The sequence below is a fragment of the uncultured Ruminococcus sp. genome (genome assembly GCF_947301925.1).
Taxonomy (GTDB): Bacteria; Bacillota; Clostridia; order Oscillospirales; family Ruminococcaceae; genus Ruminococcus.
Genome location: NZ_CAMYUE010000003.1, coordinates 1 through 230,686 on the forward strand (window position 1 = coordinate 1; position 230,686 = coordinate 230,686).

The following is a 230,686-nucleotide window of genomic DNA, read 5'->3' on the forward strand; positions in this document are numbered from 1 at the left end:
CGGATTACCGTTTTCCTTGTTGCGAATTGATGTTTTCCTAAACGTGAAATAATCACTATCTGAGCCTTGTCAAGCTTTCGAGCTTTGTCATAAGCGATATCCTCTACGCATGCGCCTGTATCTGCAAAATTAGCTTTTTTGATAAGCCTTGTGAGATGGTTGTTTTTACGGGTTGCCCATTCTTTATCCACAAGAAGTCCGAACCTGTCTTCAAACGATAGTTCTGATATATTTGGATCTGAAAGTTGTTCTCTGAATGCGTTCGCCATGGTGCTCAGGCGCATTTCCTGAAGCTTGGTGATAGTGTTCTCTGTCAGCATTACTTTACACCTCCATAGTAGGAACCGCCTCTTGTGAAGCCGTACTGCTCTGTATTTTCAGTCTTCTCTGCAACGATTTCTTCCTGCCTGTCCTGATCTGAAGAGAGTATCACCTGAATATTCTTGTATGAAGGCCGTGGTGTAAAGCTGAGAGCTTTTTTGCAGGCGTTTTCAAGCCTGTCCGGAGAATACTTGTCAGTAAGCTTTAATAGTCCCATACAAGCTTTGTAGCCTTGCTGTTCGACCTTGTATCCTGTAAGTATTGCTGACACAACAGTTTTGGTATTGATTCCTATCTTTGAAGCCCATTTGATAAAGCGGTCGCCGTTCCATTGAATGTACTTCTGATGATCAGCTGGCATATGCTCTTCATTTGTGCTGTACTGATTGGCTCTTCCGTACAGTCTGCGGTGTGAGCATATACGATTTCCGTCATAGAAGACTTCAACTGTCATTTTTGTAAGACGGACATCAACTTTCTTTTTGATATATTCATAAGGAACGGAATAGTTCATCTTATCAATAGAAATATGATAATTCGGAGCAACAGTAGCTATCTTCCACACCGCAAGCTCATATGGCCTTGACGGCAGCGGCATAAGAAAAGCTCGTTCTTCTTCAAATGCTATTGCACGGCTGCCTTCACGCTTTTGAAAAGGCTTATGATTGAATTCATAAAGTTTTTCGGATATGGCTTTATTCACCTCCGCAAGCGAAAGAAATCGTCTGTTTCGCAGTGCTGCAAGAATAAATGTAGATATGACGCCTACAGTGCCTTCTACCATTGCTTTATCCTTTGGAGAGCGTACCCTGCACGGAAGTAGCGCTGTGTTGTAACGCTCAGCAAGTTCACTGTATGCACGGTTGAGTTTTACTTCGTTTCTGCTGTGTTTATCCACGCCTGTTTTCAGATTATCGTACTGAATTATCTTGGCAGCTCCGCCGAAATATTTTAAAGCATTTACATGAGCAGTCATCCAGCATTCCTGATCCATAGATAAGAATCCTTCAACGTAGGAATATCCGCTGTAAGGAAGAGTTGCAACAAATACATATACCGGAATAGGTTCGCCTGTATCTGTATCGATAATGTGTGCTGTATCTCCTGCCCAGTCTACCTGCATTATCTCTCCCGGCTTATGCTCAAGGTGCATTGTTGCACTGTTTTTTTCAGTGTAGTCACGATAATACTTTTTGAACTGAGTAAGCTGATACGGCAGTTCTCCATTATTGCGGCACTGCTCACAGTATTCAAGCCAGAGAAGATTAAGCGTAACTCCGCTTTTCTGCATTTCATGTGCCACATACTCATAGTCGGGCATCTTGTACTCCGGTTTTGCTGCATTTGCAGGAAAGAGGGTATCAGCAAGCTGCTTGTCTGACATTCCATCAGGCAGAGGATAGCTCAATCCTTGTGCAGCAGCAATGTTCAGAACCTTAATTACTGTAGTTCTTGAACATCCGCAGGCACCTGCGATCTGTGCTTTGTTAAGTCCGAGACAGCTGAGCCTCAGAATTTCACGATAATTGGTCATTTCTATGACCTCCTTCAATAGTATTCACGCTTTTGCGTGTAACACTATTCTATCGTGAAATTGATGATTTTCGCAATCATTTTGAGTTGCTGTTCACTTCACGCGACGAAAGTGTTCATTCTTGCCGACGACACTGTTCAACCTGCGCGGCCGAAGTGTTCATTTTGGAGCGACATATTCAGCAGAGACCGCTCGAAAGCGTATATGCAGTTGTTTTTCTTGATGCTATCCATTATCATGTTCGCAGCGAGGGGCAGATCATCAAGAAGGCTGTATACGTAGCGATAGGCGTTAATATGGACGGCAGGAAGGATGTTCTCGGTATGTGGGTAGGCGAAAATGAAAGTGCTAAGTTCTGGGCAGGCGTGCTTAATAGTCTGCGTAACAGAGGCGTTGAGGATATTCTTATCGCCTGCACAGATAATCTGACAGGCTTTTCTCAGGCGATAGAGGCTGTGTTTCCGAAAACTGATATACAGAACTGCATAATTCATCAGCTCAGAAACTCGAGCAAATATGTCTCTTACAAAGACATCAAGGCTCTTATGGCTGATTTGAAAAAGGTCTATACTGCCGCTACCGAGGAAGCTGCTCTGGACGCTCTTGACTCCTTTACAGCAGCCTGGGACAGCAAATATCCCAAGATATCAAAGTCATGGTACGAAAACTGGCCTAATCTCAGCACCTACTTCAAGTTCCCACAGGAGCTCAGAAAGCTGATATATACGACCAATACCATAGAAGGCTTCAACCGTCAGCTGAAGAAAGTGACTAAGGCGAAGTCCGTATTCCCGACCGATGACAGCCTTTTCAAAATGCTGTATTTGGCCATGAAGGACATCACGAAAAAATGGACCGGTCGCCGACAGGACTGGAGCCGTATCTATGCTCAGCTTGTGATCTACTATGGTGACAGGATATCCGAATAACATTTTCATCTTGACAATCAAATAATCATGTGCTAATATGCAGATAAGACCGACTGCTTTCACAATCGGTCTCATCATATACTCTTTTATTGCACTATTTTTCGTTTACACAGAATTTGGGATTGACTCAGTAATCCCCGAGCCGCAGCTCGGGGATCTTTCATTTAAAGGTGGTATTATTGGGCGGTTACCTTTTAACTTGTGTGTTTCAGATTCATTTCTGGTTTCTTTCCATAATATCCGTGATCATAACTGTTTTCGTAACCTTTTTTGTAATAATATTTACTTCCATACCTATACCTAGAATAATAGCTGTTATTCTTTTGTGGTTTGATACCATTCAAAATAAAGCCAAGCATGTTCATCTGGGCTAACTCAATCCTCTTACTAGCGGTTTTTAAATCTTCATCTGTTGTAAAACCATATCGTACAACCATAACGATACCGGAAACATTCTTTGCAAGTTCCATTGCATCGGTGACGATATTGACAGGCGGAGTGTCAATGATAATTACACTATACTGGATGCTCAGTTCATCTAAAATGCTGGCCATCTGCTCAGACGCAAGCAGTTCAGAAGGGTTTGGAGGAATGGGACCGGCCGTCATAACATCCAGGTTTGCCATCACGTTTTTCTGAATACACTTATGAAGTGGATCCATTTTACTTATCGCAGTGGACAAACCTTTTTTATTCTTCAGGTTGAATATTTTATGCTGATTCGTTTTTCGCATATCTGCATCTATCAGAAGTACCTTGCTGCCACTCTGTGCCATAGCTATGGCAATATTGGCAGAGGTAATGGATTTTCCGTCGCCAAGTTTTGATGAAGATACAGCAAAAATTTTATTCTCATTTGTAGATAATGCAAATGACAAATTAGTTCTGATAGACTTGTAGTTTTCTACTATACAGAATGGAACGTTCTTATCCGTCAACTTGAAGTATTCACTTTCCTCAGAATGTTTCCTCTTTTTTGTTCCATTTTCATCTAGTTGCTGAATTTCACCAATAATAGCCTTCTTATATTTTTCCTTCAAAGTGTCCGGATCCTTGATTGTATTGTCAAAGAAGTCAATTATGAAAATAATGGAAACAATTAGCATAAATCCAACTGCTCCGCCGGCCATAGTGTTTTTTGATTTATTAGGTGAAACAGGACCATAATTAGTTTTTGCGGTACCGATCGTATTTATAGAACCGACCCCGACTGCCTCTTCCATATACTGCGGTGCAACCTTGGTAAGTGCATTGCAGATATAAGAGGCTACCTCTGCATTTTTTGCAGTTGCTGTTACATTAATAGCAGACGTATCTGATACAGAAGTAATTGTCAGACAACTTCTGATTGAGGCGGGTGAGATACGCCCCTCAGGATTTATGCTGAAATTCTCTGCAATGGTATTTATATCGAACTGATCGAGAAGCTGATTGCTGACTGCCTCCATGACAGCTTCGTCCTTTAACACTTCGATATAGGTATTTACAAGTTGCTTGGAGTTGCTGATATTATTGATATTATCTGTATTTTCTGAAATACTGGTATAGCTCTGCACATACATGGTGATATGAGAAGAATATTTCAGCGGAATAGCATACTTTGATATGCAGTATCCAGCTATCGCACCGAGAATAGAGAAAAAAACAATTAGCCTGATATGATTCAGCAGAAGTTTAATAATATCTTTAATTGAATAAGTATTATTCATCTTAGTACGAATCCTTTCATATTTTCAATCTCAGCTGTCGTAAAATCTGGTAATCACAACACACTAAACTTCTGAGTGTTCTTTTTCGATGAAACGACAGAGCAATCAATAAAAACCATCATTTATAAATATTCATTTTTAAATTATATCATATCCGATTACCGCGGTCAAGTAGCCGCAACATATTTCATCCAATTAACTATAAACTACGTTTATTTTACGTATTTTCAATAAAAAATCACTCTTTGTACAGATCATATCAAAAGAGGGGCACATATATTCTAAAGAGAAATAATTAAAGCGTCGCAGATACGTAGTGCATATATCATCGATATAACCGCTTATATTTCACCACAGGTATATATAATTATTATTTCCGTAATATTGCAAAAAAAAGAATTAGATTTTGCGGTGTTTTTACGTTTTTTCATAAAGTGATAAAAAAGCACTTGACTTATTATAATTAATATGATAAAATGGTAGAGTAATTAATATTATTAGTTATACTACATGTATTATTACAAATTATTTAGAGATTTGGAAGGAGTTTTTTTATGGGTAGGATGGCAATACCTAGAATGGACGTAGTACGTTTCAAGGAAGACGACATAATTGTTGCAAGCAGTCATAGAATTTGTACTTGGAGTGGTTTGGGTACAGGAACTGTAGGTGACGCACACCTTCATCTTAAGAATGGAGTACCTGTGGATGCTACAATTGATCAGCTTAAAGGAGAATTGACAAACGACAACACAAGTTTCTTCTATCCGGAAATGACTTTCACTGATGGAACTAACAATATTACCTTAAAGACAATTGTAGATGGTAATGATGCTGATGGTTTATACACTGAGTGGAATGGTAATTATACAGCTCAGAACGGTGCTTGGCATAAGCAGTAAAAGTACAGAAAGTACATCAAATTTTTTTAATCATGCTGCTTGCAGCTGTGGGCGCGGCTCACAGCTGCAAGTTTTTTTGAGGTGAAAAAATGAAACTTGCGGTTGAAATGGCAGTAATGGAACTTGATGATGAGATAAGCGCTGTAGCTGTCGGTGAGGACAGCGCGAAATTCCATGGTATGCTTCGTCTGAATGAAACGGCGGCTGAAATAATAAAAATGCTGGCGGAGGACACAACTCCTGAAAAAATTCATAAGGCACTCTGTGAAAAATATAACGATTCCACACCTGATGAGATTGGAAAGCTTCTTGCGGATTTCCTCAATCAGCTTAATGCGGAAGGGCTGCTGAAAATATGATGGCAACCTCTTACGAAAGTGAGCTTGAACGCGCCGGCAGGATAACGATAACAATAAAGGGCGTGAGTATGCGCCCTCTTTTTCACGCTGACAGCGACGCTATTATCATAAAAAAATGTGCTGCTGAAGCGCTTAAGAATCTTGATATCGTTCTTTTCAAGAGACCTGGCCCGAATGGTATGCAATATGTTCTTCACCGTATCGTCGGCAGACGTGAGGACGGCAATTATATCATTGCGGGAGACAATTGTACAAGCGCCGATATTGTTCCGCTGGCTGATATTCTCGGAATCGTTGTTTCCGCACAGCGCGGCAGCAAGCCGATACCTTTGCAGGGGATAAAGTACGGCGTATATGAAAAATTCTGGTGCGCTCCGTATAAGATGCGTTTCAAGGTGCTGCGTGTAAAGAACAAGGCTCGTTCAGCTGCTAAAAAAATTATTTCACTCGGGAGAAAGTAGTATGGAATTTAAGATACGTCTTGCTGACGTCAATATAGCTATAAACAGCATCTATGATGAGGTATTCAGGCTTTGCCGGGATTATCTCACAGACGGTGCGCCCGAATTGTGTATTTCACCCGCTCCTGCCGATATTGAGCTTGAGCGGGTTAAAAGTATTCGAGAGGCCGAAACGGAGGGCATTATTCCAGTTGATTATCCCGATTCATACCTCGAAACCCTTGCTGTATACCGCCAGATAGCCACTCAGATGCTTGAGCGCGATACCTTTTTACTGCATGGTGCTGTCGTAGCAGTAAAGGATAAAGCCTGGCTCTTCACTGCGCCTTCAGGTACGGGCAAGACTACTCATATCAAGCTTTGGCTCGACAATATCGAGGGCAGCTATGTGGTTAACGGTGACAAGCCGCTTATACATATCGGAGAAGATGTAACCGTTTACGGTACACCCTGGGCAGGCAAAGAGGGATGGCAAAAGAATGTGGGTGTGAAGCTCTGCGGCATAGTTTTTCTTGAAAGAGGCGCAGAGAACAGCATAAAGCATACAACACTATCGCAAGTGCTCCCGACGCTCATACAGCAGAGCTACCGTCCGAACGACAAAAGCGGAGTGGAAAAGACGCTTGCACTGATAGTAAAACTCGGCAGCCGTATACCTTTATACCGTCTGCAATGCAATATGCTTCCCGAAGCGGCATTGACAGCGTATAATACGCTCAATACAGATACGGAATAATATATGAATGAGAAAAAAGAAAAAGAAATAGTTTATACGGGAATCAATAAGCTGTTCCGAAATGACAATGTGCAGACTTTATGGGACGGTCTGCACGATGGAACGATAAGGGAATTCCTGGATGACTGGAAATGGATATTCAGCTATTCAAAGAAATATCGATGGATAGTTATATTTTACACGTTTATCGGTATAGTTGGTTCGACCATGTCGTTAGGTACGGCATATGTCAGCCGTATCCTTATAAACATTATCGTCGGCCAGCAGCAGCAAAAACTATGGCTGCTGGTGTTAATTATGGTAGGAATGCTGCTGCTTTCTCTGGCACTGTCCAGCATCAATAGCTATATAAACGCCCGTATATCCATTTATGTCAACAACGATATCCAGGCAGGCATATTCGACCGCATCATGGACGCGCGTTGGAAGGAACTCAGCAGCTATCCGAGCGGAGATCTTCTAAACCGTTTTAACGGTGATGTCGGTACCATATCTGCAAACGCCATAAACTGGATACCTAATCTGATCATTAACATATACACGTTTATTGCTACATTTATTGTGCTTTGGAGAATGGACTTTGTCATGGCACTGATAGCCTTTCTATCAGCACCGGTATTACTGGGACTCAGTCGTTTCATCATGAGACGTATGAAGGAATATCGCAAGCGTGTTCTTGAGCTCAACTCAAAGATGATGGGATTCGAGGTTGAGACATTTTTCAACTTCGACATGATAAAGTCATTCGGTATTTTTGGATATTATTCAAAAAAGCTCCGTGAATGGCAACAGAGATACAAGGAGTACAACCTTGACTACAACCGATTTGAGATAAAGTCCAATATCCTGCTGACACTTTTGTCCAGTGTTGTATCAATGTCTGCGTTTGCGTATTGTCTGTACAGACTGTGGACAGGACAGATAATGTATGGTGATATGACCTTCTTCTTACAGCAGAGGTCGGAGCTTTCGGGCCGTTTCAATAAGCTTGTGGCAACGATACCCGGGATGCTGAATTCATCGGTATCTGCTCACAGAATTAGAGAGCTTATGGATATTCCCCGTGAGGAGCATGATACGGAGAAAGCTGATCTGCTTGAAAAACAGGTCGGCAATGGCATAACGGTAAACATGAGCAATGTTACTTTCGGTTATGATGATAGAAAAAATGTGTATGACGGATCTTATTTCCATGCAAGCTCCGGAGAGATCATAGCTGTAATGGCGGAATCCGGCGGAGGCAAGACCACGCTGATACGCCTGCTGCTCGGAATGCTCGATCCTCAGGAGGGAAATGTTACTCTAAAAAGCGGTACGGGAGACGAATTTCCTATGAATTCCGATCTGAGACGTTTCTTTGCATATGTTCCGCAAGGAAACACACTGGTTTCAGGAACTATCGCAGAAAATATGCGCATGGTCAATGAAAATGCTTCTGATGAAGAGGTCACTAATGCGCTGAGGCTTGCATGCGCCTGGGAATTCGTTGAGCAGATGCCTGAAGGTATCAACAGTGTTCTGGGTGAACGAGGAAGAGGTCTGTCGGAGGGACAGGCACAACGTATCTCCATAGCGAGAGCTTTGCTTCGCAATTCTCCCATACTTCTGCTTGACGAAGCTACAAGTGCCCTTGATCGCGATACCGAAGAAAGAGTGTTGAATAATATAATGGATAGTCACCCTGACAGACTTATAATACTCTCCACTCATCGGCCGGCTGCGCTGAGGCTCTGTGACCGCATATACCGTATCAGTGACGGAAATATTAGTGAGACTACACTGGAAGAAGCACAGGCTATCAACGAGCGAATATCTGAGGAACAAACGAGAACAAAACGTGATTCGTCATTGGCTCGGTTAAGTATGCCTATGGCACCTCCCGAAAAATACACAGTAAAGAAAAATACCGATGAAGGTTGGTGGAATACTTGAACGAAGATGTAATTGAACAGGAATTAGAAGGGGAAATAAAAACAAAAGATCAGTTAGAGTTGTTTTACTCCCAGGGATACAGGAATAGCAGAGTAGCATATCTTAGATTAATACTCATGGTATTTGTGTGTTTCTGGAATTTCGGTTCTCCCGAACCTACTGGTATACTCTCCGCGATAAGCGGCTTTGCGATACCTTGCTTCTATATTCTCTCTGGATATTTTATCCTGCCTGCTGACAAAGGAAAAAGGATTGAAAAGACAAAACGCAAGATCAAAAGATCATTCTTATGTTTTGCATTTATGCTTGTTTTGTACATTCTGATCAATGTAATAGTTTGTGTTATCAATAACCTTAAGATCTCTGTTTCTCCGCGTATTTTGTTTAATTTCCTTGTACTGGATCTGTGGCCGTATTATATTGGCAGCAATATATGGTTTATAGAAGCCATGATCTGTGCATACATAGTTATCTTTGTCGCAGAGAAATTAAACCTTATGCGATACTATAAAGCAGTTCTGATAATTACCCTTATCTTCATGCTGCTTTCAGGAGAATTTGCAGGAATAATACATTTTAACATTCTTGGGTATCCATACATACCCGGCAACTGGTTAACAAGAGCATTGCCTTATATCTTGCTTGGTAAATTCCTTCGTGAAAAAGAAGAACTTATATTAAAGACAGCTGCATGGAAATATATAGCTATCTGGATCGTGGGTGCTGGAATGGCAATAGCTGAGCTCTACCTTCTTGGCCGATCGGGATATCTTGTATATGAAGGTCATATGCTGGGATACGGTATTATGGCTGTAGCTGCCTGCGGTCTGGTATTATCTAAGCCGGTGGGACGTGAAACTCCGACAACAGCTTTTATAACACATTTTGATCCTGTATTATCCGGTGTAATATATATGCTTATGGATCCGCTCTTTTATATCATAGGACTATTCTTAGGAGGAGATTATATAGGATTTATTTATTATTTTGGCGGTTTGACCGCTCTTGCAGTTAGTATTATGATTGCTTGTATGATTAAGAACTTCAAACCGCTAAAGGCGTTTTATTCCTGATTTTGGGTTTTCAGACAATAAGAAATATGAGAACTATGATTATTATATAGCTCTTGTGCAGCCCACTGAGCAGCTTCCGCGATATAGCGGCAGTTGTTTAGTGGGATTTTTGCGTTTTGGGGTAAGTGCCAAATAAGTGACGTATGGAAGTCAATACTTTTTGCTATCAGGCAGAATAATCTATTTTGTCTGATATAAGCCCTTTTCCTGTATCATCTTAGGCCTTTATAGTTCCTATTCAATCAAATGCTCAAAAGCATCATTGATATTTGTTACAAATACATCTGGTTTCTTCTTAATAATAACACTGTTAATAACTATCATTCACTCCTGTTTTTGTTCTCTTCACTCTAATTATAATGAAAAAGCATTAGCAATGATTATAATAAAATTGCAGTTAGTTAATAACTGAAAACCATATTAATCCTATAAAATGAAAGGAAGTTTTAAAATGAAAAACATTATTAAGAAGATATCTGCAATTGCAATGGCGTTCACACTCATTGGAACAGGTACAGCCATTACCCGAACGATCTCACCTAAATCTGACACAACGCTTTCTGCAAGTGCTGCGCGTAATACAAAGGCATACAGAGTGAAGTGCAGATTTGCTTTACCAATTTCTTTTTCTTACGCTGAGGCATTAACTACCGGTACAGGTCTTGATTATGCTGTCAGCGGAGGGGGCAATTTTGTATTGAATCTCACTATTTATGAAGGAACAGTACTCGAACTTGATTCCAAAGGAAAGTGTGTAAGCGGTTATAATGCTAAAACAGGTAAAAATCTGAAAGGTGCGGATTTCTCACGTTATATGCATAATCTGCAAAGACTTTATTAATTATTATATGGTGCAAGAATGGGAGTAGTCAGCGGAAATCCGTGTGAGAAGGTGATCCTGCCAAAGATACATGACACGGAAAAGCAGATATACACATCAAATGATATACAAAGAATACTGGTATTGCTTGAAACAGAACCGCTTCAGCTCAGAGTATTTTTCACACTGATGATATATAGTGGTTTCCGTCGCGGCGAAATGCTTGGCCTGGAATGGAAAGATGTTGATTTCGAGAACAATATCATCAGTATAAGACGTACAAGTAACTACCTTAAACAAATCGGGACATATACTGATACTACCAAAACAAAGCGTTCTCAGAGGACTTTGAAGTTCCCAGAACAGATCATGGAAATTCTGAAGCTTTATAAAGAAGAACAGGATAATCAGGCCTTACAGTGTGGTGATAAGTGGATCGATAACGACAGGTTGTTTGTAAAATGGAACGGTGAAGCAATGTATAACGGAATACCATATTCATGGTTTAGGCGATTCTGTGAACGAAATAATATCCCGTTCCATGGAATCCACTCTTTCAGGCACACCTTTGCTTCGCTCCTTGTAAATCAGGGAGTAGATATTGTTACGGTATCTGGAGCGTTAGGACATTCAGTAGTTTCAACAACAAGCAATATTTACTGTCATACAGACAGGCGGTTGCATCTCGGTGCAGCCGCTTTTTTATATGATAAGAGTTTTTTCAAACATACTGTATTCACATAAAAAATAGCTCTCCAAGTGGAGAGCTATTCCTTCAATTATGCCATGAAATGCTTAATTTTCTTACCGATAAACAACAATAAAGAGGTTTCATACTGCTTGAATATACTATTATACTGTTCGGAAATGGCGTCGTATAATAGTAACTTTTAGTTGTTGAGTAAAATGATGCATCGCCATCGTTTACAACGATTGAATTAACAGGTCCATATACAGAAGCGGCAGATGCTGTAAGAGTATTGTCTGATTTTGGATTTACATTCTTTGCAATAGTTGTACCTGTTCCAAGGAGTGTGAATGCGATTGCGATTGCCGAGATTTTTTTGATTACGTTTTTCATTTGTATTACTTCCTTTACATAATATTTAGGCTATAAGAAGCCTTATGAAACATAATACAATAAATGTTTTGTTTTGTCAAGTACTGTTTTGTTATCTGCAAAAATGTGTTTATAGCACACAAATAAAAAGGCGGCTGACTGTAAAAGTCAACCGCTTTTTCTTTTGGTATCAAAGCAAAATAGTGACGGCAAATCCGCCATTGAAGAAATAAAGTTTGTTTAATACCACATTGGTGGAGGCGAGGGGAATTGAACCCCTGTCCGAAAGTCCGTTCATGCAACTTTCTACGAGCGTATTTTACCTATTATAATTCCCCGTGGCAGCCGCCGATAAACGGGCTGAAGCCGCAGGTAGTCCGTATACAACTGACGGACACGGACACTTCCGACAGTCGTTCACCGCTCATCGATGCCCATGCAGGAGCCGCGGTACTCTCCCGGTGGACAGAAGCTGACTTAAGCAGCTACCAGTACTCTATCGTTTGTAGATACTGTAATGTTATTTCTTGCGTTTATATTTAAACGTGGCGCAGGTTATGGAGATCACGCCATTCTCCGCTCGCTTATCACACTTCAAGACCCCCGTCGAAACCTTTACGCCCCCATATTCATGAGGGAGTGAGGTAGGGAGCTGTAGTGCTCCGAATAATATTATAGCTTGTTTTTTAAGATTTGTCAACAGCAAATAATGACGAAACGTGTCTTTTCAAGTATTCATACATTAGCTCTTAGATTATAGTGGCGCACAGTGTGCGCCAGCCAGGTATTATAACAATGTGATCTCCTGCTTTTCGACGTCAACATGAGATAGTTCCGCAGGAAAGAACAGCCCGCGGAGTTTCGTGGCCGAAATTGACATTATAGGGTATGGGCAGCTCAGTGTAACTGGTGAAATACAGGTATTCGGTTTGGAAAAATCGTTTCCGTTATATTTCCGTTATTGCAATATAATCAGATATGTATTTGATACAAACGATGCAATGGTTACTATTTGAAAATGGCTAAATATAGGCAAGTATATGAACTAAGATAAACAATGAAGTTATACCATTCTATTCTGGCAGGATTGTGGTCACGAAGACCGTGGGTTCGAATCCCATCTCCCACCATCATAAAATAGGCACTTCCGAGAAATCGGAAGTGTTTTTTTCGTTGTTTTTCTGCATTTTTTCCTGCAATTAGTTTTCCCGACTTTCTGACCAAGCTTAAAATGATATAATAAGAAAAATGCAAAACAGCGAGTTCTGCTGTCGGGCTAAAGTAACTTTTTGCATACTCTCTCTTTCAGTTGCCTATGTCATGGGAATCATTTACGCCGTTTTTTAGGTGATCTCTGCCTTCTCTGCTAAAAGTCAACAATATATTGATAATCATCGTAATTTATGTTATAATTGTATAAATCATAGGAAAAGGGAGGTCGATTGTATGCCTTTCAGAATCATCAGAAACGATATTACCAAGGTAAAAGCTGACGCTATCGTTAACGCTGCGAATTCATCGCTGTTAGGCGGAGGCGGAGTTGACGGTGCTATACATCATGCAGCAGGCCCCGGGCTTCTTGCGGAATGCAGAACTCTCGGCGGCTGCAAAACAGGTGAAGCAAAGCTTACAAAGGGATATGCTCTTGACTGTAAATATATCATACATACTGTAGGACCTGTTTGGCACGGCGGTGACCGCTGTGAGGAGGAGCTCCTGCGCTCATGCTACAGGAACTCCCTTGAGCTTGCAAAGGAAAAAGGTTGTGATAGCGCAGCTTTTCCGCTTATATCATCGGGGATATACGGCTATCCGAAGGATAAAGCACTTGATGTGGCTGTTTCCGAATTCAGAAGCTTCCTTGAAGGAAATGATATGGATATCACTCTCGTCATATTCGATAAGGACTCTTTTGAGGTAAGCTCTGGTATCGTCGGTGAGATAAGGCAGTATATAAGCGACGCTTACGCAAAAAAATGTGCTGCTCGTGACAGAAGGAACAGGGACAGCGAAATAGCTCTTGGTATGTACCATACTGCCGAAGCTGCTAAACCAATTGGATTATTCGGCAGAAAAAAAGAAAGCATGAAAGAATGCTCTGCAAATATCATGCCCGAAGAAGATATCTGCTGTGAGACCGGCGCCGCCCTTGAAGATATGCTGAAAACCCATGACGAATCCTTCTCGGAAGCTCTGCTCAGGCTCATAGACGAAAAAGGCATGACAGATGTGGAGACCTATAAAAAAGCTAATATTGACCGCAAGCTGTTCTCCAAGATACGCAGCGACAAGAACTACAAACCCAAAAAGCAGACCGCAGTCGCTTTTGCCATAGCACTTGAGCTCGATCTCGGCGAAACTGAGGAACTGCTGAAAAAAGCAGGCTTTGCCCTCTCTGACAGCCTGAAATTCGATCTGATAATCCGCTATTTTATTGAACGCAGCAATTATAATATCTATGAGATCAACGAAGCACTGTTTGCTTTTGACCAGAGTCTTATAGGTTCATGATTTGTCGCCTCAGAAGCGACCAGAATACCTCCGTGATGATGTATACTGTAATTACAGTAAAGGAAACGTGAAAGCGGTTCCGCAGAAAACATCAAAACGGAGGTATTATTATGAAAAAGAACTTGACTGAACTGGTATTCATTCTTGACGAGAGCGGCTCAATGAGCGGACTTACAGCTGATACTATCGGCGGCTTCAATTCACTTATCGCAAAGCAGAAAAAAGAAGAGGGCGACGCGCTTGTTTCAACTGTATTCTTCAGCAACGATTCCAATGTGATACATGACAGAGTGAAGCTGGAAGATGTTCCCAAGCTTACAGACAGGGACTATGTTCCTTCAGGCTGTACTGCACTTCTTGACGCAGTAGGTGACGCTGTTCACCACATTGCAAATATCCATAAATATGCCCGTGATGAGGATGTTCCCGAAAAGACGCTGTTTGTCATTACAACGGACGGAATGGAAAACGCCAGCAGAAAGTACAGCCACAAGGACGTGAAGAAGCTCATTGAAAGAGTGCAGGAGGAGAAGGGCTGGGAATTCGTATTCCTCGGAGCCAATATTGACGCGGCTGAGACAGCAGGCTCTATTGGTATCAGCGCAGAATGCGCAGTTGACTATCATGCTGACTGCTGCGGTACGGAGGTTCTTTACGAAGCAGTCGGCTGTGCTGTAAGCAGTGTAAGAGCCAAAAAAGGACTCAATAAGGCTTGGAAGTGCTCTGTAGAAGCTGACAATGAGCGCAGAAAAAAGATATAACAAAAATGCAAAACAGAGAGTTCTGCTGTCGGATAAAAGGGAATTACTGCCTGTTCTGCTTTCAGGGAAGATCAGAAAGATCAAAGGCACCATGTGGCGTTTGAGAGGATACATGGTGAAGAATATACCGGAGCGTATGTTGCAACAACAACTGAGGGAGAAGCAAAGAGCCTGGAAGAATATATGAAGAATTAAAACATATACATTTTAAAACCCACCCTTCATCACGGGTGGGTTTCCTTTTATTATGACTATTCTTATTATCTGTGATATGTTACACACGGAACACATATTCCGCTTTAGCGTTGGAAAGTGATCTTATAATCTTGTACAGATAATAGACGCTAACGGAAGCATTACATCTGCCGAATACAACAGCATGGGAAAGATTGCTCTTACAACTGATGAAAAAGGCAGACAAATATCATATAAGTATGATGATCTTGGAAATCTCATAAAGATCGTATATGCTGACAGCACTTCTGTATCATTTACATATGATAACGAAGGAAACAACCTTACCGCAACTGACAGGCTTGGAAGAACAGTAAAAATGGAGTATGACAAGGTGGGCAATCTTCTGTCGAAAACCTATCCCAACGGCGTAGTTGTGAGATACAACTATAACAAGAATTATGAGCTGATATCCACAGTCAGCGCAAGCGGAAGCGAAACAAAGTATGAGTATGACAGGATAGGCAGGAACACTGCTATCATTGACGCCCTTGACCATCGTACAGAATTTACATATAACAGCCATTCGCAGCTTGAGAGCATGACTGATGCAAAGGGATATACCTACACCTATACCTATTATGACTGCGGAAACAGGTCGGCAGTAAAGTATGCAAACAGAATTGTAATATCCTATAATTATGACGAGCTCAACCGCCTTATCAGTGAAAAAGCACTTGACAAACAGGGTGGACTTGTGGCAAAATATGAGTATACCCTTGGTGCTTCAGGCGAGCGACTCAAGGCAGAGGAAACCGACAGGACAGTTGAATACACCTACGACAAGCTTTACCGCCTGACAGGCGAAAAGATAACAGTCGGTGACGAGGTTACCGAATACACATACGCATACGACAATGTGAGCAACCGTATCGTCAAAACTAAGAACAGCGCAGAGACCTTATATACTTACAATGCGCTTAACCAGCTCATAGCTGAAAACGGAACTTCATATCAGTATGACGACGCGGGTAATCTTTTATCAGTAACATCTGATACAAAGTCTGTTCTGTATGCATACAATGCAGAGAACAAGATGATCCGTGCAACAGTTCAGAAGGGCAGCAGCCTTTACGTCGAGGAATACGAGTATGACTATGCGGGAAACAGAACAGTAAAGCGCTCCGATAACGACTGTACATACTATCTGAACGATGTCAGCGGAGCTCTTACGCAGGTCATCGCGGAGCTTGATGCAGAGGGTAATGAGAAGTGCTGGTATACCATTGGTGCTGACCTTATCTCGCAGGAGAGAAAAGGCGCAGTTTCAACGTATCTCTATGACGGTCACGGTTCGGTAAGAGGGCTTTCCGACGATACGGGAGCAGTAACCGATACATACAATTACGACGCATGGGGCGAGCTCCTCGACAGGACGGGGGTTACCGAAAACAGCTATCTCTACTGCGGCGAGCAGCTTGACAGTGCAACGGGGCTTTACTATCTCCGTGCGAGATACATGGATCCGACCACGGGTACATTCACCACCATGGATACCTATCAGGGAAGTACATTCGACCCTGTATCGCTGCATAAGTACCTTTATGCTAATGCAAACCCTGTGATGAATGTCGATCCGAGTGGTTATTCAACATTAACAGGTCAGCAAGTAGCGGTAGCCGGAATAGCTGTCATGGCATCAGCAGTATTAGTTAATGATACATGGGCAATGAACGTGTATAAAAACATCAAAAGTTCATTTGCTGCTAATAGTTATTTTGTACCAAAGTATATCTTCCACATAGATGATATATTTATCATGCATATTGCGAGCGGTTTTCTGACTTCTGCTGAGGCTAATGAGGAAGTAAGTGCGGAGATCACATCTGGAGCTACATCAGGTACTGGTGCTGCTTCACCTGATCCGAATAATAATAAAAATAAGAAGAAAAAGAATGACAAGAATTACAAGCATTATAAATCTGATGAAATTGAGTCAAAATATGGTCTTAACAAAGGTGAATATCATAGAAGTATTAAAGGTAAAATAATTCAAAGAGCGGAACAAATAAAAAATGACTCAGGAGCGTTCAAAAATGATATTAAAGCATACAGAAAGTTTGTAAAATTTATGAATCAGATTAAAAATCCTGACATCTTAATTAGTAGAAATGGATATATTGCATTACAAAGTACTACAACCCAAGAAATGATAGAACTTGGAATCACAATATATGAATTTCTAAGTGAACTATAAGTTTAAAAAAGGATGGCATTGAAGAAGAATATATACTGAAAGGAGAAAAAATGTCTTATAATTTGGATATTTTGGTGGAGGGTGGAACAAGAATCCCTCCGATGATTATTGAAAAAATAAGGATAGAAGTCAATCCTCGTTATTATGGAAGAGGTGACTATAAGGACACATTTTCCTATATGGCTGAAAAAAGAGGAGCATGGTGTTGCCTTTTGGAGATTGATAAAGGAAAACGTATCTACAGCGCTATGAATATTGCAGATATAGATATTGAAATTCCTGACTCAGAGGTAAGTTATCCTTTCTGGACAGATAAGATTTCTGGAATGTATGTATTCAAAATAAGAGACGAATATTATCATTCATTTAAAACAGTGATGAAAAAACTGCAAGCTCTTTCTCCTAAAAAGCGGATAATGTTTTTACCTCGTTTAGAAGGCGGAGAATACAATAATGTCTGCGGTGTTATTACTATGAAGCATTTTTTTGAACTGCTTGACAGCAGAAAGATACTTTTTAATATTGTTTATATTATCCAGAATTAGAATTATATATCAGGCGGGCTCTCACGAGTCCGCTTTTTTCTTGACAATTATTATGTTACATGGCATAATATAAATATATTTCCGTGCTCGCTATATGAACCCGTCAACGGGTACATTCACAACGATGGATACCTATCAGGGAAGCATATTTGCCCCCGTATCCCTACATAAGTATTTGTATGCGAATGCAAATCCTGTGATGAATAGTGATCCGAGCGGATATGCAACTTTAACAGGCACACAGGTGGCAGTACTTGGAGCAACGTTTATTGCGGCAGCAATTGCTTCCAATAGTACATGGGCAATGAACGTGTATAAAAACTTCAGAAGTTCATTTGTTGCTAATAGTTATTTTGTACCGAAGTATATCTTCCAAATAGATGATATATTTATCATGCAGATCGCAAGTGGTCTTTTGACTTCTGCTGAGGCTAATGAGGAAGTAAGTGCGGAGATCACATCAGATGCTACATCAGGTACAGGCGCTGCTGCGCCTGATCCGAAAAATAACAAAAATAAGAAGAATAAGAAAAAGAATAATAATAAAGGAAATAATGAGCATAATGGAACACAAACTCCGAGTACTTCAACTTGGAAAAACGGTCCAACTGAACGCATTGATGTTGAAAACCCGAATCCAGGCAAACGTCCTGGAAATATTCATTATCATGATGCAAACAATAACAAATATTATTATGATATAGATAATAACACATGGGAAGGATTATCTAAATCTCAATTAAAAAAACTAAATAAGATACCTGGATTTCAGCGTGGATTAGAAAAGGCTATAAAAATGTTAGGAGTATAATAATGATAAAGATGAATATGCCAATGAAGAAACTGTATAATAATTTTAATCAAAACAGTGATGTATCTAAATTATTCAAAGAGATAGAAAATACAGTTAATCGTTTAATTGATCGAATTAGTATTCTGAACACCTATCTTATAATTAATAAGCCTACGTTTAATATTTATGACGACACAAAAATAAAAAAAATATTTGGCGATAAAGTCGGATTGGAAGCAAGTCTTAATGAAATTAATTTGAATTGTGAATTTAATGCCCATTTGTTATCAAATGAAGTTGCTTTTGCCTTTTTTGAATTATTCAATAGCAGTTTGAAAAAAACATACAATCGAGAATTTTGTGCTTATTTATCTAAAGATAACACCAATATATGGATTTACAGATTTCATACAATTACAGATGAAAAAGAACTCTGGATTAATCCAAATATTGAAATGTATAAAGAAGCAATTATGTATGATGTTTTTTGAATAAATTTTTTCAGCGGACTCCCACGAGTCCGCTTTTTTCTTGACAATCAATGTGTTCCATGGCATAATATAAATATGCGGCGAGCAGCTTGACAGCGCAACGGGACTCTACTATCTCCGTGCCCGATATATGGATCCGTCAACAGGTGTTTTCACCACCATGGATATCTATCAGGGAAGCATATTTGATCCTGTATCTCTGCATAAGTACCTTTATGCTAATGCGAACCCTGTGATGAATGTCGATTCGAGTGGCTATAATACACTTCCTGATCTGGAAGCGGGAGAAGCTGGAAATTCCATATTAGAAAAGGCATTTAGTGTAGCTGATTCAGTGGCAATGAATATTTATAAGGCATTCATAACTTGTCGAACTGCACTTCCTGTTATAATGGCAGCATCAACAAGTATAGCTGTACTTGTTGATGACAATCCAGCATTCGCTGATTTAATTTCTCGTATTTCAAATGGCGAATTATCAGTATACCGCGTGAATCAAAAAATACAGGAACTAATTTTACAGGCACAGAATTATTCGGAACCTGTTAAAAACGCTGTAAATAATTCAGGCGGCGGTGGCTCGTCGGGGAATCTGCCTCCAAACGATCCGGATTTCTGGAATAAAGTCAAAGAGGCTGTGGACAGTGTTCCTAATAAGTTTAAAGAGTTAGGGAAATGCGATAAGTTTAAAGACGCATTTACTAAACAACTTGATAAAAAAGGAATAGATTACGAAGTTATCAAAATTGAACCTAGACCGGAAATAGGTACATCTAATATTTATTCCGACAGATTAGGAACGCTAATTGGAGACAACGGTTACCACTTTGGAGTAAAAATAGGCAACACTATATATGATAATTTTACCACAGGAGGGCTTGATTATGACGTATGGTTTAACGATTTAGGGGGAGACCTATATATTCGTGTTGTTTAATCATATTATTCTTTTCGAATATGAGTATTTATCATCATAAGATATGTAAGGAGTGGAACGTGTAATGAATATCCCTGAATTGATTTTTATACTCAAAGATAGACCTGGTATCTATTTTGGGAAAAAAGAATTGGATTCGATTTTTGATGTTGGCTTTTTTATAAAAGGTTTTCTTTGTGCGGAGATATCGTTAAACCAAAAGGACGATTTCGATATATTATTTGAAAAAAATTTTTCTTATTTCGTAAGAAAAAAGTTTAATGATGAAACGCCGCCATTTGAATTTTGGTTTGAAACAATCGCTAATCATTCTAACAACAGTGATGAAGCAATTGATATGTTTTTTAAGTTGTTTGACGAATTCTATTCGATATACGAAAGCAAAAAAGAATAGTATTTTCAGCGGACTCTACCGAGTCCGCTTTTTTCTTGACAAACGTTTTACTCAGTGGCATAATATAAGTATATCTCCGCGCTCGATATATGGATCCGTCAACAGGTGTTTTCACCACCATGGACACCTATCAGGGAAGCATATTTGATCCTGTATCTCTGCATAAGTACCTTTATGCTAATGCGAACCCTGTGATGAATAGTGATCCGAGTGGGTATTCTGCTGATCTGAACGAAGAATTGTCAGCTATGGCAGGAAGTGAAGAGATCGATAAAGCAGAGGCTGCACATTCTTCTTTTGCTCTTAGGGTGTTCAAGGGCTTTATGAAAAAAGTTGCCTGCGGTTTAGCTGGTGGCACAATATCCGTAGGAGATAAACTATCAGAAGGCGTAACCGACCGTGATCAGTTAGCACTTGCTTTCAGAAACGGCTTCTTATCCGGGTTTGCGTTCTCTTTTGCTACTGGTAAACTTGCAATATCGTTAGGCTACACAGGCCTTTTTGTAGGTGCTGGATTAGCCATACAATCATTCCGAGAAGGCAATTTTTGGCAAGGTATATATAGACTCAGCTGGACTACTATTGGCAGAGTTGGATTGTATAAAGCTTCATCTTCACCAAAGTCTTCATCTAAAATACCAATAATTGATGAAACTCCGGAATCATTAAATATTGGCGTAAAAGAAAACCATGTGTATATAGGAGTAAAAGATGGTGAACCTGTATACGTTGGTATTACAAAAAATGTTTCTAAGAGACAATCACAACATGGTACCAGATTTGATTATTTGAGTGAGATTACAGAGACGCATTTAACACGACGAGAGGCAAGAGCGATTGAACAAGCAATGATTGAAAGGCACCCCGAATATCAAAACAAAATTAATAGTATTAATTCAAAAAGGGATTGGTACAATGATGCTATTAATTGGGGAAACAAATGGTTAGAGGATCATGGTATTGAATAACCGATAAGGAACTGATGATATGGAATTTAAAGACTTATTATTAATAAAAAAAACGAATGTTAGCTTAAAGCCTGGTGATATTTTTGCATTAAATCCTAAAGATAATGTTTATTGTTTTGGCAAAATAATAGATACTAATGTTATAAGTCATAATTCGTTTATGAATGGAATGAATCTTATTTATATTTATGATTATATTTCTAATACTATGGATTGTCCAACTATGATCGAAAGAAAGGAAATAATCCATGTTGAAGTAGTCAACAACCAACTTTGGGAAAAGGGATTTGCAACTAATATCGGATACTCAGAAGTTACTATTGATGATTTGAATAAGGATATTGCTTTTTGGGATGTTCTGAAAAAATGCTACGTTAATATCAATGGGGAAAAAATCGATCATATTCCAAAGTATTCAGCTATTTATGGGTTAGGTAGTTATGGGTCTATTGGAAAAAGAATTCAAGCGTTTATATCTGATAAGAATAATTAATAGTCATTTTTTTAGCCGAGGTCAAAATAGACCTCGGCATTCTTCTTGACAAACGTCTTACCCAGTGGCATAATATAAGTACATCTCCGTGCACGATATATGGATCCGTCAACAGGTGTTTTCACCACCATGGACACCTATCAGGTATGCAGCAGGCAGTGTAAAAGATATTCACGACCGTATGCCTGTTATACTTAATAAGATTATTCTTCAGGACTGGATAGGTTCTGACGGAGATCCCGGTGCTATAGTTGAGAAAGCTCTGTACAACATGGTCTTCGAAACAGCCGTTGAGTATCACAGATCTCCGAATGAGTTCATAACAGCATACCAATAAGAATATAAAGAAGATGAGCAGAGTGCAACTTCATTGAGAAAATATTAAACGTTGAACAGGAGGCATATCATGAAATGTAAAAGAATAATAGCAGCTATGACGTGCACAGCAATACCGATCGGAACAGTCATACTTCCGTTTACAGCACAAATATCGGCTGCTGCTTCAGCAGGATCAATGACATTTGAGGAACTATATGCTTTAGAGGAAAATGAACTTGAGCAGTATTGTTCAGAGCATGAGCTGACATATATAAGCAAAGAATCAGCAAAATCACAACTCGAAATCGGACGGGGGAAATGGGTAGCAGTTATGCCAAAAGACTATATGCTCAAAGGCGTGACCGATCTGCTTGAAAGTGAAAAATCAAGCGATATGAATAGAAAAAACTACTATGATTATGACTTTGAGAAGATCACATCAGATCTTAATATGCCGGAAAAGTATTATAAATTCAATGCTGAAAACAATGATTTTGCGTTCTATATAAAGTCTGAGACCGACGCCGACGGCAATACCAGGGAAACTTACGTTAAACTCGCATCAATAGATGTTGAACCCGATCCGTCTGTTACTGATGAGGATTCAATTGTAAGACTGTACCAGCTCATACCTGTGTGGACTGAGCAGAACCCCCTTGTTTACGGAGGATTAACTTTCCGTTACGGTTCGGCTCCCGGCAGCAAAACCGAAATTACAGAAATTGAAACGCTTGGAGATGTAAACGCTGACGGAAAGATCGACGCAGTTGATGCTTCTTCGGTACTTGCATATTATGCACAGATCTCCACAAATCAGATCGGAGAGTACACTGATGATCAGAAGCTTTCAGCCGACGTCAATCAGGATAAAATGATCAATGCAGTTGATGCTTCAAATATTCTTACTTACTATGCGTATGCTTCTACAGCACCCGAGGGAGAAGAAAAAAGCCTGGGAGAATATATGAAGAAGTAGGATATACAGTTTAAAACCGCCCTTTTTACGGGCGGTTCTTCTTTTATCCTGACTAATTGCATCATCTGTGATATAGTCATCTCGGAATATACATTCTGGTTGCGCCTGGAGCTGAGTCACATATGTATGTCTTTAAGGACAGAGCCGTGTGCGATAGTTCTGACCAAAAAACCAAGACGAACGTTACACAAAAAGCACTCTTCAAATTTGTAAAAAATAACACCCAATTAACATGAAATTGGTTGAAATGATTTAAAATATTTGATACAATATATTCAACAGCAATAATATAATTTGTGAATAATGATATTATTCTGTTTGTTCACAGCAATATAATTTGAAGGGAGTGTTTATATGAAGCGACCATTCGGCAAACGTTTTATGTCTGCGGTGCTGAGTACAGTCTTTGCTTTTACTTCGGCAATGATTGTAATGCCGCCGCCAATTCATGCTGAGGAGGATAACTACCTCTATACCGACGACGGTTTTGCCTACATCGTTAACGATGAGGGTACCATCACGCTCAAGGGACGCGATCCTGAACGCAAGGACGAGTACGACGAGACCAGAATCGTACTGCCGTCTAAAATAGACGGCAAATACGTGACCGAGATAGATACAAATTATTTCGGTCACAGCACCTACGGAAGTAACTCTACCGTCACGGAAATAGTGCTGCCCGATCACATCGAAAAGATCAACAACTGGTGCTTTAACGACTACAAAACGCTGGATACCCTCGTTATCCCTGCAACGCTGAAAAAGGCGGAACGCCCGTTCACTTACTGCAAGATCAACAAGGTTATAATCGAGGACGGCATGAAAACTGTGCCGAAGTCGCTTTTTTCCTGTACGGACTATATGGGCGAGCTTGTTATCCCGGACTCCGTTACAGCTATCGGTGATAACGCCTTCGATTCCATAATCGGTCTGAAGGAGATACACGTTCCCGACAGCGTCAGGAGCATAGGCTACTGCGGTATAGCCAACAACCCCGATCTTGAAGTGCTCGACCTGCCTGATACGCTCGATTTCATCGATACATGGGCATTCACTAATAACCCTAAGCTCACATCAGTTTATGTTCCTGATACGTGGACATTCGGTGAAGAAAAATACGGCTTTTTCAGCAGATGCGGTATCAAGGAGATAAGCTTCGGTCCCGACAGAACCGAGATACCGCCGAATATCTGTCAGTATTGCGTGAACCTTGAAAACATAAACTGGCCTGATGCCCCTGTAAAGATAGGCTCACGTGCCTTTGAGGAGTGTTATGCTCTTAAAGATCCGAAAATACCTGACAGTGTTGAGATAGTTGATTCCTACGCCTTTGAGTATTGTACGGGTATAGAAAAACTCAATCTGCCGGCAAATCTGAAAGAGCTCAATGCACGCAGTTTCGGAAATCTGAAATCACTGAAGTACCTGTACGTTCCTATGGAACTTCCTACAAAAGGCAACTATAAAGAGGTTTCGGCTTTCTGGCAGAGCGGAATCGAAAAGCTGGAATTTGCAGAAGGCATAACCGAGATCAATGCAATGACTGCAAGCGGTCATCCGAATCTGACAGAAATAGTTATACCTAAGTCTGTTACTACTATTCGTAGTTATGCTTTTGACGGCGATGAATCCCTCTCTAATATAAATCTGCATGAGGGTATCACTACCATAGAAGGACAGAGTGTATTCTCCGGCTGTAAAAGTCTTAAGGAGCTTACAGTTCCCTCCACGCTGAAAGGCGACGGATATGCTTTTTCAAGTGCGCCTGCTCTCGAAACCGTATACATTGCAGACGGCCGCACGGAGATCCCGGAAAAGCTCTTTATCAACTGTGAAGTGCTGAAAAAAGCAGTTATCCCCGAAAGCGTCACCAGGATAAAGGCAAATGCTTTTGCACGCTGCTATGAGCTTGAAACTGTGGAGATGAAGCAGGATAACGTCGAAGTAGAGAACAGTGCGTTTTCCTACTGTAACAATCTCTGGGACGAGAGGTTCAGCATTGCAAAGAAGGGCGATCTCTTCATCACGAAGTCGTCTCCCTCAAATGCCAGGGACGGTATCACCAACTATACTATATATTATTCTGTCAATCCGAGATTCATTGATAACTTTGAAAAGGCGCAGCTTGATGTTTCCGTACAGCCCTGGAAGCATCTTGTTATTGACGAGAGCCTTCCCGACGGCCTTAAAGCAGGTGATGTCGGGTTCAGGGTGGATCTCGGCTCGCCAACGGGTATCTTCCGTTTCAGTATCCGCAATCCCGAGGATAATACTGTAAAGGTCAATGCGGAATTCGGCACAAGGATACACAAGGAGCCCTTCTATGAATGGGACGTCAAGCAGATCGTCGCAACAGATACTATATTCGAGCCCGTGACCATTAACGTTCCCGACACGGTAAGCGTGAAGGACGGCAAGTCGAGCTTCTATGTTTACGGCTATGCCACCGTGGGAGAGAAGGTTTCGATCATGGTCAACGATGAGGAGAGTACGACAGTCGATACAAACGAATACACAGGCAAGTACAGCGCTCAGGTAGAGTGCGAGCCCGTCGACGGTATTATTACTGTACAGGCTGTGTGCGGCAGCAATAAATCCGACAAGGTGCAGATAAGCGTTGATGAGGATATGCCCGTGCTCGTTGACTTTGAGGTCTCACATGAGACTCACGGCGACGTATGGCATAGGAACATGACGGATATGTTCCGCACCGGATATTCTCCGTATGTTGTTTACAATCCTTATCACCCGTTTGATTTTGAAGTTGAACTCGACAACGACGACAATGTTGACAGAGCATATGTGTTCTCGGATTCAAACGGTGATCTCTCATGCGTTCCGTTGGATAAGGATGCCGAGACAGGCAAATACAAGGGAAGAGGTTCTTTTGACACAACGCTTCCCGGCGATCTGTACATAGGTCAGACGCCCAAGACCGAAAAGGGAACAGCTGTCCTCAGCAAAAATGCCGACGGCTCGTCAAGCCTTGATTTCAAGGGAAAGGATCTGCTCAATGTCACTCCGGAGAACGTTGACCCTGTAAAGATACTCGTTGACAATTCAAAGATAGATGTCAGTGAGAATACCTCCACCAGAACAGCTGTCAGGATCAAAATGCCCATTCCTCCGGGAGTTATCCCCGATACCGGACCTTATGAGGAACCGCCAAGCGAGTTGAATATCAACATTATTCAGGATCTGTCCGATTCCATCTTTATCGATGGCAGTGAACTTACGGCTGAAAAGGCGGCTGCCGATCCTGAGGAGTACGGCTTTACAGAATCGGGCGTGACCGTAACGGACGAAAACGGCGATACCCACGTTTATTATACAAGGTATCTGACCGAGGAGAGCGAAGTCCGTGAAGTTACCGAGAAGATGGCCATGTCCGACGGAAGCTCCGCTTACAGCTTCCTCAAGAGCAGCGATGCAGGCACGCCCACAGGAATTGTAACGATCGACAAGAATCAGGACAATGGCGAGACCTCGTATGTAAAGGAATTCTTCAATGAGACAAAGGATCTTCAGAAGGACTCTCTTGCAGGTGTGGACGTTTCGCTCGCTACGGACCTTCTGAAGGGCGGCGTAAAGACTGCTGCTCAGGGCGCTACTGTCGTTATGAGCGCGGTCCAGAACGGTATAGACCTCTACGGAAGCTATCAGGGTTATTCAAATACTCTCGAACAGATAGATTTTTCCAAGAATCCCGATGTACGCGCACACAGCATGGAATTAAAGGCTCAGGCAAAGGGAATATATTATTCACGCGTCATTATCGCAGTAGGTGCGGTCACACTGGGCGCAGCTGTTACCTTTGCATCTGCTATACCGTGTGCAGTGGGAATCGCAATAGGCGGAGTTATCACATTCGGAAGCTGGCTGCTGAACAAGTTGCTGGACAAGCAGGAGGACAATCTCAAAAAAAGAGTATTTGCTTCCGGTAAGGGCGGAATGAAGGTCGGCATAGATCCCAGCGGCTATGTTTACGCGGCTGTTCCCGATAACCGGGTCGAGGGAGCTACCGCCACTATTTACTATGATGACGGCAGCGGCAAGGCTGTCAAATGGAACGCTGAGGATTACGATCAGATCAATCCGCAGATAACCGACTCCGCAGGCTGGTTCATGTGGGACGTTCCCGAGGGATTATGGCAGGTAAGGATAGAAGCCGAGGGCTATGAGACCTATACTACCGAGTGGCTTCCCGTTCTGCCTGTTCAGACCGACGTCAACATTCCTCTCAAGAGTAAGGAAGCTGCCAGGATAGAAAACATAGACGCTTATGCTAACGGTGTTCAGATCAAGATGTCACAGTTCATAACCGACAGCACTGCTGTGGAAGAGAATGTTTATCTTACCGACAGCAATGGTGATGTCATTCCGAGCAAGATAAGATTCTCAAAGTCGGAAAACAATGATACCGGCTTCTCTGATGTGATAACACTCATTTCTGACAGAGAAGATATATCGGGAGCCGAACTTCATATTGCAAGCGGACTGCTGAGTTACAGCGGTATCCCTTCCGAAGCTTCAGACAATAAAATAGGCAAGGTCAAAGACTCGCTTATTGTTGATACAGAGCCTGATGTGGTAATGGGAGATGTTAACAGGGACGGAGAAATAAATGCAGTAGATGCTTCATCAGTACTTGCTTATTATGCAATGACCTCAACCAATCAGGACGGCGGATATGACGAAGATCAGAAGACAGCAGCAGATGTAAACCATGACGGTGATATAAACGCTGTTGACGCTTCAAATATACTTGCTTACTACGCATATGTTGCAACAACAGCTGAGGGAGAAGCTATGACAATGGAAGAATATATGAAGAAGTAAATTACAATTCAGAACCGCCTGTTCAGGCGGTTCTGAATTTGTTATGACAGCATATAACGTCTGTACGCATTTTCTTGCATTTGTTTGCCGGTTGTGATATAATATTTACACTGATTGATGGATAAAATACTTGCAATATCAGATATAATTTCAAATGTACCGAAAGGAGCAGACATGAAAAAAGCCATCGCATTATTACTTCCGCTGGCATTACTGGCTTCGCCAGTATCATGCTCGCAGAAAAACAACAAATCATCCGTATCTCAAATCGAGACAGCTTCTGAAACCACAACTGCAACCACATCTGCAACTGAAGCTGCGACAAAGACAGAGGTGGAGTTCGACGGAGCAAAGTATAAGACCTATGCTTCTATGACTCCCGAGGAGATAGTTGCAACGCTTACTCCCGAACAAAAGGCTGCTCAGATGGTTCAGCCTGCAGTCTACAATATCACTGCGGAGGACATGAAAGCCAACGACTACGGCAGTATCCTTTCTACAGTTGGCTGCATTGGTTCCGACGAATGGTGCGAGACCGTTGACAGCTTCCAGAATGCAGCGATTGAATCGGAGGCCGGTATCCCGTATATCTACGGTCAGGACGACGTTCACGGCGTCAATTATTGCAGGGACGCAGTATACTTCCCCCACAATATCGGACAGGGAGCCGCAAACGACGAGGAGCTTGCCTATCAGGTGGGACTTATAACGGCTGACGAGGCAAAACTATGCCATATGCTGTGGAACTTCTCGCCCTGCGTGGCTCAGTCCGTTGACCCGCGCTGGGGACGTACATATGAGTCCTACGGCTCAGATCTTGAAACCATAACAAAGCTCAGCACGGCCTATACAAAGGGACTTCAGGACGGCGGACTTGTTGCCTGCGCAAAGCATTTCTTCGGCGACGGCAATGTTGTATACGGCACAGGCGAGGAGGGAACTCCCCTCAAGCGTATCGACCGCGGCGACGCTCAGCTCACAGACGGGGAGATAGAGGAGCTTCTCAAGGTATATCAGGCGCAGATAGACGCAGGCGTTCAGACCATAATGATAAGCCATTCCGCCCTCAACGGCGTGAAGATGCACGAAAACAAAGAGTACATCATGAAGCTGAAAGACGAAATGGGCTTTGAGGGCTTCATCGTCAGCGACTGGGGCTCCATTGAGCATACCTCGGGCGCCACATACAGGGAGCAGGTCATCAACGGCGTGAATTCGGGCATTGATATGCTCATGGAGACCGACAGATACGACGAGGCAAAGCAGATAATCGTTGACGCTGTGGGCAGCGGCGATATAAGCGAAGAACGTGTCAACGACGCTGTTACGCGAATAATCAGGGTCAAGAAGGAAGCAGGCATTTTCGACGATCCGCTCTGCGGGAACCTCGAAACAAAGCAGACGGAAACCGGCTCTCTCGAATACCGTAAGGTAGCCGAAAAGCTTGTTGAGGAGAGCCTTGTGCTCATCAAAAACGACAATAACGTGCTCCCGCTGAAAGAAGGTACAAAGGTCTATATAACAGGTCCTGCGGCAAACAGCTGTCAGGCACAGTGCGGCGGCTGGACCATGGACTGGAACGGCGCAAACTCAAAGGACGTTCCGGGAGTTACAACTATACAGGAGGCGTTTGAGAGATACGCAAAGGACTACGGCATAGAAGTCATAACAGCTGAGGAAGAAGCAGATAAAGCCGATGTTGTGCTGCTTTGCTTAGGCGAGAAGACCTACGCCGAGTGGAACGGCGACACCGAGGATATGAGCCTTTTCGGTGCACTGGGACTTGACGGCAACAGGCAGGCACGACAGGAAGCCAAGGAACTGGGCAAGCCCGTTGTTACCTGTATAATCGCAGGCAGAAATGTTCTCATAAATCCGAGAATATACGACGACTGGGACAGCGTGGTCATGTGCTATCTTCCCGGTTCTGAGGGCAAGGGCATATCCGATGTTCTCTGCGGCTGCGCTGACTTCACAGGCAAACTGCCCTCGCCGTGGTACAGCTCGACAGACCAGATAGGCACAGACAAGTGCTGGCTCGAAAGAGGCTACGGTCTCAACTACGGCGGCGATTTCAAGGCTAAAGCAGAGCCAGAGACAATTCTTGATCCGCCGACTGTAGTAGCCGATGATCCGGCAACTGAGGGAACGAATTACACTAAGGGACTCTTCAAAGACGGCGTATATGTAAATGATTATGCAGGTATTAAGTTTAATGTTCCAGGTAATCTGAATTATTTCTCAGCATACAATGCTGAAATGAAGGAAGCACAGATAGCAGAGACTACCGATGAAACAGAGCTTGCAATTCTGAGATCATCGATATATGAGGCGAATTTCGGAAACATGAATGAAGCTGTTTGTATCACTTTCTATAATACCAAAATGCTCTCTTCTGCACTCTTTCCTGATAAGGAAGAAATTACAGAAGAAGACGCACTTGACGTTTACAGGGAATATCTGGCAAATCTTTCCAAGGAGCAAGGCTCCAAGATAGATTTTGGGGACGCAAAAAAGACAACTATCGGCGGTCAGGAGTATCTTAGGTATATCTCTCACTATGACGGAGATGAAAACAGTTATGAAGCCTTTTGTGTGAGAAAGATAGATGATGCTCTATTATGTGAGATATGGTACGCTTCTGACAAAACCAATAAAACGCCTGAATATTATGAAGCTCTGTTCTCATGATATCAACTGTTCATATGAGCAGGATAATGACTTGACAGAAGAAAAGAGGCTTTCCGCATACGGAGAGCCTCTTTTGTTCGTTTTACGATGAATTATATAATATGGTCCCTGAAAGCAGGAGCTCATCTGTGTTGGAGCTATCATTTTGTTTTATAATAAAAACACTGGATTTTTGAGTAAAACTATGTTATAATAGAAAAGTGAATTATTTCAGGGGCAGAGTAAACATAAAGGCAGTCCCCTTTCCGACCTCACTTTCTGCCCAGATCTTTCCTCCGTGGGACTCGATTATGAATTTGCATATGAACAGACCAAGTCCCGTGCCGGTCTCGGAGTGCCTGCCCTTGTAGTATCTCTCCCAGATATGCGGCATATCCTCCGGGGAGATACCGCTTCCGGTGTCCTTTACGGTGATCTTGACGAAGCTGTCTTCTTCCTCTGCTTTTACGAGAATGGTGCCGTTTTTGGTGTGCTTGAGAGCGTTGGAGATAAGATTTACGAAAACTCTCTGCAATCTTGAGCTGTCGGCAATAACTTCCGGCAGTTCAAGGGGGATACGGATGGCAAGTCTGTTATTGTTCTTGTTGAGGACTGCAAAATATGTCTCAACTGTTTCGCGGACAATGCCGTCTATATCACACGGAGAAGGTTCCAGCACCATACGCCCTTCCTCTATACGGGTGGCGTCAAGTATCTGTGTTACCATGAGAGCCATGCGATTGGCTTCCGAGGATATGCGCTTCAGATTCTCCTGTACAAGAGACGTATCGCCGCCGTTTGCAAGGTCGAGCTCCGCATTCTGTGCATAGCCGGACATGGCGGCAAGAGGCGTTTTCAGCTCATGTGAAGCGTCGGAGAGAAAGGCGGTTTTCATTCGGTTGGCTTCTTCGAGAGCTTCCTTCTCCTGCTGAGCACGGAGCCGTTCAAGCTCAATGGGATCGGCGATATATCCTGATATTTTTCGTGTGTACATCAGACAGACAAGGATCATCAGGAGAACCACCGCAGCCATTATCGCAAAGGCACGGCGCAGGGCACGTACATTGGCAGTATTGGCAGTATCTTCATACTCATCTATAAACTCTCTGGAAAAGTTGTCTATGGATTCGTTATTGTTGTCTGTTTTGATGATACAGAGCTTTACCGGCGAATTATCCGACATATCATAAACCGTGTTTATGCCTATGGATATGAGTGCGTTGTCGGTCCTCAGGAATGAGTAATCCTTAATGCTCTTTTTCATCCATGTGACACCGTCAGGGAATATATGGCCGCCGATCTCGCTCTGACGCCGGTCGTCGCCGTAGATCTCGTTCAGCAGCTGTTCCGCATATTCCTCTGAATAGCCGTTGGCGCAGAAGAAATAGTCTCCGTGATATATAAAAAGCACTTCGTCGTCCGGAAAGCAATCAGCTACTTTTTCGGTAACAGTGCAGTATGTATCCAGCAGACTCATGCATTGCAGCTCAAAGGTTTCCTGCGATGTGACCGCGTAGAAATGATTCCCCGCGAGATATGAAAGCCAGTTTACAGAATACCATGTCTCTTTGGACAAGACCAGCTTCTGATCCTCATAGTATACTTGTTTCATATCATGAGAATAATTCGTAAGGGACCTTTTTTCCTGTTTCCGTATCTGATTTGTGAAAAGAGCGAATACGGTGCCCATACATACCAGAAGCAGAAGCATAGAAGCAAGTATCAGTGCGAACAGTTTGCTGCGAAGCTTTGATTTCTTTCTTTTATTCATATTATCGCCTCCTTTCCAGGCTGATTATATTATACCATATTTTTATTAGAATGTGTACCAAATTACAAAAGTGTAATCAGGAGGTTTTTTATGTCACATATTTTATTGGTGGAAGACGATTCGGACATAATGAGAATAAACAGCACATTCCTTGAAAAAGAGGGATATACCGTGCATTGTGCGGATTCGGTACAGACTGCCGCCTTCATGCTGGAGGAATGTATCCCCGATCTTGTGCTCCTTGACGTTATGCTGCCCGACGGCGACGGAATGGATTTTTGCAGGATACTCAGACAGAAAACGCAGGCTCCCGTAATATTCCTCACGGCCCGCGACGAAAACGATGACGTTGTAATGGGGTTCCGCAGCGGCGGCGACGACTACATAACAAAGCCGTACGACCTTAACGTATTGAAGGCGCGTATAGAGGTGCAGCTCCGCCGTAATGCGAAGCAGGCTCCGCAGCATCCGAGGATAGAGCTGCCTGAGCTTACCATAGACCTGTTTGCAGGCTCTGCCACACTGGACGGCTGCGAGTGTCCGCTGCCGCAGCGCGAATTGCAGATACTGTATATGCTTGCCTCGCAGCTGGGCTCCCGCATAAGCTACCGGGAGATATACAAGAACATCTACGGCTGCGACGTCGAGGACAGCAAGAATACCATAAGAGTGAATATCTCCCGACTGAAAAAGCATCTGAACATGGACGATATGAGCACATATGAGATAGCTTCCACGTCGGAGGGCGAGTACGTCCTGAGACGGGTCATATTCTGAATATTTTCCGATTACAGATCTGTAATTTCACAACACGGACTCCGCATATAATATATAATAATTTCAGCAGAGATCACACATATCTCAGAATTTATAACAAAGGAGAAAAACTATGAAGAAACCAACTGCTTGTCTTGCAATGCTTATAATGATATCCGCAATGGTATCATGCGGAAAAACGGAGGACAGGAATAACAGTACGCCTGCGAATACGACTTCTTCCACGTCAGCTTCCGCATCTGAAGGTACATCAGCGGAAAGGGAAACCACCACAGCCGAAAACAGCACCACCGAAGCCGCTTCTGTCAGTGTTACGGCAGCTCCCGACGCGTATGATGTCAGCGCTGTCGTGGGAACTTGGTATGAGGAGGACGCACTGGATTCCCGTACCCTCACTGTAAACGCCGACGGAACATATCAGCTTGCATACCGCGGCGGCGGAAGCAAATACGGCAATATAAAGACAGAGGCTCAGGATTCGGGAGACATAGTGTACTCTTTCTGCCCCGATGAGGAAAACCAATGGGTACGTTTCTGTGTCAGGCGCGGCGAGGATAATATGACCAGACTGTGCTCGGCATCTGACGGTATATCAATGAGCTTCGTTTCTGCCGCTGATGTAAGTCAGGAAGCGCAGGACAATAACAGCGAGCCCGCACCTGCCGAGAAATTCGCAGGAGCATGGGACTGCGGAAGATGCCACATGGTTATAACCCGTATCGGCTACGGAACATACAGCGCTGATATACACTGGAGCTCATCTGAGTCGGAGGGCTGCAACTGGTCATATTACTGCAAATACTACGCAGACAGCGACCAGCTCGTATCCGACGGAATGGGCATTTGTACGGAGTATGCCGGTCTGGGCGTAGGCTCTGAATCCTCTGTTCAGAAATATACCGACGGAAGTGCGGTGTTCAGTATTCTTGATAACGGCAATCTAACATGGCAGGACAGTAAAGAAAACGCTGCTGACAGCCTTGAGTTTACCCGCGGCTGATAAGACGATTACAATTCTGTAATTTTGCAGCATTGCCTGTGAAGATGTGCTATAATGGTCACAACAGCAAAGGACTGACAGAAAGAAACATTTTAAAGGAGATAAAAAATATGAAAAAGCATCTTATAATTATTGCAATGTTAGGTATTATCGCCTCTTTGACAGGCTGCGGAGTTACAGAAAATGACGGTACGTCAGAAACCCCATCAGCAGCTGTCACAGTTACGACTACGGCAGAAGCTGCTTCGGAAGCGGCAACTACAACGGCAGAGAAGAAGGAAGCCGCAGCAACAACTGTCACAGAAGCTGAGACAAAGGCAGCCGAAAAGACTGAAACAGCTGCCGGGGGGGCAGGCGCAAGCGCTCCTGTTATCAGTCAGGAAACTTATCTGTTCGGCGGCTCGGTGGCAACTAAGTCTGATGATCTCAACATGAGAGACAAGCCCGATACAAACGGAAACGTGATCGCCTCAATTCCCAACGGAACACAGATAGATGTATACTCATGCAGCACAAACGGCTGGTATGTCACAAGCTATAACGGTAAGACAGGTTATGTAAGCGCTGACTTTGTCAAGAAGATAGAGGATTATGATCCTATGGCATATAATGCGGATATCAGGAATCTTGTGGGTCAGTGGACCTATCAGGTGGCAGCAGGCAACTTTACCGTTGACGTAAGCGCAAATGATAACGGCACCATAACCGTCAAGGACGACAGTACATACACATATACCGATCCTGACGGAAATACTCACTCAGGCACGGTGGAGCTCAAGTACGAGGAATACTCAAACGGCGATAAGGTACCCTATTTCGCTTTCTATGAGGGCAGTGAGTTCTTTATCGGCTGCTACTGCGGTCAGAACTCGTTAGACGTCTATTATGTAGGAAACGGCGGCATGGCCCGTATAGTGAGAAAGTAAAAGCAAAGGCGTAATGCGGCAGGCCGGGGTCGGTAAAAACGGTGCTCAGCCGCCTTTGGTCAGAGAAAGCCGGTAATTATCCGCGGAAAAGAACATGAATAATAGAATTAATGCTGAAATAAGACAAAAGAAAACCAAAAGGCAGTGGTTCCTGTTCATAACAGGACTTATTGCAGTGCTCGCCGGTGTAAGTGTCCTGGGCTTTTTCGGCGTCAGGAAGGTATACCGCGAGCTTCAGAAGCAGAAGCTCATGCGCGAAAACCCCGTGATTGAAATAGCCGATCTGGATATCAAGGCTCCCATTCTGGAGGGAACGGACAATAAGACCATTTCCAGGGCAGTGGGGCATTTCACGGGAACCGGGGATTTCGGAAAAGGCAATTACTGTATAGCAGGCCACAGCAGCACCATATACAAGGAGTACTTCAACAACCTGAAAAAGATCAGGGCGGGAATGAAGATCACTCTTTATGATAAGGAGAAAAACGCCTACGTCTATACCGTGAAGGAGACCTTTATCGTAGAGCCGAACGAGACATGGATACTCGATGATTTCGGTGATAACAGGATCACTGTTGTTACCTGTACCGATGACGGAAAACAGCGGCAGGTGGTAGTGGGTTCACTTTCATGAATGTCCGCGGACTTCATAACATTATAAAAATGCCCCTGAGCGGTAATAACACCGCTCAGGGGCTGTTTTGTATGCTTTTGCGTGGGAACTCTTACGAGCCTGTACCGTTGTATTTCAGGGCTCCGCGCATCCAGAATTTATAGCTCAGCCAGAAGAAGACCACTCCGATAAGGGGAGACAGCCACGACAGCAGAGGCACCTCATCGGGCCTCAGTATGACAAGACTGGGATAGTACGCTATAAACGCTATGGGCATCAGGAAGGTGAATATGAACCTGAATACAGGGCTGAATATGGTCACGGGATACTTTGCGTAGTCCTTGAAGCGTGTTACCAGATCCAGAACGTAGAATGAATTCATTATCCAGAAGCAGGTGGCTGCCGCAGCATTCTGCATGGCTATCATCACCAGTGACGCGGTGATGAGGAAAACGATCATTTTCAGCAGTATCAGCGGTGTAAAGCCGAGACCTATCTTGTTCCATGAGTATATCAGCGTACCGATACCGAATGCCAGCTGTCCCAGACCCTTGATGTCGAATACCTCCGACTGATAGTAGAAGAATATATTTATTGGTCTGAAGCAGTATTTTATGAAGTCTCCCGTATAGACAGCTATTCTCAGGCTCCAGTTGTTGTCGAAAAGACACTGCACGGGAGTTATGGCTACCAGCGAGAAGCCGTAAAGGAACAGCATCTCGTAATAGCCCCAGCCGTTTATTGACGGGAAGCTCCTGAACATTATCCAGAAGCTCACAAAGCCTGCTATATTGGTGAATATCATGCCGATGGTGGAGATTATGAAGTCCGCACGGTAGCTCATCTTGCTCTTTATATCCTGAGCCAGTATCTTGAAGTATATCCTGAGATAGAAGCCAAGTCCTTTCTTTTTCATGTCATCAGCCTCCGTTCACCGTGATCTGCCGCAGCGACACCTTCCAGAACAGCTTGCTGAGTATCATCAGAACTGCTGCCCATATGAGCTGTGTGCCTATGGTGACGAGCAGCTCCTTTGGCTCGGGGTGAGCGTTCAGGAGTATCGACAGCGGTGCGTTGTATATTGACTGGAAAGGCAGGTAATAGGTTATCTTCCTGAATGTCTCGGGGAAGAATGCCAGGGGTATCGTAGCTCCCGAGAGCAGCAGGACTATCACCTGCTTCATTATGTTTATGCCCCATATGGACTCGGTATAGACGCATATGGTGCCCACTATGAAGTTTATGCTGTAATTGATGGATATGGCTATGATAACGGAGATGAGGAAGAACAGCAGGTTCAGCCCCATATGTATTGCTCCGTGAGTTACCAGAGCCACGGCGATGAATGTGGGCAGGAAGGTGAATACAAAATTGGTCACGAAAGCACCCGAATTAGACCAGAACAGGTATGATCTGTATTCCATGGGCTTGAGCAGTTCAAGAACTATCTTTCCCGACTGTATGCTGCGTCCCATCTCCCACACCGTGTACATCTCCATAAAATTGAACAGCGCCGTTGCCAGCACAAGATAAATGAGCGTATCGGAGAAGGTCATCCCGTTGACGGAATCCGTTCCTGCCGAGGCGTAAATGGCCTTCCACAGATAATATACCACTATGAGGTAGAGTATATTTCCCAGAGCCATGACAAAGGTGCCCAGCCTGAACTGCAATGATTCCATTATTCCTGCTTTTGTGAGGGTGATGTGTTTTTTCAGCTTCATGAAACACCCTCCTCGTATATCTTCTTGATTACTTCCTCGGTGGATATCTCCTCCAGCTGCATATCCTTTATCTTGTGGGACTTCTGGAGCTGTCCGAGAACGTCTATGACCTTTGACTTGTCCTCGTCCACCAGTATAGCTATCCACTCGTCGTCAGCGGTTACGGAGAAATTTGGAAGCTCCTTTCCTATGAGCTCTGCCTGAGCCGAAAGCTCGCCGTCGGGACGTATCTTCAGTGTACGGTATGAGCCGAAGAAGCTTTTCAGGTGCTCGATATCGTTATCATAGAGCATCTTGCCCTTGTCGATTATTACTATCCTTCTGCACAGCGCGTCAACGTCGCCCATATCGTGGGTGGTCAGTATTACCGTGGTATTCTTTTCTTTATTGAGAGCCTGTATGAGCTTCCTTATCTTTGACTTCATTGAAACGTCAAGACCTATGGTAGGCTCGTCCAGGAAAACTATCTTCGGGTCGTGGAGAAATGCGGCCAGTATATCGCTGAGAGTGCGCTGTCCAAGTGACATCTGGCGGACAGGCTTGTGGAGCAGGGGCTCCAGATCTACCAGCGAGCCGTAAAGCTCCAGCATACTGTTGTATTTTTCATCGGGTATCTGATAAATATCCTTCAGTATCTTGAAGGACTCCACAAGGGGCAGAGCCCACCAGAGCTGGGAACGCTGACCGAATACAACGCCTATCTCCTGAGCGTTCCTTGCGCGGTTGGCGTAGGGGACTATGCCGTTTGTACGGATCTCTCCGGAGGTAGGTTCGAGAACGCCGGTCATCATTTTTATAGTGGTGGATTTTCCTGCGCCGTTTGGGCCCAGATATCCGACTATCTCGCCCTGCTGTATGGTCATGCTGATATTGTCCACAGCGCGGACGGTCTTGTAGTTTCTCGAAAACAGATCCTTTATGCTGCCTTTGAGTCCTTCGCGTCGGTTGAGTACCTTGAATTCCTTTGTAAGGTCTTTTATCTCTATTATTGCTGACATCTTCTCTTTTCCTCTCTTTCCTTAAATATCCGCCGATCCGATACGGCCGTCTCTGTGAATTCCTTGTCATAATATCCCGGGTATCGCGGTATTTCGCCGATACTGCTTTAAGATATAGTGTTTAGTATAGCACTTTTTCCCTCATTTTGTCAATTACAAACCGATTACAATTTGCAAATACGGAAAAAGCTACAAAAAGGGCTGTGGATAAGCGGAAAACCTCCATAAATACTGCGTTTATAACTGCATAGACAAAAAATGCCCCTGTGCAGTCAATGCACAGGGGCATCGCATTATTTTCTGCTCTTCATGAATTCCTCAAGGGACATGACGTTTTTGTCAGTAACTGCGGTATAAGCATAGTACGCAAGGATATTTGAAGCGTCAACTGCGTTTATCTCGCCGTCGTGGTTTATATCGGCAGCCAGCAGCTGCTCCTCGGTGTATCCGCCCTCCTGATTTGTTGCTGTGCGGGCGTAGTAGGCGAGTACGGAGGAAGCGTCCACCGCGTCTATTATACCGTCTCCCGTAACATCTCCGGGAACGTCCGCCCTGATCTTCTTCCATATCGCACAGAGTTCATGATCCTCGGCAAGCTGCACCGTGCTGTCGGCGGTTATGATATACTGATCCGTCGGGCTCACATAGAAGCTGTTTACAGTGTAGTCCTCACAGAGCTTATCGCTGTGTATATCAATGAAGCAGAAACATGATCTGTAACAGCTGTCGTCTATGGTTATCTGTCCGTATATTCGGTTGTCCTCGATGGTGTATGCGGATTCGCTGACTGTTCTGTCGTTAATGTCCAATCCGGTTGGAACTGCGTCGTTAAGCGCAACGTCGAATACAACAATACTGCCCATCTTGAACTTTGTAGGGGTTTCGCCGTCCCAGCCTGTTTCGTTCTCGGCAGGGGACAGACGTACAATAGGCGTATCGTAATAGTCCACGATATTCATTTCACGCTTTACGCCCTCGCCGATAGCCCAGCCTTCAAACTCATAGTTATCACGGATAGGCGTGGGCAGCTCTCCGTATTTTTCGCCTTCCCTGACCTCCTTGCTTCCGGGAGAAACAGTGCCTCCGCCGGCATTGAAGGCCACCTTTATAGGTGCGGTGGTGGTAGTAGTTGTTGTTGTTGTGGTAGTTGTCGTGGTCGTGGTAGTGGTCGTAGTTGTGGTGGTAGTTGTTGTGGTAGTGGTGGTAGTTGTGGTCGTAGTGGTAGTTGTTGTGGTAGTGGTGGTAGTTGTGGTCGTAGTGGTAGTTGTGGTAGTTGTTGTAGTAGTTACGACCAGCTGCTCCTGGGCAGAAGCCAGTGCAGCACAGGCCTCATCTATCTCCTTCTGTGTGGAGGCAGCGGACTCCATGACCTCAACGGCCTTTTCGAGAGCTGCCTTCAGAGCTGCAACGCTCTCGTCGGTATACTGAGAGACAGCGCCGCCGTCAAAGAGCTCCTGAACTGCTGATATCTTGTCTGTCAGCTCTTCCTTGTCGGTATCCGCAGGTACAACGAATTCGCTTACGCCCTTCTTGTAGGCCTTTGATATAACCAGCTGATCGGCTTCTGTATCACCTGTGTAGAGAACGTACTGAACGCCCTGTGCAACAACTGTTGCTATCCTTTTATGGCTGCCGAGAACAGGAGTCTCCGTGGTCAGGTCGGTAACGAAGCTGCCGTCCTGATAAAGCAGCAGTGAGTTGCCGCTGACAGCGGCGTAATACAGCTTATTGTCACTGTCTGTGGTGAGGTCTGCTGCGAAATTGCCGAACTCGCCTTCGCTGTTTTCCACCAGCTCAGCGATATATTTATCATCAGCAGTGGCAGTCTTTATGAGTTTGAACTTGCCGTTGGTATATATGAGCGCATATGCGTCGCTTCCGATGCCGCAGTATTCATATAAGCTTACAGAATGGTAATCCTCGCTGTAGGAGGCGCCTCCCTTTGCACATGAATAGCCTGTCTCGTAGCACTTGTCCGAGCCGCCCATCCACTTGTACCATGAATACAGCCAGTAGGCTATATTATAGCCGTTATCGTTAATGGTGAGCTTAGGCGTTGAGGCGTAGGATCTTTCACCGTCGGGCGATGAGAACCAGCCTGTGCCGCTGACAACGACGTTGCTTACAAACTTGCCAGACTCGTTGGTCGCATACATAAGGTCGGCGTCGCGGTAATAGTCGTCATCTGCGCCCTGTGAATCCATGTATGCGATATGGACTTTGCCCTTGCTGTCTATGCCGATATCGGGCCTGGAGAGCACGCCTTCCGCGTCGTTGCAGTCTTTTGAGGTTATGATGACTGCGTCTGACCAGCCGCTCTTTGCGGAGTGGGTATAGGCGATATCGCCGTCGGCATTGACGTATGCGATGTGGGCTGTGTTGTTGACCATAGCCAGTGAAGCGTCGGACGCGGCAGGCGCTTCCTTGCCGACGGGCTGTTCCGTCCAGCTGCCGTTCGTCGGGTTATACACGCCGTAATACAGCTCGCCGCCGTTAACGGAGCTGCCGCTGCTCTCACCGCCCTTGATGAGAAGAACGGAGATAGTTCCGTCGGTGCGTACTCCGGCGTCCATGATGAATCTTCCCTTAGGACTCTCCGCAGCCGCGGTGCCGGCTGAGACAGCGGGAAGCATGGTCAGGCAGAATACCAGTGACATCAGCAGACTTGTGATTCGTTTTTTCATGATCTCGACCCCCTTTAAAAATGATTGCTGCGATACTGCGGCTTTTAAGGCATATCGCTGCCGCTCGCGCAGAAAAAAATAAAAAGCGCAGTTCACACGTCTGTGAATACTGCGCTTAATTGAACCTTTCCTGATACAAGACACAGTAAGCCATATATTAAATGAATAATGTCACTGCATGATGTATGTACATAGCTGTCATCTCCATTTCTGATGAAGTATGATGCGGATATTTTCAAGTTCATTTTACCACATATATCATATTATGTCAATACAATGTCGAAAATTTTTGTGAACATTTTCTGAATTGCCGAAGCGTGGAGCATAGTGCGATAAGCGGACTGCGCTGCAATGGAATGTGATTTGCTTAATATATTGTACCAAATAAACGGGAGTTTTTTTAAAATCGCAAAAAACAGTCAGCAATTTTTATTTATTTACTTGACTGGAGAAGAAAAATATGGTAAAATAAGACATATATATGTAAAGTATGCCCTTGAATGATTGGGCATTTCGGCGAAAATTCTGAGCTGTATCGTCAGGATCCGCTTATATAGGCGAATTCCCGCGGCCATAGCTTTTGCTTCGGCAGCTCCTGCGGACGCTGTGTGACCGCGGAGCTCCGGCTTCGGAATACATCGGCTTTAACAGGAGGTATGCGCATGGATTACGAATACTACTACAATCAGGCACGAAATCGCTATTATGACGCTTGTTCGGGTATCAACGAATGTGAGAACCGCGCAAACGAGCTTACACAGCAGAAGAATCAGCTCCTGGCAGAGCTCAACAGCCTCAACGCTGAGCTTGCAAGGAACAGAACGGCTCTCAACGATCTTATAAACATCATAAATCGTGAGGACAGCCTTAACAGCAGTCTCACTACCGTTGTGAACGATACGGACGAGGCTTCGACGAATTTCGGCGGCATGGCGGACGCCTCCGATACGCCTGATGTGGATCTCAACGCCGTCTTCAGCGATGAGATGGCGGCTACAAGGAGCACTCTCACAGGTGCTATGGACGACTTCAAGGCCAAAAAGACTATGGTGGAGACACGCATAGCCGAGCTTGAGGCTGCTATCAGGGATACCGAGAACCGTATAGCCGATACCGAACAGGCTATACGCATCGCCAGATCCAATGCGGACTCATGGCGCAGCACCAAGTACAATGCTTCCATGGATATGGAATACTACAGACGCAAGATGAACGAGGATGACTAAGCCCTATTCTTTTGAGGGAGGCACTGTATGTCCACTATAACATTGTATGCGAGCAAGCTGAACCAGATGCCCTCGCTGATCCTTATGCTGAAGCGCTCCGTGGGCTTTTACGGCGGGGATCTTGATGAGGTCAGACAGCTGGCACGCTCTATAGACAGCGATGTATGCGACCTTGAGGACGTTATAAGCTCTCTGAGATCGTCCTCCGACACACAGACCGATAAGGCCGCTGCCCTTGATACCATCCAGGCTGATCTGGAGGACTTCATAGAAGATACCACAAAAATAGATTCGGCTGCCGCAGAGGCTATAGCCACCGCGGAGGAGGACTTTTATGATACCTATGATTATCTCAGACCCCAGGAGGATTCCTTCTGGGACGGTGTGGGCGAGTTCTTCAACGATGTGGGCAAGTTCCTTTCAGGTTCCTGGGAGATAGTAAAGAATGCCTGCCTGAGCTTTTCACAGTGGTGCAAGGACAATGAACTGTTCGTGCTTGCAGGCTGTGTGGCGCTGCTTGGCGGACTGGCCGTGCTCGGCACGCTGATCGTATCGGCGGCTCCATGGCTCCCCGGAGTGCTGCTGCTCCTGAAGGAGGGTGGATCGCTTCTCTTTGACAACGTGATCGCTCCTCTGGGAACGCTCATAATGAACTCTCCTCTGGGAGACTATATAAACGATTTTGCCTGCAAGTTCATAAGCGAGATGGGCGAGATCATAAATACGGAGTGGTTCGGCAATATCGTCGAAGGTTTCGTAACGCTGTTCGGTCCCTTTATCGAGGTGGGAAAGATATGGATGAAGCATCATCTTCCCGGTTCCGATTTCGTTGCGGGACTCATCGGCGCAGAGTACGATCCCGACACAGGTATATACCATATAAAACAGGATTCCTGGCAGAGCTGGGGACCTATCGGTTACAACGACGGCTACGATAACGTTTTCAGACGCGGCGTAGGAGCTACAGGAAATACCATCGGTGTGTACAAGCAGGAATTCACCGTTGACGGCCAGACCTTTATAGTCTGGGCATGGAAGGGTGACTACATGAACCTGGGCGCAGGTGCGGAAACCGGCATCTATCAGTCCACGGGCGACGGCTTCCACTACACTACGGCTACGGAATACGCCTGCGATATGGAGCTGATACTCAATTATAACGGTGAGCAGCTATTTGACTACTCTCCCTACGGGGATGAAGCACGCTGGAACAACGGCGCACAGTGGTGGGTGAACGGCTTCGATCCCAGTCATCAGAACATCAATGCAGATCATCTTGACTCTACAACGATAATCGACTTCAACACCATGGAGAACGGCCGCGAGATGTTCTATGCCCTTGAACAGAGCGTGGGAAGCGATCCCTCGGCACAGGGCGGTACATGGACATTCGATGACAGCAACGGTCATCTTACAGCAACACTTAAATGGTAAAGGGATAAATGAAGAAACTACTTATGTTATGTCTGTCGGCGGTTATGCTGGCGGCAGCTTCCTGCTCTGCGCTGGACAAGCTGGGAGACAGGATAAAAAAAGAGCAGAACTCCTTCAAGGACTTCGAGAAAAAAGCCATGAAGGCTCTTGCGGAGAACGACAGGGAGCTGCTTAAAAGCTGTTTTTCACAGAAGGCTCTGGAAAGAGCGTCCGACTTTGACAAGGGGCTGGACTATGTGTTCGACCTTTACAGGGACGGCAAGGGCAGGGTCGTTGACGATAACAGCAAAAGCTATTCATATTACGAAAGAGACAGGAAATACAAGGTCGTTCACGCATGGTGCAAGTTCAATGCGGGAGAGAATTCCTATAAAATGGTATGGACGCAGTGGCTGGAAGACAGCGGCGATCCCTCCATGGTGGGAGTTTACAGTTTCGATCTCATAGAGATCACAGGCAATGAGGAATACCTCTTCTGGGACGTGGCCGGCATAGGCTATCCCGAGAGATACTGCGTGCATCAGACCTTTTCCGAGCTCACAGGCTCCGATACCGGCGCGGCAGATGTTTTCTCCGACGAGCTGATGGAAAATGCGGTGCCTGTTGAGAAAAAATATATGCTGAGAGTCATAGACTACATCGGCAGCAATGATGTGGGGACTCTCTGGGTAGACGACAGCAAGGGCTGTCTGGATACTTATGCCGAGATCAGGTATGATCTGCATGATTATATCATGTGTCTCAGATCTGACGGCGAAAAGATAACCGCAGCGTCCCTGGCGGACAGTGCGGAGAATATCATCATCAAAGACAATGAGATAAACGGGTTTGCCGAGATGCTTGCCGACTGACAGCGGAACAGGCGCCCGAAAAGGGGTGTAAAGCTTTGTCAACAATTGCTTTGTATGCAGGTAAGGCGAATATGATGCCCGATCTGCTGAGAAATCTGAGATCAACTGTAAGCAGCTTATCAGGCAGGGTGGAAGATGTCACCATGAGGGCTGCTGCCGTGGATAACGGCGTTTGCGACCTGACAGCGGTTATTAGCTCGCTGAGATCCTCAACCGCTACTCAGGATGATAAGGCGGCATTTCTGAAGGATGCAGCCGAAAGAACAGAGCAGTTCCTGGACGATGTGGAAAGGATCGACGAGGAGGCTGCTGAGGCTATCAGGCAGAGCAAGGACGATTTTTACGAAAAATATGACTATCTCAAGCCCGACTGCGAGAAGAGCGGCTGGGAGAGCTTCTGGGAAGGCGCAAAGGAATGGTGCAAGGATCACTGGAAGGCTATAGTTACAGTTGTTCTTGTCATCGCTGCCGTGGTTATAATCGTTGCTACCGCAGGAACTGCGCTGGGACCTCTTGCAGCTCTGGCTGTTACTCTGGCGAAGGGGGTTCTTATCGGAACGCTGGTGGGCGGACTCATGGGAGGTATCGTTGGCGGCTTGTCGCCTAACAGCACCTTCCTTGAAGGACTTGAGTCAGGCGCCTTCGGCGGCGCTGTAGGCGGCCTTATCACAGGCGGCCTTGGCAGTGCTGTATCAGCGATCTCAGGCGTGGCTGAGCTGACTATGGCGCAGTCCATGCTGGTGGGCGGCTTCGGAGACGGTCTGACTTCCATAATAACCGATCTGGGAGACCGCTTTATCAAGGGCGACGATATCTCCGCAGGCGAATTCGTTTTCGACGCTCTGTTCTCCTTCGGAACAGGTGCTCTGTTCTCGGGACTGGGAGAGCGTCTGGGCGATATCATACCGCCGCTGAAGATAAACGGCCTGAACAAGGGCACGGGCAGCTGGAAATATGTATGGAAGTACGAGGCGGCCAATGCGGGCCGCAACGGCAGGACCATAAGCCTGAAGGCTCTGTTCAAGGGGCTGGGAGCCGATTTCATAGACGGCGTACTGGATCACGGAATAGAGTTCTTCAAGAGCAGTACAGGCGAGTTCTGGGATTGGTACAAGTCCAAGGTACCCGCATGATAATTATGTATGAATAATAGTTTTACCGTAAGATACAAAGTATCAGATCTGCTGCTGACCTTGCCGATCATCGCTTTTTTTGCCGTATTGGCTGTGTTTATGCTTATATTCAGCAGCATGAAGGCTCTTTCGGTGGTATTCCTCATTATGCTGGCACCGGCAGCTGCGGCGCTGATATTCCCTGTGCTGCTGTTCAGCCTGAAAGTTGACGGAGACAAGCTGTATTCAAGTTCGAGAAGCGGGAAAAAGTATGACTTTACCCTGAAGGACATCGAGAATATCTCCTATCGGGAGTACAGCCGCGGAAAGTACGGTCCGAGGTTCTTTCTGGAGATCAGGACCGCAGATAAGACTGTAACTCTCCGCCGGACCATGAAGGGGTTCGGGGAGCTTGCGGCATATCTGCTGGACAGATACGGCTCGGGCGAGCTTGCTCCTTCCGTGATACCGAAGAAAAGCCTGAAAAGTCTTCAGGAGCTTGCGCAGTGAGCAGATAATGACATAAGCGATACGATTCAGCAAATGGTATCATTTACCGGAAAAGAGATGATGACGATTTGGCAACGATAACGCTTTACGCGAGTAAGATAAATAATATGTCAGGGCTTTTAAGGACTGCAAAGAGCTCGGTGGGGACGTTCAACGAGGGGCTCGGCTCTCTTGTGAGCAGCGCCCTCAGCGTTGACAGCGGAGTGTGCAGCCTTGACGATACTATAAATGCCCTGAGGTCTTCAACGGATACTCAGGAGGACAAGATAAGCGCTCTTGAAGCCTTCGCGGAGGAAACAGAGTACTTTGCCGACGAGGCGGCAAGGATAGACGGTGAAGCGGCCGAGGCTATAAACAGCAGCAAGGACGACTTCTACGATGATTACTACTACCTGAAGCCCGACAGTGAAAAGAGCGGATGGGAAAAGTTCAAGGACGGACTCAAGGATATAGGCGAATGGTGCAAGGAGCACTGGAAGGAAATAGTCCTTACCATTGTTATAATTGTCGGCGTTGTCCTTGCAGTCGCTGCAGTCATAGCTTCAGGCGGACTGGCTCTTGTGCCTCTTCTCACAGCGCTGGGAGTTTCTGCGTCAGCTGCCGCGGCGATAAGTACAGGCGTTGCGGTGGTGGCTGTGTCGTCAGCCATTATTGCAGGCGTTCTCAATGTAGGAAGCCTCTGGGGCGGATTCCAGAGTGAGGGCTGGCAGAAATTCAGGACTGTGATGAACTGGGTCAGCTGCATCTCCAACCTTACATATTCTGTTGGAATGCTGTACAACAATATCTACGGAATTTCCAACTCGGAACTGAGCAACTGGACTAATGACCCCGACAGGCTTATCCCTGTGACAAGATGGGGACGTCCGGGACTTCAGGATGGCGATTGGGTAATGCGCGGAGGCAAGAATCCCTGGAACTACTTCTGGTCAGGAAAATGGCAGCCCGGTTTTGGCAATCGCTTTGCCTGGCCATCGTCAGGCACTACCTATTGGGTGCCAAAGAGCTCTATACATATCCCCACAGGCGGACAGCATTTCTTTGACAAAGGAGCCTTTGCGGTGATAAAATGGCTACTCGGTCAGTGTATGTATAAGTGAGAAGCTTATATGAAATATGTGTTCATGATCATTTCGGCGGTCTGTATCCTACCCGGAGCCGCAATAGCCATAGGCAACTGGGCAGGTGTATACAAGGCGGCTGTGAAAAAGGAAAAAACAGGCTCGTGGATCCCTTTGATAGGCGGTATCCTGCTGCTTATCGGACTTCTGCTGTTCCCACATGATCTTACTAAGAAGCTGTGCTGGATCGGTCTGATAGCCGATTGGGGATGTATCCCCGGGATAGTTTATTCCGTTGCAGCTGTTCTGCGAAGGAAATGAGTTTGGTTTCTGTGAAAAAACGGAAAAAGATATGAATTATTATTATCTTAGAAAAGAGATGATAACGATTTGGCGACGATAACGCTTTATGCGAATAAGATAAACAATATGTCAGGGCTTATAAGAACTGCCAAAAGCTCGGTGGGGACGTTCAACGAGGGACTTGGTTCTCTTGTGAGCAGCGCCCTCAGCGTTGACAGCGGCGTATGCAGCCTTGAAGATACTATAAGTGCCCTGAGATCTTCAACGGATACTCAGGAGGACAAGATAAGCGCTCTGGATACTTTCGCCGAGGAAACAGAGGAATTTGTAGACGAGGTGGTAAGGATAGACGGCGAGGCGGCCGACGCTATAAACAGCAGCAAGGACGACTTCTACGATGATTACTACTATCTTAAGCCGGAAAGTGAAAAGACCGAATGGGAAAAGTTCAAGGATGCCTGCGGCTCGGTAAAGGAATGGGTAAAGGATAACTGGAAGAAGATAGTTATCGGAATAGTTGTCATAGCTGTTGGTGCTGTGCTCACAGCATTGACGGGAGGAACCTTCCTAGCGGCATTCCTTGTGGGCCTCAAAGCGGCGGCTATTTCGGGACTTATCGGAGGAGCTATAAGCGCTGGTATATCACTGATAGGCTCGCTGATCCGGGGTGAAAGCTTCGGTACTACAATGGGACATATGCTGCGCTCGTTCGTAGACGGATTTGCAAGCGGCTTCATGTGGGGCGGTATATTCGCAGGGGCTTCGCAGGGAATGGCTGCTATTATGCGTTTTTCAAAAACAGGTACCTTAACGTTTATGGGTGGTAAAAATTTACAGGTTTTTAATTCTACGAGCTCGTATAATTATCAGTTGGGCAGCAGGATCAAATTCTGGTCACCGAATAGTGTTGGTAATCCGAATTCAGGTGGTACATTCTTGAAATTCGGAAATACATTCAGACTTGATTTTGAAGCCGGTAAGCAATTGTTCCATACTCATATAACTACGAATATGTATAATAAACTGCCAGGATTTATAAAAGGGATGAAATTCATATTTGATCCTGCAAGAAGAGATGTTCATGTTAGATTAACGTCGCTTTTAGGCGGTTTGTTCGGAGCGGCAGATGAGCAATAAAGTAAAGATTGGATGCCTTACAAAGGAGTGCTATGTCAGTGGAAGCATTTTAAAGAATATAATAAATGCTTTTTCTGATGGGCGATGCATTATAGAGATTGCTGGATTAAGCAATGATGATTGTATTCTTAATGATATTAGGTCCGTTATCAGAAAGGCTGATCTGAACAGCGTTATTTTCACATATGAGGACATGGTTGAAAGCTTCTTCAGAGATATTGAGGTAAGCAACAGTGAAGTTGTAATTCTATATTTTCTTGATGGTAATGAGATACTGACCGATTATTTTGAAAATAGCTCCTTGTCCAATTCGCCGCAATCTTCAGCGATTAGTTCTGGGATCTGTCAGGTCGTTTGCACTTGGGTAACAGGAGAAAATGCTCTGTGGTTCCATTACAATAGAGAAAAATATGATAAGAAAACACTTCTGAAAAAAATGAATGTAATCCTTGAGTGTTAATGTATTAGTATAGAAAGGCGGTATAAAATCGAGGTGGTTCTGATCAGTGTTTGATTATGATAGTATTCCCGATTGCCCGAATCCCGAGGAGATCATGCCTGCGGTAAGTGCTTTTGCAGCCGAAAAGGACCAGCTTCTTGAAGAAAAGGGCTTATCCTATACTCTCGAGCAGCTTGAGAAAATAGCCGAAAGAGAGTATTATGGCGATTTCTCTGAGGAATGGATAAAAGACATATCGGGTTTTCTTATTGAAAACCTGAAAAACTGCGAATATGACGACCTTGATCTGATACTTACACTATCTGCTCAGTTGGATTTGGAAACTGTCTGGAAGTACATAAAAAGGAAAAGAAAAAGCTTTTCTGATGATATACAGCAACTTATAAAGGAATCGTATGATGAAATGAATGTATATTTTAACCCGAAAGGAGTCGAATAAATGACATCAAACCAGGAAAGAGCAAAGCAGCTCATGGCCGATTCGCATTTCGCGTTCATAAACGGCCAGAACCGTGAAGCTCTCAATTTAGCAAACGAGGCGATACAGCTCGCTTCAAAGGATCCCGACGCATATTTCCACGCAGGAAATGCGTGTATGTCGCTGGGTGATTACGAAAACGCCGTTGACTACTACAAAAAGGCGGTAAAGCTTGAACCCAATAACGGCAACAGATACTTCAATCTGGGCTATGCCTACGCCACAGAGGGCAGAGCGGGCGAGTCGGTGAAGAACCTTGCAAAGGCAGAGGAGCTGGGCTGCTCTCCCGAGAATACCGTACAGCTGTACAACCTTCTCGGTATAATCTGCTTCGATATGGGACGCTACAACGACGCTCTCATCAATCTGGGCAAGGCTGAGACCATCATCGGCGTGGATATGGATATCATGCGCCGCAAGGCTATCATCTACGGCATGAAGAACGAGATCAGGAAGGGGCTTGAGATCTGCAATCAGATGAAGCTCATAGCTCCTTCGGAGTATATAGGATATCAGTATGCATTCAAGCTCCTCAGCCAGGCACACAGACTGGACGCTGCAAAGCGTGAGCTGGATATCGCGGCAAAGTACGCAGCTCCCTCCATGGATTACTATATGGACTGCGTTACCTTTGAGATACAGAATTACGACGGCGACAAGGACAAGGAGCACCTGAAAAAGGCGCTGGCCCTGCTGGAAAAGGCTCTTGGCAGCATGAAGCCTTCGGCAAAGGAGGTCGCCGAGACATACATCAGCTCCGCTGAGCTCTGGCTCCAGCTGGAGGACGCGGATATGACAATTGCTTGTCTGGACGCAGCTCAGAATCCTGTGGCTTCGTTCAATCACGGCTTCGAGATAATCCCGCGGGATCACGGCGAGATAAAGCTCACCGAGTATGACGTTGAGGAGATGATCGAGAACGACAGGATCCGTATAGAGAACGAGCTTGGCGAATACGGCCTCGAGGAGCTTGCAGAAAGCATCGCCCCCGACGAGGACGGCCACAGAGAGTTCCTTACGGTGCTTGACGAGCCTCAGACAGAGGCGGCGGAGGAATACAAGCTGGAGGAAAATGATACCCCCGAGCTCACTCCCGAGAACAAGGACCAGATCAACAGGCTCTATGTCGGAGCTTATACGCTTAAAAATGACTTTACAAAGGTCATTGATTATGCAAGGAAATTACAGAGCAGCGAAAGCTCTCATAATAAATATATCGGAATATACAGCGAGACCAATGCTTATATGAAGCTTGGAACCGAGGATCACAGGCAGAAGTATGAGGAGACCATCAAGTTCTTCAGAAACGCTATGATCAAGGATCCCGGCGACATTGCAGCCGTAACGTTCCGCATACAGTGTTATACCGATATAGGAGAGTATGGGGAAGCGGAGCAGCTTTGTAATTTGCTTACACCTGAGATAAGGAAGTCCTTCCTTGAAAAGATCAAGGAGGCGAAAGGCGGAGGTGAGTAATTATTGAGCTTAGATCAGGATATCAGACTTGACAGCGCAGCCTTCCAGACAGCGTCTGAGGGAATGGCGGCACTGAAAACAAGGGCAGAAGACCTTAAAGAGATGCTGAAGCAGATGTATAAGGACATCACTGAGGCTCTCGACACACCTGCGGGGCATGCGATCGAAATAACGGCTGAGGATGTACTCATAAAGCCGGTTGACGACCTTATCCTCGTGATCGATCAGATGTCGAAAACACTTGATGATATAATATCATCATCGTATTATCAGGGCGTTTTCGATAAATATGATGAGCTTGTACAAAGCATCAAATTTTAATTAACAGGAGGAAACGATTATGGCAATGGGAAGCACAGGTACAGTCAATATTACTCCCGAGATGATTAGCGCAGCATTAAGCGCTGTTGAGGAGTATGAGGCTACCACACAGGGGCTCTATCAGAGACTTGACACAACAGTAAACAATCTTATCCCCGGAAGTTTCAGCGGAAGCGCTGCACAGGGATTCCAGACCTTCTACACCAATCATATTGAGCCTATCACAGGCAAGGCTGTTACAGATATCATCGAGCTTCTGAGAAACATTCTCAACGGCATCAATGACGCTATCCCGAAGGACGGCGACGGTCTTGACGATCAGCTCGGTTCACAGAACAGCAGCGATGGTAACTAATCAAGGAGGTATAAGAAAATGGCAGGTTGTAGAATAGTAAATGAAGCTGTATCAAGTGCAGTTCAGGAGATAAACAGTATCTCATCAGCATATAAGGACGCTGGTGACGCTCTTATCAGCAGTCTCACAAGCGCACTGGCTGATATGGAGGGTGAGGCAAAGGACGCATTACAGACACTTATCGACGGTGATATCAAGTCCTTCGTATCAGAGAGCCTTCCCGAAGCAGTAAAGGGTATGGCAGACCTTCTCGAGCAGAACAGAGAGCAGTTCGAGAATGTTGACGCTCAGATCGCAGCAAGCATCAGCGGCTAAGATTTCCGTATGTGCAGTCCCGTACCATATACGGATCACGGGACTGCACTAATTACGTTTTCGGAGGTAGAACATGGCTTTTAAAATACTGAGTGAAGAAGAAAAGCTTTTCATGACTGAAAAGCAGCTTGAGGTGTATGAGAAGGAGCTGAAGCTCTATAAGGAGCGCCTTGCCTTTGTTGAAAAGGTAGAACAGATCGAAGGCGCCGATATAAAGAAATACAAGCCCACCTTCCGCGCTATAGGTGAAATAAGCTCTCACGGTCTTGCTCCCTATGAGAATAAGGGCATAGGCAGGGTAGAGCTAAGAAAGGCTGCTATAGATGAGCCCTCGGCAAAGCTTTTTGCGTCAAGAAGCATTTCCTCGGCAGATATCACAGACTTTGTAAACGCCGCAGCTTCCGTCAGGGACCGCATAGGCCTCGGAAGCAAGCTCGGCTCTGCCCTGTCACGGAAGGCAGCGGCAGGAGATATCGGTGCAAGAAAGATCAGTATCTCAAAGGCGGCCATAAATACCTTCAAAGAAAGACATTTTGACTCCTCTGCACAGATGCGGAAGGTGTCTCTCAGTAAAAAGCCTGTTGCCGGCTTTGAGAGCAGGAGCTTTGCAGCCCCTGAGCTGAAGCCCGCAGCAGTAAAGAAAACGGCAGTGTCCGCAATGGAGGCGAGAGAGTTCAAGGCTCCGCAGTTCACGGCAGCTCTGAAAAAGAACACCGTGACAGGCTTTGAGAGCAAGGGCTTTGCTGCTCCCGAGATAAAGCCTGTAGCTTTGAAGAAAGCAGCGGTTTCTGCAATGGCGGCAAGAGAGTTCAGGGCTCCGCAGTTCACGGCAGCTCTGAAAAAGAATACCGTGGCGGGATTTGAGAGCAGAGCATTTACAGCTCCGGAAGTAAAGTCTGTTGAGCTGAAGAAATCAGCGGTTCCCGCAATGGCGGCAAGAGACTTCAGGGCTCCTCAGTTTGCAGCAGCAAGAGTGAAGGTGCCCGGAAAGACGGAAGTGCCAGCCTCAGGCTTCAGCCTTAACGCAGGAAACGCAGCTAAGATCTCAAGACCCGATGTGAAGGGCTACAGCGGCAGGAGCTTCAATATGCCTTCACTGAGCCGTCCCGAGATAAAGGCAGCCGCTGCGGCAGCTCCCGTGATAAAGCGCTTTGACGCTCCAAGGGCAGATGTGCCCGAGCGTTCCGCAATGACCATGCCTTCATTGAAGCTTGTGGACTTCCACAGACAGGAGATAAAGGCAAAGGTGAACAGGGCGGAGCTCCCCGAGATAAAAAAGCCCCGGTTCGGTATGCCCGAGATAAAGGCACCCGCGCTGACAAAGTCAGGACGTCCGAAGATCGTCAGCAGACACTTCTCACAGCCTGATATGCCCGAGATAAGGCTCAGCGTAAATGTCAGCCCCGAAAGGCCCGGATTCAGGGCAGGGAAAATGCCCGAGGTCAGGGCTGAGATAAAAAAGCCCGAGATCATCAGCGGCGACAAGCTGGATTTCAGCAGGCTCAATTTCATGGCGGCTCCCAAAAAGAGCGGACAGTCGGTCACTCAGGAGCAGATAATTGCAAAAACGGAAAGGATAAAAGCTCTTGATACAGTGAGCATATGCGATAATATCCTTTCAGTATTCAATAATGATATCAAAGGAACAGAAGTATGAAAAACAATGAGATAATGATATCGGCAAGGTTTGAATTCGGTGATGCCGGCAGGAACAGAGAGCTCTCGTTCCTTGTGCTCAAGGATATAACACTGAAGGCCTTCCTGGAATCATTATACTACGGACTGAAAAAGTCAAAGGGCCTTGAGGAATGCTCCGAGCTCTTCGAGAGGTACATAAAGACCCGTAAGGAGATACAGGTGCTGTATACCGCAAAGGGCATACATAATGTCATCGACCTCAACTCCGTTGTGGGCAAGGGCGAAGACAAGTGCAGGATATACGACATGGGGCTGGATCAGCTGGGCTTCGTAACGTCGAGCTGCCTGCTCATAACCATGGACAGGACCATCAGGCCCTCCAGTCTTTTCAAGGACGAGGAGAGCAGCTATATCCTCAGCGAGAACGACTCTCTCGAGTACAATATCAGTACCCGAAGGCTCAACGTCATCGAGGCCTCTGTTATAGATATCATTCCCCCGAATGAGCTGCCCCAGAAGGATAAAGCGTCCATACTTGATGTCATTATCCCAACGGTACTCTCCACGGGAGGTATGGTGGGCGCCCGCTTCCTCATAATGAAATTCGCAAGAGGTTCGGCGGCAATGGGAAATACCATGCTGCTCATGTCGGCGGCTATGGGTATAGTCTCCCTTGTGACCTCGCTCTACAATTACATGAAGAAGCGCGGCAACTATAAGAAGAGCATCGCCGAGTGGAAGGAGAACTACGAGAACTATATAGCCCGTATAATCCGTACCATAAAGGAATGGCAGGAGAGCGATATCGTATACCTCAACAGCGTATATCCCTCCATGGACAAGCTCTTCAGCAATACCGCCGAGATAAACGGCATAATCTTCGCGCGTTCACAGAACGACAACGACTTCATGAAGATATCACTGGGCACCTCCGACGAGGTGAAGCCCCTGTTTGAGATAAAGTCCGAGAAGAAGGACAGCGTTTACTACGACATCTACTATAAGATGAAGAAGGAGGGCGACGGCATCGAGATAATCCTGCCCTCGTCCAAGAAGAAGGACAGGGAGCTGAAGAAAATGTCTCCCGAGGAGATCGTGGAGCGCAACAGGAACAAGTTCCTGCTCACCGATCTGTCCTACAACTTTGCAAACAAGGGAGTTGACAGCAGGAACGGCGACGAGGTCATCGGCTTCAACTACCTGAGGAGCGACACAGGCAAGAAGCCTCCGCTGCTCATAGACCTGAAGGACTGCGGCGCTCTCGGTGTTATTTCCGACAACGCAGAGACATCTCACCATTTCATACAGCACGTTGTGTTCGAGCTGGCATACTATCACTCCCCCGAGGATCTCCAGTTCGTGTTCTTCTTCGACAAGGAGAGCGATCCCGAGAAGCAGAACGAGGTGGTCAGGAATTACAGGTATCTGCCTCATACCAACGAGCTTTTTGACGGTATTTCGCAGTTCGTTTTTGACAAGGAGAGCTCCGGTATCGTATTCGGACAGCTCCTCAGCCTTATGAACGAGAGAAGCCAGAACAAGGCGGAGAGCGAGAAGGAGGATTCCGCTCCCGATAATTCCAAGCTGACGCAGGTAGTCTGCGTGGTATTCTACGATTACGATATCAAGGAGACCGGCTTCTCCAAGTTCCTACCCGAGGTACCCAAGGAGGGCGAGCCCTATGTGAACGCACTGGGACTTACCTTCATATTCATACAGTCCGTGAAGGACAAGCTGCCGAAATACTGCGGCAACATCGTAAATATCGACCATGCCAACGAGGGCGAGAGAAAGGTCAGCCTGAGATACAATGTACTCAGCAGAGAGACCCTCAATGTCCTCAGTGAGGACAGGAGCGACCGCAACAAGGTAAACGATACGGATAACCTTATCGAGTATAAGTATTTCCGCAACAAGTTCATCTTCGGTCCCGACAGCTACGACGATCAGTTCGCACTGGCCTACAAGCAGCTCAGTGCCATATACTATACCCGTATCGCCGAAAACGGCAAGGTGCCGTCTATGGTAACGCTGTTCGAGCTCTACGGCTTCAATTCCGAGAAGGTGGAGAACGGCGACGTAAAGGAGAGCATCAGGGAGAGCTGGCAGAACGTGGACAAGAACGACGTCACCAGAAACCTGAGAGTTCCCATCGGCAAGAACGAGCACGGCGCTATGTGCCTCGACCTTTACGAGAAGGCCGACGGCCCCCATATGCTGGTTGCGGGAACTACCGGCTCGGGTAAGTCCGAGACCATCATCACATACCTCATAGGCCTGTGCATGAAGTATTCACCCATGGATCTCAACCTCATGCTGGTAGACATGAAGGGCGGCGGATTCTCCGACCGTCTGGGCGGCCTGCCCCACTGCGTGGGCGTCGTTACCGATACCGCAGGTGAGGACGAGGGAACCTCGGCGGCCTATATGCTCAAGCGCTTCCTGGAGACCCTCAACGCAGAGATAAAGAAGCGCAAGCTCCTGCTTTCAAGCTTCGGAGTAGATACTGCCGACGCATACATCAGGGCGCTGCGTCTCATGAGAAAGATCAAGGCTCTTGAAAAGGACCCCGCTCACAGCGAGGAGGCCGAGAGCCTGAAGAAGAAGCTCAACGACAAGCAGAAGGAGATGCTGAAGAAGGACGTCTCGGAGCTGCCCTCACTGTCGCATCTGGTGCTGGTAGTAGACGAGTTCACCGAGCTGAAGCGTTTCTCCAGCGAGAGCGACGACGTTGACTTCATCGCAGAGATAACAACTATCGCCCGTGTAGGACGTACACTGGGCTTCCATATCATACTTGTGTCCCAGAACATCGAGGGCGCTATCACCGACGATATCCGAGTAAATTCCAAGGCCAGGGTATGTCTGAAGGTAGCCACCAAGCAGGCTTCAAAGGAAATGCTGGGAAGTCCTGCCGCGGCAGCTCCCACCATGCCCCTAAACGGCCGTGCATACCTGCTGGTAGGTACGGGAAGCAGGTTCGAGTACTTCCAGTCCGCTTATACGGGCGCAAACAAGAACCTGAATATCGAGCCTGCGGTAAATGTTACCCAGGTGCCCAATTCGGGACGCTTCAACAAGGATTTCTACTCGTCCAAGAAGGACAATATAATCGAAAAGAAGAAGAGCGCGAATGTCAGCGAGCATGATACACAGCTTGCTTTCATCGTAAATACTATAATCGACATCGGCAGGAATTGGGAGAAGCCGAGGCAGATCTTCCTGCCGCCTCTTCCCACTGTCATCATGGATAGATCGGAATGGGAGGGGATAGAGTGAGCAGAAAGAAGATAGTTTGCACCCTCGGCAAGTTCGATATCCCCATAATCCAGCTCCAGCCTGATTTCAATGTGGATCTGCTGGACTCCAACGTAGCGGTTATCGGAGCTTCAATGAGCGGCAAGACCACTTTCCTGAAGACTCTGATAAACATACTCCACAAGCGCATGAACGAGAAGGAGGAGAGGATATTCATTCTCGACTTCGGCGGAGCGCTTTCGGATTACCGTGATATGCCGCTGGTATCCGCTTACTTTGACAACTCCAACGAGGAATACGTCAAGAGGGTGTTCAAGATCATGGACAACATCCTCAAGGAGAACATCAAGGTGCTCAACGGCAAGAACTACCGCGAGGCGGCGGATGAACAGCCCATACATACCACCTTCATAATCGACAACCTCAATGCCTTTACCGAGGAATCACGCTATACCGCCTATCAGGAGAAGCTGGCTAAGCTCTGCCGCGACGGTCTCTCCAAGGGCATAACCATAGTTATCACCGCAGGCGATACCAGGGGACTCAATCCCTATATGGCCAGCTTCCGTCAGAAGATAGCCTTTGAGCTGCCTGCGGACAAGTATGTGGATATATTCAATGAAAAGGCCGGTTCTGTGGGAAATAACCCCGGTCACGGCTTTGCAAACGTTACCGTCAAGCCCGAGGGCATAACGGGAACCTTCAAGATGAACCTGCCCTATGAGGTGCAGTGCCTCAAGGCGCAGACAGCCGCCGACCCCGACGGCAGGAATGTCACATTTGGCCAGGGAATAGGCGAAAAGTACGCATTTGACAGCGAGACGGGAGAATACGGACGTCATGTAAGACGATATCTCACCTTCCCCAAGGAGCTCACCCCCGAGGAGTACGAAAGGCTTGCACAGAAGCCCGACCACGAGGAGGAAAAGCTCTGCCCCGTAAGTGTGGGACTGGATTACGTTGACTTCTGCCCCGTTACCATAGACCTTGCAAGGACCAATACCGTTGCCATATACGGCAAGAAGGAGTTCGGCAAGACCAATCTGCTGACCCTCCTCCTTGACGGACTGGTAAAGCAGGCCGACGAGCTGAGGATAGTATTCTTCGACGACGGAAGAGGTCAGCTGAAGCAGCTCCACAGCAGATACGGCAGCGAGTGCGACTGCGTTATGATAAACGGCTTCGAGAAGCGCGATCTTGCGCTGAAAGACGGCAATATCATAAAGGACAGAAAGCTCTCGCCCATACAGCAGTTCTATCTCTATCTCAACGAGAATTACATAGAGCTGGACAAGAGGTTCCTTGCGGGCATCTACGGAGTAAGCGACGCGCTGAAGAAGGAATATGAGAATATCCCCGACTGCGCCGCCGAGGAGACTCCGTTCACGGTATTTGTAATACAGAGCAAGCTGGTGTACCTTAATACCCCCGAGGGAAAGAGGTTCATCAATTCGATACTGCCCCAGCTTGCGGCAGTTGCGGAGGAAAGAGGACTGCTGTTCATTTTCTCCGATGTACAGAAGATAAGCGACGCAGAGCAGAATTCCTTCTTCAACAACAATATCTCCTATGCCTTCCTGCTCGACAATATCGCCGAGTTCGCAGGCGAGAGAGGTCAGAAAACGGTCTTCGGAAATATGGACGTAAAGACTCTGAAGGAGGACTACGCGAAGTGTGAGGTGGGCGACGGCTACAGCTACGATATCGAGGCTGACAGGCTGGTGAAGCTCAAATTCATAAAACACGGAAAGGATGATTGATATGTCAGAATTTGTTTCGGCGGATATAGGAAAGTTTGAACAGTTTGAAACAAAGGCTCAGGAAGCAATTATAGAATTCGATTCTATAAAGACCACATTTGAAGATATCAATAATACGCTTCTCAGCAAATGGAGCGGCGAGGGCAAGGACGCCTATCAGAAGGAAGCCGACCATATAATGGAGAACGTCACAGGTATCAAGACTATACTGGATACTATCTGCGACAGCGTTATCAAGGACGTAAAGAACGCGTACAACGAGCTCGATGAGGAGCTGAAAGCATTCAATGAGAATCCTCAGGAAGGGGAATAACAGGCAATGGCAAAACCGAGCGTCGGCGATATCAATACCAGAAACATCAGGAAAAAGGCGGAACAGGTAAGCAGTCTTACGGAGGTCCCGGAGGATTCTCCCCAGACCATATTCAACCTTATCTTTTCCGAGGGCGGAAACAAGGAAATGGTGAAGAATGAGCCGAGAGATAAGAGGAACTGACTTCAAATTCACTGTGGATACCTCCCACGGCCTCAATAAGGACGGCTTCATCGCAGTAGGAACCGAGAGTATCGTTTACAAGGGTCTGAAGACCGCAAACGACGGCGGTCTCCAGTTCTCATGCGTACTGAAGTTCAAGCCCAGATATGTAAGGACCGACAGCGGTATCATCGACAGGCTGAAGAAGTTCAAGGAAGAGGAGCTGTGCATATTCGACGATCTTCAGGAATGCAGGTCTATAGTGCGCATCTTCGACGTAATAGAGGATCTCGGCGATTTCAGTATGCCATGTGTGTACATATCGGGCAGAGTCATAAACGGCGAGGGCTACTTCTGCGTTGTTGAGGAGTACATAGACGGCTGGTCCCTTGAGGAGTACTGCCGCGAGGAGAGCTGGAAGCTCCGCAGAGCCGAGCCCCTGGACAACGGACTAAGCCGCGTCATAAACTATCACGACTATCCCGAGGAGGAGCGTCAGCGTATCGATCTGAGCTATAAGAACTATGCAAATCTTATAAAGTATCAGGGCGAGATAATACAGTTCATGATAAACCTCTGCGAGATACTTGAATTCGTTACCGAGAAGAAGAATATACTTCATCTTGATATAAAGCCCGAAAATGTTATGGTGACCAAGTACGGCAGAGAGCTGGTGCTCATCGACTTCGGCCGTGCAAAGCGCATAACAAAGGCGGACAGATTCGCCCGGGTGGAAATGGCTCCCGTGGACTACAGCGGCGAGGAGACGGTGGACAGGATGTTCCAGTACGGAACCCTTGGCTATGCCGCTCCCGAGTGCTATGCGGAGGCGGCCGATGGCTCGCAGTTCCCGTTCGCACAGCCTCTGGAAAAGGGAAAGATGTCAATTGAGAGCGATATCTTCTCATTCGGAGCTACATTCTGGGAGTGCCTGAACATATACGAGCTGGTAACGGGAAACAGGATATTCTCCGAGGACAGCCACGACTTCTACAAGGACAACTTCCTGAGAGACGAGGCTTACTGCGGCAGAGACCTTACTCTTACTTCCATACACTATCACAAGAAGATAGAGAATATTATCCGTACCTGTACAAAAGCCCGTACCACTCACTATACCGAGGAGGACAACAGGGACTTCTACCATTCGTATTCCGATCTGAAAAAGGACATAGAGGACGCAAGAAATTCCGCCCCGACTATCGTCCGCGCAGAGAATATAAAGGTAAGGAACGCCTTCGGTATGTTCGGCATAACTATGGGCATTGCGGTGGCCTTCCTGCTGATGATATCCCTTTACCGCCTGGTGGGCTACAGAGTAGCCATGGACAAGTGGAAAAGCCTTGTCTCGGGATATAACGTAACACAGTTCTATAAGCTGGACACCCTGTCCATGGATCTGATAAAGACAGCTCCGGGAGGCAGACAGGACAGCACATATAAAATGATATCCGGGTTCACATACGAGGACGGAGATATCGACGATAAGGAAGCAGGTCTCCTTGTGAAGCTGCTGAAGAAGATGGAGGGCAGCGAACAGCTCAACGCCCATATCGACGAGATTATGCAGCACGGCAACCCGAAAAACTTCAAGGAGATCACCTCCGAGATCATGACCATAGAGCCTGCCACCGAGAGTGATGGCTATAAGATAGCAAAGGCGATATACAACGCTGAGGTCGGCAAGACAGGCTATACAGAGGCATTTGAGGTGCTTGACAGATACAGGGAGGACGGCAGGTTCAGAAATGCCGTCATAAAGCTCAGGAATGTTCTGGACAATGACGAGACCATACGTCTGCTGGCTGAGGACAGGGGCGTCGAAAGATCCGAGATACAGCAGTATCTCGCGGAGATAGGGGGCTGAGAGCCATGGGAAGAAGATCATCGGGCGTTGTAGGACGCTTTATGGAGAAGCATCTGCTGCTCCAGTATATACTGCGTTCCTTCGGAAAGGTGCTTCTGGGAGTCGTGGTCGGTGCAGCGGTCATCTTCGGTCTGCTGAAGGCAACGGGAAAGTATTCCGTTCTTGAGAGCAGACTGGATCTGAAGTATGATTCGCCCTGGCTGACAGTGCCTATGGCGGCTTCGCTGGCGCTGGCGCTGGTTTCGCTGGTGATAGGACTTATCCTGTACTTCTACAAGTACAAGCGCAGCAGGACAAAAAGCGCGTTTTACAGCGCACTTCAGAATGTTATCACAGATAAGAATAAAGGCTGAGGCCTTTTCAGGGGAAAGATCCTTTTATAAGAGAATGGAGTGTTTTAAGTGAGAAAAAAGCTTCTGTCAATAATACTGGTGGCGCTCTTGTCTACGAACGCTATACCGTATACGGCTCTCGCGGAATCCGAGGAGGGCAGTCCAGCGGCAGCGGAGGCAACAGCCGGAGCTGAGGAAGAGGAAGCGACAGAGCCCACCTCCGAGGAAGCGACGACAGGGACCGTAAAGATCAGAATGACCGACGCCAAGGGCGGTATAACAGTATATGCCGAGGAGCACAACGGCGACTATACCTGCCAGAAGGTGGAGTTCAACAGGGATGAATTCGTGGGCAAGGACGTAAGCTTCACCTGCGAAACGGAGCTGGTAAAAGAGGACGATAAGATCAAAGCACATATAAAAAACTGTGCTCTTGAAGGCGACGATGCAGACCTCTTTGAGCTTACGGATACTACCGAGGGCGAAAATGATTACCTTACGGTAGAGGTCTACAATATAACTCATCTTGTTGACGTAAAGCCTGTAACGACGAGTATTGCCCTGGGAGAGAGCGTTCCCGCGGTGATCGAGTGTGTTCCTGCGAACGACAAAGCCGAAATAGACACGAACGTCAAGTACAAGTGTACCGTCAAGGGCGCTTCGGGGAAGGCAGATGTGGGCAAATACCAGTTCAATCCTCCTGTTGCGGAGCACGGCGACTATAGGGCTCAGTTCGACAAGAAATATACCTTCGAAGTAAAAAACGGCAATATAGACACCCAGAGCATCGGGTTCATCCCGAAGGGAGAACATCATATCAGAGGTAACGACAAGTATAAGATATCATGTTCTTATGACTGGGATCAGTATCAGGTCGGCAAGGATCTTAATAATTTTTCCAGAAGTATAGAGCTTCAGTTGAAGAAAACGGCTGACGGAAAAAAGCAGACCGCATACTATTACCTGAAGGATAATTGGAATAATGTCATAAAAAAATGTGCATTCGAGTATTATCTGCCATGTGATACAGAGCTGGACAGCAGCTGGATATCCTCCGACGGCGACACGGTCGTAGTCAGCAACGGCGGACTGGTCACCAACGGAGATACCGTTATCAAGGTCCTGCTGAAAAGAAGCGATAATACCGAGCTTGAAGGAATGAAGCTCAAAGCAAAGCTGAACGGCCATGATAAGGAGCTCTCACCAAGGGAACTTACAGTTAGTGATGTGGACATACTTTCACTGCTGTCTACCGATGACGAGGCGGCCGAGGGCACACCGGAAAGCAAAAACGGTATCATCAGCGTAAATTATAATAACATAAACTATTACTACGCCGAGTTCGTTCCCGACCATGTGGCAGACGGCAATACCGCGGTATATACCGATATGGTGCTGTCTCTGAAGAACAAGGACGAGGAAAAGGAAGAACCTATCGGGCTTGCCGTTACTGCGAACCGCGGATCGGGCGCAGGTCAGTCCAAACTGATGATGGACAAGAAGGATCCCGTCATTGATAATGTCAGCACTAAGAAGGCTGTAAAGGTCGACTTCGACAATACCAAGAAGAAGATAAATGGTGAACTCAGCGTCAGCGACGCCGACAGCGGTATTAAGACCATAGAGTACAAATGGGACTTCGCCGATGACTATACCAAGGTCAGCGGCAATATTGATCCTTCGGCAGGCGCCGGTGTGAAAGCAAAATTCGAGACTCTCTATTCCGAGCTGGACGAAGACGTTTCCGAGCGTGCGAGCTTCGTGCTTGATATCAGGGTAACCGATAACGCAGGAAATGTCACCGAATATTCTCAGGTATGCAGATCAGAGTGGGACGTAATGCCTCCGAAGGTACTGTATGCAGGCTTCCTTGATGATAATTACCGGCCCGCGATGATGAATATGTACAACTATGGAAACTATACCAACAAGTCAATGAAGCTTGCCATAGTTTTACAGGACGAAACAGACAAGAAGTTCGTATCGGGACTCCGTTATCCCATCATGCAGGGCAAGGCCGTCAAGCCTGAAATGTATTCCATAGAGGACGTTGAAGGGCTTCAGGATTTCCTTGAAAATGTCACAGTCGATGCGGACGGAAAATTCAAGATAACAACTGCTCTCAGTGACAGCTGGCCTGTGGATAAGGACAGCTTAAAGAAGCTGAAGAAATATGACGTCAACAGCGATGATATGAGAGACGATCCTGTTCTCTGCATATTCGAGATCAGCGACATCTCGGGAGTATTCCCGCTGAATATGAATTTCTACGACAGAGGCGATATGCTCAACTCTGCCGAGATAAACAAGATAGTTTCGGGAATGCAGGCCAACGGCTGTATCTATGACACTGAAGCGCCGAGATGTTCATTCGTATTCGAGGACAGCAATAATGACGATCACGGTGTGACAGGCAGCGGAAGCGACTATACTCCCGATGATGAGGGCAGGATATGGGTCAATGAAAATGATAAGTTCCTGTACATCAAGACCAACGACTACTCCAGCGGTATCAGGAGTATACTCATTGAAAAGCTTGACGCCAACGGAGAGGTCATCTCCTCAAAGGATATCACGGTAAGCAATACCTCATCCGTAACGGAAAAAGTTATAAAGATCCCGCTTCACGAGGATACCGATCCCGACGCAGAGCCGTATTTAAAGGCTCTTACCGACGGAAAGTACGGCTTCAATCTTGTGATACAGGACAATGCAGGAAACATCAGCGGAAGACCGACAAGCGCCAAGAACAGCAAGGCTGATCCCGTTGAGCTGAAGGTGGGCGTTTACACAGGCAGCGTTAAAGCAAAATCTGAGGAAGTAAGCGGTATATCAAAGTATATCACTAAAAAGCTCTGGATTGAGGACAACGACAACGCAAAGCTGAAGGTAAAGCTCACAGGCACTGACGCAGGCGTTAAATGGCTGAGTGTGGTAGTAAACGGCGTTTATGTGGATTACGACTACGATCCCGTGACAGGTATCCTGACTACCGATCTGAAAAACAGGTACACAGGCCAGAAGGTACCATGCGACGGTACTCAGCAGTATTCACTCAGCGTATTCGGCTACGATCATGCAAGACACGGTATAAACTTCACTGACAAAATATACGCCGATCTGAGCGCTCCCGTTATAAGCAGGGTAGAGGCTGAAAAGACGGATTCCATAGGCATTCAGACGCTGAACGTTCTCACCTTCGGAGTGTTCTCCAATGATTCTGTTCTGATAAAGGCTCATGTTGACGAACCGAAGTATGACAGCGGTCTTGTCAATGTTATGCTGAACTATGTGGATGCAGACGGTAATATCGTGCCCGTGCTGATGAATCCGTCAGGCGGCGGCGACGGCCATTACATATACGAAGCGGAGCTCCCCCTCGGAGATCAGATATTCTACAACGATATCAGCATAATCGCCGAGGATCTCTGCGGAAAAATAAACGACCAGAAGGAATTCAACATAGAGGGCGAGGGCGGCAGCGGAAAGAACTGCGCCGTCATCGAGAAGAATGCTCCCGTGATAAGCATAGGCTTCCCGGAAAGCGACCTTACGGGGGACGAGGAGACAGAGAGCGAGGAAGCAGATCAGGAGAACACCGAAGCTGCCGGAAACACAGAAGCTCCCGATGAGAAGCCCAAGGAAAACGAGCTCATCTATCCTCACCATATAAGCAACTACGGAGACGAAAAGGCTCCCGACGAGGATATATGGTACGCCGAGCACAAGCACTTCACCGTAAAGATACATGACGCCCAGGCAGGTATAAGCAAGGTGTTCATGTGGATCAACGGCGAGGAGATAGAGGATCCCGAGAGATTCCTGGTGATTCCCGAGAAAAAGGCCGGAAATGCAGATGAAAATGCAGAGGCAAACGAGGAGAACACCGAAAACGCAGAGGCTCCGGCAGAGAATACGGAAGCAGCCGAAGAGGCTGCCGAGGAAGAAAGAGCTCTTACCGACGAGCTGTGGTTCGGCTTTGATACTGAGGAGCTCCATGAGCTTCTTAGCGAGCAGCCGAAATACGGCGCATACGAGTTCAAGGTACAGGCTCTGGACAATGCAGGCAATCTCACAGAGGCGGTAACCTTCGATTACAATCTTGACGTTATCTTACCTGAGATAGAGAAATTCATATTCTCACCCGCATCTGCGGACGATATAGGCGAAACGCAGGAGTTCCTCAACTCTGAGGATATTCCCGCATACACCTACTTCTTCGGCGGAAAGTTCTGGGCAGTATTCAGAGTATCCGACGCATTCCCCACATCGGGCCTTAACAGAGTGGATTACAAGCTGCTTCCCTATGCGGACGGCGAGGGCGTCATTGATCAGATACAGAGCGGCAGCCTGAAGGTATATTCCGAAACAGACGGCCTGGCAGAGGACTCCGAGGAGTATCAGCTCCTTGATTCGCTCCTGAATGCCGATAAGGAAAGGGAGAACGAGGAGGAAAGCGAGCCCGAGGGTATCTACGGATATTCGTGGCTGGAGATCCCCCTTGACTTCAAGGGACAGATATTCGCGGTCGTATACGATAACGTAGGACACAACTCCGAGGAAATGACCACTCACGGCTATGTTACCGATAACGAGGATCCTTCCATTGAAATATCAGGCATAAACAACACAAGGAATTCCGATGAGGATGGCAACAAGCTCTATTCGTCGGAGACAGAGGTCACTGTGGTCATCAGGGACGTAAAGTCGGGAATCAGGGACATACACTGCGCCGTTGATTCCGAAAAGCGCAGCAACGACCGCACGGACATCGATCTCAGGGAATACGATCTCAGCGGCACAGATGATATATCCGACGGCTGGGTAGTTTCTGCAAGAGACCGCAACCTCATAACCGAGGTAAGAAAGACATTCAGATTTGACACTGACGATAACGGTATATATATCACCGCAGACGCAGGCGACAATTCGGGCAATCATTCCGATAAGGAGGTCTCCGAGAAATTCACCGTGGACCTTACGGAGCCTGTTATCGATGTTGAGATAAACGGCGGTATAGACGATACCAATTACTACAGCGCTCAGCACAGACCCGAGGTCACCATAAAGGTAACGGAGAGAAACTTCGACGAGGATCTCATAAGGACAACCATCAATAACAGCTACGGAGGCACAGTTCCGGCAGTTGATTTCAGATCGGTATCTTCCACAGAGCACGTTGCCCATCTGGTATTCGGCGAGGGCGATTTCACCTTCGATATAAGAGGTACTGACAGAGCAGGTCATAACGCAAAGGTAAATATGGACCGCTCAAAGCTCAGGTTCTTCATGGACGTTACATCTCCCGTGGTCTCCAGCAACCTCAAGGATTTTGCAAAGGCTGAGAACGGAGATTACCTCAACAGAGCGCAGAACATCGAGATAACAGTTGTAGAGCACAACTTCGATCCCGAAAGGTCGGGACTGAAGATCTGGCACAAGGATCCCGGTTCGGACCATGACAATACAGGCTTTACAGATGTTACAAATTCCATAGTTTCAAGAGCTAACTGGAAATCCGATAAAGACACTCATACTCTTTCGGCACAGCTGAAGAAGGACGGTGTATACAGGATAGAGGTATCACCCGTTGACCCGTCGGGCAACAGTGCCGAAGCTTCAAGCTCGGGCATATTCGAGCTGGATACCACCAGACCCGAGGTCAAGGAGAAGAACGGCAGGAGAGTGGACAGCTCCAACGCCGATAAGTTCCTTGATGTATACGGCGCTTCAAGAAAGGACGATGCGATACCTACCGTAGAGTTCATGGACGCAAACTTCGATCATCTGAAGTACGTTCTGACGGTATATGCTCCTCAGTACAAGAACGGCAAGGAGCTGGCGGTCATCAGGCCCACAAATATGTTCCTTCCCGAGGACAGCGGCCAGACAGGAACTCTCAAGAACACTAAATTCACTCTTCCCGAATTCGACAAGGACGGCGTTTACGCGCTGGAGCTCATAGCAGTCGACAAGGCAGGAAACGAGAGCTATCTCAATTCCAATACCTATATGAGACTGGTGGACAATGATGTTCTTGCGTATATCCCCAACAGTAACGCCGCAAGAAAGACTGGCTGGTATTCATTCCAGTACGAAAACGGAGATCCCATAAGCAAGAGACCCGATAACTTCAGCGATATCGATATCGTGGTATTCTCGGAGAAAAACTCCGATGTAAGGGTAGTTCTGAGAGACTACAACGGCGATGAAAAGCTCACAGGCCTCAGGGCTGAGAACGATCCAAGCCTCTACGGAGTGAATATATCAAGATTCACTCTCGGTTCGGATTACTTCAGGGAAAATTTCCGTGACGACACAGATACAGAGCTTTACCTGTCGGTAAAGAACGACGACGCAAGAATAGACCTGGGAAGGCTACATATCGACAATATCGAGCCTAAGTGCGATCTTCCCAAGACGTTCAGGTCGTGGAAGTGGTTCGCAGGCAACAAGTCAAGGACCATTACCGTAAGCAATATCGACGAGCAGCTGGATATGACCAACTGTAAGGTATACGACAACGGCAAGGAGATTGACTTTGAGTATTCACCCGAGAACAGGAGCCTGTCCTTCACACTTGACAAGGGCTGGCACAGAGTCGGCGTAAAGCTTGAGGACGAAGCAGGAAACGTCTACAGCATACAGGAGATAGATAATCTTTATATCGGTTATTTCTGGCTGTGGGTCATCCTCGGCTCGGCAGCTGCCGCAGCAGCTCTGATCATATTCATAATCAGAAGGATCAGACGCAAGAGACTTTACTGATAATAAAAACAAATGAACAGCGCCCCCTTGTGGTTAACACAAGGGGGCATTTTTTTACCGTTCTGTCATGGAGCTTCCAAACGTGCAGGAAGCTGCCTGAAACGTTTCTATCAGCAGCTCATATAAAATGCGCCGAAACGGTTGCAGTCTGCGGCTGTGTGTGGTATAATAACAAAGTATGAAAGGAGGCGGAGACTTTGGATTTTATATGCAAGATGTGCGGCGGAGATATATCCCCCGATGACGGTACGGGCGTATGCGAGTGTGAGCACTGCGGCTCCCGTCAGACCTATCCCCTGCGCTACTTCGGCGAGTATGCAGAGATGTACAACAAGGCCTGTCAGCTCCGCCTCAGGACCGACTTCGAGGGGGCGGAAAAGCTTTTCACAAGGCTGTGCGAGGATATCACCGATGAAGCGGAGGGCTACTGGGGAATGGTCATGTGCCGCTGGGGAGTTGAGTACGAGGACGATCCCATATCGGGAATGAAGATAGCCGTATGCACCAGAACAGCTGCGGGAGAGCTTACAGGTGACCCATATTACCACGGTGCGCTGCTGACAGCCTCGCCTATGCAGGCGGCGTTCTACCGCAGAGAGGCTGCGGCTCTGGAGATGCTCCGCCGCGAGACCGTTGAGCGCATAGGCACAGGCGAGAGATACGATGTGTTCATATGCTGCCGCACCACCGATGACAGCGGCAATTCCACGTCCGACAGCGTAGTGGCGGGAGAGATATGCCATCAGCTCACACAGGAGGGCATAAAGGTCTTTTATGCTCCTGTGACTCTGGGAGATATGCCCGAAAATCAGCAGGAGCCCTACATAACCGCGGCCATAGGCAATTCCTCGGTGCTGCTGGTGGTGGGCTGCCGCATTGAGAACTTCGGCGTTCCCAGATTCAGAAGCGAGTGGAGCAGGTGCGCAGCGGGGGCAAAAAAGGACAGCGGCAGGCGGCTCCTTGTATGCCTGAAAAATACCGATCCCCGCAGTCTGCCCGCGGAGCTTGCAGGCTTTTCCGTCAAGGACGTAACAAGAATGGGCTTCCTCAGCGATATCATCAGGAGCGTAAACGCCCTTGCGGAGGAGAGCGGTAGCAGCCGGCCGCGGAGCATTGCCAAAAAGACTCCCGAGAAGCTTATACGCCGCATGAAGATATTTCTTGCAGATGAGGACTTCGACGCCGCAGAGGAGTACAGCGGACTTATACTCGACGCCGATCCCTATTGCTGGCAAGCGCATTATGCACGGTTTCTCGGTGACAACGGCTGCCGTAATACAGACGACCTTCTGAGAGAGGAAATGGTCGGCAGCTTTGCCGACGACTATATAGAGCGCTTTGGCTTTGACTTTTCCGATGATGAGGTATTCCGCGCACAGCTTTCGGAGCTCATCGGAGATCATATGTGCAATGCTCTGCGCTTTGCGGAGGGCGATGACAGCGTAAAGCTCAATACGGTATACGAACGCTTTGTCAGTGCGGTCCGCGACAGCATATTCATGAGAGAGCAGGAGCAGATAGACAGTGAGGAGCAGGAGGAGCTGGATCAGCTTCGCCGCCTCCATAACGAGGAGGAAACGGAAAAGGCTGCCGTCAGACGAAAGAAGCAGGCCATACGCAGCCGCTTCCTCGGATATATGGCGGTCATTGCAGCAGCTCTGCTGGTGCTTGCGGTAAAGTTCCATTTCACATGGGCATACATACTTATAGCAGTTCTTGCGGTGCTGACAGTGGCGGTGCTTGCAGGTCTGGAAAAATAGAAAGCGCCCGGGAAGCTCACTCAGCCGGACAGCGGCATAAAAAAACCGAGCCTGCGGTTACAGGCCCGGTTATCCGTTTTTCTGCTGAGTAAAGCTGCCTGAAGCGCTTTTATCTTTTTGTATCCTCTGATTGTCTGAACTGAAGGGGAGTCAGTCCGTAGGAGCTTCCGAAGAGCTTTACGAAGTAGGAGGTATTGCTGTAGCCAACGTTCACGCCCACTTCCTTTACCGAGAGATCGGTGGTCCTGAGAAGCTCCGCAGCCTTGTTGAGGCGGCTGTTTATCACGTCCTTGTTGACGCTGACGCCGAAGGTCTCGGTGTACAGGTGCTGGAAACGGGAGCGGCTCAGTGAGAGTTCCTTAGCCATATCATCTATGGAGTAGTCTCTGCCCGGCCAGCGGTATATGGACTGGCGTATCCACAGGAGCTTTTCGGAGTATATGCCCTCGGGACGGTCGGAAATGGTCTCCTTTTTCTTCAGCTTCTCAGAGGTCTTGTACATGAGAAGGCGGAAGTATAGATCGATGGACTTTTCCTTGAAGGAATTTGAGGAGTAGTGCTCAAAGCACATACTGCGTATCATCTCGGACATTTCCGTTATGTCCGTTATATCCACAGGCCTGTCAAGCGGGATATTCAGCTCTGCCATCATCTGCTGTTCGTGCTCGTCTGGAAAAAAGTGCATCCAGTCGTCGAAGTATTCGTTGCTGGCAGGATAGTAATACTGAGGCGTATCGGCGCGGAATATTATGAATGAATGTGATGAGGTGCGGATATCCTTGCCGTTTATCCTGAAATGTGCAGGAGTCTTTACTATCAGCATCAGCCAGCTTTCGGTGCCGTTGGGTCTGTCTATACAGAAATTTCTGCCGTGTCTGTGATTGTATCCTATTTCTACCATTCTCATTTGTTTTCCCCTCCATAAACAAATTACGGAACTATTATACCATAGCGGAGCACAATGTGTCAATCTTTTTCAGCACGAAAGTGATATATAAAAACGCTATCTGCCGATAGTTGATTTTTAAAGTGGTATATGTCATGCTCAGACTGTTGCCGCTCTGTATGGAAGCGATCTATACGAATGATCGTATGACCATTCGGTATAAAGCATATGAGCTATGAATTATTGACTTTTTCGTGGACGTTTGGTATAATAGGGCATAACAAGAAACAGGTATGCTTCACGGCCGTGAACAGACATTCTTGCGATCGGATATATTATTGCAGAAATCATGCTTGATAGTGCTGCAAAAAGTCTGAGTTTTGATAAGGTAAAAAAATGCTTTATGGATAAGGTGAGAAAATGAATATAAAACATATGATTTCTGTTTTTATTGCAGCGATACTGTGCATAACCATAGCGCCTTTTGAAACGGCCTATGCCAATGACGGCATTGCTGCGAAGATCCCTGACAGTATCACTGATACAGGGCTGAATAATAAAAAAACGTCCACAGCGGGAATGGAAAATCCCTTTAACAAACAGGACGACATGGAAGTTCCATATGACGGTAGGCGCTGGGTACAGCCGGTTGAGTGGAATATGCCGACTATTAATCCGAGGAATTATGAAGGCGGACTTATGATCTTTTTCGACCAGATCACGCTTGAACACGGCAAGGCAAACGGCAAGGTACAGCGTGTGTATTGCAGCATTCATGGCGCTACCGAACCTGTCAGCATTATGAAGTTCCATATTTTTTATGATACCCGACTGACTGTGAAGAAGAATGGTGACGGCGAGGTTATCAACCCGGGTAAAGTAACCGGAGACTTCAACACCGGTTCTGCTATGGTCGAAGAAGGACAGCTGGTATTCTATGCATATTCAGATGATACTGCGGTGAGCAATGGCAGTATATTCACTATTGATTTTATCGTCCCCCAAAATGCAGAGCCGGGTGAGGTCTATCCCATCGGTATGGCATATGTGGATGACGGCATAGTAGCCGATACCTTCATAAATTCCGAACAGGATTATGCGGGAAAGCTCCAGATGACATATGCTTTCAGCAAGGGTATCTACAACGGATATATAAAGATGTCAGGCGAGAAAAAGACTACTACCACCACCACTACTACCTCTACGACTACGACAACCACACTTCCTGTTATGCCTGCACGAAAGCTTGGCGATGAAAACGGTGACGGCAGCATCGATGCTATCGATGCATCGAGGATACTTGCCATCTATGCCGAAGCTTCAATCGAAGGGGGCGACTTGCCCACAGAGGAGGATTATGAGGTCTGCGATGTGGACCGAAACGGCTCCATAGACGCGGTGGACGCTTCAAAGGTGCTGGCCTACTACGCATATACGGGAGGCGGCGGAACAGGCACGTTTGAGGATTTTCTGAAGAAGAAATGATAAAAAGACGGACACTGAGTCCGTCTTTTTTGCTTTGTACCGACAAGCTGTTTTGCTGTCGTATATAATGCCAATACAGGCAAAAACCTGAAAGGTGCGGATTTCTCATGTTATATGCAGAGACTTTATTAATAGAATGTATACATGATTCCTGCCTTGAAAAAGACCGCTTAACAAAGCGTTATGCGGTCTTTTTGTCGTATGAATGAGAAACTTGAAGTGATGCTTTCTGTCGGGGAAGAATGATCGTCATTGCAATGCCTGTCGGCGAACGGAAATGTTCCTCACAGCCGTACAAGTCTGCGGAAGGTTTTTGCGTGTTCAGATAGACTAAACTATTTGTCGATCAGCATTCTCTTCATGAGACACAGGTCAAATACATCAAGCTGTCCATCCTTAATGAGGTCTCCGGCCTTCCAATCGGCAAGCTGTGTGTCAGGAACAGCAAGCAGCCATTTTTGGAGCAGCAGAACGTCAGCAACGCTGAATTCTCCGTCTGCATTGATATCGCCTGCGACACTGTCGGATTTCAGGTATAATACGTCAACGTTCACTTGACTGCTGATACCTGAAATGCTGCCATGATTGCTGTATTGCCAGATATTACAGAAGTCGGAATAGTCATGATCCGCAGGATCGCAGATTTTATCCCCATAAGGCCAAACTGCCATCCAAATGTTGATACCCTGGTTTCTTAGCGTATCTGCATCGATATAGTTCCTTAACCAAAACAGATTTGCATAGACACCAGGCTGATAGCCTGCCTCTCGGATCAGACTGCACCCATAAGAAAGCACTTCGGTGAATGCAGCTTTTCCCAGATCGGTTTGTCTGGTTGCCTGTTCTACATCAATGTAAACCGGTAAATCAAAGTGCTTGTCTCCCAGAGTTTTCAATAGATCGTTCACGTTAGATTCTATTTCTTTTTTTGTGTTTGCGGAAGAGTACATATATGTACCCACCTTCAGCCCGGCCGCTTTTGCGCTGAGATAATTCCGTTCAAAACAGAGATCGTTCATGTACTCTGCATTGCCTATATTCGTTGTTGCTGCAGGAATGATCGCAAAGGTAACACCGCCATTTGCAACACTCTGCCAATTGATATCACTTTGGAGCAATGAAATATCGATCCCTTTTTCAAAATCCGGACTGATGACAGGATCATGTCCGGGATCTGACGGAGGGCTGCTTATTGGTATTAACTGCCAGAGCTGGTTGTTGTTGTTGCTTTCCTCATAATTTGTAAATAGCAGCTGTCCAAGGTCTTTTCCCGGTGCTGAAACGACTGCATTCGGATTTGACGCACTGGCAATATAATAATAGTCACCTGTTTTATAGAAATAAAAACGTGCTTCATCTCCTTCCACAGTTTCCCCTCGTGTCAAGGCAACACCGCTTGTTACAGTCGAATTACAGTTCCCATTGACATAACCGCCGTCACTTTGCAGTATACGGATTTCATACTTGTTACTTCCCGCATTCGTGAGATAAAACTTCTGTTCAATTGTACCATCACCAGTGGCCTCGGTGATCCAATTAGGCGTTTTTGTCATTCCATACAGCCTTTTCAGAGCTTCGTTACAAAAGTCAACGGTTACTCTTGCTATCGTTGACTTTTGAGGGTTATTTCTGTATTTTCGCCCTGTTTTATACTATATAAGGCTCTCATAGCTCTCTATCTCAAAACCTACCGTTCCCGATTGCCCTCAAAAAATGCGTATTATCTGCGTTTAGGCAGAATAATGCACCCAAACTTCAATTGTATCAAAATTTGGGTGCTAATATGGTGGACCCGAAGGGGATCGAACCCTCGGCCTCTGCGTTGCGAACGCAGCGCTCTCCCAACTGAGCTACGAGCCCGTATTATACCGTCATTAATTATATCACTGAAAAAAGATCAAGTCCATTGTTATCTATCAAAGTTTACAGTTTATTCATAACTATCGTGTTCCTGTTTTGGAGCACGATAGTTATATCAGTCTTCAGCGAACGTCATAATAGAATTGATTGGCAGCTTTTTTATTATGGCCAGTGAAGATCGCATTTGTGAGCTTCAGGTTCTTCAGAAGATACCAATCACCGAATTCATCGAATTTTCGGCTGGAAGTGACTACGGACGGCTTTTTTATAACACCGTATTTCATGCCCTTTACATCTCCGAGAGCCTTCAGACGTTTTGCAAAATCCGCGTCCTCAACGCTGACAAGCTCTTCGTTGAAACCGCCTATAGTTTCAAAATCCTCCTTTTTGAACCAGAACATGGTAGCAGAAAGGATACCGCCGCTTTTACGGATGATAGGAAGCAGCTTGAATATTATATAAATCTCGGTAATAAGGATACCAAGTGACATACGGTCAAACTTTGGACGAGCTCCGCCGCCTATGTATTCGTTGCTTCCGAGCATGGACTTTATCTTTATCAGAGCATTGTAAGGCATCAAACTGTCAGCGTCAATAGTAACGATGAAACGTCCTTTGGCAGCCTTTACGCCATCATTTCTTATTTTGCTCAGACATTTGTCTTCATTGAATATAACATCAGCTCCGTACTTTCTGGAGATTTTTTCTGTTTTGTCAGTGCATCTGTTAAGTACTACAAGTATCTGGACGCGATCGTTGGGAACATATTTTTCGGCACGGCGTATAGCTTTTATACATTTTGCTATGTATTTCTCTTCGTTATGGGCGGGAATAACTATTGTAAAAGTGTATTCGTTCATTGATCTAACCTCGTTTTTTATCGGTGCAGCCGATATTGATTATGAACTGTGGAACAGTTTTTAGTATATTTATTATAATATATTAAAAAAATTTTTTCAACCTTTTACACACATTTTTTATTGATTAGTGGTTCTGAATAGGAGTAAATGATAATGTGAGACAGAAAAATTAGACAGGTGGTATAATAATGTGCTAAATTTGTGTGTTGTATACAACGAGTGCTGAAGTGTTGATAAAAAAATGTGTTATTTGATGAATTAAGCTAATGGGCAGAAAAAAACCAAAATCATTATTGAAAAATACGTTGTTATGTGTTATAATAAATCAAAGTATAAACTGGTAGTATTATTTATGACGGAACTACAAATCAGTTATATTTGGGAATTTTGCGTTTAAAAAATGGCTCTGTTCTTAATAAATGTGAAGGGCAGGAGTAATAGGATAGATATGATATATCACGGAATAGCGAATGTCTCTGCTATCGGTTGCTTTGACAATGTTAAATACTTAACAGCTTTTGTTGCGGAGGAGAGAAAAAACAGGATATGCAAGTTTCTTCGTGATGAGGACAAGATAAGGTCGCTTACTGCGGAGCTTCTTCTCAGGCATATGCTGAGTGTGATATATGGTACAAACGCGTCAGAGATAAGGTTCGGTGCCGATAAATACGGAAAGCCTTATCTGACCGGAAGCAAACTGAAGTTCAATATCTCTCATTCGGGAGATTATGTTGCCTGTGCTGTGGGAGATTCTGATATGGGCATAGACGTGGAGAAAATCAGCAAAGAGGAGCTTCCGGAGGTGTACAACGTGTTTGCACCATCGGAGATAGAAATGATCAATGCCTTGCCTCAGAATATGCAGGCAGATTTGTTTTACAGGATCTGGACTCTGAAAGAGAGCTATGTCAAAAAAACAGGAGATGGCCTGCATCGTCCGTTTGACTCCTTTTCCTTTGATCTGACGGGTGACAGTATCTGCTTGAAGGATAGCGGAAAGGCAGGAAGTGAAAATGCTTTTTTTAATAAAAAGCTTGACGGAAGATATTGGTATTCAGTTTGTTTTCCGTCGTATGAAAGAATTGAAGGTATTATCGAATATGATATATTCCGTTTAATCGATGCTTTCAGATGATTTAACTAAGTGCGGGGGATATAAAGGAATAGGATGATTAAAAGGTCATGACATATTTTATTCTGCTCCTTGCCTGTTCCGTTTCTTAGTAAAAATATAATTTATTATTTGCTACAAGAAAGGTAAAAGGTGATCAAAGTGAATGTTAACGAGAAAGTAAGAGGATTTATCTCAAGATTCGTGAAAATGGACGATTGTAATGATGATACAAACATTTTTGAGAGCGGCATGGTGAATTCACTCTTTTCTATGCAGCTTATTATGTTTCTTGAGAATGAATTTTCTATCCAGATAGAGAATGATGAGCTGGATCTTTCAAACTTTGAAACGATAAATAAGATCTGTGCTTTCGTAGAGAGAAAAACTGTCTGAACTGTCCCGGGAGAAAAATAATGAAAAGAATAGCTATGTTATTTCCGGGACAGGGCTCACATTTTCGCGGAATGGGAAAGGACCTATATGACCAATTCCCTGTAGCCAGAAAAGTGTTTGATGAGGCAAATGAGGTTCTGGGCTTTGATTTGGCGGGAAAATGCTTTGAAGGAAGAATAAGCGAGCTCAACCTTCCCGATATAATGACACTGTCAATACTGACTACCTCTTATGCTTCATATAAGGTATGGATATCAGAAACAGGTGTATTTCCTGATATATGTGCAGGCCACAGTATCGGAGAGTTTTCCGCTCTGGCTGCCGCGGGTGTTTTATCCTTTGAGGATGCGCTGAGGATAGTGAAGCTCAGGGCAGATCTTGCAAAATCGGTAGCCGACAGTCAGCGGGGCGCAATGACCATAGTTGATAACTTCAGCAAGGAACAGCTTGAGAAACTGTGTGCCAGCTTATCGGATGATGAATCCTTTGCTGAGATAAGCTGTGTTAATTCGGATAAACAGTTTGCTGTTTCGGGGCATCAGAGCGTTCTGATGGAACTTGAAAAAGAGGTAATGAAGTTTAACGGAAATACTACACCTCTTCTGATGAGTCCTCCGTTCCACTGTTCAATGATGACGAGTGTAAGAGAGGCGCTTTATGAAAAGCTCAGCTCCTGTAAGCTGAATCCTCCGGAATTCAGTGTCATATCAGACTTTACCGCAAGGCCTTATCGTTCCGAGGCGGAGGTACCGGAATTGCTTAGCCTTCAGGTTTGCAGCCGTGTAAGATGGAATGAGGCATTAAGGTATATCGCTGATACTGATGTTGATGCGATGATCGATATCGGTCCGTCGTCTGTTGTTTCCACACTCATAAGGGAAAACGGCAATGGTCATATACCTGTTTTCTCATTTGCAGTTGCGGGCGAACGCGATCATATAAAGGAAATGTGCAGAAACAGTTTTGCTGATATGAGCAATTTTATCAATCTATGTGTTAAAGAAGCTACAAACTGCAAAAATAATAACAGTAACATAAAGGAATACAGTCAAGCAGTTGATTATATAAACGAACTGATCCAGCTTAGATTTACCAATATTGAAACCATAACTGATACTGTAGATAAAGCTTTGCATCTGTGCTCACAGATATTTGAATTGAAGAGTTTAGATCATAGGGTCATTACCGTAAAGGTAAACAAACTCAGGAGCATGGCGGAAAAGCTTGGAAATATTGTTTAGGGGGATATACAATATGTCTATTAGTATTCATGGGGAAAGCCATGCTTTCGAGAAGAGAAAGCGAGAGATATATTTAAAGGTCAGCAGAGGCGAAATAACCCCTCAGAATGCTGTTGAATTATTAAAAAATATCTCAGATAACAACAGAATAGATACGAAGGCGTCAAATTCTTCTTATCCGGTCAATGATATTGCTGTTATAGGCATATCTTCGTTACTTCCCGATGCGGAAAATGTTGATGAGCTCTGGGACAATCTTGTAAATGGAAAAGATTGCATCTCGGATGTCCCTCTTGAACGTTGGGGAGCAGAATACGAAGATATCAAGGATGACAGCTGTTCATCTGCTTGCGATAAGATGGGTGTGGTTGAACACATCGACAAATTTGACGCCTCTTTTTTTAACATACTTCCTCTGGATGCGTTAAATATGGATCCTCAGGAAAGAGTATTCATGCAGGAAGCGTGGCACGCACTGGAAGATGCAGGCTATGCAAATGACAGGCTCGATAAAAGAAACTGCGGTATTTTTGTAGGTGCCATGGGCGGAGATTATAAGATACAGACAAGAATGGGAGGATTGGGAAATTCATTTATTTCCGCAAGGCTTGCCTATAATCTTGATCTTAACGGACCCAATATGACCATAGATACTGCTTGTTCTTCTTCACTGGTAGCTATCCATCAGGCGTGTCAGAGTCTCAGAAATGATGAATGTACTGTTGCTATAGCAGGAGGAGTGAATGTTATCTCAACTCCCGATACCCATTATATCTCCAATAAAATGGGTATGCTTTCAAACAGCGGCAGATGCAGGACCTTTGACAATGATGCCGACGGATTCGTTCCCGCTGAAGGTGCGGCGGTTGTAATCCTGAAGAAGCTGGATAAAGCTATAGAGGATAAAGATAATATCTATGCAGTCATAAAGGGCTCGGCGGTAAATTATGACGGTGCTACAAATGGAATTACCGCTCCGGGCAGTCCTTCTCAGACCGCGCTGGAAAAGGAGGTATATGAGAGATACGATATAGATCCTTCTGAATTCTCATATATCGAATGTCACGGAACGGGCACAAAGCTTGGCGATCCGATAGAAATATCAGCGATGAAAAACGCCTTTGCAGGATATACAGATAAAAAGCAGTTTTGCTATATCGGAGCATTGAAGTCGAATATAGGACATACTCTTGCAGCCTCGGGAGCTGCGGGCGTGGTTAAGCTCATGCTTTGCCTCAAGCATAAAATGCTTGTTCCGTCAATAAATCTTAACAAGGAAAATGAGCATTTCGATCTGAGCAGGACTCCTTTCAAGGTGGTCAGGGAAGCTGTCAGCTGGGACAGCAAGGCTCCTCGCAGATGCGCTATCAATTCGTTCGGCCTCAGCGGTATAAACTGTCACATGGTTTTTGAGGAATATACGTCTCCTGCGGCTGAATATAAGTGTGGCCGGAAAGAGCTTCCTTTCGTTTTCTCTGCAAAAAAGGACAAGGTTTTAAAAGAACTCCTATTGAATATGAAGGACTTTCTTGAGAGAAACGACAATTCAGAGCTTGATGCTATATCATATACTCTTCTCAATTACAGAAAAAGTTATTCAAAGAGACTTGCGATCATTGCAGGCAGCAAGGAAGAACTGTGTGAAAAGATCGGCTCTCTTATAAAGCTCGGTGATACCAGAGAAATGTCAGAAGCAGGCCGATTGGACAGCTGTGAAAGCGATACATTAAAAAAGATCGTTACGGATTATATCGTAAACGGTAGCGTTTCTGACAAACTGATAAAGGAATTCTACGGGGAAGGATGTTCTCCTGTAAGTTTACCTGTTTATCCTTTTGAAAAGAGAAGATACTGGCTGGATAAAACCGACTGTAAAAAGAGCGCTTATCCGTATGACCGTATACATATCAGTTCATGTGATGATAATTCGCTTTTGCTGATAAAGGATATCAGCAAAGATGATCCGTATATAAGAGATCACAGAGTAAACGGCCATTTTGTAATGCCTGCTGCTGAATATGCTGAATTATTTGCAGGACTGGCAGAGGAACTGCTCGGCTCCGAGAGGATTACTGTTGAGGATTTTTACTGGATCAATATGCTCACTGCTGATGAGGACAGAAGCATAAAAATAAAGATCAGCAAGGAAAATGACGGCCTTTTATTTAAGGCTCTCTCCGATGATGTGGACGAAACGCTTTATACAAAAGCTCTGATAAGCAGAGCTGATTCGGAAGCTGCCGCCTATCCCGATCTTTCGGCTGTCAGACAGAGATTACATAATAAGGCGGAGTGTGATGAGATATATGATTATTATTCTTCGGTTAATATTGAATACGGCCGATCATTCCGTGGACTTAAAAATGTTGTATGCAATGAGAGCGAAGCTATCGGTTCTTTTGAGGTAACATCTTCAGATGACGTACTGATAAGTCATTCTGTTTTTGACAGTGCTTTACAGACAATTGGAGCAATGGCCTGTGCTCATGGCGGAAAAAGCGGAGATATTTATGTGCCTTATGGTATAAAGAGGATAGAACTGTATGACAGATTGCCCAAAAAAGGACAGGCATATGTCCGTGTGACAAGTAAGAACAGGTTCGATGTATATATTTACGATGAAAATGAAAAACTCTGTGCATATATCAAAAAATTCTCCACCAAAAACATGGCATCGGGAGCAGAACCGGATATAGCATATCTCGTAAAAAAATGGAAAGAAATCGATCTTGATAAATACAGGAATGATGACAAGAACTATAACGGTACCGTCATCATATGCACGGAGGATATGAAGGACTTCGCTGATGAGATCGCCGGATACAGGGAAAATTGCCGTATAGTTTTCAATGATAAAGAATGCTTCGGCAAGCTTGGAGCTCTTGATGATGTCGAGGAGATATTCTTCATGACCGGAACAGAGGCTGAAGACAGTGAAGTGGATCGTCTGTCTGTGCTTGAAGAATCTGACGAAAAGGGCGTCATATCAGTATACAGACTTTTCGGTATCCTTGGCGGTAAAGCGAACAGAAAAGTTAAGCTCAATATCGTTACTGCAAATCAGTCAGCATTATCAGACAATGATCATGTATTTCCTTATTATTCGTCTGTATACGGTTTTCTTGGCTCTGCCAAAAAAGAGTATCTCGACTACGGGATAAGTGTTCTTGATGCAGATCTGATTTCAGCTGACCGCAGCAGTCATATAAAGGAGCTTGCGGAAAAAGTTTATTCGGATATGCGTTTTGATTCCTATTCGCGCATCGTGGCTGAAAGAGACAACCGATTTTATACATACGAGCTTGAAAGCTGTGAAAAGACTGAAAGCGAAGATGTTTTTATTAAGAATGGAACATACGTCATAGCAGGAGGTCTTGGAGGAGTCGGCTCCGAGACAGCAAAGCAGCTTGCTGAAAAGTATCAGGCGAATCTGATACTTATCGGAAGAAGTGAGCTTAATGACGAAAAAAGGAGCATTCTTTCCAAAATAGAGGAATACGGCGGAAAAGTCGAATATATAACCGCCGATGTTACCGATAATGAAAGAATGGAAGCGGTCATTTCTGATGTGACCGGAAGATACGGAAGGATAGATGGCGCTGTTTTCTCTGCATTTGTACTCAGAGATCATATGATCGAGAATATGACTGAGGAGGAACTGAAAGATGTCATCAGAGTAAAGGCTCGAGGCACTACTTCATTCATACAGCTGATGATAAAGGCCGGAGCTGGTTTTGTTATAACATATTCATCTATACAGACATATGCTCTTACTGAAGGCCAGAGCAACTATGCTGCTGCAAGTCTTTTCCAGGATTATGTATCCGAGTATTTCAACAGATGCGGAAATACGGTCGTTAAGCATATCAACTGGGGATACTTCGGCTCATTCGGTAAAGTCTCGGGTGCTGAATATAAAGAATCTATAATGGGTAAGGGTCTTTATTCCATAGATTCAGAAGATATACTTCCTGCTCTGAGATATCTTATGGTGTCCGATGACGACCAGCTTGTCGGTATTAAGGCCGACAGCAGTGTTATGGACATATTTATAAAAGCGGAAGATATAAAGGTAAATAATCAATTTACTGATAATGACAAATCAGATGTTTCGTCTCTCGGAAGCTATGATGATGTTGAGAACAGAGTCATTGCCTGTACGGTAAAAGAGCTTTTTATGCAGGAAGAAGATATAGATATTGAAGAGGAATTTGCCGAGATGGGAATTGATTCCATTTCAGGCGTTAAGTATATCAATGCTATAAATAAGGAATTCAATGTCAATCTGAAAACAACTGTGCTCTTTGAAACAGGAAATATAAGAAAACTTTCGGAATATCTGCTTGAAAACTACTCAGTTATAGAGAATGATAAGTGCAAAGATAATGCCGGTGGGTCAGCTCTGGATAATGTTATTGATGAGGAGTCTGAATTCAAGGCTGTTGTATTGAGAAAGAGCGGAGATATAAGTGATATCGAGATCTGCAATATAACTCCCAAAACACCGGAGCGTGGTGAGGTCCAGATTATTGTCAAAGCATTTTCGTTGAATTTCGGTGATCTTCTGTGCGTTCAGGGACTTTATCCCACTATGCCGGATTATCCTTTTATTCCGGGATTTGAGTTTTCGGGCGTTATTGTTAAGATTGGTCCCGGAGTTACAGGATATAACATAGGTGACGAGGTAATAGGCCTTACTGACAATAGAATGGGTGCGCAGAGCGGTATCATTACTGTAACAGCCAATGCGCTGACCCACAAGCCGGGAAATGTCAGCTTTGAAGAAGCCTGTGCTTTCCCTGTTGTGTTTATGACAGTGCATCATATCTTTGAAAGTATAAAGATTAGGGAAAACGAGAAGATACTGATACAGAGCGCGGCAGGCGGTACGGGTCTCATAGCTGTTCAATACGCACTTGCAAAGGGACTCGACGTGTATGCTACCGCAGGTTCTCAGGCCAAGCTGGAATATCTTGCAGGTATGGGGGTAAAGCACCTTATCAACTATTCGACTCATGATTTCAAGCAGGAAATACTCAGAATGACAGATAATAAAGGAGTCGATATAGTGATAAATACTCTCTCGGGTGACGCTATACAAAAGGGTATGGATATACTTGCACCGGGAGGACGCTATGTCGAACTTGCAATGACTGGCCTGAAGAATTCAGCCAAGCTGGATCTGTCTAAGTTCACACACAATCAGATGTTTGTGAGCATTGACCTCAGACGAATAATGCTGTCGGACGCTGATATTGTTAGCAAATACCTGAAACAGGTCAATGAGACTCTTGCAGAGGGCAGGATACGTCCTACAGTTGGCAAGCAGTTCGATTTCAGCGATGTCATTAAGGCATATGAATTTATCAGCCACAGGGAGAATATCGGTAAGATAGTAGTCAGAAACACTATAAGCGACAGCAGAATAAATGAGATCGCGGACATTGAACGCAAGCGTGAAAAAGACGGTATAAGCAGGATTGTTACGATGCTTTCTGAAGGAAGTATCTCACTTGATCAGGCAGAGAAGTTTATGGAGGAAAGAAATTATGAATGATATTTCTTTTCAGAGAAAAGAGATACTAAAAAAGGTAAAGGCTAAAACGATCTCTACGGAATGCGCAGTGGCTGAGCTTGAGAAACTCAATTCTCTCTCAGGCATTGCTGAAGCTCAATTATCCGCTGCTGACAAGAAAGCGGATAAAACAATGCCAATTAAAAGTTTTGACGGAGTGATCGATAAGATCGCTGTTATCGGAATGTCATGCAGATTTGCAGACGCCGATAATGTGGGCGAATTCTGGGATAATCTCTGTAAAGGCAAAAATTCTGTAAAAAGAATTGAGAGATGGGGAAAAGAAAAGAATTATTGCGGTTCAGTAATTGGTGATATCGACTCATTTGATCACGATTTCTTTGGTTTCAGCCATAAGGAAGCTTGCCTTACAGACAATCAGCAGAGGATATTTCTCGAAGAAGCATATCATGCCCTTGAAGATGCAGGATATTCGGATGCTATGCTCAGCGGATCCGATTGCGGTGTCTTTTTAGGATGCAGACGCGGTGATTACTTCAACCTGATAGATGAAACGGTAGAAGAGCAGGAAGATATCAGTATCTTTTCAGGAAATGACGAAGCTATCCTTCCTGGCCGCATATCATATTTCCTTAACATGAACGGTCCTTCTGTTTCAGTGAATACGACCTGTACATCAGCGCTGACAGCAATTCATCTTGCGGCTGAGAGCCTGACATTGAGCGAGTGTGACATGGCTCTCGCAGGTGGTATACTGGTCATGAATACAGAAAGCCTCATAAGCTCTCTTACAGGCGTTGGAATGTCTGCTGAGGAAGGCAAATGCTGCCCATTTGATGAGGATGCCAAGGGAAGTTTTTTCGGAGACGGAGTAGGCCTTGTAGTGCTCAAAAAGCTGGATAAGGCTATAGAGGATAATGACAGGATATATGCTGTCATATCTGCTTCCGGTATAAACTATGACGGCAGGACCAACGGGCTGACTGCTCCGAGTGTCAATGCACAAAAACGTCTTCAGAAGCAGGTCTATAACAGATATAAGGTCAACCCTGGTGATATTTCCTATGTTGAAGCTCATGGTTCAGGTACAGTTATGGGAGATGCTCTTGAAGTGCAGGGACTTACATCAGTTTTCAGGGAGCATACTGAAAAGCGTCAATACTGCCCTATCGGATCGGTAAAGGGAAACATTGGAAACACAATTAATTCAGCAGGGGCTGCCAGCTTTATAAAAACTGTTCTGTGCCTGAAAAACAAGGAGCTTGTTCCCTCGATCAACTGTGATAATGTCAATAAGCTCATTGAGCTGGAAAAGACTCCCTTTTTCATTTCAAAGGAGCACGGGAACTGGAATGTTGCTGATGGCAAAAAGAGGATCGCTGCTATCAATGCATATGCATACAGCGGTTCAAACGTACATATGGTGCTGGAAGAATGGGAGCCTCAGTATAAATCACCTAATAACGAAAACAGAGTAAATGTATTTGTTTTCTCCGCAAAATCAAAAGAAGCTTTAAAGAACTACCTGGAAGAGTTCTGCACTTTCCTGGACGGGAACAAGAACGTATCCCTTGATGATATATCATATACACTTGCGGTAAGAAAAAGTCATTATAAGTACAGATGTGCTTTTATCGCTTCATCTGCGGAAGAGCTGATATCTGCTATCAGGTCGTATTCATCGGCTGATGTCAGTAAAACGGACTCTTTCGGAGGAAGCTTCTGTAATGTAAGAAAGAAGAAGAATTCAGCCTTTTCTGTATCCATGATTGCTTTAGAAAAGAATGCAAGAACTGAGCAGCTGAAGAAGATATCGGATGAATATGTAAAAGAATATATTACTGATTTCAGCAGGTTCTATGACAGCAGTGAGTACCATATTGCAGATCTTCCGCTGTATTGCTTTAAGAAGATCCGATGCAGCGTTGATACTGTCAGTGATGAACTCAACTGTGTGGAAAAGGGGAGTGAACTCAGCCCGTTACCGATAGCAGAGTTTTCCGATGCTTCAAAGCAAAGGATATACAAGTATCTGTCTTCTGTTGTTGCGGAGATCATCGAGGTGGATGAGAGTGAGCTGGATCCTGATCTGAACATAAGCGATTACGGCTTTGAATCAATGCATATCTATAAGCTCGTAGAGAGGATCAATACCGATCTTGATACCGATATTAAGCCTACTGCCATATATGAATTCTATAATCTGGAAGGGTTTGTGGAATATCTCATATCCGAATATCCGGAGCAGATCAGGAAGTTTACAGGTGAGCAAGGCGAAGGCTCAAAAAGTGTGAGCAGTCTTTCTGATTTGAACGAAAAAAGGAATGCCGTAAAGAAGCTCAGTATAAGCGATTATGACGATGATGAGGTCGCTATTGTCGGTATAAGCGGTGTAATGCCTCAGTGTGATGACCTTGATGAGTTCTGGAACAGGCTTTCAAATAATGAGAGCATGATAACCGAAATCCCTGCTGACAGATGGGACTGGAAGGAATTTTACGGAGATCCGTATACGGAGATAAATAAGACGAAATCCAAATGGGGCGGATTTATGAAGAATATCAGGAGCTTTGATGCCAATTTCTTCAACATCTCGCCCAGAGAGGCCGAGTATCTTGATCCTCAGCATCGTATGGTTATGGAGGACGTATGGAAGGCAATAGAGGATTCCGGACATAAGGCCTCTGAGTTTTCAGGTACAGATACGGGAGTATTCACTGCTATTTCTTCAATGGACTATTCATATCTGATAGGCGACAAGCAGAAGGATGTTCAGGCACAGACTACTACCGGAAATGCTCATATAATGCTTCCTAACAGGATATCGTATTTCCTTAACACGCACGGTGTAAGCGAGATCGTAGATACAGCCTGTTCAAGCTCGCTGACTGCTGTATATCATGCTGTTAACGCTATTCAGAGACATGAATGCAGCTCGGCTATTGTAAGCGCAGTAAACATCATCATCAGTCCTGTGGCTTATCTTTCATTCTCCAAGTCGGGAATGCTGTCAGTGGACGGAAAGGCTCGTACTTTTGATAAAAAGGCAGCCGGATATGTCAGAGGAGAAGGTGTTGGCACGGTCATACTCAAGCCTCTTTCAAAGGCTGTTGAAGACGGCGATCATATTTACGGCGTTATAAAGAATATATGCGTTAATCACGGAGGAAGAGCAAGCTCGCTTACAGCTCCGAATCCAAGAGCTCAGGCTGATCTTATCAGAAGGGCATGGAGCAGGAGTAACATAGATTTTGAAAATGTTTCATATATAGAAGCTCATGGTACTGCTACTCCCCTGGGTGATCCGATCGAGATAAACGGACTAAAAAAAGCATTTGCTCAGATGTACAGTGATGCAGGGAAGGAAATGCCGGAGACAAAGCAGTGTGGAATAGGCGCTGTCAAGACTAATATCGGACATCTTGAATCAGCTGCTGGAATGGCAGGCTTGTTTAAGGTGCTGCTTTCCATGAAGCATGGGATGATACCTGCAAACATCAGCTTTGAGGAGCTTAACAGCAATATTGATCTGGACGGTACACCCTTTTATCTTATAAATGAAAATGTTTCATGGGAGCCTGTTGATAAGGACGGTAACAGGATTAAGCGTATCGCGGGTATCAGTTCATTCGGCTTTGGCGGCTCAAATGCACATATGGTAGTTGAAGAATATGTAGACGATACTGATGCCCCTGCTGAAGAAGCGGCCGAGCAGCTCATTGTCTTGTCAGCTAAAAATGCAGACAGACTCAGGGAAAGAGCGGAGGATCTCCGCGAATATATAAGAAGTTCTGCCAATAAGGACAGGTTATCCGATATTGCGTTCACTCTCGTATCGGGACGTGAGGATATGCAGGAGAGGCTGGCGTTTACAGCAGTCTCCTCAGAACAGATCATTGAGCGTCTTGAGGATTATCTAACGGGCAGCAAGAATGAAAGTATCCATACAGGAAATGTTAATAAAGCAAAAATGGATTTGAAGGATATCACAACCGGAAAAGTTGGAGAGGAATTGACGAGGATACTTATCAAAGAGCGCGAGCTGGATAAAATAGCGAATCTTTGGGTAAACGGAGTAAAGCTTGATCTTAGAGGCCTGTTCGGCGAACAAAGTACATACAGAAGACTGGCTTTACCTGTATACAGATTTGCAAAGGATGAATTCTGGATCAGGTGATCCCGAATGGCAATACTAAGTCCAAAACTATGAGAGGTGGATCTATGAGTACGACAGATATCGCAGTGATAGGCGAAGCATACAGATTTAGCGGAATAAGCACGGCAAATGAGCTGTTTGATGCATTATGCGGCAGAAAGGTTCTTAAAACAAGGATCAAGGCTCCGAATGTATTCGATCAGAGTCCTGCATATGTTCCGTATAGATCAATGCTGGGTGATATAAAACTATTTGATGCAGAAGCATTTGGAATAGACAGTGAAGGTGCAGCAATACTGGATCCTCAGATAAGGATCATGCTTGAATGTGCGTGGGAGTGTCTTGAAAGTGCAGGCTGGTCTGCTTCAGGGGATGTTCAGAGAAATATCAGTGTGTTTACAACTGCTTCATTGAGCAGTTATTTATTGAACAATTTGCTGAATAATGCCGAGGCTTTAGGCAGGCACAGCCATATTGAGCTTCTGGATCGGAATGACAGAAATGTTATTTCGTCAATGATCTCAAAGATATTCGGACTGCGCGGTGAGAGTATGTCTGTACTTAACGGCAGCACAAGCTTTCTGCAATGTGTCTGCCTTGCCTGTGATTCAATAATCAGCGGTAAATGCAGCGCTGCAATGGTCGGCGGAGCATCCGTATGCGTACCGCAGGAAGCAGGATATGTGTATCACGAGGGCGGTCCTCTCTCGAGAACAGGAAAGAACAATGTGTTCGGAAATGATTGCGACGGTCTTGTACCTGCTTCTGGCGCGGGAATGTTTCTGTTGAAGCGGCTTGATGACGCTTTGGAAAATAATGATAATGTATTAGCTGTGATAAAAGGCTATTCCTGCGGATATGCATCAGACAGAGAAGACAGGAAAAAACTTATACATGATGCATACAGAGCAGCAGATGTTTCTCCAGCAGATATATCCTACGCCGAGATAACAGGTACAGGAATTATGGCGAGGGATCTTGAGGAGATTAAATGTTTATCCGAAGTGCTCACTGAGGAAGGTGCAGCAGGATCATCGTGCTGTCTCGGTTCAGTAAGTGCCAATACGGGATATGCAGGTGAGGCTTCGGGTATAGCTGCTATGGGCAAGCTTGTCCTTATGCTGAGAAACCGCATTCTTTTCCCACAGGCAGAATACACGGTTCCTTTTGACGGATTTCCATATGACGGAGCTTTTTACATTAACGATATGGCTGAAACTGTCGAAAATGATACAGGCTGTATGTGCTTAAATCAAGTGAGCGAATATGGAAATAACATACATATTATTTTTACGGAAGCCCCTCCGATTGATACGAAAGCAGAAGTTCAGGATAACGCATATGTTCTTCTTTCAGCTGATTCACAGGATTCATTAATGGCTTTAAGGGAGCAGTATATCCGGGCTATAGATCTTGATCCCGGACTTAACGTGGCGGATATTGCGTATACAACTCAGGTATCACGCTCACAATACAGATACAGGACTTGTATAAAAGCGGGTGACATTAAAGAATTACGTTCCGGTCTTCAGAATATCGAGGTAAAAGAGTTTTCTGAGTGTACATATTATCAGCCGGATGAAAATACAGATATTGAAAAACTAATTGAAAAGTGGAATGAAGGATACAACATTAATTGGAGCGCCTATTATAAGAACAGAAAGCACGGCAGGAATATAAGACTGCCGTTATATCAGTTCGACAGAAAGCTGTTCTGGTATGAGGCTGCTGAGTCCGGATCTGCACCTGTTAAACTGTTTGAAAACAGTACAGAGACCGGCAGCATACCTGCTGATAGTGTTCAAAATACAGGAAAGACATTATATGAAAGACCTGATCTGTTTACAGAATATGTTGCTCCGGAAAGTGAGATAGAGCAGGAACTCTGCGCAATTTGGAGCGATCATCTGGGTATCAGAAATGTCGGAGTTAACGATAACTTCATGGAGCTGGGCGGTAATTCTATCATTGGCACACAGATCCTTAACCGTATACAGCAGAAATACCCCATTGATATACAGATAAGCACATTTATAAAAATGCCTACTGTCGCACAGCAGGCTGAGTTTATCGATGAAGAGCTCGAAAAGATAATAAACGGTATGGACTCGGATTTTTCGTTTATGTAAAGATATCAGAATCATGTGATATATGATGATAATTAATGATAGCACAGCTCTAAATGAATATATTATTAAAAACAGGAGGAAATGCAAAATATGGATCTGATGGAAAAAAAGAAGCAGCTTTTAAGCCAGTACAGAAGCGGTAAAATGGCTGTATTACAAGAAAATAAGGTTTTAAAGCACAGATCTGAAAATGAAATGGTCCCATTGACATTTCAGCAGAACAGGATGTGGTTCATAAATAAGCTGATCCCCGGATGTATAGCTTATAATATACCCATGGCGATAAAGATAGTCGGAAAACTTGATATTGATGCTTTTGAAAAGGCGATAAATGTTCTTGTTGAGAGGTATGATATTCTCAGAACAGTTTTCAAGGATTATGATACCTATACTGTACAGGTAGTTATTCCCAAATTACACGTCAGTGTCGGTTATGAAGCACTTGACGATATGAGCGAAGCTGACCGCAGGGAATACATAAATGAGAAAATGCGCCGGGAAAGTCTTCGTCCCTTCGATCTTGAGAATGGCCCTCTTATAAGAGTTAATGTGTGGAAAGAGAATGACAATGAGAACAGGGCACTTATAAGCGTTCATCATATCATTGCCGATACATGGACAATATCCATGTACCTTACCGAATTATGCAGGATATACGATATGATCGTGAACAACAGGCCTGTTGCTCTCGAGACTCCTGAATTCCAGTATGCTGATTTTGCCTGCTGGCAGAACAAGTACTTTACAGGAGAGGTACTCAGGAAGCAGATGGAGTTCTGGAGCGAACAGCTGAAGGATGCTCCAACAGTTATTGAGCTTCCTACCGATCATCAGAGAATGGCCATTGAGAATTTCCAGGGCGGACTTGAGAAGTTTACCATCCCTGACGAGCTTATGAAAAAGATCAATGATCTTACGGCAAGATATGATGTTACACTGTATATGTTTCTTATGAGCGTATTCCAGCTGATGATGTACAGGTATACAAACCAGAAGGACATTCTTGTCGGGACGCCTATCGCAAACAGGACAAAGAGAGAGTTTGAGAAAATAGCCGGATTCTTCTCGAATACAGTTGTTATCCGCGGTAAGCTTAGTGAGGATATGAGGTTTACTGATTTTATGTATGCTTTGAAGGAAAACATCCTCAACGCATTTGAAAATCAGGAAATGCCATTCGAGAAGATAGTTGACGAGCTCAAGCTGGAGCGTGATATGAGCGTCAATCCGCTTTTCCAGGTCATGTTCGTTCTCCAGAACACACCATTTCCCGAGGTAAAAGCCGGAGATATAACACTTGAGCCTATTGATTTTCACAACGGAACGTGTAAATTTGATCTGTGGCTCTCGATAATCGACTGTAATTCCGTAATGGAATGTGTAATGGAATATAATAGCACTATCTTTGAACGTTCTACGATATTGAGGATGATAAAGAACTATCTTAAATTACTTGAAGAGATAGTAGCTGATCCCGAACAGAAAGTTACAGATTATGAGATAATAAACGATAGTGAAAAGCAGCTTATAATGCATGACTGGAATGATACACAGCATGATTTCGGACGTTCTCCTTATCTGCACAAGCTGATAGAGGAAGCCGTGCAGAAGTATGGGGATAAAACAGCGGTACGCTTTGAGGGAAAAACGCTGACTTATGCTGAATTGAACAAACGGGCAAATCAGCTTGCAAGATACATCAGATCCAAGGTAAGCGGTACCGAAAACCTTATAGGAGTATGCCTGGAGCGGTCGCTTGAAATGGTGATTGCCCTGACTGCTATAATCAAATCGGGCAATGCATATGTATCACTTGATCCAACACTTCCCGAGGATCGTCTGTTATACATGATAGATGATTCGGATTTTGCATTTATGGTAACAGTAGATAAGCACCGCAGTATGCTTGGTATTGACGACAGCAGATGTATCTCTCTTGACAGCGGATTAGCTGCCGTAGAAACCATGCCGGGGGAGGATATCGAAGATGTAGTACTTACTCCCGAAAGTCCTGCTTATATGATCTATACATCAGGTTCTACAGGCAAGCCCAAGGGCTCGGTAAATACTCACAAGGCAATTACTAACCGTATTCTCTGGATGAAGGAATACCTTGGCGTTACCAGTGAGGACAGGATACTTCAGAAAACTCCGTACAGCTTTGACGTTTCGGTATGGGAGTTCTTCCTTCCGCTTATTACGGGTGCTGAACTTATTGAGGCCAAGCCCGAGGGCCATAAGGACAACATCTATCTTATGGATCTTATAGAGAGAGAAAAGGTAACGATAATGCATTTTGTTCCTTCTATGCTCCGCGTTTTCCTTGAGAGCCTTGACAGGAACAAGTGCAGAAGTCTTGAGAAGGTGATATGCAGCGGTGAGGCGCTTCCCTTTGAGCTCCAGCAGAGATTTTACAGGCTATTTGATAAAGCTGAGCTTCATAATTTCTATGGTCCTACAGAAGCGGCGGTAGACGTGACTTACTGGCATTGTCCCCGCGATTGTAGCAATGAAATTGTTCCCATTGGCAAGCCGATATCAAACTGCAGGCTATACATACTTGATAACAATATGAATCCCGTACCTATAGGTGTTCACGGAGAGCTCTATATAGGCGGTATCTGTCTCAGCAAGGGCTATCATAATCGTGAGGAGCTCACAAAGGAAAAATTTGTTCCCGATATATTTGGCAAGCAGGGCGATCTGCTTTACAGGACTGGAGATATAGTTAAATACCTTCCCGACGGAAACATCGCTTTTATCGGAAGATGTGACAATCAGGTCAAGATCAAGGGCTTCAGAATTGAGCTTGGCGAGATTGAGAAGTGTATAGCAGCTCATGAGGATGTTCAGGACGCTGTTGTTGTTGTAAAGGATATAAGAATTAATCAGAGCCATCTTGAAGGTTCGGCGTCGATCGGTCAGAGACTGGTGGCATATATCAAGCCAAGAACAGAAGAGCTTTCACAGAGTAATGAAGCTCTGGACGAGTCACAGGTCGATCAGTGGAAAAATGTATTTGATATGGCTTATGAAAAGGAGCAGTCGGATAACCCCCTTTACAATTTCATAAGCTGGAACAGCAGCTATACCAATGAGCCGTTCCCGCTTGAAAATATGATCGAATGGGCAGATGAAACGGTCAGCACCATAAAAAGCGTAAAGCATGACAGGATACTTGAGATAGGATGCGGAACAGGCCTGCTTTTCTTCCGTCTGGCGGATGACTGCTCGGAATATGTCGGCACAGACATATCTCAGAATTCTCTTGATTATATCCGAAGATGTGCTGAGGGAAGAAAAGACGGAATATGTGATTTTGAACTTCATAAATGTTCTGCTGATGATATTTCTGCTTTTGAAAACAAGAAATTTGATATGATCGTTATCAATTCGGTTGTCCAGTATTTCCCGAGCGTTCATTATCTGTATGATGTTATCAACAAGCTTTCTGGCTTGCTGAGCGAAAACGGTCATATTTTCATCGGTGATGTAAGAAATAATGAATTGCTGTCGGATTTCCACCATTCTGTAGAGCTGTTCAAAATGCATTCATCTACTCCGGTGATTGTATATAAGGAAAGAGTACAGAGAATTATCGAGAAGGAAGAGGAACTCAATATAAGCCCGGCATTTTTCAGATACGCTGCCGATAGTATAGAAGGGCTTAAAAATGCTGTAGTGCTGCTGAAAAGAGGCTCATATCTGAATGAGATGTCAAAGTTCAGGTATGATGTGATTCTCTCAAACACAGAACCTACAAAAAAGCCTTTAGTCAGGGATATCAGTTCATTCAGCCTTCCATTGGAGATGATAAGGGAAGAACTCGATAATTGTGAAGAGGATATTCTTATTGTAAAGGGAATTTTCAACAGCAGGATCGATGATGATGTGCTCATATCCGAATTAGCTGAAGGAATGGATGATAACGTTCCGATAAGCGTATTGAAGCAGGAGATCAGCATAAGCAGCAAGAATTCCATTGACCCTAATATCCTCATAAAGGTTGCGAAGGATAAGGATATGAAATGCATCTGTCTCATATCGGAAAACGACAGAAAGTGTTATGACGCATTGTTTATGGGCAGTGAACACAATCTTGATGAGGTGATCACGGCAGGTAATTCAACCGTGAACGATATCCGTACCTGTGCAAATGCTCCTGAGGAGTCTAACAGAGTAAGACAGCTGGTACCGCAGATAACTAAACTGCTCAAATCTCAGCTTCCGGAGTATATGATACCCTCATTTTTTGTGGTCGTATCAGAGTTCCCTGTAAACTCGAACGGAAAGCTCGATCAAAGTAAGCTTCCTGATCCTTCTACCATCAAGCTGCTTGACGATGACAGCTATGTAGCTCCTTCGACTCCTATCGAGAAAAAGATCGCTCAGGTATGGGCTGAGATACTTGGCATCGAAAAAGTTGGCATCAGGAACAATTTCTTTGAAATGGGCGGCGATTCAATTCTGTGTATCAGATCTGTTTCAAGAATAAATAATGCAGGTATAAAGATTACTCCAAGTGATGTGTTCCAGAACCCCACCATAGAGGAACTTGCAAAGATAGCTGTGATTTCCGATGGAAATGAAGACGAGGATATAATCGCCGAGCCATGGTCTATGGTGACGCCTGAAGAGAAGGAAAAGATCACTGCTTATTTTGAGGATGAGATCGAGGACGCATATCCTCTGAGTCCGTTCCAGATGTATATGTACAAAAAAGTCACGAATGAGCCTGAGTATGGCGAATTCGTAATGCAGAAGGTAATGACTCATTCCGAAGCACTTGATATCGATGAATTCAATAAGGCTTTCCAGTATGTAGCGTCAAAGACTCCAATAATGAGGACATCATTCTGGTGTCCCGAGCCGGGAAAGGTATTACAGGTAGTTCACAGATCAACAAATCTTCCGTTCAGATATATTGATCTGACAGAAGTTCGTCCCGAAGATCAGCATATTCATGTTAAGGAATATCTGCTTGAGGATGAGAGAAGGGGACTTGAGCTCGACAGACCGTGTCCTTTCAGACTCTGTGTGGTAGAGTATGTAAAAGGGCAGTATATGCTTATTATGACCAATAGCTACCTCTGTATAGACGGCTGGTCACTGAGAACGATAATGGAAGAGGTATTTATGGTATACAATTCTGTATCCGGCGGAGCAGAAATGGTCTCTTACCCTGAACATCGTTCATACAGAGATTTCATACGCTGGGTAAATTCTCAGGATATGGACGCTGCAGAGAAATTCTGGACGGGATATATGTCAGGATACAAAAAGTTTGAGATCATAAAGGAATATAAGCACGGACAGACTTATGACGGGGAAGGATATCTCAGATACAGTACATTCATCGACGGTATGCTGAAGAATGCTATAGAGATGTTTGCGAAGAAAAACGGCCTGACTCCGAATATTGTTTTCCAGGCTGCATATTCGCTGCTGCTTGCACTGTATTCTGGCAAAAAGGAGATCTGCTACGGAAACCTTGTAAGCGGAAGACCTGCACAGCTAAAGGGTGTTGAATCCATAGTCGGCACCAATCTTAATATAATACCGTTAAGAGTGAATATTCCAGATGATGTCAAGCTTGTATCATGGTGCAAGGAGATAATGAACAACCAGAGCAGCACGAGAAAGTTTGAGAATATCCCTATATCAGATATAGCGCAGTGGTCGGGATATAAATGCGATGAGAGGATATTTGACTGCTATATAATCTATCAGAATGTAGTAACTCTTTCTGAGGCGGAAAAGCAGGTATCAAGGGAAAGCGTGTTCTCTGATGAGTGCTGCCTCAGACTTGGATATCCGCTCAGATTCGATATTTTCCCCACAAGTGACCAGGTTGCTCTTATGACAACATATAAGCAGAAGTTCCTGAATAAGGATGATGTCAGAAAAATGCATTCTGATCTCCAGGTTATTCTTGAATATCTTATAAATGTTCCGAATGAATTCCTTAAATCAATATACTCTGATCTTAAAAATGAACTTGACATAAAATGAAGCAATAGATAAAGCAAACGATCATATAATATGTTTTATGGAAACTGCAGTGCTTTCAGCAGGCTGCGGTTCTCCATAAAAATTATAAACCACGGACGATGCTGTGAAGTATTCTGAGCTCACGGGAGCCGTATAACAGCAGCATATTCAATTAAGGAGGAAAAAATGGCATCATATTATTACACACCGAACCCGATGAATTATCCTGACAGGAATCAGATAGGTCGTCATGACAGTACAGAACAGAATTATAATCAGAGACAGTCAGGCGGTAAGCCTTTCATTTACATCAGAAATATCGAAAAGACTTATTTTACGGGCGATCTTCCATATCTTGCCTTAAAAGATATCTCCTTGACTATAGATGACGGAAAGATAACTGTTATTCTCGGTCCTTCAGGCTCAGGAAAATCCACATTGATGAACATTCTTGGCGGTATTGACTACTGTGATAACGGAGTTATCAATGTTGACAGCGAAGACATCAGCATGATGAATTCCACACAGCTCACCAACTACAGAATGAAAAAAGTCGGCTTTGTGTTTCAGTTCTATAATCTTATCCCTAACTTGACAGTATATGAGAATGTTGAGGTGGCCGCAAATCTTACGGGTAATCCCAATGAGAACAAAATACTCAAGAGAAGAAGAAATTTCCGTGAAATAATGAACGCACTTGAGGCTGTAGATATGTGGCAGATGAAAGATCGTTTTCCCAAGGAGCTCAGCGGCGGTCAGCAGCAGCGTGTTTCTATTGCGAGAGCTATAGTGAAGAAGCCGAGAATGCTGTTGTGTGATGAACCGACCGGAGCGCTTGATGTTGAAATGTCGATCCAGGTCATGAAGGTGCTCAAAAGACTTAATGAGCAGCAGAGAACCAATGTCATCATTATCACGCATAACCCCGTTATCGCTGAAATGGCTCATAAGGTCATAACCATCAAAAACGGTATGATCGCCGAGGAACGTATCAACGAGAACCCTAAGAGTGTGGAGATGATAGAATGGTAAGAAATATCCCTCATTTTATACCGGTTCTTCATCGTAAAGTGTTAAGAACTATTTTTGATAATAAACTTGTATATATCGGCGTAGTTATCCTTGTATTGCTTGGTTCGATGCTTTACACTTCATTTAATGTTTCAGCGAGCAATCTCGATAAGGAGATAAAGAAATTCAGATCAAGATGCTGTCAGGAGGATGCTAATTTCACCTTGCAGGAACCTCTCAGCGAAAAAAAGATTAGCGCTCTTGAATCAAAATATGATGTCGTTATCGAAAAAAGAAGGATTGCGAATTATGAAAAAGACGGAGACACAGTAAGGGTACTTGAAGCTACTGATAAAATCAATAAGTATGAGGTGATTTCGGGAGAGGATATCTCAAAATCAGGAGAGATACTGGTTGATAAGCTTTATGCCGATGCTCATAAGCTTTCGGCAGGTGACGAGATAACTCTGTATTCAAAGAAATTCAAGGTCAAAGGCTTTATGGCTGAACCTGATTATCTGTTCATGCTCAAGACCGACAGTGATATGGTAGTCAATCACAAGACCTTCGGCATCGCAATAATGTCCAAGGAAGATATTGCAAAGATAAAAGACGGTTATGATTACTATATGCTTAGAAGGAATGACGATACTGATGAAGATGTGCTTGATGAGATAAAAGCTGATCTTAATTCGGATAATATCGTCCTTGATTACCGCCTTGCAGAGGATAATGTCAGGATTACCACCATTGACGGTGATATTACCACATTTATTCAGTGCTCCGGACTGGTGCCGACAGTTATCCTTATCATATGCTGCCTCCTTGTAGCGGTATTCCTGTGGAGGATAATCAGGACTGAATATACGATGATCGGTACGCTGTTTGCAATAGGTTACAATAAGCGCAAGATAGTCGGTGAATACCTTGCATTTCCTATATGTATCTCTCTTCTGGGCGGTCTGATAGGCACCATACTTGGTATACCGTTCTCAAAGACTGTCATCGGCATGGTATTTGAGAATAAATACAGTATGCCGGGCGTACTCAGTAAGGTCGATCCAAAGTATCTGCTGATCAGTCTCATCCTTCCGTATATATTTATGATCCCTGTGACGCTGTTTGTAATTCTTTCCGCATTGAAGATGACGCCTGTCAATCTTATGAGGAATGTGTCAAAGGAGAAAAAAATAGGTATATTGGAGAAGCTGCTGAAGTTCAAGAATATGAGCTTTGATCTGAAGTTCACGCTAAGGGAAGTCCTGCGTAATATTAAGCGCTGTATGATCGTTTTTGTAAGCATATTATTTGCTTCTCTGCTGCTTCTTTTCGGCTTTACTGCCAATGATTCGGTAAACTATATGTATGAGAGTATGAAGGGGACATATGTCAATCAGTACAATTATTACTTCAACTCTATACAGGTCGATCAGCCTGAAAAGGGCGAGAGACAGAACTTTTCAAAATTCGCTGTTGAAGATGATTACGGCAAAGAAGTGACTATTACTATTTTTGGTATCGATGAAAAAGCAAAACTTGTCAAGTTCAAGGATAAGGGAGGTAAGAGGATCAAGCTCAATCGCACGGTCATATCGAGCGGTATAGCTGAAAAGCTTAACATAAAAGAAGGCGATCTCATTTATGCAGAAAACAAGCTTACAGGTAAAGAAATAGAGGTCACGATTGATAAGATAGCAGAAGACTATAACTATTACATATATATGCCAATTGACCAGTTCAATGAGCTTAACGAATATCCCGAGGGAAGCTATATAAGTCTTATATCCAATGACAAGCTAAATATCGAAAAGGAAAAAATACTCAATGTTCTTGATGCGGACGATCAGCAAAAGGGCTATAAAGAGTATACCAAGACATTCAAGTCGTTGATAAATATTGTAAGTGTTATCGCTTTCATAATTGGTGTTGTGGTCATAAATATCATTATCACAATATCTGTTGAAGAGAACAAGAACAATATCTCGATGATGAAAGTTCTCGGATATCATAATAAAAAGATCATTTCCCTGATGATAAGATATAATATCTTTATTGTTATCGCAGCATATCTGCTGTCAGTTCCTATAATAAAGTATCTTATCAAGAAGCTGTTTGATATCTTGGGAGAAAGTATGAATGCTGTTATACCTGTAAAGCTTTATTCGCGCAATGTACTGTTAGGCTTTATTATAATACTGTTGACATATGAGGTATCAAAGTTTATCAGTGTTCGCAGAGTATTCAAAATATCGATGGTGGACAGTCTGAAATCCAAGAATGAATAAGAATATTGGACGATAGTGAGAAATATGAAACTTGTATATTATTCAAAATCCAGAGTATATATGATACGGTCATCCTATATGGGAATGATCAATTATTCGTATATCATAATAGATGATTCGACAGGAAAGGTGGGAATCATAGACCCTTCATGGAATACATCCGATCTTGAACTTTTTCTGTTGAATACGGATTATGAGCTTGATGCGGTGCTGCTGACTCATTCCCATGTGGATCATGTCTGCGGCGTGGACAGGCTTGTTGCGGAATACGATGCAAGCGTTTATATTTCTTCCGAAGAGGCTGAATACTATGATTTCAGCTGCAAAGGTCAAAGAGTTTTCTGTGATAATGAAGTAATTATTCTCGGTAACCTTGAAGTAAACTGCATGGTAACCCCCGGGCATACAAAAGGAAGTACCTGCTATCTTGTAGACGGTGCGCTTTTTACCGGTGACACATTATTCATAGAGGGGTGCGGCCTATGTTTCGGAGACGGTGCGGATCCGTGCGAGATGTTCAGAAGCGTCCAGCGACTCAAAGAGCTTGATGACGGTGTAAAGGTCTTTCCTGCACATTCATACGGAAGCAGTTTCGGCAAGACTATCAGAGAGCTTTATAAAAGCAATATTTATTTTTCAATTGAAAGAATGGACCAGTTCGTTGCTTTCAGGCAAAGGGCAAATCAGAGCAATATATTTGATTTTAAGTGATGCAGCAGTATTATGTTGTGAAATGATCAAGGAGGAGAAAAATGGAAGTAAAGAAAGTAGGTATAATCGGAGCCGGCGTAATGGGAATGGGCATAGCTCAGAAAATGATATGCTATGATAAAGAAGTCGTACTTGTGGATAACGATGCTTCTGTAGTAAGCAACGTAAAAAACAGGATCCAAAGGAATATGATGATCGCAAGGATCACTAATAAGGATAATACAGATATAGGTAATGCCATGAGTCTGTTAAGCGTGACGGATGATTATTCTGCATTGAGCGTATGCGATCATATTATCGAAAATATCCCCGAAGATGAAAATATGAAATATGAGGTATACAGGAAGCTGCGCGATATAGTATCCGAAACCTGTATCTGTATGGCCAATACCTCCTGTATATCCATAACCAAGATAGCAAAGTGGCTTGATAATTCTGAAAAAGTTATCGGTGTACATTTCATGAATCCTGTACCGCTTCAGAAGTTTGCAGAGGTCATAAAGGGGAATTTTACATCTGATGATACGATAGAAAAAGTGAAAAGCTTTTTGAAGGAGATCGAGATCGACTGCACTGTAATTAATGACAGTGTCGGATTCGTTTCAAACAGATTGTCCCATTTATTTATGAACGAGGCTATAAACCTTGTTATGGAAGGAGTTGCAACCCCCGAGCAGATAGATCAGATATTTACCGAGGGTTTTCATCACAGTATGGGACCGCTCCATACTGCCGATCTCATCGGACTTGATACCGTAATGTACTCGCTTAACGTGCTTTACCAGAATTATCAAGATCCTAAGTACAGATGTTCACCTCTCCTCAGAAAAATGGTGGACAGCGGCCTTCTTGGAAGGAAAAGCGGTAAAGGTTTTTTTGAGTATTATTGATACTACTGACAGATGAAATTGCGGAGTACATGATTATATCATTTTTAGTATATTTGCAAAAGGAGAGCATAAATGGGAAAGATAAAATGTGTTGTATGGGATCTTGACAATACTGTCTGGGACGGAGCCCTGACAGAGGGGGATGTCACATTAAAGCCGAATATAGTTGATATCATCAAGGAATTGGACAGAAGAGGAATCCTTCAGTCTGTATGCAGCAAGAATGATGCAGGTTATACTATGGAAAAGCTGAAGGAGTTCGGCATAGACGAGTATTTCCTATACCCTCAGATAAACTGGAATCCTAAGTCAGAGAATATCAGAACTATCTGCAAGTCATTTAATTTCGGCATAGATGCGATCGCCTTTGTTGACGATCAGCAGTTTGAGATTGATGAAGTAAGCTTCAATATCCCCGAAGTTCTTTGTATAAATGCCGAAAAAGCGGATGCTATCCCTGATATGGATGAATTTATTCCCTTGTATATCACCGAGGATTCAAAGAACAGACGTCATCTTTACATGAACGATATAGTCAGAAATGATGAAGAATCAAGGTTTGAAGGCACTTCCGAGGAATTTCTGAGCACTTTGGGAATGCGATTTATAATAAGACGAGCGCAGAAGGAAGACCTTAAACGAGTTGAAGAACTTACTGTAAGGACACATCAGCTCAATTCGACAGGTACTGTCTATTCCTTTGATGAGCTTAATGAAATGATCGGCTCTGACAAGTATGAGGTTATTGTTGTTCAGCTTATCGATAAGTATGGTGATTACGGAAAAATAGGAGTATCGGTTATTGAAAAGGAAGATGACAAATGGCATCTGAAAATGCTCCTTATGTCCTGCCGTGTTATGTCAAAGGGCGTAGGCTCTGTTCTTCTGAAGTATATTGTGAATTCTGCAATTGATTCAAATGTAAAGCTTTATGCAGATTTTATTTCAACTGACCGTAACAGGATCATGTACGTTACATACAAGTTCACAGGGTTCAGGGAGATATCGAAGAACGGTGATGTGATACAACTTGTTTCGGAAGCCGAGAAGCCTTTTAAGTATCCCGATTATATCAATGTTGATGCCAATATAGATTTTTGATTTTTGGAGGAGCATTATGAACACAAATGAAGAAATGCAGCTTATAGAGGCAGTCAGGGAATTTGCTGAGAATAATCTTAACGATCCCGAGTATCTTGAAAAGTTCTCGCCTGAAATGTGGAAAAAGATCGCAGATTTCGGACTGCTTGGTATAACTGTTGATGAAAAGTACGGCGGACTCGGTGAAAGCTATCATACCGCAGCGGCGGTTTTTGAGAATCTTGGATACAGCTGTAAGAACAACGGGTTCGTTTTTGTAGTGAACAATCATATCTGGGTATCCCAGAATCTGATATATCTTTACGGCTCTGAGAAGCTGAAGGATAAGTATCTTTGCGATATGACCGCTGGAAAAAGAATAGGAGCTATCTGCATAACAGAGGCAGAATCGGGATCCGATGCTCTGAGCATGGTTACAAAGGCTGAAAAGACCGATGATGGTTATATTCTCAATGGCAGCAAGGCGTTCATATCCAACGGACCAATCGCGGATATCTTCATCGTTTTTGCACGCACAGGAGAAGAGAATAACAAAAGCTTCACGGCTTTTGTAGTCGAAAAGGATTTTCCGGGCGTGAAGATAGGTGCGGATATTGAAAAAATGGGACTCGGCTCGTGTCCGACTTCGGAAATCGTATTTGATAACTGTATTATTCCAAAGGAAAACGTTCTGGGTAGATACAATTTTGGTTCGCTTATTATGACGATGGCTCTTGAATGGGAAAGGTGCTTCGAGTTTGTTCCTCATATCGGTGCGATGAGAAGAGTAATGGAAAGATGTATAGAGCATGTAAGATCAAGAAAGCAGTTCGGCAGGCCTATCGGTGATTATCAGGCTGTTTCCCATAAGATAGCCGATATGAAGGTGGGTATCGAGATGTCAAGAGCCATGCTTTACCGAATAGTTGATCTAAAGGATAATATGAAGACTGCATTTATCGATACCTCTATTTTCAAGCTCTATGTGAGTAAGGCATACATAAAGACCTGCCGTGACGCAATGCAGATCTTCGGTGGATATGGCTATACCAAGGAATATGACATCGAACGTGAGTTGCGTGATGCGCTGGCCTGCAGTATATATTCGGGAACAAATGAAATGCAGAAGAATACCATCTATAACTTCACAACAAACGGGGAGTCATTATAAATGATAAAAATAGTTGTTTGCCTTAAAATGGTGCCCGGAAAGCTTATCAATGCAGAAGCAGGCGGTCTTATTATAAATCCCTATGATCTTTTTGTGCTTGAGAAGCTTGCTGAGCTCAAGAAAAGCTCGGATATCAGCGTGATCGGTATTTGCATGGGCGGAGAGAGCGCAAGAGACGGACTGATAAGGAGCAAAGCTCTGGTTTGTGATGACATATACTGGCTGAACGATATTAAATTTGCGCAGGCCGATACCATTGCGACCACAAAAACTCTCACTGCGGCAATAAAAAAGTATATTCCCGATGCAGACGCGGTAATATGCGGCGGACACGCTATAGACGGAGAAACAGGTCAGGTGCCTGCGGAGTTGTCTGAAAAGCTTGGCATCACTTATTTTTCGTCCGTAGCAGATATTGAAAGTTTCGGCAATGATTCAGCTGTTATAGTGAGACGGGATGAAAGACAGGAAATGACTGTCAGATGCAGGTATCCTTTCCTGCTAAGTGTGGACAGCTTTCTTACATATGCATCAAATCTGAACGTCATTGCACTTAAAAGAGCGCAGAAATGGGAATATAAAATCATCAGTGCGGAAGAACTGGGGATAGCCTCAACGGATTGCGGAGCATCCGGTTCAAAGACAAAGGTGATAAACTCCGTAAACATCATTTATAAAAAAGAAAGTATTGAGATCGGCGGCAGCATTAAAGAAAAAGCAGATCATGTAAAAAAGCTTTTACAGCAGTAATTGAGGTGGCATATGGATAAAAGAAAAATTTGGGTCGTATGTGATGCCTTTGATCATGTAGACAGTTTTACAGGACAGCTTATTTCAAAGGCATATCAGCTCAGCAAAGAAAGCAATGGCAGTGTTCAGGCGGTATTTATCGGAAACGCCTCAGATGACGAACTGAAAAGGTGTGCATTATACGGTGCAGATGAAGTCGTATATCAGCAATGTGAGACAAAAGATGAGAAAGTGTGGCTGGATATACTGAGTGATATATACAGTTCGATAGGAGCTGATATCATAATGTTCACAAATACTGATTTTTCAAAAACGCTTTCTTCGTTATTCGCATCAAGATTTGAAGTCGGGCTTACCGCTGATTGTATAGATATATGCTTTGAAGAGGAAAACGGATTTGTCTTTGAACGCGCGGCTATGAGCGATTCTGTACAGGCGCGGATAATATGTATCAATTCTCAGTGTTGTACCTGCACAGTAAAGAAGAATGCTTTTGTTGAAACTGAGATAAATGCTCCAAAAGAGCTGAATATAAGGAAATGGGAATATACGGGCAGCTTCATTGCAGATCCTGCATATGAGATCATAAACAGCGTTAAAAGAGTGTGTGAAAACAATACTGATCTGGATAATGCAAAGATAGTATTCGGTGTGGGCAGAGGAGTAAAGGATAGAGAGACCTTTGATATGATATGTCAGGCCGGAAAAAAATACAATGCTGTTGTTGTTGGAACAAAATGCGTCGTTGATGACGGTCTGCTGCCTAAAAAGCTTCAGGTCGGTCAGTCGGGATGCAGCATAGCGCCTGATCTGTACATAGCCTTCGGTATATCAGGAGCTAATCAGCATCTTGTGGGCATAAGGAATTCCAGACAAATAATAGCAGTGAATAATAATGAGAATGCTCCTATATTTAATATTGCGGATGTAAAGATAGTTGCAGATGTAAAAGAGTTTATGAAGGAATTTGCAGAATAAATTTCGTTTATCGACATGAAAAGGAAGTAAAGATGTATAAACCTATTGTTTTTATGTTTGCAGGACAGGGAACTCATTATTATCATATGGGAGCTGATCTGTTCAATAAAGATCTTGTTTTCAGACAGAATATGCTGCGGCTGGACGATATCGTCAGGAAGGAATGCGGCTTTTCGGTTATAGACAGGATATATGATGAAGATCACAGAAAAACAGATGATTTTACAGATCTCGGGACAACTCATCCTGCTATATTCATGACCGAGTATTCACTTGCTCAGACAATGATATCCAAAGGTGTGGAGCCTGATTATGTAATGGGGTGCAGCCTTGGCGAAATCGTTGCTCTGGCTGTTTCCGGAGCTGTTTCGGCGGAAGATGCACTGAGATTCGTAATAAAACACGCTCAGATAGTTCAGAAAACTGTTGAATACGGGAGAATGATATCCGTTTTTGCTGACAGATCGTTCTATTATGATAATAATGAGCTGAATCTGAACTGCGAGCTTGCAGGTGTTAATTACAGCGGTAACTTTATAGTTTCGGCGGCACAGGATAAAACAGCAGATGTGACAGAATTCCTGAAGAAGAAAAAGATTATTTTTCAGGAGCTTCAAGTGAGCTATCCATTTCATTCGTCACTGTGTATGAGATCAAGGGATGAAATGAAGCAGCTCGAAGGAGCAATATCTGTGGGAGTGCCGAAGATACCTGTTATTTCATGCCTTACCGGAGAGATAACAAAAAGTATCGATTTTGAGCATATGCTTGATATTCCTGTAAAAGCAATGCAGGTTCAGAAGGCTTTTGAAGCTGCCGAAAAAACAGGACCTAAACAGTATGTAGATCTGTGTTTTACAGGTACGATGGCAAACTTTATCAGATATAACGATCGAAGGGATGCTTCGACAGATATTGTAGCAATGGCCTCCATAATGCGTGATTTTTCAGAGAGTTTCAAGAATAACTACGAGAAGATCAAGTTTAATATGGTGGAAAAAGAAAACTATACGGAAAGGAATGAAAAAATGACCGATACACTTATATATGCATTTCCCGGACAGGGCTCGCAGAAAAAAGGTATGGGTGAGGAGCTGTTTGATGAATTCCCTGAATATGTAAGACTCGCTGATGAGGTATTGGGATATTCCATAAGGGACCTTTGTCTGAACGACAGCGAAGGAAAACTAAACAGGACAGACTACACGCAGCCTGCACTCTATGTTGTCAATGCGCTGAGTTATCTGAAAAAAATCAAGAAGACCGGAAGAAAGCCTGATTTTGTTCTCGGTCACAGCCTTGGCGAGTATGACGCTTTATTTGCAGCAGGAGCCTTTTCTTTCGAGGACGGTCTCAGACTGGTAAAGATACGCGGTCAGCTCATGTCCGAGATAAAAGGCGGCGCAATGGCGGCAGTCATAGGCCTTGATGAGGAGACCATCAGTAATATCCTTACAGAAAATGGCCTGACAGATCTTCAGATTGCCAATATCAATTCTCCCGTTCAGATAATACTGTCAGGCAAAAGAGATGATATTATTGCAGCGGAGCAGCTGTATATGGACGCAGGCGCAAGAAAGTATGTTGTTTTGAATGTGAGCGGCGCATTCCATCATAGAAAATATATGAAAGCAGCTCAAGATAAGTTTGCAGAATACCTTGATAAGGTAACCTTCAACAAGCTTCAGATACCTGTTATCTCAAACTATACCGCACGTCCGTACGATGATCTCCGAATAAAGGAGACACTGAGGGAGCAGATGTCGCATGGCGTCAGATGGGTAGAAAGTATAAGATACCTTCTTGCCGAAAACGAGCCCGTATTTGAGCAGATCGGACCCGGAGACACAGTTTACTCTCTTATGATGGTGATAAAGAGAAAGTGCGAGCCTATGTCGGTAGAGGAGAGAATGAAGAATATCCTTGATGATTTGCCTGTTGAAGCAGAAAGAGTTCCTGAAGCTGAGACGGGGGCAGAAAAACGATTTACCGCTTCGGATCTTGGAAACAAGGCGTTCAGGCAGGAATTCGGACTGAAATATTCTTACCTTGGCGGAGGAATGTACAAGGGCATCGCTTCTCCCAGGATGGTGACCCGCTTGGCAAATGCAGGAATGCTTGGATTTCTCGGCACGGGAGGACAGTCCTTTGACAAGATAAAAGAAGGTATACAAACAATCCGATCATCTGTTACGGATGGCGTATTTGGTGTCAACTTTCTTTTTGATCCTGATGATATGAGAAAACAGCTTGAACTTGTTGAGCTTTTCATCAGGGAAGATGTCCGAATTATAGAGTCTGCGGCATTTATGAGCATAACTTTGCCTCTGGTATATTATAAGGCAAAGGGGCTATCGGTAGACCAGACAGGAAGTATAGTCTGCAAAAACAGGATATTTGCCAAGATCTCCAGACCTGAGGTGGCGGAAGCCTTTATGAGTCCTGCACCGCAGAAGCTGCTGAATGATCTTGTTGCAATGGGGAAGATAACAAAGCTTCAGGCAGATATTGCTGCTTCACTTCCTGTAGCTGATGCGATAACAGTTGAAGCGGATTCGGGAGGACATACCGATCAGGGTGTAGCTCTTGCACTTTTTCCTGCTATAAAAAGAATATGCGAAAAATGCATGAAAAAATATAAGTATGCTAAACAGATCTATATCGGTGCAGCCGGAGGAATAGGAACGCCCGAGGCAATGCTTGCAATGTTCATGCTTGGTGCAGACTATGTTTTGACCGGTTCACTGAACCAGTGTACTGTTGAAGCTGATACCAGTGATGTTGTCAAGGATATCCTTCAGAATACAGGTGTACAGGACACAGGTTATGCACCTGCGGGAGATATGTTTGAATATGGCGCAAAGGTACAAGTGGTAAAGAAGGGGGGATTCTTCCATGCAAGGGCCAACAAGCTCTATTCACTCTATTGTAATAACGAGTCTCTCGAAGAGCTTGACGAGGCTACAAGGAAAAATCTTGAATCGAAATACTTTAAGTGTTCGTTTGACGATGTGTATAACAAGGTAAAGCAGCATTACGATCAGGAAATTATCAGAAAAGCGGATAATAATCCGAAGTATCGTATGTCATTGATATTTCGCTGGTATTTCCATAATGCCACGGTCTCGGCGATATCAGGAGATATTGATAACAAAGTCAATTTTCAGATACACTGTGGTCCCGCTCTCGGTGCTTTCAACGAATGTGTAAAGGGAACGGAGCTGGAAAGCTGGAAGAACAGGCATGTTGACAGTATCGGTATTTTCCTTATGGAAGGAACGGCAACGCTGCTTGAGAAAATGATAGGCAGCTACATTAAATAAATAATAATTATTATCAGGAGGAATTAAAATGGATAAGGATCAGATTAAAAGCATTCTTTTTGCTAATATTGCAGATATAATGGACATGGACGAGAGTGAGATCAACGTTCAAGAGAGTCTTCGTGATCTCGGAGCAAATTCTGTGGACAGAATGGAGATCATTGTCGAGACAATGAGAAAGATCGGCGTAAAGATCAATATGCTTGAGTTTGCGAATATAAAGAATATTCAGGAAATGGTGGATTTCTTATATGAGAGATCAGAAAAGTAACAGATCTGTTCTCATAACAGGAATGGGATCACTGAATTCTGTCTCGGAAAACGTTGAAGGATTCAGAGATGCACTGTATAATGGCAGATGCGGTATCACAAAGTCTTCTGAAGAAAATGGGCAGATATCATTCGGAGCCTTTATTAAGGAATTGGACTTCAGGGGGCATATTGACCGACTTGATGTTTCGGATGAACTGAAGAAAAAGGCTGTATCGCTGGGAAGGCGTGCACCTGAGGGAATAAAGTATTCGATACTTACTTCTCTTGAGGCCTGGGCACAAGCAGGCATGGAGGAGAGAGAGATCGACAATACCAGAATAGGTATTATTCTCGCAGGCTCAAATCTTTCCTTGAACGAGCAGTTAAGGATAGCTTCTGATTTCGCTGATCAGCCTGAATTCATCTCTCCGTCCTATGCTTTCCGGTTTATGGACACATATCATATAGGAGTCATCAGCGAGCTCCTTTCTGTTAAGGGCTTCGGATTTTCTCTGGGAAGTGCTTCTGCGAGCGGCAATTCGGCCATTATACAGGGATATAACCTTATAAAATACGGTGGTTGTGATGTGTGTCTTGTTTTAGGTGCAGCAGCTGATCTTTCTTGCATAGAAAAACACGCATTTGCAAATCTCGGAGCTCTTGGCGGAAAGGATGCTTCAATCCCGGCAGGCTCTGTTTATCGTCCTTTCGACAAAAATCACGACGGTTTTATTTATGGACAGGGGGCAGGATGTATTGTCCTTGAGGCCTCCGATACAGTGGAAAAAGCTGATGCGCTGGCGGAACTTGCGGGTGGAAGTATAGTCCTTGACGGCAATCACGGTCCGGAATGCGATCCCGATGGTGAAGCGAGAGCAATGAGAGCTGCAATTGAGACAGCAGGTATAGAGGGCGAAGAAATTGATTATATAAACGCACATGGTACAGGTTCTCCGCTGGGAGATGAAAGTGAAGTCAGAGCGATCAGAGAAGTGTTCGGCAGACATGCTGCTGATATCAGGATAAACTCAACAAAGAGTATAATCGGTCACTGCCTTTTTTCGGCAGGTGTATGCGAATGTATAAGCACAGTTATACAGATGCGAGGCGGTTTTGTTCATCCGAATATCAACCTGAACGCTCCCATAGACCAGGGACTTGATTTTGTAATGGGAAAGTCGTCAGAGCAAAGGATCATGTATGCATTAAGCAATTCCTTTGGCTTTGGCGGGTTCAATACATCAATAGTGCTGAAAGCGCTGGAGGGATAATTCTGAAAGGAGGTATCCTGCATTTTATGCAGGATAAAAGAGAATGAGAGTCGGAATCGAAGCGATAAATTTTTACGGCGGCGGTGCGTATATAAATGTAAGTGATATTTTTGAAGGAAGAAATCTTGATAAAAGCCGTTTTTCAAATCTTCTCATTGATAAGAAGTCTGTGGCTTTGCCCTGTGAGGATCCTGTAACGCACGGAGTAAATGCTGCCAAGCCTATAATAGATAGTCTTTCCGCGGAAGAAAAAAACAAGATAGAGCTTGTAATAACTTCCAGTGAATCAGGTATAGATTTCGGAAAGTCAATGAGCACATATATACATGACTATCTCGGCCTAAGCAATAAGTGCAGGTTGTTTGAGGTAAAGCAGGCGTGTTATGCAGGTACAGCTGCATTTAAAATGGCAAGTTCATTCATAGCCTCCAATGTATCACATGATGCCAAGGCACTGGTCATATCCTCCGACGTTTCAAGAGAGGCTGCAAGAGGTTCGTATGCCGAGCCATCTCAGGCAACAGGGGCAATTGCAATGCTCATAAGCTCACATCCTCATGTGCTGGAACTGGACCAGGGAGCATATGGCATATACGGCCGCGAAATAATGGATACCTGCCGTCCGCGTCCCGAGTTGGAAACAGGAGATGCAGATTTATCCCTGCTGGCCTATCTTGACTGCCTTGAAAACTGTTATAACGCATACACAGAGAAAATCAGGGGAGTCAACATCCTTGATACTTTCGGATATATGGTGTTCCATGCTCCTTTTGGCGGTATGGTGAAGGGAGCCCACAGAAAGCTCATGAGAGAGCACACTAACTTGTCAAAGGATGAGATAGAGAGAGATTTTGATAAAAGAGTGCTTCCTTCTCTTTACTATTGTCAAGAGGTCGGGAATGTGTATGCTGCAACAGTGTATCTTGCACTGTGCGGACTTATAGATTCTGAGGATATAAGAGTCAAAAAGCGTATAAGTATGTATTCTTACGGTTCAGGAAGCTCTGCTGAGTTCTACAGCGGTATAATCTCACCTGATTCAAAGGTAGCTCTTTCAAAGATGAATATTAAGGGTGAGCTCGATAAAAGATACGTTCTTGATATGCAGGAGTATGATAATATACTTGATGAAAATATGAAGCATATGTTCGGTGTTCAGAACTACAAGTTCGAGACCTCAAATTATCAGAAGATATATGATCATTTTTTCAAAGGCAGAGGTCGTCTGGTACTGGACAGTATTTCTGATTTTCACAGAATATATCGTTGGAGTTGATATGAAATGGATTATAAGAATATCTTAGTCAGCAATATATACGGTGGGATCAGAATCGTAATCAACCGTCCGAAGCAAAAAAACAGTCTTTCTATGGAGCTTGTGAAGGAACTCAGATGCGCTATAGAGGCTACCCTGAACGATAACGATGTGAAAGTAATAATCATTACTGGTATCAATGACAAATTCTGTACGGGAATGGATTTCAATCAATGCGTTTCCGGAGAGCACAGCTCTGATTTTACTGTATACTATATGGAGCTTTTGAAGCTGATCTCGACTGTGTCTAAGGTGATTGTTGCAGAAATCAACGGAGAGGTAATGGCAGGGGGAATGGGGCTGGTTGCAGCAAGTGATCTGGCAGTTGCCGTTCCGGAGGCAAGATTCAGCTTATCCGAAGCCATATGGGGAATCATTCCAGCCATGGTAGCGCCTTATCTTATAAGGAAAGCCGGATTCAGTCAGGCTTATCGTATGTCGCTTACAGCTCTTCCCATAACGGCAGAGCAGGCATTGCAGCATGGCATAATTGACGCTATGAGCAGCAATACCGAAAGAGAGGCAAGGGCCCTGTTATCAAGGATATACAGGATGGATTGCTCGACTATCGAGCGGATAAAGAGCTATTACAGAAAGATATGGATGATAGATGAGGATATGGAAAAACTGGCTGCAAGAGAGAGTGCAGATGTTATCCTGAGTGATAAGGTACAGAAGAATATCTATAATTTCATCAATTACAAGAAGTTCCCCTGGGATGAATAAACGGGTGTAAACGCTATTGATTCGTAAAAAGGATGGGAAAAGTTTTTTATGGAGACTATGAATCGTAAGAAGGTACTTGAATTAATAAAACAGAAGAGTATTTCGGCTGAGCAGGGCCTCGAATTGATAAAGATTATGGAGGCTGACAGCAAGAATAGCAATAGTGTTGATATAGCTGTGATAGGTATTGCGTGCAGGCTTCCGGGTGCCAATGATCCTGAAAGTTTCTGGGATAACCTTAAAAACGGTGTTTGCAGTGTAAAGGATATATCAACTGACAGGTTTAAAGAATGTATAGACGATCTTTACTGTAAAAAAGCGGGAATGCTTGATAGTATCGACAGATTCGATCCGTTGTTCTTTTCGATATCTCCCAAAGAAGCGGAAATAATGGATCCGCAGCAGCGAATATTTCTTGAGGAATGCTGGAAGCTCTTTGAAGATGCAGGCTATTCGCCGGCTGAGCTCAGAGGCAGCAGATGCGGAGTGTTTGCAGGCGCTGTTTCGGGTGACTATCTCAGTGTACTGAAGGATGCCGGTCTGGAAAACGAGGGAGATGCTCTCATTGGCATGGCCCCATCTGTTTTAGCATCCAGAATAGCTTATTACCTTGATCTCAAGGGACCGAGCATATCTGTGGAAACAGCTTGTTCTTCAAGTCTTTCGGCTTTGCATATGGCATGTATGAATATAAATGAGGGTACATGTGACATGGCTATAGCTGGTGGTATCTCTCTTTTCCCTGATCCGAGTCTTCTCAGACGTGCCTGCAATCTTAATATGCTGTCGAAATCCGGCGTGTGCAGACCTTTTGACAACAGTGCCGACGGAACTGTTCTCAGTGAAGGTGCAGCTTTGGTATTGCTCAAACCGCTTGATAAGGCTTTAAAGGAAAAGGATCATATCTATGGCGTTATCAAGGGAATAAGCATCAATCAGGACGGAAAGACAAACGGTATAACCGCTCCGAGTATCTCATCTCAATGTGAACTGGAAAAGAGCGTTTACAGAAAATATGGTATTGATCCCGAAAGGATTATATATATTGAGGCTCACGGGACGGGAACAGAGTTGGGGGATCCGATAGAGATAAAGGCACTCTCAGAAGCTTTCAGGGAGTATACTGACAGGAAGAATTACTGTGCAGTAGGCTCTGTAAAGTCTAATATAGGTCATTGTACGATTGCTTCCGGTGTGTCAGGTCTTATTAAGCTGCTTTTGTGCATGAAGAACGGAGAAATACCTGCGACTCTGAATTACAGCACGGCCAATGAGCATATTGATTTTGCGGGAAGTCCGTTTTATGTGGCTGATAAAAATCAGAAGATCGAAGTCGGAAAAAGCTATCTTATGGCGCTCAGCGCATTCGGATTCAGCGGAACAAATTGCCATCTTGTAGTCGAAAACTATAATGAGAAACGCGGTGCGCCTGATGATAAAAGATCACTTATTCTTCTTTCAGGCAGAAAAAAGAAGCAGTTGAGAGCAAGGATAGACAGCCTGAGTGAATTTATCAGGAAAAACAGGCAGGAAATAAGGCTTCAGGATATCTCATATACTCTTGCTGTGGGAAGAGAGCATATGGCGGTGCGCTATGGCTTCTGGTGCAGCAGTATCGGAGAGCTGTTGGAAAAGCTTAACGGTATCACAGATGAAGAGTTCTGTGATATGAACTCTTCTGAAAGCATTACTGTGTCTGATGACGAGGCGTTAAAAAGTTATTATTCGGTAAAAGAACCTGATTTCAGCGGATTATTCGAGGACAGGGAATGTTTCAGGATATCTTTGCCGACCTATGAGTTTGAGGAAAACGTGTACTGGCCGAAAAGAAAAAAAGCTTCACAGTCTGTTACCGAAAAGGCTTTTGAACCGGTTAAGAGGTCGCCTTATGACAGTAAGGAAAAGATATATTCGGCAATAGTGAATGCTTTAAAGAAGATCCTTCGGGTCTCTGATGATGATATCTTGGGAGATATACCATTCGCAGAATACGGAATGGACTCCATAACTGTAATTGATATTATCAAGGAGATTAATTCGGAACTTTGTATCGAACTGCCAAAGACAGCGCTCTTCAATTACTCTACCCTGAATGTTCTTACAGAACATATCAGTGAAAAGTTTGTTATAGGTAATGATACTGTATCAGGATCTGAAAAAATCACTGCCGAAGACATCTCAGATGATAAAGTAGATGAAATAGCTGTAATAGGTATATCACTGAATTTCCCTGACGCCCCTGATTACCGCGTATTCTGGGAAAACCTCAGAAGCGGCAGGAATTCTGTCAGGGAGGTCACCAGATGGAAGGAAGAGGATTATTATTCTTCTGACAACAGGAAGAATACAAGCTACAGCAAGTGGGGGGCTCTCATTGACGACATATCATTGTTCGACGAGGCATTTTTCCATGTCACTCCAAAGGAAGCCGAGGAGATGGATCCTCAGCAGAGATTGTTCCTGATGGAGGCATATAACGCCTTTGTTGATGCAGGATATCGCTCGGATGAGCTTTACGGCTCGGACTGCGGAGTTTTTGTAGGCTGCGGAAGCAGTGAATATGGTACTGCCATCGGGAACAAGGCTGACAAGCATAATGCACATTTCTTTTTAGGCAATATCTCATCAGTACTTGCTGCAAGGATATCGTATTTTCTCAATCTCCGGGGAGTGAATATAGCCGTTGATACAGCCTGTTCTTCTTCACTTGTAGCCATAGATATGGCCTGTGAAAGTCTCAGGAACCATAAATGCTCCATTGCTCTGGCAGGCGGAGTATATCTTATCCCGTCCTCGGATTTTTACGTGAGCACAAGTAATGCAAAGATGCTGTCGCCAACAGGAAAATGCCATACCTTTGATAACAGCGCAGACGGATTTGTACCCGGAGAAGGTGCGGCTGCTGTTGTACTGAAGCCTTTGAAGCAGGCCATAAGGGATAAAGACGATATATACGCCGTTATATGCGGAAGCGGCTGCAATTACGACGGTAAAACAAACGGCATAACATCCCCAAGCGGACCGTCTCAGTCTGAGCTTGTCAAGGACGTATATTCTTCATATGGTATAACTCCTGACAGGATAGGGTATGTGGAAGCGCATGGAAGCGGTACGAAATTGGGCGATCCGATTGAAGTAGACGCACTTTCCGAGGTGTTCGGTAAGTCTTCTGATGAAAAACAATTCTGTGCAATAGGTTCCGTAAAGACAAATATCGGGCATTTATTGTCTGCTTCCGGCATAGCAGGATTTATAAAGGCAGTTCTCTGCGTCAAGAATTCACTTTACGTTCCATCTCTTAATTATGAGCAGGCTAATGAAAATATAGACTTTTCCAACAGTCCGTTTTATGTGAACACCGAGACACGTCCGTGGAGAGCGGATGACAGATTTGCTGCTGTCAGTGCTTTTGGCGTCAGCGGAACCAATGCCCATGTTGTTATAAGAGATCACAAGGATAACAGAGTTCCTTCACCTTTAAAGAAACGGTATCTTTTTATCTTTTCGGCGAAGACAAAGGTTTCTTTGGAAAAGACTCTTGAGCAGATGGCGGCATGGCTCGGAAGCAATAATGAAGTCTCCCCGTTTGAGGTATCGGCATCGCTGATAGGATGCAGAGATCAGTACAGCTTCAGAAAGGCATTTGCAGCAGATAGTATAAGTGACCTTGCAGCTCAGATCAGCAGATTTTTATCGGAAAGCAGCAGAGAGTACCATGTTATAAAAAGAAAGAAGGATACTGTTGATATTACGGAGCTATACCTCAATGACGCGGAGGTATCACCCGAAACAGTTCAGAAGCTGGCAGCTGATTTTGAAAACGGTACGGATCTGACAATAGAAAAAGACTTTAATAAGATCTCAATGCCTGCGTATCAGTTTGATTTGAAATCATTCTGGAGCGGCGAGAAAAAAAAGTCTGTGCATTTCTATGGAAAGAAGTTCACAGAGACGCCTTACTATGGCGGCAGTACTATAAAAGCATCTCATAACTGCCTTGTTATATCAAACAACCGTATTTCAGATAATGTATCAGAGTATTTCCGGAGCAAAAACGGATATACAATAGTTGATGTACATGACCTTCCAAACCTGTTTGATCATAGTGATATGTCTTCGTATGATACCGTCATAGATCTTGCTGATATAGATTGTAACGATCCGGGGATTTATACAGACAGGTTAGAGTTCCTGAAAAGTTTTATTGCCGATAATAAAAAGAGGACAGTTTATATTTTCCATTTTACTGTGGGAATGTTTCCCTTTTGCAATGAAGAAGTATCGCCTGACGGTGCAGAGCTGACAGGAATATATAAACTTCTGGGAGCTGAGTGCAGAAGAAGCATTATCAAAACAGTGGATACTGATGTGTTTGATATCAGCAGGATAACAGAGATCGCTGCTTTTGAAATGGAAAACGATACGGAAATGACAGAGATATGCTATCGAAGGAATAAACGATTCCTTCCGGCAGTGTCAGAGCTGGAACTACCACCTGAAAAGGCTGTATTCCATAAAAACGGCACTTATATCATAACAGGTGCTGCGGGAGACATTGGCGTTCAGCTCATAAAGCACCTGATAAGCAAAGGCGTTAGCAGTATAGCAGCATTTGTTCGCAGCAGAGATATTCCCGCCGATGTCCTGGGTTATGCAGAGAAGAACGGCACTAAGATAACTCAATACCGTGTTGATCTTTCAGACAGCAGAGCCGTTAATGATGCTGTAGGCAATATCTTGTGCAGCAGCCCTGTAAGTGGCGTTATCCACTGTGCAGGCTGCGTTGGCAGCAGCAATCCGTCGTTTATACAGAAAAGTGTATCAGACTTTGAAAAGACCTTTGCTCCCAAAGTATCGGGAACAAGAAATCTTTACAATGCGCTGAAAGATGCTGATCTCGATTTCTTTGTGATGTTCTCGTCGGTTTCGGCGTTTATTCCCGAGCTTGGAGCGGGTGTGACGGATTATGCTTCGGCGAATGCTTTTTCCGAGTATTTTGCAGGATATATCGCAGCGAATTTCAAAGGGGCACACGCGGTTTTCTGGCCTGTATGGTCAGATACTGCCATGGGAGCCCTCAAGACGTCAAAGTTTTATGATATGGGCTTCAGAAGCATATCCTATGATGAGGGAATCGACATTCTGGACAGGGTGATAGCGTCGGATGCGGCTGCTGTTCTTCCTGTTCTTGGTGATGACTGTGATATACAGAAGGCCTTTAGTGTAAGTCCGCGCCAGTTTGTTTCAGAGGTACCGGAAGCCAGGGAAGTTAAGAGCTTTGCCAACTGCGACAGCATTGAAAAGACTGTCATGGAAGCCATTTCAGCTGAAACAGGCATGGAGAACATAGACTATGACGATGATTTTTACGATTTGGGTATCGATTCCATAATTATGATAGATGTAATGCAGAATTTGGAGGAAAAACTGGATATAGTTATGGATCCTTCAGCATTTGTTGATTATCCTTCAATAAGGAAAATGAGTGATTACATCAGAAATAATTTTGAGATCAGGACACCTTCGGCTGAGCAGGACACTTCAGCTGATACATTAAGAGAAGATATACATTCCTCCGTAACAAATGAAAAATATCAGACTGATAAAAAGAAAAAAGTGGCTGTTATTGGTATGGCCTGTCATTTCCCCGGTTCTGAGAACATTCAGAGATTCTGGGACAATATTGTTAACGGTGTAGATTGTATTTCCGAGATACCTTCGTCAAGGTGGAAATGGAGAGATTATTATTCCGACAGACATTGCAAAGGCAGGACAATCAGCAGATGGGGCGGATTCATAGAAAATATAGAGCTGTTTGACCCAGGGTTCTTCAATATTCCCGAGAATGATGCAGTGTATCTTGATCCGTTGGTAAGACAGTTCCTGGAAGTAACTGCGGAGACTTTTGATGATGCAGGTTACACACGCGAAGAGATAGCAGGCAGAAAAATAAGCATTATTGCCGGTGCACGTTCAGGACCGTTTAGTGAGAAATATCACACTGATTCGGCACATTCCATCACAGGAATGGGACAGAATTTCATTGTTGCTCATGTTGCTCAGTTCCTTGATCTGAAAGGCCCGGCGTTCACAGTTGATTCAGCTTGCTCGTCATCTCTTATGAGTATACATCTTGGCTGCAGGAGCATATTGGACGGAGAGGCAGAGATGGCCATTGTCGGAGGAACGGAGATACTTCTGGATGAAAAGCCGTATATCCTGCTGAGCAGCGCAAAAGCGCTGTCACCAGACGGAAAGTGCTATACCTTCGATGAGCGTGCAAACGGTTTTGTTCCGGGTGAGGGCTGTGGTGCGGTACTTTTGAAGGAGTATGAAAGTGCGGTTCATGACGGCGATAAGATATATGCCGTTATTGAGGCTTCGGTTGCAAATAATGACGGAAAGACCATGGGCATCACAACCCCGAATCTTAAAGCACAGAAGGATATAATAATGACCGCGATTGACAGAGCTGATATAGATCCTTCTACTATCGGATATGTGGAGACTCATGGTACAGGAACAATGATCGGTGATCCAATTGAGCTGAAGGCGCTGTCAGAGGTATATTCTTCGTTCTGTGATGAAAAGAGATACTGTGCTGTAGGCAGTGTAAAAACCAATATAGGACATCTGATGAGCGCAGCGGGCGTTTCGGGATTTATAAAGACATCACTGGCAATACATAATCGTTTGATACCTCCGACGCTGAACTGTATAACTCCCAATCCGCGTTTCAGGTTTGACGATTCACCATTCTATGTGGCAGATAAGGCTGAAAAGTGGCGTTCTGACAGAGATATGGCAAGAGCGGCTATAAGTTCATTCGGGTTCGGAGGCACAAATGTACACATGATCCTTTGCAGTGCTCCTGACGGACATATTCCGAGCAGACGTGCTCTGGGACAGATAGTTTATAACAAAAAGAGATATTGGCCTGAACAGGCAGAAAATGAACGCAGACCTGCTGAAAGGATGCTCAGAATACATAAAGTTTATTAAAAGGTGAACAATATGAAGATGTTGAAAAGCTTTGAATATAATGTGACAGTAAAGAATGATGATCTGATAGTATGCGATCACCGTGTGCATGGTGTAAAGATCATGCCCGGCGTAACGTTTCTTGAGTTGATCTATGAAATACTGGCTAATGAAGGGTATGACAGACGTGATTATGTTCTTTATAATGTAGTTTTCAAGCGTCCTGTTTCAGTATCTGACGGCTACAATCGAAAGGTAAGGATCAAACTCTTTGAGACAGAGGAACATAACGGAGAATTCAACATCTACGCAGACAGTGTACATCTTCTCAACGATTGTGAGCAAGGAGAATGGGTACATAATTTCGAGTGTAATATCAGGGCTGCAGAAGCTCTCCCGAAGGATGATAGGATAGATATAGACGAGATAAAGAATTCGGCTGTATCTGCTGAAGATATGGATATTGTTTATAAGCATGCGAGAGAGTACGATATTACCCATTACACCTTTATGAAGAGCCTTGGCACAGTTTACTATCTTGGCCAGACCGTATGTGCAGAGCTTCATCTGAGCGAAAAGGCACAGGAATATCTTGATGTATTCGTATCCCATCCAGTGTATCTTGACGCTGCAACGCTTATTGCACCTTATTACGCATATCTCAATTCAGAATCAACCGGAATGGATCTTACAGACAAGCGGCCGTTTATCCCCATATGGATAAACGAGATAAGAGCACTGAAAGATTTGGGAAAAAAATGCTATATAATCGTCAAAGTAAGTGATATAAACATCCACTCCGATGTAATGTATACGGATTTTTATGTGTATACGGAATCAGGCGAGCTGGCATTGAGCTTTAAAAGGTTTGCATACAAGAAGATACGTTCAAACGAGCTTATAATCAGTCTTGAAAATGATGAGACAGATCCGGTACAGGAGAATGCCGGGAAAGCTGAAACTACCGTGAATAGGCCGGAGTACAGCGGCGAGGATATTACAGAGAGACTGAAGAACATACTCCTTACAGTAGCAGAAGGCAGAATAAAAAATGTCAATACTATGGAGACCTTTTATGATATGGGACTGGATTCCGGAGACCTTCTCCAATTCGTCAAGATTTTGGAAAGATCTATCGGACATACTCTCTATCCAACCCTTTTGTTTGAGTATCAGACAATCTCAGAGCTGGCTGCTTATCTTGATGAAAACTTTGAGATAGAGTCCGAGGTATCAACTGTTAGCAATGATACTGCAACTGATACAGCAGTCAGAACCGAACTTATCTTCTTCACATCGGCGGAAAAAGAATTGAAGTCTTTGCGTGTGAAAAAGCGCTTTTCAAATACTTTTGTGTGCAGAAGAACGGAAAAAGGTATATGCTTCGGAAGATTAGAGGCTGACAGGCTGTTTGCTGCTGCTTCTGATTGCAGTCTTGACGTAAGCGGCAGTATAGATGTCAAAGATACATCAGATGCTATTTATATACTGCTGCCTGTCTCAGAATGTGATGGTCAGGATGTTATAAGGCTTCTTTACGATATATCCATGTATATTCTGGATAAAAAGCTGCTCAATAATATTCGCCTTGTATTCGTATCAGCTGACAGGGATAAGAATTCTTCTCCGTATAAAAGGGCTATAGGAGGGTTTATAAGAAGTCTGCATAAGGAATACCCGTCCATATCAGGATGTTATATCAGACTTGACGGTGATTCTGTTGATATGGTAAAGGTATCAGAGTTGCTTGCAGAGAGCGATCTTGAAAGCTTAACAGGCTATCATGAGACGATACTGAAAAACAGCAGCAGATATGCAGTGATTTCCAAGCCTGTCAGTTTTTCTGAAAGTGCCATATCAGTTCCATCAGGCAAGTACTGTCTCATAACAGGAGGAATGGGCAAGCTTGGTATAATAACAGCCCGTCATATGATCGAAAAATATGGCATGAAAGTTGTACTTATAGGACGACGCAGCGAATATGACTCCGAAGTTACAAAAATACTTGCCGATTTCTCTTCAGGTGATATCAGGTATTACAGTGCGGATATCGCTGATCTGAAGCAGGTGGAGGAACTTCGCAGAAAACTGGACTCAGACAGAATAAGTGTGAGTATTCTGATACACTGTGCCGGGATAAATCATGAGGCCTTTATAAATCGCAAGGACATGGCAGATATAAATCATGTCATAAAGGTCAAGACAGAAGGCTGTAATAATCTTGACAAGTGTTTCGGCAATGCAGAGCTTGAGCATTTTGTGCTTTATTCATCAATATCAGGCGTTACAGGCAATGCGGGACAGACGGATTATGCTTATGCAAATGCCTATCTTACTGCTTTTGCACAGGAGAGGAACAAAATGGTAAAGGCAGGGACACGCCGGGGCAGGACTGTAAGCATAGAGTGGCCTCTTTGGCGTAACGGCGGTATGACAATGAAGCAGGAGAATCTTGAATTGCTTAAAAAGAAACACGGTCTTGATCTGCTTGACAACGATGAGGGAATGAGGCTGCTTGATTTTGCTCTGGCGTCTGAATTTGATAATATAACCGTATTCAAGTGCTCATCAGAAAGTGCGGTGAATAATATCGATAGTTTGCCTGAAATGACATACAATGACAATGAAACTGATATTTCTGATAATGATATCGCCATCATTGGTATAGATATCCGCACTCCCGGAGCTGATAATGCAGATGAATTCTGGGAAAAACTGAAGAATGGTGAGGACTGTACTGAAGAGATACCCATGGACAGATGGGACAGCAATAAGTATATAGCCGAAGGTATATACTGTACAAGAGGCGGATTTATCAATAAGTACGATGCATTTGATGCGGATTTCTTCAAAATATCTGATGATGAGGCTGTATTTATGGATCCCCAGGAAAGACTGTTTCTTCAGTCTGTATGGCACGCGGTGGAAGATGCTGGATATACAAGGGAAAGTCTGAAGGGTAAAAATGTATCTGTTGCCGTAGGTGTGATGTATAATCATTATCAGCTCTATTCAAGGCTGAATTCCGGTATATATGATGTGGGAGCAGGCGGAGCGGCGTTTTCTGCTATTGCAAACCGTGCTTCTTATATCATGGATTTCCATGGTCAGAGCTTTGCTGTGGATACTGCTTGTTCTTCGACAATGACTGCATTAAAGAGCTCGATAGATTCAATTCTTCTCGGGGAAACCGATATTGCGGTTGTTGGCGGAGTAAATCTTACCATACATCCATCGAAGTATGAGCTGCTTTGCAGGGCAGGCTTCCTTTCCCATGACGGAAGGTGCAGATGCTTCGGAAAAGGCGGTGACGGTTATGTTCCGGGAGAGGGTGTAGGAGCATTTGTGATAAAGCCGCTGGCTGAAGCAAAGAAAAACGGTGACCATGTATACGGTATTATAAAGGGTATCTCGGCAGGCCATGCGGGTAAAACCAACGGCTATTCAATCCCGAATCCAAAGGAAGAGGCCGAAGTCATGGATAAAGCCATAAGGAAGAGCGGAGTCACCCCGGAACAGATAACCTATGTCGAGGCACAGAGCTCAGGTACAGAGCTCGGCGATGTCATTGAGTTTTCAAGCCTTGGAAAGGTGTTTTCGTCTGCCGATAAAAAGGGATTCTGCACAGTGGGCTCCGTAAAGGCGAATATCGGGCATCTTGAAGCGGCCTCAGGGGTTGCTTCGCTTGTAAAGGTGCTTATGCAGATGAAGAACAAGCAGATCGCTCCTTCAGTGTACTGCGAACCAATAAATCCTATGCTTAATGTCAAGAACAGCCCATTTGTGGTATCAGACAAGCTGTCAGACTGGAACAGCACGGCATCTCACAGAACGGCGCTTATAAACACCTTTGGAGCCAGCGGCTCGAATGTAAGTCTTGTGGTGGAGGAAGCCGAAGAAAATATGTATTCTGCGATAGATGATGTCATACCTATATTTGTGCTTTCTGCTCGACGTGAGGACGTGCTGAGATTATATGCCGACAGTGTTCTGAGTTTCGTTTGCGGAAATGTTGATGAGACAAACTTAGGCAGTTTCCTCTATACTTATCAGCTGGGAAGAGAACTGATGGAACAAAAGCTGATATTTATTGCTCATACAGCTGATGAGCTCAGGGAGAAGCTCGGCGCCTTTATCAGTAACTGCGCTGATGGGCTCTCATGCTCTGAGGCCGAAGAATATTCCGATTATATAGAAGAAATAAAGAACGGAAGGACAGATCTTCTGAAAGGTTTTTATTGTGGAAAGAGGATCGGCAGAATGTCAGTTCCTGTGTATCCTTTCCGTGAAACAAGGTATTTTCCTGAAAGACTCAAAGGAGAAAAGAATATCTGTGATATGTATAACGAGAAAGAAAATGATGTTATGATGCAGCTGCTTGAAAGCGTATATTCAGGTGAGATTGAAGATGATGCAGCTTATGCTTTGTTGGAGGAATTATAATGAATGATCAGATAAAAGAAATACTGAAACAACTGAAAGATAAGACCATAACACCTCAGCAGGCCAAGGAGATGATGCATCGTATTAACAACGCTTCGGAAAGTGATGCTGGTCATGCGAAGACTTCTTCTGCCGGTGTAACGGTAAATACTGCTGATTTGCCGGTAGATACGGTCAATAACGAAGTAAAAAGGATAGCTGCCGCGATAATGAATGTTTCACCGGAAGATATAGATGTTGATGTGGATTTCGGCGAGTACGGACTTGATTCTGTAAGCATTGTTATGTTCATAGATAAGATTAATGAGTTTTACGGTATTGAGGCATCTCCGGCTGTATTATTTGAACTCAAGACACTTAATGATCTTTCAGAATACCTTATCAGAGAGCACAGGCAGGCAGTTTTTTCAACTTTTTCAGATAACAGAAGTTATTCAGAGAATAAGGAGCCTGAGGTGCAGTCGGTCGTTATATCCGGCAATGATAATGAAAAAGCATATGATACTGCTGTATCGTGCGATCTGAAGGATGACGACATAGTTATAGTCGGCATGAGTTGTGTTATGCCTATGTCAGAGAATAAGGAGAAATTCTGGAAGCGTCTGTACAACAAGGAATGCATGATAACCGAGGCGGACAGGTCAAGATGGAATGATAACGCTGATATCAGCGGCATATACGGAGGCTTTATAGATCATCCCTATGATTTTGACCCGATGTTTTTCAATATATCTCAGGCTGAAGCCGAACTTATGGATCCTCAGCAAAGGATATTCCTGGAACAGGTATGGAATGCTGTGGAAGACGCTGGTTACAAGATGAGCGATCTTTCAGGTGAAAAGGTCGGCGTATATGCAGGTGTCGGTACTCATGATTTTACCGAAATACTGCTTGAGAGCGGGAATATTGAAAAACCGTACAGTGCAACTGGAATAGCTCATTCAGTGCTGGCAAACAGAATATCGTATCTCTTTGATTTCAAAGGCCCCAGTGAACCTATTGATACAGCTTGCTCAAGTTCTCTTGTGGCAGTCCATAATGCTGTAGAATCTCTCAGGGCGAATGAGTGCAGGATAGCCATTGCAGGTGGCGTTAATGTTATGATCTCCCCCTCTTTGTTCCGTGCATTCCAGAACAGTGGTATGCTTAGTCCTGAAGGGAAGTGTAAGACCTTTGATGCAAAGGCTGACGGATATGTCAGAGGTGAGGGGGCAGGAGCATTCGTGCTCAAAAAGCTCTCGGAAGCTAAAAAGGACAGGGATCATATTTACGCAGTTATAAAGGGCAGTGCAGTAGCTCATGGCGGAAAGGTATCGTCCCTGACCGTGCCTAACCCCGTTGCACAGGCAGAGATGATATGCGATGTATGGGAACGATCTGACCTGGATATAAACAATCTTTCATATATCGAGGCACACGGAACAGGTACTGCACTGGGCGATCCTGTAGAGGTGAACGGCTTAAAGAAGGCGTTCAGAGCGTACTGTGATAAAAAGCATATTTCCTTTTCGGATATTTCCGGGAAATGCTATCTTGGTTCGGTAAAACCCAATGTTGGACATCTTGAGACAGCAGCAGGCGTGGCAGGTATGGCAAAGATAATAATGTCAATAAAAAATAAATTCCTGCCCGGAAACGTTAATTTTGAAAAGCTCAACCCATATATTACATTTGAAGATGTGCCGTTACAGGTACTTGAAAACGGCGTGAAGTGGAACAACAGGCAGAATGCTGACGGCGTTGAGCCTCTTACGGCAGCTATCAGCAGTTTTGGCTTCGGGGGCGTTATCTCTCATGTTGTTTTTGAGGAGTATATAGATAGCCGAAAAGTGGACGATATGGATTCCGAAGAGGTATTTATCCTGTCTGCTGCTACTCAGAATCAGCTGAAGGAATATTGCATAAAGATCCTGGATTGGCTTAAGGAAGAGAAAAATGATGTCAGATGCAATGACATTTCATTTACCCTTATAAACGGACGAGAGGAATTCAGTTCACGTCTTGCTTTCATATTCAGGTCTGTTGACGATCTTGAGAAAAAGCTTTCCGCTTTTATCGATGGTGGTATGAGTACAGAGGTGTTCTGCGGAAAAGCTGACAACAGCTCAGCAGAAATCATCATATGTGATCGTTCCAATGTATCCGAATGTGCAAGGCTTTGGGCAGAAGGCGGAAGAGTGGACTGGAGCGGTATAATGCCTTCAGACGCATTCCGTATTTCTATGCCTACATATCCTTATGCAAAGCATCTCTGCTGGCCGGAGCAAAACAGGATCAGCCTTTCAGAAAAACTGGATAAATTCATTGACAGGAATATATCAACGATAAATGAGCACCGGTTTGTAAAGAGGTTCACTCTCGATGATGACTATGTAAAGGATCATATAGTAGGGGAGAAGTATATGCTTCCTGCAGCTGTTTCACTTGAAATGGCTCTGGAGGCTTGCAGACTCTCTTCTAAGGATCCGCACATGAACCAGGTATATTCGGTGGAGTGGAAGAGATCAATACTGATAGGACAGCCTTATACTGATGTGGTTATTGATCTTTCTCCAGAGGGCAAGGATATATTCTTTGAGATCAGTTTGTTGAATTCTGACAGTGATACGGAGGTATGTGTTTCGGGATATGCAGCTTCATCATCTACGGCCGAAAAAAGTGTAGATGTGAATGACCTTATAGACACATTCGATGAAGAGTATTCCAAAAAGGAAATATATGATTATTTCGATAACGTTTCCATGCTCTACGGCGGATTGCTGAGATGTGTCGAAAACGTCAAAGTATCCGGCAGAACTGCATTGGCAAGAATAGATATTGCACATTGTTCTGCTAATGACTTCATACTTTCTCCTGCTGTAACAGACTGCGCCTTCCAGTCCTTCATTACCATAAGCGACCTGAGCTCAAAAAAGAATGCTTATCATCTGCCGTATTCAGCTGAAAGGATTACTGTTTTCGGGAAGGCTTCAGATATATGCTATGCGTATATCGTAAAAACAGATGAGACAGCAAGTGTCAGAAAATATGATATCAGCCTGATAAATGACAAAGGAATGGTTTTTGCGGAATTCAGCGGTATGTGCACACATTCCTTTGCACATGACAATATCGGCGTTATAAATTATTCATGTAATTATATAAGACAGGATATTGAAGCTTCAGCATCGGCTGATGATATATCATATATCGTGATAGACACCGATACGGGTTTCTGTGATGAGCTGAGAAGGCACTGCTGTGATGTGAATTATCTGGAATATGTTTCTGCTTCGGATATGGCTGCCAGCTCTGATAGAATCTCAGACAGATTTGAAAGTCTGTACAGTGGCCTTAAAGATCATATTGCGGTGATCAATCTTACAGATAGAAACAGCTCCGCAGATACAGATGAAAGCATACTGAAAAGTGTTCTCATACCCATGGGCATAGCCAAAAAGCTTATTGATGGCAGAACTGGCAGAAAGCTTTCTTTCGTAAATGTATATAACCGTGATAATAAGGATATCAGTTATTACGCTGCGGCTGCAGCATTTGGCAGATCATTGAATAAGGAATGGGATAATTTTGAACTGAAGAGCATAAGGACTGATGGAGTTTTCTATAATAACAGGAAGCTTGTTGATATTGTGCAGAACGAAGTGAATAATTCATCATGCTATGATGAGATATGCTACGACGGCGGCACAAGAATGGTGAAAAAGTATTCCAGAATCGAAGAAGCGGTAGCATCATCCGATAGTATAAACAGGAATGGAGTATATCTCATTGCAGGCGGCGGTAAGATCGGGTGTGATCTCGCAGCATACCTAGCACATAATTACTGTGCAAGGTCTGTAATATTCAGCAGAAATGCGGATGCTTCAAAGTACAGTGATAACGCAGATATTTCATGCTTTAGAGGAGATATCACCGTAAGCAGTGATATAGCCGCGCTCAGCAGATTTATCAGCGAGAGATATGGCAGGCTTGACGGTATCTTCCAGTGCGCAGGCCGTATCAGTGATTCTACAGTTGCAAACAAGAGCGCTGATGAGTTTCTTGCAAATATCAAGCCAAAGGTACAAGGTACAAACAATATACTTGCGCTTGCAGAGCAGTTCGGCGTCGGATTTGTGGTAATGTTCTCTTCAATTAGTGCGATGTTCGGAAATGAAGGCCAGAGCGATTATGCTTATGCCAATGCATATATGGATTCACTTGCCTCCGAAAATACTTCTGACTGTCATATGCTCTCTGTTCAGTGGCCTTTGTGGAAAGACGGAGGAATGAATGTTGACAGAAGCAGGCAGGATTATCTTAAAGAAAAATACGGATTGCATCTGATGGGGACAGATACGGCTTTTGAGCAGCTAAGGAAACTAATATCCTCAGACCGTTCGTTTGAAGCTGTAATGTACGGAAATACCGGCCGGATAGCTGCATCTGTAGGAGCTATGTATAATACAGACAGAGTGTCACAGGCTGATGCATCAGTTTTAGCATCTGATGTCGGAGGACTTGTGGCGTGGCTCAAGGAGCTTTTTGCAAAGAGCTTCAAAATCAGTCCTGATTCTATAAATGAGAAGCTTCCTCTCGAGAAGTACGGTCTCGATTCCATAATGATAATGGATCTTAGCAGAGGACTTGAAAAATATTTTGACAAGATAAGCAAGACCATGTTCTATGAGTGTCTCACCCTGAAAGATATAGCAGCTTATCTTATTGAGCATTATCCTGCGGCAGTAAACAATATTCTGCCTGAAAGCGGAAACAGCAGCGTTGGTGAGCAGGTATCCGATATTAAGCTCCCAAAGGCAAAAAAAGCGTATGCACGCAGTAAAAGCTTCGTTAATGAGAATGAAGATATTGCTATTATCGGTATAAGCGGCCGGTATCCACTTGCAGATGATCTTGCGGAATTCTGGACAAATCTTTCCGAGGGAAGGGATTGTATTACCGAAGGGGGCAGAGAGCGCTGGGATTCCTATGGCTATAACAATATAACAAGCTATATGGGCGGTTTTATAAACGACTATGATATGTTTGACCCGCTTTTCTTTAATATTTCTCCGAATGAAGCTGCAACTATTGATCCTCAGGAAAGACTTTTCCTTGAAACGGTATGGCATACGATAGAGAGCTCAGGCTACAGGAAAAGCGACCTTGAAGGTTCCAATACAGGCGTATTTGTAGGAGTTATGTACGGCCAGTATCAGCTGCTCGGCGTTGAGGAGACGGCAAAGGGGAATATAGTTTCTGTTCCGTCATACTATGCTTCTGTTGCGAACAGGATATCCTATTTCTATAATTTCACCGGACCGAGTCTTGCATTGGATACTATGTGTTCATCTTCTCTTACGTCTGTATATCTTGCTTGTGAGAGTCTGATAAGGAACGACTGTGAAACTGCTATAGCAGGCGGTGTGAACCTTTCGATCCACCCACATAAGTACTCTATTCTCAGTCAGACAGGCTTCATTGCACCTAAGGGGAAATGTCGTAGCTTCAGTGCCGACGGTGATGGCTATATTCCGGGTGAAGGCGTAGGAGCTGTCCTGCTTAAAAGATATGATAAGGCGGTTCGTGACGGAGATAGGATATACGCAGTAATAAAGGGAGGTGCACTGAATCACGGCGGAAAGACAAATGGTTATACTGTTCCGAATCCGAATGCACAGATGTTGCTGATATGTTCTGCATTAGACAAGACAGGAATATCACCTGATTCCATACAGTATGTCGAAGCCCACGGCACAGGAACTCCATTGGGCGATCCTATCGAGATAAACGGCATAACAAGAGCTTTCCGCAAATATACCGATAAAAAAGGCTTCTGCTCCATTGGTTCGGTCAAGTCCAATATAGGTCATCTTGAATCTGCGGCCGGTATCGCGGCGATCACAAAGATAGTATTGCAAATGATGAATAAAAAGCTGGTTCCGTCGATACATTCGGAGAGTATAAATCATGATATAGATTTTGAAGCAACTCCTTTCTATCTTCAGAAGGAACTGTCTGACTGGAAGGTCAGCGGTGGTGCGAAGCGAAGAGCTGCAGTAAGCTCATTCGGAGCAGGCGGCTCTAATGCGCACCTTATCCTTGAAGAATACGTTGAAGGTAATACAGCTGAAAGCTACACTACGGATGATGTATATGTTATACCGGTATCTGCTGCTTCAAAGGCAAGTCTGAAGTCTTACTGCGTGCTCCTGACAAATCTGATAAGAGAGAACGCTGACGTGACTATCGGAGATATAGCTTATTCTATGGCTGTATCAAAGGAGGCACTGAATTACCGAGCAGCATTTATCGCTAAGGATAAGGAAGAATTGTTGGATCTTCTCAGAAGATTTAACGAGGATATACCTGATGAAAAGGTACTTGTTTCTTCATTCTATGACTTTGATGAAGTCAAGAACAAGTATTTGGGCAAAATTGATGAGATCAGCAGCAGAGGCTTCAAAAACGCAGTCAGATGGTGTTGCTTCGATGATCTTGACTGGAGAGATTACTATGGAACTGGCTTCAGAAAGACGGATCTCCCATTATATCCGTTTGAAAAGCACAGATGCTGGATAAAAACGACAAGCAGTTCTGTGACAGCTGAAAGCAAAGGCATAGACTGGATCGATGGGTTCAATATCTCTGATAATATGAATTCGGGAATAGAGATGAAGAAGACTGTAAGTTCGGACGATGCATATATAAAGCATCATATTGTGCTTGGTCAGCGGATCCTTCCGGGAGCATTTTCAGTTCATATCATATGGTCTGCATTGCATAAGCTTTTCGGCGATGAGAAATTCCGTATCGAATCCCTGACATGGAGAGAAAAGGTTATAGTAGACCATACCAAGGAGCTTATAGTCAGGATAAGAAATGACGGAGATTATGTTATAGCAGAGTGCTTTGACAAGAATGACCGCAGCATTATATATGTTGACTGTAAGGCAAAGAGAATAAGCGAAAGCCTTGGTTATGCAATAAATGATATAAACGAACTCAAAGACGGATGCTGTATAAGTGTTGACGTTGAGCAGCTGTATGACTATTTCTCGGAGGGCGGTATCGTTTACGGAGAAAACTTCAGACTGATCAGGGAATTGTCCGTTGGCAACGGAGAAGCAGCCGGCGTGATAGAATCAATGGATACCGTACATGGTTTCGATCCGATTATCATTGATGCTGCATTCCAGACTATATCAGCAATATATCTTAACAGCGATAAAAGGAGCAGTCTTACCGCTGTGCCTTACAGTATCCAGGAGTATATTCTTTGTAATAAGGTCAGCAGAAGATCCTATGTATATACAGTCCAGAAAGACGAAACACATTTTGATATCGCAGTGATAAACAGCGATAATGAGGTATCTGTACTTATCAGGGATCTTGAGATAGCAGTAGTGCCGTCAGCAGGGAAGCACATTTCTTTGTCTGACAGCTTCGCTGAAGATGTATCTGATAGTGATATACTGGATATCTGTTATGTTAATGAATGGAAGAAAGCGGATATATCCGATATCACTTCTGTTTCTGAAAACAGTTATTCCGGCAGTGTGATATTCTATACAGAATATACCGAGAGACTGAAGGATGCGATAATTGAGCACAGTGGTGAATCTTGGACTGCCATAAAGCTTAGCAATGAATACTTTGCTGAATTTGACAGCTATGGTATAGATGTAAATGATCCCGATGCAATATCTGACTTGAGCAGCAGACTGAGAGACTATGATAGGATAGTGTTCCTTGGAAGCAGCGGCAATAATAATGATATCGGTACAGCTGAGCTTGAAAGTATACAGCAGACAGGTCTTATGTCCCTGTTCCGTCTGTTCAGAACATTTGATGCTTCATCAGCCGTGGATATAAAGCTCGTAACTGACCGGGTATACCATTTCGAAAATGATGACAGGAGCACATTCCCGTCAGATGCCTCGATGATAGGCTTTTTCAGAGCGGCTGTTTCGGAGTATCCCGAGGTATTCGGAGCGGTTATAGATGTTGATGCTGAGCAGGCGGCTGAAAACAAAAACGGAGAGATAGATCTGATCCTGTCAGCAGAGGTAAAAAGCGCTCCGGAAGTTACTCTTGTCAGGGAAGGCAGAGTTTTCAGAAGCGGAATCAGAAATTGCAGGAATAACGAACTCAGCAGCAGACCGGTGTTCAAAAAGGGCACATATCTTATAATCGGCGGAACAGGCGGTATTGGCTTTGAGCTTTCAAAGACCCTGTCCGAAAAATATAATGCTGATATCATAGTTACAGGCAGAAGAGAACAGGATGATACTGTAACAGAAAAGATTAACAAGGTCAATTCATTGGGTGGACGCTGTGAGTATATCAGGGCCGACGTTGCAGATATACAGGATATGCAGGCTGTGCGCGAACACATTATCGGAAGATATGGTAAGATAGACGGCGTGATCCATTCTGCGCTGTATCTGAACGATGTATCTGTTGCGAATATGAGCGAGGATACGCTCAAGAACGTATTAAGACCCAAAACATATGGCCCTGTGGTCCTGCATGAGGTGTTCAAGGATGACAGACTTGATTTTGTTCTGTATTTCTCATCAGCACAGTCGCTTGCTCCTTCACCCGGGCAGTCCAATTATGCAGCAGCAAGCGTTTTTGAGGATCAGATAGCAAGGTATTACTCATCGCCTGAATACCCGTCATGGGTAATAAACTGGGGCTATTGGGGTACAGTAGGCAGAGTTGCCAATGACAGATACAGAAAGAGTCTTGAAAGAAAGGGATTCTATTCAATAAATATCCCCGAGGGAATGAAGGCTATATCTATGGTCATAGGTTCTGATGCGGAGCAGGTCGCTGTGATGAAGTGTTCGGACAGTATACTTAGCTATTTCGGCTATCATGCTGACGCCGAAGAGGAGATATCCGAGTCTGTGTATGAGGAAACGGAAGAAGCTCAGGAAGCTTTATCCGGTGACGATAGCCGGAATGAGGATATAAAAACAGCGGCAGCGACTGCTGTAAAGACAGATGAAAAGGCTTTATACGATAGAGTATACAGTATTATAATAGATTCGATCGTCGATATACTCGGCGTTGACGCAAACAGTATCGAAAAGAACAAGCAGTTTTCGGAATATGGCATAGATTCGATAACAGGACTTGAATTTGTAAAGAGCATCAACGAACAGCTCGGACTTGCAATGCGTACAACTATTGTATTTGATTATGGAAATGTGGAAGCCTTGACTAAATATATTATTGCCGAATACAGTGATAAACTCGGAAATAATTTATGAAGGCTGTGTCCACGGAGGGTTTAAGATGAATTATGGAAAAATGAATGCTGATGGTGAGAAAGACCATATGGTAAAGATTGGAAAGCAGCGGCTGAAGACTATACTGCGAAATACTTCGAGGCTGTCTGTTGATCCGGCAAAAAAATACAAGGTCTTGCTCGATTCACCGGGTGCAGTAAGTGAAGTAAGACTTGCTGTTCTGCCTGACATGAAAACAGGAGATAATGAAGTGAAGATAGAGGTCTATGCCTTTTCTCTCAATTTCGGAGATCTTCTGTGCGTAAAAGGCTTATATCCAACAATGCCTGATTATCCATTTACTCCGGGATTTGAAGTGTCGGGAAAGATAATCGAAACAGGCAGGAACGTCACCCGTTTCAAAAAGGGAGATCCTGTAATAGCGGTAATGTCCCATGATCTTGGCGGTCATAGTCAGATAGTTGTATCAGACGAAAGATTTGTAGTTAAAAAGCCTGACAGTGTTACATATGAAGAAGCCTGCTCTTTTCCTGTTGCATTTATCACAGTACATCATGTGTTCAGGAAGGCATTGCCGAGAAAAAACGAAACTATTCTGATACACACCGCAACAGGTGGTGTAGGACTGATAGCAGTGCAATATGCAAAGAAGTGTGGACTGAATATAATCGCAACAGTGGGCTCTGAGGAAAAGATCAGTTATCTGAAGGGGATAGGAGTGGATAATTGTATAAATTATCTTGCATCTGATTTCGGAGAAGAGGTCATGAAGTTAACAAACGGAAGAGGTGTTGATATCATCATAAACACCCTTTCGGGCGAGGCAATCTCCCGTAATATGGATATTCTCGCTCCCGGTGGAAGATATATGGAGATAGCTATGACAGCGCTTAAATCGCTTAAATCATTTGATATCTCAAAGCTGAACGACAATCAGACTTTCTTTAGCATAGACGTAAGAAAGCTCTATAAGATAGATCCCGAGCTTATTAACGAATATCTGGAGGATATGTATGATTTTCTTGAAAAGCGCGAGATCCTGCCTACCGTTGGCAGGATATACGATCTGGCAAATATCAAGGAAGCTTTCTATGCTCTTGAAAATCGTGCAAATATCGGCAAGGTCGTAGTTAATGCAAGGGTTGCGGTTCAGAAAAAAATAAGTGTGCCTGCACTTAGAATGTCTGCTGCTGATAGTAATAACGGAGCATCGAACGAAGAAATAGCAGTGATCGGAATGAGCTGCAGGCTTCCCGGCGCTGAAAATGCCAATGAATACTGGGAAAATCTGAAAAGTGGTGTGAACTGCATAGGTGATCTTCCGTATGAACGCTGGGGATTATCTTCCGAGGAATGCAGCGAGCTAAAATGTCATTACGGTGGATTTCTTGACAATGTCGGAGATTTTGATCCGTTGTTCTTCAATATGTCAGGCATTGAAGCAGAAATGGCGGATCCTCAGCAGAGGATACTTCTTGAGCAGATGTGGTCGGCTCTTGAGGATGCAGGCTGTTCAGCTGAGTATATGTCAGGAAGAAAATGCGGTGTATTTGTCGGTGTTGGTCAGGGAGATTATCAGAGTTATATCAAGGATCGCGGAGGCGAGATAAATGCCCAGTCGTTTATTGGCAATTCCAGCTCGGTATCAGCTGCGAGAATATCATATTTCCTCAATCTGAAAGGCCCGTGCATATCTATAGATACAGCGTGCTCATCATCACTTGTGGCTGTGGATCTTGCGTGCAGGAGCCTCAGAAGCGGCGAGTCCGAAATAGGCCTTGCAGGCGGCGCGTTTATATCAATGACACCACATTTTTATATGCAGGCCGAGAGATCGGGAATGCTTTCAATTGACGGCAGATGCAAGACATTCGACAATTCCGCAAACGGATTTGTACCGGGAGAAGGAGTTTCTGTCCTTGTGTTGAAGAGACTCAGCGACGCTATAAGAGATAATGATCATATTTATGGCGTTATAGCAGGAAACGGTATCAATCAGGATGGCAAGACCAATGGCATAACAGCTCCGAGCACATTATCACAGACAGAGCTTGAAGTATCCGTATATAATAAGTTCGGCATTGATCCTGAGAAAATAAGTTATATCGAAGCTCATGGAACAGGCACCAAGCTGGGCGATCCTATTGAGGTCGAGGCGCTCACCAATAGCTTTTCAAAATTCACTGATAAAAAGCGTTTCTGTGCAATCGGTTCCTGCAAGACCAATATAGGTCATACGGTAATGTCGGCAGGAATAGCAAGTGTGATAAAAGTTTTGTTGAGTATGAAGCATAACATGATACCGCCTTCAATAAACTATGTTACTCCAAATGAGCATATCAATTTTAATGACAGTCCGTTCTATGTTGCTGATAATCTTATTGACTGGCAGGGCGGCGCTGATGCTCCAAGATATGCAGCTGTGAGCTCATTCGGATTCAGCGGTACCAATGCGCATATTGTATTGAAGGATGCACCTGCTGTATCCGCTGCTGTAGATAAGTTACCTGTATATCTTATTGTATTGTCTGCAAAGAATCAGATTTCGCTTCACAAAAAATATGAGGAGCTATATTCATGGATATCTGATGAAGGAAATAATCAGACAATACAGGATATAAGCTATACTCTTCTCTGCGGAAGAACACATTTCACGGAACGCTGTGCGTTTACCGTAAGAAACATGGATGAGTTTAGGGAAAAGCTGAAGGCTCTTGCCATTGACAATAATGCTGTCGGGGTATATCTTTCAGCTGATAATAAAGCCCACACTGCGCCCCTTGACGAGATTACAGAGATGCTTGCTGACCCCGGAGCAGTTCAGACCTACACAGAGGGAGCGGAAAAGCTTGCCGCTGCCTATGCCGATGGTGAGACCATCGACTTTGCGGGTATATTTGAGGGCATGGGCAGAAAGATATCAATGCCTGCATATCCTTTCAGCAGAAGGACCTATCTTTATGGTTATGATGAGCAAAAGCATACCACTGACAGCTCATCTGATATAAATACTGACGATGGATTAAAGTATGAGATCATCAGGAAAGCTGACAGCGCGGAATGCAGAGTAAGTCTTTCTCCGGATGTGACAGCCGTCAAAGATCATGTTGTATTCGGGCAGTATATAGTTTCCGCTGCGCTTCAGACAGAACTGATAATCTCTTCTGTTAGAAAAATAGGCGTTACCTGTAATTGCTGTATCAAGGAGCTTATGCTCCTGAAGCCGGTTATATGTGACGAGAGTGGAACTGAGATCAGGATAGTTTTTTCAAGAGACGACAATAGGATAAAGGTCAGGATCACAGATGATAATGATGTGGTGTTCACTACAGGCATGATAGCTCCTGGCTCAAATCAGTTCCGCAGCAAGAAGATGGATATCAGATCTGTAAAAGCTCGGATGACAAAAAAAGCGGATCCTTTAACAATATGGAAGCTTTTTGAGAATGGCGGAGTCTGCTACGGGAATGCTTATAAATGCCTGAAAAGTGTTGATTATGATGCCTCAATGGAGATATGCAGCATAGGATCAGCAAAGACCGATATGGAGCATAATCCCTATGTAATTGATTCTGCTCTTCAGGGAACGTCGGTATTTTATGAATCGACCGATGGTATGCTTGTGCCTTCACGGTTCGGCTCCGTAGAGTACTACGCTCCTGTACCCGATAATGCATATTCCATTGCGATGAAGCAGAACGGAGCATTATCGATATGTATTACCGACGAACTTGGAAATGTATGCTCTTACATAAAGGGTATAGAGTACAGAGAGATCAGAAAAAAAGACATCTCCTATAAAAGAGAAGAAAAAAGCTGTGATAATATGTTTTTTATGCCTGTGTGGGAAAAGACACAGGTCGGAAGAAACGTAAAGAAGTACAGCAATACACTCTTTTTATGCTTCAGAAAAATGCATAAGAGTGCATTATCCATAGCTGCCAGGGTATGCTCGGATCATACCGTGGTCGATATAGAGGACATTATTTCTAACGGAAGAATAGATATAGACAGACTTATGAAAGCTGCTGATATTACTTCATTTGATTCCGTGTTCATGCTTCTGGTCAATAATAATCTTCCCACGGATATAAAGAATATCTCTATAGGACAATGCAGAAGGAGTGTAGAGCTCCTGCACGTATTGATGAAAAAGCTGTGCGTGCTCGGACTTGATTCAAAGAAGATAGTATGGAGGATAATCACTAATAATTCCTTCAATGTATCGGAAGATGAGCTTATTGATCCTACCTTTTCGCCGATACACGGCATAGCTGCTACCGCTTCGGACGAGTTTATCAACTGGAATATCTGCTCATTTGATATAGACATAACTGACTGCACAAAGAACGATATCCTTTCATGCTTCAAGGAGTATGAAAGCGGAGGAATGATAGCGTTACGCGGTCATATACCGCTTCAGAGAAAGATAAAGAGGACGGAGAAAAGTAAAAGTAATAACGGCTTTATCAGAAACGGCACTTATATGATCATAGGTGGCTGTGGCGGAATAGGGAGGATCCTTTCCCGATATCTTGCAGAAAAGTATAATGCAAATATTATACTTGTCGGCAGAAAGAAGGAAAATGAAGAAATAACAGCCTTTATAGATGAATTGAAAGCCATGGGGGGAGATGCTGTATACTACAGCGCTGATGCCGGAAATGAAGCGGATATAGAGAATGCCATCCTCAATGGAATAAAAAGGTACGGACAGTTCACAGGCTTTATTCATTCAGCAATCGTACTTAAGGACAGGATGCTCAGGACAATGACAGATGAGGAGATGAACGCTGTGTTGTGGCCCAAGATAAACGGGACGGTTGTCCCCGCAAGGATACTGAAAAGACTGGGGACGGAGCATATAATGTTCTTTTCCTCAGCACAGTCACTGTTCCTGAAAGCAGGTCAGAGCAATTACTGTGCGGCGTGTATGTTTGAGGACAGTTTTTCGATGTTTTTAAAGAATAATATCGGAATGGATTCAAAGGTGTTTAATTTCGGATTCTGGGGAGAAGCAGGTATAGTTGCCAATAGCAGATACAGGGATAACCTTAGGAAAGCAGGTCTTGTTCCGCTTACAAATCAAGAGGGATTATTCGCTATTGAAAACGGTCCCTTTCCAAAGAGCGGACAGCTGGTAGTAATGAAAGCCGATGATAAGCTTCTGAGTATGAAATTAACGGATAAAAACAATTGGAGGTCGGAAGAATGAGTGGCAATACACTTAATTTCAGCGTTGCTGATACCATCAGATCGGTAAAAAGTCCTGATGATGATTTTGCATTTGCGGACGGTTATAATAAACTGAAAAAGATTGGATGCAGGCTGGTTGCGGATTCATTGTATAAAATGGGATTATACTCGGTAAAAGGAAGCATCGGCAAAGGTGTTCTGAGAGAAAAGCTGGGGATACTTCCGATGTATACCCGTATGTTTGATGCACTTCTCAGTCTTATGGATGAGGAAGGATTTATTGAGCTTGAAGCAGATAATGTGCGTATCACAGGAAGCTATGTACCATATCATGAGAGCGATTATCGCAGTGATATGGAAGCCTTGCAGAATGAATATCCCGAGATCATGCCTTACAGCAATCTTATAGATCGCTGTGTGAAGGCATATCCCGAGGTCCTGACAGGAAAGAAAGGGTATACTGAGGTGATGTTTTCTGATAATACGGTATCACAGAATGTATATTCGGGTTCGGGTGAGGTAGACTATTACAACAGCATAGTTGCACAACTGATATATGATTATATTTCAGTCAATAAAGGAAGAGGAGAAACTATACGTCTGCTTGAGATAGGTGCAGGAACAGGTGGTACAAGCAAGAGCGTGCTTGAAAAAATATCCCGTTTTGTGGATGACAAGGAGGATATCAGATACTGCTATACAGATATCTCGAAATACTTTACGCTGTTCGGAAAAAAGACATTTTATGACAGATATCCGATCCTTGATTTCGGACTTCTTGACATAAACGAATCACCTTCGGAGCAGGGCTTTGAGTCCGGACAGTACGATATAATTTTTGCCACTAATGTTATACACGCTACCAGAGATATAGCCAATTCCATCTCAAACGCGAGATCACTGCTGAAAAAGAACGGTATCATTATCATAAACGAGCTTATAAACAAAAATGACATTGCAACAATGACATTCGGTCTTACTGACGGATGGTGGAGCTATACGGATGATATCAGAATAAAGAATACGCCTCTTCTGACGGCTGAAAGCTGGAAGAGAGTCATGAGCGATTCAGGCTATAATGAGGTTATAGTATATCCTGAAAGCAGCAGTACACGTCAGGGTATAATCGTAGGAGTAAACGGGAGCCTCGGCAAGTCCTCGGTACATATGGCAGAAAAGTCTGAAAAGAGCCGAAGCTCAAAGAAGGAACTCATAATATATCTGAGAAAGGTCTTTTCTGAGGTGCTTAAAGTTCAGGAAGAAGATATAAAAAATGATCTTACTTTTGAGAATTACGGTATAGATTCGCTTATTTCTGTGGAGATACAGAAAAGATTAAGTGAAAGATTTGAAGGATTATCGTCAACGCTGCTTTTTGAATATAATACGATAGAGAAGCTTGCCGAGCATCTGTGTACAGTATGCTCAGAGAAGCTGTCGCCAATCGTTGAAATTGATGAAACAGAAGACGATTTCAGCCTGTTCTTCGTAAATGATGAAGCAGTTGATGACAGTGATGCCGGTGAAAGCTTCTTTACATCAGAGGATAGCGTATCCGATGCAATAAACGACGATACCATTTATGAAACAGAAGAAAAGGCAGTATCCGCTCATACTGACAATGATATCGCGATCATAGGAGTGGAGGGAAGATATCCTGATGCCAATGAGCTCTCCGAGCTTTGGGAGAATATAAGCAGCGGCCGTTGCTCTGTGACTACTGTTCCCGGTGAGAGATGGGATACGGAAGGCTTTATTTCCGAGAATTACAAAGCTGAAAAGAAAAGCTATACTTCAGCGGGAGCCTTTATAAACGATATTGATTGCTTCGACAATAAGCTTTTCAGGATAGCTCCAAAGGATGCAGAGTATATGGATCCTCAGGAGAGACTGTTCCTTGAGTGTACATGGAAGCTCTTTGAAAAATCAGGATATACACGTTCACATTTCAAGGATATCAATAACAAGGTCGGTGTTTTCGCAGGCGTAATGAGTTGTGATTATTCAAAGCTTGGCGCACAGCCTTCATACTGGTCACTTACTAACAGAGTATCATATTTCTATGATTTTTGCGGCCCAAGCATTACGATAGATACAGCTTGTTCTTCCGGACTTACGGCTGTACATCTTGCCTGCCAGAGTCTTCGCGTTGGAGAGTGTAAAATGGCAGTCGCAGGCGGTGTAAACATTATTATCCATCCCGAGCATTATAATAATCTCTGTAGTATGGATATGCTTTCACGAAGCGGAAAGGTTCATGCATTCGGTGCAGGTGCTGACGGATTTGTTGACGGAGAGGGCGTCGGAGCATTGCTGTTGAAGCCGCTGAAAGCTGCAATAGCTGACGATGATCATATCTATGGTATAATAAAGGGCTCGGCGATCAATGCCGGAGGAAAGACTTCCGGGTATACCGTTCCGAATCCCAATGCACAAGCAGATGTCATCAGGACTGCGATTGATAATGCAGGAGTTGATCCGGAGACGATCAATTATATCGAAGCGCACGGTACAGGTACGGCTCTGGGCGATCCAATAGAGATCAGAGGTCTCGATAATGCGTTCAGAAGCTATACCGACAAGAAGCAGTTCTGCGCCATAGGTTCGGTAAAAAGCAATGTCGGACATCTTGAATCTGCGTCAGGCATACTTTCCATTACCAAGATACTCCTTCAGATGCAGCACGGAACTATCTGTCCTTCGATAAATGCCGAAACCATAAATCCAAAGATATCCTTTGAGGATACGGCATTTTATCTCCAGCGTGAAGCATCGGAATGGAAGCATATCACCCTGGAAGAGAACGGAACAAAAACTGTTCTGCCATATAGAGCGGGAGTAAGCAGCTTCGGAGCAGGAGGCGCTAACGCTCATATTGTTTTAGAGGAATATCCCGATAATAAAAATGTGCTTCCCGATGACAATAATGCTGAAAATGTATTTGTGATTTCAGCAAGGACAAAGGAACAGCTCAGACGCTATGCAGATGCAGTATACGAGTATCTATTACAGTGCGGAAATAGAGAATCTCTCAGGGAAATCACCGACAGGGTACTGTCTATAGTTTCTGATATCCTGTATATAGATAAGAACGAGATAGATACTGATTCTGATTTTGAGACAATGGGCTTCGGAATGTTTCAGTTCAATACCTTGCTTGAAAGGCTTGTGGATTCATATGATATCGCCTCCGATTCAGATGTGTTCATAAAATACAACAATGTAGCTTCGCTTGCAGCGTATATATACGGACTTCGCGGTGGAAGCAAAGCGGAATGCACTCCTGCACAGATAGCTTATACCATGCAGTGCGGAAGAAATGCCATGGAAGAAAGAGCAGCGATTATCTACACTGATATATCAGACCTGACCGCAAAGCTTGGTTCATGGCTTAACGGCAGTGAAGCCGGTATTATTGTCAAGAACAATATAAGCAGCGGTATCAGTGAAAGCTTCAGAGAAAACGGATATGATAATGATTATCTTGACGATCTTCTCAGAAGCGGTGATATGTCAACAGCGGCCGCATTCTGGGTATTGGGTGCTGATCTTGACTGGAGACTTCTTTATGGCCGTAGGTATACTGTTGCTCCTCTCCCTGCATATCCCTTTGAGAAAAGGAGATGCTGGATAAGCGGCAATAAAATCACTGTTCAGACTACTCCCTCCGTTACTGTTACAGCATCGGAAGAGAGAAAGCCGGGACGCACTGTGGATACCGGCACAGATATTAATTCTGCGGTATCGTTGGGCATAGTGAACGGAAGCATAGCTGTGGTAAGTATGCACGACACAAAGAATCGCAATATGTTCACCCGTGAATTGGTAGACGGCATGAAGCTTGCATTTAAAAAGATCAATGGAAGCAATGAGATAAAGGTAGCTGTTGTCACAGGATATGATAATATATTCTGTACAGGCGGAACGTTTGATGAACTTATCGACATGAGCGATAAGAAGGGAAAGTTTACTGATGCTTCGTTTATATATAATGCTTTTCTTGAATGCAGAGTTCCCGTTATTAGTGCTATGCAGGGCCATGCCTTCGGCGGCGGATTTGTATTCGGCCTTTACGGAGATATGATCATTCTTAACAGTAGCTGTATCTATAATGCCAACTTTATGAAGTATGGGTTTACTCCGGGACTCGGAGCTACCTTTATACTGAAGGAGAAATTAGGCCAGAGTCTTGCAAACGAAATGATGTTTACCGCAAGGGATTATCTTGGCAGCGAGCTGAAGGAAAGAGGCGCGTCACTCATATTTGAGGATGATGGCAAGATCCTCGAAACCGCACTGTCCATTGCGGAAATGATAGCAAAGAAGCCAATGACCTCGATCGAAGTGCTTAAAAAGGAACTCTCGGGCAGATCACTTGAGGCAGTCAACAGCATCGTAAAAAACGAAGCAGATATGCACTCTATAACATTCGGCCTTCCCGAGGTAAAGGAGAAGATCACCTATTATAAGGAGATTTACAGCAATAATAAGGAAAGTGCATTGCCTGAGAGCAGCCCGGACACAACACAAAGAGAGGCAGCTTTGGAACAAAGCAGTATAAAGTCAGCTTCCGAAGTGCCGTGTGTGAATGAGTCCAACAGGATACCATGCAGTGAGATCAAAGAAAAGGTGACAGAGATAGTGGCGGCGAAGCTGCACTATGCTCCCGACGAGATTAACCCTGATTTTGCATTCAGTGATCTGGGTGCCGATTCTATAAGCTGTGTTGAGATCATAAGAGATATAAATACAAAGTTTTCTCTTGATCTTGAAGCAGCCGATCTTTACAATTATCCCACGGTGAACAAGCTTACAGCACATATCGGTGAGATATATAGTTCGGGCGAAACTAATGATAAAACTAATAATACCGTTCCATCAGCACAAAATGCTGATGAGGACATTGCAGATGGCTGCATTACTCTGAAGCCTGTTGATTCAGAAAACGATGAAGAGGAAACGGAGCATGACTGTCTTATCACTCTTTCGTCCCTTGATGACGAAGCTGCTGATAAGAGCAATCAGGATGACTATGTTCTGTCACTGATGGACAGGCTCAGTAAAGGCGAGATATGCGTTGATGATGTTGAATCAATACTCAGCACAGACAAGGATTAAGGAGCTTTGATTTGGATAACGAATATGTAAGGATAAAAGCGCTGAACGGTAAAGCGCTTGGTTCAGATGAGTTCAGGAAGAAATTCGGACTTGAATACGCTTATGTAGTCGGAGGTATGTATAAAGCCATAACATCGTCAGAAATGATAGCTGTTCTGTCCCGAAGAGGCATTCTTGCCTTTCTGGGAAGCGGCGGTCTTAGGCATGAAGCTGTCTCGCAGGAGATAGACGCCGTAAGGGAAAAGATATCTGACGGAGTTTTCGGGGTTAACATAATACATACTCCCAAAAATCGGGAAGCAGAAGAAAAACTGATAGATCTTATGCTGGACAAGCAGATACACTTCATTGAAGCGGCGGCTTTTGTAAGTGTTACGCCGTCTCTGGCAAGGTACAAGATAAAGGGACTTGCAAGGAATGGTGACGGTTGTGTCGTATCAAGAAACAGGATAATGGTAAAAATATCTCGTTCTGAAGCAGCAGAGGTCTTTATGAGACCCATACCAGACATTATAATATCTGAGCTTCTATGCAAAGGAGTTATAACAGCTTCCGAAGCCGAGCTTGCTGCCGGCATACCTCTTGCCGATTCCGTAACTGTTGAAACTGATTCCGGCGGTCATACCGACGGCGGAGTTGCCTATGCGGTTTTTCCAAGTGTGATGTATCTGCGTGACAGGCTTATGAAAGAATACAGCTACAGCTCAAAAATATATATCGGTGCAGCAGGCGGCATAGGCTCACCCGATGCGGCGGCAGCAGCTTTCATGATGGGAGCGGATTATATAATGACCGGTTCTGTCAATCAGTGTACAGTAGAGGCGGGGACAAGCGATATTGTCAAGGATATGCTTAACAGTGCGACAGTCCACGATACAGATTATGCTCCCTCAGCAGATATGTTTGAGATGAATTCCAGATCACAGGTGCTTAAACGGGGAACATTATACTGTGCCCGCGCAAAAAAGATTTATGAGCTGTACAGCAGGTACGATTCTCTCGAAAGCATAGACAGTCAGACGAGAGATATGCTGGAGAAGCGTATGTTTCATGATTCATTGGAAAATGTATTTTCAGAATCTGTAAGATATTATCCCGAAGCGGTGATACAGAGGGCGGAAAATGATCCTAAGCTGAAGATGTATATTGTTTTCAAGTCATACTTCCATCGTTCATCAAAGGCTGCTTTGAACGGTGATGAAAATGATATTTCAAATTTTCAGATAAACTGCGGCCCCGCAATGGGATCGTTCAATTCATTTGTGAAGGGAACGGCTTTAGAAAACTGGCATGATCGACACGCGGATGAAATAGCTGTTCTTATCATGGAAAAGGCTGCCGAGAGAATTAACGTATTTTTGCGGGAAAAATTTATAGATGTATAAGCCGAAGTTCTGTTGCTGCGCTTCATACAAGAAGAGAAGAAAACAATTTATCGGCACTTTTTTCAGAAGATCATACTTTTAGGAGGAAATAAAGTGGTTAATGTTGGAATTGAGAAGATTGATTTTTACGGTGGAGCGTGTCAGATAGAGGTGTCCGAGATATTCAGGCAAAGAGGGCTGAATATTGACCGTTATGCTAACCTGCTTATGAACAAGAAGAGTGTAGGCCTTCCTTTTGAGGATGCTGTTACAAACGGAGTGAATGCCGCTATGGGCATAATCGAAAGGCTGACCTCCGATGAGATATCAAAGATAAAGATGGTGATAACTGCTTCTGAGTCCGGTGTAGACTTCGGAAAAAGCCTCAGCACATTCATATATGAATTCCTTCCCCTTGAAACAGATGTGCGGCTTTTTGACATCAAACAGGCCTGCTACGGACTTACGGCAGCTTTCAAGCTCGCAGCAACACATATCTGCTGTTATCCTGATGAAAAAGTACTGATCATTGGCTCGGATATAGCCCGAAGCAGCAAGGAGGCAGGCTATGGTGAGCCGTCTCAGGGATGCGGCTCCATAGCTATGTTAATCAGCTCAAAGCCTGATATTTTCAGGCTGGATACAGGCGCTTACGGAAATCACAGTATGTCACTTTATGATTCCTTCAGACCCGACAGTCAGATTGAAATTGGCGACCCTGATCTGTCTCTTATGGCATATCTTGACTGTGTAGAGGGCTCCTTTGTTTCATATACTCAGAAGGTAAAGGATGTTGACATAGAAAAAACCTTTGAACACTTCATTTTCCATGTTCCCTTCGGCGGACTTGTCAAGGGCGCACACAGAAGACTTGTTACCCTGGGCAGGGATATGAAAAGAAATGAGATAGAGGCTGATTTCAAAAAGAGAGTTGAGCCGTCTCTTAAGTTCAATTCACAGGTGGGTAATGTCTATTGTTCGGCAGTATACCTTGCTCTTTGCGGATTACTTGACTCCGTTGATATCAGCAAAGAAAAGAGAATAGGAGTTTTTTCCTACGGTTCAGGCTCTTCCTCGGAATTCTACAGCGGTGTTATTACACCCTTATCGTCAAAGATAGTAAGGGAACTTGATATACAGAAAAGGCTCGATAGCAGACATATGCTTGAGTTCGATGAGTACGAATATCTGCTGAAAGAAAACAGGAAGACCATTTTCGGAGCTGAGAGTTTCGTGAATTCCTATAATAAAGAAAAGGATTATATGAAGAGAGTTGCTGAAGGACGCAGAATGCTTTGTCTGCGAAGAATAGCCGATTACAGAAGAGAATACGAATGGATATGATCCAGGAAAAGGATGGCTTATTTATGAATCACGATATTTCTATCGTTGGTATGTCTATAAAGGTTCCCAATGCCGATAATATTGAACAGCTCTGGGATATTATGAAGAACAAGGAGGTATGCATCGGTAATATACCTCTGAACCACTGGGATGCTGAAGCTTTGACACCGAATGTGAACTGGATGGGAGCAATAAAAGATTATAACGATTTTGATCCTTCGTTTTTCAGGATCTCTCCGAGGGAAGCCGGACATATGGAGCCTCAGCAGAAAATGATCCTTCAGGAAGTTTGGCGTTGTATCGAGGATTCAGGTATCCCCCTGAAGGAGCTTCAGAGAAAAAAGACAGCTGTGTATATATCATATTTTCTCATAGATAATAAAAATACTGTCCTGAAGCGCGGTGATACTCCTGAGAAATATGACCTTGTAGGTAATGTTGAGTGTAATCTTTCCAACAGGATATCTTATTGCTTTGATTTGACAGGAGAGAGTCTGACTGTTAATACCGCCTGTTCCGGCGGACTTGTATGCTTGTATCATGCACAGCGTGCTCTTGCTGAAAAAGAGTGTGATTACGCCATAGTAGGCGGAGTCAATCTCAATCTTGATGAGTGGAAGTACAGGTGCATTGATCAGGGGCATATGCTCAGTCCTGATGGAAGGTGCAAGGCATTTTCCATAAATGCCAACGGTTATGTCTCAAGCGAGGGAGCTCTTGCCTTCTTATTGCAGAGGAAAGAAGATACGGAAAGGGATCATAATGACGCCTACGCAGTTATCAAAGGATCCGCAGTAAATTATACAGGCAAAAGCTATAGCATAACCGCTCCTAAAATTGAGAGTCAGAGAAGTGTCATACTTGATGCACTTGAGAATGCGGGCATGAATGCAGATGAAATATCGTATATTGAAGCACACGGTACAGGGACGTCGCTTGGTGATCCTATAGAGATCGAAGCGCTTACACAGGCTTTTCGCGAGTATACCGACAGGAGGAATTACTGCAATATCGGTACCGTGAAGTGCAATATTGGTCATCTTGAGCCTGCGGCCGGTCTTGCCGGACTTGCAAAGGTGATTTCGATGTTCAGACACAGAGCTATTCCTCCAATCATAGACAACGGAGAAGAAAATCCAATCATCGACTTCGAAAACAGTCCGTTCAGGACAAATTACGAGATTGTAGAATGGAAACAGGATGGACCTCTGACGGCTGGCATAAGCTCATTCGGATTCAGCGGCATGAATTCCCATGTTATCGTTCAGGAATATGTATCCAAGCAGAAAGCCGATATAAGTTCCGCTGCTGTGAACAATGATTTTATACTTAGTGCAAGAACAGAAAAGAGTTTGAAGAAAACAGTTAGCAAATGGAAGGAAGCTCTTATAAAGGACGGAAATGTCTTTGATATAAATGAGCTCTGCTTCAACGTACAAAACAGCAGATCGGCTTTCAGATATCGTATGCATATCAATGCAAATGATATAAGCGAGCTGATAAGCAGGTTGGATTCGGCTGATATCCTTCATTCAGATGATAACGTTCCGGTCGAGCTTGAGATCAATATGTTCTGTCTGCCTTCGGACGAAGATACAGGTAAGCTTTGGGCCAGGTTTGAAAGCATACACAGCTCATATAACAGGTACTGTGACGCAATATTATCAGAAAATGATATACCTGACGGGGCAGAAGCTGACATGATGCGTCAGTTTGTGCTTTCCTACTGCATTTATGAGATGATTCTCGGTTCGGGATTAAATGTAAACAGACTGAGAGCAGGAAAGGGCTCGGAACTTCTGACAGCAGCTCTGGCAGGAGCTGTCATCCTGAGCGAAGCAGTAAAAGTATATACAGGCTTTATGAGTGCGGACGATATTAAAATTCTCCCTTTTTCCATGGACATCACAGACGGAGAAAAAACTTTTTACCGTGATATCCATGTTGAAAAAGACAGGATCCCAGAGCTTGTAAGCAGCTTCCGTAACAGTTTCGAACATATGAGTGAAAATGATCGCAGGATAACTAACAAGCTGTTATCAGATGTTAAAAAGCTCTATTATACGCAGAATACCATAAAAAAGAATATCAATCTCTGGAACGATATTCTGATTGATCACGGTATATTGCTGACAGACTATATCAACGGCAGCTATTCTGTCAAGAATGAAGATGATGAGTTTATCATAACTATCGTATTCATAGATGTTTATCTTGAAGTTCTTAACAGATGGAAGATAACCGATAGACTCGGATTTGAGAATGCTGACATCAGTCTTATGAAGTCAATGATAGCTGCAAAATGTCTGAACCGTTCTCAGCTTATTGAAGCAGTAAAGGGCAGCATTTCCGGTGAGCCCGAATATATAGATATCCCTGTGAATGGTATAGATAAAGGAGAGCTTTCTGCTTTCGGAAATAATAATGAAAGAGACATTTTATCGTTTATTATGCAGAACAAGGATGAGAGATCATCATATGCCGCATCTGATGGTATATGCAACAGAATAAGAAATATGATCGTTGAGTACTGGAAGAAAGGCAGTGATATCGATTGGGAACGCATAAACAGTGGAGTTGCGTACAGAAAATACCATCTTCCGGTATACCAGTTTGATTTCTATGAGCCTTCTGTAAACGAAGAAGCTCCTGCTGCAAAATCAGAGGATATAGTTAAAGAAAATGTGACTGTAGAAGATATCATTACAATAGTGCGTGATATCGCAGCTGAAACGGTATTCATGCCCGCTGATGAGTTGGATAACAATACTAATCTGAACGATTACGGCTTTGAATCCCTTACCATAGCTGAATTTATCAAAAGGCTGAACGAGAGGCTCGGTATCTCTCTTACACTTCTCACATATTTCATGTATCCTACTGTAAATAAGATAGCTGGCTACATTTTCAAGGAATATGGCTCTGTTCTCCGTATCGGAGTCGGTGATGAGGTTCCTGTGACAGCTGACAATACTGACGCAGAGGATTGTCAGCTTGCAGACTGTTTAATAAAGGTATTTTCGGATATCACAGGTATAGATGAGGAATATATAGAGCTCTCGAACGAACTCTCGGAATATGACCTTGATGCATATAAGATGAGTCGTATAGTTGAGTTGATAAACAAGCAATGCGGCATAGCTGCAACTCCGCTGATTTTTGCGGACTGTCTTACCATAAATGACATAATGGGAAGAGTTGGTGAATTAACAGCCGATAAGGATAATGTAACAATGACTGAAAGCGTTTCCGTCACGCAGGATGCCTGTGCATTGCATAGCAGAAAGATAGCCGTTATTGGTTTGTCTCTTGCAGTTCCGGGAGCTGAGGATATGGACAGCTTCTACAGGCTGCTTGATGCGAACAAAAACGTTCTCGGTGAGGTCCCGTCAGGCAGATGGGACTGGAACGAATTCTACAATTCACTTGACGATAATGCTTCGTACAGGAAGCTGAAGTACAAGGCAGGCTTTGTAGATGATTTCGAGTTCTTTGATAACGAATTCTGGAATATGTCCTATAAGGAGGCACTTGTTACCGATCCTCAGCAGAGAGTACTGCTCGGTGCTGTACTTAAGGCTGTAACGGATGCAGGCCTCCAGCTCGATGAGCTTGCCGGAAGAAGAGTGGGAGTTTTCACCGCAGCGACCACAGATGATTATTATTCTCTCGTAAGCGGAAGCAAACTCCTTTCTGATCCGAAACGTCTGACAGGAAGCTATCATTGTTTTATAGCTAACCGTATCTCGTTTATGTTTGACCTTCACGGTCCCAGCGAGAACATCGACACAGCCTGCTCAAGCGGTATAGTTGCTTGTCACAGGGCAAGGCAGGCGCTTCTCGATAAGGAATGTGATATAGCAGTTGTAGCAGGTGTAAACGTTATAGCTATCCCCGAGACATTCCTTTCACTTGAAAGAAGCAATATGCTTTCCGCTACAAATACCTGTCACTCATTTAGCAGTGAGGCTGACGGCTATGCAAGAAGCGAGGGCGCAGGTGTACTGATACTAAAGACACTTGACGATGCTATAAAAGATAATAATCATATCTATGCGTCCATATGCGGATCTGCTGTTTCACACAGCGGAAGGACAGGCGGTATAACAACACCTGATATTGATTCGATTTCAGAAGTCATATATAATGCATGGAAGGATTCGGGAGAACTTATCGATGAAAATACATTTATCGAGCTTCACGGAACAGGTTCCGTAATAGGTGATTCCGTTGAATATATGGCTCTTGAAAGCTCCATCCGACATATGGAGCAGGACACCGGAAGGGCGCTTGCACCCGGAAGCGTGTTTGTCGGAACATTGAAGCCTGTTATTGGTCATCTTGAGGCAGCTTCGGGCATTGTGGAGATAATAAAGGCTATTGTCCAGATGAATTATGACACTTTGTTTGCAATCGGAGATCTGGAGGAGCTTAATCCTAATATTATTGTAAATGATCAAAGCTGTATCGAGCTTATCAGAGTACACAGAAAATGGACAAGGAATAATGACGAGCGTTTAAGATGCGGTATAAATTCATACGGTTTCGGCGGACTGAATGCACACATCGTACTTGAATCCAGCGGCAATGCTGTTTCCTGCGATACAGAGGTATATACTCGGAATCTTTACCTGTATTCCGCGAAGAGCAGGGATTTGCTCATTGATCTTATTAAGAAAAATGCCGACTTCCTTCAGCGTGAGCCTCAGATCTGCGAAAGTATGGATGACTATGCTTATACACTTCAGTGCTGCTGCCAGCATTATCCGTACAGAGCAGCATTTATAGCAGACAGCAGGGAAGAACTCATAAGAAAGCTCATTAGTTACTGCAATAATGATAGTTGTGATAAAGAGACTATATGCAAGACATATAGCACTGCTGATATAGAAAGTGCGATTACTGACAGGAAGCTTGACGTTTTAGCAGATATATGGCTCGGAAAGAGCGGTAGTATCGAATGGAAGAAGCTTTACGGCGGAGCTGAAAGGAACAAGGTTAGTGTGCCTTCCTATCCCTTTGCAAAGAAACGCTGCTGGCTTGAGCTCAGTTATGATGGAAATGGCGTATATGATAATATCTCCTTCACACAGACGATATGTTTCAATGACAGTATAGTCTCCGATCACCTGGTGGGAGAGCGCCGTTATGTGCCGGCTGTGAATTATCTGCTGAACGTAGCGGAAAAGCTTAAAGAGCTATATCCCCATAAGCGCTTTGAGCTGTGCAGTGTACGTTTTATCATGCCTTGTGTAGTATTGAAGGATACTGTGATAGAGTATTCTGTCATTCTTGATGATAAGGCCGGCAGCTTTATTGCAAAGGCTCCCGATTCTGATATAGTATATGCAAAGGGAGCTATAAGAAAACGTTGTAATGCTGAAGTGTCCCATACCCCTGGAGCAGTCAGCGGTGATACCATTTCAGCGGAGGCTCTGTATGAACGCATAAAGCGGATCGGCATAGACTATGGTGAGACTTATCGCGGGATAAAGAACGCTGTTATCGGCAGAGAACGTTTTGAGGGCATTATTGCTGCAAGCAGCAGCGATACCCTTGCAGCGCGAGTTGCATTATTTGATTCGTCATTGCAGGGAGTATTCATGTATATCGATGATATGTTCGTTCCATTTGAAGCTGAGAGCGTATATATAGATCCTTCTGTCAGTGCAGGCAGCTTCAGAAGCATTATGGATATATCAGAGGATCATTATAATATAAGTTGTTCTGATGAGAGCGGAAAAACAGTTCTTGAAGCAAGAGGGCTTGTGATGAGACAGGCGAAAAAGGAGAGCTGCGGCATATTTGCGCCCGTATGGGAAAAGATCCATACCGCCACAGAGAATGCTGAAAGCGATTCCGAGAGGACCATAGCTGTAATGCCTGTTTTCTCGGAAAAGGCTTTCGCTGTGCTGAAGAGCTACTATCATAACATCGGATATATATGCGCTGATGATATAATAAACGGCAGGATGGACGCATTTGACAGCTCGGTAAGGAGAGTGATATTTGTCTCTTTTTATGAAAAGAGCAGTTCCGACTCTCTTGTTGATAGCTATAATACAGAAAACTCAGCAGTATCTTTCTTCAGGCTTGTCAAGGAAATGTTGAAAAATGAAATGGACGGCTGTGATATAAGCATCATGATCGTTACTGATTCAGCATTCAAAGTCACCGGCAGAGAGCGGATGGATCCGTTCGGTTCAGATATCGTCGGAATGGCATTGTCTGTCAGGAAGGAGATAAGCGGCTGGCAGATCACTTGTTTTGATACGGACACACTGAACGAAGATACAGTCAGGTCAATGGGAGCGATAAACAGATACTCCGAAGGAGCGTCAGCGCTCTATGCCTTCAGAAACGGTGAGGTATATATCAGGAAGCTTGAAAAGACGTGTGTTCCGGAAGAAAGCGGTGATTCACCTTTCAATGAGGAAAGCGTTGTGCTTATCATCGGAGGCGGTTCTGGCATAGGAGCTCTTACAGCGGCTCATATTGCCGACAGGTATCACAGCAGGATAGCAGTATGCGGAAGAAGGTCAGAGATAAAGTCTAAACCTGACTATATTGACTATTATTCTTGCGATATATCTGATCCGCTTCAAGTTGAAAGCCTTTTTGACAGAGTACATCAGACATACGGCAAGATAGATACAGTGATCCATTCAGCTCTTGTTCTGGACGATTCAACTATAGCTAACATGACTGAAGAACAGCTTCTCCGTGGTCTTGCACCCAAGACATCGGGTATAATAAATATTGCCAGGGCTATGAGAGCTCATAATGCAGGACAGCTCATAGTATATTCGTCGGTGATGTCCTTTGCTAACTATGCAGGCCAGAGCAATTATTCCGGCGGAAGCGTCTTTATCGACTGCTTTGCGGCATATGCGGCAAGAGAGTTTGGGATCAGGTGCAAGGTGTTTAACTGGGGGTTATGGTCGCAGACAGGCATCGTAACTGACAGTTTCCATGCGGGAGTGATGAAAAAGAAGGGCTTCCTCGGAATGGACAATGCTGAAGGTATGGAGATGCTTGAAACAGGACTGCGCTGTACAGACGAACAGTTGGTGGTTCTGAAGCAGATAGGTACTACCGTTACAAATGAGCTTAACGATTACAGGTATCCCGAAGCATTTGCTGCTGCTGAAGATGCCGGCTTCTCAGATTATCTTGTCGAAAGGCTTATCACCTACGATAAGGTGAGTGAGCTTCTTGAATATAAGAACAGGATAAAGTATATTTCTGTAGCATTTGCGGACAGGATATTGAAAACAATAGGGGCGGACAGAACGGCCATAACAAGCAGGAACGCACAGCTGCTTTATAATGAGCTCAAGGAGGCTGTAGAGGCAGACGGCAATATGCTCGATGTGAACTTGGAAACAGGTGATGACTGCTATACAAGGCTGCTTGACAAGATAGAAGGAGCCTATAAAGATGTGCTCTGCGGCAGAACCGCAGCTACTGAGCTGCTCTTTGCCAATGACACAAAGCAGTTGGTGGCAGATATATACGGTAATAATGACATGGCCGATTATTATAACACTATAATAACCAAGTCGCTTCAGTATAAGCTGCTGACATATTTCAGATCAGGCGGGACATACGGCAAAAAGATAAGGATACTTGAGGTCGGTGCAGGCACAGGCGGCACAACAAGACCTGTCGCCGAAGGGCTTGAACCATTCTCGGACTTTATCGAATATTATTATACCGATATATCGAAGAGCTTTGTGCTTCACGCAAAGGAGCGCTTCGAAAGATATGATTTCTTCAGATACAGAACGCTGAATATAGACACTCCTCTTGAGGGCGATCTTGCTGAAATGAAATTTGACTATGTGATATGCGCAAATGTTATCCATGCGGTTGCGGATCTTGATCTTGCGCTGGATAATCTCAACAGACTGCTTGATATATCAGGAAGTCTTATAATGTATGAGATGACGGAAAAGCTTCTGTTCAATACCATCATATTCGGACTTCTTGACGGTTGGTGGCTGTATGAGAATGACAGGCGCAGGATAAAGGGATCGCCGCTGCTTACGAAGTATTCGTGGAAAAAGGTCCTTGAGAAGCACAGTTTCGGTAATATCTCATTCTATGGAGATATAAGCGGCTCGCGAAATATCGGTCAGAATATCATTATAGCCGAAAAAATCGGCGAGACTTCGGGGGCGGACACTACAGCCGCAATGCAGGAGCAGGTCATCAGAGATGACAGAAAAGACGTGTTCATATCTACAGATGATGTGATATCAGGGGTAATAGGAATGATTGAGGGCGTCGTTCAGGAAAAGATTGCCGATCCGCGAAAGCCGTTTGTGGATTGCGGTATCGATTCCATAATGGCTATTGAGATAATAGAGAAGATCAATACAGCCTTCGGACTAAGACTGAGAGCGGTGGATATTTTCAAATATGTTTCTCCCTATGGACTTGCTGAGCACATCAAAAAGATAAAAACGACAGATCCGTAAATATATAAGAGGGTAATTAAATTGAATGATATCAATAAATTAATGGATGGCCTATCCGACAAGAAGATAAATAAAAATAATATATTGCAGTTCCTTGGCGGAAACAGCATATCAGAAGATGATACGAAGAGCTGTAAGACGGACGGCAGAATAGCTGTCATAGGTCTTGCCTGCCGCTTTCCCGATGCAGATGATTATCGTCAGTTTTGGAGCAATCTGCTGGAAGGAAAATGCTCTATACGTGAGATAGAGAGGTGGGACGAAGAAGACTATTATTCAGCAGACAGGAATGCGGAGAATATGAGTTATAGCAAATGGGGCGGAATGCTTGATGACATAGCTTCATTTGATCCGGCGTTCTTTGATATCACACCTGCTGAAGCTAAAAAAATGGACCCTCAGCAGAGGATACTTCTTGAAGAAACGTGGCACGCTTTTGAGAATGCAGGATATTCCGACAGGGATCTGAGCGGCATGAAGTGCGGAGTGTATGTCGGTATAGCTGACAGTTCATACGGAGATGTACTGTCAGAGAACAATACTCCTGCCGATTCCTATCAGTGCATGGGACTGAATAATTCAATACTTGCCAGCCGTCTTTCGTATTTTCTGAATATGAAAGGTCCCGCCATAGCTGTAGATACTGCCTGCTCTTCTTCATTGACAGCTATCCATCTTGCCTGCAATGCATTATTGCAGGGCGACTGCGAAATGGCAGCGGCTTCGGGAGTGACCGTTTATTCATCGCCAAAGATGTATATAAATACCAGCAAGAACAATATGCTTTCCGAGAACGGAAAGTGTCGTCCCTTTGACAAGGATGCAAACGGATTTGTGCCCGGCGAGGGCTGCGGTGTCGTTATACTGAAAAGACTGGGAGATGCGTTAAGGGACAACGATAATATCCTCGCAGTGATAGATGGTTCGTGTATGAATCAGGATGGAAAGACAAACGGTATCATGTCGCCGAATGTTATCTCGCAGTGCGCTCTTGAAAAGGAAGTATACGAAAAATTCGGCATACCTGTTGAAAAGATAGGGTACTGTGAGGCGCATGGTACAGGAACAAAGTTAGGTGATCCCATAGAGATCGAGGCGCTCACCGAGAGCTTCAGGGAGCATACTTCCAAAGTCGGCTTCTGCTCCATAGGCTCTGTAAAGGCTAATATCGGACATACTGTTGCAGCAGCAGGTGTTGCCGGTGTAATAAAGCTCATATGTATGCTTCAGAACGGCGTAAAGCCTCCGGAGATAGGCTACGATGAATGCAATCCGTATATCGAGCTTGATAGTTCGCCGTTTTATATCAATACAAAAGCTGAAAAATGGGTGGACAGAGCTGACAAGAAGTGCATAGTCAGCTCATTCGGATTCAGCGGTACAAATGTTCATCTTGTAATTGAGGGATATAGTGATACCGTCGGCAAATGCGAAAGCAGGAAAAGGCTTTATGTTTTCTCGGCAAAAAGTGAATCAGCGCTGAAAAGCTTGCTGAGCATCTATACAGACTGGCTTGACGGTCAGTCCGAGGATATTGCGGCCAGACTGGCGTATACCCTTATGTACGGAAGGAGTCATTTCCCTTACAGAGCTGCTTTCGTATGCTCCGATCTCAGCGATCTCCGAAGCAGCATAACATCTTTCCTTGACGGGATCAGTGCAGGGGGGATGTGTTCTGTTCAGAGCATGGCAGATGACGATGCCGCGCAGCTTATCGACCATTTATATGAAAGCGATTTCTCTGACGGTGATACGGAGAAGGCATACAGTAAGTATCTTGAAGGATATTCGGGAAACAGGGAAAGACTCACAGTTCATCAGAGGATAGTATGTGCTCCGGGCTACTGCTTTGACAAGTCTGTATACTGGATAGACAGCAAAAAGGACAGGTATAAGAATATTTGTGTACTTGGTGAAAGACTTGTAAAGGCGCCTGTGGATCTGTCTGCGAGAACTGATGTCAGCAATGCGGTAGTTGCAGCGGCAGATAATAAAAAGCCTGCCTATTGCAGGAACATTACTGCTGTAGGCGGAGAGTTCTTTGATCATGCATTTGAGTCTGACACTATGGTATTTAATTATGAAACAGATAAAACTGCAACAGATGTCGGCACTGTAGTCAGGGATCTTTTTGCAAGGATAAAGAAGGTCCTTGCTAACAATACTTCAGGCAGCTACAGGATAATAAACGTATTCAGCAGTGTTTCCGCAGATACAGTTCCCGAGCTTGAGGCTCTTGACGGACTGAGCGTGACTGTCCGCAATGAATATCCGCAGGTATCTGTGAAGAATATCTTTGTGGCATCGGCAGATACTTCTTTCATATCAGACAAACTGTACGATGATATTTGCTGCGGCAACGAGAAGACAGTATACTACAACTCTCAGGGCGAGAGATATGTATATGATTACTATGATGCGGTTCCCTCTGCTGAAGGATACACCTTCCCTGATGAAAACGGAAACTATATCATAACAGGCGGAACAGGCGGCATAGGCTCTGAGCTGACGGCGTATCTGACAGGAAAGCTGCATGGCAATATCATAATACTCGGAAGAAAAGCCCTGAATGAAGATATTGAGCAGAAGCTTGAGAAAATACAGTCTGATAAATGCAAAGCAGTATATATCAGCTGTGATATCACAGATGAAGATTTGTTAAAAAAATGCGCTCAGGATATTGTAAACTCTTATGGTACAATAAATGGTGTTATTCACTGCGCAGGTATTTTCAGAAACAATTTTATCATAAACAAGGACACTGATGAGTTTGATACCGTCCTTGCACCCAAGGTCGGTGGGACGAAGCTGCTTCACCGGTATTTCCGCGGAAGCGGACTGAAGTTCTTCTTCGTTATTTCTTCAGTAGCTTCTGTTATAGGAAAGACAGGACAGAGCGATTATACCTACGCAAACAGGTTTCTTGATCTGTTCGTCAGAGCCAAGTCGGCAGAAAACCGCAGCTGCAGATATGCGTCTTTCAATTATTCTTACTGGGAAAATATGGGGATGAAGCTTTCTGCGGATGATGCTGACGAGCTTATTGAAAAATACGGTATATATTCGTTCAAGGGGGACGAAGGAACTTTTGCATTTGAATCAGCAATGAAAACGGGAAGCATAAATAATTATCTTGTCAAGACAAAGGATACATCGGTCATTAAAGACAGGATAAATGCTCTTTCGTCTTCGCATCCGACAAAGACAGTGAATGATGAGTATACTTTATCGGACGCAGAGGATATAATAAGGCGCGTTCTTTCTGATGTTACAGGCTATGACATATCTACGTTCACTGCTGGTTTTGAGCTTGATGCTCTTAATCCCGATTCAGTTATCATAAACAGCTTCAACAGCAGGATAGAGAAGTATTTCACCGGACTTCCCAAAACTATACTATATGAGAAGAATACAGTGGAAGAAATAGCTGAATATGTAATAAAGCAGACGACTCATATTATAAAGCCTTTGGCAGTTAATAATGTCGGCATTGAAGCAGGCAGTGCTTCAGCGCCTGATGAAAAGAATGACCGCAGCTCAAAGCTTGCAATCATTGGTATAAGCGGAAGATTTGCCTCTGCAGAAAGCGTTGGTGAACTCTGGAATGCTGTAATTGATGAAAAGTCACTGATATCGGGCTTGCCTACAGATCGCTGGAAGGAGCACGAAAAGCAGTTGAGACTTTATGATGAGGAGATATACTGCAAGTCGGGCGGATTTATGAAGGATATCTACGGCTTTGACACAGAGTTGTTCCATATCTCGCCAAGAGAAGCAAAGCTGACAGATCCACAGGAAAGAAAGTTTATGGAGGTTGTATTCGAGGCTTTGCAGGACAGCGGTTATATCAGCAAGTCACTGAGCTCCTCGAAGGTCGGCGTTTTTGTAGGATCAACAACTAATACTTTTTCCTCATATGCCGAGAACAGCTGGACAAGCGGAAGTTTCGAGGCCGCACAGGCGACTCCCTGGTCAATATCCAACAGGATATCCTGGTTTTATAATTTCCACGGCCCATCAATGACGATCGATACAGCTTGTTCATCAGGTGCAGCGGCGTTCCATACAGCTTGTCAGAGTATAAAGAGCGGAGACTGTGACACCGCTGTGGTTGGAGGTGTGAATATATACACTCACCCGTACAAGTATGCAGTGATGTGCAGAAAGCAGATGCTGTCAAGGTCGGGAGTATGCTCCGCATTCGGACAGGGAGCTGACGGATTTGTACCGGGAGAAGGAGTTTCGGCTGTAATAATAAAGAGGCTTGAGGATGCAGTGAGAGATAATGATCATATCTATGCTGTTATAGAGTCCTCAGCAATTAACACGGCAGGAAAGTCAAAGGGCTTCCTTGTTCCCGACATAAATCAGCAGGCAGAGGTTATAGAAAAGGCGCTTTCAGATGCTGATCTCGTTCCGGATGATATAACGTACATAGAAGCTCACGGCACGGGAACACAGCTGGGAGATCCCATAGAGATAGCTGCATTGAATAAGGTGTATCGCAGAGGCAGCAGAACAAAGCTCTGTCCTGTCGGCTCTGTAAAGACCAATATCGGACATCTTGAGTCCGCAAGTTTTTTCGCATCACTGGCAAAGGTGATATGCATGATAAAGGAGCGTAAGATCGCAAAGACACTGAACAGTGCGGATATCAACACCAATATAGATATGGAAAACACACCGTTTTATTTCCCACAGTCCGGTACAGAATGGAAAGCTGACAGCAACGGGCGAAGAATAGCTGCCATAAGCTCATTCGGAGCAGGCGGAGTTAATGTCCATGTGATAGTCAGCGAATACGATGACTTGAATAATGATTCTACAGCTTGTAACAGTGAAAAGCTTTGGTTTCCTGTTTCAGCAGTCAGTGATAAGAGGCTCATGACGTATTTAGCAATTATCAAAGACTGGCTAACAGAAAGTTCTTCATCACATACCGGATTTGGCGATATTTGCTATTCATTAAGAAGGAAAATGCCAATGCTGGACATATCAGTTGGTATATGTGCTCATAGCGCAGATGAAGCTGTAAGAGTTATTGACTCGGTTATTTCATCAGGCAGTGCATTTGACGGGGCAGTTTACGGTGATGGTAATGAAAATGAAGATATTACCGCTGAGTTTGAGAAATGGAGAAAAGGCGGAAAAACTTCAGAAACAGAGATCGGTCTGAAACTTGTTGAACTGCCGTTCTATCCTACTGATAATATGATCTACAGACCTGATATTGCAGCACAGTTTAGCCGCAGAGATCATACCAGCGGTCACAGGCAGCGTTCGGGCAGCTTTGTATACGGGATGGATTCTGAGAGGAGTTTTTGCGACGGGGCAATAAACGTTTTTGAAGTGCTTGAGATCATGGGAGAAATGGTATACATATATAATCGTTCTGATGCAGCCGGCATAAGATCGGTGCGCTTTGCGTCGCCTTTGATCTCGGCGAATGCAGAACGTTATGAGGCAGAAATATCGGAACATGATATAAGAGTATATATTGCAGAGAAAAGTGCGAAAAGGCTTTTCGCAGCGGCAGAGCCTTGTGATTCCGATGAGATCAGCGACAGAGCTGAAAACAGCTATATCGAAGAAAATGAACTGTCCTGCGGCGGCGGTGTGCCGCTTTCAACGTCAGTACATAACGCTGTGAAAGAATTTGTCAGGTCTCAGGTGCCTTTTGCGACCGGCTTTGCAGCTGCCTCTGTCGAAAGTTGTTTGCTTTACGGTGAAATATCCGCTTCAGATGAAAAGAATATACACATCGGACTTGTAAAAAAGGTCTCCGATACAAAATATGTTATTGATCTGAGGATCAGCGACAGATATGGAAACACACTTATGATCATAAATAGAATGTATCTGATCTGTAAGGGGTAAAAATGATAGAGATTTATAATGATAAACTGACAGAGCAGCCGGTAATGAACTGCGGTGAGCTCGTGAGAGAGACTGTAATATGTGATATATCAGGAAAAAGATTTGCAGGATATGATTTCGGACATGATGTGCTCTGCTGCAACAGCATGGATGAGATGAGCGCATATGTATATGATTCCTTGACAGGCGGCAAAGATATAGATATAGTCATCTGTGATGATACCATAGCCGGTGCAGACAGCATTATGTATATAAAAGAGTATTATCTGAAGCTCCTTGATATTGTAAAAACAGCAGTGTTTGAAAAAAAGTCATGTCTGCGCCTGATAGTATTCTATAAGACTGGAGATGACATCTTACCGTATAATGAGGCATTTGCCCCTATAGGTATGTCAGCTGCGATAATCGGAGGAGAACTGAAGATAAAGACAGTGGGGCTTGATAAGGCAACTGATCTTACCTTTGATATTCTCATGTCCGAGCTTACCGAGGCAGATTTTACTGACAGTACCGTAGTATATAACAGCGGCAAACGATACATAAAGAGTATGGTGCCATGCAGAAGTGCAGGCACGGGCCGCGGAAGCTCTCTCATTCTTGATGGTGATTCAGCAATTGTAATCACAGGAGCGTCAGGTAGGATCGCGGGCATATTAGCGAGAGCTGTTGCAGAAAGGAGCAGAGCTGGCATAATACTTATCAGCCGCAGCAGGAATAGTCAGATAGATGATCTTTTAGAAAGATACGGCGGAAGGGTAAGCTTTATCGAATGTGATATAAACGATGGCAGCAAATTTGAAACGGTTTTGTCAGAAGCCCTTGCAGGCTACAGCAGATGTGCGGCTATAATAAATACCGCAGGCAACAATGACGGTAAGTACTTCATAAACAAGAACAGAGAGGACATGGAATATGTTTTCGCCCCAAAGCTCAACGGAGCCTTCGTTTTGTTTGAGTATGCCTGCAAGCATCCTGTTGACAGGCTGATACTGTTCTCCTCCTCTTCGGCATTCTTAGGAGATCTCGGACAGGTGGATTACTCGCTGATAAACCGATTTACCGATGTGTTCGCCGCTTATGCGGATAAGTATCTCAGACGAAGCGGCAGGAATACAAGAGTGGTTTCAGCGGCATGGCCGCTGTGGAGAAATGGCGGTATGCACATGGAGGAGAGCAGAGAGGCGGTCTACCTTGCGATGAACGGGGCAGAGTACCTTGAAGATGAAGAGGGAGCAGCTCTGCTGTTTGAACTTATGACAGATGAGGAGCATACAGGTCTGTTGGTAATTAAAAAGAAGGATAAGTCAGAGGTGAAAAAAATGTCTGAAAAGAATTATAACAGGGGAGACGACAAAATCTCATCAGAGCTCAGGGATATCATCTATAGAGTAATAGATCTTGAGCCCGAAAGGATAAGCGAGACCAGAAATTTCAGTGAAATGGGATTTGATTCCATATCCTTCAGAGAATTTGCAGAGCAGATAAACAAGAGTTTCGGGCTTGAAATACTGCCCATAGACTTCTTTTCGTGTACGAATCTGAAGCTGCTTGCTGAAAAGGTTTCAAAGGAATACGCAGCCGCTGATATGAAAAGAAAGACATCTGCTGCTTCCGTTAACGATCCGTTTGCTTTTCTTGACGATGGAGCTGACACAGCTGTATCTGATACAGGAGTATCGGCTGTATGCGGCGATAGTGCAAAAAAATGCGATGATATAGCCGTTATCGGTGCAGAATGTATAATGCCTGATGCAGATAATATATGGGAGTTCTGGAAGAATCTTACAAAAGGAAGATGCAGTGTAAAGAACGTTCCCGCTGAAAGGCTTACAGATGGCTGCTTTAAAGAAGGTACAGATATAAAGGCCTGCTTTATTGACAGAATAAAGGGATTTGACGGCGAATTCTTCGGAATCACTCCACGCAACTGCGATAATATGGATCCGCAGCAGCGGCTTTATATTGAAGTCGTATGGAGAGCTTTTGAGAGAGCGGGTTACAGGATAAGTGACCTTGAGGGTAAAAATGTCGGCGTGTTTACGGGAGTACAGCACTGTGACTATAAAAATATCCTTATGCAGAAGGGGATACTTGACGGTTCTTCGGTAATAGGGACTGATCCTACAATGCTCAGCAATTATCTTTCGTACATATTTGATCTCCACGGCCCCAGCGAGTCAGTGAATACAGCCTGCTCTTCCAGCCTTACAGCCGTACACAGAGCTGTAACTGCGATAAAGAACGGCGAATGTGAAATGGCAGTAGCAGGAGGAGTAAGTTTGCTGCTAAACGCCAATTCGTTCACTATGGCGGATAGTATGGGTATACTTTCACCTGAGAATACCTGTTCCGCCCTTGACGAAAGCGCCAGCGGATATGTAAAGGGTGAAGGAATAGGAGCGATTGTTCTTAAGCCGCTGTATAAGGCAGTCAGAGACGGTGACAACGTACTTGCGGTTATAAAGGCGAGCGGCGTAAATCACGGAGGCCGTGCGCAGTCCGTTACCTCTCCCAATGAAGAGGCTCAGTTGAAACTTGTGACCGACACCTTTGAAAAAGCTGGCATATCCCCTGATACTGTATCGTATATGGAGCTCCACGGAACAGGCACAAAGCTTGGCGACCCGATCGAGGTAAGAGCACTGAAAAGAGCATATGAGTATTTCGGCACTGAAAGCCGTGGTACCGTTGCAATAGGCTCCCTGAAAAACAATATAGGACATCTGGAGCCTGCATCGGGAATAGCAAGCATGATAAAGGTTATAATGTGTCTGAGAGAAAAGACTCTTGTACCTCATATCAATTACAGAAATGAGAATCCATATCTGAAGCTTTCCGAGACGCCATTCTATGTAAATACAGAGCTTCGTCAATGGAATACGGAAAACATCAGACGAGCTACAGTAAGCTCATTCGGTTTTGGCGGAGCCAATGCATTCGTTATTCTTGAGGAAGCTCCTCAAAATAGCAGTCATTCCCCTGATATCGGGACAGATAAATATGTCTTTGTTCTTTCGGCAAAGAGCGGGCAGCGCCTGATGAATAAGGTTGAGCAGTTTAGGGGATACCTTGCAGCAAAACGACCTTCAGAGCTCGGCAGAACATTTTTATCCGATATGTGTTATACTCTTCAGCTTAAGCGTGAGGAATATGAGCAAAGGCTTGCCATCGTATTCAGCAGGGCTGAAGAACTAATCTCCTGTCTGGCTGATACCGTGAATGGAGCGGGATGCATCAATGCTTCATCAGACATACCTGATAGCGATATAACAGTAAGAACAGCTCGGATATGGTGTGAAGGAGGCAAAGCAGACTGGATTAGCCTTTATGACGACCGCAGAGCCTTAACAGAAGATCTGCCGCCGGAACCATTCATACACCGCGATCACTGGTTTGATTCATTCTGCCAGAAAAAAACTGAGACAAAACCGGCAGTAAAAAGTACTCCATATAAATATAACCCTTCTGTGAATAATGATGCCTCCGAGGCAGTATTTCTTGAATACATAACAGATGAGATATGCGTGCTCCATCTAAATTATACCGAGCAGAAGAATATGTTCACCAAGGCCTTCCTCAGCGGCATTACCGAAAAGTTGTTACAGGTAAAGCGTGACAATAGACTGAAGGTTCTGATAGTAACGGGATACGGTAATATATTCTCCATGGGCGGAAGCAAGGAGGAACTGATGAGTCTTGCAAACGGCGACAATGAGTTTTCCGATGCTGACGGCTCTGTTATATACAATGGCTTTGCCGGGCTGGAGATACCTGTTATTTCGGCAATGCAGGGATATGCCTTCGGCGGCGGCCTGATATTCGGCCTGTACGGCGATATAGTTATACTTTCAAACCAAGCCTCTTACAGTGCAAACTTCATGAAATACGGTTTTACTCCCGGACTGGGCTCCACCTTCCTGCTCAGGCACAAGCTTGGCGACCTGCTTGCAAATGAGATGATGTATACAGCTCATATATACACCGGAAAAGAGCTTAGTACAAGGTGTACAGGTGTTATTTTCGAGGACCAGAATGATGTTATGATCAGAGCGGTTAGCATAGCCCGTGAGATCGCAGGCAAGACTTCAAAATCGCTTGCCGTGCTTAAAAGCGGTCTTGGTCAGAAGTATAAAGACGATCTCAAAGCTGCCATTGATCTTGAACTTGAAATGCACAGAAAGACCATAACTACAGCCGAATCAAGAATGCGAATAGACAAGCTTATCAGCGACAGCGTATCGAAGCCTTCAGCATCTCATTCGGAAAGCGCACCTGTGCTTGAACTGAATAAACAAGTCGTTACTCCTGCTTTTACGAGGGAAAACATTATGCTGCCGCCTCTTGATGATACCGCTGAAGTGAGAAAAAATGACAGTGATATGTTGGAATATGTGATTTCGGTTATTTCCAACATCCTGCATATACCGGAGAGCGAGATAGACAGCAATATTCTTTTGCACGATCTTGGTATAGATTCTATAAATATGGTTGAGCTGTCAAGGATCATCAACAACGATCATATGCTGGATATAGATGCATCGGAACTTTATGACTATTCAACCCCCGGTAGAATAGCAAAGCTCATATCGGAAAAAACAGGCATTGAGAGCATAGCGCCAAAGCGTGAGGCATTACCTGTGCAGAATGTTTTGCCGGAAAAAACAAAAAACGAAAAAGAAGATATGCAGGAGGTGTATTACGGACTTACTGCTATAATAAGCGAGATACTTCATCTACCTGCAGCTGATATCGACATAAATGATAGTTTCAGCGATCTTGGCATGGATTCCATCAATATGATAGAGTTGTCAAGGCGAATGAAGGATACCTATGATGTATCTGTGGACGCGTCCGAACTCTATGATTATAATTCCATCAAAAAGGCGTCACAACTCATAGGCAGAGATCGTATCGTACAGGAAAAAACATCATGTGATAATGAAAAGAGCGTTCTTGATATGCTTAAAGGTATCGACGATGAAACAGACCTTGACGATCTTGACAAGTATCTGGCAGATCTCCTGTGATCATAATAGCGTCAATATAAGAAAAGCCCGCGGACTATTGTAAAAAGTCTGCGGTTTTTTCTTATATAAATACTCATGCGCAAAAAAATCGCGCCCCACATTAAGTGAGGCGCGAACTTGTCTGCGGGAGTTACCCGCTTGTGTGAGCTGAACATAATTGATGAGAGTGTCGTGAGCGAAAGCAGACTGACATTTTCGTACAAAGTGAACGAGTAAAACAAGTGCCCCCGTGAAGGGGGCACAGGCACTGTGCTGGTGCCGGTGGCGGGGGTCGAACCCGCACGGTGTTGCCACCACGAGATTTTGAGTCTCGCACGTCTGCCAATTCCATCACACCGGCGCAACGGAATAATTATACCACATAACCGTACATAATGTCAAGACATAATACAAAAAAACAGGGCTGCCATATCCGGCAGCCCATATATCTATTCATACAGATAGTTTCCGGCCAGCCTTTTTTCAAACTCCTCAATGGGGAGCGGCTTATCAAAGTAAAAGCCTTGAGCCAGCTTGCAGCAGTTTGAGGTAAGGAGCGCAACGTGCTCCTTGGTCTCAACGCCCTCGGCGATACATTCCAGCCCCATTTCCTGTGCCATTGATACGATATACTTGAACATGATACATTTCTGCTGATAGTTGGCATTGTCAGCACCGGGGAGCAGGCTTTTATCCAGCTTCAGTACGTTCCAGGGAAGCTCCTTGATAAGGTTCAGAGAGGAATAGCCTATACCGAAATCGTCAACGGAGGTGGATATGCCTGCCTGATGGAGCCCGTTTATGGTGCGCTTCAGATCCTTGAACTCAACGTCCGTGGTAGTTTCGGTCAGTTCTATCTCGATATATTTATGAGGAACATCGTGCTTGTCGATGATCTTTTCTATACGCTCCACAAGGTCCATATCCGACAGGTGTCTGCGTGAGAGGTTCACCGATATCCTCACCGCGTTCCCGCCCTGATCCAGCCATCTTCTTATATCGCGGCACACTCTGTCCAGCACATAGAAATCCAGCTTGCAGATGTCGCGTCCCTGTTCGAGGACGGGGATAAAATCAGCAGGAGGGACGACTCTTCCGTTATGGAACCATCGTGACAGAGCCTCTGCGCCTGCGATATTCCTTCCCTCCAGGGATATCTTTGGCTGATAGTATACAAGGAACTCGTTGTTTTCGAGAGCCTTGGGGAAGCTTGCAGTGATATCGTTATTGCGTTTGCTTCTTGCGAGAAGGGCGTCGTCGAAATAGACTACATTTCCGTTGTTCTTGGCGATATAGAAGGCCATGCTTACTCTGTCCATGATATCGGTAGGCAGAATAAAGCTGTCCATATCAGGGATAATGTATATTCCTGCCGAGGCAGTTATCAGTATGCGTTCGGCTTTTCCGCCGTCTATAGACACGGCGGTGCCGTTGAGCAGCTCCAGCAGTGACGGCAGTTTTTCGCCTCTGATGAGAGTGATGAAGTTATCTCCGCCCACTCGGCAGACGAATTCGTCCTTATGATCAAGGAGCTGATCTATCATGCCGATGAAGCGTTTCATGACTCTGGTGCCGTTTTCGCGGCCGATACGCTGATTGACGATGGAGAACCGCTTCAGATTGAAGTATACTGCGGCAAAGCCCTCTATGCGCTCCTCCTTGCACAGCAGCTTGACGGTCTTCATGAACTGCTGCAGGTTATACATACCTAGATCGCTGTCATAGAAAGTGAGCCGGTGGGTAAGCTTCAGCAGTCTGCTTCTTGCGTTGAAGGTACTGAGCAGGGAGATAAACACCTCTATCCTGCCTCTTTCAACCTCTGTCCACTCGTCTGCGCCGTCCCTGAGCATGACCTTATACACCGCGATGTTTTCATCGGGCGTAATGATGCGTCTTGTAATGTAATCACCGTCGCAGCTGCCGCCGTAATCGTAGAAGCAGTAGCTTTTGAAAAGCCCCATATGTTCGGAGGCCTCGTTATCGTAGGCTATAAAGTCCACCTTGCCTATTTTCAGGCAGTAGCAGAGCTCCTCCATAGTTTCGGGAACATCAGGTGAAAGAGTATCGGGTATCATATAGATCCCGTGAATGAATTTTTCCAACGCTGTCAGGTACTCGTTTGTATTCATGCATATCCCCTCCGAACAGGCGTGAGCCTGCATCAGATTATTTATATTTATAATGATTATAACATAATAAAAACGGGGAATGATTGACATTCTGTGAATATAGTGTGAATATTACAATGGCGGCGCTGAAATGTTGTTTTTTGTTGGTGAAAATCAACAATCGGAGATGGCGGAGCTTAAAGCAGCACGGAAAAGTTCAACGAATAAAAGCTTTAAAGCAAAAAAGTGTTGACAGTGTACGCCGTGTATGCTATAATTTAACTAAAGCTGCCGCTGTGCCTTTCAGCGGCATATTTTGTATCGGAGGTCGGTAGTATGAGGAAGATAAGCATTAATACGAGCCACCCTTACGATGTGCTCATACAGCGCGGAGGGCTTGCAAAATGCGGAGAATATATATCAGAGGTGACCGGCTCGCGGAGAGCTGCCATAATAACGGACGATGTGGTGGAAAAGCTCCATTTGCAGACTGCTCTCGACTCAATGAAAGCCGCAGGCTTTGAGTGCAGTGTTTTTGTTTTCCCCAACGGAGAGCAGTCCAAGTGCCTTGAAACTCTGGGCAGGATATACGATTTCCTCTGTGAGAGCAATATTACCAGAAGCGATATCATCGTTGCTCTGGGAGGCGGCGTCGTAGGTGATATCACAGGCTTTGCGGCCGCTACATATCTCAGGGGCGTGGAGTTCATACAGATACCCACCACCCTTCTTTCACAGGTGGATTCCTCAGTGGGCGGCAAGACCGCCATAGACATTGCAGGGGGCAAGAATCTTGTGGGCTCCTTCAAGCAGCCTGCTCTTGTCATCTGTGACAGCGACATATTGAAGACCCTGAAGCCCGAAACTCTTGCGGAGGGCATGGGCGAGTGCATCAAATACGGCATGATAAGGGACGAAAAGCTCTTTGAGCTCATGGAGTCACACTGCCTTGAAAATGTTGACGGGATAATGGACGAGATGGTATACAAATGTGTGGATATAAAGCGTCAGGTGGTGGAAAACGACGAGTTCGACAAGGGCGAGCGCATGATACTTAACTTCGGCCATACCATAGGACACGCCCTTGAAGGCTGGCACAACTACAAGGATTACGCACACGGAGCAGGAGTTGCCGCAGGTATGTGCATCATAACCGACCGCCTTGCGCCTCAGCTTTCGGAGAGGCTGAAAAAGTGCTGCGAGGCTTATAAGCTCCCTACAGGTACGGATATACCCATGAGCGAGCTGCTGCCCTTCTGCTCGAAGGACAAGAAGAACGAGGCAAAGAACATAAACTACATCATCTGCAACGAGATAGGCAGGGGAGAGATCGTCAAGGTCCCGTTTGATGAGTTCTGCCGCCTTATGGAGGGCTGAAAATGGATATCAGGATAAGTCCCTCTGTGCTCGGCGGAGAGCTGAGCATACCTGCCTCAAAAAGCTGCGCACACCGCTCTATAATATGCGCGGCTCTTGCAGACGGAGTTTCACATCTCAGCGGAGTTACCATGTCAAAGGACATCGAGGCTACTATCGGAGCAATGAGGGCTCTGGGAGCTGAGTTCGTGGTCAGCGGCAGAGATATAACCGTAAAAGGCACAGGCGGCCGTCATACCGGCAGCTGCCTTATCGACTGCAACGAGAGCGGTTCTACCCTGCGCTTCATACTTCCCATAGCTGCCGCAGTCAGCAGCAGTGCCGAGTTCATCGGCAGGGGAAGACTGCCCCAGCGTCCCATTGATATTTTTGTCCGCGAGCTTGGCAGAAACGGTACACGATTCGACTATCACAATACAATGCCCTTTACCGTTTCGGGAGGGCTGAACAGCGGCGTTTTCAAGGTGGAGGGAGATGTCTCCTCACAGTTCATAACGGGACTTCTCTTTGCACTGCCCCTTCTTGAAGGGGACTCGGAGATCGTCCTCACCTCACATCTGGAATCCCGTCCCTATGTGGACATAACCATAGATACTCTGCGCAGATTCGGCATTTCTGCCGAGGAGAGCGTGAACGGCTTCCGCATAAAAGGCGGTCAGAGGTATCTCCCCAATGATGAGAGGATAGAGGGAGATTATTCACAGGCGGCCTTCTTCTATGTGGCGAATGCACTGGGTTCACAGGTGGAGCTTCATAATCTCAATGAAAACAGTGTTCAGGGCGACAGGAAAATCCTTGAAATTATACGCAATATGTGTTATAATGGCAGTATCGGACATTACGATGCCGACTGCTCGGATATACCCGACCTTGTACCCGTGCTTGCGGTGCTGGGAGCCTTCGGCAGCGGCGATTCCCGTATATATAACGCTAAACGACTTAAAATAAAGGAAAGCGACCGTTTACAGACCACTGCGGCCATGATAAACGCTCTCGGAGGAAATGTTGACATCACCGATGACGGCCTCATCATTCATCCCACAGGCGCTATGCACGGCGGTACTGTAGACAGCTCCGGAGACCACAGGATAGCTATGGCGGCTGCTGTTGCGGCTACCCGTACCGACGGCGATGTTATCATCAGAGGCGCCGAGGCAGTGGAAAAATCCTATCCCGCTTTCTTTGACGACTACAAAAAGCTCGGAGGTAAAGCAAATGTCATCATTCTGGAATAACAGGATATCCGTGTCCATGTTCGGCGAAGCACAGGGCCCCGCCATAGGCGTGACCGTTGACAATCTCCCCTCGGGAGAATATATCGACCCCGAGGAGCTCGCCCGTTTCATGGCCAGAAGATATCCGGGCGGCAGCTCCTCTGCCGTGAATTCCATGCCCCATATCATGTCGGGTATATTCAACGACCGCACCACGGGCACTCCTCTATGTGCCTTCCTTCAGAATACTCAGGCGTCGGCTCCTCAGCATGAGGACATCGACAATCTGGTAAGACCGGGTCATGCGGACTATACAGGTACTCTCAGATACAGGGGCTTCAATGATGTGCGCGGAGGCGGACACTTTTCCGACAGACTTACGGCTCCGCTATGCTTTGCGGGAGCTGTATGCGCCCAGATACTGGAAAGACGCGGTATCTATACAGGCGCCCATATACTTCAGATACACAACATAAAGGATAATCCCTTCGATCCCGTTAATATCACAAGGGACGGCATACTCAGCGTCAGAGGAAAGGCCTTCCCCGTTATCAGCGACCGCAAGGGCTGGGAGATGACAGAGGATATAAACAAGGCCTATGAGGGCGGCGAGTCCCTGGGAGGAGTTATCGAGTGCGCGTCTGTGAATGTGCCCGCAGGTATTGGTTCTCCCGTATTTGACGGACTTGAAAACAGCATTGCTCAGCTCATATTCGGTATCCCCAATGTAAAGGGACTGGAGTTCGGAGCTGGCTTTACCTCAGCGAAAATGGTGGGAAGCCAGAACAATGATGAGTTCTATGTGAACGATCACGGTCATGTACTCACAAAGACCAATAACCACGGCGGAGTCATCGGCGGTATCTCTACGGGTATGCCTGTAACTCTGAGAGTGGCCTTCAAGCCCTCGGAATATGTGGGCGGACAGCAGTCTGCGGTGAATTACCGCGATATGACCGACAGTACCGCCGAAAGCGCAGGCCATATACCCTGCGGAGTTCCCGCGGCAGTTCCCTGTGTAGAGGCGGCGGTGAATATCGCCCTCCTTTCCCATATGCTGGATTATCCCAATTTCTGTTAAGGTGATTCATTATGCAGGACGAAAACATCATGAAGATGGCAGAGCGTGCCGACACCGAGATAAAGGACGTCCCCACGCTGAATATACTTCTCTGCTATCTGCTCTATAAAATAGACAGACCCGTTAGTCCCGACCAGCTTTACGACATCGCTATCGGAACGGGTATCATAAACTATTTCTACTATCAGGACTCTGTGGGTTATCTCCTGAAAAACGGACTTATCACAGAGGAAGCCGACGATAAGGGCGGCTCCTGCTATATGCTGATGCCAAAGGGCAGGGAGTGCGCAAAGCAGCTGAAGAACTATGCTCCCAAGTCCTACAGGGACAAGCTTGTGCTGGCGGCAATACGCTATTTTGCCCGTATACAGTACGAGAAGGAGCTGAAGATCGAATACGAGCCCGTGGGCAGCGGCTATTATGTCCATGTAAGGTGTATCGACAGCACCTTCGACCTTATGGATCTGAGGCTGTATGCTCCCGATATGACTCAGGCAAAGCTCATAGGGGAGAGGATACTTCTCAATCCTGCGGGCTTCTACGGCAAGGTCATAGAGGTAGCTCTCACCAACGAGGAGCCTGCCTACGACCTCAGCGACAACTGAAAATGAATTATACTGTCAGACCGCTTCGCAAAAGCGAGTACCCGCTGCTTGAAGATTTTTTGTATGAGGCCATATTCATTCCCGAGGGAGCTGATCCGCCGCCCCGTGAGATAGTCCGCCTGCCTGAATTGCAGGTATATGTGGAGAACTTCGGCAGCAGAAAGAGCGATATCGCTCTCTGTGCGGAGGTCAGTGGCCGCGCAGTCGGCGCGGTGTGGGGCAGGATAATGAATGATTACGGCCATATCGACGACGAAACGCCTTCACTTGCAATTGCACTGTATAAGGAGTACAGAGGCTGCGGCATAGGTACGGCGATGATGAGGGCTATTATAGCAGAATACAGGAGAATTGGCTATAAAAGACTGTCACTGGCAGTCCAGAAGGCAAATTATGCCGTGAAGCTCTACGAAAAGGCGGGTTTCAGTGTAGTTTCGGAAAATGACGAGGAATACATCATGCAGGTGATCGTTTAGTTGATATACGATCACTAAAAGGGAGAAAGAGATGAAATACGGACTTGTTCTTGAGGGCGGCGCTATGCGCGGATTGTTTACCGCAGGCGTTACAGACGTCCTCATGGAAAATGATATCGTCCTTGACGGAACAGTGGGCGTCTCCGCAGGAGCTGCCTTCGGCTGCAATTATAAGTCGGGACAGATCCGCAGGGTTATCCGCTATAATACACGGTTCTGCAAGGACAAGCGCTATTGCAGCAAGCGCTCGCTTATAAAGACGGGAGACCTGTTCGGAGCGGAATTCTGCTATCATACCATTCCCAACGAGCTTGATCTCTTTGATAACGATGCATTTGAGACCTCACCCATGGAATTCTGGGTAGTGGCTACGGATATAACCACAGGCAAGGCGGTGTATCACAAGTGCGGCCCCATAGACTACGACGAGCTTGAATGGATAAGAGCTTCGGCTTCCATGCCCGTTGTGGCGCGTATCGTTGAGGTAGGAGGGTATAAGCTACTTGACGGCGGTATATCCGACTCGATACCTCTCAGATTCATGGAGAGCAGAGGCTATGAGAAAAATGTGGTGGTGGTGACTCAGCCCCGCGACTATGTCAAGAAGCCTGCAAGCGGAATGGCACTTATGAAGATGAAGTACAGGAAGTATCCCGAGCTCATAAAAGCGGCGGAGAACCGTCACAAGATGTACAACTCGGAGCTGAAGCACATACGCAGCGCCGAGGAGCAGGGAAAGGCCTTCGTTATCGCGCCCCCCGAGGCTCTGCCTGTAGGTCATGTGGAGCACGATCCCGATGTCATGAGGGAGGTCTACCGCATCGGCAGACGTATAGCCAACGAGAGGCTGGACGCGCTCAGAGAGTTCCTTGGAATATGAAAAATGCCCGTAACGGTCGGTGTATGACCGTTACGGGCTTGTTTTTACAGATCTAACTGCTTTTTTACGCGGCAGGATATTACCGCCGCAAGGACCAGCTTGATAATATCAAACGGGATAAACGGTATCACGCAGAGCTTCAGCGCCTTGTAGAAGCTCATACTGCTTTCGCCGTTGGAATAGCCGAAAACGAACCATATCGTGCCGAAAAGATAGCAGACGAGAAGTCCTGCCGTCAGCAGTCCTATGCTTACGGGAAGCTTACTGCCCAGGAGCTTCGTTCCGCACCAATACAGCAGAGCCATAAGGATAAATCCGAGGATATAGCCTCCCGTCGGTCCCGTAAGTGCTCCGATACCGCCCTTGAAGCCCGTGAATACAGGAAGTCCCACAGCTCCGAGGAGTATATATACAGCGATAGAGAATGTACCGTTTCTGCCGCCTAAGAGGCTCAGTGCGCAGAATACGCCGAAGGTCTGCAAGGTTATGGGAATGCTGCCGATGGGGATCGATATCCATGAGCAGACCGCCATGACAGCGGCAAACATAGCGATAAGTACCATTTCCTTGGTCGAAAATGTCTTTTTGGGACTTTTTACAGTTGCAGTTTCGTTCATAATTATATCTCCTTTTAGTGGTTTAACTGTATTATAGCACATAAAAATACGTTTGTCAACCGCTTTTATAAAAGCAGGTTGACAAAGGCGGCGAAAATGAACAGATTCATTAAAAATCAAAACGGAGCATTTATGAACAAAACGGAGTTGAAATTACTTCTCTATTATGTTATACTATCAAAGGAGCCTTCAGGAATAAGGCTCAAATCTATGTATATAAGTTAGTGAAATCTAACTTTTGGAGGTAGCTATGAAAGGCAAGGATCTCATCAATATCGGCATTTTTTCGGCGATATATTTCGTCATCGTTTTCGTCATTGCCATTCTGGGAATGATCCCCGTATTCCTGCCGCTGCTTGTACCCATATTCGGCGGTATACCCTTCATGCTCTTTCTGACGAGAGTCAGGAAATTCGGCATGATATGGATAATGAGCATAATCATGGGCATCATGATGCTCCTTACGGGCATGAGCTGGCCGCCGCTGGCAGTATCGGTATTCAGCGGACTTTTGGCGGAGCTCGTATACAGGAGCGGCAAATATAAGAGCGCAACCAAGGCTGTCGTCACCAACGGAGTTTTCAGTCTTTGGGTGGCTGCGAATTATCTTCCGCTCTTCTTCAACGCCGAAAAATACTGGGCTTCACGCCAGAATTACGGCCAGGACTACATCGACGCTGTGACTAAGCTCATGCCGTCATGGATGTGTCCCGTGACGTTCATTGCGGCATTTGTGTGCGGTATCATAGGCGGACTCCTCGGCAAGGCACTGATGAAGAAGCACTTCGAGAAAGCAGGCATAGCGTGAGCAGGGATATTTTTGAGGCTCTTGACAGTGCAGGCTTCGGCGGCAACGTCCACGAGATAGCCGAGGATGGCGAATGCCGCGTGCTCCGCATCGACGGCGAGGACGGAGAGGGCTTCATGACCATGTACCGCGTATTCGACGGCGTGTACCTGATGTACAACGATTTCCATATGCGGAGCTGCGTGTCGGAGTATCAGAATGCCGATACGATCCTCTGCATCGACCACTGCCGCGAGGGACGCATCGAGCACGAAAACTCTCTCGGAGAGCGCTATTATATGGAGGCAGGCGACCTGCGGATAGACAAGCGCGTCCACCATGAGGGACGAGTGGAGCTGCCGCTGTCCCACTATCACGGTATCACCATCGGCTTTGTGCGTGAAGCGGCTGAGGAGTCGCTGAAGCGCGGGTTTCCGTGGCTGTCAGTTGATATAGGCGCTCTTGCGGAGGGTTTCTGTTCCGGCGGCAGGGAATTCGTCCTGCGGGGCAATGAGGCTGTAAACAGGATTTTCTCACAGCTGTACAGTGCTCCCAAGAGCGTGCGCCTCGACTACTTCAGGGTAAAGACGGCGGAGCTGCTGCTCATGCTCGGTGCGCTGGATATTTCCGTGACTGCGGAACAAAGGCAGTATTTTCCTGCCAGGCAGACGGACAAGGTCAAGCAGATACATGAGCTGATAACGGGCTCGCTCTGCAGGTCATACACGGTTGACGAGCTGTCGGCGAAGTTCGATATGCCGCCTGCGACGCTGAGAAAGGTGTTCAGGGCGGTTTACGGAGCGCCGATATACAGATACATCAAAAGCTATAAAATGAAGGCGGCGGCTTCCATGCTGATATCCGAGGAAGATCTGACCGTCGCGGAGATAGCCCAGCAGCTCGGATACGACAACGCCTCAAAGTTTTCAGCGGCTTTCCGCGATATTATGGGCGTTTCGCCCCAGGCTCACAGGAGGGATAACAATGGAAAAGGATAAGAATGGTTCCTTCGGCTGGCTGCTGAGGCAGTCGGGCGAGCGCAAAGGGAAGTTCGTACTCAGCGTGATACTTGCGGCTCTGAGCACGCTATGCGGCATTGCGCCGTACTATTTCGTAGCAAGGATAGTGAAGCTGCTCCTTGACGGCAGCACCGACCAGAGCGAGTATATCCTCAACTGCGTGATTATCCTTGCGCTGTGGCTGGGTCATTCCCTCTTTCATGCGCTGTCCACTTCCAACTCCCACCTTGCCACATTCCACACCCTGGCTGTGATACGCAAGAAGGCTCTGGACAAGCTGGCGAAAATGCCTCTCGGCGACGTTATATCGCAGCCGTCGGGTTCGCTGAAAAGCACCATAGTCGAGCGCATAGACAGCATCGAGACCACTCTTGCGCACATACTTCCCGAGTTCACAACGGGTATAGGAGCGCCTGTTATTGTGCTGGTATATGTTTTCATCATAAGCTGGAAACTCGGACTTGCTGCCCTCATCACCATTCCCCTCGGAGTTGTCTGCTACGCTCTTATGATGTTCGGTTATGAGGAGAACTACAAACGCACTGTCAACGCCACAAAGGCGTTGAACGCGGTCACTACCGAGTATATCCGCGGTATCGAGGTGATAAAGGTCTTCGGCAAGGCGCAGTCGAGCTATGAGAAGTTTGCCGCCGCCGCAAGGGAGAGTGCGGCAAGCTTTGTAGACTGGATGAGAAAATGCAATGTGTACATGACCTTCGCCATGTGCATAATGCCTGCGACTATGCTGTCCGTCCTGCCCATAGGCGGCATAATGGCTATGCACGGAACCATAAGCACTGCCGACTTCATCACCGTGATAATACTCACGGTGGGACTTATTGAGCCGCTTATCCGCGTGATGTCATACTCGGACGATATCGCGCAGATGAGCACTATCGTCGGCGAGGTCCGTACCATCATAGACGCAAAGGAGATGACTCGTCCCGAAAAGCTGACGAAAACTCCCGTCGGCGGAGATATAGTCCTCAACGACGTTCACTTCGGCTATGAGGACAAGGAGATACTTCACGGCGTATCCATGACCATACACAGCGGAGAGTTCGTCGCTCTGGTGGGCCCCTCGGGCAGCGGCAAATCCACTATTGCACGCCTTATAGCCAGCCTGTGGGACGTGGACGGCGGAAGCATTTCTCTCGGCGGCACTGACATAAGGGATATCCCCCTGGACGATTACAACGACCGCATTGCCTACGTTTCCCAGGACAACTTCCTGTTTGACCTGTCCGTGCGGGAGAATATCCGTCTCGGACGGCAGTCCGCAACAGATACCGAGGTCGAGGAGGCGGCAAGGAAGTGCGGCTGTCACGACTTCATCATGGGACTTGAAAACGGCTATGATACCGTAGTCGGCACGTCGGGAGGCCATCTTTCGGGCGGCGAGCGCCAGCGTATCGCTATTGCCCGTTCAATGCTCAAGAATGCGGATATCGTTATTCTCGACGAGGCTACCGCCTATACCGACCCCGAAAGCGAGGCTGTTATCCAGCGGAGCGTTGCCGGACTCGTCGAGGGCAAGACCCTCATAGTCATCGCTCACAGGCTCTCTACCGTTAAGAACGCCGACTGTATTTACGTTGTAAGCGACGGCAATATCACGGAGTCGGGCAAACATGAGGAGCTGCTGAAAAACGGCGGTCTTTACAGCTCCATGTGGACGGCACATATCTCAGCAAAGGACGGTGAGGACGATGTTTAAGATACTGAAAAGATTCTTTGCCTTTTGCAGTCCCGGGGACAGAAAAAAGTTCTTTGTCTCGATCTTTATGAGCTTCATGCAGGCCATGTTCGAGGCGCTGAAGATTCCTGCTATCGCCTGCATGGCTAAGGCTCTCCTCGACGGGAACGTCACCTCAAAGACCTGCCTGATATGTCTCGGGATAATGCTGGTCAGCATAATCGGCGGAGGAACATTCAAGGCAAAGGCGACTATGCTCCAGACCGAGGGCGGCTACAACACCTGCGCCGAGAAGCGTATGCGCATCGCGGAGCATCTGCGCTACCTGCCCATGGGCTACTATAACGAAAACAGTCTCGGCCGCATAATGTCCGTGACCACAAATACCATGCAGAACCTGGAAAACGTGGCGACCAGAGTGGTAATGATAGTCAGCTCCGGACTGCTCTCCACAGCGGTCATAACCGTGATGATACTCGTATTCGACTGGCGTATCGGTGTGATACTCTGCTTCGGACTTGTGGTGTTTTTTGCGGTAAACAGCGCTATGATGAAGGCGAGCGCAGCCATGGCAAAGCAGAAGATAGAGAAGGACTCCGCACTTGTGGCGAAGGTCATAGAGTATGTGCAGGGGATTGCCGAGGTAAGAGCTTTCCGCCTTACGGGAAAGCGCAGCCGCGAGCTCAACGCTGCCATTGACGAGAACGAGCACGCAAATTCCGCAATGGAGCTCAGACTCATACCCTTCATGACCTTGCAGAGCTTCTGGCTCAAGGCGCTGGGTACGGTCATAGTCATGGCGTCGGTTCTGTTCCGTATCGACGGAAGCATGGATCTCCTGACCTGCATGATAATGATAATCAGCTCCTACCTTATATATGCGCAGCTGGACAATGCAGGCACATATTCGGCGCTTCTGCGTGTTGTGGACAACAGCGTCAAGCAGGCGCAGGACATTCTCGATACGCCTCAGATGGATATCTCGGGTGAGGACATTGCTCCCGCACACTGCAATATCAGGGCAGAGGACATCTCCTTTGCCTACGAAAACAGGCGCATAATCGACGGATTGACCCTTGATATCCCCGAGGGCACGACTACCGCTATCGTCGGTCCTTCGGGCGGCGGCAAGACTACGCTCACATCGCTGCTGTCGCGGTTCTGGGACGTCGATGAGGGGCGTGTTGCCCTTGACGGCAGGGATATCCGCGATTACAGCATGGACGCGCTTATGAAAAACTTCAGTTTCGTTTTCCAGAGGGTCTACCTCTTTGCGGACACCATAGCCAACAATATACGCTTCGGACAGCCCGACGCTCCTATGGAAAAGGTCATCGAGGCGGCAAAGAAGGCTTGCTGTCACGACTTCATCACGGAGCTTCCCGACGGCTATGACACTGTCATCGGCGAGGGCGGTGCGAGCCTGTCAGGCGGTGAAAAGCAGCGTATCTCCATAGCGAGGGCGATAATGAAGGACGCTCCCATAATAGTGCTTGACGAGGCCACCGCTAACGTCGATCCCGAAAACGAGGCGGAGCTCATGAACGCTATCGAGGCTCTTACAAAGGAAAAAACCATAATCATGATAGCTCACAGGCTGAAAACTGTCCGTCACGCAGACAATATCCTCGTCATAGACAGCGGCAGGATAGCTCAGCAGGGCACTCATGACCAGCTCATGCAGCAGGACGGCATCTACCGCTCCTTCGTGGAGAGCAGACGTGAAGCCGCTTCGTGGAGGCTCTGATATGGCGGGGCTTTTCACGGCGGATATCGAAAACCGCGGACTTGTTCTGGATCCGAGGACTAAGCTGGCAGTTATGATTACGCTGGTAGTGTTTGCACTGGGCGGCGCAGGCAGCGATATACAGGCGGTCAGGCTGGCGACCATAGCTGTCAGCGCACTTCCTGTGGTGCTGCTGGCAACAGCCCGCCAGTGGAAAAAAGCAGCCGTTTTCGGGCTGCTCTATGCGGTACTGAAGTCGGCGGAGCTTCTGCTGGTACCGCAGCTTTCGGGAGCGGCGCTGAGTATAGTCGGGCTGTGCTGTCTTATATTCGTGCGGCTCATGCCGTCGCTGATAATGGGGGCGTATATGCTCTCGTCGACGACGGTCAGCGAGTTCATTGCTGCAATGCACCGTATGCACGTTCCGCAGCAGATAACTATACCCATGTCGGTGATGTTCCGTTTCTTTCCCACGGTTATGGAGGAGTTCGCAGCGATAAACACGGCTATGCGGATGCGGGATATCCGAATGGGCGGCAGGAACGCAGGCAGGCTCATAGAGTACAGACTGGTGCCGCTCATGGTCTGTTCGGTCAACATCGGCAGCGAGCTGTCGGCAGCTGCACTTACGAGAGGACTCAGTACAGGTATCCGCCGCACGAACATCTGCAAAATAGGCTTTCATGTGCAGGACTTCGCAGTAGCGGCAGTCAGCGGTGCAGTGTACATATTATGGATACTCGGTATGACGGGAGTGGTAAAATGAGCGGGAATGCGGCTGTTCTGAGAGACGTCACGTTCAGATACGCAAACGGGGAGCAGGGGGCGCTGAACTTCCTCGGCCTCGAAATAAAGCGCGGCGAATGTCTGCTGATCTGCGGCAGCTCCGGCTGCGGCAAAACAACGGTCACAAGGCTGCTGAACGGTTTGATCCCCCACTATTACGAGGGCGAGCTCAGCGGCGATGTTACAGTATGCGGCAGAGATATCCGCAGGACTGCCATAGAGGAGCTGGCGGGGACGGTGGGGAGCGTTTTCCAGAATCCGCGCAGTCAGTTCTTCTGCGTGGATACTACAGCGGAGATAGCCTTCGGCTGCGAGAACATGGGGCTCCCTGAAGCCGAGATACGGCAGCGTATGGACGCTGCGGTCTCTGATATGAGGATAGAGAAGCTACTCGGGCGCAGTATATTCAAGCTTTCGGGCGGCGAGAAGCAGAAGATAGCCTGCGCGGGAGTATCGGCGATGCTGCCGGAGCTGATAGTCCTTGACGAGCCGACCTCAAACCTCGATCTTGACGCAATAGACGAGCTCCGCGAGGTCATCGCGGCATGGAAGTCGCAGGGCAGGACGATAGTCGTCGCGGAGCACCGTCTCGGCTGGCTGGACGGACTTTGCGACAGGGTCATACTAATGGAAAACGGCAGTATTTCCGCAGAGTTTTCGGGCGCGGACTTCTTTGCACTCAGCACACGGAAGCTCAACAGCATGGGGCTTCGGGCGGCGCATACGGACTGCAATTACCTTGAAAGCGAGACCGGTCTGCACGCGATAAAGCCTTTTTCGGGCAGCGAGGTCATAACGCTGGAGAACTTCGTCTACAGCTGCGGAGGTCGGAAAGTCCTCGATATCGGCAGGCTTGAGCTGCCCGCAGGTTCTGTCACGGCAGTTGTGGGACACAACGGCGCAGGCAAATCCACATTTGTGAAGTGTCTGTGCGGACTGCAAAAGCACTTCAGGGGGACGGTCACAGTGGGCGGCAAGCGGCTGCGCTCCAGGGACATGATGAGACTGTCGTACATGGTGATGCAGGACGTGAATCATCAGCTTTTCGCGGAGACCGTGCTGGAGGAGGTCATGCTCGGCGCGGCCGAGGGCTCTGAGGAAAAAGTGGAGCAAGTGCTTGAAAAGCTGGGTATATCGCAGTATAAGGAACGCCACCCCATGTCGCTCTCGGGCGGACAGAAGCAGCGCACAGCTATCGCGTCGGCGCTGCTCGCGGGGAAAAAGCTCCTTGTATTCGACGAGCCTACAAGCGGTCTTGATTTCAGGAGCATGGAACACACGGCGGAGCTGCTAAGCTCTCTTGACAGGGACGTGACGGTGCTGATAGTCACCCACGACATGGAGCTGACAGAGCGCTGCTGTACCCATATACTCCATATCGAAAACGGACAGATCAAACAGATGGTGAAGCAATGACGGCAATTCAGCTTTTCCCGGATATCAGGCTGATATCCGGCGCGGGGAGCTCTCAGGCAGCAGAGGGCGAAACGGAGATAAGCATATGTATCGGCGGCTGCTGTGAATACAGAACAGGGGACGGATACTACTATCTGACTGCTGGGAGCTGTATCATCAGAGGCAGCGGGCGCGGATGTTGCAATGTTGCGTATTCACGGGATTACCGCGGTATAACGCTGCTGACGGACAGGCACTGCGGCAGCGGCTTTGATGATGTGTTCGGCATAAGGGAACAGCTTGCAGGTATCTGCGAAACTGAAATGCACGTATTCAGGGCCGATGAGAAAATACAGCAGCTCGCAGAGGAGATATACGTTATCGGTGATGATCCGCGGAAGTCCATGCTGAGAATTAAGACGGTGGAGCTTCTCATGCTGATCGGCGACCGTAGGAACAGGCACAGCGATCGTGCCGATACGATAAAGCTCATCGGCGAATTCATCTGCAAGAACGTCTCCGAGCACTACACTATCGCACAGCTTTCGGAGCTGTTTAAGATAGATCCGACTACACTGAAGCTCCTTTTCAGGCAGAACTACGGCTGTCCGATTTATACCTATACGAAAAGCAGAAAGATGTTCAGGGCGGCGGAGCTTCTCAGGGATACGGAAATGAAAGTCATAGACATCGCCGAGGAAGTGGGCTACTGCAACGCCAGCAAGTTTTCAGGCGCCTTCAGGGACGTGATGGGAACAGCTCCGAAGAATTACCAAATGGAGCACAAAAATATGATAAGGCCGAAAGATCACGATATATCCTGACACAGCTCTTATTAGCATACTATATCAAACTAAGCCGGTTCGGAGCGGAAGCAGCTTGATATATATGGTATCATTAGTTTAACGGAATCGGATATTCCAATGCTTTTACTGAGGTGATCTTATGAAATTCAATGATATCCCATGGAAAAAAATAGGTCTGTTTGCAGGCGGCGTCCTTTTCGGAACAGCAGGTATCAGAGTACTTTCGAGCAAGGACGCGAAAAAGTGCTATACCCATGCCACTGCGGCTGTGCTTCGTGCAAAGGAAAATGTTATGGAGACCGTAACTACTGTCCGCGAGAACTGTGATGATATCCTTTCGGACGCAAAGGAGATAAACGAGCAGAGAGTTCTCGAGGAAGAAGCTGCCGTTATCGCAGACAAGTGCGAGGAGATAGCCGACACAAGCGAAGAATAAGAAAAACAGGTCGCAGCGGCGGCCTGTTTTCATAGGGAGACTTTTTTATGAAATGTAAGATATTACACGAATCAAAGGGGCGTATGCGGGTGCGCTTCTGTATAAACCGCATGACGTTGAAGCAGGCTGATATCGCGGAATATGCGCTGTCTGCCATAATTGGTGTGACAAGGGTACAGGTCTTTGACCGTACCTGCGATATCGTTATTGCCTATACCTGTGACAGAGCGGATATTATCCGTGAGCTTTCGGCTTTTTCATTCAATGACAGGAAGAACACGTCTCTTGTTCCCGAGCATACAGGCAGAGAGCTTAACAAGCGGTATGAGGAGAAGCTTGCGGCGGTAGTTATAAGGCGGTTTGTGAACAAGCTCATACTGCCTTTGCCCCTCCGCAGACTGATGGCCGTTGTAAAGGCCGCGAAGTACATATTTCGGGGACTGAAATGCCTGCTGAAGGGCAGGCTTGAGGTGTCCGTCCTTGATGCTACGGCAATAGGAGTATCACTTCTCCGCGGCGACTTCAGAACAGCGGGCTCGGTGATGTTCCTGCTGAATGTAGGCGATATCCTCGACGAATGGACCCACAGGAAGTCTGTTGACGACCTGGCGCGGACTATGTCCCTGGGAGTTGAACAGGTCTGGCTCAGGACTGCCGACGGACAGGAAGTTCTCGTGCCCGTTAATGAAGTCCGCAGGGGCGACTTGGTGGTTGTGAGAACAGGCTCGATGATCCCCCTTGACGGCAAGGTGGTTTCGGGCGACGCAATGGTGAATCAGGCTTCAATGACGGGGGAATCCGTGCCTGTTCACAAGTCCGTGGGAGCTTATGCCTACGCGGGCACTGTTGTTGAGGACGGCGAGTGTACCATAGCTGTTGAAAATACGGCAGGCGGCGGCCGCTATGACCGTATCGTGAAGATGATAGAGGAGTCGGAGAAGATGAAGTCGGCCGCAGAGGACAAGGCTTCTCATCTTGCCGACAGGCTGGTGCCGTGGAGTCTTGGGGGGACGCTTCTCACATGGCTGCTGACCAGAAATGTTACAAAGGCTCTGTCAATACTCATGGTGGACTTTTCCTGTGCGCTGAAGCTTGCAATGCCTATATCCGTACTTTCTGCAATGCGCTATTGCAGCCGCGCAGGCATAACCGTAAAGGGCGGCCGTTTTATGGAGGCTGTTGCCGAGGCTGACACCATAGTTTTTGACAAGACGGGAACTCTTACATATTCCACTCCGAAAGTTTCCGGGGTAATTACCTTTGACGGACGGGACGAGGACGAAATGCTTCGCCTTGCGGCCTGTCTTGAGGAGCACTATCCCCATTCCATAGCAAATGCGGTAGTAGCTGAGGCAGAGAAGCGGGGACTTGTCCATGAGGAGTTCCATTCAAAGGTGGAATATGTGGTAGCCCACGGCATATCAAGTATGGTGGAAGGGGAGCGCGTGCTCATCGGAAGTCACCATTTCATTATAGAGGACGAGCAGTGCTCCGAGCCCGACGACGAGCGCTACAGGGAGCTTCCCGGCGAGTATTCTCACCTTTATCTGGCTATAGGCGGAGAGGTGGCGGCTGTTATCTGTATAGAGGATCCGCTTCGTGAGGAAGCAGCCGACGTTATTGAGAAGCTCCATGAATACGGCATATCCCGCGTGATTATGATGACGGGGGATAATGAGCGCACAGCACGGGCTGTAGCGGAAAAGGTGGGCGTTGACGAGTATCATGCGGAGGTGCTTCCCGAGAACAAGGCCGCCTTCATACGCGAAGAGCACGAGGCTGGACGCAGGGTAATAATGATAGGCGACGGCGTCAATGATTCACCTGCACTCAGTGAGGCCGATGCAGGTATCGCCATAAGCACGGGAGCTGCCATTGCCCGTGAGATAGCGGATATCACCATATCCGCCGATGACCTTTATGCTCTTGTGGAGCTGAAACGGCTGAGCAATGAGCTTATGGCGCGTATAGGCCGGAATTACCGTACTATCATCGGTTTCAACGGCGGACTTATAGGCCTCGGAGTTCTTGGGGGATTGCCGCCTGCGACTTCCGCGCTTCTGCATAACGCTTCGACGCTGGCAATAGGTCTCAGGAGTATGACTGAGCTTTAATGAGCTTCATCAGGCAAAAAGAAGAAGGCTGTTCCGCCAAAAGCGGAGCAGCCTTTTTATATATACTTAAAATCATACAGAAACAGCACTGAAAATCCTTGTTTTTTCATTACGCCACCTCTTGAAATTTGTGTTAGTATATGCTAAAATATAGTTATAAGTTTGCATATACTAACGTCTATAAAATAATAATAAAAAGGAGCTGTAATTATGGAACTGAAATTAGGCGATGTACAGACTACCGCGCTTATACCGCTTGCGATAAAAGCGAATGAGACACTCAGGAAAAATGCGCGTATCAAGGACAAAAAGGCTGTGGAGATAATCAGAGCGCTGAATATAGACACCAGGCCTTATGATAAGTTCATGTCGCATGAGGGCGTTATTGCGCGTACCATTATGCTTGACAGGCAGCTGAAGGGTATCATTCAGAATTCTCCCGATACGGTGGTCGTGAATGTGGGCGCAGGCTTTGACGACCGCTTCTCAAGAGTGGATAACGGCAAAATACTGTGGTTTGACCTTGATCTGCCCGATTCTGTCGCCGCAAGAAGAAAAGCCTTTCCGGAACGTGACCGGGTTACGATGATCGCAGGAAACGCGCTGGAAAGCGACTGGTGCAAAACGGTACAGGAAGCTCTTGAGGGCAGGAAGTCCAGGCCTGTTTTTATTGCCGAAGGACTCTTTATGTACCTTACTTTTGAGCAGATACGCACTTTTCTGGAAGTGCTGAAAAACAATTTCCCCCACGGGGGTATCCTCATAGCCGAGCAGAACTGCAAGGCGATGCAGAAGAGCGAAAAGCACCACGATACCGTAAAAAATACCAACGCGCATTTCTGTTCGGGTACTGATTCGGGGCAGGAGATAGCTGATCTGACAGACGGAATACAGTTTGTTGAGGAGCACAGCTTCAATGAGGAAATGAAGAAATACAGCATACGCGCAAAACTGTTTGCACTGCTGCTGCCGAAAATGAATGACCGCTGGGCAACCTTCAGATGGTGACAGTATTTATCAAGTTGTCGTCCGGCCGAAATAAAAACCGCCTGTACGTTCAGTACAGGCGGTTTTATATGAATAGGAAGGGTCTATGAAGATTTCACTATGATGTGCTCACTTTTTTACATTGAATGCGCCCATGCCGGGATAGCAGGCAGAAGCGCCGAGCTGCTCCTCAATGCGGAGAAGCTGATTGTACTTGGCAACACGCTCCGAACGTGAGGGAGCTCCTGTCTTGATCTGGCAGGTGTTGAGCGCAACTGCAAGGTCTGCGATAGTCGTATCGGCAGTCTCGCCGGAACGGTGTGAGGAAATTGCGGTATATCCTGCCTTGTGAGCCATTTTGATAGCTTCGAGAGTCTCGGATACAGAACCTATCTGATTGAGCTTGATGAGAATGGAGTTGCCTGCGCCGAGGGAGATACCCTTTGAAAGACGCTCTGTGTTCGTAACGAAAAGATCATCGCCCACCAGCTGTACCTTGTGACCTATTTTAGCGGTCATTTTCTGCCAGCCTTCCCAGTCCTCCTCGTCGAGACCGTCCTCGATGGAGATTATGGGGTACTTGTCAACGAGAGCTTCCCAGTGAGCGATGAGCTCGTCAGATGTGAACTCCTTGCCGCTCTTGGGCTGCTTGTAGAAGCCCTTGCCCTTTTCGCTCTTCCACTCGGAGGAAGCGGCGTCCATAGCTATCATGAAGTCCTTGCCGGGCTCGAAGCCGGCTGCCTTTACAGCCTCCAGGATCTTCTCGATAGCCTCCTCGTCACTTGTGAGCTTATTGGGAGCAAAGCCGCCCTCATCACCGACTGCCGTAACGTCGCCCATATCCTTGATGAGCTTTTTCAGCGTGTGGAATACCTCTGCACACCAGCGGAGAGCCTCGCTGAAGGAGGGAGCACCCACAGGCATTATCATGAATTCCTGAGTATCAACAGCGCTGTCTGCGTGAGCTCCGCCGTTGAGAATGTTCATCATCGGAACAGGGAGCTTTGTGCCCTGGATTCCGCCGAGGAATCTGTAAAGCGGGATATCCAGTGAAGTTGCGGCAGCTCTTGCACAGGCGATAGAAACAGCAAGGATAGCATTGGCGCCGAGGTTTGACTTGTCCTTTGTGCCGTCGGCCTTTATCATAGCCGCGTCGATAGCGTAGATGTCGGAGGCGTCCATGCCTGTGATGGTTTCGGCGATAACGGTGTTGATATTGTTTACAGCCTTTGTTACGCCCTTTCCGAGATAGCGCTCGCCGCCGTCGCGAAGCTCGAGAGCCTCAAATTCGCCTGTTGAAGCGCCGCTGGGAGCCGTTCCTCTTGCAACAGTACCGTCTGCGAGAGTGATCTCGGCTTCAACTGTCGGATTTCCGCGGGAGTCAAGTATCTCACGTCCCACGACTTTTTCAATTTCTAAATAGTCCATAGTTTTCTCCTGTTATAATATATTTAATGTGATCGCTCACATTATTGACGGTAGCAGGCTCTTGTATGCAATATAGAGGAAATTCGCACTTTTCCCCCACCGAAAGGAGCCTGCTGTTATGATTTATTAACGTTAGGATGCCCTAACATTATGATTATAGCATTTTACGGCGCACTTGTCAATTTGATTATTGATATTTGTATATACTAACAAATATGACACAGCGATATTCAAAAGCCATGTGCAAGTCGTTTAGATATAAGTAATATACAGCTTTTTGTATACGCCGCTGAATGCGGCTATTGCTTTTTTTTCCATACTGTGTTATAATTAAAAAAGTATATTTTGCGAGGTGTAATTCGACATAATGAAAACCAGTGAATTCCGCGAGGTCACTGATCCCGAACGCTTCAAGGCGGATTACGATCAGGGACTTACCGTTGCTCAGGTAAAACAGAGGATCGCCGAGGGGCTGGATAACAAGCCCGTTGAATCTCCCTCAAAGACCGTGAAGGAGATACTCGCCGACAATATCTTTACCTACTTCAACCTTATATTCGTTATACTCTCGGTGCTGCTCATAATCGTCGGCTCCTACCGTGACCTGACCTTTATGCCAGTCATCATCGCCAATGCCCTTATCGGTATTATCCAGGAGCTCCGCTCCAAATCGGTGCTGGACAAGATAGCGGTGCTCAATGCACCTGTTTCCACCGCTGTCCGTGACGGACAGATAGTAAGCATACCCTCAAAGGATCTTGTGCTGGACGATATCGTTATCTTCAAAGCGGGCAATCAGATATGCGCCGACGCTGTCGTAGTGGACGGAAATGTTTCCGTAAACGAGTCGCTGCTGACGGGCGAATCCGACGAGATAACCAAGAAGCCCGGCGATACCCTTATGTCGGGAAGCTATATCGTTTCGGGCACCTGCCGCGCAAGACTTGAAAAGGTGGGCAGACATTCCTATATCTCAAGACTGACCCTTCAGGCAAAGAAGTCCAGAAAGGGCGAGCAGTCCGAGATGATACGCTCACTCAACAGGATAGTAAAGTTTGCAGGTGTGGCTATAATACCTATCGGTATAATACTTTTCTATCAGGCCTTCTATATAAACCACTATACCATAAAGGAAAGCGTGCAGTCCATGGTGGCTGCGGTCATCGGCATGATACCCGAGGGACTGTTCCTGCTGGCAAGCGTTTCCCTTGTTATCAGCGCCATGAAGCTGGCTATCAAGAAGGTACTGGTCCACGATATGAAATGTATCGAGGCCCTTGCGCGAGTGGACGTGCTCTGTGTGGACAAGACCGGTACTATCACCAAGAACGAGATGACTGTGGCGGACGTTGTGGCTGCCTCGGCCGAATATGATACGGAAATGATACAGGGGCTCCTCAGCGACTTTGCTGCCGCCCAGGACTCCGACAACCAGACCATGACCGCTCTGAAGGGGCATTTCCACCGTCCTGCGGGAAGGAGAGCAGTTTCCACTACGGGCTTCTCCTCTGAATTCAAGTACAGCAGCGTTACCTTCGAGCGTGATTCCTATGTCATCGGCGCTCCCGAATTCGTACTGAAGGAGAGCATCAGCGGCTATAAGGATACTATCGACAGCTACAGCCGCAAGGGCTACAGAGTTCTTGCCTTCGGAAAATACAGAGGTATTCCCGACGGAAAGGCTCTCACTGAGCCAATCGAGCCTGTGTGCTTTGTTATGATGTCCAACCCCATACGTGAGAACGCTCCCGAGACCTTCAGGTACTTTGCGGAGCAGGGCGTGGAGATAAAGGTCATTTCGGGAGACAATCCCGTTACCGTTTCGGAGGTGGCCAAGCAGGCCGGCATCAGAAATGCAGGCGAGTACGTTGACGCTACTACGCTTACCACTGACAGCGCTATCAAGGACGCCGTAATGAAGTATACCGTGTTCGGAAGAGTTACTCCCGAGCAGAAGAGAAAGTTCGTTAAGGCTCTCAAAAAGGCAGGCAAGACCGTTGCCATGACGGGCGACGGCGTAAACGACGTTCTTGCTCTCAAGGACGCGGACTGCTCCGTGGCTATGGCCTCGGGAAGCGATGTTGCCGCTCAGGCTGCACAGCTGGTGCTCCTTGAATCCGACTTCTCCAAAATGCCCGACGTTGTTGCCGAGGGCAGAAAGGTGGTAAACAATCTGGAGCGCTCGGGAAGCCTCTTTATCGTAAAGAACATCTTCTCGCTCATTATAGCGGTGCTCTCTATATGCTTCGGTATGAAGTACCCCCTCATGCCATCACAGATATCCCTTATCAGCGTATTTACCATCGGACTTCCCGCGTTCTTCCTTTCGTTCATGCCCAATCATGACCTGATACGGGGACGCTTTATCACGAATATCCTGCTGAAGGCTCTGCCAGCGGCTCTCACCGACGTTCTTGTGGTGGGCGCTATGATATATTTCGGCAATATCTTCAGCGTATCTCCTACTGATATCGCAACGGCTTCCACCATACTGATGAGTATAGTCGGTATGATGATAGTTTATCAGATATCCAAGCCCCTTGATGTGTACAAAATGGGAGTATGGATATTCTGCGGTGTGGGTCTGGTGTGCTGTATGGTATTTGTCAGCAACCTGTTTGCCATCACCTCTATGTCAAACCGCTGTATCATTCTCTGTGTGAACTTCTCTATCATCGCGGAGCCCTGCCTGCGGTATCTCACTCTTATCACCAAAAAGGTGCAGGACTTCTTTATCAAAGACGAAAAAGCATGATAAAAGGCAGTGCGAAATGCACTGCCTTTGTTTTACTTTCTTCCGAAAAGGCCTTTCTTTTCGTAGGGGGCGGTGGTTATATCCAGTACCTTGTAGCCGTCTTTTTCAACGGCCTCCCTGAGCAGGCTGCTGTCGGGCTGAGTTTCGGTGATGACCTCTGTTATGCCCTTGATGTGTGAGGAATTCACCTTTTTCGGGGATACCGCATTGCGTATGGCTTCATTCACATGAGCCTCGCACATTCCGCACATCATGCCTTCGATCTTCAATACTGTTTTGTACATTGTATCAACTCCTTATGTTAGTATATGCTGACATATATATTTTAACCCATTTTTTTCACGGTGTCAAGTGCGTCCTTTGTGAGAGGATAATGAAAAATGATGCTGATTTGTATGAAATTACGGATTCGGATTGACTTTTTCTCAAAAATATGGTAATATATATATTGTTAAGTTACTTTTTACTATGTAAGGAGAAAATATTATGAAGAATGTGATCAAAAAAGCGGCTGCTATCCTTATGGTACTGGCAGTGCTTTTCACAGTACCGATATGTACTCCCATCGGAAAAAAAGCTTACGCAGCTGTCTATGCAGTTTGGCCGACTGAGCCAAAGTACAAGAACATAACTACTTACTTCAATCCCCAGAGGAATGTCAACGATGTATCGGGTTACCACAATGCTATCGATATTGAGGCTGCGGGGGGAAGCAATATATATGCCGCCTATGGCGGAGAGGTCGTTTCGGCCGATGTCAAGGGCGCTTACGGCAATATGGTAATAATCTATCACGCTGACCTGAAGGTATATACCTTCTACGCTCATGCTTCACAGCTCCTAACCAGCGCAGGCGCAAAGGTCAAGCAGGGCGATCTTATCGGCAAGGTGGGAAGTACGGGACAGGCATCAGGCAATCACCTCCACTTTGGTATCTGCGATACCCTTGTGGGAGCCTATCCTGCCAAGACATACTACGACCCCCTCACTTACTTCGAGTATTCGGACAATTCGGGGCAGGGTGTGACTACTCCTCCTGCCACTACTCAGCCGGAGTGCTCGTGCAGCGAGGAATATGCAGGTCTGTACACCACAAAGAACGTTGTGACCTATCTTAATATAAGATCGGGTCACGGCACAAATTCCTCCATAGTAGGTTCCATACCTGCAAATGCTGAATTCAAGGTCACCAAGGGCAACGGTGAATGGGCTCATGTTGAGTACAATGGCGTCAAGGGATATGCTTCCATGGCTTATATGCAGCTCAAGGAGGCGTACAAGCCTGTTGAGTCCGGTATGAAGATTGATAAGGCAGCGGCTCCCGAGGGAACCATTACAAAGGGCGATTCCTTCTCGCTGAAGGGCGTTATAACCTCTAATCTGCCTATCACAAAGGTATACGGCGGTATCTATTTCCGCGGCGGCGAGGCTACCAGCCAGATCGCAGAGGCGGCTCCCAATGCGCTGACCTATGACCTTTCTTCATATTTTGATAAGAATATAGCTTTCGGTGCCCTTTATGACGGGGAGTACACCTATAAGATAACTGCTGAGGACAGCAGCGGCAAGTCCTATGAGCTCATATCCGCAGACTTCGATATACACGATCCCGAAAAGGACAAGCCTGCAGGCGACCTGAACGGTGACGGAGAGCTGAACGTGTCGGACGCTGTAGTGCTTCAGAGCTATCTGCTCAACAGCTCCGAGGAATTTACCGAGGAGCAGTACAAGGCTTCTGATCTTAACGGTGACGAGGTCGTTGACGTCTTCGATCTTATCGAGCTGAAGCAGGCCATAGTAAAGGCTTCTTCGGAGGAATAACAGAGTATAAAAAGGCGGTGTCACGTCGGTGATGCCGCCTTGAATTATTGTAAGGAGAAACAGAATGGATACAGTAAGAATCGTTGATGAGATAATGAAAAGAAGGAGCCCCGGCAAGACCTTTATAGTGGGGCTGGACGGACTCGGCGGTGCGGGCAAGAGCACTGCGGCAGAGGAGGTAAAGCGGCTTCTGACGGAAAAGGGGATAAATGCGGAGATATTCCATATTGACGACTTTATCCATCCAAAGGCTGTAAGATATAACGACAGCTACCCTCAGTGGGAGCAGTATTACTATCTTCAGTGGAGATATGCTCATTTTAAGCAGTCGGTGTGGGCTCCCGTAAAAGAGGGGAGAGAGCTGCCGCCTGTGGAACTCTACGACAAGGACAACGACACTTATGTAGTAAGGGGATTCTCCTTGCCCGAGGGCAGCGTTGTCATCACTGAGGGCATCTTCCTGCAGCGTGAGGAGCTTGACGGTATATTCGATCTCATGGTATATTTCGATGTGGACGAGAAAGAGAGGCTGAGAAGAGTCCTTCTTCGTGACGGCTACATCGGCGACGAGACTGCTATCCGTGAGAAATATGAAAACAGGTATTTCCCTGCGGAGAGATATTACTCGGAAAAGTACAGGCCTGCCGAAAAGGCGGATATGGTGATATAAAAAACAGCGCTCAACTGAGCGCTGTTTTTATTATTCTATATCATGACAGCTTATTTGAAAGCATATCTGAAGAATGTATAGAGATGAGGCTTAACGCTGTTGTCGCCATGTCCGCCGCCGTTGATCGACTGGTAAACGTGGTCAACACCGTTTCTTGTGAGAATGTCGCTGTACTGCTTGGGGAATGTTCCAACTGTACCGTCATTTGTTCCGCCTGTGATCATGAATACGTTAGGCTCGGGACCTACGTCTCTGAACTTCATCTCGCTTTCCTGCATACAGCCGGGATGCTGCATCCAGGTATCTGCGCCGGGAGTGATTCCGGGAGCAGGACAAGCGCCGCCAACATAAGCGAAGAGGTCAGGACGCATGAGACCGATGTAGATAGCTTCACGTCCGCCCATTGAGAAGCCTGTGATAGCTCTGTTCTCTCTGCCTGTCTTTACGGGATAGTTCTCCTCGATGAAGGGGATAAGGCTTTCGCTGATATCATAGAGGAAGTTGTCGTACTCTGCACAGGTCTGCTGGTTGATACCGCTAGGACCGTTCATTGTTTTACTTGTGAACATATTAGGTGTTACGGCGATGAACTCCTCAGCCTGACCGCTCTTCATAAGACCTGTCATAAGACCCTGAGTACCGAAGCCGTTCTTCATGTCATCCTCGTTGCCCATGATTCCGTGGAGAATGTACATTACAGGGTACTTCTTGTTAGGATCATAGTTGGGAGGCAGGATAACGTTACAGCTCTTCTGCTTGCCTGTGTATTTACACAGATAGGATTTCTTCTCAACCTTACACTGGCTTGACTGCTCTGCGCCGCTGGGTACCTGTTCAGGCATATCCTTTCTGATTGCAGCGTTGAGGTTCTGGCCCGGTGAAGGAGTGGAAGTAGTAGTTGTTGTGGTTATCTTGGCTGTTGTGGTGGTAGTTGTAGTGGTAACGGGGTCTGGGAACTGCTTGTCAATGCCGAGAAGGAATCTCTTGAGAGCAACCAGATCAGCAACAGATACGTCACCGTCACCGTTTACGTCTGAATTTGCGGGAGCCTTGCCGCCGCCTGACATGATAGCGAGTATGCCTTTTCTGAGGCCAATCAGGTCAAGTGAATCAAGAACTCCGTCCTCGTTTACGTCGCCTCTGATACCCTTATTTACAGGAGGATCCGTAGGAGGCTGAGTAACGGGCTCTGATGATACGCTGATAAGGGGCTTTGTGCCCTTTACAGCTGCATATGCGCCGTCAACGTAGAAATCTGTAAGGCTTTCAGGAGCCTCGATATAGATGAGCAGATTTGAAGCGCCTTCGGGGATAGTATAGGAAGAATTTGAAAGGTCTACCCACTGTCCCTTGGGAGCTGTGACTGTCTTGATCTCGCTGTACTTTTCAGTACCGGAGGAATCCTTATACTGAAGTGTGAGCTTCAGGTCTGTCGAAGACTCTGAATCCTGCATTACAGCAGCGCCGAATGCAAATGTCTCACCTGCCTTGAAGGGGTTGCTGCTGAGGCTCATGGAAGCGCCGTTCCATTCTGCTGTACGGCCGGATACCAGGATACCCTTTGATCCGTCGTAACCGGTTGAAGCAGCTACCTTGGCAGCTCCGCGTCCTGACCAGTCGCCTGTGCCCGACTCGAAGCTCTCCTTCAAGTAATAACCGTTTTCGTCGGGTTCAACGGGAGTTGTGACAACGGGCTGTCCGCCTCCGCCGCCGCCCGTACCGAGGGTGATGGTGTTCTGCTTTACGTCTGCCTGGCCTGAGCTCTCCCAGCCTTCAACGTTGAACGCTACCTCGTACATAACGCCCATCTGGAGACCTGCGCTCTCCCACTGCTCAAAGTGGTCGGAAACGTGGATCGTACCGGACTGTCTGCGCTGCTGACGAACACTGTAATACTGTACGAAGGGCTGGTTACCGTCGATAGTATATGAGTTTCTGTTTTCCTTATAGATATAGTAGGTGCTTCCGTCCAGAGTGAACTGCTTGATAACATTACCCTGTCCGGGCTGTCCGTTAGGAGGACACCAGTTTGCCCAGTCCTCAACGATGTAGTACTCTACGAGAGGACTTCTTGTCCAGCCGTAAATACAAAGACGCGAGTTACCGGAGTTGCTTGATGACCAGCTTACGTCGAAGTCACAGGTAATTCCGTTGTACTCCTGGAACTTCTTTGTACTGCCCATGTCGATACCGCGACGGGCAAGGAAGTTACCGCTGGGACCTGCACAGTTCCAAGTTGTGGAGAATGTGCCGTTATCGCCCAGAGTCATTGATGACGGCTGATTTGTATCAGCTGCCCAGATCTCATAGCTGTAACCGTCGGGGCCTGTGCCCTTGTGCTGACCAGCACCGTTCAGATTGTATGTCTGACCTGCGGCGCCTGTGTTCATAGCCGCAAATGGGATTGCTGATACGCAGACCATGCCTGCCACAAAACCGATCGCAGCTTTTTTGATGCTTTTCAATTTCATGTTAAATCACTCCTTTGTTTAATTAAGCAACGTCATGATTTTAGTAATCCCCGTGGAGAGGCAAAACTCTCCTTTTTTTATTATCTATAACTATTATAATATATAATTTGGTAACATTTCAAGTCAAAATTTGTGAAAATCCAAAAAAATCACTAAAAATTGCGCAGACTGTTCGAACAACCTTGTTGTTTGGGTTAAGGTACACAATATCTTTTAATCATACATTGTTTAATTAAGTAATACAACCCATTTTATGCCGAAATGGTGGATAAAATGCCGAAAAACAGAGGAGCTTTTTGTTTAAAAATAAAAAAATGATATCAGTAGCGCAAAAATGCTATTTGCGGTAATAATATTACCATAAATGACATAATATTAATATAATACGCGCAGATTGCCCATTATAATCTAAGTAATAAATAAAGAACTGTGTATTTTGTATATTTTTTATAAAATGCACGGCAAGAAGGGTAATAAAACAAAAAATCTAAAAAATGGGGGCAGACTTATGAAAAAAATCCTCTCACTCGTGACTGCTGCGGCGTTAGCTATACCTGCGGCGGTCTTCACTCCGTCTGCAAACGTAAATGCGGACAATCCCTGCATTCAGACCATCTACAGCACAGATCCCGCGCCGATGGTGTACAATGATACGGTCTACGTGTATACGGGCAGGGACGAGGACGGCGCAACCAACTACGTTATGCCTGACTGGCACTGCTATTCCTCAAAGGATATGCAGAACTGGACAGATCACGGCATGATGCTCTCGTGGGACAGCTTCTCATGGGGCAAGCAGAACAGCGCGTGGGCTTCGCAGTGTATCGAGCGCAACGGCAAGTTCTACTACTACGTTACTCTCGAGAACAAAAGCGGCGGCGGACGCGGTATCGGCGTTGCTGTTGCGGATTCTCCCACAGGTCCTTTCAAGGACGCTATCGGCAAGCCGCTCTGCGGTCCCAACTGGGATTACATCGATCCTACGGTGTTTATCGACGATGACGGACAGGCGTGGCTCATGTTCGGCAATCCCAGCTGCTATTATGTCAAGCTCAACGAGGATATGATTAGCACTAACGGCGAGATCAGGAAGTTCGACATGAATCCTTCCACCTTCGGTTCGGGCAGAGGCAACAGCTCCTACGTTGAGGGTCCGTGGTTCTATAAGCGCAAAGATCTCTATTATCTCGTTTTCGCCGCATTCTTCGGAAACGACGGCAGCGAAAGCATAGGCTATTCTACCGCTCCTTCACCCACAGGTCCCTGGACCTACGGCGGACAGGTGATGAAGGCAGGCGGCTGTTATACAAATCATCCGGGTGTTATTGATTTCAAGGGACACTCATATCTGTTCTATCATAACGCAGGCCTCCCCGGCGGCGGCAGCTTCACAAGAAGCGTCTGCGTTGATGAGTTCACCTATGGTTCAGACGGTTCTATACCTACTATATCGCCTTCAAAGACAGGTCCCAAGCAGGTGGAGGCTCTTAATCCCTATCAGAGGGTAGAGGCTGAGACAATGAGCAATTCCAGCGGCGTAAAGACCGAGTCGTGCAGCAGCGGCGGCATGAATATCGGTATGATAGAGGACGGCGATTATGTAAAGGTGAGCGGCGTTGATTTCGGAAACGGAACCGATAAGTTCACCGCAAGCGTTGCCTCGGATACCGACGGCGGCAATATCGAGATCTATCTCGACGGCACAAGCGGCAAGAAGATAGGAACCTGCAAGGTGCCCGCAACCGGCGGCTGGCAGGAGTGGAAGGAAGTGTCCTGCGACATCAGCGGCGCAAGCGGTCAGCATGACCTTTACTTCAAGTTCACAGGCGGCAGCGGATACCTTCTCAACGTTGACTGGTGGAAATTCGGCGACGGCGAGACTGCTGTCACGACAACAACGGCTCCGGCGCCTGTAAGTACCACTACAACATCTGTTATTAGTTCTGCCGATTCAGGGGATTATATCATAAACTGTTCCTTCGAGAGCGGTGACGACGGCTGGGAAGGCCGTGCAGGCGGAAGCGTTGAGGTATCCTCAAAGAGCGCCTTTGCAGGCAGCAAGTCTCTCCTCTGCTCGGGCAGAAGCGAGGCCTACCAGGGCGGCGCCCTCTCTGTTGACGGCAAGCTGAAGGCGGGCGAGAGCTACAGCTTCAGTGCAAACGTTATGTACGAGAGTGGCAAGGACAGTGACACTATCCACTTCACCATGCAGTATGACATAGACGGCGATACAAAGTATACCAAGATCGCTACAGGTCAGCCCATGAAGGGCAAGTGGGTGCAGCTGGCAAACCAGAACTTTAAGGTACCCTCGGGCGCAGAGAATATTTTTATCTACGTCGAGACCGAAAAGAGCACCATGGACTTCTATGTTGACGATGTCAAGGTCGCTAAGGCAGGCACCGATATAAAGGGTGCTGAGGGCGGCCAGTTCATTCTGGGCGACGTGAATTCCGACGGCTGCATAAACTCAATGGATATGATAGCTGCAAGACGCCTTATCCTGGCTTCAAACAAGTCTGCGGATCTGGTGAAGCTGGCTGACGTTGACAGAAGCACAGAGTATGAGGTCAACGACCTTGTTCTCTTACAGCAGTATATCCTCGGCAAGATAACCGAATTCCCCAACAATGCTCCCGAGCCTCCTGCAAGCGATTTCGATTACGAGGAGAACAAGAGATATGTTCCGGCTCCTGACTCTCCCGGAAATAGTTATTTTGACTCATGCTCACAGCAGGGCAAGGTTACCAAGGAGACATATAACGGCATCAGAGGCTCAAAGTCACTGTATGTTTATACTCCTTACAACTACGATCCCAGCAAGAAGTACAACATATTCTACCTCATGCACGGCGGAAACGAGAACGAGAATACTCTGTTCTTCCAGAACGATACCATGATCCAGAATATGCTTGACCATATGATAATGAACGGAGAGCTGGAGCCCCTTATCGTGGTAACTCCTACCTTCAACGGCACAGGAAGCTCCGCTCAGAACTTCTACGAGGAGCTCCGCCAGAGCGTTATCCCCTTCGTTGAGGGCAAGTACTCAACATATGCCGAGGACACCTCGGCCGAGGGCATCGCTGCTTCCAGAATGCACAGAGCTTACGGCGGATTCTCAATGGGTGCGGTTTCCACATGGGCCGTATTCAAGAACGATCTTGATATCGTCGGCTACTTCATGCCTCTCAGCGGCGACCACTGGGATGCGAATTCTGCTGACGCCAAGGCACAGGATCTGGCTAACGCAGTTCATAAGTTCGGTATGAAGCCTAATCAGTATTTCATCTTTGCCGCTACAGGCACAAAGGATATGGCTCAGCCCAACATCGGACCTCAGATCGAGTCCATGAAGAAGCTGGATGAGTTCGTATTCACCTCCGATTTCTCGAAGGGCAACTTCTACTACTTCGAGGCACAGGGCAACGATCACTGGTGGGCTCACGTCAGACACTATGTGTATAATGCACTTCCTTATTTCTTCCATGAATCAGGTCAGTAAAAGCTGAACTTCCGAAGGCTCACCGTGATTTTTCGCGGTGAGCCTCGTTCGGGATATGAGAATGGTTGATTAGTTCATAATTATGTGATATAATAGGGGAAAGATCACATTTGAGAGGTGTTTTATATATGAGTGATTATACTGAAAAATATATTTCTTCCCATCTGTTCCTGAAGCGGGAGGAGGGATTTGAGCACGCCCCCTTTGACCGGGAAATAGCCTGTTATGAGAGTATCTGCTCGGGAAACATCGAGCTGGTAAAGGTCTTTGCGACGCCGCTTTGCAGTGAGGGCTACGGTATTCTGAGCAAGGATCCGTTAAGGAATTTAAAATACCATTTTGCCATTTCTGCTGCCCTCATCGCAAGGTTCTGCATCAACAGCGGAATGACCCTTGAGGAAGCATACAATCTCAGCGATATCTACATCATGAAATCCGACGAGTGTCGTACCGAGGCGGAGGTACATGAGGTACACCAGGAAATGATCGAGGGCTATACAAGGCATATGAGAAGAGTCCGCAACAGCGGCATCTACTCCAAGCAGATCGTCCGCGCTCTGGACTATATCAGCGATCATCTCCACGGAAAGATCATGATAGAGGACGCTGCGGGCTACCTGAAGATAAGTCCCGCATACCTTTCGAGACTCTTCAAGGCGGAAACGGGCATCGCCTTCAGCAACTATGTCAGCAAGACCAAGGCCGAGGAGGCCGCCAACCTGCTGACCTTCTCCGAGTATACGGATTCGGAGATAAGCAATCTTCTCGGGTTCAGCTCACAGAGCTATTTCATCAAGATATTCAAGAAATATCTCGGTGTAACGCCCAAGGAGTACAAGAAAAGATATAAATTTCCTGATTTCAGTAAAGAAAATCAATGATAAAGCTCTTATCCCCTGCGTAAGCGGGGGATAACGTTTTATGCAGATATCATAAAATTACTATTTTTGACAATAAAATAATATATTTTAAGGTTTGAGAATGGTATAATCAAGAAAAAGATAACTTGAAAATATGATGTTCGGATCAGGGATTTGTCAAAAACACTAATAAATCAGAAACTGGAGAGTTGACAATGATTATAAATAATGTTGGCTTTGATCACTGCCATGACGCAGACTTTTTTATTGACAGACCCGACGGGAGCGGAGACTATCTGCTCCTTCTCGTAAGGACTCCCGCTATATTTGAGATCGACGGAAGGGAAGTCGTTACATCCGCAGGAACTGTGTTCATCTACCCAAAGAGCAGACCTCAGCGCTATCGCTGCGTACCCCTGAACGTGTTCGAGAATGACTGGGTACACTTCGATTTCGACGACAGAGGCGAGGAGGAGGAATTCCTCAGAATGGGTATACCGCTGGAAACTCCCATGGAGATATCCCTGGAATTTCTCAGCTACTGCGTGAAATCCATTGCCTACGAAAAGTATTCGGACAACCCCTGCAAGGCTGAGTCCGCAGAGCTCTTCATGCGCCTTATGTTCATAAAGATACGCGAGAGCTCCATGAACAGCGTTTCCGGAAGAAGAAGCACTCAGTTCGAGCTCATCTCCACGGTGCGCAACAAGATATACAGCCGCCCCTATGAGCAGCGCAACGTTGACAGCACAGCTCATGAGGTGAGAATGAGCCGTTCGGCCTTCCAGCACGCTTACAAGAAGCATTTCGGCATGACCTTTATCGAGGATCTGGTGAGGAGCAGGGTGAGCTACGCGAAAATGCTCCTTTCCACCACCAATATGAATATAAATGATATATCCGCAAGCAGCGGGTATCACAGCTACGTCCATTTTGCAAGACAGTTCAAGGAGCAGACGGGAGTTACTCCGTCTGAATACCGCAAAAAAGCACAGAATGTAACATGACCCTGTCGCCTCATCCGGTGACTGCGGTCTGTGTTGCTTGAATGTAAATAAAACAGTGACTAAGGTCACGGAATGAGAGGGTTGATAAATTATGAAAATGAAAGGCATGAAAATGGCTGCCATTGCACTGGCTGCAAGCCTTGCCTGTACTCCTTTGACTACTTTTGTCGGAACAACAGCAAGCGCAGCAGGTCAGACATACAGTCTGAACGGTGCAGGCCAGCACAAGGGCACAGGTCCCGACGGCTACAGCTATGAGATCTGGGCAGCTGATACAAATCAGCCGTCGTCAATGACGCTTGGCGATAACGGTACTTTCTCCACAACGTGGAACTGTGCAGGCCCCAGCGGCAACTTCCTTGCCCGCCGCGGTATCGACATGGGCAGCACCAAGAAGTTCCAGGAGTACGGCGGTATCACCTGCGACTTCGACGTAAGCTGGTCATCAAGCAGTTCAGGTAACTCGCGTCTGTGTATCTACGGCTGGACAAGAAGTCCTCTGGTAGAGTACTACATCGTAGAGGACTGGGCAAACTGGTGTCCTCCAAACGGACAGCCGGGACAGGGAAATGTTATCAATCAGTTCAATCTGGACGGCAGCACCTACTATATCTATAAGGAAAACAGAAACTCATATACTATCGACGGAAACCAGCCCTTCGTACAGTATTACAGCGTTCGTCAGACGCGCAGACAGTCCGGTACTATCAGCGTTTCTAAACACTTTGAGCAGTGGGAGAACGCAGGTCTCCAGATGGGCGTTATGTACGAGGTTGCATTCAACGTTGAAGGCTGGGAGAGCTCAGGTCAGGCAGACGTAAAGAAGAATACCATCACTCTCGGCAAGGAGCCCGAGCCCGAGAAGCCCATAGAGGCTGACGCAAACGGCTACTACCTCAAGGAGAGCTTTGAGTCCGGCGCAGGCGACTGGACAGGACGCGGAGGTGCCAAGGTAGCTGCTTCAAGCGGTTATGACGGATCAAAGGGCGTTCTTGTATCAGGTCGTACAGATAACTGGAACGGCGCTTCCATCAGCCTCAGCAGCAATCCTTTCGCACCCGGCGAGACATTTGCATTCGGTACTGCTGTAATGCAGGATTCCGAGTCATCGGTTGATTTCAAGCTGACACTTCAGTATACAGATTCCTCTGGTACAGAGAAGTATGACGAGGTAAAAACTGTCACAGCTCCCAAGGGACAGTGGGTAGACCTTTCAAATTCTTCCTATACTATCCCCACAGGCGCTTCAAACATGGTACTTTATGTTGAGGCTCCCGAAAGTCTCACAGACTTCTATCTCGACGGCGCTTATGCAGGCGTAAAGGGCACAAAGCCTCTGCTGAGCATCAATCAGTCTCAGCCCTCAACAGAGGCACCTACAACACAGCCTCCCACCACACAGCCTCCTACAGGTCCTACACCTTCGGGCGTTACAATGTGGGGCGACACAAATCTTGACAACCATGTTGAACTCAGCGATGCTATACTTATCATGCAGCATCTTGCCAATCCCAATAAGTACAGCTACAACGGTACATATGACAAGCACCTGACAAAGCAGGGCGCTCTCAACGGCGACGTTTACGAGAACGGTTCGGGTCTCAGCAGTGCAGACGCTCTTTCTATCCAGAAGAAGCTTCTCAACATAATACCTTCGCTTCCCGAGTCCTATCTCCAGGGTGTTCAGCCCGTTTATACAACTACCACAACAACTACTACGAGACCTACTACTACAACTACCACCACAACAGCTCCCAAGCCTATAACCACTACTACCACAACACCTCCCAGCAGTTCAGGTATCCCCGACAAGGGCACTCCCATGAACGCTAATGCAACCATGGTATCCGATTTCCGTACAGGAAACGCAGGCGACTTCTTTGCATCAGACGGCTGGACAAACGGCAAGCCCTTCGATTGCTGGTGGTATAAGAAAAATGCAGTTATCAAAAACGGCGCTCTCGAGCTCAGCGTTGACCAGAAGTGGACAAACGATCAGAACAACGACTGGAATCCTCGTTATTCCGGCGGCGAGTTCCGTACAAACAACTTCTATCACTACGGCTACTATGAGTGCTCTATGCAGGCTATAAAGAACGACGGCGTTGTTTCTTCGTTCTTCACCTACACAGGCGAGTCAGATAAAAATCCCTGGGACGAGATCGACATCGAGATCCTCGGCAAGGACACTACACAGGTACAGTTCAACTACTACACCAACGGACAGGGCAAGCACGAGTATATGCACAGTCTGGGCTTCGATGCTTCAGAGGCATATCATACATACGGCTTCGACTGGCAGCCCAACTACATCGCATGGTATGTTGACGGCAGGGAAGTATACCGCGCAACTCAGAACATTCCTCAGACAGCAGGAAAGATCATGATGAACGCATGGCCCGGTCTCACAGTTGACGACTGGCTCAAGCCCTTCAACGGAAGAACTCCTCTTACCGCACATTATCAGTGGGTAACATACAACAAGAACGGCGTTACAAACAGCCAGAACAATAATCAGGGACAGAACACATGGCAGAATCCCAATCAGGGACAGAACACATGGCAGGATCCCAACCAGGGACAGAATAACAATCAGGGTCAGAACAACAATCAGGGTCAGGTAAGCCGCATGAACAAGAACGCTACAATGGTGTCTGATTTCACAACAGGCAACGCAGGCGACTTCTTTGCATCAGACGGCTGGACAAACGGTCAGCCCTTCGATTGCTGGTGGTACAAGAAGAATGCTGTTATCGAGAACGGTCTTCTTCGCCTCAGCGTTGACCAGAAGTGGACAAATGATCAGAACGCTAACTGGAATCCCCAGTATTCAGGCGGCGAGTTCCGTACAAATAACTTCTATCACTACGGTTACTATGAGACCGAGATGAAGGCTATAAAGAATGACGGCGTTGTTTCATCGTTCTTCACCTACACAGGTGAGTCAGATAATAATCCCTGGGACGAGATCGACATCGAGGTACTGGGCAAGGACACAACAAAGGTGCAGTTCAACTACTACACCAACGGACAGGGCAAGCACGAGTATATGTATAACCTGGGCTTCGACGCTTCACAGGACTTCCATACATACGGCTTTGAATGGCAGCCCAACTACATCGCATGGTATGTTGACGGCAAGGAAGTATACCGCGCAACTCAGAACATTCCTCAGACAGCAGGAAAGATCATGATGAATGCATGGCCCGGACGTACAGTTGATGACTGGCTCAAGGCTTATAACGGAAATACTCCTCTTAACGCATACTATAAGTGGGTAACATACAACAAGCAATAATTGATACTCCAATATAAAGCGGAACGGCGGTACAGATGTACCGCCGTTTTTCTGTAAAAAACAGCTGCGCTTTGGGTAAGCTTCCCTTGCGCAGCTGCTGTATTTATGTATTGTCGGATATTTTGTACAGAGTCTTGAACTCTGTGGGGGTGCAGTTCTTGGCCTTCTTGAAGGCACGGTTGAAGGTGGTGAGGCTTGCGAAGCCTGCACGCATGGCCACCTCGGTCACGGAAAGGTTGGGGTCTATGAGCAGCCTTTCGGCAGCCTTTATCCTCTTGCTGTTTATATATTGTATATAGGAGACGTTGTTGTATTTCTTGAATATGCGCGAGAAGTGATATTTGCTGTATCCAGCGATGGAGGCTATCTTTTCGAGCGGTATCTCGTACATATAGTTCTGGTTGATGTACTTCATCACCATACTGAACTTTCTTGTGTCGTCCCTGCCGGACGGATCTCCAGTAAAGGCGTCGGCAGCCTGGGTCAGCTGATACTCGCGGACTGCTGTGAGCATATTTATGAGACATATATATATCCTGACGTCCGAAAGGGTAGAGCGTGAATAGTACTCCGAATATATATCAAGTATGCTCTTGCGTGAGAGTATGTAGAGCTCCTTGCTGACTGTGGGGGTGATATGGAAGGCCTGTGAGAAAACGGGCACCAGAGCCTCCAGAGCGGGAACGTCGCTGATTATGCTGTTGTCGCACTGGAAGATTATGCGCCTGCCTTCCTGAGCGGGCATTGAGTGGAGCTCTCCCGGAGGGATTATAATGATCTCCTTCTCGTTTAAATGATAGTCTACACCGCCTGAAGTGACAGTGAAGCCGTTGTGCAGAGGAATGATGACTTCTACGGCGTTGTGCCAGTGAGTCGGGTATTCTTCGACCTGATCGTTATCGTAAAGCATTACGAAACGTTGGTTTTCGTATTCTACCGTCTCGTAATCGCCGGATAGATTTTTAATCATGACTAGCCTCCTTAACCAAAAATTGTTGTGAAAAAAATATCAATATTCATATTTCACCGTAATATCTGGATATATTATACACTATTATGATAGTATTTGTAAAGTGGGTTTGAAGAATTTGTGCAATGTTAGCAATTCTTGAATAAACAGCCGCAATATTTGATTAGTATAAATTGCCGAAGTAGTATATAATAGCAATAGAGCAAACGAAAGGTGATGTGTGATGTCTGTAAAGTGCTATGAGACCGACTACAAAAACTACGGAAAATGTCTTTGCCTCGATAATGGTATTATCAAGCTCATCGCCACTATAGATGTAGGGCCAAGGATAGTTTTCTTCGGTTTTACTGACGGCGAAAACGTTCTCTTTGAAGACATCGACAGAAACTTCTATGAGATCAATAACGGGTACGGAGTCTGGTACGCCTACGGCGGACACAGGATCTGGAGCGCCCCCGAGGTGATGCCCGAGACTTATCTCCCCGACAATTCAAAGGTAGAAGCTCTGTTTGACGGCGGCGTGCTGACGCTTACGCCTCCCGAGACGAAGTTCGGCAAGCAGTTCGAGCTTGTTATCTCAATGGACGATGAAACATCGGTCACTATTGAGAACCGTATCACCAACTGCTCGGATAAACCTTCGGAATTCGCTCCCTGGTCCGTTACGGGACTTGCGGCAGGCGGAACGGAGCTGATCCCTCTGTGCAGGGACGACAAGGGATTCCTCCCCAACAGAACGATGGCGCTGTGGAGCTACTCCGCAATAAACGATCATCGCTTTACACTTGCTGATAAGTACGCTCTGCTGAAGCAGGACCCCAAGGAGAAGCGAGCCTTCAAGGTGGGATTCAATGCCACGGGCAGACAGGTGCTTTACATAAACGGAAGAAATATATTCAGGATGTGCTTCGACGGCTACAAGGAAGTCAGGTATCCAGATTTCTGTTGTAATTACGAGACCTATACAAACGACCTTTTCCTTGAATGCGAGCTTCTGGGCGAGCTCAGAGAGTATATGCCCGGCGAGACAGCCTGCATAAAGGAAAAGTGGGAGCTTTCCACCACGGACTGGTCCGCTGAAAAGGTAATTGATGAGTTTATAAGTAAAATATAAAAAGGAAAGGAAATGCTTATGGAGAAGTACATGGACGAAGCATTATCCGCACTTGAGAGAGCTGAGGACTTGACGGACAGGCTTTCCGTCGAGGAAAAGGCTGAACAGCTCAAATATGACGCTCCTGCTGTGGATCGTCTGGGGATATCCGCTTACAATTGGTGGAGCGAGGGCCTGCACGGACCTGCAAGAGCAGGAACAGCCACAATGTTCCCGCAGGCTATAGGAATGGCTGCTATGTTCGATGACGAGGCTGTCCGCAAGGCAGGCGAGATCACATCGACTGAGGCAAGAGCAAAATACAATGAATATTCCGCTCACGAAGATCGTGACATATATAAAGGCCTTACACTCTGGTCGCCGAATATCAATATTTTCCGCGATCCGAGATGGGGAAGAGGCCAGGAGACCTACGGTGAGGATCCGTTCCTGACAACACGTCTGGGCGTTGCCTATACCAAGGGACTTCAGGGCGAGGGAAAGGTGCTGAGAGTTGCAGCCTGTGCAAAGCATTTTGCTGTACACAGCGGTCCCGAGGCCATAAGACATGAGTTTGACGCCAAGGCAAATATGAAGGATATGACCGAGACCTATATCGCCGCCTTCGAGGCTCTTGTAAAGGAAGCCAAGGTTGAGAGCGTTATGGGTGCGTACAACCGTGTGAACGGTGAACCTGCCTGTGCAAATACATTCCTCATGAACAAGCTTGAGGAATGGGGGTTCGACGGTCATTTCGTTTCAGACTGCTGGGCTATCAGAGATTTCCACACCAATCACGGTGTTACAAAGACCGCTCCCGAATCGGCTGCTCTGGCACTGAAGAAGGGCTGCGATCTTAACTGCGGCAATACATATCTTCACCTTCTTGCCGCTTATAATGAAGGTCTCATCAACGAGGAGGATCTCAGACGCTCCTGTATAAAGCTGATGAGAACACGGGTAAGACTGGGAATGTTCGACAAGTCCACAGAATATGACGGACTTGATTATGATATCGTTTCCTGCGACGAGCACAAGAAGTTCTCGCTGGAATGTTCGGAGCGCTGCATGGTGCTGCTGAGAAACAACGGTATCCTGCCGCTTGAGAACGGCAAATACAAGACTATCGGAGTCATCGGTCCCAATGCCGACAGTATCCCCGCACTTGAGGGCAACTACAACGGCAAGGCCGATGAGTATGTGACCTTCCTTAACGGTATCCGCGAGGCATTCGACGGAAGAGTCATCTACTCCGAGGGCTGTCACCTTTACAAGGACAGATGTATGGCTCTCGCACTTCCCGACGACAGACTGGCTGAGGCTGAGATAATCGCAGAGCACTCGGATATCGTTGTTCTTTGCGTAGGCCTTGACGCTACTATAGAAGGCGAAGAGGGAGATACAGGAAACGAATTCTCGTCAGGTGACAAGAATGACCTCAGACTCCCCGAGTCACAGAGAAAGCTTGTAAAGACGGTAATGGCTAAAGGCAAGCCCGTCATCATAGTCACTGCAGCAGGCAGTGCAATAAATGTAGAAGCAGACTGCGATGCACTCATTCATGCGTGGTATCCCGGTCAGCTGGGAGGAAGAGCTCTTGCGAATATACTTTTCGGCAAGGTATCACCCTCCGGCAAGCTTCCCGTTACATTCTATGAGGACGCTTCAAAGCTGCCCGATTTCTCGGATTACAGCATGAAGGATCGTACATACAGATACTCCGAGGGCAATATCCTTTATCCCTTCGGATTCGGACTTACATACTCCGAAACAGAATGTTCGGAGCTGTCGGTCAATGACGGAGTGGCTTCCGTGAAGATCACCAATACGGGAAGCCGTGCTACGGAAGACGTAGTGCAGTTCTATATCAAAGCTTATTCGGAGAACGCAGTTCCCAACCACAGCCTCTGCGGCTTCAAGAGAGTCGCACTTGAGCCCGGTGAGAGTCAGGTCGTACAGATCACTATCCCCGAGAGAGCCTTCATGGCGGTCAACGAAAAGGGCGAGTGGGTAAAGGAAGGCAGTGAGTTCACCCTCTACGCAGGCACCTCTCAGCCCGATCCGCTCAGCGAAAAGCTGACAGGAAAAAAATGCACATCTCTGAAAATAAATGTATAAATGGAGGATAAAATGGAATTTTTCAGCAATATCGGAAAGATCCAGTATAAGGGAAAAGACAGTACTGATCCTCTCTCGTTCAAGTACTACAATCCCGATGAGATCATCAACGGCAAGCCGATGCGTGAGCATCTGAAGTTTGCTCTCTCATGGTGGCACACAATGGGCGGCGACGGAACAGATATGTTCGGCTGCGGCACCACTGACAAGTCATGGGGCGAAACTGATCCCGCTGCAAGAGCAAAGGCTAAGGTCGATGCTGCATTCGAGATCATGGATAAGCTCTCTATCGACTACTACTGCTTCCATGACCGCGACCTCTCTCCCGAGTACGGCAGCCTCAAGGCTACCAACGATCAGCTCGACATTGTCACTGATTACATCAAGGAGAAGCAGGGCGACAAGTTCAAGTGCCTCTGGGGCACGGCAAAGTGCTTCGATCACCCAAGATTCATGCACGGTGCCGGTACATCACCTTCAGCTGATGTATTCGCTTTCTCAGCAGCACAGATCAAGAAGGCTCTTGAGTCTACAGTAAAGCTCGGCGGTAACGGATATGTATTCTGGGGAGGCCGTGAGGGTTACGAGACTCTTCTCAATACAAACATGGGTCTTGAGCTTGACAATATGGCTCGTCTTATGAAGATGGCAGTTGAGTACGGCCGTTCAATCGGCTTCAACGGCGACTTCTACATAGAGCCCAAGCCCAAGGAGCCTACAAAGCATCAGTACGACTTCGATACCGCTACAGTTCTGGGATTCCTCAGAAAGTACGGCCTCGACAAGGACTTCAAGATGAACATCGAGGCTAACCACGCTACACTTGCTCAGCACACATTCCAGCATGAGCTCCGTGTTGCAAGAGACAACGGCGTGTTTGGTTCCATCGATGCTAACCAGGGCGATACTCTCCTTGGTTGGGATACAGACCAGTTCCCCACAAACATCTACGACACAACAATGTGTATGTATGAGGTCATCAAGGCCGGCGGCTTCACAAACGGCGGTCTCAACTTCGATGCTAAGGCACGCAGAGGCAGCTTCACTCCCGAGGATATCTTCTACAGCTATATCGCCGGTATGGATGCATTCGCACTGGGCTTCAGAGCTGCACTCAAACTCATTGATGACGGACGTATCGATCAGTTCGTAGCAGACAGATATGCTTCATGGAACACAGGAATCGGTGCTGACATCATCGCAGGCAAGGCAGATTTCGCATCACTGGAAAAGTATGCTCTTGAAAAGGGCGAGGTTACAGCTTCACTCTCAAGCGGCAGACAGGAAATGCTGGAATCAATCGTTAACAACGTTCTTTTCAGTCTTTAAGACTGTTAAGATAAAAAAACAATTTTTATAATTGGAGGTCAAGAAAAATGAAAAAAGCATTATCGGTCATCTCAGCAATCGCTCTTCTCGCTTCTTCAGTAGCAGCTACAGGTTGTAGCAAGAAGGATGAGGGCACAACCACAAAGGACGGCAAGACTGTCATCAATCTCTGGACTTTCACAGATGAAGTTCCCGGCATGGTAAAGAAGTTCATGGCTACACACCCTGACTTCGATGCTAAGTATGAGATCAAGGAAACAATCATTCCTACAACTGACGGTAACTACCAGCCTGCACTCGACAAGGCACTCCAGGGCGGCGGCGCTGACGCTCCCGACTTCTTCTGTGCTGAGGCTGCATTCGTTCTGAAGTATACACAGGGCGATATGTCCAGCTACGCTGCACCTTACAAGGATCTCGGAATCGACGTTGACAACGAGATCAAGGCTGCTGACATTGCACAGTACTCAGTTGATATCGGAACCAACCCCAGCGGCGACGTTGTAGGTCTCGGATATCAGGCTACAGGCGGTGCTTTCATCTACAGACGTTCAGTTGCTAAGGCTGCTTTCGGCACTGACGATCCGGCAACAGTTTCCGAGAAGATCGGCGGCGGCTCAGGCAGCTGGGATAAGTTCTTCGAGGCAGCTGACGAGCTCAAGAAGAAGGGCTACGGAATCGTATCAGGCGACGGTGATCTCTGGCACGCAGTTGAGAACAGCTCTGACAAGGGTTGGCTCGACGGTGACAAGCTCTACATCGATCCTAAGCGTGAGGAATTCCTCGACCTGTCCAAGAAGCTCAAGGACAACGGCTACCACAACGACACAGAGGACTGGGGCGATGCTTGGTTCGCTGATATGAAGGGCGAGGGCGATCAGGAAGTTCTCGGATTCTTCGGACCTGCTTGGCTCATCAACTACACTCTCGCAGCTAACTGCGGCGGTGAAGCTGTTGGCGAAGGCACATACGGTGACTGGGCAGTTTGTGAGCCTCCTATCGGCTTCTTCTGGGGCGGTACATGGCTCATCGCTAACAAGGATTCAAAGGTTAAGGATGCAGTTGGACAGATCATTGACTGGATCACACTCGACTGTACTCAGGATGGTCTCCAGTACATGTGGGCTAACGGTACTCTCAACGGCGAAGGCGGTACTAAGGACTGCGTAGCTTCAGGTACAGTTATGGCTATGTCTGATGGCTCACTCGACTTCCTCGGCGGACAGAATATGTTCGACGTATTCGTTCCCGCTAACCAGTTTGCAAACGGTAAGAACCTCACTCAGCACGATGAGAAGATCAATAGCCTCTGGCGTGGTCAGGTTCGTCAGTACACAGCTGGTAACAAGTCAAGAGACGACGCTATCAAGGATTTCAAGCAGGAAGTTGCTGATACTCTCGACATTCAGTCCTGATTGAATTTTTCCTAAAAAAGAGCTGTACCGCAGTTATCTGCGGTACAGCCCTCTAAAAAAAAGGAGGCTAACGGCTTTGAAAACGAAGCTCAAGGGTATTAGTTATTCAAAATACGGATATCTCTTCAGTATTCCTTTTGTTGTTGCATTTTTGATATTTACGCTGTATCCTACAATATATACAGCTACCCTCGGTTTTACGGACTGCAGAGGCGTAATGGGTCCCGATAACTATAAGTTCCTCGACCACCCGTTTGAAATCTTCAAGTCTGTATTAGAGAATGATTCCTTTAGGCTCTCACTGAAGAATACTATAGGAATCTGGGTGATGAACTTCTTCCCCCAGATAACAATAGCTCTTCTGCTTACTGCGTGGTTCACATCACACAGCAATGAGATCAGATGTAAAGGCTTCTTTAAGGTCGTTTTCTATATGCCGAACATCATTACGGCTGCAACAGTTGCGATCCTGTTCAAGGCACTTTTCAGTTATCCGACCGGCCCTGTGAACGATCTGCTCGTATCAACAGGACTCAGGGATTCATCTTACTATTTCGCCACAAACAAAACTGCAGCACGTCTTATCGTTGCGTTTATACAGTTCTGGACATGGTACGGAAATACAATGATCGTGCTTATCTCGGGTGTACTCGGAATAAGCCCAGATATCTATGAAGCGGCAGAGATCGACGGAGCGAACGGTGTTCAGACCTTCTTCCGTATTACGATACCTAATCTGAAAACAGTTTTACTGTATACACTCATCACCAGCCTTGTCGGCGGTCTGAATATGTTCGATATTCCTTTCCTCTTCCTTAATGGAGGACCCGACAGAGCTACTCTCACAACGAGTGTGTATATTTACAATCAGGCTTTCGCGGGAAGCTACCTATACAACAAGGCAGCGGCCGCAAGTATGGTCATGTGGGTAATCATTGCTCTATGCTCCGCAGTACTATTCTTTGTAATGCGTGATAAAGATCAGATCAAGCTCGATAAGGAGCTCAAGAAAGCCAAGAAAGAAGCTAAACGCGTTGCGAAGGGAGGAGCAGATCAATGGCAGTGGTGAATAAAAAAGCATCAACTTATGCTTTTAAGATCATTGCGTACACATTTTGTTTATTGCTCACCATTCTGAGTTTATTTCCGTTCGTTATCATGATCGTGAACTCTACCAGAAGCACAGGTGAAATCCAGAGCCACGCAATTTCATTCATTCCCGGTTCCAATTTAAAAGCAAACTGGAATGTTCTTATGGGACGAGGCTTCGATCCATTCGCAGGTTTCAGACACTCTCTGATCATATCTGTTGGTTCGACAGCTTGTAATGTTTATTTCTCAACAATGACAGCATTCGCACTCGTTGCGTATGACTGGAAACTGAGAAAGCCGTTCTTTACAGTTATCATGGCGGTTCTTATGATACCTGCTCAGGTAACAAGTATCGGTTTCTATCAGTTTATGTATAAGATCCATTGGACCAATAACTACCTTCCTCTTATACTCCCTGCAATCGCAGCACCCGCAACTGTATTCTTCATGAGGCAATACATGATTCCTTCACTCCCGATGGAAATTCTTCAGTCGGCGAGAATCGACGGTGCAGGCGAATTCAGGATCTTCAACCAGATAGTGCTTCCTATGATGAAGCCAGCGATGGCTACCCAGGCTATCTTCTCGTTCGTAATGAGCTGGAACCAGCTGTTTATGCCCCAGATCCTCATTACAGATATGGAGAAGTACACAATGCCGCAGATGGTAAGCCTGCTAAACGGTGACGCGTACAGGACCGAGTATGGTTCCGTTTATCTGGGTCTGTTCTTGACGGTAGTGCCAATATTGATCGCATACTTCATACTGTCCAAGTACATTATCGAAGGTGTTGCGCTCGGCGGCGTCAAGGGCTGATGTTTTCTTAATGTTATCACATTTTTCTTTCTTAAATCTTTGAGGGCTGTACCTTCGGGTACAGTCCTCTTTGTGTTATGAGGGGAATAATATTTCGCCAGACCTTGCATTTGCTGAAAAAACGTGGTATAATAAAATTACTATTACAACGACACGGAGGATATTATTTATGTTATCTGATATCGAAATCGCTCAGAGTGCCGATATGAAGCATATAACCGAGATCGCTGCGGAGCTCGGCATCGGCAGTGAGGACATCGAGCCCTACGGCCACTATAAGGCAAAGATGTCCGAGGCTCTCTATGAAAAGCTTGCAGACAGGGAAAACGGCAAGCTCATACTCGTGACCGCCATCAATCCCACTCCCGCCGGCGAGGGTAAGACCACAATAAGCGTCGGACTTTCGGACGCTATGCGCAGGATAGGCAAAAAGACAGTGCTGGCTCTCCGCGAGCCCTCTCTTGGCCCTGTTTTCGGTATGAAGGGCGGCGCAGCAGGCGGCGGATACGCTCAGGTAGTCCCCATGGAGGACATCAACCTTCACTTTACAGGTGATATGCACGCTATAACAGCTGCAAACAACCTTCTCTGCGCTATGATAGACAATCATCTCCAGCAGGGAAACGAGCTTCAGATAGACCAGCGCAGGATCCTTTTCAAGCGCTGTATGGATATGAATGACCGTGCGCTGAGAAATATCCTCATCGGCCTCGGCGGAAGAGCCAACGGCGTTCCCCGTGAGGACGGTTTCAATATCACAGTTGCCTCAGAGGTAATGGCTATACTCTGCCTTGCTTCGGATATTGCCGATCTGAAGGAGAGACTGGGAAATATACTTGTTGCCTATAACCTCAGCGGCGAGCCTGTCTTTGCTAAGGATCTGGGCTGTACAGGAGCTATGACTGCGCTTCTCAGGGACGCTCTCAAGCCCAATCTGGTCCAGACTCTTGAGAATACTCCCGCATTCATACACGGCGGTCCCTTTGCGAATATCGCTCACGGCTGCAATTCACTCAGAGCTACAAAGCTTGCTCTCAAGCTTGGCGACTATGTTGTTACGGAGGCCGGATTCGGCTCCGATCTTGGCGCTGAGAAGTTCATGGACATCAAGTGCCGTATCAGCGGACTTGCGCCCTCATGCGTGGTGCTGGTAGCTACAATAAAGGCTCTCAAATACAACGGCGGAGTTCAGAAGAACGACCTTGCCAAGGAGAATATGTGGGCTCTGGAAAAGGGTATCGAGAACCTGAGAACTCATATCGAGAACCTCCACAAGTTCCATGTGCCTGTTGTTGTGGCAATAAACCGCTTTGCTACGGATACAGACGAGGAAGTAAAGTTCGTACAGGATTTCTGCGCTGATATGGGCGTTGAGGTATCCATGTGCGAGGTCTTCGCAAAGGGCGGCGAAGGCGGAAAGGATCTGGCACAGAAGGTATGCGAGACCATCGACCTTGTTAGCGGAAACGATTTCAAGCCCATTTATGACACAGAGACTACCATAAAGGACAAGGTGGAGAGGATAGCCAAGGAGATCTACCGCGCTGACGGCGTGACATTTACTCCGCAGGCCGAGAAGGCTATCAAGGAGATCGAGAGCATCGGCTTCTGGGATCTGCCAATATGTGTTGCAAAGACTCAGTATTCACTTTCAGATAATCCCAATCTTCTCGGAAAGCCCAAGAACTTCAAGATAACTGTCCGTGACGCAAGACTGTCATCAGGTGCCGGATTCGTTGTCATCTACACAGGCGATATCCTGACTATGCCGGGACTGCCCAAGGCTCCTGCTGCTCTCAATATCGACTGCAAGGACGACGGCAGCATCACAGGACTTTTCTGATCGGACTGAGAGAATATGAAGATAATCACTCATTCTCCACAGGAGACTATCGCCGCAGCTCAGAAGCTGGGCGGTATGCTCGGGCCGGGAGACATGATAGCTTATAAAGGCGGACTCGGCGCAGGAAAGACTACCTTTACCCGCGGCCTTGCCATCGGCATGGGACTGGGAGACAGCGTTACATCTCCCACCTTTGCGCTGGTAAACGAGTACCGCGGCGAGAGGATCACTCTGTATCATTTCGATATGTACCGCATAAGCTCCGAGGAGGACTTAGAGTCTACTGGCTTCTATGATTACCCCTTTGAGGAGAACGTGGCGGCAGTGGAGTGGTCTGAGAATATCGCGGGATTCCTCCCGAAGGACACTGTTTACATCACCATTAACAGCCTGGGAGAGAATGACAGGGAAATAATTATCGAGGACGGTGGAAGATTTGCTGCTACTTGGGATTGATACATCGGGAAAGACAGCTTCCGCAGCGCTTTTTGACTCTGACAGTGAGCTGTTCCTTGCGCAGAGCACGGTGTATACTCAGAAAACTCACTCTCAGGTCATAATGCCCATGGTCAAGGACGTTATGGCACAGGCAGGAAAGGAGCTTTCCGACCTGGGCGGTATCGCCGTTGCCAACGGCCCCGGCTCATATACGGGTCTGCGTATCGGAGTTGCGGCTGTGAAGGCGCTGAGCTTCGGCCTTAATGTAAAATGCTGCGGCGTATCCACACTGCTGGGACTTGCCTGCAACAACCTTGCGTATAAGGGCAATATATGCGCCATTATGAAGGCAAGGGGAGAGCTGGTGTATACCTGCACATACAGGAGCGACGGCTTCTGTGTGGAGCAGATAACCGACGAGCAGATAATCTCCCGTGACGAGCTGGCAGAATATCTTGCACTCAATGTTGGAGAGGCTATGCTCTGCGGCGACGGTGCTGCGGACTTCTATAACGCATACTGCTCTCCGTCCTTTGTTATTGCTCCGCCACAGGGCAGACTTCAGAACGCCGCAGGCGTGTGTCTGGCAGGCGTTTCAAGGAAGCTTATCCCTCCCGGGGAGCTTGAGGTCTCTTACCTCCAGAAGGTAAAGGCCGAAAAGGACTTAGAGGACAAAAACAATAAATGACCGTATTAATCAGATAGGAGATGTTATTATGATCGCTATAGGCTGTGACCACGCCGGCGTGGAAATGAAAAAGGCTATTATCGGGGCGCTGTCGGTACAGGGCTTTGAGTTCATGGATATGGGTACTGACGGTGAGCCCTGCGATTATCCCGACATTGCTGAAAAGCTCTGTCATGAGATACTTGCGGGGAACTGTGAAAAGGGTATCCTTATCTGCGGTACGGGCATAGGAATGTCCATAGCCGCAAACAAGATCAAGGGAATAAGGGCTGCGCTCTGCTCCGATTCCTTCTCTACCAAGTTCACACGTCTGCACAATAACTCAAACGTTATGTGCATGGGCGCAAGGACTCTCGGCTGCGGTCTTGCCTGCGAGCTTGCGGAGATATTCCTTACTACAGAATTCGAGGGCGGACGTCATCAGAGACGTATCGACCTTATAACAGCAATAGAAAACAATCAGTGAAGGGAGTAAATTACTATGGCTGAATTACACATTATAGATCATCCTCTTGTACAGCACAAGATATCGCTGCTCAGAGACAAGAACACAGGTACAAAGGAGTTCCGTGAGCTGGTATCGGAGATAGCTATGTTCATCTGCTATGAGGCTACCAGAGACCTTCCCCTGAAGGAGATAGAGCTTGAGACTCCTCTTGCCGTTGCAAAGACAAAGATAATCTCAGGCAGAAAGCTTGCCTTTATCCCCATACTCCGTGCTGGCCTCGGAATGGTAGAGGGCGTTACCACACTTGTTCCTGCTGCCAAGATAGGACACATCGGTCTTTTCCGCGATCCTGTCACCAAGGAGCCTGTAAAGTATTACGCAAAGATGCCTGATGATATCCACGAGCGTGACGCGATCATCGTTGATCCTATGCTTGCTACGGGCAATTCCGCAGTAGCTGCCATTACAGAGCTGAAGAATCTGGGCGTTAAGCATATCAAGTTCATGTGTATCATATGCTCTCCCGAGGGCGTTGAGGCTGTTCAGACAGCACACCCCGACGTTGAGATATACGCAGGCGTCATGGACGAGAAGCTCAACGAGGACAAGTATATCGTTCCCGGCGTCGGCGACGCAGGAGACCGTATCTTCGGCACAAAGTAATAATGCAAAAATAAAAGGAGCACACTGTGCTCCTTTTTGTTTTATTCATTGGGGAATCTCATGCCCCACTGCTCCCTGCACCGATCCATGAGCTTCATGACTGCCACGGTATCACTGTGGGGGACAAGAGGACTTTCCGTAAGGCCTGCTTCAAGGCAGCGGTGTACCTCGTCCACCTCGTACTCATAGCCGTTTATCTCGTCCTTGAACTCAAAGCGCTCCACCTCTCTGCCTTCGCGGTCAAAGAGGACTCCCTCCTGTGTACAGTGGAACCAGTCGCCGAGAGTGATAAAGCCCTTTGTACCCGATATAATGGCGTTATTGCGGAGCTGTATCTCGAAGCCGTTATCCATAGAGGAGAATGCTCCGCTGCTGTAGCGGAAAAGAATGGTGTTGCTCATGTCTATGCCGTTCATCATGTGAGCGGAGCTTATTATCTCATCGGGAGCTCCCAGCAGATCGTGAGTGAGGGTTATGGGGTAAATACCCAGATCAAGGAGACAGCCGCCTCCGCAGTCGGCGCGGAAAAGCCTGTCCTTGTCGTCATAGGGGATAAAATTGCTGAAATCCGCCTTTATGTATTCTATACCGCCGATAGCTCCGGAGGCTATCCATTCCTTCATTCTGCGGTATACGGGACGGCACTTCATCCACATGGCCTCCATGAAGAAAAGGCCTTTTTCCTTTGCAAATGCAAGGAGCTTTTCGGTCTGAGCGGTGTTGAGAGTCAGCGACTTCTCACAGAGCACGTTCTTTCCGTTTTCAAGGCAGAGCCATGCGTCCTCAAAATGTGAGGCCATGGGAGTTGCTATGTATACTACCTCGGCGTCGCTGTTTTCCGCAAATTCCCTGTAGCTTCCGTAAAAGCTCTCAAAGCCGTATTTCCCTGCAAAGTCTTTGGCCTTTTCCGCTGTTCTTGATGCAACGGCTGTGAGCTCCGCATTTTCGCAGTGCCTGAGCGCGACGGCAAAGGTATGGGCGATCTTTCCTGTTCCGATAACGCCCCATTTGTATTTCCTCATAATAATACTCCTTTCAGTTTGAGCTGCTTGAATTATTTGAGTCCATAACGCAGTCAATGGCGATGACGGCAGCCAGCACCATGACTATATCCTGTCCCTCTGCAATGTCTATCTCAAAGCTGTCTCCCCATGTCATCCACTGCTTGTGGATATATGCAATGGGCATATTGCCGCGTTTTATGGTGTAATCGTGGGAGAGGAACTCTCCGCTGACGCTCCAGCCGATCCGCTCGAACAGATAGCTGGGCTTGAAAAGTGTGAATTCCTTTACGATGTCCGTAACATACTGTCCGCCGATATATATGGAAAAACGGGGCAGCAGGTGCAGGAGCTTCTTCTCCACATAGGCCACCTCATTGCCCACGCGGTCATAGACGTGCATTTTGCGTGCCAGGGATATCTCTCCCACGGCGTTGAATAAAACGTTCCCGAACTGATCGTATACAGCGGTGCGCTGTCTGAACGAAAAGGGCTGCTGTTTAAAGTAAAGTTTCATATATTATCCTCCATATCATTATATATCCATACCCCTATGGATATTATTTCCTGAGCTGCCAGAAGGCAACTGCGCTTGCGGCAGCAACGTTGAGAGAATCTACACCGTGATACATGGGTATCTTTACGGTGTGATCGCAGGCGGCGATGGTCTTTTCAGCAAGTCCTTCGCCCTCGGTACCAAGGACTATGGCCAGCCTTTCCACCTGCTTCAGCTGCGGAGCGTCAATGCTCACAGAGTCGTCTGTGAGTGCCATAGCGGCTGTGATGAAGCCCATATCACGAAGCTGCTGCGGATAGTCGGTATCACTTGAAAGGTAGGTCCAGGGTATCTGGAACACCGTGCCCATGCTCACCCGTGACGAGCGTCGGTACAGCGGATCGCAGCATGAAGGCGTAAGCAGCACGGCGTCCATGCCGAGAGCGGCTGCGGAGCGGATTATTGCTCCTATATTGGTGGGATTGACCACGTTTTCAAGGACGGCCACACGTTTTGCTTCCCTGCACAGCTCCTCAGCCGGGGGCAGGGGAGCGCGTCTGAAAGCGCATAGTGCTCCGCGTATGAGCTTGAAGCCCGTTATCTCGGTTATGGCGTCGAAGTCTGCGATGTACACGGGAGCTTCGCCGCAGCGGGGGATAAGCTCCTTCATCTGTCCGTCAACGTCACGGCGCTCCATAAGGAGAGCATAGGGCTCATAGCCTGCATTGAGGGCGCGTTCGATCACTTTTGGACTTTCCGCGATGAAGAGTCCCGGCTGCGGCTCAAAATAGTGTAGCAGCTGAGGCTCGGACAGTAGTGCGAATATTTGCAGCACATCGGTGATGTTATTGTTTATTTCGATTATGTTTGACATTTTTATTTTCCTTTTTGTATGGAATGCCGTCCTCGGCGTTCCATGAGTTGAAAGTTATTAACTGCTGAGATATATCAGAATTTATACATTCTTCTTTCGCTTGAATATACAGACTATGCTTTTGGATGAACCATAACTTTGGTTTGTAGAAGTACAACTAACTAACTCCCATCCGTCACAGCCAAGAAGATTGAGCTTGCTTTCAAGCTGATTTGCCTCAACGTTTCCACCCCAAAAACCTTTTGTATCATACACGACCACTTTATACTCGAAATTTTCCATATTAAATCCTCCTGTAAATCCCGATTTATCTTATGAATCCAATAGTGAAAAAAACTAAAGGCTGACGGCTTAAAACAATTATACCAGTTTCCCCTGATTTCGTCAATATCCGCAGTCATAACTCTTTTTATCTTTTGGTATGGCTTTTTCTGTTCAGATATGGTATAATAATAATACATTTCAATAAGGAGAAATCAGCTATGGCCAATAATGATATAAACAGAATGAAGGAGCTCAATGAGCTTCTTGCAAAGGCCTCCGACGCTTACTACAACACGGGCGTTGAGATAATGTCCGACAAGCAGTACGACGAGCTCTACGACGAGCTTGAGGCTCTCGAAAAAAAGACGGGAGTCACACTCAGCAACAGCCGTACCCAGCAGGTGGGCTATGAGGTGTCATCTGGACTTCAGAAGATAAGGCATACAACAAAGATGCTGTCCCTTGACAAGACCAAGAGCGTTGAGGAGCTGAAAAGCTGGCTCGGCACCAACAAGGGCTTTCTCAGCTGGAAGCTGGACGGTCTTACACTGGTACTGACCTATGACGGCGGCACTCTGACCCAGGCAGTCACCCGCGGAAACGGCGAGGTGGGCGAGGATATCACCGCAAATGCAAGGCATATCATCGGTATACCTGCCCGTATACCATTTACGGGACATCTGGTGGTCCGCGGAGAATCCCTCATGAAGTACAAGGACTTTGAAAGGGTAAATGCCGAGATAGAGGACGGCTCCAAGTACAAGAATCCGCGCAATCTCTGCGTGGGAACGGTGCGTAATCTGGATTCCCGTGTTACTGCTGAGAGAAATATCAACTTCTTTGCATTCAATCTGGTGTCTGCTGACGGCTACGAGGAAAACTCCTTCTCCGCCCGTCTTGACTGGCTGGAGCAGCAGGGCTTTCAGCGGGTCTACGGCGTAACGGTAACTTCCGATGCCGTGGAGGGAGCTGTGGCGGACTTCGAGAAGGCTGTTGCCGAGAACGAGTTCCCCTCGGACGGCCTTGTGCTCATGCTGGACGATGTTGCCTACGGCCTCAGCCTGGGCGAGACCTCTCACGCACCCAGAAACGGTATCGCTTTCAAATGGCGTGACGAGACTGCCGACACCATACTCCGTGAGGTGGAGTGGTCCGCAAGCCGCACGGGACTTCTCAATCCTGTTGCCATATTCGATCCCGTGGAGCTGGAGGGTACTACCGTATCACGCGCTTCCGTACACAATCTCAGCATAGTGAAGCAGCTTCGCCTGGGCATAGGTGACACTCTGACTATCTTCAAGGCGAATATGATAATCCCGCAGGTGCTTGAAAACAAGACGGCTTCGGGAAGTCTTGAGATACCTGCGGTCTGTCCTGTCTGCGGCGGGAATACGGAGATACGCACCTCAGACGAGGACGTCGAGACTCTCGTATGTACAAATCAGGACTGCGCAGCCAAGCATATCGGCAAATTCGAGCATTTCGTCCAGCGCGACGCCATGAATATCGTGGGTATGTCAACGGCTACCATAGAGACTCTGGTCTCCGAGGGCTTTGTACGCGAGTTCCGCGATTTCTACCATCTTGATGACTACAAGTTCAGGATCGTTGTGCTTGACGGCTTCGGCGAGAAGTCATATCAGAAGCTGGCGGACGCAGTTGAGGCTTCAAGAAAAACGGAGCTTAGCCGCGTTCTCTATGCTATGGGTATACCCCAGATCGGCAGGCAGGCTTCAAGGCTCATATGCGGGCAGTATCCTTCCGCTGAGAAGCTTGAGCAGCTTACGGTGGAGGAGCTCACGGCTATAGATACCATAGGCGAGGTAATGGCAAACGAATATGTCAGCTTCTTTGCCGACGAGAAAAAGCGAGCGGAGTACCGTGCCCTTCTGGAGGAGCTGGATATAGAGGAGGCCGCCGCTGTGAACAGCGGGTCGCCTATAGCAGGCAAGACCTTTGTTATCACAGGCTCTGTCCATATCTGGAAGAACCGCAAGGAGCTCCAGGCATATATCGAGCAGAACGGCGGTAAGGCTGCAAACTCGGTGTCCTCAAAGACGGACTACCTTATCAACAACGACAACACCTCTAACTCCACCAAGAACAAGACCGCCAAGGAGCTTGACGTGCCAATAATAACCGAGGAAGAATTCCGGGAACTGGCTAATGGCTGAGCAGGGGACTGAGTTTTCGATATCAAGCAGATACAAATAAAAAGGTTCAGGGGCGGATAATATCCGCCCCGTCTTGCATTATACAAAAATTATTGTAATAAAACCCGAAGTCGCTCGTCTATATAAGTGAAGGAGGTGAGATGATGAAGCGGGAATTCCATGAGATATACGAGAGATACAGCTCCGACCTTTATTCCTTTATCCTGAGAATGTGCGGCAATGAGCAGCTTGCAAAGGATATTCTCCAGGATACCATGCTGAGGGCTATGACAAGCGCCGAGAGCTTCAAGGGAGACTGCTCGGTAAAGACCTGGCTGTATACTATCGCAAAAAATCTGTGGTTCGATCACCTGAAAAGAGCCGAGAGCAGAAACAGTTCTCTTGACGCTGCCTCGGAAGCTGTATCCCATGAGAGCATTGAAGCCTGCATTTCCGATAAGGAAACAGCCCTGCGTATACATCATCTCCTTCACGAGCTTGACGAACCGTACCGCGAGGTATTCACCCTGAGAGTTTTCGCGGAGCTTAAATTTGCCGATATAGGAAAGGTTTTCGGCAAGAGCGAGAACTGGGCAGGAGTGACCTACTACCGCGCCAGGCAGAAGCTTTTGCAGCTTCTGAAAAAGGAGGGACTTTTATGAATAGACATGATTTGCCGTGTAATGTTATAGTTGACCTGCTGCCTCTCTATAAGGAGGATATATGCAGCGAGGAGACCAGAAGTCTTGTTGAGGAGCATATCCGCGGCTGTGAGGACTGCCGTCAGCTCTGCGAGACTATGACGCTGCCCGAGCCCGAAAAAAAGGCTGTTCCCGATGAGGCCGAGACCTTTAAAAAGGTGGGGCGGAAGGTAAAAAGAGGAAAGTTTTACAGGAGAGCGCTTATATTTATATTTGCGGCTTTTGCAGCTTTAAATGTTGCATGGCTGAAGCTGAAGTTCTTTCCGTATAAGGAATTCTCAGCTGATATGGGCGAATATAATGGAGACCTTTATCAGGTATATGAAGGGGGATATTATTATAATGTGATAGAACCTCATTATCTGTCGTTCTTTGACGGAAAGCTGTATGTCTGGAAGGAAATGGCAGGCAAGGAGGAAAACGTCTCTGTACTCACAGTTATTCCGAGGGTAACAGGAGATACCAAGTATGCTGTCGCCATAAAAACCAACTCGGAATACTTGGAGATACCTGTGACGGACTCAATTGAATTTGATCCGAGCGGATATAAGGTCCACGACAATGACGAACACGCAAAACAGGTGCTGAACGATAATCGTGAGGAGATAGAAGAACTAATGGAAGCCGCACAGAAAAAGTGGGGCGAATATCTGAAATAAGAAAAGCGGACAGCTAAGCTGTCCGCTATGTTTTTACATATTCTTGTTGAGCATCTCAACTGCCCATTCTGTGTCGATTATAACTTCATCGTCAACGAGAAGGGACTTCCTGAAGGTCTTGGCGACCTGATCGTAGTTTTCCTGCGAAAAGGCTGTGCCGCCCCACTTGTCATTGTCGAACCTTATGGAGAAGCTGCGCTCGCCCTCCTTGTCCTTATTGAAGTATATCTCCGTGATCCTCAGCTCGTTCTGGGAGTTCTGGATATCGGCGATTATGAAAAGCTTCATGAGCTCGATGATACGGTCGTCCAGCCCCTCGTCCAGAATGACCAGCTTTTCGCGGAGCTGGTTCATATCCGATACCACGCGCTTGGTGTAGCCGTTATCGAAGTCATAGCCGCTTTCGTTATCCTTGTTTATGTCCTTCATATAGGTCTCGGCAGACGAGGGATCTCCCGGAACATAGCTGATAAGGTACTTTTCGTTTACTTGATGGTAAATTGTGGGGTAGAAGATGAGAGGAGCGTTTCCGCAGCTCTTGCAGTGGAATCTGAAGGCGTCGCCGTTTCTGACCTGTGCCTTCATCTGCGGATCGTTTGAAGTGTCTATGAATTCCCAGATAGTCATTTCGGATACGGCCTGACATTTGGGACATTTTACGTTTTCAATATGTGTCTTTGACATAGTTTTTCCTCTTTTCTTTATTGTAAATGCACGGTGTGCCGGAAAGCTTTTTATAATTATAACATATATAACGATGATTTGCAAGTGATAGAAGCTGTTATTGCAATATACTTTTTCCGGCAGTTCTTCAGCCTTGGCTCACCGTAAGCAGGTGGTGCGTTACATTTACATATTAAGAGTTATGGCGCAAAACAGAATTACTTTCGTGTAATGCTGCCAAAGTTGTGATAACGCATATAGCTGCTGCGAATCGAGTGGTATCTAACAAGCTATAACTAAGCGGGAAAAAGAATAATACTGCTCCTGCGATCTTGTTTATAACAGAGTGGACTGAGGCGAGCTTCTTTAGCCTGATATAGTTGATAAATACGTTGGTAAGCTTGATAAATACAATGCAGGCGATCCAAAGATATATCCAGATGGGCATTTCTATCAGAGGAAGTAATCTGATAATACAAACTGCAGTGAATACTATATCTGCGAACGTATCAAGCTTAGCTCCGAATTCACTGACGGTATCAGTTTTCCTTGCCACTGTACCGTCGATCATATCAGTAAGACCGGCGGTTATGTATAGAGCATAAAAAGCAGGTGAAAACGGAGTGCAGAAAAACAGTAATATACTTAGAACGATCCTGCTTCCTGTTATAAAATTGGCCATTTTATTCCTTTTTTGTCATCAGAACCACGCACTCAACGTGTCCTGTACGCGGGAACAGGTCTACTCCGCAGACCTTATCCACGCTGTAGCCTCTTTCCGAGAGGAGCTTGGCGTCTCTTGCGGCGGTGGACGGATTGCAGGATATCATGACTATCTTCTCAGGAGCGGCATCGGCGATCACCTCCACAGTCTCCTGTGAGCAGCCCTTACGCGGCGGGTCAATGACAATGATATCGGGCTTGCAGCCCTGGCGGCGGAGCCTTCCGAAAACCTCGCCTGCGTCGCCGCAGTGGAACTCCGCATTGGTTATACCGTTGCGCAGGGCGTTTTCTTTTGCGTTCTCAACTGCCTGGGGTATGACCTCTACGCCAACTATCTTAGCAGCCCTTGCCGCCATTGAAAGGCCGATAGTACCTGCGCCGCAGTACAGGTCGGCAATGGTCTCGCTGCCCTTGGGAGCTGCGTATTCCAGGGCTTTTGCGTAAAGCCTCTCTGCCTGAACGGTATTGACCTGATAGAAGGAAAGGGGAGATATCTCCACGGTATTGCCGCACATGGTATCGGATATGGTATCGCTCCCCCACAGAGTAACGCAGTTATCTCCCAGGATAACGTTGGTTTTTGAGGGGTTTATATTCATGACAATGCTCTTTATGTCGGTATATTTTTCGGTGAGGCTCCTGCACAGCGCAGAAAGCTGTCTCGAAATATCCTTGCGCACTACCAGACAGACCATTATCTCACCCGAGTGAGCGCCTCTGCGGAGGTATATATGGCGGATAATGCCTGTATTTGAAGTCTCGTCGTAGACCGTGAGCTTCTTATCGTTGATGTATTCAAGGATACTGCTGATAATATCACTGAATATTCCGGGCTGCAAAGCGCAGTCCGCAACGGGGATCACTCTGTGGCTCCGCGGAGCGTAAAAACCGCAGACAGCCTTGCCGTTCTGCACTGCAAGGGGATACTGTGCCTTGTTGCGGTAGCGCTCTGTGGACTCAGCTCCCATAAAAGCGTCATATTCGGGGGTGAGACCGCCTATGCGCTCGAACGCGTCGCGGACTATGCCCTCCTTTGTGCGGCATTCCGCCTCATAGGTGATATGTCTGAGCAGGCAGCCTCCGCATTTATTATACACGGGACAGCTGTCTGTGATACGGTCGGGAGAGGGGGTGAGTATCCTCTGAGCTATACCGAAGGCGTAGCTTTTCAGCACCTTTACAATCTTTATCTCGGCAACGTCTCCCACAGCGGTCCCGGGGACAAAAACTGCCATTCCGTCCACGCGGCAGACGCCGCTGCCCTCAGATGTAAGACCTGTTATCTCGGCTGTACAGACCTGATTTTTTTCAGGCATTCCGTTACCTCCTCTTTCTTTTCCATGAGCTTGTCGAAGCTCCTGATGTATTCATAGGGGAATTTATAGTTATGTATGCGGCTTATTCTGCCGTCGGGGTAAACCAGCTTTGTGGAAGCGGCGCAGCCTGCCCCCAGTATGGTCTGGGTCTCATCCATGATGAAGATGTTGTAGTAGCTTTCGTAACCCTTTTTGGCGTAGCCCACGTTCTCAAGGTTGTCCACGGTATTCTTCTGGCGGTACATATAATAGGGCAGGTAGCCGTGGGACATAAGGGCGGGGATACTGTAGTCCACCATTTCCGCCGCAGGATTGGAGCTGTTTTCGCTGCCCTTCTCAAAGAGATTTGCGGAGCGCTTTATGGTGAGGGTATGTACGGTAATGCTTTCGGGGTCAAGCTCTATCATGCGGTCAAGTGTATTGCGGAAGCTCTCTGCCGATTCGGTGGGCAGTCCTGCAATAAGGTCGGTGTTGATATTGTCAAAGCCTGTCTTTCTTGCCAGCTCGAAGGCGCGTACAGCGTCCTCGCCGCTGTGCTGTCTGCCTATGACCTTCAGCACATCGTCGTTGAGGGTCTGGGGATTTACGGAGATGCGTCCAGCCCCCAGCTCCCTGATAACGCGGAGCTTCTCCTCTGTTATGGTGTCGGGACGGCCGGCCTCAACGCTGTACTCCCTTACCTTGTCAAGGTCGAAATTCTTCTCCACTGCCTCCATAATGGTGCGCAGCTCCTCCGCTGAAACTGAGGTGGGTGTACCGCCGCCGAAGTATATGGTATCTATTTTAGTACCTGTTTCCCTGACTATACGTCCCACTATCTCCAGCTCACGGCACAGAGCCGCTATGTACTCGGGCATGAGCTTTATGGCAGAGTCCATGGAATGGGATACAAAGGAGCAGTAGCTGCACCTTGTGGGGCAGAAGGGGATAGAAACATAGAGGCTCACTGCGGAGCTGTCTATCCTGTCGAGTATGGGAAGCTGATTTACTGCCGTATCATAGGCCAGCTTCAGCTTTTTTGACGATACCAGATATCTTTCGCCCAGCTGTGAATATATCTCCTCCTCGGAGCAGCCCTGACGTATAAGGTCTATGACCTTCTTGACGGGACGTATGCCCGTAAGCAGTCCCCATGGCGGAGTCACGCCTGTTTTCTTCACCATTATACTGAAAAGGCATCTGCATATGGTATACTCGGTGCCCTTTTTTTCGGCAGTACAGGGGAGTACGGCAGTTCTCTCCTCCACATCTCCGCCGAGGCATACCCTTACGGTGACCCTGTTGTCCTCTGTGACCTCGGTGTATACATAGTTGTCGCCTGCGGCGTCGGCCTTGTCCGATGAGAAGCTGAACCTTGCCGTGCTGAAAAACAGCTTCAGGGTAGCCTCCGTCTCGTATTTAAAAGAATGGCCGATCATAACAATCGGCATTTTGTAATTATTATCAGTCATTTTTTCCTCTGAACTGTTTCATATACGGATTTGCTTCGCGTTCGTAATCCAGTGTGGTGGACTCGTTGTGACCCGGGTATATCTTATAGTCGCCCTCGAGGCTGTAGAGCTTGCTGAGGGAGAAGTTAAGGGCTGCGGCGCTGCTGTGAGGGAAATCTGTTCTTCCCACCGAGCAGCAGAAAAGGGTATCGCCCGAGAATATCACGTCCTCGCAGATATAGCAGACGCTTCCGCGGGTATGTCCGGGAGTGCTCATTACGCGGAAGGAGCATTCGCCGTCGTTGATATAGCAGTCTCCGTAAACGCAGGTCCAGTCGGTTATGGGAACGAACTTCACGAAAGACATATTGCTTGCAAGGGAATGAGTCTCGCTGGAGAGCATATGAGCGTCCAGCTCATGAATGTATATCTCTGCTCCCGTGGCCTGATGAACCTCCTCGGCGCCTCCGATATGGTCAAAATGGCCGTGGGTCAGGAGTATTTTTGACAGGCGGAGCTTTTTCATTTTCAGGAATTCCAGAAGGAGACGGCTGTCGCCGCCGATATCGACGGCAACGCATCTGCCCGGAGCTGTTTCAACTATATAGCAGTTAGCGCGGAGTGGTCCGAGCTGAAGGTGGTGTACTTTCATATATTTCTCCTTAAATGGCGGCTCTTTCAACGGAAATAACGCCTTTTATCTTTCTTAGTTTCTCAAAGAGGTTTTTCAGCTGCTCTGTGCTGGATATAACGATGGTGCCTTCAAAGAGGGCGTTGCCGTTCTTCAGCACTCGTGAAGCCGAGTGAACTATGGGCACTCTTGCTTCCAGAAGGACTGCGGAAATGTCATATACCAGTCCCACTCTGTCGGTGGCAGTCACCTCAAAGCTGGTCTGGAGCTGTGTATCGCTGCTGTCCGTCCACTGGATATCCACCCAGCGTTCGAGCTCCTCGGGGTTGTTCCTTGCAAGGGCAGCCTTGTAATTGGTGCAGTTGGTGGTGTGTACGGAAACGCCGTAGCCTCGGGTGATAAAGCCTATGATATCGTCGCCGGGAAGGGGATTGCAGCACTGGGCGAACTTAATGAGCATATCGTCTATCTGATCCAGGACAATGCTGCTACGGCAGTTGGGCTTTGGCTTTACCAGCGGTATTACAGAGGGCTCGTCGTCCTTTTCATACAGCTTTTCGTACTTGTCCTTCAGGCGGGGGATTATCTTGGAAAGAAGGATACCGCCGTAGCCTATGGAGGCGTAGAAGTCGTCAAGAGTCTCGCAGTTGTGACGCTTGAAGTCGTCCTGTAGGAACTCGGTGTACTGCTCCTCCTTCAGGTTTATCCTGTGGCGCTTGAACTCGCGCTCCAGCTGGGTACGACCCTCAACGATATTCTCCTCGCGGCGTTCCTTCTTGAACCATGAGCGTATCTTGGAGCGTGCCTCGTTGGTCTGTACTATATTCAGCCATGCTCTGTTAGGACCCTTTTCGGGGTCCTTGCTGGTGATTATCTCGCAGATCTGTCCGGTCTGGAGCTGATAATCGAGGGGAACTATCCTTCCGTCCACCTTTGCACCGATGGTCTTGTGACCTATCTCGGTGTGGATACGGTAGGCGAAGTCAATGACTGTGGAGTTGACGGGAAGGCTCACCGACATACCCTTGGGAGTCATGACCACGATATCCTCGGGATCAAGGTCGGTCTTGATTATGCGGACGATCTCCTCCACGTCGTCGGAGGTCTGCTGTGCCTCTATGACCTGACGAACCCATGCAAGGCGCTGTTCCATTTTGTCCTTGCCCTGAATGCCCTCCTTGTACTTCCAGTGGGCGGCGATACCGTATTCAGCGGTCTCGTGCATATCCCATGTGCGTATCTGCACCTCGAAGGGTATACCCTCCTTGCCGAGAACGGTGGTGTGCAGAGACTGGTACATATTGTTCTTTGGGGTGGAGATATAGTCCTTGAAGCGGTTGGGCAGGGGCTTGAACATATCGTGGATAAGTCCCAGTACGTTGTAGCATTCCGCAATAGTGGTAACTATTATGCGGACGGCGTATTTATCGTATATCTCGTCGATATTCTTGTGGTTTATGAATATCTTCCTGTATATGCTGTAGATGCTCTTTACTCTGCCGTCTATCTGCGGCGGCTGAGAGAAGTCCTCTGAGCTGAAACGCTGGGCGATACGGCTCTTTATTATCTCGATGAAGGCCTCACGCTCCTCCTTTTTGTTCTCAAGGATATTCTCTATTTCCGAGTAGGCGTAGGGATCCAGGAAGTGGAAGGCCAGATCCTGCAATTCCTCCTTGATAGCTCTGATACCGAGTCTGTGAGCTATGGGAGCATAGATATTCATTGTCTCCAGAGCGGTGCTTCTCTGTTTTTCAAGAGGGCGGTACTTCAGAGTGCGCATATTGTGCAGGCGGTCGCTGAGCTTGATAATCATTACGCGGATATCCTGAGACATGGCCAGAAGTATCTTTCGGATATTCTCGGCCTGCTGCTCCTCCTTGGTGGAGGTGGGGATCTTGCTCAGTTTTGTTACTCCGTCTACCAGCAGTGCAACGTCCTGTCCGAAGCGCTTTTTCAGGTCGTCAAGGGTAGCGTCGGTATCCTCCACTACATCGTGGAGCAGGGCGGCGCATATGGTATCCGTGTCCATGCCCAGCTCAAGCAGGGTATAGGCGACTGCAAGGGGGTGGGTTATATAGGGCTTGCCCGATGAGCGGACCTGTCCTTCATGAGCCTTTGCGGCGAATTCGTATGCTGAGATTATCTTGCTGAGATCGTACTGCTTATCGTCTGTAAGAATCTTCTGTATTATTTTTTCGATGGTGAAATCGTCGTTGAAGTCGGGGATATCCTTGAGGAATTCCTCGGGATCGCGTGGAATGGCCGAATCGGGGATAGGTACCTCCAGCTCGTGATGTATGAGATTTGATATATTCATGTCATCTGTCATATCTATTCTCCTTGATCTATGCGGTTTGCCGTTTTCCTGAGTGATACAAGCACAGGAGCCGAGCTCAGGTCAGCCTTCTGTGTGACCTTGGCACGGGCTATCCTTGAATCGGAGCAGGAAACGGTTATTAGTCCAAGCTGTCTTAGCGCTTCAACGGAAACGCAGAACTTACAGTAATTGATGTTCCTGTCGTTCAGCTTTAAGTAAAGTGAATCGGAGCATATCCCCCCCTCGGGTATGGCCTTGTATATCTTCACGGCGTCGTCTCTCGAAGGAGTCATGCTGGGATAGTAGTTTGCAGGCAGCTCCTCGCCCCGCAGGAAGGCCTCGAAGGCCGAAAGGGCGGCAAAGTACTTGCTCTGCTCGAATATATGGGGGCGGATGTCGCTGACGATCATGCTGACCGTGCGGCTGCCGCGGTAATCGTTAATGCCCGGTGAAACTATCATATCGCAGATATCGCCCTTTGTGACGTTGAGCTCGTGGGGAGCCGTCCTGAACACCAGTGCTTCCGCCTGAGTGTAGCCCAGCTTTATCCTCAGCTTTGTGTGAGCCCCGTCGGAAAGGGGGATCATATCGGTTATCTGTGCGTTCTCTATGAAGAACAGGGGCTTTTCATTGTCCGTGCCGAAGGGCTCGAGGACGTTCAGTCCCTCAACATTCTCCACGGTGAGCTCCTGAGGAGAAATGGGGGAGTCCGCTTTCAGCTCCGCGGCAGGCATTATCCTGTGATTTTCAAGGGCGTACTTTTCCAGCAGGCTGCCGAACTTCTCTGTACAGCCACTTTTTATGGTGAAGCCTCCTGCGGCAGGGTGGCCGCCGAACTTGTCCAGTACCTCCGAAGCATAGCTGAGAGCTCCGAATACGGAAAACTCGCCGAAGGCTCTTGCGGAGCCCCTTATCTCGCCGTCGGTTTCCGACGCTATGAAGCAGGGCTTGCCGAAGCGTTCCGTTATCTTTGAAGCCACGATGCCGATGACTCCGTGATGCCAGTCCTTACCGCAGAGAAAAATGACTCTGCCCCGTATCAGTCCGGGAGACTTGTCGATCATGCCGTATATCTCGGAGACTATGGCGTTCTCCGTGTCCTTGCGCATATTATTGAGCCTGTCCAGCTCCTGTGCCGCAGCCAGAGCCTCGTCGTAGTCCTCGCACAGGAACAGCTCCGCGGCAGCCTTGGGAGAGCCGAAGCGTCCTGCGGCATTTATCCTCGGAGCGATACCGAAGCCTATAGATCGCGTATCTATGGGCTTGTCCGCAAGTCCGCAGACCTCCTTCAGAGCTATGAGTGAGGGGCGGTCCGAATTGCGTATGAGCTCCATGCCGTAGGCAACAAGGAAGCGGTTCTCACTTTTCAGGCTGACAATATCGGCGATGGTGGCAATAGCCGCAAGGTCGCCGAACTGCTCCAGCGCCATGGTATAATCGCCGCCGTCAAGAGCGGCTACCAGCTTCAGGGCTATGCCTGCACCGCACATATATTTGAATGGGGAGAAGCAGTCGCGCCTGTGCGGGTCAACTACCGCCTCTGCTCGGGGAAGCTGTTCTCCCTGCTGATGATGGTCCGTTACTACCAGCCTCATGCCCAGGGCGTAGATGTATTCCGCCTCGGAAATAGCCGATATGCCGTTATCCACTGTTATCACAAGAGAAACACCGTCGTCGTTCATCTTATCCACGGCCTTCATATTGAGCCCGTAGCCCTCGGAGCGTTCGGGAATATAGTATGTGACGTCCGCTCCCGCTTCCAGGAGGTAGGAATAGAGTATGACGGTGGACATTATGCCGTC

Annotated in this window: 144 protein-coding genes, 2 tRNA genes, 1 other RNA gene and 2 pseudogenes (1 of these 149 cut by a window edge); 117 read left to right on the forward strand and 32 right to left on the reverse strand. The window is 45.9% G+C overall.

Going from position 1 to position 230,686, the window contains the following annotated elements; translation table 11 throughout:
* Both Q0Y65_RS05745 and istA read right to left on the reverse strand, forming a co-directional pair.
* On the reverse strand, nt 1–320 hold a 320-nt coding region (locus Q0Y65_RS05745; RefSeq protein WP_297958095.1), incomplete at its 3' end, for an ATP-binding protein.
* On the reverse strand, nt 320–1,855 hold the full coding sequence (gene istA, locus Q0Y65_RS05750; RefSeq protein WP_297958096.1) for an IS21 family transposase: 1,536 nt from the start codon (nt 1,853–1,855) through the stop codon (nt 320–322). The genes Q0Y65_RS05745 and istA, both read right to left, overlap by 1 nt.
* A gap of 179 nt (nt 1,856–2,034) precedes the next feature.
* Between istA and Q0Y65_RS05755 the strand changes: the two are divergent.
* A pseudogene (locus Q0Y65_RS05755) lies at nt 2,035–2,784 on the forward strand (IS256 family transposase); the annotation flags it as partial.
* A 194-nt stretch (nt 2,785–2,978) separates the two neighbouring features.
* Here Q0Y65_RS05755 and Q0Y65_RS05760 read toward each other — a convergent pair.
* Nucleotides 2,979–4,493 (reverse strand): polysaccharide biosynthesis tyrosine autokinase, encoded by a 1,515-nt coding sequence (locus Q0Y65_RS05760; RefSeq protein WP_297958098.1) that lies wholly within the window; start codon nt 4,491–4,493, stop codon nt 2,979–2,981.
* Between the two features lie 554 nt (nt 4,494–5,047).
* Here Q0Y65_RS05760 and Q0Y65_RS05765 point away from each other — a divergent pair.
* The 8 genes from Q0Y65_RS05765 (at nt 5,048) to Q0Y65_RS05800 (ending at nt 11,520) form a co-directional block, all read left to right on the forward strand.
* The gene (locus Q0Y65_RS05765; RefSeq protein ID WP_297958100.1) at nt 5,048–5,395 is read left to right on the forward strand and encodes a hypothetical protein; all 348 of its coding nucleotides are present in this window, start codon (nt 5,048–5,050) and stop codon (nt 5,393–5,395) included.
* Between the two features lie 89 nt (nt 5,396–5,484).
* A complete protein-coding gene (locus Q0Y65_RS05770) occupies nt 5,485–5,754 on the forward strand; it encodes a PqqD family protein (protein ID WP_297958102.1) in 270 nt (89 codons plus the stop codon).
* Nucleotides 5,751–6,215: a S24/S26 family peptidase gene (locus Q0Y65_RS05775; RefSeq protein WP_297958104.1), complete on the forward strand. Its 465-nt coding sequence runs from the start codon at nt 5,751–5,753 to the stop codon at nt 6,213–6,215. The genes Q0Y65_RS05770 and Q0Y65_RS05775 overlap by 4 nt, the downstream gene beginning before the upstream one ends.
* 1 nt (nt 6,216) lies before the next feature.
* Entirely contained in the window at nt 6,217–6,951 is a 735-nt protein-coding gene (locus Q0Y65_RS05780; RefSeq protein WP_297958106.1) for a hypothetical protein, read from the forward strand.
* A gap of 3 nt (nt 6,952–6,954) precedes the next feature.
* A complete protein-coding gene (locus Q0Y65_RS05785) occupies nt 6,955–8,883 on the forward strand; it encodes an ABC transporter ATP-binding protein (protein ID WP_297958108.1) in 1,929 nt (642 codons plus the stop codon).
* Entirely contained in the window at nt 8,880–9,956 is a 1,077-nt protein-coding gene (locus tag Q0Y65_RS05790) for an acyltransferase (protein WP_297958110.1), read from the forward strand. Before Q0Y65_RS05785 ends, Q0Y65_RS05790 begins: the two co-directional genes overlap by 4 nt.
* 451 nt (nt 9,957–10,407) lie before the next feature.
* Nucleotides 10,408–10,797, forward strand: a complete 390-nt coding sequence (locus tag Q0Y65_RS05795; RefSeq protein ID WP_297958112.1) for a hypothetical protein — start codon at nt 10,408–10,410, stop codon at nt 10,795–10,797.
* 18 nt (nt 10,798–10,815) lie between these two features.
* On the forward strand, nt 10,816–11,520 hold the full coding sequence (locus tag Q0Y65_RS05800) for a site-specific integrase (protein ID WP_297958114.1): 705 nt from the start codon (nt 10,816–10,818) through the stop codon (nt 11,518–11,520).
* A 31-nt stretch (nt 11,521–11,551) separates the two neighbouring features.
* Here the strand turns inward: Q0Y65_RS05800 and Q0Y65_RS05805 are convergent, their stop codons facing one another.
* A complete protein-coding gene (locus tag Q0Y65_RS05805) occupies nt 11,552–11,857 on the reverse strand; it encodes a hypothetical protein (RefSeq protein ID WP_297958115.1) in 306 nt (101 codons plus the stop codon).
* Between the two features lie 231 nt (nt 11,858–12,088).
* Nucleotides 12,089–12,461: a transfer-messenger RNA gene (gene ssrA / locus Q0Y65_RS05810) on the reverse strand.
* An 821-nt stretch (nt 12,462–13,282) separates the two neighbouring features.
* Between ssrA and Q0Y65_RS05815 the strand changes: the two genes are divergently transcribed.
* From Q0Y65_RS05815 to Q0Y65_RS05875, 13 genes and pseudogenes are all read left to right on the forward strand, one after another.
* Nucleotides 13,283–14,347 (forward strand): O-acetyl-ADP-ribose deacetylase, encoded by a 1,065-nt coding sequence (locus Q0Y65_RS05815; protein WP_297958117.1) that lies wholly within the window; start codon nt 13,283–13,285, stop codon nt 14,345–14,347.
* A 110-nt stretch (nt 14,348–14,457) separates the two neighbouring features.
* Nucleotides 14,458–15,108, forward strand: a complete 651-nt coding sequence (locus Q0Y65_RS05820) for a vWA domain-containing protein (protein WP_297958118.1) — start codon at nt 14,458–14,460, stop codon at nt 15,106–15,108.
* Nucleotides 15,109–15,487: 379 nt separating this feature from the next.
* Entirely contained in the window at nt 15,488–17,539 is a 2,052-nt protein-coding gene (locus tag Q0Y65_RS05825) for an RHS repeat domain-containing protein (RefSeq protein WP_297958120.1), read from the forward strand.
* Nucleotides 17,540–17,589: 50 nt separating this feature from the next.
* Nucleotides 17,590–18,084 (forward strand): hypothetical protein, encoded by a 495-nt coding sequence (locus Q0Y65_RS05830; protein WP_297958122.1) that lies wholly within the window; start codon nt 17,590–17,592, stop codon nt 18,082–18,084.
* Nucleotides 18,085–18,157: 73 nt separating this feature from the next.
* Nucleotides 18,158–18,895 (forward strand): RHS repeat-associated core domain-containing protein, encoded by a 738-nt coding sequence (locus Q0Y65_RS05835; protein ID WP_297958430.1) that lies wholly within the window; start codon nt 18,158–18,160, stop codon nt 18,893–18,895.
* Between the two features lie 2 nt (nt 18,896–18,897).
* The gene (locus Q0Y65_RS05840; RefSeq protein WP_297958124.1) at nt 18,898–19,368 is read left to right on the forward strand and encodes a hypothetical protein; all 471 of its coding nucleotides are present in this window, start codon (nt 18,898–18,900) and stop codon (nt 19,366–19,368) included.
* Nucleotides 19,369–19,441: 73 nt separating this feature from the next.
* The gene (locus Q0Y65_RS05845; protein ID WP_297958431.1) at nt 19,442–20,305 is read left to right on the forward strand and encodes an RHS repeat-associated core domain-containing protein; all 864 of its coding nucleotides are present in this window, start codon (nt 19,442–19,444) and stop codon (nt 20,303–20,305) included.
* Nucleotides 20,306–20,369: 64 nt separating this feature from the next.
* Complete coding sequence (locus tag Q0Y65_RS05850; RefSeq protein WP_297958126.1) at nt 20,370–20,699, forward strand: hypothetical protein; 330 nt, start codon at nt 20,370–20,372, stop codon at nt 20,697–20,699.
* A gap of 83 nt (nt 20,700–20,782) precedes the next feature.
* A pseudogene (locus Q0Y65_RS05855) lies at nt 20,783–21,667 on the forward strand (hypothetical protein); the annotation flags it as partial.
* 19 nt (nt 21,668–21,686) lie between these two features.
* Nucleotides 21,687–22,160, forward strand: coding sequence for an Imm26 family immunity protein (locus Q0Y65_RS05860; RefSeq protein ID WP_297958128.1), 474 nt, complete (start codon nt 21,687–21,689; stop codon nt 22,158–22,160).
* A gap of 406 nt (nt 22,161–22,566) precedes the next feature.
* A complete protein-coding gene (locus Q0Y65_RS05865) occupies nt 22,567–23,454 on the forward strand; it encodes a dockerin type I domain-containing protein (protein ID WP_297958129.1) in 888 nt (295 codons plus the stop codon).
* A 354-nt stretch (nt 23,455–23,808) separates the two neighbouring features.
* Nucleotides 23,809–28,293, forward strand: coding sequence for a leucine-rich repeat protein (locus tag Q0Y65_RS05870; protein WP_297958130.1), 4,485 nt, complete (start codon nt 23,809–23,811; stop codon nt 28,291–28,293).
* Nucleotides 28,294–28,467: 174 nt separating this feature from the next.
* A complete protein-coding gene (locus tag Q0Y65_RS05875) occupies nt 28,468–30,984 on the forward strand; it encodes a glycoside hydrolase family 3 protein (RefSeq protein WP_297958133.1) in 2,517 nt (838 codons plus the stop codon).
* A 205-nt stretch (nt 30,985–31,189) separates the two neighbouring features.
* Here the strand turns inward: Q0Y65_RS05875 and Q0Y65_RS05880 are convergent, their stop codons facing one another.
* A complete protein-coding gene (locus tag Q0Y65_RS05880; RefSeq protein WP_297958135.1) occupies nt 31,190–32,734 on the reverse strand; it encodes a sensor histidine kinase KdpD in 1,545 nt (514 codons plus the stop codon).
* A gap of 90 nt (nt 32,735–32,824) precedes the next feature.
* Here Q0Y65_RS05880 and Q0Y65_RS05885 point away from each other — a divergent pair, with 90 nt between their 5' ends.
* The 4 genes from Q0Y65_RS05885 to Q0Y65_RS05900 all read left to right on the forward strand — a co-directional run bounded on the left by Q0Y65_RS05885 (nt 32,825) and on the right by Q0Y65_RS05900 (nt 36,071).
* Complete coding sequence (locus Q0Y65_RS05885; RefSeq protein WP_297958137.1) at nt 32,825–33,511, forward strand: response regulator transcription factor; 687 nt, start codon at nt 32,825–32,827, stop codon at nt 33,509–33,511.
* Between the two features lie 112 nt (nt 33,512–33,623).
* Nucleotides 33,624–34,511, forward strand: a complete 888-nt coding sequence (locus Q0Y65_RS05890; RefSeq protein ID WP_297958139.1) for a hypothetical protein — start codon at nt 33,624–33,626, stop codon at nt 34,509–34,511.
* 110 nt (nt 34,512–34,621) lie between these two features.
* The gene (locus Q0Y65_RS05895) at nt 34,622–35,437 is read left to right on the forward strand and encodes an SH3 domain-containing protein (RefSeq protein WP_297958141.1); all 816 of its coding nucleotides are present in this window, start codon (nt 34,622–34,624) and stop codon (nt 35,435–35,437) included.
* Between the two features lie 94 nt (nt 35,438–35,531).
* Nucleotides 35,532–36,071, forward strand: coding sequence for a class D sortase (locus tag Q0Y65_RS05900; RefSeq protein WP_297958143.1), 540 nt, complete (start codon nt 35,532–35,534; stop codon nt 36,069–36,071).
* 91 nt (nt 36,072–36,162) lie between these two features.
* Here Q0Y65_RS05900 and Q0Y65_RS05905 read toward each other — a convergent pair whose 3' ends face one another.
* From Q0Y65_RS05905 to Q0Y65_RS05920, 4 genes are all read right to left on the reverse strand, one after another.
* The gene (locus Q0Y65_RS05905) at nt 36,163–36,966 is read right to left on the reverse strand and encodes an ABC transporter permease (protein WP_297958145.1); all 804 of its coding nucleotides are present in this window, start codon (nt 36,964–36,966) and stop codon (nt 36,163–36,165) included.
* A 4-nt stretch (nt 36,967–36,970) separates the two neighbouring features.
* Nucleotides 36,971–37,774, reverse strand: a complete 804-nt coding sequence (locus Q0Y65_RS05910; RefSeq protein WP_297958147.1) for an ABC-2 family transporter protein — start codon at nt 37,772–37,774, stop codon at nt 36,971–36,973.
* On the reverse strand, nt 37,771–38,772 hold the full coding sequence (locus Q0Y65_RS05915; RefSeq protein ID WP_297958148.1) for an ATP-binding cassette domain-containing protein: 1,002 nt from the start codon (nt 38,770–38,772) through the stop codon (nt 37,771–37,773). The genes Q0Y65_RS05910 and Q0Y65_RS05915 overlap by 4 nt, the downstream gene beginning before the upstream one ends.
* A 293-nt stretch (nt 38,773–39,065) precedes the next feature.
* A complete protein-coding gene (locus Q0Y65_RS05920) occupies nt 39,066–41,456 on the reverse strand; it encodes a dockerin type I domain-containing protein (protein ID WP_297958150.1) in 2,391 nt (796 codons plus the stop codon).
* A 662-nt stretch (nt 41,457–42,118) separates the two neighbouring features.
* Between Q0Y65_RS05920 and Q0Y65_RS05925 the strand changes: the two genes are divergently transcribed.
* From Q0Y65_RS05925 to Q0Y65_RS06035, 23 genes are all read left to right on the forward strand, one after another.
* Nucleotides 42,119–42,682 (forward strand): hypothetical protein, encoded by a 564-nt coding sequence (locus Q0Y65_RS05925; protein WP_297958152.1) that lies wholly within the window; start codon nt 42,119–42,121, stop codon nt 42,680–42,682.
* Between the two features lie 27 nt (nt 42,683–42,709).
* Nucleotides 42,710–44,116, forward strand: coding sequence for a DUF4474 domain-containing protein (locus tag Q0Y65_RS05930; protein WP_297958154.1), 1,407 nt, complete (start codon nt 42,710–42,712; stop codon nt 44,114–44,116).
* Nucleotides 44,117–44,124: 8 nt separating this feature from the next.
* Entirely contained in the window at nt 44,125–44,967 is an 843-nt protein-coding gene (locus Q0Y65_RS05935; protein ID WP_297958156.1) for a DUF5104 domain-containing protein, read from the forward strand.
* 35 nt (nt 44,968–45,002) lie between these two features.
* On the forward strand, nt 45,003–46,100 hold the full coding sequence (locus Q0Y65_RS05940; RefSeq protein ID WP_297958157.1) for a hypothetical protein: 1,098 nt from the start codon (nt 45,003–45,005) through the stop codon (nt 46,098–46,100).
* Between the two features lie 9 nt (nt 46,101–46,109).
* Nucleotides 46,110–46,589: a hypothetical protein gene (locus tag Q0Y65_RS05945; RefSeq protein ID WP_297958160.1), complete on the forward strand. Its 480-nt coding sequence runs from the start codon at nt 46,110–46,112 to the stop codon at nt 46,587–46,589.
* 107 nt (nt 46,590–46,696) lie between these two features.
* The gene (locus Q0Y65_RS05950) at nt 46,697–47,689 is read left to right on the forward strand and encodes a hypothetical protein (protein WP_297958162.1); all 993 of its coding nucleotides are present in this window, start codon (nt 46,697–46,699) and stop codon (nt 47,687–47,689) included.
* Nucleotides 47,690–47,698: 9 nt separating this feature from the next.
* Nucleotides 47,699–47,971: a hypothetical protein gene (locus tag Q0Y65_RS05955; protein ID WP_297958164.1), complete on the forward strand. Its 273-nt coding sequence runs from the start codon at nt 47,699–47,701 to the stop codon at nt 47,969–47,971.
* Nucleotides 47,972–48,079: 108 nt separating this feature from the next.
* Nucleotides 48,080–49,090 (forward strand): hypothetical protein, encoded by a 1,011-nt coding sequence (locus tag Q0Y65_RS05960; RefSeq protein ID WP_297958166.1) that lies wholly within the window; start codon nt 48,080–48,082, stop codon nt 49,088–49,090.
* Entirely contained in the window at nt 49,080–49,550 is a 471-nt protein-coding gene (locus Q0Y65_RS05965) for a hypothetical protein (protein ID WP_297958168.1), read from the forward strand. Before Q0Y65_RS05960 ends, Q0Y65_RS05965 begins: the two co-directional genes overlap by 11 nt.
* A 46-nt stretch (nt 49,551–49,596) precedes the next feature.
* Nucleotides 49,597–49,989, forward strand: coding sequence for a hypothetical protein (locus Q0Y65_RS05970; protein ID WP_297958170.1), 393 nt, complete (start codon nt 49,597–49,599; stop codon nt 49,987–49,989).
* Complete coding sequence (locus Q0Y65_RS05975; protein ID WP_297958172.1) at nt 49,990–51,504, forward strand: tetratricopeptide repeat protein; 1,515 nt, start codon at nt 49,990–49,992, stop codon at nt 51,502–51,504. It abuts the gene before it with no gap.
* Between the two features lie 3 nt (nt 51,505–51,507).
* Nucleotides 51,508–51,825 carry a hypothetical protein gene (locus Q0Y65_RS05980; RefSeq protein ID WP_297958173.1) on the forward strand — a complete coding sequence of 106 codons (318 nt, stop codon included), beginning with the start codon at nt 51,508–51,510 and terminating at the stop codon, nt 51,823–51,825.
* Nucleotides 51,826–51,844: 19 nt separating this feature from the next.
* A complete protein-coding gene (locus tag Q0Y65_RS05985; RefSeq protein ID WP_297958174.1) occupies nt 51,845–52,180 on the forward strand; it encodes a WXG100 family type VII secretion target in 336 nt (111 codons plus the stop codon).
* A gap of 18 nt (nt 52,181–52,198) precedes the next feature.
* On the forward strand, nt 52,199–52,495 hold the full coding sequence (locus Q0Y65_RS05990; protein ID WP_297958176.1) for a hypothetical protein: 297 nt from the start codon (nt 52,199–52,201) through the stop codon (nt 52,493–52,495).
* Between the two features lie 73 nt (nt 52,496–52,568).
* Entirely contained in the window at nt 52,569–54,152 is a 1,584-nt protein-coding gene (locus Q0Y65_RS05995) for a hypothetical protein (RefSeq protein ID WP_297958177.1), read from the forward strand.
* Nucleotides 54,149–57,412 (forward strand): FtsK/SpoIIIE domain-containing protein, encoded by a 3,264-nt coding sequence (locus tag Q0Y65_RS06000; RefSeq protein ID WP_297958179.1) that lies wholly within the window; start codon nt 54,149–54,151, stop codon nt 57,410–57,412. Before Q0Y65_RS05995 ends, Q0Y65_RS06000 begins: the two co-directional genes overlap by 4 nt.
* Nucleotides 57,409–59,151, forward strand: coding sequence for an FtsK/SpoIIIE domain-containing protein (locus Q0Y65_RS06005; protein ID WP_297958181.1), 1,743 nt, complete (start codon nt 57,409–57,411; stop codon nt 59,149–59,151). The genes Q0Y65_RS06000 and Q0Y65_RS06005 overlap by 4 nt, the downstream gene beginning before the upstream one ends.
* 1 nt (nt 59,152) lies before the next feature.
* A complete protein-coding gene (locus Q0Y65_RS06010; protein WP_297958183.1) occupies nt 59,153–59,464 on the forward strand; it encodes a hypothetical protein in 312 nt (103 codons plus the stop codon).
* 6 nt (nt 59,465–59,470) lie between these two features.
* Nucleotides 59,471–59,647 carry a hypothetical protein gene (locus tag Q0Y65_RS06015; RefSeq protein WP_297958185.1) on the forward strand — a complete coding sequence of 59 codons (177 nt, stop codon included), beginning with the start codon at nt 59,471–59,473 and terminating at the stop codon, nt 59,645–59,647.
* A complete protein-coding gene (locus Q0Y65_RS06020) occupies nt 59,622–61,493 on the forward strand; it encodes a protein kinase domain-containing protein (protein ID WP_297958187.1) in 1,872 nt (623 codons plus the stop codon). Before Q0Y65_RS06015 ends, Q0Y65_RS06020 begins: the two co-directional genes overlap by 26 nt.
* A 5-nt stretch (nt 61,494–61,498) precedes the next feature.
* Nucleotides 61,499–61,846, forward strand: a complete 348-nt coding sequence (locus tag Q0Y65_RS06025) for a hypothetical protein (protein WP_297958189.1) — start codon at nt 61,499–61,501, stop codon at nt 61,844–61,846.
* 48 nt (nt 61,847–61,894) lie between these two features.
* Nucleotides 61,895–68,593 carry an Ig-like domain repeat protein gene (locus Q0Y65_RS06030; RefSeq protein ID WP_297958191.1) on the forward strand — a complete coding sequence of 2,233 codons (6,699 nt, stop codon included), beginning with the start codon at nt 61,895–61,897 and terminating at the stop codon, nt 68,591–68,593.
* A 197-nt stretch (nt 68,594–68,790) separates the two neighbouring features.
* Nucleotides 68,791–70,353: a hypothetical protein gene (locus Q0Y65_RS06035; RefSeq protein WP_297958193.1), complete on the forward strand. Its 1,563-nt coding sequence runs from the start codon at nt 68,791–68,793 to the stop codon at nt 70,351–70,353.
* Nucleotides 70,354–70,462: 109 nt separating this feature from the next.
* On the opposite strand, the gene Q0Y65_RS06040 is transcribed toward Q0Y65_RS06035, so the two are convergent.
* Nucleotides 70,463–71,260: an AraC family transcriptional regulator gene (locus Q0Y65_RS06040; RefSeq protein ID WP_297958195.1), complete on the reverse strand. Its 798-nt coding sequence runs from the start codon at nt 71,258–71,260 to the stop codon at nt 70,463–70,465.
* Nucleotides 71,261–71,659: 399 nt separating this feature from the next.
* Here Q0Y65_RS06040 and Q0Y65_RS06045 point away from each other — a divergent pair, with 399 nt between their 5' ends.
* Nucleotides 71,660–72,724, forward strand: a complete 1,065-nt coding sequence (locus tag Q0Y65_RS06045) for a dockerin type I domain-containing protein (RefSeq protein WP_297958197.1) — start codon at nt 71,660–71,662, stop codon at nt 72,722–72,724.
* A 335-nt stretch (nt 72,725–73,059) separates the two neighbouring features.
* On the opposite strand, the gene Q0Y65_RS06050 is transcribed toward Q0Y65_RS06045, so the two are convergent.
* From Q0Y65_RS06050 to Q0Y65_RS06060, 3 genes are all read right to left on the reverse strand, one after another.
* A complete protein-coding gene (locus Q0Y65_RS06050) occupies nt 73,060–74,277 on the reverse strand; it encodes a GH25 family lysozyme (RefSeq protein WP_297958198.1) in 1,218 nt (405 codons plus the stop codon).
* Nucleotides 74,278–74,508: 231 nt separating this feature from the next.
* Nucleotides 74,509–74,584: transfer RNA gene (locus Q0Y65_RS06055), tRNA-Ala, on the reverse strand.
* A gap of 122 nt (nt 74,585–74,706) precedes the next feature.
* Entirely contained in the window at nt 74,707–75,444 is a 738-nt protein-coding gene (locus Q0Y65_RS06060; RefSeq protein ID WP_297958199.1) for a glycosyltransferase, read from the reverse strand.
* 610 nt (nt 75,445–76,054) lie between these two features.
* Here Q0Y65_RS06060 and Q0Y65_RS06065 point away from each other — a divergent pair.
* The 30 genes from Q0Y65_RS06065 (at nt 76,055) to Q0Y65_RS06210 (ending at nt 164,839) form a co-directional block, all read left to right on the forward strand.
* A complete protein-coding gene (locus Q0Y65_RS06065; RefSeq protein WP_297958201.1) occupies nt 76,055–76,579 on the forward strand; it encodes a 4'-phosphopantetheinyl transferase superfamily protein in 525 nt (174 codons plus the stop codon).
* A gap of 138 nt (nt 76,580–76,717) precedes the next feature.
* On the forward strand, nt 76,718–76,951 hold the full coding sequence (locus Q0Y65_RS06070; protein ID WP_297958202.1) for an acyl carrier protein: 234 nt from the start codon (nt 76,718–76,720) through the stop codon (nt 76,949–76,951).
* A 20-nt stretch (nt 76,952–76,971) separates the two neighbouring features.
* Complete coding sequence (locus Q0Y65_RS06075; protein WP_297958204.1) at nt 76,972–78,192, forward strand: ACP S-malonyltransferase; 1,221 nt, start codon at nt 76,972–76,974, stop codon at nt 78,190–78,192.
* Between the two features lie 13 nt (nt 78,193–78,205).
* Entirely contained in the window at nt 78,206–83,749 is a 5,544-nt protein-coding gene (locus tag Q0Y65_RS06080; RefSeq protein WP_297958206.1) for an SDR family NAD(P)-dependent oxidoreductase, read from the forward strand.
* Entirely contained in the window at nt 83,742–87,905 is a 4,164-nt protein-coding gene (locus Q0Y65_RS06085) for a beta-ketoacyl synthase N-terminal-like domain-containing protein (protein ID WP_297958208.1), read from the forward strand. Before Q0Y65_RS06080 ends, Q0Y65_RS06085 begins: the two co-directional genes overlap by 8 nt.
* A gap of 44 nt (nt 87,906–87,949) precedes the next feature.
* A complete protein-coding gene (locus Q0Y65_RS06090; protein ID WP_297958209.1) occupies nt 87,950–90,013 on the forward strand; it encodes a beta-ketoacyl synthase N-terminal-like domain-containing protein in 2,064 nt (687 codons plus the stop codon).
* Nucleotides 90,014–90,103: 90 nt separating this feature from the next.
* Nucleotides 90,104–96,025 (forward strand): non-ribosomal peptide synthetase, encoded by a 5,922-nt coding sequence (locus tag Q0Y65_RS06095; protein WP_297958211.1) that lies wholly within the window; start codon nt 90,104–90,106, stop codon nt 96,023–96,025.
* A 165-nt stretch (nt 96,026–96,190) separates the two neighbouring features.
* Entirely contained in the window at nt 96,191–97,036 is an 846-nt protein-coding gene (locus Q0Y65_RS06100) for an ABC transporter ATP-binding protein (protein ID WP_297958213.1), read from the forward strand.
* On the forward strand, nt 97,030–99,300 hold the full coding sequence (locus Q0Y65_RS06105) for an ABC transporter permease (RefSeq protein ID WP_297958214.1): 2,271 nt from the start codon (nt 97,030–97,032) through the stop codon (nt 99,298–99,300). The genes Q0Y65_RS06100 and Q0Y65_RS06105 overlap by 7 nt, the downstream gene beginning before the upstream one ends.
* A 78-nt stretch (nt 99,301–99,378) precedes the next feature.
* Complete coding sequence (locus Q0Y65_RS06110; RefSeq protein ID WP_297958216.1) at nt 99,379–100,011, forward strand: MBL fold metallo-hydrolase; 633 nt, start codon at nt 99,379–99,381, stop codon at nt 100,009–100,011.
* Nucleotides 100,012–100,052: 41 nt separating this feature from the next.
* On the forward strand, nt 100,053–100,901 hold the full coding sequence (locus tag Q0Y65_RS06115) for a 3-hydroxyacyl-CoA dehydrogenase family protein (RefSeq protein WP_297958218.1): 849 nt from the start codon (nt 100,053–100,055) through the stop codon (nt 100,899–100,901).
* Between the two features lie 72 nt (nt 100,902–100,973).
* A complete protein-coding gene (locus tag Q0Y65_RS06120; RefSeq protein ID WP_297958219.1) occupies nt 100,974–102,002 on the forward strand; it encodes an HAD family hydrolase in 1,029 nt (342 codons plus the stop codon).
* A 16-nt stretch (nt 102,003–102,018) separates the two neighbouring features.
* The gene (locus Q0Y65_RS06125) at nt 102,019–103,152 is read left to right on the forward strand and encodes an acyl-CoA dehydrogenase family protein (protein ID WP_297958220.1); all 1,134 of its coding nucleotides are present in this window, start codon (nt 102,019–102,021) and stop codon (nt 103,150–103,152) included.
* Nucleotides 103,153–103,902, forward strand: a complete 750-nt coding sequence (locus Q0Y65_RS06130) for an electron transfer flavoprotein subunit beta/FixA family protein (RefSeq protein ID WP_297958222.1) — start codon at nt 103,153–103,155, stop codon at nt 103,900–103,902.
* 12 nt (nt 103,903–103,914) lie between these two features.
* Nucleotides 103,915–104,880, forward strand: coding sequence for an electron transfer flavoprotein subunit alpha/FixB family protein (locus Q0Y65_RS06135; protein ID WP_297958224.1), 966 nt, complete (start codon nt 103,915–103,917; stop codon nt 104,878–104,880).
* Nucleotides 104,881–104,912: 32 nt separating this feature from the next.
* A complete protein-coding gene (fabD, locus tag Q0Y65_RS06140) occupies nt 104,913–108,203 on the forward strand; it encodes an ACP S-malonyltransferase (RefSeq protein WP_297958226.1) in 3,291 nt (1,096 codons plus the stop codon).
* 28 nt (nt 108,204–108,231) lie between these two features.
* On the forward strand, nt 108,232–108,474 hold the full coding sequence (locus tag Q0Y65_RS06145) for a phosphopantetheine-binding protein (RefSeq protein WP_297958227.1): 243 nt from the start codon (nt 108,232–108,234) through the stop codon (nt 108,472–108,474).
* Nucleotides 108,455–109,726, forward strand: a complete 1,272-nt coding sequence (locus tag Q0Y65_RS06150) for a beta-ketoacyl synthase N-terminal-like domain-containing protein (RefSeq protein ID WP_297958229.1) — start codon at nt 108,455–108,457, stop codon at nt 109,724–109,726. Before Q0Y65_RS06145 ends, Q0Y65_RS06150 begins: the two co-directional genes overlap by 20 nt.
* 43 nt (nt 109,727–109,769) lie before the next feature.
* Complete coding sequence (locus Q0Y65_RS06155; RefSeq protein ID WP_297958230.1) at nt 109,770–111,002, forward strand: hydroxymethylglutaryl-CoA synthase family protein; 1,233 nt, start codon at nt 109,770–109,772, stop codon at nt 111,000–111,002.
* A gap of 6 nt (nt 111,003–111,008) precedes the next feature.
* A complete protein-coding gene (locus tag Q0Y65_RS06160) occupies nt 111,009–111,767 on the forward strand; it encodes an enoyl-CoA hydratase-related protein (protein WP_297958232.1) in 759 nt (252 codons plus the stop codon).
* Between the two features lie 48 nt (nt 111,768–111,815).
* Nucleotides 111,816–118,769: an SDR family NAD(P)-dependent oxidoreductase gene (locus Q0Y65_RS06165; RefSeq protein ID WP_297958234.1), complete on the forward strand. Its 6,954-nt coding sequence runs from the start codon at nt 111,816–111,818 to the stop codon at nt 118,767–118,769.
* Between the two features lie 12 nt (nt 118,770–118,781).
* Complete coding sequence (locus Q0Y65_RS06170) at nt 118,782–123,191, forward strand: SDR family NAD(P)-dependent oxidoreductase (RefSeq protein WP_297958237.1); 4,410 nt, start codon at nt 118,782–118,784, stop codon at nt 123,189–123,191.
* A complete protein-coding gene (locus Q0Y65_RS06175) occupies nt 123,191–132,451 on the forward strand; it encodes an SDR family NAD(P)-dependent oxidoreductase (RefSeq protein ID WP_297958238.1) in 9,261 nt (3,086 codons plus the stop codon). Before Q0Y65_RS06170 ends, Q0Y65_RS06175 begins: the two co-directional genes overlap by 1 nt.
* Nucleotides 132,452–132,476: 25 nt before the next feature.
* Entirely contained in the window at nt 132,477–137,645 is a 5,169-nt protein-coding gene (locus Q0Y65_RS06180; protein WP_297958240.1) for an SDR family NAD(P)-dependent oxidoreductase, read from the forward strand.
* Entirely contained in the window at nt 137,642–142,744 is a 5,103-nt protein-coding gene (locus Q0Y65_RS06185; RefSeq protein WP_297958242.1) for a polyketide synthase, read from the forward strand. Before Q0Y65_RS06180 ends, Q0Y65_RS06185 begins: the two co-directional genes overlap by 4 nt.
* 11 nt (nt 142,745–142,755) lie before the next feature.
* A complete protein-coding gene (locus tag Q0Y65_RS06190) occupies nt 142,756–144,129 on the forward strand; it encodes a PfaD family polyunsaturated fatty acid/polyketide biosynthesis protein (RefSeq protein WP_297958244.1) in 1,374 nt (457 codons plus the stop codon).
* A 93-nt stretch (nt 144,130–144,222) separates the two neighbouring features.
* Nucleotides 144,223–145,452 (forward strand): hydroxymethylglutaryl-CoA synthase family protein, encoded by a 1,230-nt coding sequence (locus Q0Y65_RS06195; protein WP_297958246.1) that lies wholly within the window; start codon nt 144,223–144,225, stop codon nt 145,450–145,452.
* A 23-nt stretch (nt 145,453–145,475) separates the two neighbouring features.
* The gene (locus Q0Y65_RS06200; RefSeq protein WP_297958248.1) at nt 145,476–153,935 is read left to right on the forward strand and encodes an SDR family NAD(P)-dependent oxidoreductase; all 8,460 of its coding nucleotides are present in this window, start codon (nt 145,476–145,478) and stop codon (nt 153,933–153,935) included.
* A gap of 21 nt (nt 153,936–153,956) precedes the next feature.
* Nucleotides 153,957–159,812: an SDR family NAD(P)-dependent oxidoreductase gene (locus tag Q0Y65_RS06205; RefSeq protein WP_297958250.1), complete on the forward strand. Its 5,856-nt coding sequence runs from the start codon at nt 153,957–153,959 to the stop codon at nt 159,810–159,812.
* A gap of 2 nt (nt 159,813–159,814) precedes the next feature.
* Complete coding sequence (locus Q0Y65_RS06210) at nt 159,815–164,839, forward strand: SDR family NAD(P)-dependent oxidoreductase (protein WP_297958252.1); 5,025 nt, start codon at nt 159,815–159,817, stop codon at nt 164,837–164,839.
* Nucleotides 164,840–165,092: 253 nt separating this feature from the next.
* Here Q0Y65_RS06210 and Q0Y65_RS06215 read toward each other — a convergent pair.
* Nucleotides 165,093–165,179 (reverse strand) — tRNA-Leu (locus tag Q0Y65_RS06215).
* 88 nt (nt 165,180–165,267) lie between these two features.
* Entirely contained in the window at nt 165,268–166,947 is a 1,680-nt protein-coding gene (locus tag Q0Y65_RS06220; RefSeq protein WP_297958254.1) for a bifunctional diguanylate cyclase/phosphodiesterase, read from the reverse strand.
* A 315-nt stretch (nt 166,948–167,262) separates the two neighbouring features.
* Between Q0Y65_RS06220 and aroB the strand changes: the two genes are divergently transcribed.
* The 6 genes from aroB to Q0Y65_RS06250 are packed head-to-tail and all read left to right on the forward strand — an operon-like array spanning nt 167,263 to nt 172,559.
* Nucleotides 167,263–168,303 carry a 3-dehydroquinate synthase gene (gene aroB / locus Q0Y65_RS06225; protein ID WP_297958256.1) on the forward strand — a complete coding sequence of 347 codons (1,041 nt, stop codon included), beginning with the start codon at nt 167,263–167,265 and terminating at the stop codon, nt 168,301–168,303.
* Nucleotides 168,304–168,305: 2 nt separating this feature from the next.
* A complete protein-coding gene (gene aroA, locus Q0Y65_RS06230) occupies nt 168,306–169,538 on the forward strand; it encodes a 3-phosphoshikimate 1-carboxyvinyltransferase (RefSeq protein ID WP_297958258.1) in 1,233 nt (410 codons plus the stop codon).
* A complete protein-coding gene (gene aroC / locus Q0Y65_RS06235) occupies nt 169,519–170,598 on the forward strand; it encodes a chorismate synthase (RefSeq protein WP_297958260.1) in 1,080 nt (359 codons plus the stop codon). Before aroA ends, aroC begins: the two co-directional genes overlap by 20 nt.
* An 11-nt stretch (nt 170,599–170,609) precedes the next feature.
* Nucleotides 170,610–171,203, forward strand: coding sequence for a DUF4364 family protein (locus Q0Y65_RS06240; protein WP_297958261.1), 594 nt, complete (start codon nt 170,610–170,612; stop codon nt 171,201–171,203).
* Between the two features lie 2 nt (nt 171,204–171,205).
* Nucleotides 171,206–171,679 (forward strand): GNAT family N-acetyltransferase, encoded by a 474-nt coding sequence (locus Q0Y65_RS06245; RefSeq protein WP_297958263.1) that lies wholly within the window; start codon nt 171,206–171,208, stop codon nt 171,677–171,679.
* A 31-nt stretch (nt 171,680–171,710) separates the two neighbouring features.
* Nucleotides 171,711–172,559, forward strand: coding sequence for a patatin family protein (locus Q0Y65_RS06250; RefSeq protein WP_297958265.1), 849 nt, complete (start codon nt 171,711–171,713; stop codon nt 172,557–172,559).
* Between the two features lie 44 nt (nt 172,560–172,603).
* On the opposite strand, the gene Q0Y65_RS06255 is transcribed toward Q0Y65_RS06250, so the two are convergent.
* Nucleotides 172,604–173,176 carry a biotin transporter BioY gene (locus Q0Y65_RS06255; RefSeq protein WP_297958267.1) on the reverse strand — a complete coding sequence of 191 codons (573 nt, stop codon included), beginning with the start codon at nt 173,174–173,176 and terminating at the stop codon, nt 172,604–172,606.
* Nucleotides 173,177–173,426: 250 nt separating this feature from the next.
* Here Q0Y65_RS06255 and Q0Y65_RS06260 point away from each other — a divergent pair, with 250 nt between their 5' ends.
* The 10 genes from Q0Y65_RS06260 (at nt 173,427) to Q0Y65_RS06305 (ending at nt 184,949) form a co-directional block, all read left to right on the forward strand.
* Nucleotides 173,427–173,984, forward strand: coding sequence for an MptD family putative ECF transporter S component (locus Q0Y65_RS06260; protein WP_297958269.1), 558 nt, complete (start codon nt 173,427–173,429; stop codon nt 173,982–173,984).
* On the forward strand, nt 173,981–174,961 hold the full coding sequence (locus Q0Y65_RS06265) for an AraC family transcriptional regulator (protein WP_297958270.1): 981 nt from the start codon (nt 173,981–173,983) through the stop codon (nt 174,959–174,961). Before Q0Y65_RS06260 ends, Q0Y65_RS06265 begins: the two co-directional genes overlap by 4 nt.
* The gene (locus Q0Y65_RS06270) at nt 174,948–176,699 is read left to right on the forward strand and encodes an ABC transporter ATP-binding protein (RefSeq protein WP_297958272.1); all 1,752 of its coding nucleotides are present in this window, start codon (nt 174,948–174,950) and stop codon (nt 176,697–176,699) included. Before Q0Y65_RS06265 ends, Q0Y65_RS06270 begins: the two co-directional genes overlap by 14 nt.
* Nucleotides 176,692–178,425 (forward strand): ABC transporter ATP-binding protein, encoded by a 1,734-nt coding sequence (locus Q0Y65_RS06275; protein ID WP_297958274.1) that lies wholly within the window; start codon nt 176,692–176,694, stop codon nt 178,423–178,425. Before Q0Y65_RS06270 ends, Q0Y65_RS06275 begins: the two co-directional genes overlap by 8 nt.
* 1 nt (nt 178,426) lies before the next feature.
* Nucleotides 178,427–179,170 carry an energy-coupling factor transporter transmembrane component T gene (locus Q0Y65_RS06280; RefSeq protein WP_297958276.1) on the forward strand — a complete coding sequence of 248 codons (744 nt, stop codon included), beginning with the start codon at nt 178,427–178,429 and terminating at the stop codon, nt 179,168–179,170.
* Nucleotides 179,167–180,606, forward strand: a complete 1,440-nt coding sequence (locus tag Q0Y65_RS06285; RefSeq protein WP_297958278.1) for an ABC transporter ATP-binding protein — start codon at nt 179,167–179,169, stop codon at nt 180,604–180,606. The genes Q0Y65_RS06280 and Q0Y65_RS06285 overlap by 4 nt, the downstream gene beginning before the upstream one ends.
* Nucleotides 180,603–181,409 (forward strand): AraC family transcriptional regulator, encoded by an 807-nt coding sequence (locus Q0Y65_RS06290; protein WP_297958280.1) that lies wholly within the window; start codon nt 180,603–180,605, stop codon nt 181,407–181,409. Before Q0Y65_RS06285 ends, Q0Y65_RS06290 begins: the two co-directional genes overlap by 4 nt.
* Before the next feature lie 121 nt (nt 181,410–181,530).
* On the forward strand, nt 181,531–181,827 hold the full coding sequence (locus tag Q0Y65_RS06295; RefSeq protein ID WP_297958282.1) for a DUF6110 family protein: 297 nt from the start codon (nt 181,531–181,533) through the stop codon (nt 181,825–181,827).
* A gap of 47 nt (nt 181,828–181,874) precedes the next feature.
* Complete coding sequence (locus Q0Y65_RS06300) at nt 181,875–183,941, forward strand: heavy metal translocating P-type ATPase (protein WP_297958284.1); 2,067 nt, start codon at nt 181,875–181,877, stop codon at nt 183,939–183,941.
* A gap of 210 nt (nt 183,942–184,151) precedes the next feature.
* The gene (locus Q0Y65_RS06305; protein WP_297958286.1) at nt 184,152–184,949 is read left to right on the forward strand and encodes a class I SAM-dependent methyltransferase; all 798 of its coding nucleotides are present in this window, start codon (nt 184,152–184,154) and stop codon (nt 184,947–184,949) included.
* A 108-nt stretch (nt 184,950–185,057) separates the two neighbouring features.
* Here the strand turns inward: Q0Y65_RS06305 and eno are convergent, their stop codons facing one another.
* The gene (gene eno / locus Q0Y65_RS06310) at nt 185,058–186,356 is read right to left on the reverse strand and encodes a phosphopyruvate hydratase (protein ID WP_297958288.1); all 1,299 of its coding nucleotides are present in this window, start codon (nt 186,354–186,356) and stop codon (nt 185,058–185,060) included.
* 367 nt (nt 186,357–186,723) lie between these two features.
* Between eno and Q0Y65_RS06315 the strand changes: the two genes are divergently transcribed.
* Nucleotides 186,724–189,111, forward strand: coding sequence for a cation-translocating P-type ATPase (locus Q0Y65_RS06315; RefSeq protein ID WP_297958290.1), 2,388 nt, complete (start codon nt 186,724–186,726; stop codon nt 189,109–189,111).
* Nucleotides 189,112–189,143: 32 nt separating this feature from the next.
* On the opposite strand, the gene Q0Y65_RS06320 is transcribed toward Q0Y65_RS06315, so the two are convergent.
* Nucleotides 189,144–189,395 (reverse strand): heavy-metal-associated domain-containing protein, encoded by a 252-nt coding sequence (locus tag Q0Y65_RS06320; protein WP_297958292.1) that lies wholly within the window; start codon nt 189,393–189,395, stop codon nt 189,144–189,146.
* A 202-nt stretch (nt 189,396–189,597) separates the two neighbouring features.
* Between Q0Y65_RS06320 and Q0Y65_RS06325 the strand changes: the two genes are divergently transcribed.
* On the forward strand, nt 189,598–190,932 hold the full coding sequence (locus Q0Y65_RS06325; RefSeq protein WP_297958294.1) for a peptidoglycan DD-metalloendopeptidase family protein: 1,335 nt from the start codon (nt 189,598–189,600) through the stop codon (nt 190,930–190,932).
* 64 nt (nt 190,933–190,996) lie between these two features.
* The gene (locus Q0Y65_RS06330; RefSeq protein ID WP_297958295.1) at nt 190,997–191,602 is read left to right on the forward strand and encodes a uridine kinase; all 606 of its coding nucleotides are present in this window, start codon (nt 190,997–190,999) and stop codon (nt 191,600–191,602) included.
* Between the two features lie 50 nt (nt 191,603–191,652).
* Here Q0Y65_RS06330 and Q0Y65_RS06335 read toward each other — a convergent pair whose 3' ends face one another.
* Nucleotides 191,653–194,073, reverse strand: coding sequence for a glycoside hydrolase family 11 protein (locus Q0Y65_RS06335; protein WP_297958297.1), 2,421 nt, complete (start codon nt 194,071–194,073; stop codon nt 191,653–191,655).
* Nucleotides 194,074–194,581: 508 nt separating this feature from the next.
* On the opposite strand from Q0Y65_RS06335, the gene Q0Y65_RS06340 reads away from it, so the two are divergent.
* The 4 genes from Q0Y65_RS06340 to Q0Y65_RS06355 all read left to right on the forward strand — a co-directional run bounded on the left by Q0Y65_RS06340 (nt 194,582) and on the right by Q0Y65_RS06355 (nt 202,743).
* Nucleotides 194,582–197,578, forward strand: a complete 2,997-nt coding sequence (locus tag Q0Y65_RS06340) for a family 43 glycosylhydrolase (RefSeq protein ID WP_297958298.1) — start codon at nt 194,582–194,584, stop codon at nt 197,576–197,578.
* A 128-nt stretch (nt 197,579–197,706) separates the two neighbouring features.
* Nucleotides 197,707–198,459 (forward strand): helix-turn-helix domain-containing protein, encoded by a 753-nt coding sequence (locus Q0Y65_RS06345; protein ID WP_297958299.1) that lies wholly within the window; start codon nt 197,707–197,709, stop codon nt 198,457–198,459.
* Between the two features lie 194 nt (nt 198,460–198,653).
* The gene (locus tag Q0Y65_RS06350) at nt 198,654–199,445 is read left to right on the forward strand and encodes an AraC family transcriptional regulator (RefSeq protein WP_297958300.1); all 792 of its coding nucleotides are present in this window, start codon (nt 198,654–198,656) and stop codon (nt 199,443–199,445) included.
* Nucleotides 199,446–199,536: 91 nt separating this feature from the next.
* Nucleotides 199,537–202,743, forward strand: a complete 3,207-nt coding sequence (locus tag Q0Y65_RS06355) for a family 16 glycosylhydrolase (RefSeq protein ID WP_363293524.1) — start codon at nt 199,537–199,539, stop codon at nt 202,741–202,743.
* 103 nt (nt 202,744–202,846) lie between these two features.
* Here the strand turns inward: Q0Y65_RS06355 and Q0Y65_RS06365 are convergent, their stop codons facing one another.
* On the reverse strand, nt 202,847–203,713 hold the full coding sequence (locus tag Q0Y65_RS06365) for an AraC family transcriptional regulator (RefSeq protein ID WP_297958302.1): 867 nt from the start codon (nt 203,711–203,713) through the stop codon (nt 202,847–202,849).
* 223 nt (nt 203,714–203,936) lie between these two features.
* Between Q0Y65_RS06365 and Q0Y65_RS06370 the strand changes: the two genes are divergently transcribed.
* The 11 genes from Q0Y65_RS06370 to upp all read left to right on the forward strand — a co-directional run bounded on the left by Q0Y65_RS06370 (nt 203,937) and on the right by upp (nt 215,656).
* The gene (locus tag Q0Y65_RS06370) at nt 203,937–204,827 is read left to right on the forward strand and encodes a hypothetical protein (protein WP_297958304.1); all 891 of its coding nucleotides are present in this window, start codon (nt 203,937–203,939) and stop codon (nt 204,825–204,827) included.
* 18 nt (nt 204,828–204,845) lie between these two features.
* Nucleotides 204,846–206,924 (forward strand): glycoside hydrolase family 3 C-terminal domain-containing protein, encoded by a 2,079-nt coding sequence (locus Q0Y65_RS06375; protein WP_297958305.1) that lies wholly within the window; start codon nt 204,846–204,848, stop codon nt 206,922–206,924.
* A gap of 12 nt (nt 206,925–206,936) precedes the next feature.
* A complete protein-coding gene (gene xylA / locus Q0Y65_RS06380; protein ID WP_297958307.1) occupies nt 206,937–208,253 on the forward strand; it encodes a xylose isomerase in 1,317 nt (438 codons plus the stop codon).
* A gap of 47 nt (nt 208,254–208,300) precedes the next feature.
* Nucleotides 208,301–209,668 (forward strand): ABC transporter substrate-binding protein, encoded by a 1,368-nt coding sequence (locus tag Q0Y65_RS06385; protein ID WP_297958309.1) that lies wholly within the window; start codon nt 208,301–208,303, stop codon nt 209,666–209,668.
* Between the two features lie 76 nt (nt 209,669–209,744).
* Entirely contained in the window at nt 209,745–210,737 is a 993-nt protein-coding gene (locus Q0Y65_RS06390; protein ID WP_297958311.1) for a carbohydrate ABC transporter permease, read from the forward strand.
* Between the two features lie 185 nt (nt 210,738–210,922).
* Nucleotides 210,923–211,576, forward strand: coding sequence for a carbohydrate ABC transporter permease (locus Q0Y65_RS06395; RefSeq protein ID WP_297958313.1), 654 nt, complete (start codon nt 210,923–210,925; stop codon nt 211,574–211,576).
* A gap of 169 nt (nt 211,577–211,745) precedes the next feature.
* Entirely contained in the window at nt 211,746–213,419 is a 1,674-nt protein-coding gene (locus tag Q0Y65_RS06400; protein ID WP_297958315.1) for a formate--tetrahydrofolate ligase, read from the forward strand.
* A gap of 15 nt (nt 213,420–213,434) precedes the next feature.
* Nucleotides 213,435–213,875 (forward strand): tRNA (adenosine(37)-N6)-threonylcarbamoyltransferase complex ATPase subunit type 1 TsaE, encoded by a 441-nt coding sequence (gene tsaE / locus Q0Y65_RS06405; protein ID WP_297958316.1) that lies wholly within the window; start codon nt 213,435–213,437, stop codon nt 213,873–213,875.
* On the forward strand, nt 213,847–214,545 hold the full coding sequence (tsaB, locus tag Q0Y65_RS06410; RefSeq protein ID WP_297958318.1) for a tRNA (adenosine(37)-N6)-threonylcarbamoyltransferase complex dimerization subunit type 1 TsaB: 699 nt from the start codon (nt 213,847–213,849) through the stop codon (nt 214,543–214,545). The genes tsaE and tsaB overlap by 29 nt, the downstream gene beginning before the upstream one ends.
* A gap of 28 nt (nt 214,546–214,573) precedes the next feature.
* Nucleotides 214,574–215,011: a ribose 5-phosphate isomerase B gene (rpiB, locus tag Q0Y65_RS06415; protein WP_297958320.1), complete on the forward strand. Its 438-nt coding sequence runs from the start codon at nt 214,574–214,576 to the stop codon at nt 215,009–215,011.
* Nucleotides 215,012–215,026: 15 nt separating this feature from the next.
* Entirely contained in the window at nt 215,027–215,656 is a 630-nt protein-coding gene (gene upp / locus Q0Y65_RS06420; protein ID WP_297958322.1) for a uracil phosphoribosyltransferase, read from the forward strand.
* 41 nt (nt 215,657–215,697) lie between these two features.
* Here upp and Q0Y65_RS06425 read toward each other — a convergent pair whose 3' ends face one another.
* The 4 genes from Q0Y65_RS06425 to Q0Y65_RS06440 form a co-directional block, all read right to left on the reverse strand.
* On the reverse strand, nt 215,698–216,678 hold the full coding sequence (locus Q0Y65_RS06425) for a Gfo/Idh/MocA family protein (RefSeq protein WP_297958324.1): 981 nt from the start codon (nt 216,676–216,678) through the stop codon (nt 215,698–215,700).
* Between the two features lie 13 nt (nt 216,679–216,691).
* Nucleotides 216,692–217,174 carry an LURP-one-related/scramblase family protein gene (locus tag Q0Y65_RS06430; RefSeq protein ID WP_297958327.1) on the reverse strand — a complete coding sequence of 161 codons (483 nt, stop codon included), beginning with the start codon at nt 217,172–217,174 and terminating at the stop codon, nt 216,692–216,694.
* A gap of 43 nt (nt 217,175–217,217) precedes the next feature.
* The gene (locus Q0Y65_RS06435; protein ID WP_297958329.1) at nt 217,218–218,027 is read right to left on the reverse strand and encodes an RNA methyltransferase; all 810 of its coding nucleotides are present in this window, start codon (nt 218,025–218,027) and stop codon (nt 217,218–217,220) included.
* An 81-nt stretch (nt 218,028–218,108) separates the two neighbouring features.
* The gene (locus Q0Y65_RS06440; RefSeq protein WP_297958331.1) at nt 218,109–218,309 is read right to left on the reverse strand and encodes a DUF4177 domain-containing protein; all 201 of its coding nucleotides are present in this window, start codon (nt 218,307–218,309) and stop codon (nt 218,109–218,111) included.
* A gap of 200 nt (nt 218,310–218,509) precedes the next feature.
* Here Q0Y65_RS06440 and ligA point away from each other — a divergent pair, with 200 nt between their 5' ends.
* The 3 genes from ligA (at nt 218,510) to Q0Y65_RS06455 (ending at nt 221,804) form a co-directional block, all read left to right on the forward strand.
* Complete coding sequence (ligA, locus tag Q0Y65_RS06445) at nt 218,510–220,465, forward strand: NAD-dependent DNA ligase LigA (protein ID WP_297958333.1); 1,956 nt, start codon at nt 218,510–218,512, stop codon at nt 220,463–220,465.
* 143 nt (nt 220,466–220,608) lie between these two features.
* Nucleotides 220,609–221,106, forward strand: a complete 498-nt coding sequence (locus tag Q0Y65_RS06450) for an RNA polymerase sigma factor (protein WP_297958334.1) — start codon at nt 220,609–220,611, stop codon at nt 221,104–221,106.
* A complete protein-coding gene (locus Q0Y65_RS06455) occupies nt 221,103–221,804 on the forward strand; it encodes a zf-HC2 domain-containing protein (RefSeq protein WP_297958336.1) in 702 nt (233 codons plus the stop codon). The genes Q0Y65_RS06450 and Q0Y65_RS06455 overlap by 4 nt, the downstream gene beginning before the upstream one ends.
* A gap of 33 nt (nt 221,805–221,837) precedes the next feature.
* On the opposite strand, the gene Q0Y65_RS06460 is transcribed toward Q0Y65_RS06455, so the two are convergent.
* From Q0Y65_RS06460 to recJ, 7 genes are all read right to left on the reverse strand, one after another.
* Nucleotides 221,838–222,488 carry a CpXC domain-containing protein gene (locus tag Q0Y65_RS06460; RefSeq protein WP_297958338.1) on the reverse strand — a complete coding sequence of 217 codons (651 nt, stop codon included), beginning with the start codon at nt 222,486–222,488 and terminating at the stop codon, nt 221,838–221,840.
* A 172-nt stretch (nt 222,489–222,660) separates the two neighbouring features.
* Complete coding sequence (locus tag Q0Y65_RS06465) at nt 222,661–223,149, reverse strand: CDP-alcohol phosphatidyltransferase family protein (protein WP_297958341.1); 489 nt, start codon at nt 223,147–223,149, stop codon at nt 222,661–222,663.
* A 1-nt stretch (nt 223,150) separates the two neighbouring features.
* Nucleotides 223,151–224,506, reverse strand: coding sequence for a 23S rRNA (uracil(1939)-C(5))-methyltransferase RlmD (rlmD, locus tag Q0Y65_RS06470; protein ID WP_297958343.1), 1,356 nt, complete (start codon nt 224,504–224,506; stop codon nt 223,151–223,153).
* Entirely contained in the window at nt 224,470–225,957 is a 1,488-nt protein-coding gene (gene hemZ / locus Q0Y65_RS06475; RefSeq protein WP_297958345.1) for a coproporphyrinogen dehydrogenase HemZ, read from the reverse strand. The genes rlmD and hemZ overlap by 37 nt, the downstream gene beginning before the upstream one ends.
* The gene (locus Q0Y65_RS06480; RefSeq protein ID WP_297958347.1) at nt 225,950–226,588 is read right to left on the reverse strand and encodes an MBL fold metallo-hydrolase; all 639 of its coding nucleotides are present in this window, start codon (nt 226,586–226,588) and stop codon (nt 225,950–225,952) included. The genes hemZ and Q0Y65_RS06480 overlap by 8 nt, the downstream gene beginning before the upstream one ends.
* A gap of 10 nt (nt 226,589–226,598) precedes the next feature.
* Nucleotides 226,599–228,896: a bifunctional (p)ppGpp synthetase/guanosine-3',5'-bis(diphosphate) 3'-pyrophosphohydrolase gene (locus tag Q0Y65_RS06485; RefSeq protein ID WP_297958349.1), complete on the reverse strand. Its 2,298-nt coding sequence runs from the start codon at nt 228,894–228,896 to the stop codon at nt 226,599–226,601.
* A gap of 2 nt (nt 228,897–228,898) precedes the next feature.
* Nucleotides 228,899–230,686: the 3' portion of a single-stranded-DNA-specific exonuclease RecJ gene (gene recJ, locus Q0Y65_RS06490; RefSeq protein ID WP_297958351.1), read on the reverse strand. Its footprint extends 255 nt past the window's final position; 1,788 of the gene's 2,043 nt are visible here — the last part of the coding sequence; the start codon falls outside the window, past its right edge; its stop codon occupies nt 228,899–228,901.

Excerpts from the sequence above, each read along its gene's own strand:
- Q0Y65_RS06050 (WP_297958198.1), bottom strand. The coding sequence starts at position 74,277 with ATGACAAAAACGCCTAATTGGATCACCGAGGCCACTGGTGATGGTACA.
- Q0Y65_RS06340 (WP_297958298.1), top strand. The coding sequence starts at position 194,582 with ATGAAAAAAATCCTCTCACTCGTGACTGCTGCGGCGTTAGCTATACCT.
- Q0Y65_RS05990 (WP_297958176.1), top strand. The coding sequence starts at position 52,199 with ATGGCAGGTTGTAGAATAGTAAATGAAGCTGTATCAAGTGCAGTTCAG.
- Q0Y65_RS06220 (WP_297958254.1), bottom strand. The coding sequence starts at position 166,947 with ATGAATACAAACGAGTACCTGACAGCGTTGGAAAAATTCATTCACGGG.
- Q0Y65_RS06045 (WP_297958197.1), top strand. The coding sequence starts at position 71,660 with ATGAATATAAAACATATGATTTCTGTTTTTATTGCAGCGATACTGTGC.
- Q0Y65_RS05875 (WP_297958133.1), top strand. The coding sequence starts at position 28,468 with ATGAAAAAAGCCATCGCATTATTACTTCCGCTGGCATTACTGGCTTCG.
- Q0Y65_RS06450 (WP_297958334.1), top strand. The coding sequence starts at position 220,609 with ATGAAGCGGGAATTCCATGAGATATACGAGAGATACAGCTCCGACCTT.
- Q0Y65_RS05830 (WP_297958122.1), top strand. The coding sequence starts at position 17,590 with ATGTCTTATAATTTGGATATTTTGGTGGAGGGTGGAACAAGAATCCCT.
- Q0Y65_RS06180 (WP_297958240.1), top strand. The coding sequence starts at position 132,477 with ATGAATTATGGAAAAATGAATGCTGATGGTGAGAAAGACCATATGGTA.
- Q0Y65_RS05885 (WP_297958137.1), top strand. The coding sequence starts at position 32,825 with ATGTCACATATTTTATTGGTGGAAGACGATTCGGACATAATGAGAATA.
- Q0Y65_RS06010 (WP_297958183.1), top strand. The coding sequence starts at position 59,153 with ATGTCAGAATTTGTTTCGGCGGATATAGGAAAGTTTGAACAGTTTGAA.
- Q0Y65_RS06095 (WP_297958211.1), top strand. The coding sequence starts at position 90,104 with ATGGATCTGATGGAAAAAAAGAAGCAGCTTTTAAGCCAGTACAGAAGC.
- Q0Y65_RS05820 (WP_297958118.1), top strand. The coding sequence starts at position 14,458 with ATGAAAAAGAACTTGACTGAACTGGTATTCATTCTTGACGAGAGCGGC.
- Q0Y65_RS06270 (WP_297958272.1), top strand. The coding sequence starts at position 174,948 with ATGGAAAAGGATAAGAATGGTTCCTTCGGCTGGCTGCTGAGGCAGTCG.
- Q0Y65_RS05915 (WP_297958148.1), bottom strand. The coding sequence starts at position 38,772 with ATGTCAGCAATAATAGAGATAAAAGACCTTACAAAGGAATTCAAGGTA.
- Q0Y65_RS06300 (WP_297958284.1), top strand. The coding sequence starts at position 181,875 with ATGAAATGTAAGATATTACACGAATCAAAGGGGCGTATGCGGGTGCGC.
- Q0Y65_RS05950 (WP_297958162.1), top strand. The coding sequence starts at position 46,697 with ATGTCAGGGCTTTTAAGGACTGCAAAGAGCTCGGTGGGGACGTTCAAC.
- Q0Y65_RS06250 (WP_297958265.1), top strand. The coding sequence starts at position 171,711 with ATGAAATACGGACTTGTTCTTGAGGGCGGCGCTATGCGCGGATTGTTT.
- hemZ (WP_297958345.1), bottom strand. The coding sequence starts at position 225,957 with ATGACTGATAATAATTACAAAATGCCGATTGTTATGATCGGCCATTCT.
- Q0Y65_RS05890 (WP_297958139.1), top strand. The coding sequence starts at position 33,624 with ATGAAGAAACCAACTGCTTGTCTTGCAATGCTTATAATGATATCCGCA.
- Q0Y65_RS06025 (WP_297958189.1), top strand. The coding sequence starts at position 61,499 with ATGGGAAGAAGATCATCGGGCGTTGTAGGACGCTTTATGGAGAAGCAT.
- Q0Y65_RS05850 (WP_297958126.1), top strand. The coding sequence starts at position 20,370 with ATGAATATCCCTGAATTGATTTTTATACTCAAAGATAGACCTGGTATC.
- Q0Y65_RS06015 (WP_297958185.1), top strand. The coding sequence starts at position 59,471 with ATGGCAAAACCGAGCGTCGGCGATATCAATACCAGAAACATCAGGAAA.
- Q0Y65_RS06155 (WP_297958230.1), top strand. The coding sequence starts at position 109,770 with ATGAGAGTCGGAATCGAAGCGATAAATTTTTACGGCGGCGGTGCGTAT.
- Q0Y65_RS05930 (WP_297958154.1), top strand. The coding sequence starts at position 42,710 with ATGTCCACTATAACATTGTATGCGAGCAAGCTGAACCAGATGCCCTCG.
- Q0Y65_RS06320 (WP_297958292.1), bottom strand. The coding sequence starts at position 189,395 with ATGTACAAAACAGTATTGAAGATCGAAGGCATGATGTGCGGAATGTGC.
- Q0Y65_RS06295 (WP_297958282.1), top strand. The coding sequence starts at position 181,531 with ATGAAATTCAATGATATCCCATGGAAAAAAATAGGTCTGTTTGCAGGC.
- Q0Y65_RS05775 (WP_297958104.1), top strand. The coding sequence starts at position 5,751 with ATGATGGCAACCTCTTACGAAAGTGAGCTTGAACGCGCCGGCAGGATA.
- Q0Y65_RS05900 (WP_297958143.1), top strand. The coding sequence starts at position 35,532 with ATGAATAATAGAATTAATGCTGAAATAAGACAAAAGAAAACCAAAAGG.
- Q0Y65_RS05785 (WP_297958108.1), top strand. The coding sequence starts at position 6,955 with ATGAATGAGAAAAAAGAAAAAGAAATAGTTTATACGGGAATCAATAAG.
- eno (WP_297958288.1), bottom strand. The coding sequence starts at position 186,356 with ATGGACTATTTAGAAATTGAAAAAGTCGTGGGACGTGAGATACTTGAC.
- ligA (WP_297958333.1), top strand. The coding sequence starts at position 218,510 with ATGGCCAATAATGATATAAACAGAATGAAGGAGCTCAATGAGCTTCTT.
- tsaE (WP_297958316.1), top strand. The coding sequence starts at position 213,435 with ATGAAGATAATCACTCATTCTCCACAGGAGACTATCGCCGCAGCTCAG.
- Q0Y65_RS05780 (WP_297958106.1), top strand. The coding sequence starts at position 6,217 with ATGGAATTTAAGATACGTCTTGCTGACGTCAATATAGCTATAAACAGC.
- Q0Y65_RS06240 (WP_297958261.1), top strand. The coding sequence starts at position 170,610 with ATGCAGGACGAAAACATCATGAAGATGGCAGAGCGTGCCGACACCGAG.
- rlmD (WP_297958343.1), bottom strand. The coding sequence starts at position 224,506 with ATGCCTGAAAAAAATCAGGTCTGTACAGCCGAGATAACAGGTCTTACA.
- Q0Y65_RS06065 (WP_297958201.1), top strand. The coding sequence starts at position 76,055 with ATGCTGAGTGTGATATATGGTACAAACGCGTCAGAGATAAGGTTCGGT.
- Q0Y65_RS06375 (WP_297958305.1), top strand. The coding sequence starts at position 204,846 with ATGGAGAAGTACATGGACGAAGCATTATCCGCACTTGAGAGAGCTGAG.
- Q0Y65_RS06120 (WP_297958219.1), top strand. The coding sequence starts at position 100,974 with ATGGGAAAGATAAAATGTGTTGTATGGGATCTTGACAATACTGTCTGG.
- Q0Y65_RS06150 (WP_297958229.1), top strand. The coding sequence starts at position 108,455 with ATGAGAGATCAGAAAAGTAACAGATCTGTTCTCATAACAGGAATGGGA.
- Q0Y65_RS06285 (WP_297958278.1), top strand. The coding sequence starts at position 179,167 with ATGAGCGGGAATGCGGCTGTTCTGAGAGACGTCACGTTCAGATACGCA.
- Q0Y65_RS06485 (WP_297958349.1), bottom strand. The coding sequence starts at position 228,896 with ATGACAGATGACATGAATATATCAAATCTCATACATCACGAGCTGGAG.
- Q0Y65_RS05975 (WP_297958172.1), top strand. The coding sequence starts at position 49,990 with ATGACATCAAACCAGGAAAGAGCAAAGCAGCTCATGGCCGATTCGCAT.
- upp (WP_297958322.1), top strand. The coding sequence starts at position 215,027 with ATGGCTGAATTACACATTATAGATCATCCTCTTGTACAGCACAAGATA.
- Q0Y65_RS06175 (WP_297958238.1), top strand. The coding sequence starts at position 123,191 with ATGAATGATCAGATAAAAGAAATACTGAAACAACTGAAAGATAAGACC.
- Q0Y65_RS06075 (WP_297958204.1), top strand. The coding sequence starts at position 76,972 with ATGAAAAGAATAGCTATGTTATTTCCGGGACAGGGCTCACATTTTCGC.
- Q0Y65_RS06370 (WP_297958304.1), top strand. The coding sequence starts at position 203,937 with ATGTCTGTAAAGTGCTATGAGACCGACTACAAAAACTACGGAAAATGT.
- Q0Y65_RS06315 (WP_297958290.1), top strand. The coding sequence starts at position 186,724 with ATGAAAACCAGTGAATTCCGCGAGGTCACTGATCCCGAACGCTTCAAG.
- Q0Y65_RS06425 (WP_297958324.1), bottom strand. The coding sequence starts at position 216,678 with ATGAGGAAATACAAATGGGGCGTTATCGGAACAGGAAAGATCGCCCAT.
- Q0Y65_RS06100 (WP_297958213.1), top strand. The coding sequence starts at position 96,191 with ATGGCATCATATTATTACACACCGAACCCGATGAATTATCCTGACAGG.
- aroB (WP_297958256.1), top strand. The coding sequence starts at position 167,263 with ATGAGGAAGATAAGCATTAATACGAGCCACCCTTACGATGTGCTCATA.
- Q0Y65_RS05760 (WP_297958098.1), bottom strand. The coding sequence starts at position 4,493 with ATGAATAATACTTATTCAATTAAAGATATTATTAAACTTCTGCTGAAT.
- Q0Y65_RS06135 (WP_297958224.1), top strand. The coding sequence starts at position 103,915 with ATGGATAAAAGAAAAATTTGGGTCGTATGTGATGCCTTTGATCATGTA.
- Q0Y65_RS06455 (WP_297958336.1), top strand. The coding sequence starts at position 221,103 with ATGAATAGACATGATTTGCCGTGTAATGTTATAGTTGACCTGCTGCCT.
- Q0Y65_RS06290 (WP_297958280.1), top strand. The coding sequence starts at position 180,603 with ATGACGGCAATTCAGCTTTTCCCGGATATCAGGCTGATATCCGGCGCG.
- Q0Y65_RS06145 (WP_297958227.1), top strand. The coding sequence starts at position 108,232 with ATGGATAAGGATCAGATTAAAAGCATTCTTTTTGCTAATATTGCAGAT.
- Q0Y65_RS05910 (WP_297958147.1), bottom strand. The coding sequence starts at position 37,774 with ATGAAGCTGAAAAAACACATCACCCTCACAAAAGCAGGAATAATGGAA.
- Q0Y65_RS05840 (WP_297958124.1), top strand. The coding sequence starts at position 18,898 with ATGATAAAGATGAATATGCCAATGAAGAAACTGTATAATAATTTTAAT.
- Q0Y65_RS05965 (WP_297958168.1), top strand. The coding sequence starts at position 49,080 with ATGAGCAATAAAGTAAAGATTGGATGCCTTACAAAGGAGTGCTATGTC.
- rpiB (WP_297958320.1), top strand. The coding sequence starts at position 214,574 with ATGATCGCTATAGGCTGTGACCACGCCGGCGTGGAAATGAAAAAGGCT.
- Q0Y65_RS06280 (WP_297958276.1), top strand. The coding sequence starts at position 178,427 with ATGGCGGGGCTTTTCACGGCGGATATCGAAAACCGCGGACTTGTTCTG.
- Q0Y65_RS05935 (WP_297958156.1), top strand. The coding sequence starts at position 44,125 with ATGAAGAAACTACTTATGTTATGTCTGTCGGCGGTTATGCTGGCGGCA.
- Q0Y65_RS06305 (WP_297958286.1), top strand. The coding sequence starts at position 184,152 with ATGGAACTGAAATTAGGCGATGTACAGACTACCGCGCTTATACCGCTT.
- Q0Y65_RS06365 (WP_297958302.1), bottom strand. The coding sequence starts at position 203,713 with ATGATTAAAAATCTATCCGGCGATTACGAGACGGTAGAATACGAAAAC.
- Q0Y65_RS06165 (WP_297958234.1), top strand. The coding sequence starts at position 111,816 with ATGGAGACTATGAATCGTAAGAAGGTACTTGAATTAATAAAACAGAAG.
- Q0Y65_RS06200 (WP_297958248.1), top strand. The coding sequence starts at position 145,476 with ATGAATCACGATATTTCTATCGTTGGTATGTCTATAAAGGTTCCCAAT.
- aroA (WP_297958258.1), top strand. The coding sequence starts at position 168,306 with ATGGATATCAGGATAAGTCCCTCTGTGCTCGGCGGAGAGCTGAGCATA.
- Q0Y65_RS06125 (WP_297958220.1), top strand. The coding sequence starts at position 102,019 with ATGAACACAAATGAAGAAATGCAGCTTATAGAGGCAGTCAGGGAATTT.
- Q0Y65_RS06345 (WP_297958299.1), top strand. The coding sequence starts at position 197,707 with ATGAGTGATTATACTGAAAAATATATTTCTTCCCATCTGTTCCTGAAG.
- Q0Y65_RS06385 (WP_297958309.1), top strand. The coding sequence starts at position 208,301 with ATGAAAAAAGCATTATCGGTCATCTCAGCAATCGCTCTTCTCGCTTCT.
- Q0Y65_RS06275 (WP_297958274.1), top strand. The coding sequence starts at position 176,692 with ATGTTTAAGATACTGAAAAGATTCTTTGCCTTTTGCAGTCCCGGGGAC.
- Q0Y65_RS06245 (WP_297958263.1), top strand. The coding sequence starts at position 171,206 with ATGAATTATACTGTCAGACCGCTTCGCAAAAGCGAGTACCCGCTGCTT.
- xylA (WP_297958307.1), top strand. The coding sequence starts at position 206,937 with ATGGAATTTTTCAGCAATATCGGAAAGATCCAGTATAAGGGAAAAGAC.
- Q0Y65_RS06260 (WP_297958269.1), top strand. The coding sequence starts at position 173,427 with ATGAAAGGCAAGGATCTCATCAATATCGGCATTTTTTCGGCGATATAT.
- Q0Y65_RS05805 (WP_297958115.1), bottom strand. The coding sequence starts at position 11,857 with ATGAAAAACGTAATCAAAAAAATCTCGGCAATCGCAATCGCATTCACA.
- Q0Y65_RS05905 (WP_297958145.1), bottom strand. The coding sequence starts at position 36,966 with ATGAAAAAGAAAGGACTTGGCTTCTATCTCAGGATATACTTCAAGATA.
- Q0Y65_RS05770 (WP_297958102.1), top strand. The coding sequence starts at position 5,485 with ATGAAACTTGCGGTTGAAATGGCAGTAATGGAACTTGATGATGAGATA.
- aroC (WP_297958260.1), top strand. The coding sequence starts at position 169,519 with ATGTCATCATTCTGGAATAACAGGATATCCGTGTCCATGTTCGGCGAA.
- Q0Y65_RS06400 (WP_297958315.1), top strand. The coding sequence starts at position 211,746 with ATGTTATCTGATATCGAAATCGCTCAGAGTGCCGATATGAAGCATATA.
- Q0Y65_RS06350 (WP_297958300.1), top strand. The coding sequence starts at position 198,654 with ATGATTATAAATAATGTTGGCTTTGATCACTGCCATGACGCAGACTTT.
- Q0Y65_RS06440 (WP_297958331.1), bottom strand. The coding sequence starts at position 218,309 with ATGGAAAATTTCGAGTATAAAGTGGTCGTGTATGATACAAAAGGTTTT.
- Q0Y65_RS05865 (WP_297958129.1), top strand. The coding sequence starts at position 22,567 with ATGAAATGTAAAAGAATAATAGCAGCTATGACGTGCACAGCAATACCG.
- Q0Y65_RS05955 (WP_297958164.1), top strand. The coding sequence starts at position 47,699 with ATGAAATATGTGTTCATGATCATTTCGGCGGTCTGTATCCTACCCGGA.
- Q0Y65_RS06460 (WP_297958338.1), bottom strand. The coding sequence starts at position 222,488 with ATGTCAAAGACACATATTGAAAACGTAAAATGTCCCAAATGTCAGGCC.
- Q0Y65_RS05815 (WP_297958117.1), top strand. The coding sequence starts at position 13,283 with ATGCCTTTCAGAATCATCAGAAACGATATTACCAAGGTAAAAGCTGAC.
- Q0Y65_RS06110 (WP_297958216.1), top strand. The coding sequence starts at position 99,379 with ATGGGAATGATCAATTATTCGTATATCATAATAGATGATTCGACAGGA.
- Q0Y65_RS06170 (WP_297958237.1), top strand. The coding sequence starts at position 118,782 with ATGAAGATGTTGAAAAGCTTTGAATATAATGTGACAGTAAAGAATGAT.
- Q0Y65_RS05945 (WP_297958160.1), top strand. The coding sequence starts at position 46,110 with ATGAATAATAGTTTTACCGTAAGATACAAAGTATCAGATCTGCTGCTG.
- Q0Y65_RS06130 (WP_297958222.1), top strand. The coding sequence starts at position 103,153 with ATGATAAAAATAGTTGTTTGCCTTAAAATGGTGCCCGGAAAGCTTATC.
- Q0Y65_RS06085 (WP_297958208.1), top strand. The coding sequence starts at position 83,742 with ATGAATGATATTTCTTTTCAGAGAAAAGAGATACTAAAAAAGGTAAAG.
- Q0Y65_RS06430 (WP_297958327.1), bottom strand. The coding sequence starts at position 217,174 with ATGAAACTTTACTTTAAACAGCAGCCCTTTTCGTTCAGACAGCGCACC.
- Q0Y65_RS06160 (WP_297958232.1), top strand. The coding sequence starts at position 111,009 with ATGGATTATAAGAATATCTTAGTCAGCAATATATACGGTGGGATCAGA.
- Q0Y65_RS06000 (WP_297958179.1), top strand. The coding sequence starts at position 54,149 with ATGAAAAACAATGAGATAATGATATCGGCAAGGTTTGAATTCGGTGAT.
- Q0Y65_RS05995 (WP_297958177.1), top strand. The coding sequence starts at position 52,569 with ATGGCTTTTAAAATACTGAGTGAAGAAGAAAAGCTTTTCATGACTGAA.
- Q0Y65_RS05960 (WP_297958166.1), top strand. The coding sequence starts at position 48,080 with ATGTCAGGGCTTATAAGAACTGCCAAAAGCTCGGTGGGGACGTTCAAC.
- Q0Y65_RS05765 (WP_297958100.1), top strand. The coding sequence starts at position 5,048 with ATGGGTAGGATGGCAATACCTAGAATGGACGTAGTACGTTTCAAGGAA.
- Q0Y65_RS05860 (WP_297958128.1), top strand. The coding sequence starts at position 21,687 with ATGGAATTTAAAGACTTATTATTAATAAAAAAAACGAATGTTAGCTTA.
- Q0Y65_RS06115 (WP_297958218.1), top strand. The coding sequence starts at position 100,053 with ATGGAAGTAAAGAAAGTAGGTATAATCGGAGCCGGCGTAATGGGAATG.
- Q0Y65_RS05895 (WP_297958141.1), top strand. The coding sequence starts at position 34,622 with ATGAAAAAGCATCTTATAATTATTGCAATGTTAGGTATTATCGCCTCT.
- Q0Y65_RS06335 (WP_297958297.1), bottom strand. The coding sequence starts at position 194,073 with ATGAAATTGAAAAGCATCAAAAAAGCTGCGATCGGTTTTGTGGCAGGC.
- Q0Y65_RS06020 (WP_297958187.1), top strand. The coding sequence starts at position 59,622 with ATGAGCCGAGAGATAAGAGGAACTGACTTCAAATTCACTGTGGATACC.
- Q0Y65_RS06255 (WP_297958267.1), bottom strand. The coding sequence starts at position 173,176 with ATGAACGAAACTGCAACTGTAAAAAGTCCCAAAAAGACATTTTCGACC.
- Q0Y65_RS06435 (WP_297958329.1), bottom strand. The coding sequence starts at position 218,027 with ATGTCAAACATAATCGAAATAAACAATAACATCACCGATGTGCTGCAA.
- Q0Y65_RS06185 (WP_297958242.1), top strand. The coding sequence starts at position 137,642 with ATGAGTGGCAATACACTTAATTTCAGCGTTGCTGATACCATCAGATCG.
- Q0Y65_RS06210 (WP_297958252.1), top strand. The coding sequence starts at position 159,815 with ATGATAGAGATTTATAATGATAAACTGACAGAGCAGCCGGTAATGAAC.
- Q0Y65_RS05825 (WP_297958120.1), top strand. The coding sequence starts at position 15,488 with ATGGGAAAGATTGCTCTTACAACTGATGAAAAAGGCAGACAAATATCA.
- Q0Y65_RS06325 (WP_297958294.1), top strand. The coding sequence starts at position 189,598 with ATGAAGAATGTGATCAAAAAAGCGGCTGCTATCCTTATGGTACTGGCA.
- Q0Y65_RS05925 (WP_297958152.1), top strand. The coding sequence starts at position 42,119 with ATGGATTACGAATACTACTACAATCAGGCACGAAATCGCTATTATGAC.
- Q0Y65_RS05920 (WP_297958150.1), bottom strand. The coding sequence starts at position 41,456 with ATGAAAAAACGAATCACAAGTCTGCTGATGTCACTGGTATTCTGCCTG.
- Q0Y65_RS06355 (WP_363293524.1), top strand. The coding sequence starts at position 199,537 with ATGAAAATGAAAGGCATGAAAATGGCTGCCATTGCACTGGCTGCAAGC.
- istA (WP_297958096.1), bottom strand. The coding sequence starts at position 1,855 with ATGACCAATTATCGTGAAATTCTGAGGCTCAGCTGTCTCGGACTTAAC.
- Q0Y65_RS05870 (WP_297958130.1), top strand. The coding sequence starts at position 23,809 with ATGAAGCGACCATTCGGCAAACGTTTTATGTCTGCGGTGCTGAGTACA.
- Q0Y65_RS06105 (WP_297958214.1), top strand. The coding sequence starts at position 97,030 with ATGGTAAGAAATATCCCTCATTTTATACCGGTTCTTCATCGTAAAGTG.
- Q0Y65_RS05880 (WP_297958135.1), bottom strand. The coding sequence starts at position 32,734 with ATGAATAAAAGAAAGAAATCAAAGCTTCGCAGCAAACTGTTCGCACTG.
- Q0Y65_RS06090 (WP_297958209.1), top strand. The coding sequence starts at position 87,950 with ATGAGTACGACAGATATCGCAGTGATAGGCGAAGCATACAGATTTAGC.
- Q0Y65_RS06480 (WP_297958347.1), bottom strand. The coding sequence starts at position 226,588 with ATGAAAGTACACCACCTTCAGCTCGGACCACTCCGCGCTAACTGCTAT.
- Q0Y65_RS05800 (WP_297958114.1), top strand. The coding sequence starts at position 10,816 with ATGGGAGTAGTCAGCGGAAATCCGTGTGAGAAGGTGATCCTGCCAAAG.
- Q0Y65_RS06465 (WP_297958341.1), bottom strand. The coding sequence starts at position 223,149 with ATGGCCAATTTTATAACAGGAAGCAGGATCGTTCTAAGTATATTACTG.
- Q0Y65_RS06060 (WP_297958199.1), bottom strand. The coding sequence starts at position 75,444 with ATGAACGAATACACTTTTACAATAGTTATTCCCGCCCATAACGAAGAG.
- Q0Y65_RS06330 (WP_297958295.1), top strand. The coding sequence starts at position 190,997 with ATGGATACAGTAAGAATCGTTGATGAGATAATGAAAAGAAGGAGCCCC.
- fabD (WP_297958226.1), top strand. The coding sequence starts at position 104,913 with ATGTATAAACCTATTGTTTTTATGTTTGCAGGACAGGGAACTCATTAT.
- Q0Y65_RS06040 (WP_297958195.1), bottom strand. The coding sequence starts at position 71,260 with ATGAGAATGGTAGAAATAGGATACAATCACAGACACGGCAGAAATTTC.
- Q0Y65_RS06395 (WP_297958313.1), top strand. The coding sequence starts at position 210,923 with ATGGGACGAGGCTTCGATCCATTCGCAGGTTTCAGACACTCTCTGATC.
- Q0Y65_RS05985 (WP_297958174.1), top strand. The coding sequence starts at position 51,845 with ATGGCAATGGGAAGCACAGGTACAGTCAATATTACTCCCGAGATGATT.
- Q0Y65_RS05795 (WP_297958112.1), top strand. The coding sequence starts at position 10,408 with ATGAAAAACATTATTAAGAAGATATCTGCAATTGCAATGGCGTTCACA.
- Q0Y65_RS06080 (WP_297958206.1), top strand. The coding sequence starts at position 78,206 with ATGTCTATTAGTATTCATGGGGAAAGCCATGCTTTCGAGAAGAGAAAG.